General features: G+C 68.9%; 230 protein-coding genes, 4 tRNA genes and 3 pseudogenes (2 of these 237 cut by a window edge). 148 read left to right on the top strand and 89 right to left on the bottom strand.

Going from position 1 to position 225,404, the window contains the following annotated elements:
- From FNH21_RS04300 to FNH21_RS04290, 3 genes are all read right to left on the bottom strand, one after another.
- Positions 1-13, bottom strand: the 5' end (the start) of a protein-coding gene (locus FNH21_RS04300) for a hypothetical protein (protein ID WP_152812530.1). The gene continues 446 nt to the left of window position 1, outside the view; the window shows 13 of its 459 coding nt (coding positions 1-13); it begins with the start codon at positions 11-13; its stop codon lies off the left edge, out of view.
- A 48-nt stretch (positions 14-61) separates the two neighbouring features.
- Positions 62-1,072, bottom strand: coding sequence for an adenosine deaminase (locus tag FNH21_RS04295; protein ID WP_152812528.1), 1,011 nt, complete (start codon positions 1,070-1,072; stop codon positions 62-64).
- A gap of 80 nt (positions 1,073-1,152) precedes the next feature.
- Positions 1,153-1,995, bottom strand: coding sequence for a helix-turn-helix transcriptional regulator (locus tag FNH21_RS04290; protein ID WP_152812526.1), 843 nt, complete (start codon positions 1,993-1,995; stop codon positions 1,153-1,155).
- A gap of 155 nt (positions 1,996-2,150) precedes the next feature.
- On the opposite strand from FNH21_RS04290, the gene FNH21_RS04285 reads away from it, so the two are divergent.
- Both FNH21_RS04285 and FNH21_RS04280 read left to right on the top strand, forming a co-directional pair.
- Positions 2,151-2,912 carry an SDR family NAD(P)-dependent oxidoreductase gene (locus FNH21_RS04285; protein WP_206687025.1) on the top strand — a complete coding sequence of 254 codons (762 nt, stop codon included), beginning with the start codon at positions 2,151-2,153 and terminating at the stop codon, positions 2,910-2,912.
- On the top strand, positions 2,909-3,913 hold the full coding sequence (locus FNH21_RS04280; RefSeq protein ID WP_241742722.1) for an SDR family NAD(P)-dependent oxidoreductase: 1,005 nt from the start codon (positions 2,909-2,911) through the stop codon (positions 3,911-3,913). The genes FNH21_RS04285 and FNH21_RS04280 overlap by 4 nt, the downstream gene beginning before the upstream one ends.
- A 67-nt stretch (positions 3,914-3,980) precedes the next feature.
- On the opposite strand, the gene FNH21_RS04275 is transcribed toward FNH21_RS04280, so the two are convergent.
- Both FNH21_RS04275 and FNH21_RS04270 read right to left on the bottom strand, forming a co-directional pair.
- Positions 3,981-5,468, bottom strand: a complete 1,488-nt coding sequence (locus FNH21_RS04275; protein WP_152812522.1) for a catalase — start codon at positions 5,466-5,468, stop codon at positions 3,981-3,983.
- 7 nt (positions 5,469-5,475) lie between these two features.
- Complete coding sequence (locus FNH21_RS04270; protein ID WP_422108743.1) at positions 5,476-5,964, bottom strand: Fur family transcriptional regulator; 489 nt, start codon at positions 5,962-5,964, stop codon at positions 5,476-5,478.
- A 101-nt stretch (positions 5,965-6,065) separates the two neighbouring features.
- On the opposite strand from FNH21_RS04270, the gene FNH21_RS04265 reads away from it, so the two are divergent.
- The 4 genes from FNH21_RS04265 to htpX all read left to right on the top strand — a co-directional run bounded on the left by FNH21_RS04265 (position 6,066) and on the right by htpX (position 9,747).
- A complete protein-coding gene (locus FNH21_RS04265) occupies positions 6,066-6,761 on the top strand; it encodes an esterase/lipase family protein (RefSeq protein WP_152813976.1) in 696 nt (231 codons plus the stop codon).
- Positions 6,762-6,815: 54 nt separating this feature from the next.
- Entirely contained in the window at positions 6,816-7,409 is a 594-nt protein-coding gene (locus tag FNH21_RS04260; protein ID WP_152812520.1) for a hypothetical protein, read from the top strand.
- Positions 7,410-7,462: 53 nt separating this feature from the next.
- Positions 7,463-8,749 (top strand): MFS transporter, encoded by a 1,287-nt coding sequence (locus FNH21_RS04255; RefSeq protein WP_055767857.1) that lies wholly within the window; start codon positions 7,463-7,465, stop codon positions 8,747-8,749.
- A gap of 116 nt (positions 8,750-8,865) precedes the next feature.
- Complete coding sequence (htpX, locus tag FNH21_RS04250) at positions 8,866-9,747, top strand: zinc metalloprotease HtpX (RefSeq protein ID WP_191931600.1); 882 nt, start codon at positions 8,866-8,868, stop codon at positions 9,745-9,747.
- A gap of 79 nt (positions 9,748-9,826) precedes the next feature.
- On the opposite strand, the gene FNH21_RS04245 is transcribed toward htpX, so the two are convergent.
- Positions 9,827-10,315 carry a YajQ family cyclic di-GMP-binding protein gene (locus FNH21_RS04245; RefSeq protein ID WP_191931599.1) on the bottom strand — a complete coding sequence of 163 codons (489 nt, stop codon included), beginning with the start codon at positions 10,313-10,315 and terminating at the stop codon, positions 9,827-9,829.
- 163 nt (positions 10,316-10,478) lie between these two features.
- On the opposite strand from FNH21_RS04245, the gene FNH21_RS04240 reads away from it, so the two are divergent.
- Both FNH21_RS04240 and FNH21_RS04235 read left to right on the top strand, forming a co-directional pair.
- Positions 10,479-10,904: a hypothetical protein gene (locus FNH21_RS04240; RefSeq protein ID WP_152812515.1), complete on the top strand. Its 426-nt coding sequence runs from the start codon at positions 10,479-10,481 to the stop codon at positions 10,902-10,904.
- Positions 10,905-11,026: 122 nt separating this feature from the next.
- Positions 11,027-11,108: transfer RNA gene (locus FNH21_RS04235), tRNA-Tyr, on the top strand.
- A 108-nt stretch (positions 11,109-11,216) separates the two neighbouring features.
- Here FNH21_RS04235 and FNH21_RS04230 read toward each other — a convergent pair.
- Positions 11,217-12,215 (bottom strand): acyltransferase family protein, encoded by a 999-nt coding sequence (locus tag FNH21_RS04230; RefSeq protein ID WP_152812513.1) that lies wholly within the window; start codon positions 12,213-12,215, stop codon positions 11,217-11,219.
- A gap of 280 nt (positions 12,216-12,495) precedes the next feature.
- On the opposite strand from FNH21_RS04230, the gene FNH21_RS04225 reads away from it, so the two are divergent.
- A complete protein-coding gene (locus FNH21_RS04225; protein ID WP_152812511.1) occupies positions 12,496-13,464 on the top strand; it encodes an acyltransferase family protein in 969 nt (322 codons plus the stop codon).
- Here FNH21_RS04225 and FNH21_RS04220 read toward each other — a convergent pair whose 3' ends face one another.
- Positions 13,465-14,025 carry a DUF6314 family protein gene (locus FNH21_RS04220; protein WP_152812509.1) on the bottom strand — a complete coding sequence of 187 codons (561 nt, stop codon included), beginning with the start codon at positions 14,023-14,025 and terminating at the stop codon, positions 13,465-13,467. It lies immediately after the preceding gene.
- A 65-nt stretch (positions 14,026-14,090) separates the two neighbouring features.
- Here FNH21_RS04220 and FNH21_RS04215 point away from each other — a divergent pair, with 65 nt between their 5' ends.
- Positions 14,091-14,531: a MarR family winged helix-turn-helix transcriptional regulator gene (locus FNH21_RS04215; protein ID WP_152812507.1), complete on the top strand. Its 441-nt coding sequence runs from the start codon at positions 14,091-14,093 to the stop codon at positions 14,529-14,531.
- Positions 14,532-14,706: 175 nt separating this feature from the next.
- Positions 14,707-15,924 (top strand): MFS transporter, encoded by a 1,218-nt coding sequence (locus FNH21_RS04210; protein ID WP_191931598.1) that lies wholly within the window; start codon positions 14,707-14,709, stop codon positions 15,922-15,924.
- A gap of 25 nt (positions 15,925-15,949) precedes the next feature.
- On the opposite strand, the gene FNH21_RS04205 is transcribed toward FNH21_RS04210, so the two are convergent.
- Positions 15,950-16,384, bottom strand: a complete 435-nt coding sequence (locus tag FNH21_RS04205) for a DUF1810 domain-containing protein (protein ID WP_152812503.1) — start codon at positions 16,382-16,384, stop codon at positions 15,950-15,952.
- A gap of 96 nt (positions 16,385-16,480) precedes the next feature.
- On the opposite strand from FNH21_RS04205, the gene trxA reads away from it, so the two are divergent.
- Positions 16,481-16,864, top strand: coding sequence for a thioredoxin (trxA, locus tag FNH21_RS04200; protein WP_152812501.1), 384 nt, complete (start codon positions 16,481-16,483; stop codon positions 16,862-16,864).
- A 111-nt stretch (positions 16,865-16,975) separates the two neighbouring features.
- On the opposite strand, the gene FNH21_RS04195 is transcribed toward trxA, so the two are convergent.
- The 4 genes from FNH21_RS04195 to FNH21_RS04180 all read right to left on the bottom strand — a co-directional run bounded on the left by FNH21_RS04195 (position 16,976) and on the right by FNH21_RS04180 (position 20,822).
- A complete protein-coding gene (locus FNH21_RS04195; RefSeq protein ID WP_152812500.1) occupies positions 16,976-17,266 on the bottom strand; it encodes a putative quinol monooxygenase in 291 nt (96 codons plus the stop codon).
- A gap of 149 nt (positions 17,267-17,415) precedes the next feature.
- Positions 17,416-18,390, bottom strand: a complete 975-nt coding sequence (locus tag FNH21_RS04190) for a DNA-3-methyladenine glycosylase family protein (RefSeq protein WP_152812498.1) — start codon at positions 18,388-18,390, stop codon at positions 17,416-17,418.
- 60 nt (positions 18,391-18,450) lie between these two features.
- Entirely contained in the window at positions 18,451-19,527 is a 1,077-nt protein-coding gene (locus FNH21_RS04185; protein ID WP_152812496.1) for a tartrate dehydrogenase, read from the bottom strand.
- Between the two features lie 137 nt (positions 19,528-19,664).
- Positions 19,665-20,822 carry an ArsB/NhaD family transporter gene (locus FNH21_RS04180; RefSeq protein ID WP_152812494.1) on the bottom strand — a complete coding sequence of 386 codons (1,158 nt, stop codon included), beginning with the start codon at positions 20,820-20,822 and terminating at the stop codon, positions 19,665-19,667.
- 195 nt (positions 20,823-21,017) lie between these two features.
- Between FNH21_RS04180 and FNH21_RS04175 the strand changes: the two genes are divergently transcribed.
- Together FNH21_RS04175 and FNH21_RS04170 are read left to right on the top strand one after the other, a co-directional pair.
- Positions 21,018-22,394 (top strand): cystathionine beta-synthase, encoded by a 1,377-nt coding sequence (locus FNH21_RS04175; protein ID WP_152812491.1) that lies wholly within the window; start codon positions 21,018-21,020, stop codon positions 22,392-22,394.
- A 27-nt stretch (positions 22,395-22,421) separates the two neighbouring features.
- On the top strand, positions 22,422-23,585 hold the full coding sequence (locus FNH21_RS04170; RefSeq protein ID WP_191931597.1) for a cystathionine gamma-synthase: 1,164 nt from the start codon (positions 22,422-22,424) through the stop codon (positions 23,583-23,585).
- A gap of 214 nt (positions 23,586-23,799) precedes the next feature.
- Here FNH21_RS04170 and FNH21_RS04165 read toward each other — a convergent pair whose 3' ends face one another.
- Positions 23,800-24,216, bottom strand: coding sequence for a hypothetical protein (locus FNH21_RS04165; protein ID WP_152812489.1), 417 nt, complete (start codon positions 24,214-24,216; stop codon positions 23,800-23,802).
- Between the two features lie 10 nt (positions 24,217-24,226).
- Positions 24,227-25,411 (bottom strand): amidohydrolase, encoded by a 1,185-nt coding sequence (locus FNH21_RS04160; protein WP_055767912.1) that lies wholly within the window; start codon positions 25,409-25,411, stop codon positions 24,227-24,229.
- A 148-nt stretch (positions 25,412-25,559) separates the two neighbouring features.
- Between FNH21_RS04160 and FNH21_RS04155 the strand changes: the two genes are divergently transcribed.
- The 7 genes from FNH21_RS04155 to FNH21_RS04125 all read left to right on the top strand — a co-directional run bounded on the left by FNH21_RS04155 (position 25,560) and on the right by FNH21_RS04125 (position 32,619).
- Positions 25,560-26,996 (top strand): glycosyltransferase 87 family protein, encoded by a 1,437-nt coding sequence (locus tag FNH21_RS04155; protein WP_191931596.1) that lies wholly within the window; start codon positions 25,560-25,562, stop codon positions 26,994-26,996.
- Entirely contained in the window at positions 26,996-28,672 is a 1,677-nt protein-coding gene (locus FNH21_RS04150; RefSeq protein WP_152812485.1) for a sensor histidine kinase, read from the top strand. Before FNH21_RS04155 ends, FNH21_RS04150 begins: the two co-directional genes overlap by 1 nt.
- Positions 28,669-29,343, top strand: a complete 675-nt coding sequence (locus tag FNH21_RS04145; RefSeq protein ID WP_191931595.1) for a response regulator — start codon at positions 28,669-28,671, stop codon at positions 29,341-29,343. The genes FNH21_RS04150 and FNH21_RS04145 overlap by 4 nt, the downstream gene beginning before the upstream one ends.
- 37 nt (positions 29,344-29,380) lie before the next feature.
- Positions 29,381-30,037: an MOSC domain-containing protein gene (locus FNH21_RS04140; protein ID WP_152812483.1), complete on the top strand. Its 657-nt coding sequence runs from the start codon at positions 29,381-29,383 to the stop codon at positions 30,035-30,037.
- 337 nt (positions 30,038-30,374) lie between these two features.
- A complete protein-coding gene (locus FNH21_RS04135) occupies positions 30,375-32,291 on the top strand; it encodes a DEAD/DEAH box helicase (RefSeq protein ID WP_422108742.1) in 1,917 nt (638 codons plus the stop codon).
- A gap of 128 nt (positions 32,292-32,419) precedes the next feature.
- A tRNA-Thr gene (locus FNH21_RS04130) sits at positions 32,420-32,491 on the top strand.
- Between the two features lie 54 nt (positions 32,492-32,545).
- Positions 32,546-32,619, top strand: a tRNA-Met gene (locus tag FNH21_RS04125).
- Positions 32,620-32,686: 67 nt separating this feature from the next.
- Here FNH21_RS04125 and FNH21_RS04120 read toward each other — a convergent pair.
- Positions 32,687-32,950: a hypothetical protein gene (locus FNH21_RS04120; protein ID WP_152812481.1), complete on the bottom strand. Its 264-nt coding sequence runs from the start codon at positions 32,948-32,950 to the stop codon at positions 32,687-32,689.
- A gap of 118 nt (positions 32,951-33,068) precedes the next feature.
- Here FNH21_RS04120 and FNH21_RS04115 point away from each other — a divergent pair, with 118 nt between their 5' ends.
- Positions 33,069-33,899, top strand: coding sequence for an endo alpha-1,4 polygalactosaminidase (locus FNH21_RS04115; protein ID WP_338403145.1), 831 nt, complete (start codon positions 33,069-33,071; stop codon positions 33,897-33,899).
- A gap of 87 nt (positions 33,900-33,986) precedes the next feature.
- Here FNH21_RS04115 and FNH21_RS04110 read toward each other — a convergent pair whose 3' ends face one another.
- The 3 genes from FNH21_RS04110 to FNH21_RS04100 form a co-directional block, all read right to left on the bottom strand.
- Positions 33,987-34,619 carry a hypothetical protein gene (locus FNH21_RS04110; RefSeq protein WP_152812479.1) on the bottom strand — a complete coding sequence of 211 codons (633 nt, stop codon included), beginning with the start codon at positions 34,617-34,619 and terminating at the stop codon, positions 33,987-33,989.
- Positions 34,620-34,689: 70 nt separating this feature from the next.
- A complete protein-coding gene (locus FNH21_RS04105) occupies positions 34,690-35,319 on the bottom strand; it encodes a class I SAM-dependent methyltransferase (protein WP_338403144.1) in 630 nt (209 codons plus the stop codon).
- The gene (locus tag FNH21_RS04100) at positions 35,309-36,412 is read right to left on the bottom strand and encodes an NAD(P)/FAD-dependent oxidoreductase (RefSeq protein ID WP_152812475.1); all 1,104 of its coding nucleotides are present in this window, start codon (positions 36,410-36,412) and stop codon (positions 35,309-35,311) included. Before FNH21_RS04100 ends, FNH21_RS04105 begins: the two co-directional genes overlap by 11 nt.
- A 91-nt stretch (positions 36,413-36,503) precedes the next feature.
- Between FNH21_RS04100 and FNH21_RS04095 the strand changes: the two genes are divergently transcribed.
- From FNH21_RS04095 to FNH21_RS04055, 9 genes are all read left to right on the top strand, one after another.
- Positions 36,504-37,121, top strand: coding sequence for a helix-turn-helix domain-containing protein (locus tag FNH21_RS04095; RefSeq protein WP_152812473.1), 618 nt, complete (start codon positions 36,504-36,506; stop codon positions 37,119-37,121).
- Positions 37,122-37,184: 63 nt separating this feature from the next.
- Positions 37,185-38,894, top strand: a complete 1,710-nt coding sequence (locus tag FNH21_RS04090) for an AAA family ATPase (protein WP_191931594.1) — start codon at positions 37,185-37,187, stop codon at positions 38,892-38,894.
- A gap of 87 nt (positions 38,895-38,981) precedes the next feature.
- A complete protein-coding gene (locus tag FNH21_RS04085; protein ID WP_152812471.1) occupies positions 38,982-39,548 on the top strand; it encodes a type 1 glutamine amidotransferase domain-containing protein in 567 nt (188 codons plus the stop codon).
- 135 nt (positions 39,549-39,683) lie between these two features.
- A complete protein-coding gene (locus tag FNH21_RS04080) occupies positions 39,684-40,733 on the top strand; it encodes an ATP-dependent DNA ligase (protein WP_152812469.1) in 1,050 nt (349 codons plus the stop codon).
- Positions 40,734-40,782: 49 nt separating this feature from the next.
- The gene (locus FNH21_RS04075; protein ID WP_152812467.1) at positions 40,783-41,724 is read left to right on the top strand and encodes a DUF2797 domain-containing protein; all 942 of its coding nucleotides are present in this window, start codon (positions 40,783-40,785) and stop codon (positions 41,722-41,724) included.
- 45 nt (positions 41,725-41,769) lie between these two features.
- Complete coding sequence (locus tag FNH21_RS04070; protein WP_152812466.1) at positions 41,770-42,000, top strand: hypothetical protein; 231 nt, start codon at positions 41,770-41,772, stop codon at positions 41,998-42,000.
- A gap of 70 nt (positions 42,001-42,070) precedes the next feature.
- The gene (locus FNH21_RS04065) at positions 42,071-42,520 is read left to right on the top strand and encodes an FAS1-like dehydratase domain-containing protein (protein ID WP_152812464.1); all 450 of its coding nucleotides are present in this window, start codon (positions 42,071-42,073) and stop codon (positions 42,518-42,520) included.
- Between the two features lie 2 nt (positions 42,521-42,522).
- Entirely contained in the window at positions 42,523-42,963 is a 441-nt protein-coding gene (locus tag FNH21_RS04060) for a MaoC family dehydratase (RefSeq protein ID WP_055767951.1), read from the top strand.
- Positions 42,960-44,051 (top strand): UDP-N-acetylmuramate dehydrogenase, encoded by a 1,092-nt coding sequence (locus FNH21_RS04055; RefSeq protein WP_422108741.1) that lies wholly within the window; start codon positions 42,960-42,962, stop codon positions 44,049-44,051. Before FNH21_RS04060 ends, FNH21_RS04055 begins: the two co-directional genes overlap by 4 nt.
- Positions 44,052-44,063: 12 nt before the next feature.
- Here the strand turns inward: FNH21_RS04055 and FNH21_RS04050 are convergent, their stop codons facing one another.
- The 4 genes from FNH21_RS04050 to FNH21_RS04035 form a co-directional block, all read right to left on the bottom strand.
- Positions 44,064-44,492 (bottom strand): hypothetical protein, encoded by a 429-nt coding sequence (locus FNH21_RS04050; RefSeq protein WP_152812462.1) that lies wholly within the window; start codon positions 44,490-44,492, stop codon positions 44,064-44,066.
- A gap of 147 nt (positions 44,493-44,639) precedes the next feature.
- Positions 44,640-45,779: an aspartate-semialdehyde dehydrogenase gene (gene asd, locus FNH21_RS04045; RefSeq protein ID WP_152812460.1), complete on the bottom strand. Its 1,140-nt coding sequence runs from the start codon at positions 45,777-45,779 to the stop codon at positions 44,640-44,642.
- Between the two features lie 53 nt (positions 45,780-45,832).
- Complete coding sequence (locus FNH21_RS04040; protein ID WP_152812458.1) at positions 45,833-46,396, bottom strand: dihydrofolate reductase; 564 nt, start codon at positions 46,394-46,396, stop codon at positions 45,833-45,835.
- Entirely contained in the window at positions 46,393-47,172 is a 780-nt protein-coding gene (locus FNH21_RS04035) for a thymidylate synthase (protein WP_152813965.1), read from the bottom strand. Before FNH21_RS04035 ends, FNH21_RS04040 begins: the two co-directional genes overlap by 4 nt.
- 201 nt (positions 47,173-47,373) lie before the next feature.
- Here FNH21_RS04035 and FNH21_RS04030 point away from each other — a divergent pair, with 201 nt between their 5' ends.
- Positions 47,374-51,285, top strand: coding sequence for a Pls/PosA family non-ribosomal peptide synthetase (locus tag FNH21_RS04030; RefSeq protein WP_338403198.1), 3,912 nt, complete (start codon positions 47,374-47,376; stop codon positions 51,283-51,285).
- Positions 51,275-52,645 carry a M1 family metallopeptidase gene (locus FNH21_RS04025; protein WP_191931591.1) on the top strand — a complete coding sequence of 457 codons (1,371 nt, stop codon included), beginning with the start codon at positions 51,275-51,277 and terminating at the stop codon, positions 52,643-52,645. Before FNH21_RS04030 ends, FNH21_RS04025 begins: the two co-directional genes overlap by 11 nt.
- Before the next feature lie 172 nt (positions 52,646-52,817).
- Here FNH21_RS04025 and FNH21_RS04020 read toward each other — a convergent pair whose 3' ends face one another.
- The 6 genes from FNH21_RS04020 to FNH21_RS03995 form a co-directional block, all read right to left on the bottom strand.
- Positions 52,818-53,684: a 4'-phosphopantetheinyl transferase family protein gene (locus FNH21_RS04020; protein ID WP_206687024.1), complete on the bottom strand. Its 867-nt coding sequence runs from the start codon at positions 53,682-53,684 to the stop codon at positions 52,818-52,820.
- Positions 53,685-53,860: 176 nt separating this feature from the next.
- Positions 53,861-54,100 (bottom strand): hypothetical protein, encoded by a 240-nt coding sequence (locus FNH21_RS04015; RefSeq protein WP_241742720.1) that lies wholly within the window; start codon positions 54,098-54,100, stop codon positions 53,861-53,863.
- A 163-nt stretch (positions 54,101-54,263) separates the two neighbouring features.
- Positions 54,264-55,232 carry an NUDIX hydrolase gene (locus FNH21_RS04010; RefSeq protein WP_152813961.1) on the bottom strand — a complete coding sequence of 323 codons (969 nt, stop codon included), beginning with the start codon at positions 55,230-55,232 and terminating at the stop codon, positions 54,264-54,266.
- Entirely contained in the window at positions 55,232-57,454 is a 2,223-nt protein-coding gene (locus tag FNH21_RS04005) for an RNA degradosome polyphosphate kinase (RefSeq protein ID WP_152812452.1), read from the bottom strand. The genes FNH21_RS04010 and FNH21_RS04005 overlap by 1 nt, the downstream gene beginning before the upstream one ends.
- 75 nt (positions 57,455-57,529) lie before the next feature.
- The gene (gene mshD / locus FNH21_RS04000) at positions 57,530-58,501 is read right to left on the bottom strand and encodes a mycothiol synthase (RefSeq protein ID WP_152812450.1); all 972 of its coding nucleotides are present in this window, start codon (positions 58,499-58,501) and stop codon (positions 57,530-57,532) included.
- Positions 58,502-58,728: 227 nt separating this feature from the next.
- Entirely contained in the window at positions 58,729-59,436 is a 708-nt protein-coding gene (locus FNH21_RS03995; RefSeq protein ID WP_055767977.1) for a winged helix-turn-helix transcriptional regulator, read from the bottom strand.
- A 203-nt stretch (positions 59,437-59,639) separates the two neighbouring features.
- On the opposite strand from FNH21_RS03995, the gene FNH21_RS03990 reads away from it, so the two are divergent.
- The 4 genes from FNH21_RS03990 to FNH21_RS03975 all read left to right on the top strand — a co-directional run bounded on the left by FNH21_RS03990 (position 59,640) and on the right by FNH21_RS03975 (position 62,847).
- Positions 59,640-60,392, top strand: coding sequence for a hypothetical protein (locus tag FNH21_RS03990; RefSeq protein WP_152812448.1), 753 nt, complete (start codon positions 59,640-59,642; stop codon positions 60,390-60,392).
- Between the two features lie 233 nt (positions 60,393-60,625).
- Entirely contained in the window at positions 60,626-61,225 is a 600-nt protein-coding gene (locus FNH21_RS03985) for a heme-binding beta-barrel domain-containing protein (protein ID WP_152812445.1), read from the top strand.
- 99 nt (positions 61,226-61,324) lie between these two features.
- Positions 61,325-62,416 carry a CAF17-like 4Fe-4S cluster assembly/insertion protein YgfZ gene (gene ygfZ, locus FNH21_RS03980; RefSeq protein ID WP_152812443.1) on the top strand — a complete coding sequence of 364 codons (1,092 nt, stop codon included), beginning with the start codon at positions 61,325-61,327 and terminating at the stop codon, positions 62,414-62,416.
- On the top strand, positions 62,413-62,847 hold the full coding sequence (locus tag FNH21_RS03975) for an ankyrin repeat domain-containing protein (protein ID WP_191931589.1): 435 nt from the start codon (positions 62,413-62,415) through the stop codon (positions 62,845-62,847). Before ygfZ ends, FNH21_RS03975 begins: the two co-directional genes overlap by 4 nt.
- A gap of 54 nt (positions 62,848-62,901) precedes the next feature.
- Here FNH21_RS03975 and FNH21_RS17390 read toward each other — a convergent pair whose 3' ends face one another.
- Both FNH21_RS17390 and FNH21_RS03965 read right to left on the bottom strand, forming a co-directional pair.
- Positions 62,902-63,633: a GNAT family N-acetyltransferase gene (locus tag FNH21_RS17390; RefSeq protein WP_152812441.1), complete on the bottom strand. Its 732-nt coding sequence runs from the start codon at positions 63,631-63,633 to the stop codon at positions 62,902-62,904.
- Positions 63,630-64,655 carry a 6-phosphofructokinase gene (locus FNH21_RS03965; RefSeq protein WP_055767992.1) on the bottom strand — a complete coding sequence of 342 codons (1,026 nt, stop codon included), beginning with the start codon at positions 64,653-64,655 and terminating at the stop codon, positions 63,630-63,632. The genes FNH21_RS17390 and FNH21_RS03965 overlap by 4 nt, the downstream gene beginning before the upstream one ends.
- Positions 64,656-64,891: 236 nt before the next feature.
- Between FNH21_RS03965 and FNH21_RS03960 the strand changes: the two genes are divergently transcribed.
- Together FNH21_RS03960 and FNH21_RS03955 are read left to right on the top strand one after the other, a co-directional pair.
- Positions 64,892-65,758, top strand: a complete 867-nt coding sequence (locus FNH21_RS03960) for a UbiA family prenyltransferase (RefSeq protein ID WP_338403143.1) — start codon at positions 64,892-64,894, stop codon at positions 65,756-65,758.
- Positions 65,755-67,188, top strand: coding sequence for a phytoene desaturase family protein (locus FNH21_RS03955; RefSeq protein WP_152812439.1), 1,434 nt, complete (start codon positions 65,755-65,757; stop codon positions 67,186-67,188). Before FNH21_RS03960 ends, FNH21_RS03955 begins: the two co-directional genes overlap by 4 nt.
- A 116-nt stretch (positions 67,189-67,304) precedes the next feature.
- Here FNH21_RS03955 and FNH21_RS03950 read toward each other — a convergent pair whose 3' ends face one another.
- The 4 genes from FNH21_RS03950 to FNH21_RS17015 form a co-directional block, all read right to left on the bottom strand.
- A complete protein-coding gene (locus tag FNH21_RS03950) occupies positions 67,305-68,102 on the bottom strand; it encodes a carotenoid biosynthesis protein (RefSeq protein ID WP_191931588.1) in 798 nt (265 codons plus the stop codon).
- Between the two features lie 83 nt (positions 68,103-68,185).
- Positions 68,186-68,425 (bottom strand): PspC domain-containing protein, encoded by a 240-nt coding sequence (locus FNH21_RS03945; RefSeq protein ID WP_055768005.1) that lies wholly within the window; start codon positions 68,423-68,425, stop codon positions 68,186-68,188.
- Positions 68,426-68,563: 138 nt separating this feature from the next.
- The gene (locus FNH21_RS03940) at positions 68,564-68,878 is read right to left on the bottom strand and encodes a hypothetical protein (protein WP_152812435.1); all 315 of its coding nucleotides are present in this window, start codon (positions 68,876-68,878) and stop codon (positions 68,564-68,566) included.
- Positions 68,875-70,794: a PspC domain-containing protein gene (locus FNH21_RS17015; RefSeq protein ID WP_241742718.1), complete on the bottom strand. Its 1,920-nt coding sequence runs from the start codon at positions 70,792-70,794 to the stop codon at positions 68,875-68,877. The genes FNH21_RS03940 and FNH21_RS17015 overlap by 4 nt, the downstream gene beginning before the upstream one ends.
- Before the next feature lie 124 nt (positions 70,795-70,918).
- Between FNH21_RS17015 and FNH21_RS03930 the strand changes: the two genes are divergently transcribed.
- Positions 70,919-72,295, top strand: coding sequence for an ATP-binding protein (locus FNH21_RS03930; protein ID WP_152812433.1), 1,377 nt, complete (start codon positions 70,919-70,921; stop codon positions 72,293-72,295).
- 84 nt (positions 72,296-72,379) lie between these two features.
- Positions 72,380-73,060 carry a LuxR C-terminal-related transcriptional regulator gene (locus FNH21_RS03925; RefSeq protein ID WP_338403142.1) on the top strand — a complete coding sequence of 227 codons (681 nt, stop codon included), beginning with the start codon at positions 72,380-72,382 and terminating at the stop codon, positions 73,058-73,060.
- A 200-nt stretch (positions 73,061-73,260) separates the two neighbouring features.
- Here the strand turns inward: FNH21_RS03925 and FNH21_RS03920 are convergent, their stop codons facing one another.
- Positions 73,261-74,496: a pyridoxal phosphate-dependent aminotransferase gene (locus tag FNH21_RS03920; protein WP_152812429.1), complete on the bottom strand. Its 1,236-nt coding sequence runs from the start codon at positions 74,494-74,496 to the stop codon at positions 73,261-73,263.
- Between the two features lie 301 nt (positions 74,497-74,797).
- On the opposite strand from FNH21_RS03920, the gene FNH21_RS03915 reads away from it, so the two are divergent.
- From FNH21_RS03915 to rplL, 8 genes are all read left to right on the top strand, one after another.
- A tRNA-Trp gene (locus FNH21_RS03915) sits at positions 74,798-74,870 on the top strand.
- A gap of 153 nt (positions 74,871-75,023) precedes the next feature.
- Positions 75,024-75,281 (top strand): preprotein translocase subunit SecE, encoded by a 258-nt coding sequence (gene secE / locus FNH21_RS03910; RefSeq protein WP_235498664.1) that lies wholly within the window; start codon positions 75,024-75,026, stop codon positions 75,279-75,281.
- Between the two features lie 103 nt (positions 75,282-75,384).
- Positions 75,385-76,296: a transcription termination/antitermination protein NusG gene (gene nusG / locus FNH21_RS03905; RefSeq protein ID WP_191931587.1), complete on the top strand. Its 912-nt coding sequence runs from the start codon at positions 75,385-75,387 to the stop codon at positions 76,294-76,296.
- A 122-nt stretch (positions 76,297-76,418) separates the two neighbouring features.
- A complete protein-coding gene (gene rplK / locus FNH21_RS03900) occupies positions 76,419-76,850 on the top strand; it encodes a 50S ribosomal protein L11 (protein ID WP_087030133.1) in 432 nt (143 codons plus the stop codon).
- 149 nt (positions 76,851-76,999) lie between these two features.
- Entirely contained in the window at positions 77,000-77,704 is a 705-nt protein-coding gene (rplA, locus tag FNH21_RS03895) for a 50S ribosomal protein L1 (protein WP_055768025.1), read from the top strand.
- Positions 77,705-77,806: 102 nt separating this feature from the next.
- The gene (locus FNH21_RS03890) at positions 77,807-78,934 is read left to right on the top strand and encodes a GNAT family N-acetyltransferase (protein ID WP_152812427.1); all 1,128 of its coding nucleotides are present in this window, start codon (positions 77,807-77,809) and stop codon (positions 78,932-78,934) included.
- 264 nt (positions 78,935-79,198) lie between these two features.
- Positions 79,199-79,798, top strand: coding sequence for a 50S ribosomal protein L10 (gene rplJ / locus FNH21_RS03885; protein ID WP_055768030.1), 600 nt, complete (start codon positions 79,199-79,201; stop codon positions 79,796-79,798).
- Positions 79,799-79,855: 57 nt separating this feature from the next.
- Positions 79,856-80,233, top strand: coding sequence for a 50S ribosomal protein L7/L12 (gene rplL, locus FNH21_RS03880; RefSeq protein WP_055768032.1), 378 nt, complete (start codon positions 79,856-79,858; stop codon positions 80,231-80,233).
- 124 nt (positions 80,234-80,357) lie between these two features.
- Here rplL and FNH21_RS03875 read toward each other — a convergent pair whose 3' ends face one another.
- Together FNH21_RS03875 and idi are read right to left on the bottom strand one after the other, a co-directional pair.
- Positions 80,358-81,557, bottom strand: coding sequence for an acetyl-CoA C-acetyltransferase (locus FNH21_RS03875; RefSeq protein WP_152812425.1), 1,200 nt, complete (start codon positions 81,555-81,557; stop codon positions 80,358-80,360).
- A gap of 62 nt (positions 81,558-81,619) precedes the next feature.
- Positions 81,620-82,237, bottom strand: a complete 618-nt coding sequence (gene idi, locus FNH21_RS03870; protein WP_152812423.1) for an isopentenyl-diphosphate Delta-isomerase — start codon at positions 82,235-82,237, stop codon at positions 81,620-81,622.
- Between the two features lie 154 nt (positions 82,238-82,391).
- On the opposite strand from idi, the gene FNH21_RS03865 reads away from it, so the two are divergent.
- From FNH21_RS03865 to FNH21_RS03650, 44 genes are all read left to right on the top strand, one after another.
- A complete protein-coding gene (locus FNH21_RS03865; protein ID WP_241742716.1) occupies positions 82,392-83,453 on the top strand; it encodes a polyprenyl synthetase family protein in 1,062 nt (353 codons plus the stop codon).
- On the top strand, positions 83,454-84,353 hold the full coding sequence (locus FNH21_RS03860; protein ID WP_338403141.1) for a phytoene/squalene synthase family protein: 900 nt from the start codon (positions 83,454-83,456) through the stop codon (positions 84,351-84,353).
- Positions 84,350-85,969, top strand: coding sequence for a phytoene desaturase family protein (gene crtI / locus FNH21_RS03855; protein WP_152812419.1), 1,620 nt, complete (start codon positions 84,350-84,352; stop codon positions 85,967-85,969). The genes FNH21_RS03860 and crtI overlap by 4 nt, the downstream gene beginning before the upstream one ends.
- Before the next feature lie 292 nt (positions 85,970-86,261).
- Complete coding sequence (gene rpoB, locus FNH21_RS03850) at positions 86,262-89,771, top strand: DNA-directed RNA polymerase subunit beta (RefSeq protein ID WP_055768045.1); 3,510 nt, start codon at positions 86,262-86,264, stop codon at positions 89,769-89,771.
- Between the two features lie 174 nt (positions 89,772-89,945).
- Positions 89,946-93,839: a DNA-directed RNA polymerase subunit beta' gene (locus FNH21_RS03845; RefSeq protein ID WP_152812417.1), complete on the top strand. Its 3,894-nt coding sequence runs from the start codon at positions 89,946-89,948 to the stop codon at positions 93,837-93,839.
- A gap of 437 nt (positions 93,840-94,276) precedes the next feature.
- Positions 94,277-94,651, top strand: coding sequence for a 30S ribosomal protein S12 (rpsL, locus tag FNH21_RS03840; RefSeq protein WP_043440593.1), 375 nt, complete (start codon positions 94,277-94,279; stop codon positions 94,649-94,651).
- A 1-nt stretch (position 94,652) separates the two neighbouring features.
- A complete protein-coding gene (gene rpsG, locus FNH21_RS03835; RefSeq protein ID WP_043440595.1) occupies positions 94,653-95,123 on the top strand; it encodes a 30S ribosomal protein S7 in 471 nt (156 codons plus the stop codon).
- Between the two features lie 86 nt (positions 95,124-95,209).
- Complete coding sequence (fusA, locus tag FNH21_RS03830) at positions 95,210-97,324, top strand: elongation factor G (RefSeq protein ID WP_191931586.1); 2,115 nt, start codon at positions 95,210-95,212, stop codon at positions 97,322-97,324.
- A gap of 199 nt (positions 97,325-97,523) precedes the next feature.
- On the top strand, positions 97,524-98,714 hold the full coding sequence (tuf, locus tag FNH21_RS03825; RefSeq protein ID WP_055768056.1) for an elongation factor Tu: 1,191 nt from the start codon (positions 97,524-97,526) through the stop codon (positions 98,712-98,714).
- 586 nt (positions 98,715-99,300) lie between these two features.
- Positions 99,301-103,026 (top strand): hypothetical protein, encoded by a 3,726-nt coding sequence (locus FNH21_RS03820; RefSeq protein WP_191931585.1) that lies wholly within the window; start codon positions 99,301-99,303, stop codon positions 103,024-103,026.
- A 468-nt stretch (positions 103,027-103,494) separates the two neighbouring features.
- Complete coding sequence (gene rpsJ / locus FNH21_RS03815) at positions 103,495-103,803, top strand: 30S ribosomal protein S10 (protein ID WP_026531952.1); 309 nt, start codon at positions 103,495-103,497, stop codon at positions 103,801-103,803.
- Between the two features lie 16 nt (positions 103,804-103,819).
- Positions 103,820-104,476: a 50S ribosomal protein L3 gene (gene rplC, locus FNH21_RS03810; RefSeq protein ID WP_152812414.1), complete on the top strand. Its 657-nt coding sequence runs from the start codon at positions 103,820-103,822 to the stop codon at positions 104,474-104,476.
- 4 nt (positions 104,477-104,480) lie between these two features.
- Positions 104,481-105,104 (top strand): 50S ribosomal protein L4, encoded by a 624-nt coding sequence (gene rplD / locus FNH21_RS03805; RefSeq protein ID WP_055768067.1) that lies wholly within the window; start codon positions 104,481-104,483, stop codon positions 105,102-105,104.
- Positions 105,101-105,406 (top strand): 50S ribosomal protein L23, encoded by a 306-nt coding sequence (gene rplW, locus FNH21_RS03800; RefSeq protein ID WP_049829181.1) that lies wholly within the window; start codon positions 105,101-105,103, stop codon positions 105,404-105,406. The genes rplD and rplW overlap by 4 nt, the downstream gene beginning before the upstream one ends.
- 32 nt (positions 105,407-105,438) lie before the next feature.
- Positions 105,439-106,278 carry a 50S ribosomal protein L2 gene (gene rplB / locus FNH21_RS03795; protein ID WP_055768070.1) on the top strand — a complete coding sequence of 280 codons (840 nt, stop codon included), beginning with the start codon at positions 105,439-105,441 and terminating at the stop codon, positions 106,276-106,278.
- Between the two features lie 12 nt (positions 106,279-106,290).
- On the top strand, positions 106,291-106,572 hold the full coding sequence (gene rpsS / locus FNH21_RS03790; protein WP_026549122.1) for a 30S ribosomal protein S19: 282 nt from the start codon (positions 106,291-106,293) through the stop codon (positions 106,570-106,572).
- Positions 106,573-106,609: 37 nt separating this feature from the next.
- On the top strand, positions 106,610-106,975 hold the full coding sequence (gene rplV / locus FNH21_RS03785; RefSeq protein ID WP_055768073.1) for a 50S ribosomal protein L22: 366 nt from the start codon (positions 106,610-106,612) through the stop codon (positions 106,973-106,975).
- A complete protein-coding gene (gene rpsC / locus FNH21_RS03780) occupies positions 106,976-107,812 on the top strand; it encodes a 30S ribosomal protein S3 (RefSeq protein WP_191931584.1) in 837 nt (278 codons plus the stop codon). It begins immediately after the preceding gene.
- Positions 107,813-108,229 (top strand): 50S ribosomal protein L16, encoded by a 417-nt coding sequence (gene rplP, locus FNH21_RS03775; RefSeq protein WP_049829176.1) that lies wholly within the window; start codon positions 107,813-107,815, stop codon positions 108,227-108,229. It begins immediately after the preceding gene.
- Between the two features lie 2 nt (positions 108,230-108,231).
- A complete protein-coding gene (gene rpmC, locus FNH21_RS03770; RefSeq protein ID WP_152812412.1) occupies positions 108,232-108,576 on the top strand; it encodes a 50S ribosomal protein L29 in 345 nt (114 codons plus the stop codon).
- Complete coding sequence (rpsQ, locus tag FNH21_RS03765) at positions 108,573-108,884, top strand: 30S ribosomal protein S17 (protein WP_152812410.1); 312 nt, start codon at positions 108,573-108,575, stop codon at positions 108,882-108,884. The genes rpmC and rpsQ overlap by 4 nt, the downstream gene beginning before the upstream one ends.
- 324 nt (positions 108,885-109,208) lie before the next feature.
- Positions 109,209-109,577, top strand: coding sequence for a 50S ribosomal protein L14 (gene rplN / locus FNH21_RS03760; protein ID WP_049829173.1), 369 nt, complete (start codon positions 109,209-109,211; stop codon positions 109,575-109,577).
- A 3-nt stretch (positions 109,578-109,580) separates the two neighbouring features.
- A complete protein-coding gene (rplX, locus tag FNH21_RS03755) occupies positions 109,581-109,955 on the top strand; it encodes a 50S ribosomal protein L24 (RefSeq protein WP_152812408.1) in 375 nt (124 codons plus the stop codon).
- Positions 109,955-110,530, top strand: a complete 576-nt coding sequence (rplE, locus tag FNH21_RS03750; RefSeq protein ID WP_055768087.1) for a 50S ribosomal protein L5 — start codon at positions 109,955-109,957, stop codon at positions 110,528-110,530. The genes rplX and rplE overlap by 1 nt, the downstream gene beginning before the upstream one ends.
- A gap of 87 nt (positions 110,531-110,617) precedes the next feature.
- The gene (rpsH, locus tag FNH21_RS03745) at positions 110,618-111,016 is read left to right on the top strand and encodes a 30S ribosomal protein S8 (RefSeq protein ID WP_043440638.1); all 399 of its coding nucleotides are present in this window, start codon (positions 110,618-110,620) and stop codon (positions 111,014-111,016) included.
- Positions 111,017-111,034: 18 nt separating this feature from the next.
- Complete coding sequence (rplF, locus tag FNH21_RS03740; RefSeq protein WP_055768089.1) at positions 111,035-111,571, top strand: 50S ribosomal protein L6; 537 nt, start codon at positions 111,035-111,037, stop codon at positions 111,569-111,571.
- 2 nt (positions 111,572-111,573) lie between these two features.
- Complete coding sequence (rplR, locus tag FNH21_RS03735) at positions 111,574-111,957, top strand: 50S ribosomal protein L18 (RefSeq protein WP_055768092.1); 384 nt, start codon at positions 111,574-111,576, stop codon at positions 111,955-111,957.
- Between the two features lie 29 nt (positions 111,958-111,986).
- Positions 111,987-112,694, top strand: coding sequence for a 30S ribosomal protein S5 (gene rpsE, locus FNH21_RS03730; RefSeq protein ID WP_152812406.1), 708 nt, complete (start codon positions 111,987-111,989; stop codon positions 112,692-112,694).
- Positions 112,694-112,912: a 50S ribosomal protein L30 gene (gene rpmD, locus FNH21_RS03725; RefSeq protein WP_055768095.1), complete on the top strand. Its 219-nt coding sequence runs from the start codon at positions 112,694-112,696 to the stop codon at positions 112,910-112,912. The genes rpsE and rpmD overlap by 1 nt, the downstream gene beginning before the upstream one ends.
- Positions 112,912-113,400 (top strand): 50S ribosomal protein L15, encoded by a 489-nt coding sequence (gene rplO, locus FNH21_RS03720; RefSeq protein ID WP_152812404.1) that lies wholly within the window; start codon positions 112,912-112,914, stop codon positions 113,398-113,400. Before rpmD ends, rplO begins: the two co-directional genes overlap by 1 nt.
- A 224-nt stretch (positions 113,401-113,624) precedes the next feature.
- Complete coding sequence (gene secY, locus FNH21_RS03715; RefSeq protein WP_055768099.1) at positions 113,625-114,935, top strand: preprotein translocase subunit SecY; 1,311 nt, start codon at positions 113,625-113,627, stop codon at positions 114,933-114,935.
- A gap of 5 nt (positions 114,936-114,940) precedes the next feature.
- Entirely contained in the window at positions 114,941-115,504 is a 564-nt protein-coding gene (locus FNH21_RS03710) for an adenylate kinase (RefSeq protein ID WP_152813947.1), read from the top strand.
- Positions 115,505-115,510: 6 nt separating this feature from the next.
- Entirely contained in the window at positions 115,511-116,338 is an 828-nt protein-coding gene (gene map, locus FNH21_RS03705) for a type I methionyl aminopeptidase (protein WP_152812402.1), read from the top strand.
- Between the two features lie 283 nt (positions 116,339-116,621).
- Positions 116,622-116,843, top strand: coding sequence for a translation initiation factor IF-1 (infA, locus tag FNH21_RS03700; protein WP_019481515.1), 222 nt, complete (start codon positions 116,622-116,624; stop codon positions 116,841-116,843).
- Positions 116,844-116,864: 21 nt separating this feature from the next.
- Positions 116,865-116,978, top strand: coding sequence for a 50S ribosomal protein L36 (rpmJ, locus tag FNH21_RS03695; RefSeq protein ID WP_043440658.1), 114 nt, complete (start codon positions 116,865-116,867; stop codon positions 116,976-116,978).
- A 163-nt stretch (positions 116,979-117,141) separates the two neighbouring features.
- Complete coding sequence (gene rpsM, locus FNH21_RS03690; protein ID WP_043440660.1) at positions 117,142-117,519, top strand: 30S ribosomal protein S13; 378 nt, start codon at positions 117,142-117,144, stop codon at positions 117,517-117,519.
- Positions 117,520-117,659: 140 nt separating this feature from the next.
- Complete coding sequence (gene rpsK / locus FNH21_RS03685; RefSeq protein WP_019481517.1) at positions 117,660-118,061, top strand: 30S ribosomal protein S11; 402 nt, start codon at positions 117,660-117,662, stop codon at positions 118,059-118,061.
- Between the two features lie 150 nt (positions 118,062-118,211).
- Positions 118,212-119,222, top strand: a complete 1,011-nt coding sequence (locus FNH21_RS03680) for a DNA-directed RNA polymerase subunit alpha (protein WP_055769255.1) — start codon at positions 118,212-118,214, stop codon at positions 119,220-119,222.
- A gap of 67 nt (positions 119,223-119,289) precedes the next feature.
- Complete coding sequence (gene rplQ / locus FNH21_RS03675) at positions 119,290-119,907, top strand: 50S ribosomal protein L17 (RefSeq protein WP_152812398.1); 618 nt, start codon at positions 119,290-119,292, stop codon at positions 119,905-119,907.
- Positions 119,908-119,929: 22 nt separating this feature from the next.
- The gene (locus tag FNH21_RS03670) at positions 119,930-120,901 is read left to right on the top strand and encodes a tRNA pseudouridine synthase A (protein WP_152812396.1); all 972 of its coding nucleotides are present in this window, start codon (positions 119,930-119,932) and stop codon (positions 120,899-120,901) included.
- Between the two features lie 121 nt (positions 120,902-121,022).
- Positions 121,023-121,844 carry a DUF4397 domain-containing protein gene (locus tag FNH21_RS03665; RefSeq protein ID WP_152812394.1) on the top strand — a complete coding sequence of 274 codons (822 nt, stop codon included), beginning with the start codon at positions 121,023-121,025 and terminating at the stop codon, positions 121,842-121,844.
- Positions 121,845-121,921: 77 nt separating this feature from the next.
- On the top strand, positions 121,922-122,656 hold the full coding sequence (locus FNH21_RS03660) for a class F sortase (protein WP_338403140.1): 735 nt from the start codon (positions 121,922-121,924) through the stop codon (positions 122,654-122,656).
- Between the two features lie 86 nt (positions 122,657-122,742).
- Positions 122,743-123,312: an RNA polymerase sigma factor gene (locus tag FNH21_RS03655; RefSeq protein ID WP_422108740.1), complete on the top strand. Its 570-nt coding sequence runs from the start codon at positions 122,743-122,745 to the stop codon at positions 123,310-123,312.
- A complete protein-coding gene (locus FNH21_RS03650) occupies positions 123,299-124,087 on the top strand; it encodes an anti-sigma factor domain-containing protein (RefSeq protein ID WP_152812390.1) in 789 nt (262 codons plus the stop codon). Before FNH21_RS03655 ends, FNH21_RS03650 begins: the two co-directional genes overlap by 14 nt.
- Here FNH21_RS03650 and FNH21_RS17010 read toward each other — a convergent pair.
- A complete protein-coding gene (locus tag FNH21_RS17010; RefSeq protein ID WP_152812388.1) occupies positions 124,084-124,740 on the bottom strand; it encodes a prepilin peptidase in 657 nt (218 codons plus the stop codon). The genes FNH21_RS03650 and FNH21_RS17010 overlap by 4 nt on opposite strands.
- Complete coding sequence (locus tag FNH21_RS03640; protein ID WP_152812387.1) at positions 124,741-126,435, bottom strand: sensor histidine kinase; 1,695 nt, start codon at positions 126,433-126,435, stop codon at positions 124,741-124,743.
- A 192-nt stretch (positions 126,436-126,627) separates the two neighbouring features.
- Between FNH21_RS03640 and FNH21_RS03635 the strand changes: the two genes are divergently transcribed.
- A complete protein-coding gene (locus FNH21_RS03635) occupies positions 126,628-127,404 on the top strand; it encodes a response regulator (protein WP_191931582.1) in 777 nt (258 codons plus the stop codon).
- 16 nt (positions 127,405-127,420) lie between these two features.
- On the opposite strand, the gene FNH21_RS03630 is transcribed toward FNH21_RS03635, so the two are convergent.
- The 9 genes from FNH21_RS03630 to FNH21_RS03590 all read right to left on the bottom strand — a co-directional run bounded on the left by FNH21_RS03630 (position 127,421) and on the right by FNH21_RS03590 (position 134,833).
- On the bottom strand, positions 127,421-127,798 hold the full coding sequence (locus FNH21_RS03630; protein ID WP_152812383.1) for an Hpt domain-containing protein: 378 nt from the start codon (positions 127,796-127,798) through the stop codon (positions 127,421-127,423).
- 82 nt (positions 127,799-127,880) lie between these two features.
- Positions 127,881-128,762: a type II secretion system F family protein gene (locus FNH21_RS03625; RefSeq protein WP_152812382.1), complete on the bottom strand. Its 882-nt coding sequence runs from the start codon at positions 128,760-128,762 to the stop codon at positions 127,881-127,883.
- A gap of 25 nt (positions 128,763-128,787) precedes the next feature.
- Positions 128,788-129,723: a type II secretion system F family protein gene (locus FNH21_RS03620; RefSeq protein WP_206687023.1), complete on the bottom strand. Its 936-nt coding sequence runs from the start codon at positions 129,721-129,723 to the stop codon at positions 128,788-128,790.
- A 5-nt stretch (positions 129,724-129,728) separates the two neighbouring features.
- The gene (locus tag FNH21_RS03615; protein WP_152812380.1) at positions 129,729-131,222 is read right to left on the bottom strand and encodes a TadA family conjugal transfer-associated ATPase; all 1,494 of its coding nucleotides are present in this window, start codon (positions 131,220-131,222) and stop codon (positions 129,729-129,731) included.
- Complete coding sequence (locus tag FNH21_RS03610) at positions 131,222-132,421, bottom strand: CpaE/TadZ family protein (RefSeq protein ID WP_152812378.1); 1,200 nt, start codon at positions 132,419-132,421, stop codon at positions 131,222-131,224. The genes FNH21_RS03615 and FNH21_RS03610 overlap by 1 nt, the downstream gene beginning before the upstream one ends.
- Complete coding sequence (cpaB, locus tag FNH21_RS03605; protein WP_152812376.1) at positions 132,418-133,188, bottom strand: Flp pilus assembly protein CpaB; 771 nt, start codon at positions 133,186-133,188, stop codon at positions 132,418-132,420. Before cpaB ends, FNH21_RS03610 begins: the two co-directional genes overlap by 4 nt.
- Before the next feature lie 10 nt (positions 133,189-133,198).
- Complete coding sequence (locus tag FNH21_RS03600; RefSeq protein WP_152812373.1) at positions 133,199-134,116, bottom strand: TadE/TadG family type IV pilus assembly protein; 918 nt, start codon at positions 134,114-134,116, stop codon at positions 133,199-133,201.
- Complete coding sequence (locus FNH21_RS03595) at positions 134,104-134,484, bottom strand: TadE/TadG family type IV pilus assembly protein (RefSeq protein ID WP_152812371.1); 381 nt, start codon at positions 134,482-134,484, stop codon at positions 134,104-134,106. The genes FNH21_RS03600 and FNH21_RS03595 overlap by 13 nt, the downstream gene beginning before the upstream one ends.
- Before the next feature lie 112 nt (positions 134,485-134,596).
- Positions 134,597-134,833 (bottom strand): Flp family type IVb pilin, encoded by a 237-nt coding sequence (locus tag FNH21_RS03590; RefSeq protein WP_152812369.1) that lies wholly within the window; start codon positions 134,831-134,833, stop codon positions 134,597-134,599.
- Positions 134,834-135,336: 503 nt separating this feature from the next.
- Between FNH21_RS03590 and rplM the strand changes: the two genes are divergently transcribed.
- The 3 genes from rplM (at position 135,337) to glmM (ending at position 137,788) form a co-directional block, all read left to right on the top strand.
- The gene (rplM, locus tag FNH21_RS03585) at positions 135,337-135,780 is read left to right on the top strand and encodes a 50S ribosomal protein L13 (protein ID WP_055768152.1); all 444 of its coding nucleotides are present in this window, start codon (positions 135,337-135,339) and stop codon (positions 135,778-135,780) included.
- A 40-nt stretch (positions 135,781-135,820) separates the two neighbouring features.
- Positions 135,821-136,318 carry a 30S ribosomal protein S9 gene (gene rpsI / locus FNH21_RS03580; protein ID WP_055768155.1) on the top strand — a complete coding sequence of 166 codons (498 nt, stop codon included), beginning with the start codon at positions 135,821-135,823 and terminating at the stop codon, positions 136,316-136,318.
- A gap of 111 nt (positions 136,319-136,429) precedes the next feature.
- On the top strand, positions 136,430-137,788 hold the full coding sequence (glmM, locus tag FNH21_RS03575) for a phosphoglucosamine mutase (RefSeq protein ID WP_152812367.1): 1,359 nt from the start codon (positions 136,430-136,432) through the stop codon (positions 137,786-137,788).
- A 126-nt stretch (positions 137,789-137,914) separates the two neighbouring features.
- Here the strand turns inward: glmM and FNH21_RS03570 are convergent, their stop codons facing one another.
- From FNH21_RS03570 to nirD, 4 genes are all read right to left on the bottom strand, one after another.
- Positions 137,915-138,589, bottom strand: a complete 675-nt coding sequence (locus FNH21_RS03570) for a DUF305 domain-containing protein (protein ID WP_338403139.1) — start codon at positions 138,587-138,589, stop codon at positions 137,915-137,917.
- Positions 138,590-138,652: 63 nt separating this feature from the next.
- The gene (locus FNH21_RS03565) at positions 138,653-139,861 is read right to left on the bottom strand and encodes a cysteine desulfurase-like protein (protein ID WP_152812365.1); all 1,209 of its coding nucleotides are present in this window, start codon (positions 139,859-139,861) and stop codon (positions 138,653-138,655) included.
- A gap of 119 nt (positions 139,862-139,980) precedes the next feature.
- A complete protein-coding gene (locus FNH21_RS03560; RefSeq protein WP_241742714.1) occupies positions 139,981-140,781 on the bottom strand; it encodes a sirohydrochlorin chelatase in 801 nt (266 codons plus the stop codon).
- Between the two features lie 19 nt (positions 140,782-140,800).
- Positions 140,801-141,172, bottom strand: a complete 372-nt coding sequence (gene nirD, locus FNH21_RS03555; RefSeq protein WP_152812361.1) for a nitrite reductase small subunit NirD — start codon at positions 141,170-141,172, stop codon at positions 140,801-140,803.
- A 239-nt stretch (positions 141,173-141,411) separates the two neighbouring features.
- Between nirD and nirB the strand changes: the two genes are divergently transcribed.
- Genes nirB through FNH21_RS03540 form a run of 3 tightly spaced genes read left to right on the top strand, consistent with a single transcriptional unit; the run spans position 141,412 to position 146,314 of the window.
- Complete coding sequence (gene nirB / locus FNH21_RS03550) at positions 141,412-144,087, top strand: nitrite reductase large subunit NirB (RefSeq protein ID WP_152812359.1); 2,676 nt, start codon at positions 141,412-141,414, stop codon at positions 144,085-144,087.
- A 2-nt stretch (positions 144,088-144,089) separates the two neighbouring features.
- On the top strand, positions 144,090-145,196 hold the full coding sequence (gene cobA, locus FNH21_RS03545) for a uroporphyrinogen-III C-methyltransferase (RefSeq protein WP_152812357.1): 1,107 nt from the start codon (positions 144,090-144,092) through the stop codon (positions 145,194-145,196).
- Entirely contained in the window at positions 145,193-146,314 is a 1,122-nt protein-coding gene (locus tag FNH21_RS03540; protein WP_152812355.1) for a uroporphyrinogen-III synthase, read from the top strand. Before cobA ends, FNH21_RS03540 begins: the two co-directional genes overlap by 4 nt.
- Positions 146,315-146,329: 15 nt before the next feature.
- On the opposite strand, the gene FNH21_RS03535 is transcribed toward FNH21_RS03540, so the two are convergent.
- From FNH21_RS03535 to FNH21_RS03525, 3 genes are read right to left on the bottom strand one after another with little or no spacing between them, the layout of a single operon-like run.
- Positions 146,330-147,853, bottom strand: a complete 1,524-nt coding sequence (locus FNH21_RS03535; RefSeq protein ID WP_152812353.1) for an FAD-dependent oxidoreductase — start codon at positions 147,851-147,853, stop codon at positions 146,330-146,332.
- Complete coding sequence (locus tag FNH21_RS03530; protein ID WP_152812351.1) at positions 147,850-150,027, bottom strand: molybdopterin oxidoreductase family protein; 2,178 nt, start codon at positions 150,025-150,027, stop codon at positions 147,850-147,852. Before FNH21_RS03530 ends, FNH21_RS03535 begins: the two co-directional genes overlap by 4 nt.
- Positions 150,028-150,030: 3 nt before the next feature.
- Positions 150,031-151,434 (bottom strand): MFS transporter, encoded by a 1,404-nt coding sequence (locus FNH21_RS03525; RefSeq protein ID WP_191931581.1) that lies wholly within the window; start codon positions 151,432-151,434, stop codon positions 150,031-150,033.
- Positions 151,435-151,663: 229 nt separating this feature from the next.
- Between FNH21_RS03525 and FNH21_RS03520 the strand changes: the two genes are divergently transcribed.
- The 8 genes and pseudogenes from FNH21_RS03520 (at position 151,664) to FNH21_RS03485 (ending at position 157,069) form a co-directional block, all read left to right on the top strand.
- Entirely contained in the window at positions 151,664-151,846 is a 183-nt protein-coding gene (locus tag FNH21_RS03520) for a hypothetical protein (RefSeq protein ID WP_055768183.1), read from the top strand.
- Between the two features lie 343 nt (positions 151,847-152,189).
- A complete protein-coding gene (locus tag FNH21_RS03515; protein ID WP_152812347.1) occupies positions 152,190-153,236 on the top strand; it encodes an NAD(P)-dependent alcohol dehydrogenase in 1,047 nt (348 codons plus the stop codon).
- Between the two features lie 348 nt (positions 153,237-153,584).
- Positions 153,585-153,923 (top strand): annotated as a pseudogene (locus FNH21_RS03510) (VIT1/CCC1 transporter family protein); the annotation flags it as partial.
- A gap of 181 nt (positions 153,924-154,104) precedes the next feature.
- A complete protein-coding gene (locus FNH21_RS03505) occupies positions 154,105-154,926 on the top strand; it encodes a hypothetical protein (protein WP_206687045.1) in 822 nt (273 codons plus the stop codon).
- A gap of 79 nt (positions 154,927-155,005) precedes the next feature.
- Complete coding sequence (locus FNH21_RS03500; protein ID WP_191931580.1) at positions 155,006-155,149, top strand: hypothetical protein; 144 nt, start codon at positions 155,006-155,008, stop codon at positions 155,147-155,149.
- 90 nt (positions 155,150-155,239) lie between these two features.
- Positions 155,240-155,413 (top strand): hypothetical protein, encoded by a 174-nt coding sequence (locus FNH21_RS03495; protein ID WP_191931579.1) that lies wholly within the window; start codon positions 155,240-155,242, stop codon positions 155,411-155,413.
- 82 nt (positions 155,414-155,495) lie between these two features.
- Positions 155,496-156,677, top strand: a complete 1,182-nt coding sequence (locus FNH21_RS03490; protein ID WP_152812344.1) for a type IV secretory system conjugative DNA transfer family protein — start codon at positions 155,496-155,498, stop codon at positions 156,675-156,677.
- Between the two features lie 20 nt (positions 156,678-156,697).
- Positions 156,698-157,069 (top strand): DUF4913 domain-containing protein, encoded by a 372-nt coding sequence (locus FNH21_RS03485; RefSeq protein WP_191931578.1) that lies wholly within the window; start codon positions 156,698-156,700, stop codon positions 157,067-157,069.
- 75 nt (positions 157,070-157,144) lie between these two features.
- Here the strand turns inward: FNH21_RS03485 and arfB are convergent, their stop codons facing one another.
- Positions 157,145-157,567 (bottom strand): alternative ribosome rescue aminoacyl-tRNA hydrolase ArfB, encoded by a 423-nt coding sequence (gene arfB / locus FNH21_RS03480; protein WP_191931577.1) that lies wholly within the window; start codon positions 157,565-157,567, stop codon positions 157,145-157,147.
- Positions 157,568-157,642: 75 nt separating this feature from the next.
- On the opposite strand from arfB, the gene FNH21_RS03475 reads away from it, so the two are divergent.
- Both FNH21_RS03475 and FNH21_RS03470 read left to right on the top strand, forming a co-directional pair.
- On the top strand, positions 157,643-157,996 hold the full coding sequence (locus tag FNH21_RS03475) for an MmcQ/YjbR family DNA-binding protein (RefSeq protein ID WP_152812338.1): 354 nt from the start codon (positions 157,643-157,645) through the stop codon (positions 157,994-157,996).
- 268 nt (positions 157,997-158,264) lie between these two features.
- Positions 158,265-158,873 (top strand): annotated as a pseudogene (locus FNH21_RS03470) (VIT1/CCC1 transporter family protein); the annotation flags it as partial.
- 227 nt (positions 158,874-159,100) lie between these two features.
- Here FNH21_RS03470 and FNH21_RS17490 read toward each other — a convergent pair.
- From FNH21_RS17490 to FNH21_RS03455, 3 genes are all read right to left on the bottom strand, one after another.
- Positions 159,101-159,436 (bottom strand): BON domain-containing protein, encoded by a 336-nt coding sequence (locus FNH21_RS17490; protein WP_152812335.1) that lies wholly within the window; start codon positions 159,434-159,436, stop codon positions 159,101-159,103.
- Positions 159,437-160,606: 1,170 nt separating this feature from the next.
- On the bottom strand, positions 160,607-160,843 hold the full coding sequence (locus FNH21_RS03460; protein WP_152812333.1) for a hypothetical protein: 237 nt from the start codon (positions 160,841-160,843) through the stop codon (positions 160,607-160,609).
- Positions 160,844-161,518: 675 nt separating this feature from the next.
- A complete protein-coding gene (locus tag FNH21_RS03455) occupies positions 161,519-161,968 on the bottom strand; it encodes a pyridoxamine 5'-phosphate oxidase family protein (protein WP_206687022.1) in 450 nt (149 codons plus the stop codon).
- A 231-nt stretch (positions 161,969-162,199) separates the two neighbouring features.
- Between FNH21_RS03455 and FNH21_RS03450 the strand changes: the two genes are divergently transcribed.
- Together FNH21_RS03450 and FNH21_RS03445 are read left to right on the top strand one after the other, a co-directional pair.
- Positions 162,200-163,300 (top strand): alcohol dehydrogenase catalytic domain-containing protein, encoded by a 1,101-nt coding sequence (locus tag FNH21_RS03450; protein ID WP_191931575.1) that lies wholly within the window; start codon positions 162,200-162,202, stop codon positions 163,298-163,300.
- On the top strand, positions 163,297-164,217 hold the full coding sequence (locus tag FNH21_RS03445; protein WP_152812329.1) for a universal stress protein: 921 nt from the start codon (positions 163,297-163,299) through the stop codon (positions 164,215-164,217). The genes FNH21_RS03450 and FNH21_RS03445 overlap by 4 nt, the downstream gene beginning before the upstream one ends.
- On the opposite strand, the gene FNH21_RS03440 is transcribed toward FNH21_RS03445, so the two are convergent.
- Complete coding sequence (locus tag FNH21_RS03440; protein ID WP_152812327.1) at positions 164,147-164,596, bottom strand: pyridoxamine 5'-phosphate oxidase family protein; 450 nt, start codon at positions 164,594-164,596, stop codon at positions 164,147-164,149. The two genes, FNH21_RS03445 and FNH21_RS03440, sit on opposite strands and share 71 nt — an antisense overlap.
- A 139-nt stretch (positions 164,597-164,735) precedes the next feature.
- On the opposite strand from FNH21_RS03440, the gene FNH21_RS03435 reads away from it, so the two are divergent.
- Entirely contained in the window at positions 164,736-166,406 is a 1,671-nt protein-coding gene (locus FNH21_RS03435; protein WP_152812325.1) for a GAF domain-containing sensor histidine kinase, read from the top strand.
- Here FNH21_RS03435 and FNH21_RS03430 read toward each other — a convergent pair.
- Positions 166,375-167,040 (bottom strand): response regulator, encoded by a 666-nt coding sequence (locus FNH21_RS03430; RefSeq protein ID WP_152812323.1) that lies wholly within the window; start codon positions 167,038-167,040, stop codon positions 166,375-166,377. The genes FNH21_RS03435 and FNH21_RS03430 overlap by 32 nt on opposite strands.
- 349 nt (positions 167,041-167,389) lie before the next feature.
- Here FNH21_RS03430 and FNH21_RS03425 point away from each other — a divergent pair, with 349 nt between their 5' ends.
- Positions 167,390-167,764 carry a universal stress protein gene (locus FNH21_RS03425; RefSeq protein ID WP_338403196.1) on the top strand — a complete coding sequence of 125 codons (375 nt, stop codon included), beginning with the start codon at positions 167,390-167,392 and terminating at the stop codon, positions 167,762-167,764.
- Entirely contained in the window at positions 167,761-168,621 is an 861-nt protein-coding gene (locus FNH21_RS03420) for a universal stress protein (RefSeq protein ID WP_191931574.1), read from the top strand. The genes FNH21_RS03425 and FNH21_RS03420 overlap by 4 nt, the downstream gene beginning before the upstream one ends.
- 57 nt (positions 168,622-168,678) lie before the next feature.
- On the opposite strand, the gene FNH21_RS03415 is transcribed toward FNH21_RS03420, so the two are convergent.
- Positions 168,679-169,122: a universal stress protein gene (locus FNH21_RS03415; RefSeq protein ID WP_338403195.1), complete on the bottom strand. Its 444-nt coding sequence runs from the start codon at positions 169,120-169,122 to the stop codon at positions 168,679-168,681.
- A 167-nt stretch (positions 169,123-169,289) separates the two neighbouring features.
- On the bottom strand, positions 169,290-169,733 hold the full coding sequence (locus tag FNH21_RS03410; protein ID WP_191931572.1) for a universal stress protein: 444 nt from the start codon (positions 169,731-169,733) through the stop codon (positions 169,290-169,292).
- 278 nt (positions 169,734-170,011) lie between these two features.
- Here FNH21_RS03410 and FNH21_RS03405 point away from each other — a divergent pair, with 278 nt between their 5' ends.
- Positions 170,012-170,452 (top strand): universal stress protein, encoded by a 441-nt coding sequence (locus FNH21_RS03405; RefSeq protein WP_152812319.1) that lies wholly within the window; start codon positions 170,012-170,014, stop codon positions 170,450-170,452.
- 512 nt (positions 170,453-170,964) lie between these two features.
- Here FNH21_RS03405 and FNH21_RS03400 read toward each other — a convergent pair.
- A complete protein-coding gene (locus FNH21_RS03400; protein ID WP_152812317.1) occupies positions 170,965-171,948 on the bottom strand; it encodes an aldo/keto reductase in 984 nt (327 codons plus the stop codon).
- Positions 171,949-172,034: 86 nt separating this feature from the next.
- Here FNH21_RS03400 and FNH21_RS03395 point away from each other — a divergent pair, with 86 nt between their 5' ends.
- Positions 172,035-172,448, top strand: coding sequence for a MerR family transcriptional regulator (locus FNH21_RS03395; RefSeq protein WP_152812315.1), 414 nt, complete (start codon positions 172,035-172,037; stop codon positions 172,446-172,448).
- 114 nt (positions 172,449-172,562) lie between these two features.
- Here the strand turns inward: FNH21_RS03395 and FNH21_RS03390 are convergent, their stop codons facing one another.
- Positions 172,563-173,618, bottom strand: a complete 1,056-nt coding sequence (locus tag FNH21_RS03390; protein ID WP_152812313.1) for an intradiol ring-cleavage dioxygenase — start codon at positions 173,616-173,618, stop codon at positions 172,563-172,565.
- 109 nt (positions 173,619-173,727) lie between these two features.
- Positions 173,728-175,059: a HupE/UreJ family protein gene (locus tag FNH21_RS03385; protein ID WP_152812311.1), complete on the bottom strand. Its 1,332-nt coding sequence runs from the start codon at positions 175,057-175,059 to the stop codon at positions 173,728-173,730.
- A 271-nt stretch (positions 175,060-175,330) separates the two neighbouring features.
- Between FNH21_RS03385 and FNH21_RS03380 the strand changes: the two genes are divergently transcribed.
- From FNH21_RS03380 to FNH21_RS03355, 6 genes and pseudogenes are all read left to right on the top strand, one after another.
- Positions 175,331-175,942 (top strand): helix-turn-helix domain-containing protein, encoded by a 612-nt coding sequence (locus FNH21_RS03380; protein ID WP_152812310.1) that lies wholly within the window; start codon positions 175,331-175,333, stop codon positions 175,940-175,942.
- Between the two features lie 373 nt (positions 175,943-176,315).
- On the top strand, positions 176,316-176,894 hold the full coding sequence (locus FNH21_RS03375) for a tautomerase family protein (protein WP_152812308.1): 579 nt from the start codon (positions 176,316-176,318) through the stop codon (positions 176,892-176,894).
- A 321-nt stretch (positions 176,895-177,215) separates the two neighbouring features.
- Entirely contained in the window at positions 177,216-177,473 is a 258-nt protein-coding gene (locus tag FNH21_RS03370) for a hypothetical protein (RefSeq protein ID WP_152812306.1), read from the top strand.
- Between the two features lie 172 nt (positions 177,474-177,645).
- The gene (locus FNH21_RS03365; protein WP_152812304.1) at positions 177,646-178,395 is read left to right on the top strand and encodes a response regulator transcription factor; all 750 of its coding nucleotides are present in this window, start codon (positions 177,646-177,648) and stop codon (positions 178,393-178,395) included.
- 176 nt (positions 178,396-178,571) lie between these two features.
- Positions 178,572-179,969 (top strand): sensor histidine kinase, encoded by a 1,398-nt coding sequence (locus FNH21_RS03360; RefSeq protein ID WP_241742711.1) that lies wholly within the window; start codon positions 178,572-178,574, stop codon positions 179,967-179,969.
- A gap of 157 nt (positions 179,970-180,126) precedes the next feature.
- A pseudogene (locus FNH21_RS03355) lies at positions 180,127-180,207 on the top strand (DUF4913 domain-containing protein); the annotation flags it as partial.
- A 54-nt stretch (positions 180,208-180,261) separates the two neighbouring features.
- Here FNH21_RS03355 and FNH21_RS03350 read toward each other — a convergent pair.
- The 3 genes from FNH21_RS03350 to coaA form a co-directional block, all read right to left on the bottom strand.
- On the bottom strand, positions 180,262-181,182 hold the full coding sequence (locus tag FNH21_RS03350) for a 2-dehydropantoate 2-reductase (RefSeq protein WP_191931737.1): 921 nt from the start codon (positions 181,180-181,182) through the stop codon (positions 180,262-180,264).
- 328 nt (positions 181,183-181,510) lie between these two features.
- A complete protein-coding gene (locus tag FNH21_RS17005; protein ID WP_152812302.1) occupies positions 181,511-182,371 on the bottom strand; it encodes a D-alanyl-D-alanine carboxypeptidase family protein in 861 nt (286 codons plus the stop codon).
- A gap of 2 nt (positions 182,372-182,373) precedes the next feature.
- The gene (gene coaA / locus FNH21_RS03340; RefSeq protein WP_338403138.1) at positions 182,374-183,351 is read right to left on the bottom strand and encodes a type I pantothenate kinase; all 978 of its coding nucleotides are present in this window, start codon (positions 183,349-183,351) and stop codon (positions 182,374-182,376) included.
- A gap of 61 nt (positions 183,352-183,412) precedes the next feature.
- Between coaA and glmS the strand changes: the two genes are divergently transcribed.
- The 10 genes from glmS (at position 183,413) to FNH21_RS03290 (ending at position 197,751) form a co-directional block, all read left to right on the top strand.
- Positions 183,413-185,353: a glutamine--fructose-6-phosphate transaminase (isomerizing) gene (glmS, locus tag FNH21_RS03335; RefSeq protein WP_152812298.1), complete on the top strand. Its 1,941-nt coding sequence runs from the start codon at positions 183,413-183,415 to the stop codon at positions 185,351-185,353.
- Between the two features lie 57 nt (positions 185,354-185,410).
- Positions 185,411-185,782, top strand: a complete 372-nt coding sequence (locus FNH21_RS03330; protein ID WP_191931736.1) for a holo-ACP synthase — start codon at positions 185,411-185,413, stop codon at positions 185,780-185,782.
- A gap of 44 nt (positions 185,783-185,826) precedes the next feature.
- Positions 185,827-187,389, top strand: coding sequence for a bifunctional ADP-dependent NAD(P)H-hydrate dehydratase/NAD(P)H-hydrate epimerase (locus FNH21_RS03325; protein ID WP_152812296.1), 1,563 nt, complete (start codon positions 185,827-185,829; stop codon positions 187,387-187,389).
- Positions 187,390-187,533: 144 nt separating this feature from the next.
- Positions 187,534-189,720, top strand: a complete 2,187-nt coding sequence (glgX, locus tag FNH21_RS03320; RefSeq protein WP_055768216.1) for a glycogen debranching protein GlgX — start codon at positions 187,534-187,536, stop codon at positions 189,718-189,720.
- 117 nt (positions 189,721-189,837) lie between these two features.
- The gene (treY, locus tag FNH21_RS03315; RefSeq protein WP_191931571.1) at positions 189,838-192,150 is read left to right on the top strand and encodes a malto-oligosyltrehalose synthase; all 2,313 of its coding nucleotides are present in this window, start codon (positions 189,838-189,840) and stop codon (positions 192,148-192,150) included.
- Positions 192,147-193,898 carry a malto-oligosyltrehalose trehalohydrolase gene (gene treZ, locus FNH21_RS03310; protein WP_152812294.1) on the top strand — a complete coding sequence of 584 codons (1,752 nt, stop codon included), beginning with the start codon at positions 192,147-192,149 and terminating at the stop codon, positions 193,896-193,898. The genes treY and treZ overlap by 4 nt, the downstream gene beginning before the upstream one ends.
- Positions 193,899-194,061: 163 nt before the next feature.
- Entirely contained in the window at positions 194,062-195,267 is a 1,206-nt protein-coding gene (locus FNH21_RS03305) for a GGDEF domain-containing protein (protein WP_152812292.1), read from the top strand.
- A gap of 52 nt (positions 195,268-195,319) precedes the next feature.
- On the top strand, positions 195,320-196,366 hold the full coding sequence (gene mgrA / locus FNH21_RS03300; protein WP_152812290.1) for an L-glyceraldehyde 3-phosphate reductase: 1,047 nt from the start codon (positions 195,320-195,322) through the stop codon (positions 196,364-196,366).
- On the top strand, positions 196,366-196,905 hold the full coding sequence (locus FNH21_RS03295; RefSeq protein ID WP_152812288.1) for a GNAT family N-acetyltransferase: 540 nt from the start codon (positions 196,366-196,368) through the stop codon (positions 196,903-196,905). The genes mgrA and FNH21_RS03295 overlap by 1 nt, the downstream gene beginning before the upstream one ends.
- Before the next feature lie 45 nt (positions 196,906-196,950).
- Positions 196,951-197,751 (top strand): HpcH/HpaI aldolase family protein, encoded by an 801-nt coding sequence (locus FNH21_RS03290; RefSeq protein ID WP_191931570.1) that lies wholly within the window; start codon positions 196,951-196,953, stop codon positions 197,749-197,751.
- Here FNH21_RS03290 and FNH21_RS03285 read toward each other — a convergent pair.
- Positions 197,706-199,169: a family 4 glycosyl hydrolase gene (locus FNH21_RS03285; protein ID WP_338403137.1), complete on the bottom strand. Its 1,464-nt coding sequence runs from the start codon at positions 199,167-199,169 to the stop codon at positions 197,706-197,708. The genes FNH21_RS03290 and FNH21_RS03285 overlap by 46 nt on opposite strands.
- Before the next feature lie 106 nt (positions 199,170-199,275).
- Here FNH21_RS03285 and FNH21_RS03280 point away from each other — a divergent pair, with 106 nt between their 5' ends.
- Complete coding sequence (locus tag FNH21_RS03280) at positions 199,276-200,415, top strand: PfkB family carbohydrate kinase (RefSeq protein ID WP_152812282.1); 1,140 nt, start codon at positions 199,276-199,278, stop codon at positions 200,413-200,415.
- 93 nt (positions 200,416-200,508) lie between these two features.
- Here the strand turns inward: FNH21_RS03280 and FNH21_RS03275 are convergent, their stop codons facing one another.
- The 5 genes from FNH21_RS03275 to FNH21_RS03255 all read right to left on the bottom strand — a co-directional run bounded on the left by FNH21_RS03275 (position 200,509) and on the right by FNH21_RS03255 (position 204,004).
- Entirely contained in the window at positions 200,509-201,636 is a 1,128-nt protein-coding gene (locus FNH21_RS03275) for a hypothetical protein (protein ID WP_152812280.1), read from the bottom strand.
- Positions 201,637-201,839: 203 nt separating this feature from the next.
- Entirely contained in the window at positions 201,840-202,565 is a 726-nt protein-coding gene (locus FNH21_RS03270) for a methyltransferase domain-containing protein (protein WP_191931569.1), read from the bottom strand.
- Positions 202,566-202,601: 36 nt separating this feature from the next.
- The gene (locus FNH21_RS03265; RefSeq protein WP_422108739.1) at positions 202,602-203,213 is read right to left on the bottom strand and encodes a GIY-YIG nuclease family protein; all 612 of its coding nucleotides are present in this window, start codon (positions 203,211-203,213) and stop codon (positions 202,602-202,604) included.
- 32 nt (positions 203,214-203,245) lie between these two features.
- Positions 203,246-203,461 carry an AsnC family protein gene (locus FNH21_RS03260; protein WP_152812278.1) on the bottom strand — a complete coding sequence of 72 codons (216 nt, stop codon included), beginning with the start codon at positions 203,459-203,461 and terminating at the stop codon, positions 203,246-203,248.
- Positions 203,462-203,542: 81 nt separating this feature from the next.
- Positions 203,543-204,004 carry a MarR family winged helix-turn-helix transcriptional regulator gene (locus tag FNH21_RS03255; RefSeq protein WP_152812276.1) on the bottom strand — a complete coding sequence of 154 codons (462 nt, stop codon included), beginning with the start codon at positions 204,002-204,004 and terminating at the stop codon, positions 203,543-203,545.
- A gap of 62 nt (positions 204,005-204,066) precedes the next feature.
- Here FNH21_RS03255 and FNH21_RS03250 point away from each other — a divergent pair, with 62 nt between their 5' ends.
- The 8 genes from FNH21_RS03250 (at position 204,067) to FNH21_RS03215 (ending at position 209,905) form a co-directional block, all read left to right on the top strand.
- A complete protein-coding gene (locus FNH21_RS03250) occupies positions 204,067-204,435 on the top strand; it encodes a VOC family protein (protein WP_152812274.1) in 369 nt (122 codons plus the stop codon).
- Positions 204,436-204,538: 103 nt separating this feature from the next.
- Positions 204,539-205,705, top strand: a complete 1,167-nt coding sequence (alr, locus tag FNH21_RS03245; protein WP_152812272.1) for an alanine racemase — start codon at positions 204,539-204,541, stop codon at positions 205,703-205,705.
- Positions 205,692-206,246, top strand: a complete 555-nt coding sequence (gene tsaE, locus FNH21_RS03240) for a tRNA (adenosine(37)-N6)-threonylcarbamoyltransferase complex ATPase subunit type 1 TsaE (protein WP_152812270.1) — start codon at positions 205,692-205,694, stop codon at positions 206,244-206,246. The genes alr and tsaE overlap by 14 nt, the downstream gene beginning before the upstream one ends.
- A 9-nt stretch (positions 206,247-206,255) precedes the next feature.
- Positions 206,256-206,948, top strand: coding sequence for a tRNA (adenosine(37)-N6)-threonylcarbamoyltransferase complex dimerization subunit type 1 TsaB (gene tsaB, locus FNH21_RS03235; protein WP_191931568.1), 693 nt, complete (start codon positions 206,256-206,258; stop codon positions 206,946-206,948).
- Complete coding sequence (gene rimI, locus FNH21_RS03230) at positions 206,945-207,409, top strand: ribosomal protein S18-alanine N-acetyltransferase (RefSeq protein ID WP_152812268.1); 465 nt, start codon at positions 206,945-206,947, stop codon at positions 207,407-207,409. Before tsaB ends, rimI begins: the two co-directional genes overlap by 4 nt.
- Positions 207,406-208,500, top strand: coding sequence for a tRNA (adenosine(37)-N6)-threonylcarbamoyltransferase complex transferase subunit TsaD (gene tsaD, locus FNH21_RS03225; RefSeq protein WP_191931567.1), 1,095 nt, complete (start codon positions 207,406-207,408; stop codon positions 208,498-208,500). The genes rimI and tsaD overlap by 4 nt, the downstream gene beginning before the upstream one ends.
- 103 nt (positions 208,501-208,603) lie before the next feature.
- Entirely contained in the window at positions 208,604-209,239 is a 636-nt protein-coding gene (locus FNH21_RS03220) for a GNAT family N-acetyltransferase (RefSeq protein WP_152812264.1), read from the top strand.
- A 189-nt stretch (positions 209,240-209,428) separates the two neighbouring features.
- A complete protein-coding gene (locus FNH21_RS03215; RefSeq protein WP_206687021.1) occupies positions 209,429-209,905 on the top strand; it encodes a MarR family transcriptional regulator in 477 nt (158 codons plus the stop codon).
- Here the strand turns inward: FNH21_RS03215 and FNH21_RS03210 are convergent.
- The 11 genes from FNH21_RS03210 to FNH21_RS03160 form a co-directional block, all read right to left on the bottom strand.
- Positions 209,893-210,882: an NADP-dependent oxidoreductase gene (locus FNH21_RS03210; RefSeq protein ID WP_206687020.1), complete on the bottom strand. Its 990-nt coding sequence runs from the start codon at positions 210,880-210,882 to the stop codon at positions 209,893-209,895. The two genes, FNH21_RS03215 and FNH21_RS03210, sit on opposite strands and share 13 nt — an antisense overlap.
- A 158-nt stretch (positions 210,883-211,040) precedes the next feature.
- Positions 211,041-211,877, bottom strand: coding sequence for an SRPBCC family protein (locus tag FNH21_RS03205; RefSeq protein WP_152812262.1), 837 nt, complete (start codon positions 211,875-211,877; stop codon positions 211,041-211,043).
- A gap of 148 nt (positions 211,878-212,025) precedes the next feature.
- A complete protein-coding gene (locus tag FNH21_RS03200) occupies positions 212,026-212,364 on the bottom strand; it encodes a hypothetical protein (RefSeq protein WP_152812260.1) in 339 nt (112 codons plus the stop codon).
- Positions 212,365-212,420: 56 nt separating this feature from the next.
- Positions 212,421-212,807, bottom strand: a complete 387-nt coding sequence (locus tag FNH21_RS03195) for a nuclear transport factor 2 family protein (RefSeq protein WP_152812259.1) — start codon at positions 212,805-212,807, stop codon at positions 212,421-212,423.
- A 9-nt stretch (positions 212,808-212,816) separates the two neighbouring features.
- On the bottom strand, positions 212,817-213,707 hold the full coding sequence (locus FNH21_RS03190) for a sugar phosphate isomerase/epimerase family protein (protein WP_152812257.1): 891 nt from the start codon (positions 213,705-213,707) through the stop codon (positions 212,817-212,819).
- On the bottom strand, positions 213,704-214,858 hold the full coding sequence (locus tag FNH21_RS03185) for a DUF993 family protein (RefSeq protein ID WP_152812255.1): 1,155 nt from the start codon (positions 214,856-214,858) through the stop codon (positions 213,704-213,706). Before FNH21_RS03185 ends, FNH21_RS03190 begins: the two co-directional genes overlap by 4 nt.
- Entirely contained in the window at positions 214,855-216,042 is a 1,188-nt protein-coding gene (locus FNH21_RS03180; protein WP_152812253.1) for a Gfo/Idh/MocA family protein, read from the bottom strand. Before FNH21_RS03180 ends, FNH21_RS03185 begins: the two co-directional genes overlap by 4 nt.
- 155 nt (positions 216,043-216,197) lie before the next feature.
- Complete coding sequence (locus FNH21_RS03175) at positions 216,198-216,497, bottom strand: hypothetical protein (RefSeq protein WP_152812251.1); 300 nt, start codon at positions 216,495-216,497, stop codon at positions 216,198-216,200.
- 152 nt (positions 216,498-216,649) lie between these two features.
- Positions 216,650-216,946 carry a hypothetical protein gene (locus tag FNH21_RS03170; protein WP_152812249.1) on the bottom strand — a complete coding sequence of 99 codons (297 nt, stop codon included), beginning with the start codon at positions 216,944-216,946 and terminating at the stop codon, positions 216,650-216,652.
- Positions 216,947-217,071: 125 nt separating this feature from the next.
- Entirely contained in the window at positions 217,072-217,368 is a 297-nt protein-coding gene (locus FNH21_RS03165) for a hypothetical protein (RefSeq protein ID WP_152812247.1), read from the bottom strand.
- Complete coding sequence (locus FNH21_RS03160; protein WP_152812245.1) at positions 217,368-218,093, bottom strand: GAF and ANTAR domain-containing protein; 726 nt, start codon at positions 218,091-218,093, stop codon at positions 217,368-217,370. The genes FNH21_RS03165 and FNH21_RS03160 overlap by 1 nt, the downstream gene beginning before the upstream one ends.
- Positions 218,094-218,365: 272 nt before the next feature.
- On the opposite strand from FNH21_RS03160, the gene FNH21_RS03155 reads away from it, so the two are divergent.
- Entirely contained in the window at positions 218,366-218,590 is a 225-nt protein-coding gene (locus FNH21_RS03155; protein WP_152812243.1) for a hypothetical protein, read from the top strand.
- Positions 218,591-218,618: 28 nt separating this feature from the next.
- Here the strand turns inward: FNH21_RS03155 and FNH21_RS03150 are convergent, their stop codons facing one another.
- Positions 218,619-219,671 (bottom strand): LacI family DNA-binding transcriptional regulator, encoded by a 1,053-nt coding sequence (locus FNH21_RS03150; protein ID WP_152812241.1) that lies wholly within the window; start codon positions 219,669-219,671, stop codon positions 218,619-218,621.
- Positions 219,672-219,838: 167 nt separating this feature from the next.
- On the opposite strand from FNH21_RS03150, the gene FNH21_RS03145 reads away from it, so the two are divergent.
- From FNH21_RS03145 to FNH21_RS03135, 3 genes are read left to right on the top strand one after another with little or no spacing between them, the layout of a single operon-like run.
- Positions 219,839-221,023 (top strand): Gfo/Idh/MocA family protein, encoded by a 1,185-nt coding sequence (locus FNH21_RS03145; RefSeq protein ID WP_152812239.1) that lies wholly within the window; start codon positions 219,839-219,841, stop codon positions 221,021-221,023.
- Positions 221,020-222,015: a DUF6807 family protein gene (locus FNH21_RS03140; RefSeq protein WP_191931566.1), complete on the top strand. Its 996-nt coding sequence runs from the start codon at positions 221,020-221,022 to the stop codon at positions 222,013-222,015. Before FNH21_RS03145 ends, FNH21_RS03140 begins: the two co-directional genes overlap by 4 nt.
- A 9-nt stretch (positions 222,016-222,024) precedes the next feature.
- On the top strand, positions 222,025-222,624 hold the full coding sequence (locus tag FNH21_RS03135; protein ID WP_152812235.1) for a maltokinase N-terminal cap-like domain-containing protein: 600 nt from the start codon (positions 222,025-222,027) through the stop codon (positions 222,622-222,624).
- A gap of 53 nt (positions 222,625-222,677) precedes the next feature.
- On the opposite strand, the gene ptsP is transcribed toward FNH21_RS03135, so the two are convergent.
- Positions 222,678-224,363, bottom strand: a complete 1,686-nt coding sequence (gene ptsP / locus FNH21_RS03130; protein ID WP_152812233.1) for a phosphoenolpyruvate--protein phosphotransferase — start codon at positions 224,361-224,363, stop codon at positions 222,678-222,680.
- Between the two features lie 119 nt (positions 224,364-224,482).
- Here ptsP and FNH21_RS03125 point away from each other — a divergent pair, with 119 nt between their 5' ends.
- Positions 224,483-225,211: a TetR/AcrR family transcriptional regulator gene (locus FNH21_RS03125; protein WP_152812231.1), complete on the top strand. Its 729-nt coding sequence runs from the start codon at positions 224,483-224,485 to the stop codon at positions 225,209-225,211.
- 62 nt (positions 225,212-225,273) lie between these two features.
- Positions 225,274-225,404 carry the 5' end (the start) of a PTS mannitol transporter subunit IICBA gene (locus FNH21_RS03120; protein WP_191931565.1) on the top strand. It continues 1,861 nt past the right edge of the window, so the window shows 131 of its 1,992 coding nt (coding positions 1-131); the start codon lies at positions 225,274-225,276; the stop codon falls past the right edge of the window.

The raw sequence follows: 225,404 nt of genomic DNA, 5'->3' as shown, positions 1-225,404 counted from the left end.
CATCAGGGCGCATGCCGGCAGGCGTGACCTGCTGAAGTCTTCCATCGTCCCGCCCGGCGCGCTACATCGGGGACGGCGTCCGCGTGGTGCGCCAGGCCTCGATCTCGCCGAGCAGCAGGTCGCGTCGTGCCTGGCCGAGGAAGGCGGACCGGACGGAGTTCGAGGCGAGCAGGGCCAGGTCGGCGGGGCCGAACCCGAACACCTCCTCGACCGCGGCGAAGTTGTCGTCCAGGTATCCGCCGAAGTAGGCGGGGTCATCGGAGTTGACCGAGACGTTGAGGCCCCGCTCCAGCATGCGTGGAAGGGGATGGTCGGCGAGGCCGGTGACAGCCCGGAGCCGGACGTTCGAGAGCGGGCACACGGTGAGCGGCACCCGCTCCCCGACGAGCCGCTCCACCAGGGCCTCGTCCTCGAGGCACCGGATGCCGTGGTCGATCCGGTCCACGCGGAGGACATCGAGGGCCTCCCACACGTACGACGGCGGCCCCTCCTCACCCGCGTGGGCGACGCACCGGAGGCCGGCTGCACGGGCGACGTCGTACACCTCCGCGAAGAGCGAGGGCGGGTAGCCGACCTCCGCCGAGTCCAGGCCGATCCCTACGATCGGCGCCTTCATCGCGATGAGGTCACGCAGGACCGCGAGGGCCTCCGCAGCGGGCCGGTCACGCAGGAAGGCCGCGATGAGGAGGGTGCTGATGCCGAACTCGGCCTCGCTCGTGGCAAGAGCCGAAGCTACGCCGTCGACACACGTCTTCAACGGTATCCCGCGGGCGAGGTGGGCCTGCGGGTCCATCATGATCTCCGCATGGCGCACGCCCGCTGCCGCAGCCCTGCGCAGGTAGGCGCGCGTCATGTCGGCGAAGTCCTCCTCGGTCCGCAGCACGTCCATGGTGGCGTAGTACAGGTCCAGGAAGGACTGCAGGTCGGTGAAGGCATACCGTGCGGCCAGGTCGGCGGCGTCCGCGTAGGGGAGGGTGATGCCGTTGCGGGCGGCGAGTGTGAAGACGAGGTCGGGCTCGAGGGTCCCCTCGATATGGAGGTGCAGTTCGGCGCAGGGCGGCAGGGAGGGCATCACCCCAGCCTACGAGAGCCTGCCGGGCAGGGGGGCCGTGCCCGTCGTGGTCAGGCGACGGCCCTGCACGGGCAGCGGGGTCAGCGCCCGGCCGGCTGGTCCGCGTTCCAGCTCGCGAGGAACGGGAGGGTGCGGGCGGTCGGGGAGTCCGGCTGGACGGTGTAGACGATCAGCACCTGCTCGGAGGTCCGGGGCGGCAGGACGGTCTCGATGTCGAAGGACAGTTCACCGGCCACCGGGTGCAGGATGCGCTTGGGAGCCGAGGCGTAGTCCTGGACGCTGTGGTCCGCCCACCAGCGGGCGGCGTCGGGATCGCCGGCGCGGAGCTCGTCGATCAGGGCCACCAGCTGAGAGTCCTCCGGATGACGGCCGAGCTCACCGCGCAGAGCCGCCATGGTCGTGGCGGCGAAATGCTCCCAGTTCACGATCCGCTCACGCGCCAGGGGGTCGAAGAACATGAAGCGCACCAGCGACGACGACGGCGGCAGGTCCCGGAGGACCGCGGTGAGGAGGGTGTTCGTCGCCAGGACCTCGCCGCGGCGCCCGAGGATCAGTGCGGGCACGTGGTCGAGCGTGGTCATGAGGCGGAGCAGTCCGGCATCCGGCCGCTGCGCGGCGGGGGCGTGCGTGCGCCGCGCGGATGTCGGGTCGGCCAGCACGAACAGGTGCGCGCGCTCCACCTCGTCGAGCCGGAGTGCCCGCGCGAGCGCGTCCAGCACGCTGCGGGAGACGTTTGCCTGCCGGCCCTGCTCGAGCCTGCTGTAGTAGTCGGCGCTCACGCCCGCGAGGACGGCCAGTTCCTCCTTGCGGAGGCCGGGGACCCGCCGGGGGCCGGGGAAGGCCTGCATGCCGGCGTCGGTCGGTGTCAGGCCGTCGCGACGCGCGCGGAGGAAGGCGCCGAGCTGGGACCGGTCTGCAGGCATGGCCCAACTCTAGGTCGTGACCGCTCGCCCAGCATGGTCCTGCCATGCCCCGGTTGGTCCTGCTCTGGTTCCTGCTGCGCCTCCCGGACTAGAACAGGACCATGACATCCATCGCTTCACCATCCCCTTCACCATCCCCTTCACCTTCCCCTGCGATGCCCACCCCCCTCGACGGCCGGACGGCCCTCGTCACCGGGGCCACGAGCGGTATCGGTGCGGCGATCGCCCGGACCCTCGCCGCGGCGGGCGCCACCGTCCTGGTGGCCGGCCGCAGCGAGGCGCGCGGCCAGGAGGTCGTGCGGGAGATCGACGACGCCGGCGGCAGTGCGCGATTCCTCGCCGTCGACCTCGGTGCGTCCTATGCCGACCTCCGCGCCTTCACCGCTGAGGCGACCGCCCTGCTCGACGGCCGGATCGACATCCTCGTCAACAACGCCGGCATCTACCCGGCACCCAGCACGCCCGGCCTCTCCGATGCCGACCTCGACGCGATGCTCGCCGTCAACATCCGCGCCCCCCATGTCTTGGCGGCTGAGATCCTGCCGGCGATGGCGGAGCGCGGCAGCGGGGTGGTGGTCAACGTGGGGTCGTGGATGGCCTCGGTCGGGAATCCGTTCGCCGCCCTGTACACGGCGACCAAGGCCGCCGTCGAGCAACTGACACGGTCCTGGTCCGCGGAGTTCGGCCCCCGGGGAGTGCGGGTGAACACCGTGTCCCCCGGCGCGACGCTCACGCCGGGAAACGAGGCCGCTCGCGCGGTGCTGGACGCGATGACTGCCGGGACCCCGGCGGGCGTCGTCGTGCAACCGCAGGACATCGCCGACGGCGTGCTCTTCCTGGCCTCGGACGCGGCGCGCATGGTGCACGGGAGTATCCTCGCCGTCGACGGCGGTATATCCTCGACGCGCGCAGCATGAGGATCGGCCGGCACACCACGACGACGGTCAGGAACATCACGATGAACACGTTCGACTCGCCCTTCACCGCTGCGAGCACCGCCCTCGAGGTGGTGCGGGGTGTCGACCTGACCGGCCGCACCGCCGTGGTCACGGGTGCGGCGTCGGGGATCGGGATCGAGACCGCGCGGGCGCTGGCCCATGCCGGCGCCGACGTGACGATCGCGGTCCGGGACGTCGACGCCGGCCATCGCGTCGCCGGGGACATCACCCGATCCAGCGGCGGCGCCGTCGTGCAGGTGCGTCCGCTCGACCTCGCGGACCTCTCCGCGGTCGATCGCTTCACGGGCGAGTGGTCCGGCCCCCTGCACCTCCTGGTCAACAACGCCGGCATCATGATGACACCCGAACTGCGGACGCCGCTCGGGTGGGAGCTCCAGTTCGCGACCAACCACCTGGGTCACGCCGCGCTCGCGATCGGTCTGCACGGCGCCCTCGCGGCGGCCGGCGGAGCGCGGATCGTCTCCCTGAGTTCCAGCGGGCACGGGATGTCGGACATCGTGTACGAGGACCTCTTCTTCCGGCAGCGGCCCTACGACGCGGGGCACGCCTACGGGCAGTCCAAGACGGCGAACGCACTCTTCGCCGTCGGAGCGACACGCCGCTGGGCGGCGGACGGAATCACCGCGAACGCCGTCATGCCGGGCGGTATCTGGACCAACCTGCAGCGCCACTGGGATCCAAGCGTCCTCGCCGCGACGAAGGCACAGGTGGCCGCCGCGGGGATGAGCGCCAAGACCCCGGAACAGGGCGCGGCGACCTCGGTCTTCGCCGCGGCATCGCCACTCCTGGACGGCGTCGGCGGACTCTACCTCGAGGACTGCCATGAGGCGGAGGTCGTCCCCGCCATCATCGACGGCGTCTCCGGCGTGCGGCCCTACGCCGTGGACCCGGAGAACGCCGACCGGCTGTGGGACGTGACGCTCGACCTGCTGGGCGGGGCGCGCCGCTCCGTGTCCTGAGCGCAGACAGGAGGGCGGGCCCGTACGGGCCCGCCCTCCTGGTGGTCCTGCCGTGCCGCGGGAGGCTCTAGTAGAGCGCTGCCTCGGACTCGGTGGCCGGCGTGACGCCGTGGCCGAGGTTTGCGGCCAGCTTCGCACCGAGTTCTGCGTCCACGTTCGCCCAGTACTGGACGGCCCGGGCGCGGATGTCGTCACTCTGCACGCCACCCACGGCACCGGTGATCGTCTCCAGGAAGCGGGCCCGCTGCGCGTCGTCGAACACGTCGCGGTAGAGGGTCCCGGCCTGGCCGAAGTCGTCGTCCTCGGCGTGCAGCGAGTGCGCGGCGTACACGAGGTCGCCGTCGTTCTCCCAGCCGCCGTGCGCGCCGTACTGCGCCGGGTCGGCCGCGGGTCCACCCACCGAGTTCGGTGCGTAGACCGGCGTGGCGGCGGAGTTGAAGTGGTAGCGCGCGGCACCGTCCTTCGAGTAGTTCCGCACCTCGTTCTTCGGCATGTTGACGGGCAGCTGCGCGTGGTTGGTGCCCACGCGGTAGCGGTGCGCGTCGGCGTAGGAGAAGATGCGGGCCTGCAGCATACGGTCGGGGCTCGCGGCGATGCCGGGGACGAAGTTCGACGGCGCGAAGGTGGCCTGCTCGATCTGCGCGAAGTAGTTCTCCGGGTTGCGGTTCAGCGTGAGCTTGCCGACCGGGATGAGCGGGTAGTCGCCCTGCGGCCACACCTTGGTGAGGTCGAACGGGTTGAAGCGGTATGTCTTCGCATCGTCGTAGGGCATGATCTGGACCTTGAGGTCCCAGCTCGGGTGGTTGCCCTTCGCGATGTTCTCCGAGAGGTCGCGCAGGTGGTGGTCGGCGTCCGAGCCGGCGAGCGCCTCGGCCTCGTCGACGGTGAGGACCTCGTGGCCCTGGTTCGACTTGAAGTGGTACTTGACCCAGAACTTCTCGTCCGACTCGTTGATCCACATGTAGGTGTGCGAGCCGTAGCCGTTCATGGTGCGCCACGAGTTCGGCAGGCCGCGGTCACCCATCAGCCACGTCACCTGGTGGGCCGATTCGGGGCTGAGCGTCCAGAAGTCCCACTGCATGTCGGCGTCCCGCAGGTTGGTTCCGGGCAGGCGCTTCTGGGAGTGGATGAAGTCCGGGAACTTGATGCCGTCGCGGATGAAGAACACCGGCGTGTTGTTGCCCACGAGGTCGTAGTTGCCCTCGGAGGTGTAGAACTTCAGGGCGAAACCGCGAGGATCGCGCCAGGTGTCGGGGGAGCCCTGCTCGCCGGCCACGGAGGAGAACCGCAGGAGGGTCTCCGTCGTCGTGCCCTTCTGGAAGAGCGCGGCGCGCGTGTACATGCTGACGTCCTCGGTGGTCTCGAAGACACCGAAGGCGCCGCCGCCCTTGGCGTGCACCACGCGCTCGGGGACGCGCTCGCGGTTGAACTGCGCGAGCTTCTCGATGAGGTAGTGGTCGGTGAGCGGGATGGCTCCGTCGCGGCCGAGAACCGACGAGTTGCTGTCGTCGATGACGGGTGCGCCGGACTGGGTCGTGCTGAAGTTGGCGGACATGGTGCTCCTATTCCTGTGGTGCGGATGGTGGACGGCTGTGGGCCGCCGAGCGGCAGTCGTCGCAGAGGCCCTGGTACAGGACCTCCGCGATCTGGATGGTCATCCGGGATGCTCCGGGGGACCACTCGGGGGTGAGGCAGGGGGCGTGGCCGACGGCGCAGTCGACGTCCTCGATACGTCCGCAACCGGTGCAGACCGCGTGGTGGTGGTTGTCCCCCACGCGGGTCTCGTACCGGGCGGGGGAGTGCGGCGTCTCGACGCGGCGCAGCAGGCCGATGTCGGTGAGGTCGGCGAGGATCACATAGACGGACTGCACGGTGATGTGGGGCAGGCCGGCCCGGACGGCGGCCGCTGCGTCGTCCGCCGTCGCGTGGGGGAGGCGATCGACGGCGGTGAGGACGGCGAGCCGCTGGCGCGTCACGCGGCGCCCGGCGGAATGCAGTGCGGCAGACCAGAGGGCCTCCCTGTGCTGCTGGGTCATCGCTGCGTGCGTCATGGGACCAGTCAACCAGTAGATCTGAATAACTCACAATAAGGCTCGGCTAAGTTGTGCCCCATGCGCCCGCCCGGGTCGGTACCGTGGACGGGGTGAACCTCATGAGACGCGGCTGGGCCTGGGCGCTGGATTACGCGTACGTCGGGTTCTGGCAGGCGCACGCCTTCCTCGTCCGGGCCGACCCCGCGCAGTACCTGACCCCCGACCCCGGTGCTCCCGAGGGCAAAGCGCCCGTCCTGCTGATCCCTGGCATCTACGAGACCTGGCAGTTCATGCGGCCCGTCGCGAAGCACCTCCACGCAGCCGGCCATCCCGTCCACGTGGTGCAGAAGCTGGGCTACAACCGTGGAACGGTCGAGGCGATGGCACAGCTCGCCGCCGCCTACCTCGAGGAGCACGACCTGACGGACGTGGTGGTCGTGGCCCACAGCAAGGGCGGCCTGATCGGCAAGTTCCTCATGACCATGTCCGGTTCCACCGGGCGCGTGAGCCGACTGGTGGCGATCAATTCACCCTTCTCCGGGTCCGTCTGGGCGAACTTCTTCATCCTGCCGAGCATCCGCGCGTTCTCCCCGCACAACCCGACGCTGCTGAGCCTGCGGAACAACCTGGACCTCAACGGCCGCATCACGTCGATCTACAGCCGCTTCGATCCGCACATCCCCGGTGGCAGCTTCGTCGACGGTGCGCGCAACATCCAGCTCGACACCATGGGCCACTTCCGTCCGATCGCCGATGCGCGGGTCCTCCAGGAGATCGACCGGGCCATCGAGGCGGGGGAACGCGACAGCGCCTGACCGGCCCGGCGGCCGTTCCTTGCGGCCGCGCCACCGGGCGGGCAGGGTAGGGGCATGCGAGGAGTCGAGGACGGCACGCCCGGGGCGGAGGACGTGCTGATCAGCGACCTCGGCCCGCCCCTCCGCGGACCGGTGCCGGCGAGGGAACTCCCGGCACGGCCACGACGCCGTCCGCTCCTCGCCGGCGTCGGGGTCCTGGCCCTGACCGGAGCCGCGTACAGCGCGACGGCGGCCGTGCCGCCATCGGCGGGTCCGCCGGTGCCGGGCATGCCGGCGCGCTACGCGGACGCCGTACCCGCGGTTCCCGGTGGTGCCGGGGTGCCGCTCGACGTCTGCTCCGTGTACCCGGGGGCCTGCCCCTCGCCGCCCGGCATCGGCCTGGACGGGACAGCGCGGTTCCTCCCCGACGAGCTGACCGGGATCACGGGCTCGGTGATCATCTGCGAGCCGTCGACGGGAGCCTGCAGGCCGCTGGACCGGCCCTCCAGGGACGGCGGTACACCGCACACCCAGGACCTCCCTGCCGGCGAGGAACTCGGGGCTCTCGACGATGGCGAGACCTACGCCTACCGCACGGTGCCGCCGGGGCAGCTCGAACTCATGGGCGTCCGGCTGCCGGACGGGGCGGTCCTCCCGGCGGCGCCATAGCGGGTACGTGGGATGGTTGCTGGAGTGAATCATCCCGCCGCTAGACTTCTTCCGTGCCCAGACTCCTCGCCGACATCACCCCGCTGCGGGAGTCGCCGGCGTTCCGTCGGCTCTATGTCGGCACTGCGCTCTCGGCGATCGGCACCCAGCTCACCATCGTGGCCGTCAGCCTGCAGATCTACTCGCTGACGCAGTCCACCCTGAGCGTCGGCCTCCTCAGCCTCTTCGCCCTGGTGCCCCTGGTGGTGGCCGGACTGTACGGCGGCGCGATCGCCGACGCGCAGGACCGCCGCAAGGTCGCGCTGTACTCCGGCTTCGCACTCTGGGCCACCACCATGGCCATCGCGGCGCAGGCCTGGATCGGCGTGGACAGCGTCTGGCTGCTCTATGCGCTGATCGCCGTCCAGTCCGGTGCGGCCGGTATCAACCAGCCCACGCGCAGCTCGATCATCCCGCGCCTCGTGCGGCCGGAACTGCTGCCCGCGGCCAATGCGCTCAGCATGATCACCTTCGGCCTCGCATTCACCGTCGGCCCACTGCTCGCGGGCCTGCTCGTCGCGCAGGTCGGCTACGCCTGGACCTACACGGTCGACGTCGTCACGTTCACCTTCGCGCTCTGGGCGCTCTACCGGTTGCCGCCCCTGCCCCCGGAGGGTCCGCAGCGGCGCGCCGGGCTCGCCACGGTCCTCGAGGGCTTCCGTTTCCTCGGAACCCGGCCCAACATCCGCATGACGTTCGTGCTGGACCTCATCGCCATGATCACCTCGCAGCCCCGGGCGCTGCTCCCCGCGGTCGGGGCGGTACTGATCGGCGGCGGCGAGCTGACGGTCGGGATCCTCCTCGCCTCCGCCGCCTTCGGGTCGGTCCTGGCTGGTCTCTTCTCCGGACCCCTCGGTCGCATCCACCGGCAGGGCCAGGCCGTCATCTGGTCGATCGTCGGGTGGGGGGCGTCGGTGTCGGGTTTCGGCCTCGTCGTCGTGATGGCTGGGTCCTCTTCCCTGCCGACCCCCGGCGAGGGTGAGCTGTCCGTCTGGGTGCTCCCGGCGGCGGCGTGCCTCGTGCTGTCCGGCATCGCGGACTCCATCAGCAGCGTCTTCCGCAACACCATCCTCCAGTCCGCCACGCCGGACGCCATGCGCGGGCGCCTTCAGGGCGTCTTCATCGTGGTCGTCGCCGGAGGACCCCGCCTCGGGGACATGGTGGCAGGCGGCCAGGCCTCATGGCTCGGCGAGGGCTGGACCGCCGTCGTCGGGGGCCTCGCGTGCATCCTCCTGGTGCTCGCCGTCGCTCGGTGGCAACCGCGGTTCGCGCAGTACGACTCGCGGCGCCCCGAGCCCTGACCCCTCGCCCTCCCAGCGCGCGCGCAGAGCCACGTCCTACCATGAAGGGACAGGCAACGACCGTGCGCCGTCCACCCGGACGGAGCGGTCGGCGTCCACAGCGCAAGGAGTACGACGTGCACAACCATTTCAACGGTGCCAAGACGGCGTTGTTGTTCGGCGCCCTCATGGGCATCTTCCTCGTCTTCGGCGCGGTCATCGCGGGAGCGACCGGCAGCTCGATGTTCATCTGGCTGTTCGCCCTGCTCGGTGTCGGCTCGATCGCCTACAGCTACTGGAACAGCGACAAGATCGCCATCCGCAGCATGCGCGCCGTCGAGGTCACGGAGCAGCAGCAGCCCGCCATGTACCGCATCGTCCGCGAGCTGAGCATGCGGGCGCAGAAGCCCATGCCGAGGCTCTATGTCTCGCCCACCCAGGCACCCAATGCCTTCGCCACGGGCCGGAACCCCGAGAACTCGGCGGTCTGCTGCACCGAGGGGATCCTCCAGCTGCTCGACGAGCGCGAGCTGCGCGGTGTCCTCGGCCACGAGCTGATGCACGTGTACAACCGCGACATCCTCACCGGGTCCATCGCGGCGGCGGTAGCCGGCGTCATCACCTCGGTGGCGCAGATGTTCGCTTTCACCGGCATGATGGGCGGGAACCGGAACCAGGGCGGCGGGAACGCGATCGGCGCGCTGCTGCTGGCCGTCCTGGCCCCGCTCGCGGCCGGCCTCATCCAGACGGCCATCGGCCGGACGCGTGAGTTCGACGCCGACGAGGACGGCGCGATCCTCACCGACGATCCGCTGGCCCTCGCCTCGGCCCTCCGCAAGCTCGCGTCCGGCACCCAGCGGGCGCCCCTGCCGCAGGACCAGCGCCTGGTCAACACCTCACACCTGATGATCGCCAACCCCTTCAAGGGCGGCGGGGTGGGCAAGCTGTTCGCGACGCACCCGCCGATGGACCAGCGCATCGCACGCCTCGAGGGCATGGCCGGGCGGCCGCGGGGCTGATCCCCGACAACCCGGCATGACGACGGCGGCCCACCTCCTTGGGGAGGTGGGCCGCCGTCGTCGTGGGGGGTGGCGCGTATCAGCGCATATTGACGAACTGGAGGTCGGCTTCCTCGAAGCCGCGCAGGAGGGTCATGGTCTCCTGCAGGTCGTCTCGGGACTTCGAACTGACCCGCAGCTCGTCCCCCTGGATCTGGGACTTCACGCCCTTGGGGCCCTCGTCGCGGATGAGCTTGTTGATCTTCTTCGCGATGTCCTGGGCGATGCCCTCCTTGATGGAGGTCTCCAGGCGGAACTCCTTGCCCGACGGGAAGGGCTCGCCGGTGTCGAGGGACTTCAGGGAGATGCCGCGCTTGATCATCTTGGACTGCAGGACGTCGAGGACGGCCAGCACGCGCTCCTCGGAGTTCGCCTTCATCAGGATCTTCTCGCCGCTGAAGTCGACCTCCGCGCCGACCCCCTTGAAGTCGTACCGCTGGGCGATCTCCTTCTGCGCCTGGTTCAGCGCGTTGGCGACCTCCTGCTTGTCCACTTTGCTGACGACGTCGAACGTGGATTCGCTAGCCACGATGCCTCCTGGGGTGATGGGGATTCTTGCCCCCAAGACTATCCGCAACGCCCGTCGCGGAGCGCGCGCGGTCTCACAGGAAGCGGACAGCCGTCTCCGGGTACGTCCCCACGGACGAGTGGAACGGTTGGTCCTACCACCTGAGATCCGAGGAGCCAGAACGATGCTCGAAACTGCCCGCCGACGCTACCGGGTCCGCCTTCGCCGGGCCGTGGCCGGCTCGTTCCTGGCCGCCGCGAGTGCGGCGGCCCTCTCGGGAATGGCTACGGCGCCGGCCCTCGCCGTCGCGCCGTCGTCCGTCGTCGAGACCGCCGACGTCGCGGAGCCCACGGACTACGACACCGGCGGCGTGGTCCACGGGGTCGACACGGGTTCGACCGTCGGTCTCACTGCGCCCGCCCTGCCCGCTCTACCCGTGATCGCCGGTCCTGCCGTCGCCGGTATCGCCGGTGCCGGGCCGACCGCCGCCGAGCGCCTGGCCGGGGTGCGTTCCGACCTCGACCAGGCCGTCCTCCTCCGCCTCGTGACGTCCGAGCAGGCCGACGGGTTCTACGCGCAGATCCAGCGCCGGATCGCCGCCGGTCTCTGAGCTCCACCGTCCCCTGGCGGACTCCGGACGCGGTACCTCGGGCCGATTCGTCACCGGGCTGGTTTGTCTGTAAAGTTGTCTTGCCCGCGCTTGCTGCGGGCGGTCTTCCTGTGAAGACGTTCGGCAGATTACCCGAGCGGCCAAAGGGGGCTGACTGTAAATCAGCTGGCAACGCCTACGGGGGTTCGAATCCCTCATCTGCCACAGCAAGGAGAGGCCGGTACATCCGCTGGGAACAGCGGAGGTACCGGCCTTTCGTGTTGAAGCTCCCGTACTCCCTCGTTGCCCTCCCGGCGCACGCTCGCCCGATGGCTACCGGAGGCGGGGCATCCCGAGCAGCGGGCGGGACAGGGCCGACCGGTTGATCACCAGGGCGACGGTCCACGGCACCACGAGTGCCGTGACGAGGACCCAGGCGGAGCGTTCGGCATCGGGGATGTCCAGCAGCCAGAGGACGTACGTGTGGGTCAGGACGACCATCAGGCACCCGACGGCAAGACGGGTCGATCCCACATGAACGCCTTCAGGCAGCCGCGTGAAGAGCCCTTCGAGGATCAGGAGGAGCCCGCCACTGATCAGCACGGCGACCACGATGCTGAGGGCCGGGGTGCCGAGTTCGCCGTACTTGATGTCCAGGTGCTCCGACGCTCCCGCGAGGATCGGGGCCGTGCCGGCCAGCAGGCACACCGCACCCGTGCGGACCGGGTGCCGGACGCGGTCGCGGACGTGCTGCAGCCCCTGGCCCGCGAGCATGAAGACGAGAGCCGCACCGGCGACCCCGACCGACAGGGGTAGCGGAGCGAGGACGTCGCCGAAGCGGTGGATGACCGCGGTGATCCCGATGATGATCGCGACCCGGACCGCGAGGGGGACGGCTTCGAGCGCCCGGTAGGCGACCGCCGAGAGGAACAGGGCGGGCATGAACCAGTACGCACCGAAAGGTCCCGCGTTCTCCGAGCCGCCGACGAGGGGCAGCGCCACCCCATCGGCCGTCAGCTGACCTCGATGGTCGAGCATGACGAGATGCAGGACGAGGGTCAGCCCGAGCCACGCGACGTAGGGAACCATGATGGTCGCGAACCGCCTCCTGGCCTCCGCGGGGACAGCCCGCCGGCTGCCCGGCCCGCGAGGCTTCCAGAGGTACCCCGAGAGCAGGAAGAAGGCGGGCACGTGCCACGTGTACAGGCCTGCATCGACGAGCGGCCCCGACCACACATGTCCGGCGACGATCCCGGCGACAGCGAGGACCCGGAGGGCGTCGATGGCTCCGGACCGGGACGCCGCACCGGCCGGCGCATACAGGGTTGCCACGTCAGCCTCCGAGGTCTCAGGTGCCCCCGGGATCGATTCTAGGCTCGGCCCGGTCTCCGAAGTCGGCCGGCACCAGTGCCCGACGGCGCGCTATAGTCCGCCCGCCGTCACCTCGTGCGGGCGCTGGGCTCCTCCCGGTCCATGCACTTCTCCGATCTCCCGTCGACCCGGCCATCCCTGCGGGCGTTCTCCACGAAGAGTCGGTAAGCCCACTTAGGGTGGAGACGTATCGGCAGGGGAGGCCACTATCGGGGACACCGCACACACACGCATCGGCTGGTTGGACAGCCTGCGGGGCGTCGCCATCCTGCTCGTCGTCCTGCTGCACGCCGGCGAGGCGCTCCGCGTCGCCGTGGGGCCGACCGCCGGGGTCGACGAGGTCAATCTCTTCCTCGAGCCGTTCCGTATGCCCGTGCTGATGTTCCTCTCGGGCATCCTGCTCCCGCAATCCGTCGCGAAGCCGGGCGGGCAGTACTTCGCCGGCAAGGTCTCCATGGTGGCGTGGCCCTACCTGCTGTGGTCGGTGATCATCCTCGCCGCGAGCGGGGACATCCGCCCGGTGTCCGTGCTGCAGATCTTCTACCTCTCACCGACCTACCTCTGGTACCTGTGGTTCATCCTCGTGTTCTACGCGCTCGCCTACCCGCTGCGCCGCGTACCGCCGCTCGCCGTCGCCGCCGTCGGGCTCGGTGTGTCCCTCCTGCTCCCGGACGGCAGCCGCCCCGAGACCATGGCCTTCCTGTCGGCGTTCTTCTTCTTCGGCGCATGGTGTGCGCAGCATCCGGGTCGCGTCGAGCGCGCGATCCTTCACCCGTGGGTGCTCGTCGTGGCGACAGGATCCGCGGTCGCGGTCGGTCTGCTCAACGTCTTCGACCACGAGGTCCTCTATCGCGCGGAGTACGTGTGGGGCGTCGTCGGGGGGCTGGCCGTGGTGTGCTGGGTGTTCCCGCGGCTCGGCACGAACAGGGCGACGTCGGCCCTCGAGTTCGTGGGGCGCTACTCGATCGTGTTCTATGTCGCCCACCTGGGTCCCATCATGATCACGCTGGCCCTGGCCGATGCCCTCGGGATCGCCGGTGCCTGGTTCATGCTGCCGGCCCTGCTCCTGGCCGGTGTGGGGGTCCCGCTCGGGCTCGCCTGGGTGTACTCGATACGGGAGCATGCCTCCGTCAACCTGCTGTTCGAACTGCCTGCGCTGAAGCGGCGACCGCGTGAGCCCGCGCGGCGGACGCGGCGGGCGAGGACCTGATCACCGGGACGGGCAGGTCGGTCCGGGCACGGGCCGCGTCCGTCCTGCCGGGCCGCGCGAGGCGCCGACCCGCGTCAGGGTCGTGCTGAGCAGGAGGTCCTTGGCCGGTCCGGTCACGTCCCAGCGATAGTCGATCCTGTCGCTGCTCCCCACGGCGAAGTCGACACGATAGGTGTCCGGCGGGCAGTCGTGGTGGTCGCGGGCAGATCCTGCGGCGAGGTCGAGACGGCAGAGCAGCCGCCCGTCCTCGAAGAGCACCTCCACCGCCGACCCGATACCCGGCGCGACCCGGTAGGAGCGCGATGCCGGCCCCTCGAAGGACGGCCACCGGACCGTGCCCTGCTCCGCCCAGTGCAGGCCGTCGGCGTCCGGGGTGAACGTCGTGGTCCCCGTGAAGGTCCCGACGGTGTTCGTGCTGCGATCCAGGAGATGCCGCCGCGTGGTCCACGAGCCCAGGAGGAAGCCGATCGGGTCCGGGACAGCGAAGGGCAGAGGGATCACGGGGAGGGCCGGCGGTGCGGCGTCCTGCATGGCGTCCCCCTCGGCGTCGTCGGTTCCCACGCTAGCCCGTCGCGGACCACCGTGCACCTTGTGCGGAACCGGCCGAACTGTTAGGCTACCTAACTATGAGCGCCTCCCCGATTGACTCCGATCTGCTGGTCCTTGCGCAGTCCTTCCGCACCACGCTCCGCCACGCGGTGTACCTGAGCCGGTCGATGGACGGGGACGGTGAGCTCACGACCATGCAGATGAGCACGCTGAGCATGGCCGCCGAGGAGCCGCTCCGCGTGAGCCGCATCGCGGCGAACCTCGGCATCCGTGTCCCCTCTGCCACCGAGCAGATCATCAAGCTCGAGCAGGCAGGTCTCGTGAGCCGCACGCCCGATCCCACGGACTCCCGCGCCGTGCTCGTGCAGCTCACGGAGATGGGCCGCTCCGCCTGGGAGGATGCCGGCCGGCTTCGCAACGAACGCGTCGCGGCGCTCCTGGCACATCTGGACGACGACGACCGCGCCACGCTCGCCGCGGCACTGCCCGTCATCGGCAAGCTGAGCCGTACCGCCTGAGCCACACCGCCTGAGCCGGACCGCCCGGGACGGCGGCCTGGCCGGTGCGGCCGGCACGGCCGGCACAGCCACCCCGCCGTACCGCCCGAGCCGGCGGCTGCAGCGCGTGAGCGGCGCCCCTGCGGGCACCGCTCAGGCGCCCGAACCACCTGACAATGCATCGAGGAGTACCCCAGTGACCACCCATGCCTCCGCAGAGGCGCCAGACAACGCATCCGTCCTCGCCGAGGAGAAGCAGTCCTTCTTCCGCCAGCCAAGGGCCGTCTGGGCCACGGCTCTCGCGGCCGTCTTCGCCTTCATGGGCATCGGTCTCGTGGACCCCATCCTGCCCGCCATCGCCGAGAACCTCGATGCCTCGCCCAGCCAGGTGTCGCTCCTGTTCACGAGCTACTTCCTCGTCACCGCCGTCGCGATGCTCGTCACCGGCGTCATCTCCTCCCGCATCGGAGGCAAGCGGACCCTGCTCCTCGGTCTCGGGCTGATCGTGGTCTTCGCCTCCCTCGCGGGCCTCTCCGGAGACGTGGCCACACTCGTCGGATTCCGCGCCGGCTGGGGTCTCGGCAACGCGCTGTTCGTGGCGACGGCGCTCGCCGTGATCGTCGGGGTCGCCAGCGGGGGCACGGCGACGGCGATCATCCTCTACGAGGCCGCCCTGGGCCTCGGCATCTCGCTCGGTCCGCTGCTCGGGGCGCTGCTCGGCGGCTGGCAGTGGCGAGCACCGTTCTTCGGGACCGCGGGGCTGATGGCCGCGGCCTTCATCGCCCTGGCCGTCCTGCTGCCGGCGACGCCGAAGCCCGCGACACGGACCTCCCTGCGTGATCCGCTGCGGGCCCTGCGGCACCGCGGGCTGCGCACCACGGCCTCGAGCGCCCTGTTCTACAACTACGGCTTCTTCACGATCCTCGCCTTCACGCCGTTCGTCCTCGGGATGGACGCCTACGGCATCGGCGCGGTCTTCTTCGGCTGGGGACTGATGGTCGCGGTCTTCTCCGTCCTGGTGGCCCCCGTCCTCCAGCGGCGGCTCGGCACCACGCGCGTCCTGCTGCTGACCCTCGGCTCCCTCGCGCTGGTCCTCGCGGGACTCACGCTCGCCGCGGAGCGCTCGGTGGCGGCCGTCGTCGTCCTGGTGATCGTCTCGGGAGCCCTGCTCGGCATCAACAACACCCTGTACACGGAGCTGGCGATGGGCGTCTCGGACGCGCCCCGTCCGGTGGCCTCGGCCGGCTACAACTTCGTCCGCTGGCTGGGTGGGGCGCTGGCGCCGTTCGCTGCGACGAAGCTGGCGGAGCTCTACAGCCCGCAGGCCACCTACGGCGTGGCCGCGGCCATGGTGCTCGTCGCGGCGGGCGTGGTGCTGGCCGGTCGGGCCTCGCTCACCCAGGCGGCGGAATAGTCACTCCGCTTCCGGCGCGACGGCGTCATCCTGCGAGGATCGACGTCGTCGTGCCGTCCGCCTCACCCGAGTAGAACCGGTCGAGGACCGCCCTGAACCACGGCTCCTGCGGTGCAGCCTCGTCGAAGAGGGTCATGGAGGACTGCAGCTTGCGGGCGTCGATCCCGCCGAGGATCGCCTGCGGATCGTTCCCGTCCAGCTCGAGTAGCGCGTGGACACACTCCATGAGCCGCGGCCCGAGAACCGGGTGCGCCAGGTAGGCGACCGCCTCGTCGAGCGAGGAGACGGCGTAGCGGACCGACGTCGGACTGCTCCCCAGGCCGGCGACCTGCGGGAAGACGAACCACATCCAGTGTCCCGTCTTGTGGCCCTGCCGCAGTTCCGCGAGCGCCTGGTCGTAGGTGCCGTGCGCGTCCTGGGCTTCGACGAATCGGCTCAGGCGGTAGGGATCGGCGGTCATGCGGGCCTCCGTGGCAGAGCGGTGGTGGTGGGAGCGGAATCTTCATCGGTAGCGAACAGGCCTGACACGGCGCCGGGTCCTCGCTAGCCTTTAAGGATGTCGACAATCAATATCACCGAGGCAAGCTTCCCGGAAACCATCGAGGGCAACGACATCGTGTTCGTCGACTTCTGGGCCGAATGGTGCGGGCCGTGCAAGCAGTTCGCCCCCGTGTACGACGCCGTGTCGCAGCAGCACGAGGACGTCACCTTCGCGAAGGTGGACACCGAGGCCGAGCAGTCCCTCGCCGCAGCCGCGGGCATCACATCGATTCCCACGCTGATGGCCTTCCGCGACAAGGTGCTCGTCTTCTCGCAGCCCGGCGCACTGAACGCCACGCAGTTCGGCGAACTGGTCGACGCCGTGAAGGGCCTGGACATGAAGGCCGTCCACGAGCAGATCGCCCAGCAGCAGCAGCCCGGCGCCGCAGCCGGCGAGTAGCGGAACCCGCGCAGGCTCCGCCCGCTCCGTCTCCACACAGAAGCCCCGCACTCGAGGAGTGCGGGGCTTTCGCTGTCCAGGGACGCCGGGCGGCCGTCAGGCCGTCGCGCCTCAGGCGGACTGGTCCGAGCGGACGGCCTCCGCGGGCTTCGCGAGCAGGGCGCTCAGCGACTCACCGAGGTCCTGGACCGCGGCACCCTTCAGGTGCGTGTCGAGCATCTCGGTGGATTCCCACTGCTCGGTGAGGACGATCCGCTCCTCCTGCGCATCGGTGATCTCGTAGCGGATGCAGCCCGGCTCCTGCACCACCTGCTCGATCGCGATGTCGAGGGCGAGCTTGACGCGGAAGAACTCTCCGTCCAGCGGGGTGAACACGGCGGTGACGTCTACAGGTTGGGTCATGCCTCCCAGCCTAGTGGTGGCCCGGGCACCCCACCCATCGGGGCGGCACCGGGGCGGGATCAGGGGCGGGATCAGGGGCGGGATCAGGGGTGGCGGCGGCGTCCCGTCGGCGTGTCCGCGGCATGGGGACGCCGCCGTCCGATTGCGACCTATCGGCTGCGGTGGTCCTCGGGAGAGAGGCGCGGGCCGAAGGTGGGCTTCCGGAACCCGCTCGAGTAGAGCGAGCGCACCACACGCTGCCGCTGCCCCTTCCAGGGCTTGAGCAGCTCGATCATCCCGGCGTCGTCCGTCCTGCGGCCCGTGAGCGCCGCGCCCACGTAGGCGGCGAGGTGGTAGTCGCCCACGGAGATCGAGTCGGGGCAGCCGTGAGTGCGCTGCACCACCTCCGCGATCGTCCAGACGCCGATCCCGGGAACGGAGCGCAGCCCGGCGCGGACAGCATCACCGCCCGGCCGTGACGCGAGTCGTTCGAGTCCGCTCGCCACGAGCGCGGCCTTGAGGATGGTCGCCGACCGCTTGGAGTCGACGCCGGCGCGGTGCCAGTCCCAGGAGGGGACGCGGCGCCACTGCTCGGGGGTCGGCGGGAGGCGCAGCCCTGCAGGTGCCACCTCACCGGCGCCGGGCGCCGCGTCCCCGTACCGTGCCAGCAGGTAGCGCCATGCCCTCTTGGCCTCGATCCCGGTCACTTTCTGCTCCAGGATCACGCGGGCCACGGTATCGAGCATCCGGCCGGACGCCGGAAGGCGCAGGCCCGGATTGAGGTAGCGGCCCTTGCGGGCCAGTTCTGGCAGCGTGGCGCGGAACTCGGCGGTGTCGAAACCGCTCCAGTCGTCGTCGGCGCCGAGGAGCCGCGGCAGCGTGGCGAGGGCCGCGGAAGCGCCGGGACCCCAGGCCCTCGCCTGCACACGGCTCTGGTTGAGCGACCCGCGCTGCCGGAGGGCGAGCGTCACGGGGCCCTCCACCGTGCGGAAGGCCAGCCAGTGGTCGGGGCCCTGGCTGATGAAGCTCGGATCGTGGGCGCCGCACTGCAGCGTGCCGATCGTCCGCGTGAGGTCGTAGGGCCCCTCGGGTACCCACTCGGCCGCCTCCGCGCCGGAGGGGACGACGGCGGGGGCGATACTCATGCGTCCATGGTGCCACGGGTGCGGCCTCCGGTCGGGGCCGCCACGGCACGCCGAGTGCCTCTACCCCGCGAGGGTACGGGCGATGCTCCCGCCGAGCGACGCCGTCGTGCCCTGGCCGCCGAGGTCCCGCGTGAGCGCGTCCCCACCGGTCGCGAGGGTCGATTCGATCGCGGCCAGGATGCCGGCCGCCGCCTCGGTCTCGCCCAGGTGGTCCAGCATCATGGAGGCGCTCCAAATCTGCCCCACCGGGTTGGCGATGCCCCTGCCCGCGATGTCCGGCGCCGATCCGTGGACCGGCTCGAAGAGGCTCGGGAACGTGCGGTCCGGATTGATGTTGCCGCTCGGGGCCACGCCGATGGTGCCGGTGCAGGCGGGGCCGAGGTCGGAGAGGATGTCGCCGAAGAGGTTGCTGGCCACCACGACGTCGAACCAGTCGGGGTGCAGGACGAAGTTCGCACACAGGATGTCGATGTGGAACTTGTCCACGCGGACGCCGTCGTAGTTCGCGGCCATCGCCTCCACGCGCTCGTCCCAGTACGGCATGGTGATCGAGATGCCATTGCTCTTGGTGGCCGACGTGAGGTGCTTCTTCTCCCGCTTCTGTGCGAGCTCGAAGGCGTAGCGGAGGATCCGGTCCACCCCGGTGCGCGTCATGACGGTGTCCTGGATGACGGTCTCGCGCTCCGTCCCCTCGAACATCCGGCCGCCGACACTCGAGTACTCACCCTCGGTGTTCTCCCGGACCACCCAGAAATCGACGTCGCCCGGCTTCCGGCCGGCGAGCGGGCTCGTGATGCCGGGGAGCAGGCGCACCGGGCGGAGGTTCACGTACTGGTCGAAGTGGCGGCGGAACTGCAGCAGGCTGCCCCACAGCAAGACATGGTCCGGGACGACGTCGGGCCAGCCCACCGCGCCGAAGAAGATGGCATCGAAGGTGCGCAGTTCCTCGAACCAGCCGTCGGGGAGCATCTGCCCGTGCTCCTGGTAGTACTCGGCGCTCGCGTAGTCGAACTCCACGGCGTCCACCCCGAAGCCGTAGCGGTCCGCTGCCGCCCGGAGCGACCGCAGGCCCTCCGGCATGACCTCCTTGCCGATGCCGTCCCCGGCGATGACGGCGATGCGATAGGTCTTCGTCATGGTTCGTGCTCCTCGTCGGCAGGGTGCTTACCGTCCAGCCTAGGCGCACGGGAGGACGCAGGTCCGGCAGGTCCGCGAGGCCTTGACGCGGGTCCGGACACTTCGGGGTCCGCGGGGGAACAAGCCCAGGGCGGGCGTCAGGTGCCCAGCCAGGACAGGACGGCGACGGCGGCGGGCAGCAGCAGTGCGGTCACCAGCAGGCCGGCGACGGCGAAGGGTACCCAGCGGACGGTGACGCCCAGCGACCGGAGCCGCTCGGCCCACAGCAGCGTCGCGAGGGAACCCCAGGGCGTGACGAGTGGTCCGAGGTTGACTCCGATCAGGAGCGCGGCCAGGCGGAGCGGCGTCGTCCCGGACGGCTCGAGCGCCAGGTAGGCGGGCAGGTTGTTGACCGCGTTGGCGCCACCGGCACCCACCGCGGCGAGTTGCAGCAGGTCCACGAAGCCCTCGCCGTCACCGGCGGCCGGCGCGAGAAAGGCGTCGAGCCCCTGCGCGTGCGCGGTGGTGACCAGGACGAAGAGGCTGAGCGCGAGGAGGAGTGGATTCACCGGAATCAACCGGAACGTGAGGGTGTCCCGCCGTCGCACCGCGAACAGGACGGTCAGGACGGCGGCGGCGACGGTCGCGCTCAGGGCCACCGGCACGCCGCTGACGAGGGCCGGCAGGAGGACGGCGAGGACGGCGTACCCCGTACGCAGCAGCACCGGATCCTCCGCGGCCCGGGCCGGCGCCGGGGTGAAGCGCCCGACGAGATCGCGCCGGAAGATCAGGAGGAGGACCGCGCAGGGAACCACGACACCGACGATGGCCGGGCCCCACACCAGGCCGGCGAAGGCCGCCGGACTCAGCCCGAGGCGCTCCTGCACCAGCAGGTTCGTCAGGTTGGACACGGGCAGGAGCAGGGACGCCGTGTTGGCGAGCCACACGATCGTCACGGCGAAGGGGAGCGGAGGCAGTCCGGCACGCCGGGCGAGGAGGACGACGAGCGGCGTGAGCAGCACCGCCGTCGTGTCCAGGGAGAAGAACACGGTGCACACGACGGCGAGCAGGACGGTCACAAGCCACAGCGCGAGCGTCCGGCCACGCGCGAGACCCGCCGCGGCGGCGATGACCCGCTCGAAGACGCCGGCGGAGAACAGCAGGTCCGTCACCACCGTCATGGCGGCCACGAACAGCAGGATCGGCCAGATCCGGGCCCACAGCTCGGAGAGCTCGGCCCCCGGCAGCAGGCCGGTGACGATACACAGGACGGCGAGGCCGGGCAGGATCGCGCGGGAGGCACTGCGTAGGTTCAAGGATTGGCTCCGTTCCGCCGGAAAGTATGCCACGCGGCGTCGGCCGCGAGCCCTGCGTGACCGGCGCCGTCCGCCGACCTGCGCCCCTGCCGTCGCGGCCGGGGCGCCGACGCGGGCCGGGCGCGCGTCACGGGAACGTCCCGTGGCGTAACCGGGGCGCGGAGGTTCGCCCCCGCAGCCGGTAGCGTTGTCGTCATGAAGTACGCCAATTCCATCGTCGAGCTGATCGGCAACACCCCGCTGGTCAGGCTCAACTCCGTCACCGACGGCATCGCAGCCACCGTCCTCGCAAAGGTCGAGTACCTCAACCCGGGCGGATCGGTGAAGGACCGCATCGCGGCGAAGATCATCGACGCGGCCGAGGCCGAGGGCAAGATCAAGCCCGGTGGCACCATCGTCGAACCGACCTCCGGCAACACCGGCGTCGGTCTCGCCCTCGTCGCGCAGCAGCGCGGCTACAAGTGCGTGTTCGTGGTGCCGGACAAGGTGGGGGAGGACAAGCGCAACGTCCTGAAGGCCTACGGCGCCGAGGTCGTCGTCACGCCGACCGCCGTCGCACCGGACAGCCCCCAGTCGTACTACGGCGTCTCCGACCGCCTGGTCCGCGAGATCCCGGGCGCCTACAAGCCCGACCAGTTCTCCAACCAGAACGGGCCCCTGAGCCACTACGAGACCACCGGCCCCGAGATCTGGGACGACACCGAGGGCAGGCTCACGCACTTCGTGACCGGCGTCGGCACGGGCGGCACCATCACCGGCACCGGACGGTACCTCAAGGAGGTCTCCGCCGACCGCGCGTCCGGCCCCGTCCGCATCATCGGTGCGGATCCCGACGGCTCCATCTACTCCGGTGGTACGGGCCGCCCCTACTTCGTCGAGGGCGTCGGCGAGGACATGTGGCCGGGCTCCTACGACCCGACCGTCCCCGACGAGATCCTCGCCGTGACGGACGCCGAGAGCTTCGAGATGACCCGCCGCCTCGCCCGCGAGGAGGGCCTGCTCGTCGGCGGCTCGTGCGGCATGGCCGTCGTCGCGGCGCTACGCGTCGCGCGCACCCTCACGGCCGACGACGTCGTCGTCGTCCTCCTGCCCGACGGCGGCCGCGGCTACCTCGGCAAGATCTTCAACGACGACTGGATGAAGTCCTACGGCTTCATGGACAGTGGCGACGACGCCAGCGTGGGCGAGGTGCTCCGCTCGAAGTCGGGCTCCCTGCCGGACCTCGTGCACACGCACCCCACCGAGACGGTGCGCGATGTCATCTCGATCATGGACGAGTACGGCGTGTCCAGCATCCCCGTGCTCTCCCAGGAACCGCCGGTCAAGATGGGCGAGGTGCTCGGGTCCGTGGACGAACGCTCCCTGACGGCCAAGATCTTCCACGGCGAGGCCAAGCTCACCGACAAGATCTCCGAGCACATGGACGCGAAGCTGCCCCTCATCGGGTCGCTCGAATCCATCGGGACAGCGCGTGAGCGGCTCCAGGACAGCGACACGCTGATGGTGACGTTCGTCGGGTCCCCGGTGGGAATTCTTACGCGCCACGACTTGCTGACCTATATGAGCAAGTAATCACCCCCCACCATTCGCAGGAGCATCGTGACGCACTCTGACGCCCAGGGTTTCAACACCCGAGCCGTCCACGCGGGCCAGACCCCCGACCCCATCACGGGAGCGGTGATCCCGCCGCTGTACCAGACCACCACCTTCGCGCAGGACGGCATCGGCCGGCTGCGCAACGGCTACGAGTACGGCCGCGGCGGCAACCCCACGCGTGACGCGCTGCAGGTGCAGATCGCCGCGCTCGAGGGCGGGAAGCACGCCTTCAGTTTCTCGTCCGGCCTTGCCGCCGAGGATGCGCTGATCCGTGCTGCGCTCCGTCCGGGCGACCACATCGTCCTCGGGAACGACGCCTACGGCGGGACCTACCGCCTGATCGACCGCGTCCTGTCCCAGTGGGGCATCACCAACTCCGCCGTCGACATGGCGGACACCGACGCCGTGCAGGCGGCCATCAGCGCGAACAACACCAGGATGGTGTGGGTCGAGACGCCGTCGAACCCGATGATGAAGATCACCGACATCGCGGCGACCGCGCAGCTCGCCCACGACGCCGGGGCCCTGCTCGTCGTCGACAACACCTTCGCGTCGCCCTACCTGCAGCAGCCGCTGACCTTCGGTGCGGACGTCGTCGTGCACTCGACCACCAAGTACATCGGCGGTCACTCCGATGCCAGTGGCGGTGCCGTCGTCGTCGACGACGACGGGCTGGCGGAGAAGATCGGCTTCGTCCAGTTCGCCGTCGGAGCCGTGTCGGCGCCGATGGAGGCCTGGCTGACGACGCGGGGACTCAAGACCCTGGGCGTGCGCATGGACCGGCATTCCTCGAATGCCCTGGCGATCGCCCGCTGGCTGCAGGAGCAGGACGAGGTGGAGCGCGTGTACTACCCGGGCCTGCCCGAGCACCCCGGCCACGACCTCGCCGCGGCGCAGATGAAGGACTTCGGCGGCATGATCTCCGTGACGTTCAGAGGTGGTGCGGAGGCTGCGAAGAAGGTTGCGGAGAACACGAGCGTCTTCATCCTCGCGGAGTCCCTGGGTGGCATCGAGTCGCTCATGAACTACCCGTCGGACATGACGCACGCCTCCGTCAAGGGCACCGAGCTCGCCGTGCCCGAGAACCTGATCCGCCTGTCCGTCGGCATCGAGGACATCGAGGACCTCATCGGCGACCTCGAGCAGGCCATCGCGGCGCTCCGCTGACAGCTGCTGCACGTGAAGGGCCCCTCCGATCGGAGGGGCCCTTCGTGTGCTCGGGATCCGCCGGCTCGGAGGCGGACTCGGCGACGGGCTGCGGCGTCGTGCACGTCATTGGCCCGCGGCGATGCTGATCGGCGGCGTGTCGCGACCCGATGCGCGCCGGGTCGGTTGAAGCGCGCGCACGAAGCCGCGGAGAGCGTCGCGTGCCCGGCAGAACCTAGCGCGAACCCGGCAGCCTGAACCGTTTCTTCGCCTTCGGCTGCGTCAGCTGGAAGTAGTCGCTGCTCTGCGGCAGCCACATGAGCAGCACCGCGACGAGCATGGCCACCGCGACCAGGGACAGCCCCGGCGTGCCCCGCACGATGATGGGGACCCCGACGATGATGCCGATCGTGGAGAGCAGCTCACGCCCGCCCCTCCTGCCCCGCCGCAGCGGGAGCAGGAGGATCAGCTGCAGGACGGCGAGCGCCCCGAACAGCGTGCCGAGCCCGATGAAGCCAGCGCGGTCCGAGTCCTCCATCACCGCGGACGCGATGAACGAGCCGGACGCGACGGCGAGGAGCACCGAGATCACGAGCCACAGGATGATCGCCGCCCGCAGCGTGAAGGGCCTCGGCGGCAGGGGAGCGGCCACCGACGACGGCTTAGACGCGCGGGGCAACGGTGGCGCTGTGCGTCTCGGTGTCGTAGGAGTAGACCTCCGTGCCGCCGATCCAGACCTGCAGTGCGCGCTGCATGACGTCGAGGGGATCGCCGCTCCACAGGACGAGGTCCGCGTCCTTCCCGACGGCGAGCGAGCCGAGGCGGTCGGCGAGTCCGAGGACCTTCGCGGGGTTGATGGTGATCGACCGCAGCGCGGTCTCCCGGTCCAGCCCCTCCTTGATGGCCAGGGTGGCCTGGTGCACCAGGAAGTTGATCGGGATGACCGGGTGGTCGGTGATGATGGAGATCTCGACGCCGGCCCTCGCCAGTTTGCCCGGGTTCGCGATCGAGCGGCCGCGGAGCTCCACCTTGGACTTGGTGGTGAAGAGGGGGCCGATCAGGACAGGGGTGCCCCGCTCCGCGAGGACGTCCCCGAGCAGGTGGGCCTCGGTGCCGTGGTCCAGCACGAGATCGTAGCCGAACTCGTCGGCGATGCGGATCGCTGTCGCGATGTCGTCGGCACGGTGAGCGTGCTGACGCCACGGGATCTCGCGGCGGAGCACCATGGCCAGGGCCTCCATGTGCGGATCGCGGGCGTTCTCGTCGGCCTTGCCCATGTAGTTCTGGGCCTTCATGAAGGCCTCGCGGATCACCAGGGCGGTGCCGAGGCGCGTGGACGGCGTCTTCCCCTTGGCGCCGTAGACCCGCTTCGGGTTCTCCCCGAGGGCGGACTTCAGGCCGCTGGGGGAGCGCAGCACCATCTCCTCGAGGTAGCGCCCGTGCGTGTGGAGGGCGACGGCGAGGCCGCCGATCGGGTTGCCCGAGCCGGGGTTCACATTGACCGTGGTCACGCCGCCCGCGAGCGCGTCGTCGAATCCGGGATCGAAGGGGTTGATGGCGTCGATCGCGCGGACACCGGCGGTGTTCGGGTCCGTCATCTCGTTCGTGTCGTCACCGGCGACGCCCTCACCCTCCTCGTGCGTCCCGAGGTGCACGTGGGCGTCGACGAAACCGGGCAGCAGCCACTTGCCGGCGGCATCGACGACGACGGCGCCGTCGGGCACGGTCGCGGAAGCGCCGAGCGCGGAGATCCGCCCGTCCTCGACGACGACGGTGCCGTCGAACGGCTCGCCGTCGATCGGGACGACGTGGGCGTTCGTGATGGCGACGATCTGGGGGGAGGACATCGGTGGATGGACCTTTCGCAGCGGGAGGGGTGATTTCCACCATATCCGCACGGGAGCAGCTTCCCGAGGGGGCGTGCCTACACTGGATGAGCCGTTGCCCGCCGAATCCGCGGTGCCCGGCTCCATCCCCGTCCTTCGGAAGGCACGCATGAGCCAGCGCACTGTCCCGGCGACCCGGCGGGTGCTCGGCGTCGTCGCCGCCCTCGTCGTGGCTGCCGCGCTGGCGACGTGGGCGTACGCCTGGGCCGACTTCATCGGCCTCGACTACCGCGTCTACCGGATGGGTGGCCAGTCCGTGGTCGACGGCGACGGCTCCCTCTACACGCGGTCCTTCGGGGAGGGAGAGGGCTCGCTCCTCTTCACCTATCCGCCGTTCGCGGCGCTCGCCTTCACGGCGCTGACGCTCGTGAGCGCCGAGACCGGGGCCGTGCTCTTCGTGGGATTGTCGGTCTTGATCGCCGCCGCTACCTCGTTCCTCATCACCCGGTACCTCGGCGGCTTCCGGTCGGTGCGCGCCGTGGTCGGCCATCCGTCCGCCCTGCCCCTCGCGATCGCCGGGACCGGGCTCGTGTGCCTGCTGGGGCCGTGGCGCGAGACGATGGCCTTCTCCCAGGTGAACATCCTGCTGTTCGCGATGATCGCGGCCGATCTCCTGTCCGGACCGCACCGCCGCCTGCCCACGGGCCTGCTCACGGGGATCGCGGCGGGCATCAAGCTCACCCCGCTCGTCTTCGGCCTCTACTTCCTGGCACGCGGCGAGTGGAAGCAGCTGTTCACCATGGCCGCGGGCTTCTTCGGGACCATCGCCCTCGGTTTCCTCCTGCTGCCCGCCGAGTCGGCGACCTACTGGCTGCAGATGCTGCGCGATACGGGGCGCATCGGCGGCGAAGGATATGTGGACAACCTGTCGATCCGTGGCGCCATCCTGCACGTGATGGGGCCAGATTTCCCGTCGACCGTCCCGTGGCTCATCATCTCCCTGCTCCTCGTCGCGGGGACCACGTACGTCATCCGCACAGCGAAGCAGCGCGGGGACCGTTTCCTGCCGATGGCCATGACGGCGCTGCTCATGCTGCTGATCTCACCGATCTCCTGGTCCCACCACTGGGTCTGGATCGTCGTGGTCCTCGCCGTCCTCGCGGGCCAGGCTGCCGGCCTCCCCGCGGAGCTGAAGGCCTACCGGACGACGGCGGCCGTCCTCTTCGTCTCCACCCTCGTGGTGTTCATCTACTCGCCCAAGACCATCGGCCTGCTGTTCGGCGCCGTGGACCTCAACTCGCAGCTGACGACCGGCTGGCTGGTGGCCTCCAGCGCCGGCGTGGTCTGCGCCCTGGCCACGACCGTGTTCTGGGTGCTGCTCTCGCGCATCCCAGCACCCCTGTCCACCGCGGGACGGGCCGCGCCGGGAGCCGGCGCGGACGGGGGAGGCACCGGCGGGGAGGACGTCGTGTCGGAGTACGCACGCCCGGACGACCCCCTCCCCGAGGACACCGCGCGTCACCACGCGCACGGGGACGTCGCGCCGGACGACGCACGCCAGGACGGCGCGTACGACGGCGTCGAGCCCGGCACCCGCCGCCGCTGATGGTGCCCGCAGCGCGGCGGACCCTCGTGGCCCCCGTGGGCCGCGCGCGCGTCGCCGCCGGATGCGCGATCGCGCTCGTCCTCCCGCCGCTGCTGGAACTGGCCGTCTTCTCGGTGGGCGGCTCCCTGCTCGCCGTCGACGTCCTGTTCCAGATCGCAGGCGTCATCGCGGTCGCGCTGATCGGCGGATTGTGGCCGGCTCTGCTCGTCGCCCTCTGGAGCAGCATCATCCTGAACTACACCTCGACCGAGCCGTTCGGCTCCCTCGAGATCTCCGAGGCCGAGAACGTCGCCACGGTGCTGATCTTCATCGCGGTGGCAGTGACGGTGTCCCTCGTCGTCGGACTGTCCGCACGGCGTTCCCGAGAAGCGGCCATGGCGCAGCAGGAAGCCGCGTTGCTCGGTGACCTCGCGCGGGGAGCGCTCGCGGAGGAGGACACGCTGCAGGGTTTCCTCCGCCACGTGCAGGCGCAGTTCGACGCCGACGCCGTCGCCCTGTTCGCCGGTGCATCGGAGGGTGGGTCGGCGGACGGGGGAACCGTACACGGTGGGTCGGTAAACGGTGGGTCGGCGGGGCAGGGGTACGACCAGAGGACCGGGATGGAGCGCAGGGCTCTGGCCGTCCGGCCCGGGCCGGACGGCAGCGCCGCGGGTGAGCCGGTCCGCCGTCAGGACCGTGAGGACCGTGAGGACCGTGAGGACCGTGAGGACCGTGAGGACCGTGAGGACCGTGAGGACCGTCAGGACCGGGCGGTCCGGCGGACTCCCGCCGGACCCGCCGATCCCTGGCCGATCGGTGCGGCGACCGCCGTAGAGCAGGTGGGCGACGACGTCTCGCTGGCTCTCTTCGGCACCACCCTCTCCGCCCGGGAGCGGGGGCTCCTGCGCGCCTTCGCGGGGCAGCTCCGCGCCCTGCTGCAGCGCCAGGAACTCCTCGCCAGCACGCGGACCAACCGGAGGCTGGTCGAGGGCAACGTCATGCGCACCGCCATCCTCAGATCCGTCTCGCACGATCTCCGCACGCCGCTGGCCGGGATCAAACTGGCCGTCAGCAGCCTCCGGCGCGCGGACGTCACCTTCTCGCAGGAGGACGAGGACGAGCTGCTCGCCACCATCGAGGACTACTCGGACCGCCTGGACGCCCTCGTGAACAACCTGCTGGACATGTCGCGCATCAGCGGCGACGCCGTCAACCCGCACCTGCGCCCGCTCAGGTGGACCGACGTCGTCGGCCCCGCGCTTGCCAACGTGCCGGGGGACCGCGTGTACGTGGCCATCCCGCCGAACCTGCCGGCCGTCGACGCGGACCCGGGACTGCTCGAGCGTGTCGTCGCGAACATCGTCGAGAACGCCGTGAAGTACGCACCGGGCTCCGCCGTCGAGATCACCGCTTCCGCGGGTGGTACCGGCCGCGCCCTCGTCAACGGCTTCCCGGCCGGTGAACTGCGCGTGATCGACCACGGGCGCGGGGTGTCGCGCGGCGACCTGGAGGCCATGTTCCGGCCGTTCCAGCGGCTCGACGACGCCCCGTCCGGCGCCGGCGTGGGGCTGGGCCTCGCGGTCGCCAAGGGATTCACGGAGGTCATGGGCGGGATGCTCGACGCCGAACAGACACCGGGCGGCGGCCTCACCCTCGTCATCAGGCTGCCCATCTCCACCGGAGCGGTGGAGCTGTGACGCGCGTGCTGGTGGTCGACGACGAACCGCAGCTCCTTCGCGCCCTGGAAATCAACCTCCGCGCGTACGGCTACCAGTGCGTGACGGCAGTGGACGGCGAGACGGCGCTCGGGGCCGCGGCGGAGCACCACCCGGACATCATCGTGCTGGACCTCGGCCTGCCGGACATCGACGGCGTCGAGGTCATCCGCCGCATCCGCGGCTGGTCGCAGGTCCACATCATCGTGCTCTCCGCCCGGCACGGCTCCGAGGACAAGGTGGACGCGCTCGACGCCGGAGCCGACGACTACGTGACGAAGCCCTTCGGACTGGACGAGCTCCTGGCCCGGCTGCGGGCGGCCGCGCGGCGTGCAGCGGTCGAGGCCGAAGCGCCGGTGATCACCACGCCGGACTTCACCCTCGACGCAGGGGCCCGGAGGGTGATCAGGGGCGGCAGGGACGTCCGGCTCACCCCCACGGAGTGGAAGATCGTGGACCGGCTGATCGCGCATCCCGGGAAGCTCGTCACCCAGCAGCAGCTCCTCCTCGACGTCTGGGGGCCCGCCTACGCGAAGGACGTGCAGTACCTCCGGGTGTACATGGCGCAGCTGCGCAAGAAGCTCGAACGGGACCCGGCGGCGCCGCGCCACTTCGTGACGGAGAGCGGCATGGGGTACCGCTTCGAACCCTGACCCGTGCCCGCCCGGGCCGACCCCTAGGATGGTCCCCATGACCACCGGAACGCTCCTCGCCGTCTGTCGTGTGCACGGGCTCCTGCCCACGAAGGACTCCACCGGTGTGACCGCCATCGACAAGCGGCCGGTCGAGGGTCCCGTCACGGTGCATCCGCTCGGTCTCACGGGGGACATCCAGGCCAGCAGGAAGCACCACGGCGGTCCTACGAAGGCCGTCTATGCCTATGCGCAGGACGACGCGGACTTCTGGTCGGCAGAACTCGGACGCGAGGTCACGCCCGGGCTGTTCGGCGAGAACCTCCGGGTCTCCGGCGTCGACGCCTCGCACGCGGTGATCGGTGAACGCTGGAGTGTCGGGGATCAGGTGGTGTTGGAAGTGACCATGCCCCGGACGCCGTGCGTGAACTTCGCGCGCTACCTGGGCGAGCGGTCGTGGGTCAGGCGTTTCGCCGAGGCCAACCGCGTGGGCACCTACCTCAGCGTCGTGACGAAGGGGAGCATCTCGGCCGGGGACACCATCCGGGTCACGGACGTCCCCGACCACGGCATCACCGCGGCACAGGTCTACGCCGGCCTGTCGGAGGGGCAGGCGCGGTCCCTCCTCGGAGCCGCCGACTCGACAGGACTGAAGCTCACCCCCCAGGTGCGGAAGGCAGCGCTGCAGGCCCTGAGAGTGGCGTCGTTCGCCTGACGTGCCGAACGTCACGCGCCCGATGTCGCCCTCCCGGCGCGCGCGGGGGCCCGCATGCCGTAGACTTGAAACATCCCCCACACCGGTATTCCCTTTATTTCCGCCCCTCATCGGGCCGGATAGGTTGTGTTGGGGCTCGGAGCACAGACTCGCGAGCAGATTCATCAGGGAGCGCCGGCTAGAAGAAAAGTCACACATCACTGCTGAGAGAGCAGCGAACCACGTGTGACGAGAAGTCCTGCCGCGGGATTGAAACAGTGCCGGATTTCTATGTTCATTCGGCACTCCGGGCTCCATCCCGTAGGGCCGACCGGCACCTACCTGGAGGATTTTTCCCGTGCCTGAAAACCTGTCCGAGCAGATCATCGACACCACTCCCGTCACCGAGGCGACCGCAGCGGCTCCCGCCAGCGCACCGGAGGACGACGACGTGAGCATCCGCTTCACCGAGCTCAACCTCGACGGCCGCATCCTCGCAGCCCTGACCGACCTCGGCTACGAGAAGCCGTCGCCCATCCAGGCGGCCACCATCCCCGCACTCCTCGAAGGCCGCGACGTCGTGGGCCTGGCGCAGACCGGGACCGGCAAGACCGCCGCGTTCGCCGTCCCGGCGCTCTCGAAGATGGCGGAGCTCGCCGACGTCAACGGCGGTCCCAGCAAGAACACGCAGGTCCTGGTGCTCGCACCGACCCGCGAGCTCGCGCTCCAGGTGGCCGACGCCTTCACGTCCTACGCCAAGCACATGGACGGTTTCACCGTCCTTCCCGTGTACGGCGGATCCCCGTACGGCCCGCAGCTCAACGGCCTCCGTCGTGGCGCGCAGGTCGTCGTCGGAACGCCCGGGCGTGTCATCGACCACATCGAGAAGGGGTCTCTCGACCTGTCCAACCTCGAGTACGTGGTGCTCGACGAGGCCGACGAGATGCTCCGCATGGGCTTCGCCGAGGACGTGGAGAAGATCCTCTCCTCCACGCCCGAGGAGAAGCAGGTCGCCCTGTTCTCCGCGACCATGCCCCCGGCCATCCGCCGCATCGCCAAGAAGTACCTGAACGATCCGGCCGAGATCTCGGTCAAGGGCAAGACGACCACGGGCACCAACACGCGTCAGCGCTACCTGCAGGTCATGGGCCCGCACAAGCTAGATGCGATGACCCGCATCCTCGAGGTGGAGGACTACGACGGCATCATCGCCTTCGTCCGCACCAAGGCGGCTACCGAAGACCTGGCGGACAAGTTGCGTTCACGGGGCTTCTCGGCAGCAGCCATCAACGGGGACATCCCGCAGCAGCAGCGTGAGCGCACGGTCGAGGCCCTGCGTGACGGAAAGATCGACATCCTCGTCGCCACGGACGTCGCCGCCCGTGGCCTCGATGTGGAGCGCATCTCGCTCGTCGTGAACTACGACATCCCGAACGACACCGAGTCCTACGTCCACCGCATCGGCCGCACCGGCCGTGCAGGGCGCTCGGGTGACGCGATCCTCTTCATCACCCCGCGTGAGAAGTACCTGCTGCGGTCGATCGAGAAGGCCACGCGCCAGCCGGTCGAGCAGATGCAGCTGCCCTCCACCGCCAAGATCAACGAGCTGCGCCTCAGCAAGTTCGCGGACAAGATCACGCAGACGCTCGCCGGCAAGGACGTGGCCCTGTTCCGCGACCTCATCGCCACCTACGAGCGCGAGCACGACGTACCCGCGACCGAGCTCGCTGCCGCCCTCGCCGTCATGGCGCAGAACGGCCAGCCGATCCTCGTCCAGGACATCCCCGTCGCCCCCGCCGGACAGCGTGAGCGTGCCGAGGGTCGCAAGGACGCCTTCGGGTCCCGTGGCCCGACGCGAACGCTCACGGAGGGCAACGCCACCTACCGCATCGCAGTGGGACGTCGCCAGCGCGTGATGCCGGGCTCGATCGTCGGAGCCATCGCCAACGAGGGCGGGATCTCCTCCTCGCAGATCGGCGGCATCGACATCCGGGCCGACCACAGCCTCGTGGAACTCCCGGCGGACCTCTCGACCGATCAGCTGCGGGCTCTCTCCCGTACGCGGATCGGTGGCGAGCTGATCCACCTCGAGCTGGACAAGGGCCGCAAGCCCGCGGGCAACCGCGGCGCGGGCGAGTTCAAGAAGCCCTTCAAGAAGGACTTCCCGAAGCGCGACGGCGACACCCGCTTCTCGGGCGATGCCAACCGCAAGCCACGCTCGAAGGGCGCGGGAGCCGGGGCCGGACGCTCCAGCGCCCAGTCCGACCAGTGGTAGGAATCAGCTCGTAGAACTCCGTCGGACCCGTGCCTGGCACGGGTCCGACGCGGAACCGCGGTACCGCTCCTGAGGGCGGTCCACGATTTCGCACCAACGGTCGGGAACTGGTAAAGTTTCTTGCTGTTGCCCCCCTAGCTCAGTGGTAGAGCGCGTTCTTGGTAAGAACGAGGTCACCGGATCGATTCCGGTGGGGGGCTCGCAAATGAGGGGCCCGTGACGATCAGCCGATCGGTGCGGGCAGCCTCGTTTAGGGCGGTGTAGCTCAGCTGGTTAGAGCGCACGACTCATAATCGTGAGGTCCCGGGATCGAGTCCCGGCACCGCTACCTCGCAGGACAGGGAAGGCCCCGGAGCTTCGGCTCCGGGGCCTTCTGCGTTCCCTCCACTGCGGCGTCAGCCCGCGGCGCTCTCCGCGTCCTCGGATGCCGGCGCGTCGCCCCTGAGGGCTGCGTCGCGATCCACCTGGCGGCGATCGAGCTCCTCGCGAAGATCATGGTGCCGGCCCTCCGTCTCCGCATCCACGTCACCGTCGCGGATGTACTGGAGATCCCGGTCACGGTGGTTCCTGCTGTTCAGGATGTCGAGGTCATCCCGATCGACGGACGAGAGGTCCTCGGGGAAGTCCTTCTCCGGGTCCAACCTGCTGCTATCACTCACGAACTGCCTCATTCACGCGCTCAACCCGATGTGCCCCTTCTTCTAGAGGCGAGACAGACACTACCGCAGCACTCCGACCCCGGCTGCACGCGTCGGTGGGACAGGGGGATCCACCCGCGTGGCTCCCACCGCCCGGCAGCGCTACGGTGGCACGGTGGATGATCGACGGCAGGGCTGGAGGCTGACGGCGGTGCTGATCGCCGCGACGGCGCTGATCGGCGGCTGCTCCGCGGCGGCCGAGGCGCGGCCCTTCCCTGCAGGGGTGCCCTGGGACTACCAGCTCGGCGGATCCTATCCGCCCGCGGAAGGCACCGGGGTCGTCGTCCGGGAGGTGTCCGACGGACCGGCCGACGGCGTGTACTCGATCTGCTACGTCAACGCCTTCCAGACTCAGCCCGACGCGTCCTCGGGGTGGCTGGCCGACGGCCTCGTCCTGACGATCGACGGCGAGCCGCTCGCCGACCCCGACTGGCCGGACGAGTTCCTGCTGGACACGGGGACGGAGGCGAAGCGGACCGCCATCGCCGACCGGACCGGAGCCGTCCTCCGGGAATGCGCGGACCGCGGCTTCGATGCTGTCGAACTGGACAATCTCGATTCCTACGTCCGCTCGGAGGGGCGGCTCGTCCTCGACGACAACAGGGCACTGGCGACGGCGCTCGTGGCGGCGGCGCAGCGGCTGGGGCTGCTGGTGGGCCAGAAGAACGCGGCCGAGGACACGGCGGAGCTGGCGGGCGCCGGTTTCGACTTCGCCATCGCCGAGCAGTGCGTGGAGTTCGGTGAGTGCGGGGAGTACGCGGCGCAGTACGGTGACGCGGTGCTCGCCGTCGAGTATCCGGGACCGACGACGGACGCCTGCGCCGATGGGGACCGGCCGTCGTCGACGGTGGTGCGGGACCGGGAACTCTCGAGGCCCGGCGATGTCGGCTATCTGTTCCGGAGGTGCTGACCGCGTCCGCAGCGATCCGTCCCGGCGCGGGGGGAACGGCGAAGCCCGGCAGGTCCTCCTGCCGGGCTCCATGCCGTCGGGTGATGACTAGCGCCTGCCTCCGGCGGCGTCCTTGACGGACTGCGGGGTCGGGCGACCGAGTTGCTGGTCGAGGGTGACCCGCAGCCGGGCCTTGGCGGCGGTGACCCGCGATGTGTCGGCCGGCCGTCGGTCGGTGCCCGGGGCGGGCGGAGGTGTCCGTACTGGTGCCCTGTCGGTCATGCGACCTCTCCTTCCACTCGTCCTGCCCGATTCTCCGGTACCGCCGTCGGGCAGTCCAGCGCCCGCACCCTCGGGATCGGCCATGGGGTTGCCCCCCCAGATCGCGTCCAGGATCAGGCGGTCCTCCTCGGTGGCCAGCTCGCTGTAGGACAGCTGCAGCAGCGCCTCGACACCCGCTTCCTGCCGTACCGGGTCGAGCGACGTCGCGGCGTCGATCGCCCACTGCGTCCGCCGCCACCACTCCGCACGGTCGTCCGCGCGCCGTCTCTGGTCGAGGGTGGCGCGGTCCGCCGCGGCGCGCTGGCGCAGGGTCGCGAATGCCGTCAGCGTCGCCAGCACCGCCGCGAGGAGGACGGCGAAGGGCGCGAGCGCACCGACGACCTCCCACCAGGACGGCCCGTCGGACACCAGGTCGACGACGATCGGATCCGGCGGCAGGGCGAGGGCTGGGGCGGACATGGCGCCAGCGTAGTCTCCGCCTCTGCCCTTCAGGGGCCCGTGCCGTATCCGGCCCGGGCGCCCGCGCCGATCATCCCGTGCGCACCGCCAGGAGGACGGCATCGCTGATCGCGTGCTCGTGACCGTCGGACGAGCGCTCGACGCGCGGACGGGACTCGCACACGCGGACATCCCAGGAATCGTCGAGAAGGGCCGCGATCTCCTGGGCCGTGAAGTAGAGGTCGGCCTGGTGCGGCCGTCCTACCCCGGAGTGCAGGTCGGAGGGATCGTGCGCCACGATCAGCAGGGTCCCCCCGACGGCCACGCGGCTCGCGAGTTCCCCGAAGACCCGTGAGCGGTGCGGCTCGGGCAGGTGCATGAACTGGATCGATACGAGGTCGAGATCGCGGGGCAGGTCCGGTGAGGCCAGGAGGTCCACCTGCTGCCAGTGCAGGCGATCCGCGACGGACGGGTCGAGTTCCGCCGAGTGCGCCCGGGCCCGGTCCAGGGCGACCTCGGACACGTCGATCCCGAGGACGTCCCAGCCCTGCTCGGCGAGCCAGGCGGCGTCCGCGCCCTCCCCGCAGCCGACGTCGAGCGCGGAGCCCGGCTGCAGGCCGTCCACCTCGGCAACGAGATGCCGGTTCGGCTTCCCGCTCCAGATGCGGTCCCGCTGCCGGTACCTCTGGTCCCAGAACTCCTGCGTGTACTCAACCAGCACGGCGTACTCCTTCCTCCAGTGACTGTGTCGTCGCTCCCGCAGCGGCGCTGATGACCGCCCCATCATCCAACCCGTGGCGCCGGTCGCCAAGGACACCGGCCGAGACCTCGGCCTCCACCGCCGCGGAGAAGGGCCCGGTTCGGCCCTCGACGGCCCACGCAGTCTCCTCCTCGATCAGGTGGGCGTTGATCATCGCCCCGGCCATCATGCCCTCGGCGGCCGCGACGATCACCTGTGCCGAGAGGTTCGAGACGTTCCCCGCGACGTAGACGCCCGGCGTCGCCGTGGTGCCCATGGGGCCGGGTTCGAGGAAGGTACCCATTCCCGTGGGGTGGTCCCGGAGCTCGAGGCCCAGCGCCTCGGCGAGTCCTGCCCGGGCGTCCATCCTGCTCCCGACGGCGAGGGCCTGGAGGTCGAAGCCCGTCCCGTCCGCCAGGGTCACCCCCGTCAGTCCGCCGTCGATCGAGTCCACGGAGGCGACGGCGCCGTCGACGACGCGCACGGACCGCGCCGCCAGTTTCTCCCACTCCTCGTCGGAGGGGATCAACGTGTCGTTCAGGAAGAGGGTGATGTCCTCCGACCACTGCCGGAACAGGAGGGCCTGGTGGACGGACAGGGCGCCCGTCGCGAGGATGCCGATGTTCTGACCACGGATCTCGTAGCCGTGGCAGTAGGGGCAGTGCACCACGCCAGAGCCCCACTGCTCCTGGAGACCCGGGATGTCCGGCAGGCCGTCCTGCAGGCCCGTGGCCAGAAGGACCCGACGCCCCGTCACGGTCCGGCCGTCGTCGAGGTCCACCTCGAAGCCCTCGGCCACGCGGCGTGCACCGACCGCCTCGGCGGTTACGACGGCCGTCCCGTAGGCCTCCGCCTCGGCGCGGCCGGCTGCGAGGAGGGCGAGAGGATTCATACCCTCCCGCGAGAGGTACCCGTGGACGCCGTCGGCGGGGGCGTTGCGGGGGGCGCCGGCGTCGATGACGAGGACGCGGCGCAGCGCCCGGCTCAGGGTCACGGCGGCGCTCAATCCCGCCGCGCCGCCGCCGATCACGACGACGTCGTACCGGGTGCTGGGGGTGTCGATGGTGCGTGGCATGCGCGTTCTCCTTCGGAAGTACTGGTAGATCAAGCATCCGCAGGTACGACCAGAAGGGCAAAGTATCTTGCTGCTATGGCAAACTAGCAGCATGACGACTGAACTCGACGCGGTCCTCGGCGCCGTCGGACCCCGGCTCCGCGCCCTGAGGGCCCAGCGGAACCTGACCCTGACCGAGGTGTCCGAGGCGTCGGGCGTCTCCGTCAGTACCCTCTCCCGGCTCGAGGCGGGGCGGCGCCGCCCCAACCTCGAACTGCTCCTGCCCATCGCGAAGCTCTACGGGGTGCCCCTCGACGACCTCGTGGGCGCACCCCCCACGGGGGACCCGCGCATCCACCTCCGTCCGATCGAGCACCGGGGCATCACGGCGATCCCGCTGACCAGACGACCGGGTGGAGTCCAGGCGTTCAAGATGGTGCTCGCCGGGGACGCACGCGGCGCGGACCCGGACCCCCAGGTCCACGAGGGCTACGAGTGGCTCTACATCCTCAACGGATCCCTGCGGCTCGTGCTCGGGGAGAACGACTTCGTGCTCGGGCCCGGGGAGGCTGCGGAATTCGACACGCATACGCCGCACTGGTTCGCCAGCGCCGACGGACGCACGGTGGAGTTCATCAGCCTGTTCGGGAAGCAGGGGGAGCGGATGCATGTCAGGGCGCGTCCACAGCGTGCCGGCAGGGCCGGGACCACACCGTCGGCGTCCTTATAGGATGAGCGCAGTCGGAACGACTGACAGCGGCCCGTCGCGGGCCGGCGGGGGAACGGAACACCAATGACGCAAGACCAGTCTGCCTGGATGCCGGACGACGCCTCGGAGGGGACGGGAGGCGCACGACGACGCCGGGCCGCCTCGGACGCGGGCCCGCCCCGCTTCGTCGACCGTTTCGCTCCCGGGGACACGGTCGGCGCCGACGCCCCGACGGGCAGTGCTCCGCACCCTGACGACGACGTCGACCTGACGGTCCGTCGGGCACCGTCCTCGACCACCCCTGCATCCTCCACGTCGCCCGCACCAGGGGCGCCGAGCGGTCTCACGTCGGACGGTCCGACGCCGGGCGTCAGCGCGTCGTCCTCTATGCGCGGACCCGTGGGGGTCCCGGTCTTCGAGGCGCCGGCCCCCGGTCCGGTCCGTATCTCGGTGTCCTCTCCCGGGCCGATCGAGGAGCCGGACAGAGATGCTGCGAGGGGTGGCGGGATGCTCCAGGACCCGATTTCCACCGGTCCCCAGCCGACGGTGCCTGGTCGTCCTGCCGCGGGCGCGGTCGGCGGGACCCCCTCGGTCTCCCCGGCGGCGTCCCCGGTGCCCCAGCCGTCCCCGACGCCCCAAGCCTTTCCCAGCCCGCCCGCCCCGGTGTCCGGTGTCCAATCCCCGGTCGCCTCCAGTTCCTCCGGCGCCCAGGCGGCAGCCGCCGCGGCCGCCTCCGCACCAGCGTCACCCGCGGCAGCCGCCCCGGCCGCCCCCGCACCAGCGTCACAGACCGCAGTCTCCCCGGCCGCGGGCGAGGCCTCCGGGCAGTTCGCCGCCATGGCGGCGTCCACCGCGGCGACGGGGCTGCGTCCGAGGGACGGCCGCAAGTCCTTCCTCTCCGCCGACACCGCCGTGGTTCCCGCCGAGACGGGCCTCCGCGGCGTCCTCTCACGGCTCGGCATGCGCATGGCCCCGTCCCCTGCCGAACTCTCGATGCGCGAGGACGTCGCGGCGGTCAGCCGGCACTGGCCGGGCCCCCGCACGATCGCCGTGGCGAACGGCAAGGGCGGGGCGAACAAGACACCCACCACGGTGATGCTCGCGGCGGTGTTCGCCCGCAATGGCGGGGCGCCCGTCCTGGCCTGGGACAACAACGAGACCCGCGGCACGCTCGGATGGCGGACCGAGCAGGGCCCGCACGAGGCGACCGTCCTCGACCTCCTCCCGCAGACGGACGCCCTCCTCGCGCCGTCCGCGCAATCGGCCCTCCTGGCGCGCTACGTCCACCACCAGACGGCGGACAAGTTCGACGTCCTTCGGTCCAAGCCGGACGTCCTCGCCACCCAGCAGAAGGTGACCTCCAGGGACTTCGACGCCCTGCACGAGGTCGCGTCCAAGTACTTCAGGCTGAACGTCATCGATTCGGGGAACGACGAGACGGCCGAGCGCTGGCTCCGCATGATCCACCACACGGACCAGCTCGTCATCGCCACCACGACCCTGGAGGAGCACGCCGAGGCGGGTGCGCTGCTGCTCGAGGCGCTGCGTGCGCGGGGCGGTCGCTATGGCGAGCTGTCGGAGCGGGCCGTCGTCGTCGTCAGCCAGTCGGACAAGAACGGGACGCAGGCCCAGGCCCAGGCGATCGCCGACGGTTTCGGGGACCTGGCTCGACGCGCCGTGACCATCCCGTTCGACATCGCGCTCCTCAAGGGGCGCATCCGCTTCTCCGCGCTGCGACCGGCGACGCAGCGTGCCTGGCTCGCGGCCGCGGCCGCCGTCTCGGAAGGGCTCTGAGAACAGATACTCAGCTTGCTTATCACTTCGCTGGTTCCTAGGCTGGGTGGACGTACGACAGCCACGCTCTACGCAAGGGAGAACAGCATGTCCACACACGACATCTCAGGCAAGAAGGTCGCCTTCCTGCTGACCGACGGGGTGGAGCAGATCGAGCTCACCAGCCCCTGGGAGGCGGTCAAGGAAGCGGGCGGCGTGCCCACGCTCGTCTCGCCCGCAGCGGGGCCGCTGCAGGGTTTCAACGGCATGGACAAGGGTGACACCTTCGACGTCGACCTAGCGGTCTCCGACGCCAGGGCGGAGGACTACGACGCACTGGTGCTCCCCGGCGGCGTCGTCAACGCCGACTTCCTGCGCGTCGACACGGACGCCCAGCGTTTCGCCCGCGCCTTCTTCGAGCAGCACAAGCCCGTCGCCTCCATCTGCCACGGGCCCTGGCTGCTCATCGAGGCGGGCGTGGTCGATGGCCGTGACCTGACGTCCTTCCACACCCTGGCCACCGACCTGAAGAACGCCGGCGCCAACTGGAGCGACGAGGAGGTGGTCGTGGACCAGGGACTGGTCACCAGCCGCAACCCCGGCGACCTCGAGGCCTTCAACGACAAGCTCCTGGAGGAGATCGAGGAAGGCCCGCACGAGGGCCAGACCGTCTGAGTCGACGGCGAGATGCCCCTGAACGGCGACCCGGGTTCCTCCGGGTCGCCGTTCGCGTGACCGGACCTTCACCGGTCCACGGTGTGCGAGGGAGGCGGCTGGCCTGATCCGCCTCCGATGCGACAGGATCAGGGCATGACAGAGCTGCCGTTCCCCCTCCAACCGATGCTGGCCAAGGCCGTCGACGCCGTGCCGGACCAGGACAGCGTGCCGGGCGGGCTCGTCTACGAACCGAAGTGGGACGGCTTCCGCGCGATCATCCGCATCCAGGACGGGACCTGCGAGATCGGCAGCCGCGGGTCGAAGATGCTCACGCGCTACTTCCCCGAACTCGTCGACGCCCTGCTCGAGCACCTGCCGGAGCGGTGCGTGGTCGACGGTGAGATCGTGGTGCGCCGCGGTGAACCGGGGGCCGAGCGCCTCGACTGGGAAGCCCTCTCCCAGCGCATCCATCCCGCGGAGAGCCGCATCAGGCTGCTGGCGGCCCGGACGCCGTCCTCGTTCGTCGCCTTCGATCTCCTCGCCATCGACGAGACCGACCTCACCGGACTGCCCTTCCGCGACCGGCGCGAGGCGCTGGAGGGCATCGGCCGGTCCTTCGGCGGAGCGATCCACCTCTCCCAGGTCACGCGCGACGTCGGGCTTGCGCGCCGCTGGCTCGTCGAATTCGAGGGCGCGGGGCTCGACGGCGTGGTGGCCAAGCCCCTCGCGTCCGCCTACGAGCCGAACAAGCGCCGCATGCTCAAGGTCAAGCACCACCGCAGCGCGGACACCGTGGTCCTCGGGTACCGCGTGCACACGTCCGGCCAGGGCGTCGGATCCCTGCTCCTCGGGCTGTACGACGAGGACGGCGTGCTGCAGAACGTCGGCGGCATCTCGGCGTTCTCCGCCAAGCGGCGGCTCGAACTCGTCGACGAACTCGAGCAGGACGTCATGCTGGACGACGACGGCGAGGTGCAGCGGGGTGCCACCGAGCGCAGCAGATTCGCCTCGGGCAAGGACGTCTCCTATGTGCGGCTGCACCCGCGCCGCGTGGTCGAGGTGCGGTACGACCAGATGGAGGGCTCCCGTTTCCGGCACACGGTGCAGTTCGAGCGCTGGCGGCCCGATCGCGACGCCGATTCCTGTACGTTCGACCAGCTCGAGATCCCCGCAGCCTACGACCTCAGCAGGGTCCTGGCCTGACCGCGCCGGGCGGCCCGTGGAGGTCGGCGGTGGCGCCTAGGCTTGGACGATGACTCCGATCCTCCTCTGCGGCGGCCCGACCTGGGGGGCCTCGGTCCCCGCCCTGTCGCTGCATGCCGTGCCCGGGCAGGGCGCGGCGAAGAACGTCCCGGTCGTCCCGGACGGGGATCTCCAGCTCGACGCCGGCACCCGGGTGGCCTTCGAGGTCGCCGCGAAGGACCGCTACTGCCTCGGGTTCCACCGCGTGCACGGCCGCGACGACCGCACGTGGGTGCGCTGCGTCGACCAGGCGCCGGCGGACAGGGGCCACCAGTGCGGCCGGTGCTTCGTGCAGGACGATCTGCGGTTCATGCATGACATCCACCGCTCGGGGATCGCCCCCGCCGGGCTCAAGCGCTATCTCGAGCAGCCGCACTGGCTGTACGTCGCGACCTTCGCCGACGGCGTCACCAAGGTGGGGACGGCATCGCACCTGCGCAAGCGCGCGCGCCTCGTGGAGCAGGGCGCCGTGGTGGCGCAGTTCGTGGCGCACGCAGCGGACGGCCGCGTGGTGCGGGTCCTCGAGGACGAGGTCACGCGGACCGTCGGCCTGCAGCAGGCGGTGAGGTCCGGAGCCAAGGCCGCTTCCCTCTGCGCGCCACTGCCGGCGGCCCGGCTCGAGCACCTCAACGACGGGTTCGCCCTGGCGACGCGGGGCCTGCTCGAAGGTGGTCTGGGAATCGAGGGTTACGAGGTGGTGCACGAGGAGTTCGAGCCGCCGCCCTCCTGGCACGCCGTCCTCGGGCACCCCGCCCTCCAGCCCTACCCCGAGCCTCTGACGCAGGGTCGGCACGGGTTCACGGTGCGTCAGGTCCTCGGCCCCTCGGCGCTGGTCGCGATCGACGGCACCGAGGTGCTGTTCGTCGTCGATCTCGCGCAACTGAAGGGCAGGCGCCTCCGCCTCGGGGACTTCAGCACGCCCGTCCCGGCCGTGCAGGAGTCGCTCTTCTGACGTCCCGCCCGTCGGCAGCGGCGCGGACGGCGGTAGAATCGCATCATGCTGAACACGCCCTGGGAGACCGGCTCGGACCTGTACCGGAAGCTGGTGGTCTCCGCACTCGCGACCACGGGTATCGGCATCCTCATCGCGGTCCTCGGCGCGGCGACCGACCAGAGCGTCCTCGTCTTCACGGCGATCCCGATCATCGTCGCCGGTATGGTCTGCCACCTCGCCGGCATGGTGGTGCGGTCCCGGGACACGCGCCGCCGCCTGCGGGACCGCAGCTGAGACCCCGGCTCCTTCCGCCGGTTCCGCCCGGCGCGGCCGTCCATCCTGTCCCCTTCCATCGGAGGATCCATTGACCATCGACCCAGACCTGCAGGGACGCAGCTACCCTGCGGGTGAGACCTACTCCGTGGGACGCGAGGCCATCCGCGACTTCGCCCGGGCCGTCAAGGCGACGCACGCCGCACACTTCGACGTCGACGCAGCGGTGGCGCTCGGACACGCCGACCTCGTCGCGCCGCCGACCTTCGCGATCGTCGTCGCGCAGCGGGCGGATGCTCAGCTGATCGCGGACCCGAGCGCGGGCATCGACTTCACGCGCGTGGTCCACGCGGACCAGCGCTTCGTCCACCACCGTCCCATCGTCGCCGGTGACGAACTGGTCGCCGAACTGCACGTGGACCAGGTCCGTGCCATGGGCGGGGGCGCGATGATCACCACGCGCGCCGAGATCTCGACGGTCGACGGCATCCACACGGCGACGACGACGTCGTCGCTCCTCGTCCGCGGAGAGGACCAGTAGCCATGAGCGCACGATTCGCCACCCTCGAGGTCGGTCAGCAGATCGGTACCCGCACCATCGACGTCACGCGGCAGGATCTCGTCCGCTATGCCGGAGCGTCCGGGGACCTCAACCCGATCCACTGGAACCAGTCGTTCGCGGAGGGAGTCGGCCTCCCCGGCGTCATCGCCCACGGCATGTTCACCATGGGTGCCTCCGTCCAGCTGGTCACCGACTGGTGCGGGGATCCGGCCGCCGTCGTGGACTACCAGACGCGCTTCACCAAGCCCGTGGTCGTCGAGGACACCACGGCCCGGCCCGGCGAGCCGGGTGCCGTCGTCGAGGTGACCGGCACGGTGGGCGCGCTCGACGCCGAGCGGTCGACCGCGCGCATCGACCTGACCGTCACCTACGGCGGTCAGAAGGTCCTCGTGAAGGCGCAGGCCGTGGTGAGGCTGCCGTGAGCGCCCCCGTGACCGGCCCACGCCTGGCCGACCTCACCACCGCGCGCGTGGGCGGTGCCGCCCGGACCCTCGTGGAGGCGGGTACCGAGCAGGAGATCGTGGCGGCCGTCCGGGCGGCGGACGCAGCGGGCGAGCCGCTGCTGATCGTGAGCGGGGGATCGAACCTGCTGATCGGCGACGACGGCTTCGACGGGACCGTCGTGCGCATCACGTCCTCGGGGTTCACCGTGGACGACGACGACGCCACCTGCGGCGGGGTCATGGTCAAGGTGCAGGCCGGCCACGACTGGGACGACCTCGTCCGCTACACCGTGCTCCACGCGTTCTCCGGTCTGGAAGCGCTGTCCGGGATCCCGGGCTCCACCGGGGCGACGCCGGTGCAGAACGTGGGCGCGTACGGCTCGGACGTGGCGCAGACCATCGCGACGGTCCGCACCTTCGACCGCGAGACGGACAGCATCAAGAGCTTCACGAACTTCGAGCTCGGGTTCGGCTACCGGGACTCGCTCCTGAAGCGCAGCACTGTCGGCGGGTCTCCCCGCTACGTGGTCCTCTCGGTGGAGTTCCAGCTCGGTCTCGGCCGGATGAGCAAGCCCGTGCGGTACGCGGAACTCGCGCGCGCCCTGGGTATCGGGGTGGGGGAACGGGCCTACGCGAACGATGTCCGCCGGGCGGTCCTGCGCCTCCGTGCCGGCAAGGGGATGGTGCTCGACACACCGGATCCCGACACCTGGAGCACCGGCTCCTTCTTCACCAACCCGATCGTGTCCGAGGACGTCGCCGCAGGGCTTCCAGCCGATGCACCGCGCTATCCTGCCGGTCTCGAGGGCCAGGTGAAGCTCAGCGCGGCGTGGCTGATCGAGCGGGCGGGCTTCTCGAAGGGCTTCGGCCTGGGGGACGACGACGGGTACGCCGCCGCTGAGGGCCGGGCCTCCCTTTCGACGAAGCACACGCTGGCGGTCACGAACCGGGGCGGGGCGACCACCTCGGACCTGTTGTCCGTGGCGCGGCTCGTGCGGGACGGCGTGGAGGCGCGGTTCGGCATCCGCCTCGAGCCCGAGCCTCTGCTCATCAACTGCTCGCTCTGAGGCGGGGGCGGGTCACAGGGCGGGAGAGCGCCGGGCCTGCTCCGCGGCGGCGCGGGTGAGGACGACGTCGTCCCAGCTGTCCTCGCGCTGCACGAGCCGGCGTGAGCACAGCCACTGGGCCAGCCGGGAGGCGACGCTGATCTGGGCCAGCCGGTCGTGGAAGTCGGGGAGGAGCTGCGGGACGGCGAGGAACTCCGGGAGCGCGTGCAGCAGCTCCCGCGCTCCCAGGAGCCGCGCGTAGGGGGCCTCGGCGTCGAACTGGCGTTCCAGGTCGAGCAGATCGCGCGCGGGTCCCTCGAGCCGCGCGGCGGCCACCCCCTCGAGATATCCACGGAGGTGGGACTGGACCCGCTCGTAGCGCAGCAGGCTCTCCGGATGCCGGGTGTGGCCGCTCACGGCGAAGAAGCGCCGGAGGATGGTGTCTGCGTTCGTCGGATCCATGCGCCCATGGTGCCGCCGCCCACCGACCTTTTGAGACACCTGCCCCGACCGTCCCGCCCCGCCGGTCCACCAGGTCGCCCGGTCCCGCCGGCCGAGGGGGACGGGCGGTGTCCTCGCCGTCGCGGATCCTGCGGCGGGCCGTGAGGGCTAGAGGTTGCCGGTGGCGATCATGAGCATGCGGCGCAGCGGCTCGGCCGCACCCCACAGCAGCTGGTCACCGACGGTGAACGCACTGATGTAGTCCGGGCCCATCTCGAGCTTGCGGATACGCCCCACGGGGACGGTCAGCGATCCGGTGGCGGCGACCGGGGTCAGGGACGCGAGCGTGTCCGTCTTCGTGTTCGGGATGACGCGGACCCAGTCATTGTCCGCCGCGATGATCGCCTCGATCTCACCGACGGGCAGGTCCTCGGTCAGCTTCAGGGTCAGGGCCTGGGAGTGCGAGCGCATGGCGCCGACCCTGACACACAGTCCGTCGAAGGGGATGCGCGCGTCGGTGCCGAGGATCTTGTTGGTCTCCGCGCCCGCTTTCCACTCCTCGCGGGACACGCCGTTGCCGAGGTCGCTGTCGATCCACGGGATGACGGAGCCGGCGAGCGGCACACCGAACTGGGAGGCCTCCAGGCTCGGGTGGCGCTGTTTCGCGAGGATGGCCCGGTCGATGTCGAGGATGGCCGACGCGGGATCGTCGAGGTTCATCGCCACGGTGCCGTGGAGGTCGCCGAACTGCGTGAGGAGTTCCCGCATGTGCCGGGCGCCGCCGCCCGAGGCCGCCTGGTAGGTCATGGACGTGCCCCACTCCACGAGGCCGTTGCGGAAGAGCCCGCCGAGGCCCATGAGCATGCAGGACACGGTGCAGTTGCCGCCGATGAAGTCGCGGACGCCGCTCGCGAGGCCCGCGTCGATCGCGGACCGGTTGACCGGGTCGAGGACGATCACACTGTCCTGATCCATGCGCAGGGTGGAGGCGGCGTCCAGCCACAGCCCGGTCCAGCCTGCGTCGCGCAGTTTCGGGTACACCTCGGAGGTGTAGTCGCCGCCCTGCGCCGTCACGATGATGGGGAGCGTGGCGAGGGTGTCGACGTCGTACGCGTCCTGCAGGGGGTCCGCGCCGTCGGCGAACGCCGGCGCCGCGCCGCCCGCGGCCGACGTCGAGAAGAACACGGGGTTGATGCGCGCGAAGTCGCCCTCGTCCTGGAGCCGCTGCATGAGGACCGAGCCGACCATGCCGCGCCAGCCGACGAATCCGACGGACGGCAGGGCGGCGCTCTCGGGTGCTGAAGTCATACGCCCAGTTTAGGCGGGAGGGGGAGTCCGGCCCGCTTTGTGACCGGCCCGGCTCAGTCCTGCCTCGTCCAGAGGCTGATCCGGTACCGCGGACCCCTGGAGGACTCCAGCCAGCCCGTCTCGGGCGTCAGCGCGGTGAGCGACCAGTCCGGACCGAGGGCGGGCGCCAGGGTGTCACCCTCCGCGGCGTCCTCGACCACCGTGACGAGGGCGGCGTGGGCGTGGGCCATACCGTCGGCGTACACGCGCCCGCCGCCGATGATCCAGACCTCGTCCGCCCCCGGGGCAGCCGCAGCCGCTGCGAGCGCGGCGTCGAGCGACGGGACGACGACGGCGCCGGGCAGATCGGTGACGGAGGTCGAGATGACGATGTTGGTGCGGTCCGGCAGGGGCCGGAAGCGCTCGGGGAACGATTCCCAGGTGCGGCGGCCCATGATCACCGGGTGCCCCGTGGTGGTCACACGGAAGTGTGCGAGGTCCTCGGGGACGTGCCAGGGGATGCCGCCGTCCTTCCCGATCACCCCGTTCTCCGTCTGGGCCCAGATCATGCCGATCACGGGCCTGGCCCGGACCGCGTCGGAGACCGTCAGGGCACGGGGCGGGCTGTCCTGGCTCATACCGCGACCGGCGCCTTGATGGTGGGGTGGTGCCGGTAGTCGAGCACGGCGAAGTCCTCCAGCTCGTAGTCGAAGATGCCGGCCGGCTTCCGGGTGAGCTCGACGCGCGGGTACGGGTACGGGTCGCGGGACAGCTGCTCCGCGACCTGCTCCACGTGGTTGTCGTAGACGTGCACGTCCCCGCCCGTCCAGATGAACTCGCCGGGTTCCAGGCCCGTCTGCTGGGCGACCATCAGGGTCAGCAGGGCGTAGGACGCGATGTTGAAGGGCACGCCGAGGAAGGTGTCCGCAGAGCGCTGGTACAGCTGGCACGAGAGCTTCCCGGGAGCGCCGTCCTGGCCGGGGGTCACGTAGAACTGGAAGAACACGTGGCAGGGCGGCAGGGCCATGTCCTTGATCTCGGAGACGTTCCAGGCCGAGACGAGGTGGCGGCGGGAGTCGGGGTTGGTCCGCAGGGCTTCGACCACCTGCGCGATCTGGTCGATGTGCCCGCCGTCGGGTGTGGGCCACGAGCGCCACTGAACTCCGTACACGGGGCCGAGCTCGCCGTCGTCGTCCGCCCACTCGTTCCAGATGGACACCCCGCGCTCCTGGAGCCAGCGCACGTTGGAGTCGCCGCGGAGGAACCACAGCAGTTCGAGCGCCACCGACTTGAAGTGCACGCGCTTGGTGGTGATCAGCGGGAAGGACTCGGCGAGGTCGAAGCGCAGCTGGCGGCCGAAGACACTGCGGGTCCCGGTGCCCGTCCGGTCACTCTTCGCCGCGCCGTTCGCCATGACGTCGCGCAGCAGGTCCTCGTACGGGGTGGGGATGGGGGAGCTCACCCGGCAAGTCTAGAGCGGATGAGGCGCCGGTAGACTTCCGGGGCCGGGGAGAGCGCCGGTCATCTGCCGTTCACCTTGCACCGGAAGACTCCAGCCGTGACCATCCCCCCGCCCGAGACAGCACCCACCGTCGATCCCGCCGTCGATCCCGCCGTGTCCCCGGGCCGTCCCGCTGTCCGGCAGGCGCAGTTCGCCGCCTCCGGACGCGCGCCGGAGCCCCGGACGCTGCTGGACATCCTCCACGCGACCGCCGCGGCGCACCCCAGCGCCTCTGCGCTCGACGACGGCACCTCGGCTCTCAGCTACGCGGAGCTGGTCGCTGCCGCGGAGGCGTTCGCCGTTACCCTGCGGCGGGCGGGGGTCGGCCGTGGGGACGCTGTCGGTGTCCGCCTGCCCTCGGGTACCAGCGAGCTGTACATCGCGATCCTCGGCGTCCTCACGGCGGGTGCGGCCTACGTCCCCGTGGACGCCGACGATCCCGACGAGCGCGCGCTCGTCGTCTTCGCCGAGTCACGGGCCGCCGTCGTCGTCGGGCCGGGCCTGGCACTCACCCCCGCGGGACGTGTCCGGGGTATCGACGGGGCACCGACGCCCGACGACGACGCCTGGATCATCTTCACCTCCGGCTCCACCGGCACGCCCAAGGGTGTCGCCGTCACGCACCGCTCGGCCGCGGCGTTCGTCGACGCGGAGGCCCGCCTCTTCCTGCAGCGCGAGCCGATCGGCCCCGCCGACCGTGTGCTGGCGGGCCTGTCGGTCGCGTTCGACGCCTCGTGCGAGGAGATGTGGCTGGCCTGGCGCCACGGTGCGTGCCTCGTGCCGGCGCCGCGCGCGCTCGTGCGGACCGGCGTCGACCTCGGTCCGTGGCTGATCGCCCGCGGCATCACGGTCGTATCCACGGTGCCGACCCTCGCAGCACTCTGGCCCGCGGATGCGCTCGAGAACGTCCGGCTGCTCATCTTCGGCGGCGAGGCCTGCCCGCCGGACCTCGCGCAGCGCCTCGCCGTGCACGACCGCGAGGTGTGGAACACGTACGGGCCCACCGAGGCGACCGTCGTCGCCTGCGCCGCGCGCCTCGGCGGCGGCGGGCCCGTCCGCATCGGCCTGCCGCTGGACGGCTGGGACCTCGCCGTCGTCGACGGATCAGGCGTGCCCGTGCCCGAGGGCGCCGTCGGCGAACTGATCATCGGGGGAGTGGGTCTCGCCCGCTACCTCGATCCCGCGAAGGACGCAGAGAAGTACGCGCCGCTGCCGACCCTCGGCTGGGACCGCGCCTACCGCTCCGGGGATCTCGTGAAGCTGGAGGCGGCGGGTCTGGTGTTCGTCGGCCGCGCGGACGACCAGGTGAAGCTCGGCGGGCGGCGCGTCGAGCTCGGGGAGGTCGACGCCGCACTGCAGGCCCTCCCGGGCATCGCCGGGGCGGCCGCCGCCGTGCGGACGACGCCGTCCGGCAACCAGCTGCTCGTCGGGTACCTCGTCGCTGCCTCCGCCGCCCCCGACCTCGCGGTCCTCCGCGCCCTGCTGGCCGAGCAGCTCCCCGCGGCCCTCGTGCCCCTCCTGACCGTGACCGACGCGCTGCCCACCAAGACCAGCGGCAAGGTGGACCGGGACGCGCTGCCCTGGCCCGTGGCCGGCAGGGAGGAGGCCGGGGACGCGACGCCGCTCGAGGCCCTCGACCCGCAGGTCCAGTGGATCGCCGACCAGTGGGCGGCCGTGCTCGGTACCGTCCCGGTCGACGGGGACGCCGACTTCTTCCTCCACGGCGGCGGCTCCCTCGCCGCTGCCCGGCTCGTCTCCCTGATCCGCGCCCGCTACCCGGTCGTCACCGTCGCGGACATCTACGCGCACCCGCGGCTCGGTGCGCTCGCGGCGCTCGCTGCGAGCACGGGCGACGGCGACGAGCAGCAGGCCGCCCCCGTCCGGACCGTGCGGCGCACCAGCCGGAGGTCGCAGGTCTTCCAGACCCTCATGGGGATCCCGCTGCAGTTCCTCGCGGGCATGCGCTGGCTGACGTACGCCATGATCGCGACGAACGTCCTGGTCGGCCTCGGCGTCCTCACCGCGGCGCCCACCGTGCCGTGGCCCTGGGTCGCGGCGTCCTGGCTGGTCTTCGTGAGTCCCTTCGGCCGCATGGCCCTCTCCGTCGCCGCCGCCCGTATCCTGCTGCGGGGCGTCCTGCCTGGGGTGTACCCGCGGTCCGGCAGGGTGCACCTGCGGCTCTGGCTCGCCGAGCAGATCTCGGACAGCGTCGGCGCCGTGGGCCTGGCGAGTGCCCCCTGGGTCCCCGTGTACGCCAGGGCCCTCGGGGCGAGGATCGGGCCCGACGTCGACCTCCACTCCGTCCCGCCCGTCACGGGGTTCCTGACGCTCGGTGCAGGCGCCTCCGTGGAGCCGGAGGTGGACCTTTCCGGCTGGTGGATCGACGGCGACCGCGTCCACATCGGTGCCATCGACGTGGGGGCCGGTGCCGTCGTCGGTGCGCGCAGCACGCTGATGCCGGGCGCGAGGGTCGGCGCCCGGGCTGAAGTGGCACCCGGGTCCGCGGTGCAGGGCGCGGTGAAGGCCGGGCAGCTCTTCTCCGGGTCGCCGGCGGTACGGGAGGGCCGCGCCCGGCAGGACTGGCCCGACGCCCCACCGTCCCGCTCGCCGTTCCGAGCGCGCATGGCGTTCCTGGCCTTCGCCGCAGCATCCGGTGCGCTGGCGCTGATCCCGTTCGTCGCCGCCGTCGTCGCGTCCCTGCCCGTGGTGGCCGCCCTCCGCGGTGCGCCGTCGCTCGCCGCCGTATGGCCCACGCTCGTCGGTCCGGTGGTCCTCGCCGCGGTCCTGTGGCTCCTGGTCAACGCGCTCCTCGTCGTCGTCACCGTGCGGCTGCTCGGCCTCGGACTCCAGGAGGGCCACTACCCGGCACGCAGCCGCACCGGGTGGCGGATCTGGGCCACCGAACGCACGCTCGACATGGCGCGCGACCTCCTCTTCCCCCTCTACGCGAGCCTCGTCACGCCGGTGTGGCTCCGCCTGCTCGGGGCGCGCGTGGGGCGGAACGTCGAGGCGTCCACGGTGCTCCTGATCCCGGCGATGACGACCATCGGCGAAGGGGCGTTCCTCGCGGACGACACCAGGGTGGCGTCCTACGAGCTCGGCGGCGGCCACCTGCGCATCGCTCCGGCGAAGATCGGCCGGCGCGCGTTCCTCGGCAACTCCGGCATGACGTCGGCCGGCCGGCGCGTCCCGAAGAACTCGCTCGTCGCCGTCCTCTCGGCCACCCCCGCGAAGGCCAAGGCCGGGAGCTCCTGGCTGGGCAGTCCGCCGTCGCGCCTGCGCCGCCTCGCCGTGACGGGAGACCGCAGCCGCACCTTCCAGCCGCCTCCGCGGCTCAAGGCCGCCCGTGCGTTCTGGGAGCTCTGCCGGATCGTGCCGATCATCCTGACGGTCATGATCGCCGCAGCCTCGCTCGTCATCGTCGACGCGCTCGCCCTGTGGGCCGGGCATGCGGTCGCAGCGCTGCTCAGCGGCCTGGTGTTCATGGCACTCGGAGCCGTCGCCGCGGGAAGCGCCGTCCTCGCGAAGTGGCTGCTCGTGGGACGCATCCGGGCGGGGGAGCACCCGCTCTGGAGCTCGTTCATCTGGCGCAACGAAGTGGTGGACACCTTCATCGAGAGCGTGAGCGCCCCGTGGTTCGCCCGCGCCGCCAGCGGGACACCCGCCCTGGTGTGGTGGCTGCGTGCGCTGGGGTCGAAGATCGGGCAGGGTGTCTGGTGCGAGAGCTACTGGCTCCCCGAGGCGGACCTCGTGACGCTGGGCGCCGGGTCCACCGTCAACCGTGGCTGCGTGGTGCAGACGCACCTCTTCCATGACAGGATCATGAGCATGGACACCGTGGAACTCGCTGCAGGCGCGACCCTCGGCCCGCACAGCGTGATCCTCCCCGCGGCGGACATCGGCTCCGGCGCCACCGTGGGACCCGCCTCGCTCGTCATGCGGGGAGAGACCGTTCCCGCCGGCAGCTCCTGGATGGGGAACCCGGTCAGCTCGTGGACCGGGCCCGGACCCGTGCGTGGGCAGTAGCTCCGAGGGCTCCGCGCCCGATCCCTACACGCCGGGCAACGGCAGCACCGCCTACCGCGTGAAGCACTACGACCTCACCCTGGACTACAAGCTCGCCAGCAACCGCCTCTCCGGCCGTGCGGTCCTCACCATGGCCGCCCACCGCGAGCTGCACCAGCTCGAGCTCGACCTGAGCGGGCTGCGGACCACCAAGGTCACCTCCGACACGGTGCGCGTGCGATCGTTCAAGGAGCGGGCGGGCAAGCTGGTCGTCGCCTTCCGTGATCCCGTGCCCGACGACGCCGAGCTGCGGCTCGACATCCGGTACGAGGGGAACCCGGCACCCATCAGCGGTATCTGGGGAGACGTCGGCTGGGAGGAGCTCACCGACGGCGTCCTCGTGGCCGGGCAGCCGACCGGTGCGCCGTCGTGGTTCCCCTGCAACGACCACCCCTCCGGCAAGGCGTCCTACCGGTTCACCGTGACCACCGACGCAGGCTACCGCGCGGTGTGCAACGGCGTGCTCGTCTCGCGCATCGCGAAGTCCAGCCGCACCACCTGGGTGTACGAGCAGTCGGAGCCGATGCCCACCTACCTCGCGACCGTGCAGATCGGCCGGTACGACCTCGTGGCACTGAACGACCCGGCGCAGCCCGCCGTCCACCTTCCCCGCCATGCGGGCGGCGGACGGGAAAGGGGGCGTCCCGTTCCCCAGTACGCGGCCGTGCCGGCGGCCCTCGCGCACGCGGCGAAGGCCTCCCTCGGCCGGCACCACGAGATGATGACCGCCTTCGAGGAGTGCTTCGGGCCCTACCCGTTCCCGCAGTACCTCCTGGTGGTGGCGGACGACGAGCTGGAGATCCCCCTCGAGGCGCAGACGCTGTCCATCATCGGGCGCAACCACCTCGACGAGGGCTGGGAGGCGCAACGGCTGATCGCGCACGAGCTCGCGCACCAGTGGTTCGGCAACGCGGTCACCACCGCCCGCTGGCAGGACATCTGGCTGCACGAGGGTTTCGCCTGCTACGCGGAGTGGCTCTGGTCCGAGGCGAGCGGGGCGACGACGGCGGAGGCGCATGCGCGCTCGACGCACCAGCGTCTCGCCGGTGAACCCCAGGATCTCGTGATCGGCGACCCCGGCGCCGCGGACATGTTCGACGACCGCGTGTACAAGCGCGGCGCACTCGCGCTGCATGCACTCCGCACCGCCGTGGGCGACGACGCCTTCTTCGGCCTCCTCCGTTCGTGGACGGCCGAGCACCGCTTCGGTTCGGTCACGACGCCGGACTTCCTCGCCTTCGTGACCCGTACCCTGCCCGGGACCGACGCCGAGGCGCTCCTCGGTCCGTGGCTGCACACCGGGGCGCTTCCCGCCCCGTAGAGCGGATCGTCCGGCGACGGGCCGCTGCCGCCCGGCCCGCCTCCCTGGTCGACGCGCGCGGCCTGCCGCCCGGACCGTTTCCCTGGTCGGCGCGTGCGGCCTGCCACCGGGCCCGCTTCCCTGGTCGACGCGCGCGGCCTGCCGCCCGGCGGCCGAGGGCCACGGCCCGGGACTAGGGCACGACGGCGACGGCGGCCGTCAGTCCGTGCCCGTTCAGCAGCACTCCGTCGATCCGGTGCAGATCCCTGACCCGGCCATCGTCGAGGACGTCGAGTTCGTGCGGATCGAGGGGCCGTGTACCGCGCCCCGCGCCGCTGAGCGCCTCCGCGCCTGCGCGCGCACCCGTCTGGGGACCGGCGCCGGCACCCGGGTCCGTACCGCCGCCGAAGCCGGTCCCGAGAGCCTTGGCTACGGCCTCCTTCCGCGCCCAGAGCCGTGCCCGCGTCGCTGCGCGTCCGTCCGGTGGCATCCCGTGCACGGACCGGCGCTCGCGGGCCGTCAGGGCCACGTCGTCGAAGCCGTCGAAGTCCACCTCGGTCACGGCGGTGAGGTCCACGCCCAGGCTCTGCGGCTTGTCCGCCCGGTCGCCGATCACGGTGAGGGCGCCGACCAGGACGAACCCCGCGGCGCGGGAGAGGCTGAGGGACAGAGGCGTCCGCTCGCCGTCCACGGTGTAGCCGGGCCTCCCGTGGTCGGACCCGCCGGCGGGCGAGCACCGGGGACAGGCGAAGTCGGACCGGAGGCGTCCGGGATCGACGTCGAGCAGCTCCGCGGCGAGCTCCCGGAGGGCCGCACGGCCGGCCACGAATTGCCCTGCCCGAACCGGATCGACGAAACGACCGGCGCGCTCACGTTCGAGGGCATCGAGACCGTCGACATCGTCGAAGCCTTCGAACCGGGCAGGGGCCCGCCCGCCCGGCTCGCCCGACGGGTCGGGCCCAGGGCGAGGACCGGGTGCGGGACCGGTCCGGACGAGCCGGACGACGACGCCGGACGGCGGCTCCGGGGAGGCGGCGCCGGGCAGCGATCGGGACGTCATCACCCCATGATGGTCGATGGATGCTCCCGCGAGGTGGTCCTGCCCACGGACGATGGCCAGACGGGCCCTGCGCAAGGGTACGACGGCGGATCCGTGCCGGTGGATCCGGGTGACGGATCCCTGGTGACGGAATCCCGGTGACGGACCCCTAGTAACGGATCCCTGGTGACGGACCCCTAGGGACGGACGTCGAAGAGTTCGGTGCAGACGTCATCGCGCAGGATGAACGGGCGCGGTCGGTCGGCGTCGGTTCGCCGGCCGTACACATAGTATCCGCGTCCCTCCCCGGGGCCGCCGGCTGCGCGGTCGATCGCGTGCACGAGCCGGGGTGTCAGCGGCCCGGCCGGCCCGATGCTCTGGAGTTCCTCGATCTCGTGCGGTGCGAGTCCCCGCACAACGCCTTTCACATCGGCCATCCCTGCGGTTCCCGTCCGTCGGTTCGTGCTGTGCATGAGCTTCCGACCCTAGGGAAGGCCGATGAACCAGGCATGAACGGGGCGGGACCGGCGGGTGATCCTCCGTGAACCGATCATCGTCGTGGCTGATCAGCACGGGTGCGTCCGGTAGGAGTGTCGGGGCTCAGTCGTCGTACGCCCTGAACTGCTCCACCGAGACGATCCGCCCCTGGTTGGCGCTGCTGACCTGGCAGATCACGGCCTCGCCGGGCGCCAGATAGGGGTCCTCGACCGGCAGGAGGGCCCGGAGGGTGCCGGTCATGTGGTTGCCGAGCACCGAGAAGACCAGGGGCAGCACGGGCCGGTGGGTGCAGATCGCCACAGACCGGCGCTTGTCGAAGACCCGCTCGACGGCCGACCGCGCGCGCCCGGGCCGGCGAGCGGCGTCGTGCTCGGTCAGGGCATCCACGAGCTTGAGCTTCGCGCTGCGCTGATTGACGTAGGGGGAGACGGTCTGGACGCACCGGACCCAGGGGCTGCTGACCACGCGCTCGGGGTTCCAGGCCTGCAGCAGCCGGCCGACCGCGATCGCCTGGCGCCGGCCCGTGGCGGCGAGGGGACGCTCGCCCTCGGCGCGGCTCCACGACGAGCGCGGCTTCGCCTTCGCGTGACGCACGACGATCAGCGGCCAGGTCTGCAGGTCCTTCGCGCGGTGCGCGGCGACCAGCGCGTCGAGCGGCTCGACATCGGACGGGTTGCTGAGCATCGTCCGGGCCCGCTCCGGGGCCACCCACTCGAAGCGGTCCACCTCCTTGCCGTCGGGCACGGGCGTGAGCCGCTCGGTCCTCGCCGCCCAGTAGTGCACCGTCTTCCCACCCGACGTGACCGGATAGGTGATGGTCGCGAGCGGGATGCCGAGCTTGACGCTCACCCCCACCTCCTCGAACGTCTCGCGCACGGCGCATTCGGGCGTCGTCTCACCCGGATCGAGCTTGCCCTTGGGCCACGACCAGTCGCCGTAGCGCGGCCGGTGGATGATCATGACCTCCAGGGACCCCTTCTCCACGCGCCAGCACAGCGTGCCTGCCGCGATGACCGTGGCGCCACTGCCCGGTGCGGTCTGGGCGGTCGCGTCCTTCGTCGACGTCGCCATCAGCGGCGCGACACCGCTCGCTGGCGCGCCCGGGAGGCGAGCAGCCACGACTGGATGTCCTCGAGCGGTGCGCCGCCGTCGTCCTTGTGGTGCCGGGTCCAGCAGCCCGTCTCGTCGAGGTGCCAGCTGGAGACGCCCGGGTTCATGTAGCGGTCCATGAGGGTCATCAGGTAGGAGATGTCCTCCGGTGCGCTCAGCTGGACGAGTGCCTCGACGCGACGGTCGAGGTTGCGGTGCATCATGTCCGCCGAGCCGATGAAGACGGCGGGCTCCCCGCCGTTGGCGAACGCGAAGACGCGGGAGTGCTCGAGGAACCGGCCGAGCACGGAGCGCACCGTCACGTTCTCGCTGAGTCCCGGGACGCCGGGGCGGACGGAGCAGATGCCGCGGACGATCACGTCGACCTGCACGCCGGCCTGCGAGGCCCGGTAGAGCGAGTCGATGATGGCTTCGTCCACCATCGAGTTGACCTTGATGACCACACGCGCGGCGAGACCGGCCTGCTTGTTGGCGATCTCCCGCTCGATGCGGTCGATCAGGCCTGAGCGGACCGAGCGCGGAGCGACGAGCAGGCGCTTGAACGTGGATTTCGGGGCGTACCCGGAGAGCTGGTTGAACAGCCTGGAGAGGTCCTGGCCCACCTGCTCGTTCGCGGTGAGGAGACCGAGGTCCTCGTAGTACCGCGCCGTGCGGGGGTGGTAGTTGCCGGTGCCGATGTGGCAGTACCGGCGCAACCCGTCGATCTCCTGCCGCACCACGAGGGAGAGCTTGCAGTGCGTCTTCAGGCCCACGATCCCGTACACCACGTGCACGCCTGCCTGCTCGAGCTTCCGGGCCCAGGAGATGTTCGCCTGCTCGTCGAAGCGCGCCTTGATCTCGACGAGCGCGAGGACCTGCTTGCCGGCCTCCGCGGCGTCGATCAGGGCGTCGACGATCGGGGAGTCACCCGAGGTGCGGTACAGCGTCTGCTTGATGGCCTGCACCTTGGGGTCGGCCGCGGCCTGCTCCAGGAACGCCTGCACCGACGTCGAGAAGGAGTCGTAGGGGTGGTGCAGGAGGATGTCCCGGCGGCGCATGGCGGCGAAGACGTTCGCGGCCTTCGAGGTCTCGCTCTCGTTGAGGTGGCGGCTCGTGTGCGGGACGTGCTTCGGGTAGTGCAGGTCGCCGCGGTCGATCCCGGCGATGACGCTGAGTCCCCGGAGGTCCAGGGGGGCGGGGAGGTTGTAGACCTCGTCCTCCTCGACGCCGAGCTCGCGCGACAGCAGGGCGCGGATGCTCGGATTGATGTCCGTGGTCACCTCGAGGCGCACGGGCGGACCGAAGCGGCGGCGGAGCAGCTCCTTCTCGAGGGCCTGCAGCAGGTTCTCGGCGTCGTCCTCCTCGACCTCGAGGTCCTCGTTGCGGGTCACGCGGAACAGGTGGTGCTCGAGCACCTCCATGCCGGGGAACAGCTGGTCGAGGTGGACGGCGATGACCTCCTCGAGCGGGATGAAGCGCGCGATCCGCCCGGCGACGTTCCCGGCACGCGGCCCGTCCACGGACATGAGGCGCGGCAGCTGGTCCGGCACCTTCACGCGGGCGAAGAGCTCCTTCTCGCTGACCGGGTTGCGGACCACGACGGCGAGGTTGAGGGAGAGCCCGGAGATGTAGGGGAACGGGTGGGCGGGATCGACGGCGAGGGGCGTCAGGATCGGGAAGACCTTCTCCGCGAAGATCTTGTGCAGTTCCGCCCGCGCGGTCCCGTCGAGTTCCTGCCAGGTGGTGAGGTGGATCTGCTCCTCGGCGAGGGCCGGCCGGATGTGCTCGGCGAACACGGCCGCGTGGCGCTGCTGCAGCTGGTAGCCGTCCTGCATGATCTTCTCGAGCTGCTCGATCGGGCTGAGTCCCGCGGCCGAGGGGACGGCGAGCCCGGTGGCGATGCGGCGCTTCAGCCCGGCGACACGGACCATGAAGAACTCGTCGAGGTTGGACGCGAAGATGGAGAGGAAGTTGACCCGCTCCAGCAGGAAGAGCTCGGGGTCCTCCGCGAGTTCGAGCACGCGGGCGTTGAAGTCGAGCCAGCTGATCTCGCGGTCGAGGAAGCGGTCCGGCCGGATGTCGCCGGAGGGCAGGAGGCTCGGAGCAAACTCCGGGATGTCGATGCGGTCCTGCGTCGCCCGCGCGGGGGCCGTCTCGGACGAGCCGTAGAGCGAGGCACCCCGGGGTGTGGTCTTCGAATCCATGGCGTCTCCTGCAGGTGGGCGGGCATCATCGCGTACCCCGCCGTGATCGGGCAGGGGTACGCCTCGAAAATAACCTTACAAGGTGGCCTGCGCCGCGGTCCGCGCGTACATGACGTCCACGTCCCACCGGGTGAAACCGAGGGCGCGGTACAGCGCGACGGCGGCGGTGTTGTCCGCGTCGACGTAGAGCATGATCGCCTGCAGGCCCTTGCCGTGCAGGTGGTCGATCCCCGCGATGGTCAGCGCCTTACCGAGGCCGGTACCCTGCGCCTCGGGCGCCACCCCGACGACGTAGACCTCGCCCATGGCCGGGTGCCCGCCGGTGCCCGGGTGGACCTTCGTCCAGTGGAAGCCGAGCAGGGTGTCGTCCGCGGACCGCACGGCGAGCAGGAAGCCCGCGGCGTCGAACCAGTCCTCGTCCAGGCGTGCCTCGAGGTCCGCGCGCGTCGTCGCCCCCTGTTCCGGATGGTGCGCGAAGGCGGCGGCGTTGACGGCGAGCCAGGCCTCCTCGTCCCGACCGCGGACGAAGGGACGCAGCACGACGCCGTCGGGCAGGCGCAGGGCGGGGACCGACTGCTCGACGGCGGCACGCGTGAGCCGCATGCGCCAGAGTTCCCGCACGGGCGCGTAGCCGAAGCGCGCGGCGAGGTCGGCGGCCGCCGAATGGTTGCCGTGGGACCAGCCGCGGAGATCGGTGATCCCTTCGGCGAGGACGGCCTCGATCAACGCCGTTCCGGCGCCCTCCCCCCGGCAGTCCGGCCCGACGACGAGCTCGAGGACGGAGCCGTCGCCCGACCCGCGGGTGATCACCGCGACTCCGGCCAGATCGCTGTCCGGCTGGCCCGCGGACCGCGCGGTGATGACGAGCAGTCGCTCGCCGGCGTCCTCGGCGCGCAGCGTGACGAGGGTCTGCTCCGAGAGGGGAGGGTTGCCGTCGGCCTCGGAGGCTGCCGCGGCGAGGCGGCGGATCTCCTCGAGGGTCGCGACCGCCGGCGCGCCGGCGATCCTGTCGACGGACCAGGTGGGTGTGTGCTCGACGGCGGTCATGCGCCCAGCCTAGCCCTGCCCCGGTCGGTGCCGGTTTGCCGGTCGCCCGGGCGTGGGGTAGTGTCGTGACCTGCTCGAGGGGGATGCACCAGTGGGGTGCCCGCGATACGTTCGACCCGTATGTCCTCCACCACGGTCCCGTCACCGGGACAGCGAAACCCCCTTCCACCCGTGGTGGAAGGGGGTTTCGTCGTTCCCGCGGGGGTCCTTGTCCGGGCGGCCTCCGGTCAGGCGTCCTGGTTGACCGAGCTGCGGTCCTCGGGGAGACGGGTGAGTGTGAACCGGTACCCGACGTTGCGCACGGTGCCGATGAGCTGCTCGTGGTCCGAGCCCAGCTTCGCCCGGAGGCGCCGCACGTGCACGTCGACGGTGCGCGTGCCCCCGTAGTAGTCGTAGCCCCAGACCTCGTGCAGGAGCTGGTCACGGGTGAAGACGCGGCCGGGGTGCTGCGCCAGGTACTTCAGGAGCTCGAACTCCTTGTAGGTCAGGTTCAGCGGCTCGCCGCCGACCCGGGCCGTGTAGCTGGCCTCGTCGATGACCACCCCGGAGGCGTGGATCTCCGTGCTGGTCTCCTCGCCGGCAGCGGCGGACCTCGCGATGACTAGGCGCAGCCTGGCCTCCACCTCCGCAGGACCCGCGGAGTCGAGCACGACGTCGTCGGCGAGCCAGTTGGCCGCGACGGCGGCCATACCGCCCTCCGTCAGGACGAGGACCAGGGGGGCACTCAGGCCCGTCGCCTTCAGCAGCTGGGTCAGCGACCGGGCGCCCACGAGGTCCTTCCGCGCGTCCACGAGGACGACGTCGCACGGTTCCGTCTCGAGGAGGGCCGTGGGCTCGGCCGCGAGGATGTGCACCTTGTGGTTCAGCAGTTCGAGGGCCGGCAGGATGTCGACGGACGATCCGGTCGTGTTCGTGAGCATCAGGATGTGCGGCATGTGTCCTCCACGGGTCGGGAATGCGCATCATCGGGCAGCGGCGCCACCGCCCCCTGGACGGGTGGGCGAGGCGGGTAGAGATGTGGGCAAGTATAGCCGCAGGCCTCCCCGGCCTGTGATGCGGCGCACGCGACGGTGTCCGTGCGCCGGGCGTCCCGCCGCCGTTTTCCCGCCCCCCGAGGACGTAGGGCAGTATTGCTGGGATGAAGAGGACGAGTGTGGCCGCAGCGGCAGGGGCCGCGTCGGGGGCGACGGCGGCGATCGTCGGGGCCTCCTATGTCTCGTCGCCGTCGGTGGCGATCGTCGCCGGAGTGCTGTGCCTCGTCGCGGCGATCGGCTGGCCCGCGATCCTCCGGGTGCCCGCCCGGAAGAGCCAGGCCGCGGCGATCGGACTGAGCGCCCTGCTGGCCGTCGTCCTCACCGCCGCCGGCCCCGGGCCGTCCTTCCTGACCTGGTTCCCCGCGTCGGTGGCCCTCGGTGTCGGGGCCGTCTTCATGATCCAGCTGATCCGCGGCACGGGACAGAGCTACCGCCTGGAATCGACGCTCGGGGCGAGCTCGGGAGTGATCGCCGTGGCCATGGGATCGGGCTGGGTGGCCGCCGACAGGCTGGGGGTGAATGCTGCCGATTCGGGCGTCCTCCTCGTCACGGGGGTGAGCATCATCATCGCGATCGCCGTGTGCCTCCTGCCCCTGCCCGACCGCCTCGTGGCTCCTGCCGCCGTCGTCCTCGCAGCGCTCGCCGGTCCGCTGGGCGCACTCCTGTTCACCGATGTCCCGGCCCTTCCCGCCGCCGTGGTGGGCGTGGCGTGCGGAGCGGTCCTCGCCGGCACCCGCCGCCTCCTCGTGGCCCGCGAGTCCCCCCTCGACACCACCGCGGCGATCGCGGCGGGCGTGGCCCCGGTGCTGGCCCTCGGCGCCGTCGTGTACTTCCTCGAGAAGCTGCTCCTGGCCTGATCGTCCTCCCACCGGGCGTGCCGCTGCCTCCGCCCGGGAAGCCGTCCGCGCTGCGGCGAGCACGTCCCGGGGCGTCGGTGCCCCGCGCTAGGATGGAGGCATGTCCATCCTCGCTCTTGAAATCTTCTTCATCTCGCTGCTGGTCCTCGCCGGTCTCGGCATGGCCGGTTTCGCAGCCCTCGTGATCACGCGCCTCTACAAGGGCCAGAAGTAGCCGATCGGCCCGGAGCCCCATGTCGATCGATCTGCCCACCGACCTCACGCCCGAGCTCGTCCCGCTGTCGTGGCTCCTCGGAACCTGGGAGGGCACCGGGATGCTCGGTGAGGGGACTGCTGAATCGGAGCGTTTCTCCCAGCGTGTCGTCTTCTCCCAGCACGGCCTTCCCTACCTGCAGTACAGCGCGGAGTCCTGGCTCATCGACGAGCAGGGCGCGCAGTTGCGCCCGCTCTCGGTGGAGACGGGTTTCTGGTCGTTGGAGCGCAAGCTCGACGACTCCGACGTCGGCCCGGGTCTGAACCCCGCCGACATCGTCCCCGCCCTGAAGAGCGCCGACGAGGTGGAGCAGTTCCGCAACGACGCCGGCGGCTTCGACATCACGGCGACCATCGTGCACCCCGGCGGCATCGCCGAACTGTACTACGGCAGCATCAAGGGTCCGCAGATCCAGCTGAGCACGGACCTCGTGATGCGCGGACAGCACTCCAAGGAGTACACCGCGGCCACGCGCCTCTTCGGCCTGGTGGAGGGTGATCTCTACTGGCGCTGGGACGTCGCGGCGGACGGCAACGCGCTCGAGGCGCACGCATCGGCGATCCTCAAGAAGACGTTCTGACCCTGCCGCCCGTCCGGAAGACGTCCTGACCCTGCCGCCCGTCCGGCTGCCGCCCGCACCACCGCAGGAATAGTCACGCTCGGAAGGCGTTACATGGTCATGAGCACACCCAGCCCACTCCTTGCCCGTCCCGGCGCCGTCGAAGGCGGGGGAGCGGACGCACACGTCGCGTCCCACTACGGGGATCCCTTCCGTGAGCAGCGTGTCCTCGCCGAGGGGCAGGCCGTCGTGGACCTCTCGCACCGCGGTGTCGTCACGGTCGCCGGACCGGACCGGTTGAGCTGGCTCAACACCCTGTCCTCCCAGCTGCTGCTCGGACTGCGGCCCGGGCAGAGCTCGGAGACCCTGCTGCTCACCGTCCAGGGGCGCATCGAGTACTCGATCCACATCGTCGACGACGGCACCACGGCCTGGCTGATCACCGAGGGTGGGGAGGCCGCGCCGCTCGCCGCCTGGCTCGAGCGCATGAAGTTCATGCTGCGGGTCGAGGTGACGGACGCCACGGACGAGTGGGCGGTGCTCGGAGCGACCGGCGCGCTGCCCGAGCTGGGCACCGATGTCGTCGTCTGGGAGGATCCCTGGCCCGCCGTCGGCGTGGGTGGGTACGCGTACTCCACGGTCGAGGCAGGCTCCCACCCCGGCCGCGAGCGCCCTTGGTTCGAGTACCTCGTGCCGCGCGGAGCACTGGACACGACCGTGACCCGGACGGGGCTCGCCCTGGCCGGTTCATCGGCCGCGGAAGCCCTGCGGATCGCCGCCTGGCGGCCCCGGCCCGGGTTCGAGACCGACGAGAAGACCATCCCGCACGAACTCGACCTCATGCGCACCGCCGTGCATCTCGCCAAGGGCTGCTACAAGGGTCAGGAGACCGTCGCGCGCGTGCACAACCTCGGGCATCCTCCGCGGCGCCTGACCTTCCTGCACCTCGACGGCAGCCAGCACACGCTTCCCGTGGCGGGCAGCCCGGTGCTCAGCGAGGGCAGGACCGTGGGCCGGGTCACCTCCGTCGGTCACCACTACGAGATGGGCCCCATCGCCCTCGCCGTCCTCAAGCGGTCCGTCGACGCCTCCGCGGACCTCCTGGTGCAGGACGGCGACGAGCTCTACGCCGCAGCGCAGGAGGTCATCGTCGCGCCTGACGCCGGCCAGGTGGTCGGACGCGCCACGGGCTTCCTGAGGGCGCCGCGGTGACCGGTGTCCATGACGGTCAGGGCGGCGGCCGGCAGGCGGCCCCGGGCGACGACGGAGCGGCGGCGGCGATCGCCCTGGCGCATGCCCTGTTCGACGCCGCGCGGCAGGGCGACGCCGCGACGCTCACCCGCTACCTCGACGCCGGGGTGCCCCACACGCTGACCAACACGGCGGGCGACAGCCTGCTCATGCTGGCCGCCTACAGCGGGCATCCCGCGATCGTCCGTGACCTGCTGGCGCGCGGAGGCGACGCCGACCAGGCGAACGACCGCGGGCAGACCCCGCTCGCGGGCGCCGTCTTCAAGGGTCACACCGAGGTCGCGCGGCTGCTCCTCGACGCGGGAGCGGACCCCGACGCCGGTACCCCGTCCGCTCGGGCCGCAGCGGAGATGTTCGGCCGGACCGAGCTCATGGCCCTGTTCGACGGGTGACCGCCTCCGCGCGCCCGTCAGCAGGGTGCCCGCCGTTCCGGCCTGCCGGGAGGGTCACTTCGCGTCGAGGATGACCGACGTCTGGGTCCCGGCGTAGGCGAATCCCGCCCGCAGCGCGGTGCGCTGCGATGCTGTGTTGTCCGTCCGAGCGCGCCACTGGGGCACCAGGCCGGCAGCCATGGACTCCGCCACCGCCACGGCCGCGATGCGCTGGGCGTAGCCCTTCCGCCGTTCGTCGGGCGGGGTGATGACGGCCAGGTGCGCGAGGATCCCCTCCCAGATGTCGTAGCCCGCCCCGGCCAGCGGCACCGGGCGGCCCGCTTCCGGCTCGCCGTCGCCCTCCACCAGTACGAAAGGGTGCTCCGACTCGCTGAGGCCGGCTTCCGCGACATCGTCGGGCGGGCACCGGCGTTCGAGATCGAGGACGAGATCCCGCTCGCCCGACACCACCGCCGGAGGGCCGTCGAAGCGGGGCAGCGTGTCGCAGAAGTACAGCCGTGCCTCGCCGAGTCCCCGGCCGCCGTGGTCGCGGCTCAGGGAGAGCAGGGTCGAGTGGCTCCGGAGGTCGGGACCCGTCAGCGTCCTGCCCGCGTCGACCGCCCACCGCGGACCCTTCAGGATCTCGCGGCCGAACAGGGTCACGAAGGTCAGGACCCCGGTGTCGTCGTCCACGCTGTAGAGGCGATCGCCGCCGTCGCCCTCGAGGGCGCCGTCCTCCAGTCCGAGAAGCCGTGACCAGGCGAGCCTGATGATCGAGACGGTGCCGGGATCGAGTTCCACGGTCACCCGAAGAGGATGGCGGCTTCGTCGTAGCGGTGCTGCGGAACCCGCTTCAGATTTCCGAGTGCGGCCTCGAAGCCCACGTGGGCGATCTCCGTGCCGTTCAGCGAGACCATCGTGCCCCACAGCTCGTCCTTGACGGAATCCACCGCCGCCATGCCGAGGCGCGTGGCGAGGACGCGGTCGAAGGACGTCGGCACGCCGCCGCGCTGGATGTGTCCGAGGATGGTGGCGCGGGTCTCGATGCCTGTGCGGGACTCCAGCTCGGGTGCGAGCTGGTCGGCGATGCCGCCGAGGCGGGGGCGGCCGAAGGTGTCCAGTCCGCGTTCCGAGTGGGCCTGCTCCATGTGCGAGGGCACAAAGCCCTCCGCGACGACCACGAGGGGCGCGCGGCCTCGGGCGTTGGCATCCGAGACCCATTCGGCGATCTGCTCGATGCTCGTCTGCTGCTCGGGGATGAGGATGGCGTGCGCACCGGAGGCCATGCCGGCATGCAGGGCGATCCACCCGACGTGGCGCCCCATGACCTCGGCGATCATGCAGCGGCTGTGGGATTCGCCGGTGGTGCGCAGGCGGTCGATCGCCTCGGTGGCGATCTGCACGGCGGTGTCGAACCCGAAGGTGTAGTCGGTGGCGTCGAGATCGTTGTCGACCGTCTTGGGAACACCCACGATCTTGAGGCCGAGGTCCGTCAGCCGCTTCGCGGCGGCCAGCGTGCCCTCGCCGCCGATGGCGATGACCGCGTCGATGCCCAACCGGTCGAGATTGGCCTTGATGGCCTCCGCGCCGCCCTTGCCCTCGAACGGGTTGGTGCGCGAGGTGCCGAGGATGGTGCCGCCCTGCTTGGAGATGCCCCGCACCGCATGGCGGGGAAGGTCGACGACGTCACCCTCGACGACGCCTCGCCACCCGTCCCGGAATCCCACGAACTCCTGGTCGTACGTCTTGATGCCCTTGAGCACGGCGCCACGGATGACGGCGTTCAGCCCGGGGCAGTCGCCGCCGCTGGTGAGGATTCCGATCTTCATGAGGGGTGGGTTTCCTTCGGAGAGGGGGTGGGTGGTCCGTCAGGAGCACGCCGTTGGGCCCGCCTATGATTCTAGACACACCCCGGCCCGGCCACCCGAACGCGTCACACCCTGCCCGGACCCCCTGCCGGTCCGGCGTCGGGTGTGCCGGGGAGCACGTAGGCTGGGACGGACCGGCGCACGGCGGACCGAGTCCCGCCGAGCGATCCCCCGCAGGTCCGAGGAGGACACCAGCAGTGCCCCAGGCAGGTTTTGCGCCAGCGGCGCTGCGCATGGTCCACATCTCCCGGCCGGTCCTCTGGATCAACACGCTGGGCACCGGCGTCGTGGGCCTGTGGCTCACCGGGGCGTTCTGGCAGTGGGAGGTCCTGGCGCTCCTGGTCTGGCTCACGCTGCCGTTCAATCTCCTCATCTACGGCGTCAACGACATCTTCGACCAGGACACCGACGCGCTCAACCCGCGCAAGGGCTCCCTCGAGGGGGCGCTCATCCGGGCATCGGAGGTCCGGGCCATCTGGATCGCGGTCCTCGCGACCAACGTGCCGTTCCTCGCGTGGTTCGCCGTCACGCTGCCTCCTGCGGCGCTCGCCTGGATCGCGGCCTACGCCCTGGTGTTCGTGTTCTACTCGGCGCCACCCCTGCGCTTCAAGGCGCGTCCCTACCTCGATTCGATCAGCAACGCGGCCTACGCCTTCCCCCTCGTGATCGTGCCCTACGCCCTGGGTGCCGAGCCGGTCTGGGCGGCCGCCGTAGGCCTGATGGCCTGGAGTGCGGCGAAACACACCTACGACGCCGTCCAGGACATCGACGAGGACAGGGGAGTGGGGATCACGACGACGGCGGTCCGGCTCGGGCCGCGTGGGGTCGTCGCGTGGAGCGGTGCGTGGTGGGCCCTTTCCACCGTGTGCTTCGCCCTCGTCAACATCCCGGTCGCCGTCGTGAACGCGCTGATCGCCGGGTGGCTCCTCCGGGGCCTGTGGCGTGATCCGCGGCCCGAGACCGGCCACCGGCTCTACCGCTACTCCATCGCCTTCCCCTATGTGGCGGGCACCGTTGCGGGCGTCCAGCTCGTCGTCGCCCTCACGCTGGGGCTCTACCGATGAGCCGCGTCGTCGTCGTCGGGGGCGGGATCGGTGGTCTCACCGCCGCCGCGCTCCTCGGCCGCGCGGGTCACAGTGTCACGCTGCTCGAGGCATCGGACCATGTGGGCGGCAAGAGCCGCCGTATCGAGGTGGACGGCCAGCGCATGGACACCGGGCCGTCGCTGTTCACCTTCCCGACGGTCTGGCGGGAGCTGCTGGACCTGCTCGACGCCGTCACCCCCGCTTCCACCGATCCCGCATCGGCCGCCGCCGAGGCCGGCCTGGATCTCGAGCGCCTGGCCGAGATCGGCACCTACTACTACCGCGGGGAGGCCTGCCCGCTGCCCGTCCCCCCGGGACACCCGTGGCACGACGCCTGGGAACGCTTCGCCGCCGAGCACGGTGTGCTGGGGGGCGACGTCTCACGCCTGCTGACGACCGGTCCGCTCGACCGGCAGTCCCACCCGGCGCTGGCCAAGCTCGCCGGCCTCTACGGGCGTCGCCTCACCACCCGCAGCTACCTCGACAGCCTCCACTGGCTGCCCGAGGGGCTACGGGAGGTCATCGCGATCCACACGCTCAATGCCGGGGTCAGCCCCACCCGGACGCCCGCCCTCTACGCGAGCATGCCGGCGATCATGGCGCACGACGGCGTCTGGATCCCGCGCGGTGGCATCTACGAGCTCGTGCTCGCCCTGGAACGGCTGGCTGTCGGCGCCGGCGTCGAGATCCGCACCGGGGAGCCTGCACGGCGGATAGGCCGGCGTCGCGTGGTCACGGCGGAGGGGACGTACCCGGCCGACGCCGTCGTCAGTGGCCTCGACGCCCATCGGCTCGCAGGGCTGCTGGCCGGTCGTCGTCCGAGGACGCCGCGCAGGCTCACCTGTTCCGCCGTCGGTGTGTACGCGGTCCTCTCGCGCCCCCTGCCCGAGGGGACCCCGCGGCACGGCGTCATCATGCCGGACGATCCCGCGGCGCTCTACGCGAGCCTCGAAGAAGGCTCCGAGCCGGAGCAGACCATGGCGTTCGCCAACTACTATCCCGCTGACGAGGTGTATCCCAACCGGTCGGCGACCCTCGCCCTGCTCCTCACCGCCCCGGCGAACGGCCGGACCTACACGCTCGAGGATCCCTTCGTCCGGCGGGAGTTGGCCCGCACCACCCGCGTCCTCGGCCTGCCCGAGCCCCTCGAGAACTACGTCGCGTCGTCGACGGTGCTCGACCCCGGATACTTCGGCGAGCGGGGGTCGGCCGGCGGGGCGCTGTACGGCGCCGTGCACCCGGCCTGGATGAGCGGGCCGTTCCACGTCCCGCCGTACTCGGACCCGTTGCGGCCCTGGCTGTGGCGCGTGGGTGCGTCCGTGCATCCGGGAGGTGGGCTGCCCGCCGTCCTCGGCGGGGCCATGATGTCCACGCAGAAGCTCCTGGCGCGGCTGGGACCGGTGGCCTAGGGAGCCTCATCGGCGGGCAACCGACCGGTTTCCGCCTCGCGGCACGGGATGCGGGACTCCTCCGGTTCAGGCGGTTGAATCTTCCACCCGGCCGCATGGACCGCGGTGGCGGCCGGTCAGCCGGAGTGTGCGCGGGCGCCGGAGGCCTGCGGGGCTGCGATGCTCCGGGTCAGCTGCAGCCGCCGGCGGACGATGCCGGCGATGAGCACCGCGGCGAGGACGGCCGGGAACGCGAGGCCCGAGAAGATGCACACGCCGAGCCAAAGGAACATCGACACGAGCAGGCTGTCGAGCAGGCCGGGCCGGAGCGGCTGATCGGCGATGCGCCGTCCGCCGATCAGGGTCACGAGTGCCGATGCGATGAGTCCGGAGATCAGCCAGCCGCCGTAGTTGGAGAGCGGTACGCCGTAGTAGGGGCCGCCACCGGGCCAGATCCAGAATCCGAGGGCCACGGCGCCCGGGTCGAGCACGCCGTCGATCACGACCAGCAGGAGACCGCCGAGCAGGATCCTTCGCAGGGGGGAACCCGCGCCCGACACCATGGCCACGGCTCCGATGACGAGGGGCACGTAGGACAGCGGCAGCAGGTACGGGACGAGGCCGAGGATGGTGGGGCCCATGGCGCTGCCGTAGTAGAACTCGCCGTAGGGGACACCCGTGGCCACCCCGAATCCCTCGATCAGGTAACCGAAGACCGACACCGCGATCAGCGTCGCGGCGCCGCGTGCGGCGCCGAACTGGTGGACGAGGGCGACGAAAGCCGGAAGCGCGATGAGGAGGTTGAAGCCGTAGGACGCGTACTCGGCGCCCTCGACGTCGGGGAACCGCACCACGAAGTAGCCGGATACGAAGAGGAACGCGCAGGCGACGACGAGCAGGAGGGGGAAGCTTCGGGCAGCGGAGGTCTTCGGCACGGCATCCATCCTTGCAGGTCACGGAGAAGGACGGGGCATCGTCTCCGAAGGCCCCGTCCCCGTCGCGCCCGTCCTGGCGGGTGTCAGCGGCTGAGTGCCTTCTCCAGCGCGATCGTGCCGTCCGTCGTCGGCAGCAGCAGCCAGAGCACCGCGTAGAGGGGAAGGCCGATGAACGGGAGCAGGAAGCTCAGCAGCATCGCGATCCGGACGTAGCTCACCCGCCAGCCGTACTCCCGGGCGATGCCGGAGGCGATGCCGCCGAGGATTCCCCCGGGTGCGCGCTTGATGGGGGAGGAGCGGAGGATGCGGTAGAAGGACTGCATGGTGTGCCTTTCGGGTTCTGGCCGTGTCGGCCGTGACTGTCGGTCGGTCGATCGGGTGCTGCCTCGGCGCTGCCTGGGTGGCGCCCCGGTGATGCCGGGGTCGGAGCGCCGCCTGATGCGGGGATCCGGTGCTCCGCTTCAGTATGCCGTGGGGGAATACGGGCCGTGCCCGGCGGACGGGAGGTCGTCGTCGTCCTCGAACGACGCGATACCCGCGCTGTCCCTGTCCTGCTGACCGATCGGCGTGCCGCGTCCACGCAGGGACAGAAGGCCTCCTGCGACGAGCGCGAGTCCGACGCCGACCAGGAGACCCAGGGCCACCACCACCGGGTCGATGGACAGGGCGATGAACTGGCCGGCGAGCAGGAGCCCGGCGACGGTCAGGATGACCATCCCCCACACGACGGTGACGAGGCGCACGCGGCGCGGAGGTGGGGTGATGGCGGTGCTCATGGGGTGTCTCCTGTGGGGGTGGGTGCACTGGTCCTGGGTGCCGGGCTGTCCGACGGCGAGGCCGTCATGATGGTGACGTCGCTGAGGGCGCCCCTCACGTCCAGCACGATGGCGGGACCGGAGGCGTCCGGATTGAGCTCGCGGTTGTCCAGCTGCAGGACGCCGCCGTCGCTCCGGAACTCCGGGGCCGCCGCATCGTCGACGGCGGTCCCGCGGGCTTCCGCGGCACCGAGTGCCATGCGGCTCCGGACCTCCACGGGTACGTCGCCCGGGACGATCACGGTGACCTCGCTGACCAGCGCGTTGACCGGCACGACGACATCCCGGGTGGGGCGACGGACGTCCGAGAGGTCGATCGTGCTCTGGGCCGCCAGGATGCTGTAGCCGTCAGCCGCGCGGGCGAGTACGGCGGGCGCGGTCCGGCTCTCCTGCGCGACGATCCACGTACCGCCCATCACCGAGAAGGACGCGATCAGCCCGCCGAGGAGGGTCAGGGTGGCGGCCACTCCGACAAGACCCGACGTGCGCCCCCGCAGCCCGAGCGCGATCACGCCGAGGGCGAGCACGACGGCGGCTGCGGCGCAGGCGACGACCGCTGCATCGGTGACGGCGAGGGCGCCGAGGTAGTCGGCGGCCAGCAGTGCTGCAGCGACGACGAGGGCACCGCCGATGAGCAGCGCCGTGGCGGGCCCCGACGGGCGGCTCGGGCGGATGCGGACGGGCCGCGGTGCGCGGAGGGTGACCGGACCTGTCCCTGGCCCCGATGCGTAGGGCGCGGGAAAGGGGGCATAGGACCCGGAGCCCGACCAACCCGGCCCGTCCGTGTCGGCGGCGTAGGGGAAGGGGCCGGGAAGGGGGCGGGTCAGGGTATCCGGACGGTAGGGCAGGGGGACGGTGCGGTCGTCGTGGTCTTCTGTCACCGGGTCGGCACCCGTGACCGGGCCGTCACCCTCCGGAGTGGCGCCCGGTGCTGCTCCGACGGACCGGATGGGCGGTCCGGTCTCTGCCCCCGCCGCCGCGCCCGAAGTAGTGGAGACGGACGCGCCACCGGACGGTGTACTTCCGGACGGTGTACCTCCGGACGGGTCGGTATCGGTCGTGGCCGAGCCGGCCCCGCTCGCCGCCGCGGATGCCGGTCCGTCCGGATCTGATGCGGTGGGCGCGGGTCCGGTGGGCGGGGGCCCGACAGCCGCGGAACCGGGGGCCGCGGAGTTCGAAGGTGCCGGTCCGAAGGGCTGCGACGGCCCGGACCCGGATCCATCGAAGCCGGGTCCGCCGGCACCTGGTCCGCCGGAAGCGGGACCATCGAAGCCGGGTCCGCCGGCACCTGGTCCATCGAAGCTGGGTCCGCCGGCACCTGGTCCGCCGAAGCCGGGTCCGCCGGAAGCAGGCCCGGCGCCGGGACCCTGGAAGCCGGGCCCCCCGGGCCGGCCCTTGCCACCGTTCCGATTGACGATCCAGTAGACGAAGAGGACCACCGCGCCGATCCAGAAGAGGGTCCACAGGAGGCCGCCCGTCCCGCCGTCGCCGAACAGGGGGATGTTGGGGCGCAGCAGGCCGATCGCCACGAGGGCGGCCGCGCCGGTCAGGCCGGACGTCCACGACCCTCGGCCGGCCTGCTCCACGTGGATGCGTCCGTCCGGTTCGGGCAGCAGTGCCCAGGCCAGGCCGTACAGCAGCACGCCGATCCCGCCGAAGACCGAGAGGATCACGATGAGCCCCCGGACGAGGGCCTGGTCGAGGCCCGTACGCCGGGCGATCCCCCCGGAGACGCCCCCGACCCATCGATCGGGTGCCCGGGTGATGTCGAGTCCACGGATCCAGCGGAAGAACGGGGAGGAGGCGGGAGGTCCCGCGGTCGGTGCGGCCGGTTCGTGCTGCCAGGACGGCCCGCCTGGGGTGGGTGCTGAGGTCATGCCTCCATCCTCCCGGCGGCGGAGGCGCCGGACCATCGGGGCCTACCCTGACTCGACCCTGAGTCCGCCCTGATTCCGGTCCGGGAGCACCCCTTGGGATCCCCCCACGTGTTTTGATGAGGGCATGAGACCACCCCTGCTGCGCAGCCCCGACGGCATCATCGCCGGCGTGTGCGCCGGGCTGGCCGCACATCTGGGCGTCAAGCGCTCGTGGGTCCGGATCGGCATGGGGGTCCTGACCCTCGCCTCCGGCGCGGGTGTCCTGCTCTATGCCTGGTTGTGGATCTTCGTTCCCACCGCGGCGGACCGCGCGGCGGAGTCCGGACGGCAGACCGGCCCTGCGGCCTTCATGCACGGCGTCGGCGTCGGCGCCGGGGTCGGAGCTGCTGGTGCCGTGCCGGCGGGAGCGGGCAGCAGGGCTACGGGCCAGACGGCCCGGATCCTCGGCGATCCGTCATCCGCACCGGCAGCGGGCGCGTTCGACGCCGAGGGCTGGCGTGAACGGACCCTGCGAGCGGGGCGGCGGGAGGTCCTGTTCGGTACGGCGCTCCTTCTCGCAGCGGCCGTCCTCGTCCTGCAGCTGCTCGGCGTGCAGGTCGACTGGGGGTTCTTCGTGCCCATCGCCGTGGTCGCGACGGGCGCTGCGCTCGCCTGGTCGCAACTGGACGAGGTGCGCCGCGCACGCGTCATGAACCGGGCGGGGGCCGAGCGCGCCGGGGGGACCCTGCGCCTTCTCGCCGGGATCGTGCTCGTCGTGACGGGCGTGCTGGTGGCCCTGTCCAGCAGCGGTTCATGGACCCTGACCATGGCGACGCTCGTCGCCGTGCTCGCGGTGCTGGCAGGAGTCGGCCTGGTGCTCGCTCCATGGGGGCTGAAGTTCTGGCGCGACCTCGAGGCCGAACGCGCAGCCCGCGTCCGGGAGACGGAGCGGGCGGAGATCGCCGCCCACCTCCACGACTCCGTCCTGCAGACGCTCGCCCTGATCCAGAACAGAGCGGACTCCGAGACGGACGTTCTGCGCCTGGCCCGTGCGCAGGAACGCGAGTTGCGTCAGTGGCTCTTCGCGGACCCCACCCGGGACCCCGGCAGCCTGGCGGAGCGGCTCAAGGTCGCAGCGGGCGAGGTCGAGGACCTGTACGGTCATCCCGTGTCCGTCGTCGCCGTCGGCGACGCCCACCTCGGGTCGGCGGAGGACGCCCTCGCGCAGGCAGCGCGTGAAGCCATGCTGAACGCCGCCCGGCACGCCGGTGTCGCTGTCTCTGTATACCTCGAGGCCGGCCCGGACACCGTCGAGGTTTTCGTGCGGGACCGCGGCGCAGGGTTCGACCAGTCAGCGGTCCCGGCGGATCGGGCCGGGATCCGCGAGTCCATCCACAGCCGGATGATGCGCCACGGCGGCTCGTCGGCGATCAGGAGCGACAGGGACGGCACGGAGGTCCGCCTTTGCCTGCCGAGGACGGAAGCGAATGCCGTGCCGACCGAGGGTGAGCGACAGCGGTGAGCGGCTGCACCACATCCAGGCATCCGGCGCAGGACAATCGGTACGACAGCGATGGACGGCCGAGCGGTCGGAGGAGGGACGGACGTGGAGGAGAAGACGGTGGCAGCTGACGGGCCGGTGGACGGGACGGTCTCGGTGGTGATCGTGGACGATCACGGCATCTTCCGCTCGGGTCTGCGGGCCGCGCTGGGTCCGGTGATCCGCGTCCTCGGCGAGGCCGCGACGGTCGAGGAGGCCGAAGCCGTCATCGGGGCCACCGCGCCCGACGTCGTCCTCCTCGACGTACACCTGCCCGGCGGACTCGGCGGCGGGGGAGCGGAGGTCATCCACCGCTGTACGCGGCAGGGAACCACCGCCCGGTTCCTCGCCCTGAGCGTCTCCGATTCGGCGGAGGACGTCGTCGCCGTCATCCGGGCAGGAGCTCGGGGTTACGTGACCAAGACCATCTCGGGACCCGAGATCACCGACGCCGTGCAGCGCATCGCGTCGGGTGACGCCGTGTTCTCCCCGCGGCTCGCAGGGTTCGTGCTGGACGCGTTCGGTACGGCGTCCGTTGCGGTGGACGACGAGCTCGACCGGCTCTCGGCCCGTGAGCTCGAGGTCATGCGCCTGATCGCCCGCGGCTACAGCTACAAGGAGACGGCGAAGGAGCTCTTCATCTCGGTGAAGACCATCGAGACCCATGTCTCGGCCGTCCTCCGGAAGCTGCAGCTCTCCTCGCGCCACGAACTGACGCGCTGGGCCACGGAGCGGCGGCTCCTCTGAGGCCGCCCACGGTCCGGCCCGGCGGACGCGGCGGATGTGCGCATCCGGCAGCCTGCCGGGCCGGCCGGCTGTCTCCCGTTAGCCGGACGCGGCGGATGTGCACATCCGGCAGCCTGCCGGGCCGGCCGGCTGTCTCCCGTCCGCCGGACGCGGCGGATGTGCGCATCCGGCAGCCTGCCGGGCCGGCCGGCTGTCGCCCGTCAGCCGGCCGAACCGAGGAAGTCCTGCAGGCGTTCGACGCCGACCGCCAGGTCCTCGTCCCCGAGCGCGTAGGAGAGCCGCAGGTAACCGCTGGGTCCGAACGCCTCGCCGGGAACGACGGCGACCTCGACCTTCTCGAGGATCAGCGCGGCAAGCTCGGCGGACGTGGCCGGCGTCGCCCCGCCGATGCTCCTGCCGAGCAGGGAGCGGACGTCCGCGTAGGCGTAGAAGGCCCCGTGCGGCGTCGGGCACTCCACCCCCTCGATGGAGTTGAGGGCGGACACCATGGCGCGACGGCGCCGGTCGAACGCCACCTTCATCTCGTCCACCGCCGTCAGCGGCCCGGACACGGCGGCGAGGGCGGCCATCTGCGGGACGTTGGACACGTTGGAGGTCGCGTGCGACTGCAGGTTGGTCGCGGCCTTGACGAGGTCCCTGGGGCCGATCATCCAGCCGACCCGCCAGCCGGTCATCGCGTAGGTCTTGGCGACCCCGTTGAGGATGACCACCTTGTCCCCGAGCGACGGTGCGGCGGTGGCGATCGAGGTGAAGGGAACGCCGTCGTAGGTCAGGTGCTCGTAGATCTCGTCCGTCACCACCCACAGTCCACGTCCGGCGGCCCACTCGCCGATCTCGCGGACCGCGTCGGCGCCGTAGACCGCGCCGGTCGGGTTGGACGGCGAGACGAACAGCAGCACCTTGGTCCTCGGCGTCAGCGCCGCCTCGAGCTGCTCGACGGTCACCAGGTAGCCCTGCTCGGGTCCGGCGAAGACCTCGACGGGAACGCCGCCCGCCAGGCGGATCGCCTCGGGGTAGGTGGTCCAGAAGGGTGTGGGCACGAGAACCTCGTCCCCGGGATCGAGGAGCGCGGCGAAGGACTCGTACACGGCCTGCTTCCCACCGTTCGTCACGAGAACCTGGGTCGGGTCGACCTCGTAGCCGGAATCGCGCAGCGTCTTGTCGGCGATGGCCTGCTTGAGGTCGGGAAGTCCGCCCGCGGGGGAGTAGCGGTGGAACCGCGGCTGGCGTGCGGCGTCGATCGCCGCCTCGACGATGTAGTCCGGTGTCGGGAAATCGGGTTCGCCCGCCCCGAAGCCGATGACCGGCCGGCCGGCCGCCTTCAGGGCTTTGGCCTTGGCGTCCACGGCCAGTGTCGCCGACTCCGCGATCGAGTCGATCCGCCGGGAGATCCGGGGAAGTGCTGCGCGGATGGAGTCATCGGTCGTGGCGTTCATCGGGTCCCGTTCCGTGAGGTTCTGTGGCAGGTCCCAGCTTAGGCGGTGGCCCCCGGGCTGCCCCGCATCGCCGGTTCACGACGGCGTCACGGACCGGCGGTCACCGGTCCACGGTCCGCCCGGGAGCAAGCACCGCCGGGTGTCGGCTGCTCTCCGCGCGGGCCCCGACCAGGCCCCGACGGGCACCGGTTCGACGTTCCGGCGGTCAATGCGTAGACTTGATTCTCGGTGTTGAAACACCATGATGGTTCGTGCCCTGACCGGGGGGGCCGGAGTGGACGCGACAGCGGTTCAAAACCGAAGGGTAGTGGCGCAATTGGTAGCGCAGCGGTCTCCAAAACCGCAGGTTGCAGGTTCGAGTCCTGTCTGCCCTGCGCGTGGCCTTCGCGGGTAGTCCGCGAAGGTACGGCAGAAACAGATCACGAAGCCCCGGCGCAGGCACAGGCCCCGCGCGGCGGTACACATGATCAGCTGGGTGCGCCACTGGTGGTCCGGCTGGGACACCACACAGATTGATGAGGTTGACGGTGACCGATACGGCTGCGAGCAGCTCCAAGGGAAGCCCCTCCGAGAAGAAGGCTCCCCGTCGCGGGTTCTTCGGACGCATCATGCTGTTCATCCGCCAGGTCCTCGCGGAGCTCGGGAAGGTCGTCACGCCCACCCGCCGGGAACTGGTCCGGTTCACCATCACCGTCCTCGTCTTCGTGGTCATCATGATGCTCCTCGTGACCGCCCTGGACCTCCTGTTCGGGGCCGGCGCGGTGTGGGTCTTCGGCGGCAACTGACGCCGCCCCGCACGAAGGCGCAACCCGGAGCAGTGGTTCCGTGACGGGTGCAGTACAGGCAAGCAGAACAACTCCCGAAGAATGTCAGAAAGCAGGCGGCTAGGTGTCCGAGCAAGAACTCGAACGGCAGATCACTCCCGAAGATGGTCTGGAGAACGAGGAGTACGGGACGGAGGCGGGCGTGGAAGCCTCCGACCTCGACGTGCCTGCTGACGGCTCCGAGACATACCCCGCCGATGCGGACGTCGCCGCCGAGGACGGGCTCCTCGCCGACGACGCCGAGGCCGATCCCACGGAGTCGGACGACGCAGCGGACGAGATCGAGGCGACTGCGACGGACGCCGTCGACGAGGCTGCCTCGTCGGAGGCCGACGAGGCCGCAGACGCCGACGAGTCGGACGAGGCTCCCGCCGAGGATCCGGTCGAGACCTTCAAGGCCAAGCTCCGCCGCCAGGAGGGTGACTGGTACGTCATCCACTCCTACGCCGGGTACGAGAACCGCGTGAAGGCAAACCTCGAGACCCGCATCCAGACGCTGGACATGGAAGATTACATCTTCGAGATCCAGGTCCCGATGGAGGAGGTCGTCGAGATCAAGAACACGACGCGGAAGATCGTCAACCGCGTCCGGATCCCGGGCTACGTCCTGGTGCGCATGGATCTCACCGACGAGTCGTGGGGAACCGTCCGGCACACTCCCGGCGTCACGGGCTTCGTGGGCAACGCCCACAACCCGGTGCCGCTGAGCCTGTCCGAGGTCTTCTCGATGCTCGAGCACACGATCGTCCACACCGATGCGGAATCGGGCAAGCCCGTCCAGCCGCAGTTCACCCCTGCGACGGTCAACTTCGAGATCGGCGAGTCCGTCACGGTCAACGAGGGTCCGTTCGAGACCCTCCCGGCGTCGATCTCCGAGATCAAGCACGAGTCGCAGCAGCTGGTGGTGCTCGTGTCGATCTTCGAGCGCGAGACCCCGGTGACGCTCTCCTACAGCCAGGTCACCAAGATCCAGTAAAGCTTCGACGCCACCCGGCGTGCTTAACCGGGGAGCGTCGTCAGGCCATCACGCCATGATGGCCACCACCCCGCGGGACGCTCCTGTCCCGCGGGAACGCAATGCAAGAGAAGGACCCTTTCATGGCCCCCAAGAAAAAGGTCACCGGCCTCATCAAGCTGCAGATCAATGCAGGCGCCGCCAACCCGGCTCCTCCCATCGGTCCCGCGCTTGGCCAGCACGGTGTCAACATCATGGAATTCTGCAAGGCGTACAACGCCGCCACGGAGTCCCAGCGCGGAAACGTCATCCCCGTGGAGATCACGGTGTACGAGGACCGCTCGTTCACCTTCATCACCAAGACCCCTCCGGCCGCCGAGCTCATCAAGAAGGCTGCCGGCGTCGCCAAGGGTTCGGGTACGCCCCACACCGTCAAGGTCGCGAAGCTGACGAACGCCCAGGTCGAAGAGATCGCCACCATGAAGATGGAGGACCTCAACGCCAATGACGTCCAGGCCGCTGCGAAGATCATCGCCGGGACCGCCCGTTCGATGGGCATCACGGTCGAGGGCTGAACACCCCGCACCATCGCCCGACCCGGCCCCGCCGGAGCGGGCACACCACCAATTTCACAGCACGACGCCGCCGCCCCGCGGGGAGGCCGTCGTGAGTGGCAGGGCCCAGCGCGGTCCGACGACCACGACTGCATAAGGAGAACAAGCAGATGGCACAGCGCAGCAAAGCATACAAGGGAGCTGCCGCGAAGATCGAGGCGGACAAGCAGTACGCCCCCCTCGACGCGGTCGTCCTCGCCAAGGCGACGAACCCCTCGACGTTCGACGCCACGGTCGAGGTGTCCTTCCGTCTCGGAGTGGACCCCCGCAAGGCGGACCAGATGGTCCGCGGCACCGTGAACCTTCCCCACGGCACGGGCAAGACCGCCCGTGTGCTCGTGTTCGCGACCGGCGAGAAGGCCGAGGCGGCCATCGCCGCCGGCGCCGACTTCGTCGGATCGGACGACATGATCGAGAAGGTGTCCGGCGGCTGGACCGACTTCGACGCCGCGGTCGCCACCCCTGACCTCATGGGCAAGGTGGGTCGCCTGGGCAAGATCCTCGGCCCCCGTAACCTGATGCCGAACCCGAAGACCGGAACGGTCACGGCGGACGTCGCCAAGGCTGTCACGGACATCAAGGGTGGAAAGATCGACTTCCGCGTCGACAAGCACTCCAACCTCCACTTCATCATCGGCAAGGTGTCCTTCGACGAGCAGAAGCTGGGCGAGAACTACGCCGCTGCCCTCGAGGAGATCCTCCGCCTGAAGCCGTCCGCGTCGAAGGGCCGCTACATCCAGAAGGCCACCGTCTCGACGACCTTCGGCCCCGGTATCTCCGTCGACCCGAGCGTCACCAAGGTCTTCGCCGTCTAGGTGAATCCTCCGAGAAGCCCCGCAGCTCGTGCTGCGGGGCTTTTTCGTCTGGGGAGACCCTACCCATTGAGGAAGGCCAATCACTGGGGCTAGGCTCAGGGCATGATGCGCACCCGGATTGAACGACTCGCCATCCCCGCCGCCCTCGATGCCGAGGGCGGCGACGACTTCGCGCAGAGCGCGGCAGTCGGGAACGCCGTCGAGCACCATCTGTGGGGACACGACGATTTCGCCACCGATGTGGAGGACCGGATCCTCATGGCGCAGCCCACACCGGAGCGCGAGTACGTCCTCGGGGTGGCCCGGGCGGAGGGCAGGATCGTCGGCAATGCCCGCATCAGCATCCCGCTGCGCGACAACCTGCAGGCCGCGTACGTCCAGCTCGAGGTTCTGCCCGGGAAGCGGCGGCAGGGTATCGCCTCGGCGCTCCTGGCCTTCGCCGAGCAGCAGCTCACGCTGCGGGGGCGGACCACCATCATGTCCTGGAGCGACGCGCGGATGGGCGTCGACGGGGACGCAGATGCGGATGCGGGCGTGGCGGTGGTCGAGAGGCTTGTTCCACCCACCGGGGCTGGTTGGTACCCCGCCGCCGACCCCGCCGCCCGGCTGGCGGTCGGCCGGGGGTTCGACCTCGTGCAGGTCGATCGTCAGAGCGTCCTGCATCTGGCGGAGGTCCGGTCGGATCGCGGCCGTGACATCCTGCTCCGGCAGGAGGCCGAGGCGCGGACCAGGGGATCGGAGGGCTACGGCCTGGTCCGCTGGGTGGACCGCTGTCCCGAGGACCGCGTGGAGGACTACGCCCTGCTACGCCGTCGGATGAGTACCGACCCGCCGCTCGGAGGCTTCGTCCAGCAGGAGGAACTCTGGGACGCGGGCCGGATCCGGCGCGAGGAGGAGCGGTCGCTCGCAGCCGGCACCTCGACCCTCGTGGAGGCGGTACTGCACCGGGAATCAGGCCGACTCGTAGGGCACACGATCCTCGAGCGCTTCGACTCGAGGCCCGCCGTCGTCTACCAGGAGGACACCCTGGTCCTCGACGAGCACCGCGGGCACCGACTCGGCATGTGGCTGAAGGCGAGCAACCTGCGGCGTGCAGCGGACAGCTGGACCGATGCCGAGCGCATCTACACCTGGAACGCCGAGGAGAACAGCTTCATGCTGGAGGTGAACGTGGCCCTCGGATTCCGGCCGTCGGGGCGCACCGCGGGATGGCAGCGGGTCCTGACCTGAGCCGATTTGGTGGCGGCAGTGCGGTCCCGTACGCTTGAAGGACCAAAGACCGTCGGTCGATCCTCCTCCGCTTCCCTCCTGTGTTTCGGCACGAGCGGGTGAAGAAGGAGAAGGATCCGAAAGTTCCCGTGAGGGACGGCCTACGCAGGTGAACGAAGCTCCTCCCCGCGGATCACCTCCGCGTCGAGCCAAGCCCCGTGCATCTGCATGGGGCGTTTTTTATTGGAGCGGGAAAGCCGGCGCATATTCCCCGGAAGGAGGGTTATGGCAACGCCAACAAAGGTTTCTGCAGTGGATGAGATCACCACCGATTTCAAGGACTCCACCGCGGCTGTCCTGACCGAATACCGCGGGCTCACCGTTGCTCAGCTCAAGGAACTGCGTCGCGCCCTGGGTGCGGACACGAAGTTCTCGGTCGTCAAGAACACCTTGACGGGCATCGCGGCGAAGGAAGCAGGCATCGACGCGTTCGACGGCCAGCTGTCCGGACCCACCGCGATCGCCTTCATCAAGGGTGACGCCGTCGCTGCAGCCAAGAGCCTCACGGATTTCGCGAAAGCCAACCCGAAGCTCGTCATCAAGACTGGAATCTTCGAGGGCAAGGCCCTCGACGCATCCGAGGTCATCGCCCTGGCGGCCCTCGAATCGCGTGAACTCCAGCTCGCCCGGGTGGCTGGTGTCCTCAAGGCACCGATGTCCGCTCTGGCCCGCACCGTCGATGCACTGCGCATCAAGCTCGAAGAGGGAACTGGTGCTGCACCCGCAGCGGACGCCGATCCTTCTGCTGCCGAGGAAGCTGCTGCACCCGCAGAAGCTGCCGCGGAGGCTCCCGCCGAGGAAGCCGCAGCAACCGAAGCGAACTAGTTTCCCTTCGTCCACATACTGAAGGTGCCGTGCACCACTAAAGGAAGGACGCCTCCCATGGCGAAGCTCACCAACGAAGAGCTCATTGAAGCTTTCAAGGAACTGTCCATCATTGAACTCTCGGACTTCGTGAAGCTGTTCGAGGAGACCTTCGATGTCACCGCCGCTGCAGTTGCAGTTGCAGGCCCCGCCGGTGGCGGAGCCGAGGCCGAGGCCGAGGAGCAGACGGCTTTCGACGTCATCCTCGAAGCTGCAGGCGACAAGAAGATCGCAGTGATCAAGGAAGTCCGCGCGCTCACCTCGCTGGGCCTCAAGGAAGCCAAGGACGTTGTCGACAGCGCTCCCAAAGCCGTCCTCGAAGGCGCCACCAAGGAAGCAGCAGAGAAGGCCAAGGAGTCCCTCGAGGCTGCCGGCGCCACCGTCACCCTCAAGTAGGACCCCTGCTCCGCGGACCGGCCTCGTGGCCGGATCCGCTGCAGGACAGCAGAAGAGCCCCGCTTCTCACGAAGCGGGGCTCTTCTCGTTGTCACCGGTACAGGCGTCCTGCTGCGTCAGCGGCCTAGCGCCAGAGCAGGACGGCCTCGCCCTGACCGCCGCCGCCGCAGAGGCTGACGGCGGACCGGCCGGAACCCCGGCGCGCCAGCTCCATCGCCGCGTGCAGGGCGAGCCGTGTTCCGGAAGCGCCGATGGGGTGCCCCAGGGCTATCGCTCCGCCGTGGATGTTGCACTGCTCGTGCGGGTAGTTCAGATCCTTGAGGGACTGCACCGCGACGGATCCGAAGGCCTCGTTGATCTCGATGAAGTCGAGGTCGGCAGCGCTCCAGCCGGCGCGGTCGAGCGCCTGCAGGATGGCCGCTGACGGCTGCGAGTGGAGCGTGTTGTCGGGCCCGGCCACCTGGCCGGGCGAGCCGACGACGGCGAGCACCGCCAGGCCGGCCTCGTCCGCATGCGCCCTGGTCGTGAGGACGACGGCCGCAGCGCCGTCGGACAGCGGGGAGGAGTTCCCGGCCGTGATGGCACCGTCGGCGTTGAAGGCCGGCCGCAGCTTCGCCAGGGACTCGACGGTGGTGGAGGGCCGGATCCCTTCGTCACTGGTCAGGACGATGTCGTCGCCCTTCCGCTGGACGACGGTGACGGGCACGATCTCCTCCGCGAGGATCCCGCTTTCGGTCGCAGCAGCGGCCCGCTGGTGCGACGCGGCGGCGACGGCGTCCTGCGCCGACCGGTCGATCTCGAGGCGCACGTTGCCCCGCTCCGTCGAGGCGCCCATCGAGTCGTTGTCGAAGGCATCGGTCAGGCCGTCGTGTGCCACGGAATCGAGCGCCTGGATGGAGCCGTAGTTCCAGCCCTGCCGTGAGCCGGGCAGGAGGTGCGGGCCCCGCGTCATCGACTCCTGGCCGCCGGCGACGACCACGCGCGCTTCGCCGCTGCGGATGAGCCGGGCCGCGTCGATGATCGCGGTCAGGCCGGACAGGCACACCTTGTTCAGGGTCACGGCGGGGACGTTCCACGGGATGCCCGCACGGACCGCGGACTGGCGGGCAGGGTTCTGGCCGCAGCCCGCCTGGACCACGTGGCCCATGATCACTGCGTCCACGTTCCCCGGGTCGACACCCGAGCGCTCCATCGCGGCGGAGATCGCGAGGGCTCCGAGGTCGACGGCGGTGAAGGAGGCGAGCTGTCCGTTGAGGCGTCCGAGGGGTGTCCGGGCGCCGCCGACGATGACGACGTCATGGGGGGCCGGCGTGGGTGTCGCCATGGCGAGACTCTCTTTCGTCGTTGAAATGGTGCCGCTACAACCTTAGGTGGTGGGGGCCACGATCAGATGGCGTCGCGCGGGCCCGGCCCGTCGGCGCCCTCGGGGTAGAGCAGGGGCAGCTGGAGCGTGAGCCAGGGTGAGAACGCCCACGGCGTCGCGGTGACGGCGCGCACCAGCTCGGCGGCGTCCACCCACTGCACGTCCATCACCTCATCCGGCAGCGGAGCCGGCGCGCTGTCGGCGACGGCGGTGTACACGGGGCAGATCTCGTTCTCGACGATCCCGGAGGCGTCCACCGCGCGGTACCGGAAGTCGGGGAGTGCCGGGCGGATGTCCCGGACCGTGAAGCCGAGTTCCTGGGCCGCGCGTCGCGTGACGGCGTCCTCGAAGGCCTCACCCGGTGCCGGGTGCCCGCAGAAGGAATTCGTCCACACTCCCGGCCACGCCTTCTTGCTGAGAGCGCGGCGGGTCACGAGGATGCGGCCGGCGTCGTCGAAGACATGCGTGGAGAAGGCGAGGTGGAGGGGGGTGTCGAGGGTGTGGACGGTGGCCTTCTCGTGCGTCCCGATGGCCGAGCCGTCCTCCGCGAGCAGCACCACGATCTCGGTGGCGGACGTCGTGCCGCTGTCCTGGCCGTCGCGGGCGGGGCCCTGCCCGATGGTTCCTGCTTCGCTCGCCATGATCGGCACTCATTTCCGCTGGTCGTCGCTTGCCCGGTGATCGCCCGTGCCCTGCGCACGCACGCTGTCCGCTGCGTGGCGGTGGTCGGCCCGGCTGCATTCGCCCCGCGTTTCGTCAGGGGCGCCCTTCTCGTTGTTTACTTTACCTATGGACATGGACACTCTGCTGGTCGAGCCCGTCGGGCTCGAGCAGGTCGAGGGTGCGCTCGACCGGCTCTTCGATGAATCGAAGATCCGGGCGGCGAAGGTGGGCCCCGGGTACCGCGGCCTGTGGGAGACCCTCGAACGCTGCACCGCCGGGGGCAAGCGGTTCCGGCCCCGGCTCGTCATGTCCGCCTACCAGATGCTCGGTGGCCGCGACCTCGACAACGCAGCCGGGGTGGGCGCGGCCTTCGAACTGCTGCACACCGCACTGATCGTGCACGACGACGTCATCGACCGCGACTTCGTCCGCCGGGGGATCCCGAACGTCTCCGGTCGCTACCGCAGCATCGCCGAGTCGGCCGGCATGTCGCCCGAGGCCGCTCGCCACGTCGGCTTCTCCGCCGGTGTCATCGCCGGGGACCTGGCCCTGTCCAACGCCTACCGTCTGCTCGAGCGCGTCGAGGCGCCGGCAGCCGTGCGCCGCAGGCTCGGCGAGATCCTCGACGAAGCCGTCTTCGCCTCGGCGGCGGGCGAGTTCCTCGATATCGAGACGTCGCTGGACCGCTCCATGCCCCCGCTCGAGGACATCGTGCAGATGGCCCGGCTGAAGACCTCCGTGTACTCCTTCGAGGGCCCCCTGCAGGCCGGTGCCGTGCTCGCGGGTGCCGAGGAGGAAGTGGTCGACCGGCTGGGCGACTTCGGACGCGACGCCGGCATCGCCTACCAGATCGCGGACGACCTCCTCGGGGTGTTCGGCAACGAGACCCGCACGGGCAAGACCAACTGGGGCGACCTGCGCGAGGGCAAGCGCACGGCCCTGCTGTCCTACGTCTCCTCCCGCCCCGAGTGGGAGAGCATCTCCGCGCTCATCGGCACGCCGGGCATGTCCGCGGCCGAGGCCGACTACGTGAGGCGTGTCCTCGTCGAGAGCGGAGCGAAGGACTACTCGGCGGACCTCGCCGCGGAGTACGCGTCCCGGGCCCGGACCCACCTGGAGTCCGACGTCGTGCCGTCCGCCCTCCGGTCCGCCCTCGAGCCGGTCGTGTCCGCCGTCGTGGACCGGGTCCACTAGGTGGGCGTCGAGGACTCGCTCGCCCGCTACAACGCGGCGGCACTGAAGACCTCCGCCGAGGTCATCCGCTGCTACTCGACGTCGTTCGGTATGGCGTCCCGCATCCTCGACCGCACCACGCGGAGCCACATCGAGGCCGTCTACGCGCTGGTGCGCGTGGCGGACGAGATCGTGGACGGCGCCGCGGCCGGGGCGGGCCTCTCCTCGGACGTCGTGGAGCAGTTGCTCGACGGCCTCGAGCGCGACACCGAGACGGCCATGGGCACGGGATACAGCGCCAACCTCGTGGTGCACGCCTTCGCGGTCACGGCCCGGACCACCGGCATCGGCACGGACCTCACGCGTCCGTTCTTCGCCTCCATGCGCGCCGACATCACGCAGCGCGAGCACGACCAGAAGTCCTTCGACCGGTACGTCTACGGATCGGCGGAGGTCGTGGGCCTGATGTGCCTGCGGGCGTTCCTCGTCGGACGTCCCGTGACCACGGAGGAGGAAGCCGTCCTCGTGGACGGCGCGCGCCACCTCGGGGCCGCGTTCCAGAAGATCAACTTCCTGCGTGACCTCGCGGAGGACTTCTCCACCCTCGGCCGCAGCTATTTCCCGGGCGTCCGTCCGGGGAACTTCACGGAAGCGGACAAGCTCCGACTCCTCGCGGACATCGACGAGGATCTCCGCATCTCAGCCGCGGCCCTCCCGGGTCTGCCGCCCACCCCCCGCCGCGCCGTCGCCCTCGCCCAGGGCCTGTTCACCGAACTCGCCCTGCGGCTGAGGCGGACGCCGGCCGACGAACTCCTCAGGGCACGGATCCGGGTCCCCAATCCGGTGAAGTTCCGCATCATGGCGAAAGCCTTCACCGGTCGCGCGGTACCGGAACTCGCCGCGCAGGAGAGGACGGCATGACAACCGAGCAGAACGGACGCGCGCGCGTGGGCGGACAGGACGTCGTCGTGATCGGCGGCGGGATCGGCGGACTGGCGACGGCGGCGCTCCTCGCGCGTGAGGGCCACGACGTGACGCTGCTCGAGAAGCGCGACCAGGTCGGTGGCCGTGCGGGATCGTGGGAACAGGACGGCTTCCGCTTCGACACCGGGCCGTCCTGGTACCTCATGCCCGAGGTGATCGACCACTTCTTCAAGATGATGGGCACGAGCGCCGAGGAGGAACTCGACCTCCGGCTGCTCGACCCCGGCTACCGGGTGATGTTCGAGCAGGGCGGCTCCGTCGACGTCCCCGCCGAGCGCGAGGCGGTGACCAAGCTCTTCGAGTCGATGGAGGAGGGCGCAGGGGAGCAGCTGTCGAAGTACCTCGACTCCGCCGAGGACGCCTACGAGATCGCGAAGAAGCGCTTCCTCTACTCGACCTTCCAGTCCTTCCTGCCGTTCATCCGGCCGGACGTCCTCAGGCGGCTCCCGCGCATCGGCTCGCTCCTGCTGCAGCCGCTGCAGTCCTTCGTCGAGAAGCGCTTCAAGGATCCGAGGATCCAGCAGATCCTCGGCTACCCGGCGGTCTTCCTCGGCAGTTCCCCCTTCGACGCGCCGAGCATGTACCACCTCATGAGCCATCTCGACCTGGACGACGGCGTCCTCTATCCGATGGGCGGCTTCACCACGCTGGTCGAGGCGATGCAGCGCGTGGCGGTGGCGGCCGGCGTGACGATCCGCACGGGCGCCGACGTCGTCTCGATCGACACCGATCCCCGGACACCGGGTCGGTCGCCGCTGGACCGCAGGGCGGCCTCGGTGCGGTCGGTGACGTACCGGTCCGCAGGAGCGGTCACGACGCTCGACGCCGACATCGTCGTCTCCGCCGCGGATCTCCACCACACCGAGACCACGCTGCTGCCGACCCCCCTGCAGACCTATCCCGAGAAGTACTGGGAGAAGCGCGTCCCCGGTCCGAGCGCCCTGCTGCTCTACCTCGGCGTCCGGGGGAGCCTGCCGCAGCTCGAGCACCACACGCTGCTGTTCACCACGGACTGGCGCGACAATTTCGGCCGGATCTTCGGCAAGGAGACCTCGGTGCCGTCACCGGCGTCGCTCTACGTATGCCGACCGAGCGCGACCGACGACTCCGTGGCACCGGAGGGGCACGAGAACGTCTTCGTCCTCGTGCCGATCCCCGCCGACGTGTCCATCGGCAAGGGCGGGCTGGACCGCGGGGGAGACGCCCGGGTCGAAAAGATCGCCGACGAGGTCATCGCGCAGATCTCCGGGTGGGCGGGGATCCCCGACCTCGCGGAGCGGATCGTGGTCCGGCGCAGCTACGGCCCCCAGGACTTCGCCACCGATCTGAACGCCTGGCGCGGGACGAGCCTCGGGCCGGCGCACATCCTGAAGCAGAGCGCGTTCTTCCGCGGTTCGAACCGGAGCGGGAAGGTCGCCAACCTCTTCTACGCGGGCAGCTCCACGGTGCCGGGTATCGGGATCCCGATGTGCCTGATCAGCGCGGAGCTGATCGTGAAGCGGCTGCGCGGGGACACGAGTACGGGACCCCTGCCGGAGCCGGCGCTCGGCTAGGCTGCGCCCCGATCTCCCCCCTTCCGGGCGCGGCGGGCTTGACGGTGATGGGGGAGAAGCGCTATTGGACTTAACGCTGCGCGTGCCGTAGTGTAGGTCTTTGCGTCTTCCCTCTGAACCTCAGCCTTCATATAGCGGTGGGCTTTGCTCTGCTCTCGTCGTTCTACCTGGCCACCTGGTTGGGAATCGCGCGAGCAGACTCCGGTGAGCACTGAGATCCCCGCAGCATCCTGCGGTGGCGGTGCCGAGGCGAGGGCGCTGACAAGCCTGACGGTCTGTGGAAGGATCCCTCTTGGTCGCCCCGAGCACCTCTAATAATGCAACCGCTACCAGCCAGGTCGACGCCGACGGCGCCGCACCCCGGCTCTCATTCGCAAAGATTCACGAACCGCTGGACGTTCCCAATCTCCTTGCCCTGCAGACGGACAGTTTCGACTGGCTGATCGGCAACGAGCGCTGGAAGGCGCGCGTCGAGGAAGCACTGGAGAAGGGCCTGCAGGGTGTGGCCACGACCTCCGGTCTGGCGGACATCTTCGAAGAGATCTCCCCCATCGAGGACTTCCAGGGCACCATGTCCCTGAGCTTCTCCGAGCCGGAGTTCGCCGACCCCAAGTACACGATGGCCGAGTGCAAGGATCGCGACGCGACCTACTCCGCCCCCCTGTACGTCAAGGCCGAGTTCATGAACAACAACACGGGCGAGATCAAGCAGCAGACCGTGTTCATGGGTGACTTCCCCCTCATGACCGACAAGGGCACCTTCGTCATCAACGGCACGGAGCGCGTCGTCGTGTCGCAGCTCGTCCGTTCGCCGGGTGCCTACTTCGAGCGGACCGCCGACAAGACCAGTGACAAGGACATCTTCAGCGCGAAGATCATCCCGTCGCGTGGCGCCTGGTTCGAGCTCGAGATCGACAAGCGCGACCAGGTCGGCGTCCGCCTCGACCGCAAGCGCAAGCAGTCCGTCACCGTCCTGCTCAAGGCGCTCGGCTGGACCGAGGGCCAGATCCTGGAGGAGTTCGGCCAGTACGACTCCATCCGGGCGACCATGGAGAAGGACGCGACGGAGACCCGCGAGGACGCCCTCCTCGACATCTACCGCAAGCTGCGACCGGGCGAGCCCCCCACTGTCGAGGCTGCCCAGACCCTCCTGGACAACCTGTACTTCAACCCCAAGCGCTACGACCTCGCGAAGGTCGGCCGGTACAAGATCAACCGCAAGCTCGGGATCGACAAGGACCTCACGGACTCCGACGCCTCGGTGCTGAACATCGACGACATCGTCGCGATGATCAAGTTCCTGGTTGCCCTGCACGCCGGGGACAAGACCCTCGGCGGCAAGCGCGACGGCGGTGACGTGGAGCTCCGCGTCGAGGTCGACGACATCGACCACTTCGGCAACCGCCGTATCCGCGCCGTGGGCGAGCTCATCGAGAACCAGGTCCGCACGGGCCTGTCCCGTATGGAGCGTGTCGTCCGAGAGCGCATGACCACCCAGGACGTCGAGGCGATCACGCCGCAGACCCTGATCAACATCCGTCCCGTCGTGGCCGCGATCAAGGAGTTCTTCGGAACTTCCCAGCTGTCGCAGTTCATGGACCAGAACAACCCGCTCGCCGGCCTGACGCACAAGCGTCGCCTGTCCGCGCTGGGCCCGGGTGGTCTGTCCCGTGACCGCGCAGGCATGGAGGTCCGTGACGTCCACCCCTCGCACTACGGACGCATGTGCCCCATCGAGACCCCTGAAGGCCCGAACATCGGCCTCATCGGTTCGCTCGCCTCGTACGGCCGCATCAACGCGTTCGGCTTCATCGAGACCCCGTACCGCAAGGTCGTCGACGGCATCGTCACCGACCAGATCGACTACCTGACCGCGGACGACGAGGTGGAGCGCCTCATCGCCCAGGCGAACGCGCCCCTCGATGCGAACAGCACGTTCACCGAGGACATGGTCCTGGTGCGGACCCGTGGTGGTTCGGGCGAGCCCGTGCTCGTCACGCCCGACGAGGTCGAGTACATGGACGTCTCCCCGCGCCAGATGGTGTCCGTCGCGACCGCGATGATCCCGTTCCTGGAGCACGACGACGCCAACCGCGCCCTGATGGGCGCGAACATGCAGCGCCAGGCCGTGCCCCTGCTCCGTTCCGAGCGTCCCCTCGTGGGCACCGGCATGGAGAAGAACGCAGCCGTCGACGCCGGTGACGCCGTCACCGCGACGAAGGCCGGCGTCGTCAAGGAGGTGTCGGCCGACCTCGTCAGCATCCTCAACGACGACGGCACCGAGACGAACTACCCGATCATGAAGTTCGCCCGCTCCAACCAGGGCAACGCGTACAACCAGCGTGTCCTGGTCGCCGAGGGCGACCGCGTCGAGTTCAACACGATCATCGCCGACGGTCCGTCGACCGATCAGGGTGAACTCGCGCTGGGCAAGAACATGCTCGTGGCGTTCATGTCCTGGGAGGGTCACAACTTCGAGGACGCGATCATCCTGTCGCAGCGCATCGTCTCCGACGATGTCCTGACGTCGATCCACATCGAGGAGCACGAAGTCGATGCCCGCGACACCAAGCTCGGTGCCGAGGAGATCACGCGTGACATCCCGAACGTGTCCGAGGAAGTCCTCGGAGCGCTCGACGAGCGCGGCATCATCCACATCGGTGCCGAGGTCGAAGCCGGGGACATCCTCGTCGGCCGCGTCACCCCCAAGGGTGAGACGGAACTGACCCCGGAGGAGCGCCTGCTGCGCGCCATCTTCGGCGAGAAGAGCCGTGAGGTCCGCGACACCTCCCTGAAGGTGCCCCACGGCGAGTCGGGCACGGTCATCGGTGTGCGCATCTTCGACCGCGACAACGACGACGAGCTGCCCCCGGGCGTCAACCAGCTGGTCCGGGTCTACGTGGCACAGAAGCGCAAGATCACGGACGGCGACAAGCTCGCTGGCCGCCACGGCAACAAGGGCGTCATCTCCAAGATCCTCCCGATCGAGGACATGCCGTTCATGGAGGACGGCACGCCCGTCGACATCGTCCTGAACCCGCTGGGTGTCCCGGGCCGCATGAACGTCGGCCAGGTCCTCGAGATCCACCTCGGCTGGGCAGCCAAGCAGGGCTGGAAGATCGAGGGTGACCCCGAGTGGATGAAGAACCTCCCGAACCTTCCCCGGGAGATCTCCTCGACCACCGTCGCGACCCCCGTGTTCGACGGTGCCACCGAGGACGAGATCGTCGGCCTGCTGGGCTCCACGAACGTCACGCGTGACGGACAGCGCCTCATCGGCGAGTCCGGCAAGGCGCGCCTGTTCGACGGCCGCTCCGGCGAGCCGTTCCCGGACCCGATCTCCGTCGGCTACATGTACATCCTGAAGCTCCACCACCTGGTGGACGACAAGATCCACGCCCGCTCCACCGGTCCGTACTCGATGATCACGCAGCAGCCGCTGGGTGGTAAGGCGCAGTTCGGTGGCCAGCGCTTCGGTGAGATGGAAGTCTGGGCCCTCGAGGCCTATGGCGCGGCCTACACGCTGCAGGAACTCCTGACCATCAAGTCGGACGACATCCACGGACGCGTCAAGGTGTACGAGGCCATCGTCAAGGGCGAGAACATCCCCGAGCCGGGTGTCCCCGAGTCCTTCAAGGTGCTGATCAAGGAAATGCAGTCGCTCTGCCTGAACGTGGAAGTCCTTTCCACCGACGGTACGACGATCGAGATGCGTGACTCGGATGAAGAAGTCTTCCGGGCCGCGGAGGAACTGGGCATCGACCTCTCACGGGCCGAGCCGAGCTCTGTCGAGGAAGTCTAGGTTTCAGGACGCCGTACCGGCGTTCGAACGGGGCCAACGAAATTTCCGCGGCCGCGAGCGGCCTTGAAATATTGAAGGCCCCTTCCTCGAACACCGGTACGGCATCCGCCGGGCTTTCCGCCGCACCCCATAAGACTTCAAGAATTTAGAGAACAAAGAGAGAACAGGGACCCTATGTCCAGCGAATCCTCCTTCGGCCTCATGCGAATCGGCCTTGCCACCGCGGACGAAATCCGCGGTTGGTCCTACGGCGAGGTCAAGAAGCCGGAAACCATCAACTACCGCACGCTCAAGCCCGAGAAGGACGGCCTCTTCTGCGAGAAGATCTTCGGCCCTTCCCGTGACTGGGAGTGCTACTGCGGCAAGTACAAGCGCGTGCGCTTCAAGGGCATCATCTGTGAGCGCTGCGGCGTCGAGGTCACCCGCGCCAAGGTGCGTCGCGAGCGCATGGGCCACATCGAGCTCGCCGCTCCCGTCACCCACATCTGGTACTTCAAGGGCGTTCCCTCGCGCCTCGGCTACCTGCTGGACCTCGCTCCGAAGGACCTCGAGAAGGTCATCTACTTCGCCGCGTACATGATCACCTCGGTCGACGAGGAGAACCGCCACGCCGAGCTGCCCAACCTCCAGGCCGAGCACGACCTCGAGAAGAAGCAGATGACGGACCAGCGCGACTCCGACATCGCCGCGATCGCCAAGGACCTCGAGGACGAGCTCGCCCGTCTCGAGGGTGAAGGCGCCAAGGCTGCCGACAAGAAGAAGGCCCGCGACTCGGCCGACCGCCAGATGGCGAACGTCCGCAAGCGTGCGGACGCCGACATCGAGCGCCTCGTCCAGGTGTGGGAGCGCTTCAAGACCCTCAAGGTCGCCGACCTCGAGGGCGACGAAGGCCTGTACCGCGAGCTGCGCGACCGCTACGGACTGTACTTCGAGGGCTCCATGGGCGCCGAGGCGATCAAGAAGCGCCTCGAGAACTTCGACATGCCGGCTGAGGCCGAGATGCTGCGCGACATCATCCAGAACGGTAAGGGCCAGCGGAAGACGCGCGCCCTGAAGCGTCTCAAGGTGGTCAACGCCTTCCTGACGACGACGAACAGCCCCCTGGGCATGGTCCTCGACGCCGTTCCGGTGATCCCGCCGGAGCTGCGCCCGATGGTCCAGCTCGACGGTGGCCGCTTCGCGACGTCCGACCTCAACGACCTGTACCGCCGCGTCATCAACAGGAACAACCGCCTCAAGCGCCTGCTCGATCTCGGTGCCCCCGAGATCATCGTGAACAACGAGAAGCGCATGCTGCAGGAAGCGGTCGACTCCCTGTTCGACAACGGCCGTCGTGGCCGTCCGGTCACCGGACCGGGCAACCGTCCCCTGAAGTCCCTCTCGGACATGCTGAAGGGCAAGCAGGGTCGTTTCCGCCAGAACCTCCTCGGCAAGCGCGTCGACTACTCGGGCCGTTCGGTCATCGTCGTCGGCCCGCAGCTGAAGCTGCACCAGTGCGGTCTGCCCAAGCAGATGGCGCTGGAGCTCTTCAAGCCGTTCGTGATGAAGCGCCTGGTGGACCTCAACCACGCACAGAACATCAAGAGCGCCAAGCGCATGGTCGAGCGCTACCGCCCCCAGGTGTGGGACGTGCTCGAGGAGATCATCACCGAGCACCCCGTGCTGCTGAACCGTGCACCCACCCTGCACCGTCTCGGCATCCAGGCGTTCGAGCCGCAGCTCGTGGAAGGCAAGGCACTCCAGCTCCACCCGCTGGTCTGCGGCGCCTTCAACGCGGACTTCGACGGCGACCAGATGGCAGTGCACCTGCCGCTGAGCCCCGAGGCCCAGGCCGAGGCACGCATCCTGATGCTCTCCTCGAACAACATCCTGAAGCCGTCCGACGGCCGTCCGGTCACCCTGCCCTCGCAGGACATGATCATCGGTCTGCACCACCTCACCACCAAGCGTGAGGGGAGTGCCGGCGAAGGCCGCGTCTTCACCAGCGTCGCCGAGGCCATCATGGCGTTCGACATGGGCTCGCTCCACCTCAACTCGGTGGTCCGGATCCGCGTCGACAACTTCGTGCCGAGTGCGGACATCGCCGCTCCCGAGGGCTGGGAGTCGGGGACGCCTGCGCTCATCGAGACGTCGCTCGGGCAGGTCCTGTTCAACGAGACCCTTCCCCTGGACTACCCGTGGGTGGAGAAGGTCGCCGACAAGGGCCAGCTCTCGACGATCGTGAACGATCTCGCGGAGCGGTACCCGAAGGTCGTCACGGCGGCGACGCTGGACAACCTGAAGGACGCCGGTTTCTACTGGGCCACACGCTCGGGCGTCACCGTCGCCATCTCGGATATCTCCGCGCCGATCAACAAGGCAGGGATCATGGAGGGCTACGAGACGCAGGCCGCCAAGGTCCAGTCGCAGTTCGACAAGGGCCTCATCGCCGACGAGGAGCGCCGCCAGGAGCTCATCGACATCTGGAACAAGGCCACCAACGAGGTGGCAGCCTCGATGCGTGCCGCCATGCCGAAGGACAACACCATCAACCGCATGGTGTCCTCCGGTGCCCGTGGTAACTGGCTGCAGGTCCGCCAGATCGCCGGTATCCGTGGCCTCGTGGCGAACCCCAAGGGCGAGATCATCCCGCGTCCGATCAAGTCCTCGTACCGCGAGGGACTGTCGGTCCTGGAGTACTTCATCGCCACCCACGGTGCCCGTAAGGGCCTCGCGGACACCGCACTGCGGACGGCGAACTCGGGCTACCTGACCCGACGCCTCGTCGACGTCTCGCAGGACGTCATCGTCCGCGAGGACGACTGCGGTACGGAGCGTGGACTCAAGGTCACGATCGCCGTGCCGAACGTCGACGGTGAGCTGGTGCTGCACGAGGAGGTCGAGAACTCGGCGTACGCCCGTACGCTGGCGACCGACGTCGTCGACGCCAAGGGCGCCGTCCTCGCTGCCGCGGGGTCGGACCTCGGGGACGTCGTCATCGGGGAGCTGTTCGAGGCCGGCATCACGGAGATCAAGGTCCGCTCGGTCCTGACCTGTGAGTCCAGCGTCGGTACCTGTGCCCTCTGCTACGGCCGTTCGCTCGCGACCGGCAAGACCGTGGACATCGGAGAGGCCGTCGGCATCATCGCGGCCCAGTCCATCGGCGAGCCCGGCACGCAGCTGACCATGCGTACCTTCCACACCGGTGGTGTGGCCTCGGCCGAGGACATCACCCAGGGTCTGCCCCGTATCCAGGAGCTCTTCGAGGCGCGTACCCCCAAGGGTGTCGCCCCGATCTCCGAGGTCGCCGGACGCGTCACCATCGAGGATGCCGAGAAGCAGCTTCGCCTGGTGGTCACGCCCGACGACGGGTCCGAGGAGATCGCGTATCCGGTCCTGCGCCGAGCACGCCTCCTGGTGTCCGACGGCGACCACGTCGAGGTCGGACAGCAGCTCGTCTTCGGTGCGGTCGACCCGAAGCAGATCCTCCGGATCCTCGGCCCGCGCAAGGCCCAGGAATTCCTGGTGGACGAGGTCCAGCGCGTGTACCGCAGCCAGGGCGTCGGTATCCACGACAAGCATGTCGAGGTCATCGTCCGCCAAATGCTGCGTCGCGTCACCGTGATCGAGTCCGGCGAGTCGGACCTGCTTCCCGGCGAGCTGGCCGAGCGTCGCCGCTTCGAGGACGAGAACCGTCGCGTGGTGTCCGAGGGCAAGAAGCCGGCCTCCGGCCGTCCCGAGCTCATGGGTATCACCAAGGCGTCGCTCGCCACGGACTCGTGGCTGTCGGCCGCCTCCTTCCAGGAGACCACGCGTGTCCTCACGCAGGCCGCCATGGAAGGCAAGAGCGATCCGCTGCTCGGGCTCAAGGAGAACGTCATCATCGGTAAGCTCATCCCGGCCGGAACCGGCCTGGACCGCTACACGAAGGTCACGGTCGAGCCCACGGAGGAGGCCAAGGCGAACCTGTTCACCGGTCCGAGCGCGTTCAGCGACTTCGACTACGCCGGTGTCGAGGGCGGCTTGAGCCCCGAGTTCCACGCGATCCCGCTGGACGACTACGACATGGGCAACAGCGACTTCCGCTAGGACGTCGTCGTCACCGGGAGAACGATCCCGGTGACGCCCCGGACCCGACCGCACTGAGCGGCCCGGGTCCTCAGGACGGGCCCTGGACTACACGGTCCAGGGCCTGTCCTGCTGTGGGAGGATCGAATCGGAGGACGAGGAGAGCCGGGGCGGCCGGGGAGCGCACGGGCCGCCGTCGGACCTCTGGTAGACTGGACGGTAATTGTTTGTGTGGCAGTGGATTGGCGTTGCGAAACGTATCTCCGTGTTGTACGTAAGTTGTACAGCGAATGCCACTTTTTCGCACGCCTACAGTCGTTCTGCGGCAGCTTGTCGGTCGGCGTCGCGCCAAACGACTGATCATCCCGGACTCCGGGTGGCACGGCCCCGAGAGGCGGCCGCCACCGCGGAGAAGGGCGACAGAGATCTCATCTTCAGACATTACGGAGAACACGAAAGTGCCTACGATTAACCAGCTGGTCCGTAAGGGCCGGACACCTAAGGTCTCCAAGACCAAGGCGCCCGCACTGAAGGGCAGCCCCATGAAGCGCGGCGTCTGCACCCGCGTCTACACCACCACCCCGAAGAAGCCGAACTCGGCGCTCCGCAAGGTGGCCCGCGTGCGCCTCAACGGCGGCATCGAAGTCACCGCCTACATCCCCGGTGTCGGTCACAACCTTCAGGAACACTCCATCGTGCTCGTGCGCGGCGGTCGTGTGAAGGACCTTCCCGGTGTCCGCTACAAGATCGTCCGTGGCGCGCTGGATACCCAGGGCGTCAAGAACCGCAAGCAGGCTCGTAGCCGCTACGGCGCAAAGATGGAGAAGAAGTAATATGCCACGTAAGGGCCCGGCCCCGAAGCGGCCGCTCGTTGTAGATCCCGTCTACGGCTCCCCTCTGGTCACGCAGCTGATCAACAAGGTGCTCGTCGACGGCAAGAAGTCCACCGCAGAGCGCATCGTGTACGGCGCCCTCGAAGGTGCCCGCGCCAAGTCCGGCGGCGACCCCGTCGCAGCGCTCAAGAAGGCCATGGACAACGTGAAGCCGACCCTCGAGGTCCGCTCACGCCGCGTCGGTGGTGCAACCTACCAGGTGCCCGTCGAGGTGAAGCCCGGTCGTTCGACCGCGCTGGCCCTGCGCTGGCTGGTCGGCTACTCCAAGGCCCGCCGCGAGAAGACGATGACCGAGCGCCTGCAGAACGAGATCCTCGACGCGTCGAACGGTCTCGGAGCCGCAGTCAAGCGCCGCGAGGACACGCACAAGATGGCCGAGTCGAACAAGGCCTTCGCACACTACCGCTGGTAGCACTTCTGCCGGGCGGATCGTGACCTCAGGGTCGCGATCCGGCCGGCGCTCCAGCTGAACTCCATTCTCGTCATAAGGGAGACACCGTGGCACAGGACGTGCTTACCGACCTCAACAAGGTCCGCAACATCGGCATCATGGCCCACATCGATGCCGGCAAGACCACTACTACCGAGCGCATCCTGTTCTACACGGGTGTCAACCACAAGATCGGCGAGACGCACGACGGCGCCTCCACCACCGACTGGATGGAACAGGAGAAGGAGCGCGGCATCACCATCACGTCTGCCGCCGTGACTTGCTTCTGGGAGAACAACCAGATCAACATCATCGACACCCCCGGACACGTCGACTTCACCGTCGAGGTGGAGCGTTCGCTCCGCGTGCTCGACGGCGCCGTCGCGGTGTTCGACGGCAAGGAGGGCGTCGAGCCCCAGTCCGAGACCGTCTGGCGCCAGGCCGACAAGTACGAAGTCCCCCGCATCTGCTTCGTCAACAAGATGGACAAGCTCGGCGCGGACTTCTACTTCACCGTCGACACGATCATCAGCCGCCTCGGCGCCAAGCCGCTCGTGCTCCAGCTCCCCATCGGAGCCGAGAACGACTTCGTGGGCGTCGTCGACCTGCTCTACATGCGTGCTCTCGTGTGGCCCGGTGACTCCAAGGGTGACGTGACGATGGGTGCCAAGTACGAGATCCAGGAGATCCCCGCGGATCTCAAGGAGAAGGCCGAGGAATACCGCGCGGCCCTCGTCGAGACCGTCGCCGAGTCTTCGGACGAGCTCATGAACAAGTACCTCGAAGGCGAAGAGATCTCCGTCGAGGAACTCAAGGCCGGCATCCGCAAGATGACGATCAACTCCGAGCTCTACCCCATCCTGTGTGGCTCCGCGTTCAAGAACCGTGGCGTCCAGCCGATGCTCGATGCCGTCATCGACTACCTGCCCTCGCCGCTGGATGTCCCCCCGATGATCGGTCACGATCCCCGGAACGAAGAGGTCGAGCTGACGCGCAAGCCGAGCACCGAGGAGCCGTTCTCGGCCCTCGCGTTCAAGGTCGCCACGCACCCGTTCTTCGGACAGCTGACCTTCATCCGCGTCTACTCCGGTCACGTCACCGCCGGCACGCAGCTGGTGAACTCCACGAAGAGCAAGAAGGAGCGCATCGGGAAGCTCTTCCAGATGCACGCCAACAAGGAGATCCCCGTCGAAGAGGCTTCGGCCGGGCACATCTACGCGGCGATCGGCCTGAAGGACACCACCACCGGTGACACCCTCTCCGACTCGGCCAACCAGATCGTGCTCGAATCGATGAGCTTCCCGGCACCCGTGATCTCGGTGGCCATCGAACCGAAGACGAAGGGTGACCAGGAGAAGCTGTCGACGGCCATCCAGAAGCTCTCGGCCGAGGACCCGACGTTCCAGGTGTCCCTCAACGAGGACACCGGGCAGACGATCATCGCCGGCATGGGCGAGCTCCACCTGGACATCCTGGTGGACCGCATGCGCCGCGAGTTCCGCGTGGAGGCCAATGTGGGCAAGCCCCAGGTGGCCTACCGCGAGACCATCCGCAGCAAGGTCGCCAAGCACGACTACACCCACAAGAAGCAGACGGGTGGCTCGGGTCAGTTCGCGAAGATCCAGATCGCGATCGAGCCGATGGAGGTCGAGGAGGGTGTCATGTACGCCTTCGACAACAAGGTGACCGGCGGCCGCGTGCCGCGCGAGTACATCCCGAGTGTCGACGCCGGCATCCAGGATGCGCTGAACGACGGCGTGCTCGCCGGCTACCCGGTGGTCGGCATCAAGGCGACGCTCCTCGACGGCGCGTACCACGACGTCGACTCCTCGGAGATGGCCTTCAAGATCGCCGGTCGCATGGCGTTCAAGGAAGCCGCGCGCATGGCCAAGCCCGTGCTGCTCGAGCCGCTGATGGAGGTGGAGGTCCGCACCCCTGAGGAATACATGGGTGAAGTCATCGGTGACCTCAACTCCCGCCGTGGCCAGATGCAGTCGATGGAGGACGCCAGCGGCGTCAAGGTCATCACCGCCCACGTGCCCCTCTCGGGCATGTTCGGGTACATCGGTGACCTTCGGTCGAAGACCCAGGGCCGGGCCGTCTACTCCATGAAGTTCGACAGCTACTCGGAGGTCCCGAAGGCAGTAGCCGACGAGATCATCCAGAAGACGCGCGGCGAGTAACACCCGGAGACGGGAACCGCGGAGAGCGGGTCGGCCTGTCACCGGCAGCCTGACCCGCTCTCCGGCGGCCGGACCACGCGGTCCCGGCAGCAACCAGCAATTTCATCAAAACCAAAAGCCCCCAGTAGACTTGCATGAGTTTCAGCCGCGAACAGCGTGGCTGGGAAGCAATTCTTCTCAAACGTTCTAGGAGGAACCCGTGGCGAAGGCAAAGTTCGAGCGGACTAAGCCGCACGTTAACATCGGCACCATCGGTCACGTCGACCATGGAAAGACCACGTTGACGGCTGCCATTTCGAAGGTGCTGTACGACAAGTACCCCACTCTCAACGAGCAGCGTGACTTCGCGTCGATCGACTCGGCTCCCGAGGAGAAGCAGCGCGGCATCACGATCAACATCTCGCACGTCGAGTACCAGACCGAGAAGCGCCACTACGCACACGTAGACGCCCCCGGCCACGCCGACTACATCAAGAACATGATCACCGGTGCTGCCCAGATGGACGGTGCGATCCTGGTCGTCGCCGCCACTGACGGCCCGATGGCGCAGACCCGCGAGCACGTCCTGCTCGCACGCCAGGTCGGTGTCCCCTACCTGCTGGTTGCGCTCAACAAGTCCGACATGGTCGACGACGAGGAACTCCTCGATCTCGTCGAGATGGAGGTGCGTGAGCTCCTCAGCTCGCAGGGCTTCGACGGTGACGACGCTCCTGTCGTCCGCGTCTCCGGCCTAAAGGCCCTCGAAGGCGATGCCGAGTGGGTCAAGTCCGTCGAGGACCTCATGGAAGCCGTTGACAACAACGTTCCTGACCCCGTGCGTGACAAGGACAAGCCGTTCCTCATGCCCGTCGAGGACGTCTTCACGATCACCGGTCGTGGAACCGTCGTCACGGGCCGCGCCGAGCGCGGAACCCTCGCCATCAACTCCGAGGTCGAGATCGTCGGTATCCGTCCGGTCCAGAAGACCACGGTCACCGGTATCGAGATGTTCCACAAGCAGCTCGACGAGGCATGGGCCGGCGAGAACTGTGGTCTCCTGCTCCGCGGCATCAAGCGCGAGGACGTCGAGCGTGGCCAGGTCATCGTGAAGCCGGGTTCCATCACCCCGCACACCGACTTCGAGGCCAACGTCTACATCCTGGCGAAGGACGAGGGCGGGCGTCACAACCCGTTCTACTCGAACTACCGCCCTCAGTTCTACTTCCGCACCACGGACGTGACCGGCGTCATCACCCTCCCCGAGGGCACCGAGATGGTCATGCCGGGCGACAACACCGAAATGACGGTCGAGCTCATCCAGCCGATCGCCATGGAAGAGGGCCTCGGCTTCGCGATCCGCGAAGGCGGCCGCACCGTCGGTTCGGGACGTGTCACGAAGATCATGAAGTAAGACCGCTCCACCGGAGACCGGCCTCGGCCGGTGATCCACGAAGGGCCCCCGCTGTCTCGACAGCGGGGGCCCTTCGGCGTCCCGGGCGGGACCGACCCCTACACTGGCCGGAGGACGCACGGGCGTGCGTCCGAAGTGGGGGAGTGCAGAGGGTTTGATCCTGGTCCTGGTCCTGGTGGTGTTCCTCGGCGCGTTCGTGGCCTTCGGCTGGTTCCTCGGAGCGCGGAGCGCACGCCGGTCGGGAAGCTGGCCTCGGGATGTGCCGCCGCCGGCTGTCGTGTACGAGGAGGGCTTCGACGCCGGCTACCGGGCAGCCCAGGAGGCGCAGGATCCCCTCGGAGCGGAGGGAGGCACCGGAGCATCGGGCCGTCCGTTGCAGGCTTGGTCACCAGCGCCCGCGTCAGCGCCGCCAGCGCCTGCGTCAGCGCCGCCCGCGCCCTCTCTGACCGGACAGTCCTCGCTGACCGTCCCTAGCGCGTCGCCCGCGCCGCCTCTGACCGGACAGTCTTCGCTGACCGTTCCTAGCGCGTCGCTCGCGCACCCTCTGACCGGACAGCCCTCGTTGATCGGACCACCCGCAGCGCCCGTGTCGCCTGTGCCGCCGTCGCCCGAGGACCGGACGGCCGCGAAAGCAGTGCGGGACCTGCGCACCATCAACATCGCGCTGTACGCGGCAAGCCTCCTGCTCGTGGCCGCGGGAGGACTGTTCATCGGAGCCGCGGTGCCCGGTCCGGCGCGCGCCGTGACGATCTGCGCGGTCGTCGCGCTCTTCTACGCCGGCGGCCTGATCCTCCACGCACAGCTGCCCCGATTGCGTCCCGCTGCAGTGGCGTTCGCGGGCACCGGCCTTGCCCTGTTGCCGGTGGCGGGTCTTTTGTTCGGTGTCCTGACCGGTGAGGGCCCTCTGGCCTGGTTCGGCACGGCACTGATCGGAACCGTCGCCTACCTCCTCGCCGCCGTCCGCCTCCAGAGCCGGGTGGTCGCCTATCTGAGCCTCCCGTTCTTCCTGTCGATCGCGTTGTCCTCGGTGTCGCTGATCGGCGGCGCGCTCATCTGGTACTTCACCTGCTCCATCGGTGTAGCGGCGCTGTTCGCTGTGCTGGCCCATCCTGCTCCCCGGTGGATGCCCGAGGTCCTCACCCGCGCCGTGCTCGACGCGCACCGTGTCCTGACACCCTTGGCCCTCGCGGCGTCCCTTCTGCTCGGCAGTCTTCTGGCCCCGTCCGATCGAGCGCTCCTGTGGGTCGTCGCAGCCGTCCACTACGGCGCCCTTCTGGTGTTCGTCCCGGTGCTGAGGATCCTGCACTTCTACGCGACGCGTCTGGTCGCGACGCTGGCAGCCGTCTTCATCATGGCCGCGCTGGACCTTCCCTTCTTCTGGGCCGTCATGGTCCTGGCTCTCTGCACCGCCCTGCAGGTGGCCGGAGCCCTTGTCCTCGCAGCACCCCTGCGTCGGCTCCTCACACCGGGTGCGACACCGCCTTCGGATCATACCGGCGCTGTCGCGGACGATGCCCGCACCCCCGATGGCCCGGGCGGAGCACCGCATGCCGATGCCTCGGGGGGAGCCCACGCCCCCGATGGCCCGGGTGGAGCCCGCGGAACCGCAGCTCCTGCCGCATCGCACAGCGCGACGGGCCCGGGCTCAGCCGAGGCGTACTCCGTCGTTGCCAGCCCGTCGATCGCCAGCCCATCCGTCGCCAGCCCATCGATCGCCAGCCCGTCGATCGCCAGCCCGTCCTTCGCCAGCCCATCCGTCGCCAGCCCGTCCTTGGCCGGCCCGGCCTCGACCGCCTCGGTCAGCAGGAAGGTCGATCCGGAAGAGCGCGCGCGGGCCCGGTACCGCTGGGACGTCCTGGGAACCTTCGCGCTCACCGCCCTGGCCGCCGCCGTCGTGGCGTCCCCGCTCCGTGGCGCCGGGTCCGACGGGCCCGATGTCCTGATTCCTGTGCTGCTCGTGCTGGCCCTCGGCATGTGGATCGCCGAGCGTTTCGGAGGAGCGGCGGAAGTGCTGGTGCTGCCGGGCATCCTGCTCGCGGTGACCGCGCCGGTCGAGTCCCCCTGGCGCACCGAAGTAGTGCTGGTTCTGTCCGTCGGATACCTCCTGCTCCGGGCGCGAGCCTCGGCCGACATCCTGCGCGAGCGGTTCCTCCTCGCCGCACGGGCGGGCGGCGTCCTCCTGCTGCCGGTGGCGGTGATGGTCCACCTTCGCCTGCTGGAGCTTCCCGACGCCGGACTGGAGGAGCTTGCCGTCCTCGCCGTGGTCCTGGGGGCGGTCGCGAATCAACTGGCCGAGGTGGTGCGGACCCGTGCCATGCGTGCAACGTTGTACAGCCCGTGGGTCATCTGCACCTCGAGCGTCCTCTCGCTCGTGGCAGCGCTCGTCGCCGCAGCCGGCTCAGGACTGGGAGTGGTCGCCGCGGTTGCCATCTGGAGCACCGTCGCCGCCGGCCTCCTGACGACGCTCGTGCTGCCGCTCGTGGATGAGAGCACGACGACGCAGCCGCCCGGGGGACCGGTCACTCAGCAGGGTGGACCGCGGGCCACGCGCCCGGTGCTGCAGGGGTGGTACGTCGAGGCAGCCGGTCCGGTCTCCCTGCTCGTGGCGGCATTCGCGAGCGCCGCCGCGGGGTTCGGGTACCGCACCTTCGAGGTCCTGCTCGCATGCGCCGTCGTGCACGGCGGTCTGACGGCACGCCGTGCCATCGATCACCGCCGACGCGGTGCCTACCTGCTCGCGGCGCAGATCGCCTTCACCGCCCTCACCGCGCTCGTGTCCAGGGACCTGGACCTCACCGTGCACGGCGTACTGACCGTCGTGGCCGTCGGCATCGCGCTGCAGGAGATCGTCCGCGTGATCATCCGACGGCGGCTCCGGGCCCTCGGTCTGCAATCGTCGTCGGCCTGGCTGAGTACCGCGGCTCTGGCCGCACTGCCCCTGGCGTACTCGGTGCTGGCGGGTCCGACCGTCCAGCTCGGGGTCATCGTGGTGCATCTGGCTCTCCTCCTGGTCGTCTCCGTCATCCTGTTCACCGTCCAGCACAGGACGGCTGCCGCCTACCCTGCCCTGTACGCGCTCGCTGCCTCGATCGCCGTCCTGGCGGGTGTGCTGGAAACCGCACCGCAGGGATGGCTGACTCGCGCGCCACTGGCCATGTGGGTCGGAGCGCTGCTGGCGGCTGCCTGCCTCCTCGCCCTCGTCGTCCTGGGATCGCGTTCCGGCGAGAAGAGCAGGAGGCTCCCCGTCCGGGTGGGAGCGGGGCTCTTCGCCCTCGAGGCAGGCCTCCTCTCGTTCGCCGATGGCGGCTGGGACCGGGTCCTCGTCGCTGCGGTCGTCGCCGGCGCCCTCTTCGTCTTCTCGCGCGTCGACCGCCTCCCCTGGCTCGATGCGGTCGCCGCCCTCGCGGTCATCGTCCTCGCGACGGTCTTCGTGGAGGAGGTCACGCTGGGCATGGGGGGTCTACCCGGATCGGCCCTGATGCGGCTGCTGATCGGCGCCGTCCTGGCAGCAGGCCTCCTGTACCTCGCCCGGGACCTGCTGGCCATGGATGATCACGGCGAGCTCCGCTACCGGATCCTCGGCACGACGGCGCTCTGCTGGGCCGCCGTCGCAGCGCTGGCCGCTACGGTGCCCCAACAGGAAGCCGTTGCCGGGTCGGTGGTCCTCGGAGCGGTGGCCGTCCTGACGGTGCGCGAGGTGCCGGTGCAACGGCGGCCGGTCACCGCGGAACTGGCGTTCCTGGTGCTCGTCGCCGCTGCGCAGCGCATCGCCTGGGTGGTGTCGGGCGGCATCACCTTCTTCTGGGCAGCGCAGTGGTGGGCGGTGGCCTTCGCGGTCCTCGCCGCCTACTCGTTCCTGCGCGGCAGCGCCCGGCGTGGGCCGGTCTGGCTCTCCGCAGCGGCCGTCGTGCTCTCCGGGACCGGGCTGCTGACCATCACCGGCGGGACGGCGGGTACGCAGGTCTGGGCACTCTGCGGTCACGTGCTGCTCCTGGCGGCGGGTGTCGCGCTGTCCCGCAGGCTCTTCAGCCTCTGGGGCGCCGTCGGGATAGTCCTCGCACTGCTGTGGTTCCTGCGGGGCTACACCTTCCTGCTGCTCACCGTCGCAGCGCTCGCACTGCTGGCCTTCGCGGTCTGGAAGCTCAACACCCAGACACGGGGGAGCGAGGCCCCCGCGTCTGTGCCGCCCGGGCCGGTCGTCGTCCCGGCGCGGGACGACGGTGGAGGGGACCCTGTGCGACCGGGCAGCGGGCAGGCCGCACCGGACGCCGTACAGCCCGCCGGCAGGCCGGGCCGGGAGCTCGATGCCTGATGGGCCGGCGTCTGCCCTCCCTGATCCTTCCGGCCTGGTCCGAGGCTTGCTCACGCTCTCCCTGAATGCTCGCGGCACGGTTCGGGTGTGCGGGATCACGGCGCGGCACTTCCGCGCCGGTTCGCATTCATCCCGGCGATCTGCGACACTAGATAAGTTGTTCAAGCGCCAGTGCGCGCGGTCTGAGACCTCATCCCGGTCAGGATAATGCCTGATGCAGGGGTCGGATCCACCGCTCGGTATGGCCCAAAGATAAAATCCACCCCGTTCGGCTCGTCCGAAACAGCGGACCGTGTGTGTCTAGGAAGTGCGACACGCCCGAGCGCGGGGGTCGGAGTCCCGGCAGGGTGAGGAACCCGGATCCATCCGGATTCAGCCTGTTCGGGGAGCGTCGCGCAACGGACGCAGGAAATGTACGTACGTACCGGAACTGCCCAGGCAGTTATGTAGAGAGAGAGTCGAGACGCCATGGCGGGACAAAAAATCCGCATCCGGCTGAAGTCATATGACCACGAGGTCATCGATGTTTCAGCCCGGAAGATCGTTGAGACGGTGACGCGCGCAGGCGCAACGGTAGTGGGCCCCGTGCCGCTGCCCACGGAGAAGAACGTTTTCGTTGTCATCCGGTCCCCGCACAAGTACAAGGACAGCCGTGAGCACTTCGAAATGCGTACTCACAAGCGTCTGATCGACATCATTGATCCCACGCCCAAGGCCGTCGATTCGCTGATGCGTCTCGACCTGCCTGCGGACGTGAACATCGAAATCAAGCTGTAAGGGAGAGCGGATACACATGTCTACTTCACTTACGCGCCAGGTCAAGGGCCTGCTGGGCATCAAGCTCGGCATGACCCAGGTCTGGGACGAGAACAACATCCTCATCCCCGTCACCGTCGTCCAGGCTGACTCGAACGTCATCACGCAGCTCCTCGACGAGGAGAAGGACGGCTACACCGCCGTGCAGATCGGCTTCGGCCAGATCGATCCCCGCAAGGTCACCAAGCCGCTCGTCGGCCACTTCGAGAAGGCAGGCGTCACGCCTCGCCGTCACGTCGTCGAACTGCGGACCTCCGACGCCGACTCCTACTCGCTCGGTCAGGAACTGTCCGTCGGGATGTTCGAGGCCGGCCAGACGGTCGACGTCATCGGCACCACCAAGGGCAAGGGCTTCGCGGGCGTCATGAAGCGCCACGGTTTCCACGGCGTCGGTGCATCGCACGGTGCCCACAAGAACCACCGCAAGCCCGGTTCCATCGGTGGAGCATCCACCCCCAGCCGCGTCTTCCGTGGAATGAAAATGGCAGGCCGCATGGGTGCCGTTCGTCAGACCACGCTGAACCTCAAGGTTCACGCTGTCGACGCCGAGAAGTCGCTGCTGCTGATCAAGGGCGCCGTCCCCGGCGCCCGCGGCCAGGTCGTCCTCGTACGCACCGCCGTGAAGGGAGCATAGCCACATGGCTGCCAATCCAGTACAGGTCGATCTCCCCGCGGAGATCTTCGACGCACAGACCAACGTGCCGCTGCTGCACCAGGTCGTCGTGGCTCAGCTTGCTGCCGCCCGCCAGGGCACGCACAAGACGAAGACGCGTGCCGAGGTCAGCGGCGCAGGCCGCAAGCCGTTCAAGCAGAAGGGAACCGGTCGCGCCCGCCAGGGTTCGATCCGCGCCCCCCACATGACCGGTGGTGGCGTCGTCCACGGGCCCACGCCCCGCGACTACAGCCAGCGCACCCCCAAGAAGATGAAGGCTGCTGCACTGCGTGGCGCCCTCTCGGACCGGGCACGCAACGGTCGTATCCACGTTCTCGAGTCCCTGGTCGACGGCGGCAAGCCGTCCACCAAGGGTGCCATCGAGACCCTGCGCGCGATCTCCGAGCGGCCCCGCCTGCTCGTCGTGATCGAGCGTGCCAACGACGTCGCCGCACTGTCCGTGCGCAACGTCCCCGAGGTACACGTCCTCTATGTGGACCAGCTCAACACGTACGACGTGCTGGTGTCCGATGACGTGATCTTCACCAAGGCCGCCTACGACCAGTTCGTCGGTTCGGCTGATGTCATCACCGAGGAGGATGCCACGTGAGCGGCAGCATCGCAAAGGACCCGCGCGACGTCGTCATTGCACCCGTCGTCTCGGAGAAGAGCTACGGCCTGATCGACGAAGGCAAGTACACCTTCCTGGTCGACCCCCGCTCGAACAAGGAAGAAATCAAGCTGGCGGTCGAGAAGATCTTCTCCGTGAAGGTCGACTCCATCAACACCATCAACCGGGTTGGCAAGCGCAAGCGCACCAAGTTCGGCTGGGGCCAGCGCAAGGGCACCAAGCGTGCCATCGTGTCCCTCAAAGAGGGCTCGATCGACATCTTCGGCGGTCCGCTCTCCTGAGAGCGGAGACCACTTTAACGAGGAATTGAGTTATGGGAATCCGTAAATACAAGCCGACAACCCCGGGCCGTCGTGGCTCGAGCGTTGCCGACTTCGCAGAAATCACCCGGTCGACGCCGGAGAAGTCGTTGGTCCGTCCCCTTCCCAAGAAGGGTGGACGCAACAACACCGGTAAGATCACGACCCGCCACAAGGGCGGTGGACACAAGCGTCAGTACCGTCTGATCGACTTCCGCCGCCACGACAAGGACGGCGTCGACGCCCGCGTCGCGGAGATCGAATACGATCCGAACCGCACCGCGCGCATCGCCCTCCTGCACTACGTCGACGGCACCAAGCGCTACATCGTCGCACCGAACAAGCTCAAGCAGGGTGACTTCGTCGAGGCCGGAGCCGGGGCGGACATCAAGCCCGGCAACAACCTGCCGCTGCGCAACATCCCCGTGGGTACCGTCATCCACGCCGTCGAGCTCCGCCCGGGTGGCGGCGCGAAGATGGCTCGCTCCGCAGGTGCCTCGGTCCAGCTCGTCGCCAAGGAAGGCCGCTTCGCCCAGCTGCGACTGCCCTCCGGCGAGATCCGCAACGTCGACGTCCGCTGCCGCGCGACGATCGGCGAGGTCGGCAACGCCGAGCAGTCGAACATCAACTGGGGCAAGGCCGGCCGTAACCGCTGGAAGGGCATCCGCCCGACCGTCCGCGGTGTCGCCATGAACCCGGTCGACCACCCGCACGGTGGTGGCGAGGGCAAGACCTCCGGTGGACGCCACCCGGTCAACCCGAACGGTAAGGCTGAAGGCCGCACCCGTCGCCCCAACAAAGAGAGCGACTCACTCATCGTGCGTCGCCGTCGTTCCGGCAAGAACAAGCGATAGGAGCCTGGAGACATGCCACGCAGCCTGAAGAAAGGCCCCTTCGTCGATCAGCACCTGTATGTAAAGGTCGCTCGCGAGAACGAATCGGGCACGAAGAACGTCATCAAGACGTGGTCCCGCCGCTCCATGATCGTCCCCGACATGCTCGGGCACACGATCGCGGTGCACGACGGACGCAAGCACATCCCGGTGTTCGTCACCGAGTCGATGGTCGGGCACAAGCTCGGCGAATTCGCTCCCACGCGGACCTTCCGCGGCCATGTTAAGGACGACCGCAAGGGCAAGCGCCGCTAGGCGCTGCTCTTACGGCTAAGACGAGAGAAGGAAAGCAATGGAAGCCAAGGCTATTGCGCGTCATATCCGCGTAACGCCTATGAAGGCCCGGCGCGTCGTCAACCTTGTTCGTGGTAAGCAGGCGAATGAGGCTCTGGCTATTCTGAAGTTTGCCCCACAGGTTGCTTCGGAGCCGGTATTCAAGGTGGTCCAGTCGGCGATGGCCAACGCACGAGTCCTCGCGGACCGTGACGGCGTCGCCTTCGACGAGGACAACCTCATCATCAGCGAGGCATTCGTTGATGAAGGCCCCACGATGAAGCGGTTCCGGCCGCGCGCCCAGGGCCGTGCGTTCCGCATCAACAAGCGGACCAGCCACATCACGGTTGTCGTCGCTACCCCTGAGAAAGTGGAGGTCCGCTAAGTGGGACAGAAAGTAAACCCGCACGGGTTCCGACTCGGCATCACCACCGACCACAGGTCACACTGGTTCGCCGACAGCAACAAGCCGGGCCAGCGCTACCGCGACTTCGTCCGTGAGGACATCAAGATCCGCCAGCTGATGTCGACCGGCATGGACCGCGCCGGCATCGCGAAGGTCGAGATCGAGCGCACCCGTGACCGTGTCCGCGTGGACATCCACACGGCACGTCCCGGTATCGTGATCGGCCGCCGTGGAGCCGAGGCGGACCGCATCCGCGGCGAGCTCGAGAAGCTCACCGGCAAGCAGGTCCAGCTGAACATCCTCGAGGTCAAGAACCCCGAGATCGAGGCACAGCTCGTCGCCCAGGGCATCGCTGAGCAGCTCTCCTCCCGCGTGGCCTTCCGCCGCGCGATGAAGAAGGCCATGCAGTCCGCCCAGCGTGCGGGAGCCAAGGGCATCCGTGTCCAGTGCTCCGGTCGCCTCGGTGGCGCCGAGATGAGCCGTTCGGAGTTCTACCGCGAGGGACGCGTTCCCCTGCACACGCTCCGCGCCAACATCGACTACGGCTTCTTCGAAGCGAAGACCACCTTCGGCCGCATCGGCGTGAAGGTCTGGATCTACAAGGGTGACGTCACGGCGAAGGAACTCGCAGCCCAGGCTGCCGCTGCTCCTTCCCGCGGCCGCGGTGGAGACCGTCCGGGCCGTGGCCCTGCCGGCGCCGACCGTGGCGGCGACCGTCGTCGTCGCGCTCCCGAGCGTTCCGAGGGCCAGGGTGCGTCAGCACCCGCCGAGACCGCCGCAGCTTCTACAGCCGCGACTGAAGGAGGACAGGCTTAAATGCTTATCCCACGTCGAGTGAAGTTCCGTAAGCAGCACCACCCGGGTCGCTCGGGCGCTGCTACGGGCGGTACCGAGGTCAGCTTCGGCGAGTGGGGTATCCAGGCGCTGAGCCCGGCATACGTCACCAACCGGCAGATCGAGTCCGCTCGTATCGCCATGACCCGCCACATCAAGCGTGGCGGCAAGGTCTGGATCAACATCTATCCGGACCGCCCGTTGACCAAGAAGCCCGCCGAGACCCGCATGGGTTCCGGTAAGGGTTCGCCCGAGTGGTGGGTGGCCAACGTCAAGCCAGGACGTGTTCTCTTCGAACTGTCCGGTGTTTCCGAAGAGGTAGCCCGCGAAGCCCTGCGCCTCGCGATCCACAAGCTGCCGTTGAAGGCACGCATTGTGCGTCGTGAGGGTGGTGAATAGTTATGGCTCTGGGTTCAAAGGAACTGGCAACAGACCAGCTGGACGGCTTCGACAAGGACCGTCTGGTGGAAGAACTGCGCAAGGCCAAGGAGGAGCTGTTCAACCTCCGATTCCAGTCGGCCACCGGCCAGCTGGAGAGCCACGGTCGCCTTCGCTCGGTCAAGCGCGACATCGCCCGCATCTACACGGTGCTGCGTGAGCGCGAACTGGGTATCCGTCCCGAGGTCGTCGCTCCCGTCGAGGAAGCGAAGCCCGCGAAGGCGGAGAAGCCCAAGAAGGCCAAGAAGGCAGCCACGAAGGACGAACCTTCCGTGAGCACCGAGGCTTCTGAGGAGGACGCCAAATGAGTGAGCAGCAGAGCGAGACGACCGTAGGAACCGAGAAGGCCGTGCACGACGCCGACTCGCGCGGCTACCGCAAGGTACGTCGTGGCTACGTCGTCTCGGACAAGATGGAGAAGACCATCGTGGTCGAGGTCGAGGACCGCGTGAAGCACGCCCTGTACGGCAAGGTGCTTCGCCGCAGCTCCAAGGTCAAGGCGCACGACGAGAACAACACCGCCGGCATCGGCGACATGGTCCTCATCAGCGAGACCCGCCCGCTGTCCGCCACCAAGCGGTGGCGCCTGGTCGAGGTCATCGAGAAGGCCAAGTAGCACCCGAGCACGACCAGGGACCGGCCCGCCGGCTCCCAACCGGAATGCCCCGGACACGATTTCGTGTCCGGGGCATTCTCGCGATACGATAAGAATCTTGTCTGTCTGGTGGGTTGGCGCATGCCCTCACGAGGTTCCCTCGCGGGTGACCCTCACACCGGGCAAATAGGCAAAAGCCCGATGATCTTGTTCACCACCCCATGCAGGTTTCCTGCAGGACCGTGCGCCCAGGCGCACGCGTGGTGAGGACCAGTATCTCGGGGCCCACCCATATCCGTTCCGCAAGGCTCGATGAGAGAACCGGCGCGACGACAGGAGTAATCAGTGATTCAGCAGGAGTCGCGGCTAAAGGTCGCCGACAACACGGGGGCCAAGGAAATCTTGACCATCCGCGTTCTCGGAGGATCCGGGCGCCGCTACGCAGGCATCGGCGACGTCATCGTCGCCACGGTGAAGGACGCCATCCCGGGCGGAAACGTCAAGAAGGGCGACGTCGTCAAGGCGGTCATCGTCCGCACCAAGAAGGAACGCCGCCGTGCGGACGGTTCCTACATCAAGTTCGACGAGAACGCAGCAGTGATCCTGAAGAACGACGGCGACCCCCGCGGTACCCGTATCTTCGGCCCTGTCGGTCGCGAGCTCCGCGACAAGCGTTTCATGAAGATCATCTCGCTGGCGCCGGAGGTGCTGTAGTCCATGGCACAGAAGACAAAGCTCAAGATCAAGAAGGGTGACCTCGTGCAGGTCATCACCGGGGCCAAGCAGGAGCGCGGTGGAGACCGCGGCAAGCAGGGCAAGGTCCTCAAGGTGTTCCCCGAGTCCAACCGCGTCCTCGTGGAAGGCATCAACCGGATCACCAAGCACACCAAGGTCGGGCAGTCGCAGCGCGGCACCAAGACCGGTGGCATCGAGGTCGTCGAGGCGCCGGTGCACATCAGCAACGTGGCCGTCGTCGATCCCGAGACCAAGAAGCCGACGCGCATCGGATACCGCACCGAGACCGTCGAGCGCGACGGCCGTGAGCGCGTTGTCCGCGTCCGCATCGCCAAGTCATCAGGGAAGGATCTGTAATGACTGTCGAGACCACAGAGACCAAGGTTCTTCCCCGTCTCAAGGCCCGCTACGCGGCCGAGATCAAGGCGACCCTGCAGGAGCAGTTCAACTACTCCAACGTGAACCAGGTCCCCCGCCTGGTCAAGGTCGTCGTGAACATGGGTGTCGGTGACGCCGCCAAGGACTCCAAGCTGATCGACGGGGCCGTCAAGGACCTCACGGCGATCACGGGCCAGAAGCCCCAGGTCACCAAGGCCCGGAAGTCCATCGCGCAGTTCAAGCTCCGTGAAGGAATGCCCATCGGTGCACACGCGACCCTGCGTGGAGACCGCATGTGGGAATTCACGGACCGCCTCATCTCCCTCGCACTGCCCCGTATCCGCGACTTCCGCGGCCTCAACGGCAAGCAGTTCGACGGCAACGGCAACTACACCTTCGGCCTCACGGAGCAGTCCATGTTCCACGAGATCGACCAGGACCGTATCGACCGTGTACGTGGCATGGACATCACCGTCGTCACCACCGCCAAGACCGACGCCGAGGGCCGCGCGCTCCTCAAGGCGCTTGGCTTCCCCTTCAAATCCGAAGATTAATCTAACTACGTTGCAGGTCCGCTCCAGCCGGCACCCTGAGTGCTGGTCGGAGACCGGAAACCGTTTCGAGGAAGGGCAAGAGCCCACATGACAATGACAGATCCTGTCGCAGACATGCTCACGCGTCTGCGCAACGCCAACTCGGCTTACCACGACTCCGTGTCCATGCCGTACAGCAAGCTGAAGGCCCGCGTCGCGGACATCCTGAAGGCCGAGGGCTACATCGCCGGCTGGAAGGAAGAGGAAGCGGAGGTCGGCAAAAAGCTGACCATCGACCTCAAGTTCGGCCCGGACCGCCAGCGCTCCATCGCCGGCATCCGCCGCATCTCCAAGCCCGGCCTCCGCGTGTACGCCAAGTCCACCAACCTGCCGCACGTGCTCGGCGGACTCGGTATCGCCATCCTGTCCACGTCCTCCGGTCTGCTCACGGACCGCCAGGCATCCAAGAAGGGTGTAGGTGGGGAAGTCCTCGCCTACGTCTGGTAACGGGAAAGGGAACAGAACATGTCACGTATTGGACGTCTCCCCATCACCGTTCCTGCCGGTGTCGACATCACGGTCGACGGCAACGTCGTCTCGGTCAAGGCCGCCAAGGGCGAACTGAGCCACAGGGTGCCCAGCCCCATCGAGGTCACCCTCGACGGCGGGATCCTCACCGTCTCCCGGCCGAACGACGAGCGCGAGTCGCGCTCGCTGCACGGCCTGACGCGCACGCTGATCTCCAACATGATCGTCGGAGTCACCGAGGGCTACAAGAAGAACCTCGAGATCGTCGGCACCGGTTACCGCGTGCAGGCGAAGGGCAGTGACCTCGAGTTCGCCCTGGGCTACAGCCACCCGGTCGCCGTCAAGGCTCCCGAGGGCATCACCCTGACCGTGGACAGCCCCACCAAGCTCTCGGTCGCGGGCATCAACAAGCAGCAGGTCGGCGAGGTCGCTGCAACCATCCGCAAGCTGCGCAAGCCTGACCCGTACAAGGGCAAGGGCATCCGCTACGCAGGCGAGATCATCCGCCGCAAGGTCGGAAAGGCTGGTAAGTAACCATGGGTCTGAGCATCAACAAGAAGCGCAGCTCGAAGAGCAAGTCCGCCTCGCGCGGACGTCGCCACCTCCGTGTACGCAAGCGCGTCTCGGGCACGGCCGTGCGTCCGCGCCTGGTCGTCAACCGTTCGGCCCGCCACGTATTCGTGCAGGTCGTCGACGACACCAAGGGCATGACCGTCGCCTCGGCATCCACCCTCGAAGCGGACCTCCGGTCCTTCGACGGTGACAAGACCGCCAAGGCCAAGCGCGTCGGCGAGCTCGTCGCGGCACGGGCCATGGCTGCAGGCGTCGAGGCCGTCGTCTTCGACCGTGGTGGCAATAAGTACCACGGTCGGGTTGCAGCCATCGCAGACGGTGCACGTGAAGGTGGGCTGTCACTGTGACCGAGGAAACCAAGGCAAAGGAAGCCCCATTGAATACGGCTACAGAGCAGCCCGCGGCCGAAGCTCCGGCTGCAGGCGCAACCGACACCGCGTCGGCTGACGCCAACCGCTCCAACGCGCGGGGCAACTCGCGCGGCGGTGACCAGCGCGGCGGCAACGCCCGCGGTGGCGAGCGCGGCGGCCGTGGCGGCCGTGACGGCGGTCGGAACGACGACAAGGACAAGTTCATCGAACGCGTCGTCACCATCAACCGCGTCGCGAAGGTCGTCAAGGGCGGCCGTCGCTTCAGCTTCACCGCCCTCGTGGTGGTCGGTGACGGCAACGGCATGGTCGGCGTCGGTTACGGAAAGGCGAAGGAAGTTCCCTCCGCCATCCAGAAGGCCGTCGAGGAAGCCAAGAAGACGATGTTCCGCGTTCCGCGGATCGGTGGCACCGTCCCGCACCTGGTGCAGGGCGAGGCCGCAGCCGGCGTCGTGCTGCTCCGTCCCGCGTCCCCGGGTACCGGTGTGATCGCCGGTGGTCCGGTGCGTGCCGTGCTCGAGTGCGTCGGCATCCACGACGTCCTCTCGAAGTCGCTCGGTTCGGCGAACGCCATCAACATCGTTCACGCGACCGTCGATGCCCTGAAGCGCCTCGAAGAGCCCCAGGCAGTCGCGGCCCGCCGCGGCCTGCCCCTCGACGAGGTCGCATCCCACCAGATGCTGCGCGCGATCGCAGCTCAGAAGGCAGGTGCGTGATGACCGCCATCACTCCGAAGCGCGTAGTCGTGAGCACCAAGCAGCTCTCGATCACACAGATCAAGTCCGCCATCGGCGGCAAGCAGAACCAGCGCGACACGCTGCGGTCGCTCGGCCTCAAGCGGATCGGCCACACCGTGGTCCGTGAAGCGGATGCCGTCACCGTCGGCATGGTCAACACGGTTCCGCACCTCTTGAAGGTTGAGGAGGCCAACTAATGGCAGAGAAGAACACTGCGGCTCCGGCCGCCAGCGAGGAGCGCGTCCACGCCCTCAAGGTCCACCACCTGCGTCCCGCCCCGGGTGCCAAGACGGCGAAGACCCGTGTCGGCCGTGGTGAGGGTTCGAAGGGTAAGACTGCCGGCCGTGGAACCAAGGGAACCGCAGCGCGCTACCAGGTGAAGGCAGGATTCGCGGGTGGCCAGCTGCCCCTGCACATGCGCCTTCCGAAGCTGCGCGGCTTCAAGAACCCGTTCCGCGTGGAGTTCCAGGTCGTCAACCTGGACAAGCTGTCCGAGCTGTACCCCGCCGGCGGCGACGTCACGGTGGACAGCCTGGTGGCGAACGGTGCGGTCCGCAAGAACCAGCCCGTCAAGGTGCTGGGTACGGGCGAGATCACGGTAGCCGTGAACGTCTCGGCCGACGCCTTCTCCGCCTCAGCGGCAGAGAAGATCGTCGCTGCGGGCGGAACCGTCACCGAACTGTAGGCCACTGACCGACCCCTTCCCCGTGTCTCGGGGGAGGGGTCGGCTGTGATCGACAGCACTGAGGAACTAGACTTCTGGTGGGCAGGACCGAATCGGCCCACCAGGAGTCTTTTTTCGGCTCCGGCCACCCCAGGGCCGGCGTGTGTCTCGCGCCGGCGACCAACCGTTAGACTCGGTTGTTGTGCACGGTCCGCCACAGGACCAACAGACCTTCAGGAGGACGCTTGCTTAGCGCTATTGGCCGGGCATTCCGGACGCCAGACTTGCGGCGCAAGCTGTTGTTCACGCTGGGAATCATCACCATCTTCCGCCTCGGGGCCTTCATCCCCGCCCCGGGAGTCGACTACGGCAACGTCCAGCAGTGCCTGGACCTCGGCAACACCGACGGCGGCCTGTACCAGTTCGTCAACCTCTTCAGCGGTGGAGCCCTCCTGCAGGTCTCGATCTTCGCGCTGGGCATCATGCCGTACATCACCGCGAGCATCATCACCCAGCTCCTCCGGGTGGTCATCCCCCGTTTCCAGGAGCTGCACCAGGAAGGCGCCCAGGGCCAGTCCAAGCTGACCCAGTACACGCGCTACCTGACGATCGCCCTCGGTCTCCTGAACGCCACGACTCTCGTCTCGCTCGCGCGCTCGGGGGCGTTGCTCGGCAACTGTCCCGTCCCGCTGATCCCGGACGATTCGCTCATCACGATCATCCTGCTCATCATCACCCTGACGGCCGGCACCGGCCTCATCATGTGGATGGGCGAGCTCATCACCGAGCGCGGCGTCGGCAACGGCATGTCGCTGCTCATCTTCACCGCGATCGCGGCCGGGTTCCCGACCTCGCTGGGCGAGATCTTCCGCACCCAGGGTGCCACCGTGTTCGCCTTCGTGCTCCTTATGGGCGTCGTCGTCGTCGCCCTCGTGATCTTCGTGGAGCAGTCGCAGCGCCGTATCCCGGTCCAGTACGCCAAGCGCATGGTCGGCCGCCGCACCCTCGGCGGCAGCAGCACGTACATCCCCATCAAGGTCAACATGGCTGGTGTCATCCCGGTCATCTTCGCGTCGTCGATGCTGTACCTGCCGAGCCTGATCGCGCAGTTCAACACGCCGCAGGACGGAACGCCTCCGGCCGACTGGGTCAACTGGATCACCACGTACCTCACCAGTGGGGACCACCCCCTCTACATGGCGATGTACTTCCTGCTGATCGTCTTCTTCACGTACTTCTACGTCGCCATCACGTTCAACCCGGACGAGGTCTCCGACAACATGAAGAAGTACGGCGGCTTCATCCCGGGCATCCGCGCAGGCCGGCCCACCGCCGAGTACCTGCAATACGTACTGTCCCGCATCACCCTGCCGGGCGCCATCTACCTCGGTCTCGTGGCGCTCATCCCGCTGATCGCCCTCGTGGCGATCGGCGCCAACCAGAACTTCCCCTTCGGCGGTACGTCGATCCTGATCATGGTGGGCGTGGGGCTGGAGACCGTCAAGCAGATCGACGCGCAGCTCCAGCAGCGTCACTACGAAGGGTTGTTGCGTTGACGAGAATGCTCATCATCGGTCCTCCGGGTTCCGGCAAGGGAACACAGGCGGCCCGCATCTCGGAGCGTCTCGCCGTCGTGGCGATCTCGACCGGGGACATCTTCCGCGACAACGTGAAGCGCGAGACCCCGCTGGGGCTCGAGGCGAAGAAGTTCATGGACGCCGGGGACTTCGTCCCCGACAGCGTCACGAACAGCATGGTGCGGGACCGGCTGGCAGCTGACGACGTCCAGGAGGGCTTCCTCCTCGACGGGTACCCGCGCACCGCCGCCCAGGTGACGGAGCTCGACGACATCCTGCGGGAGAACGAGCTGGATCTCGACGTCGTCCTCCAGCTCACGGCCGATGACGAGGAACTGGTCAAGAGGCTCCTCGGACGGGCGAAGCTCGACGGACGGTCGGACGACAACGAGCGGGTGATCCGCCATCGCCTCGGGCTCTACCACGATCAGACCGAGGCCGTCGTGTCGAGGTACGACGAGCGGGGGATCGTGACGAAAGTGAACGGTATCGGCTCGATCGACGAAGTCACCGAGCGCGTCATGGCGGCACTCAAGGTCGCGAGCTAGGACCGCATGTTCCGTCAGCCGAAGGTCGAGTACAAGACCAACGAGCAGATGCTCGTGATGCGCGATGCCGGCCTGGTGCTTTCCAGGGCGCTCGACGAGGCAGTGGCTGCCGTGCGGGTCGGTGTGACCACGGCGGAGCTCAACGGGGTGTTCGAGGCTGTCCTCCAGGAGGAGGGCGCGACATCGAACTTCCTCGGGTACCACGGCTTCCCGGCCAGCATCTGCACCTCGGTGAACCACGAGGTGGTCCACGGCATCCCCGGCGGATACGCGCTGCAGGACGGCGACATCATCTCGATCGACGGCGGCGCGGTCGTCAGGGGCTGGCACTCCGACTCGGCGCGCACCGTGATCGCCGGGACGCCGCGGCCGGAGGACGTCCGGTTGTCCCGGATCACCGAGGACGCAATGTGGCGGGGTATCGCAGCGCTCGCCTCCGGGCGGTTCGTCGGTGACATCGGTGCCGCGATCGACGACTACGTCTCGTCCGTCCCGGGGCCGGCACTCGGCATCCTCGAGGACTACGTGGGGCACGGGATCGGCACCCAGATGCACCAGGCGCCGGACGTGCTCAACTACAGGAGCTCGAATCGCGGGCCGAAGGTCCGGCCGGGCCTGTGCCTCGCCATCGAGCCGATGCTCGTGCAGGGCGGGCTGCAGACCGCGGTGCTCGACGACGACTGGACGGTCGTGACGACGGACGGCAAGCGCGCCTCCCAGTGGGAGCACAGCGTCGCCGTGCACGACGGCGGCATCTGGGTGCTGTCCGCGCCGGACGGGGGAGCCTCGCGGCTGGAACCGCTCGGCGTCACTCCGGCTCCCCTGCACGTGTGAGGCAACGGCCGCGCTCCCGCACGGCCCGATCCTTCCGCCGCTCATCCCGTCAGGCCCTGCAGCCCGCTGCAGGGCCTTCGTCGTCCGGAGCGCAGGACCGGGGCGCGATTTAACCATTCGCGGACGATGGAGTAGAGTCGTCTGTTGGTTGTCTCTGCTTTTCGTGCCCAACGGGCCCCGGAGACCATCCTGCGGGACGAGCTCAGGCTCCCCGCGGGTCTGACAATCAAAACCCCAAACCCGTCCACCGTGCAAGTGGTGGGCATCGACGTTAGCGGAGGATATGGCCAAGAAAGACGGTGTCATTGAGATTGAAGGCACTGTGAACGAGGCGCTGCCCAATGCGATGTTCCGCGTTGAGTTGGCCAACGGTCACATTGTTCTCGCCCACATCTCGGGAAAGATGCGCCAGCACTACATCCGAATCCTTCCTGAGGACCGGGTCGTAGTGGAACTCAGCCCGTACGACCTCACCCGGGGCCGTATCGTCTACCGCTACAAATAAGAATCAACTCGAAGGAAAACCATGAAGGTCAACCCGAGCGTGAAGCGGATCTGCGAGAAGTGCCAGGTGGTTCGCCGCAAGGGCAACGTTCTCGTCATCTGCGAGAACCCGCGCCACAAGCAGCGCCAGGGCTGAGAACCTCCCCCCGAGGTTCTTCCCGCGCGTAGAAGTACATTCAACGGCAGAACAGCGTCCCCCAGGGGACGGACACCCCCGGCTCGGAGGCCGGGGACCGGAACACCGGTTCCGGGCACGTTCTGCTCCACACCTCCGGCACCACTGAAGGAGCACCGCCACCATGGCACGTCTCGCTGGCGTAGACATCCCCCGCGAAAAGCGGGTAGTCATCGCGCTTACCTACATCTACGGCGTGGGCAAGACCCGTGCGGAGAAGACGATCGTCGACACGGGGATCTCCCCGAACACGCGCGTCAAGGACCTCTCCGACGTCGAGCTCGTCCAGCTCCGCGACTACATCGAGGGCAACTTCAAGGTCGAGGGTGACCTACGCCGTGAGGTCGCCGCCGATATCCGCCGCAAGGTCGAGATCGGCAGCTACGAAGGCATTCGGCACCGCCGCGGCCTTCCCGTACGCGGACAGCGTACGAAGACCAACGCTCGTACCCGCAAGGGCCCGAAGCGCACGGTCGCAGGCAAGAAGAAGGTCGGACGCTAGATCCCCACCGGCTCCCTGACATGACTCGCTAGCGCTCGTCAGGCCAGGGGACCCTCGCCGGCGGAGGCCCCTGTTTGCGGGACCTCCAGCAGGATTCGATCCGACTCAATGCTTTACCCAATACCTTCGTAGGAGAAGTAATGCCCCCCAAGACTCGTGGAGCGGTGCGTAAGCCGCGTCGCAAGGACAAGAAGAACATCGCGCTCGGCCAGGCGCACATCAAGAGCACGTTCAACAACACGATCGTCTCCATCACGGACCCCAGCGGAGCAGTCATCTCCTGGGCCTCCGCCGGTGAGGTCGGTTTCAAGGGCTCGCGCAAGTCCACCCCCTTCGCTGCGCAGATGGCTGCGGAGGCCGCTGCCAAGCGTGCGCAGGAGCACGGCGTCAAGAAGGTCGACGTCTTCGTGAAGGGTCCCGGATCCGGTCGCGAGACCGCGATCCGCTCGCTGCAGGCCACGGGCCTCGAGGTCGGATCCATCCAGGACGTCACCCCCAGCGCCCACAACGGCTGCCGCCCGCCGAAGCGTCGCCGCGTCTGATCGGCCTGCCGTCACCGCGCCGCCTTGCAGGAACGAAAGTTCCGGCAGGGCGGTTCGGTGCCGTTCCCGGTCGCTCCAGAGCCGGCTGACCAGCAGTCCCGCCCCACTGAGAAGCGTCATATAGCGGATGCTTCCTGAAAGGAAATGTACGTGCTCATTGCACAGCGCCCCACCCTGACTGAAGAAGTCGTCGCCGACAACCGCTCGCGGTTCGTCATCGAGCCCCTAGAGCCCGGCTTCGGTTACACCCTCGGCAACTCGCTCCGCCGCACGCTCCTGTCCTCGATCCCCGGCGCAGCCGTGACGAGCATCCGGATCGACGGCGTGCTGCACGAATTCACCACGGTTCCCGGTGTCAAGGAAGACGTCACCGAGATCATCCTGAACATCAAGAACCTCGCCGTCTCCTCGGAGCACGACGAGCCGGTCGTCGCCTACCTGCGCAAGCAGGGTCCCGGCGTCGTCACCGCGGCGGACATCGCGCCTCCCGCCGGCGTCGAGTTCCACAACCCGGACCTGCACATCGCGACGCTCAACTCGAAGGGCAAGTTCGAGCTCGAACTGACCATCGAGCGTGGCCGCGGCTATGTGTCCGCCTCGCAGAACAAGTCCGGCGACTCCGAGATCGGCCGGATCCCGGTCGACTCGATCTACTCGCCGGTCCTGAAGGTCACCTTCCGCGTGGAAGCCACCCGTGTGGAGCAGCGCACCGACTTCGACAAGCTGATCGTCGACGTCGAGACGAAGGACGCCATCGCTCCCCGCGACGCCGTCGCGTCGGCCGGCACCACCCTGGTGGAACTGTTCGGGCTCGCCCGTGAGCTCAACACCGCCGCCGAAGGCATCGAGATCGGCCCGTCACCGACGGACGCCGCCCTGGCTGCCGACATGGCGCTGCCCATCGAGGACCTCGAACTGACGGTCCGCTCGTACAACTGCCTCAAGCGTGAGGGCATCCACTCCGTGGGTGAACTCGTTGCACGTTCCGAGGCCGATCTCATGGACATCCGCAACTTCGGTGCGAAGTCCATCGACGAGGTCAAGGCGAAGCTCGTCGAGCTCGGTCTGTCCCTGAAGGATTCCCCTCCAGGGTTCGACCTCGCCGCCCGCGCTGCCGCCATCGAAGAGGACGACGCCGCCTACGGCGACGAAGAGCTCTAACAACGCTATCCGTACGCCCGCTGGTCTCCGGATCGGCGGGCGGACACCCTAATGAGGAGAAAGAACCATGCCCACACCCACCAAGGGCCCACGCCTCGGAGGCGGTCCGGCGCACGAACGCCTGATGCTCGCCAACCTGGCCGCCTCACTGTTCGAGCACAAGCGCATCACCACCACGGTGACGAAGGCCAAGCGCCTCCGCCCCTACGCCGAGCGTCTCATCACGTTCGCGAAGAAGGGTGACCTCGCGTCGCGTCGCCGCGTCCTCGGCGTCATCAGCAGCAAGAGCATCGTCCACGAACTGTTCACGGACATCGCTCCGGCCGTCGCCAACCGCGAGGGCGGCTACACCCGCATCACGAAGATCGGCAACCGCAAGGGCGACAACGCCCCCATGGCGGTCATCGAACTGGTGCTGGAGCCCATGTCGGCCAAGCAGTCCGTGGTCGCCGAGGCCGAGCAGGCCAAGGCTCCCGCCGCTGCCGCGCCGGTCGCCGGATCCGTCGACTCACCCGAGTCCGCTGATTCCGTCGACTCGGTCGATTCCGCAGAATCCGCCGAGTCCGCTGAGTCCGCCGCATCTGCCGAAGAGGTAGCTGCCGAGGACACCACGGTCGACGCCGAAGCCGGCACCGCCGACGAGGTCGTCGTCGTCGAGGGCACGGTCGAGGACGAGAAGAAGTAATTCTTCCCACTCGACGCACGCCATGACCACCCAGGAGCCCGCCGTACCCGAGAGGGACGGCGGGCTTCTGCGTGTCCGCCTCGACATCGCGTACGACGGATCGCCGTTCTCCGGCTGGGCCCTTCAGCCAGGGCTCGTCACCGTCCAGGGCGTCCTCGAGGACGCCCTCTTCACGCTGCTGAGGCGTTCCGTACGGCTGACGGTGGGCGGGCGCACGGACGCAGGCGTCCATGCACGGGGGCAGGTGGCCCACGCCGACCTCACTGCGGAGGAATGGGCGGGCATGGGGAGGGGACGTGACGTCGACCCGGCGGATGCCTTCCGTCGCCGCCTGACCGGGACCATCAACCGCGTCCTGACCGACGGCGTCAGCGGCAGGGGACGCTCCGTGCGGAACTCCGTCCCCGCCGTCGTCGTGCGTTCCGCTTCGCGTGCGCCCAGCGGGTTCGATGCTCGCTTCTCCGCACTCTGGCGCCGGTACAGCTACGGCATCGCCGACTCGGTGACGGGCCAGGACCCGCTCCACCGGCACACCACCCTGTGGTACTCGGCACCACTCGACGTGGAGCTGCTCAACGAGGGCGCCGCCCACCTGCTCGGAATGCAGGACTTCGCGGCGTTCTGCAAGCCGCGGGAGGGGGCCACGACCATCAGGGAACTGCAGCGCTACGAGTTCGTGCGCGGGAAGGACGGTGCCATCACAGCGACCGTCCAGGCCGATGCCTTCTGCCACAACATGGTGCGCGCGCTGATCGGCTCGACGCTGCGGGTGGGTGCGGGGGAGATGCCGCCGGTCTGGCTGGCCCAACGCCTCGCCGCCCGCCTCAAGGACGCGCGGTCCATCCTCGCTGCCCCGCACCCGCTGGTCCTCGAGGAGATCGCCTATCCGGGGGAGGGCGAGCTCGCCGGTCGGGCCGCCCTGACGCGTGCGCGCCGGACCTCCGGGCACCTCTCCGACGGCTCGGCGCAGGGCATCGACGCGGACGAGGACTGACACGGCCCAGGGCACCGTCGCACTTCTTTTCGTCATCCTGCATCCAGAGCGGCCTCCCGGCCGGTAGTACGGGTGTAAGGATCAATCGGAGGCTCCGCGGAGCCCGAACGAGGAGAAGAACATGCGCAAGAGCTTCTATGCAGTCGGTGCGGTCGCAGCGCTGGGTGTCGCCGGCGTCGCCAGCCCCGCCATCGCGGCGGAGACGGCGGACACGGCCCAGCTGTCCGTCCTCCACGCCGTCCCCGACCTCACGGTGGACGTCTACGTCAACGGGGACCTGACCCTCGACGACTTCACGCCCGGAACCCTCGCCGGGCCCCTCGAGCTCCCGGCGGGTGACTACGAACTGGCCGTGACGGCAGCGGATGCCGACGACGCCGGCGCCCCTGTCATCGGCCCCGTCACCGTCACCCTCGCAGCCGGCGGGAACTACACCGCGACGGCCAACCTCGACGCCGAGGGCACGCCCACCGCCAACTTCTACACGAATGACGTCTCCGCGGTCGAGGCCGGGAAGGCGCGCCTCACCGTGCGGCACACCGCCGCCGCTCCTGCTGTCGACGTACTGGCCGGTGGCGCGCCCGTGGTCGAGAACCTGAGCAACCCCGACGAGGCGACGCTCACGACTGATCCCGGGACGATCTCGGCAGCAGTCGCCGCCACGGGAACCACCGCGCCCGTGATCGGCCCGGCCGACCTCACGCTCGCGGAGGGCACCGCGACGATCGTGTACGCGTGGGGCAGTCTCGAGGACGGCAACCTCGCCCTCGCCACGCAGGTCATCGAGGGGCTCCACTCCGATCCCGCCGCCGTTCCGGGCGCGCAGGCCGGACCGGCACAGGACAGCTCGGGCATGCTCCTGGGAGCGGGCGCGGTAGGCCTCGTGCTGCTCTCCGGCGCCGCGGTGGCAGCTCGCGTCCGGAGCTCGCGCGCGGCCGCCTGAGCAGGCCGACGGGGCGGGGGGCTCCTCCATCCTCCCGCCCCGCCTGGTCGCCCCTTCCTCGACCGAAAGTGAAGTCCGTGACTCGACTGCCCCACCGCACCGCCGTCCTGCTGCTCAGCGCGAGCCTCGGCCTGCTCTCCGCCGGATGCGCACAGACCGCTGCGGCACCCCAGCCCACGCCGTCGTCGACGGTCGGCTCAGCGCAGGATCCTCGTGTCGCGCCAAGATCCGGCGCAGTGCCGGCTCCCGATGGGTCGTTGGACGCAGGAGCAGGGCAGGGCACGTCCGCGCCCGCCGCTGCGATCCCGGGCGGTACGTCGGCAGCAGGCATCACCCTCCGGCCCGCCACCGCAGGGCAGGCGGAGGTCGCTCCTCCTCCCGTCTCCCTGGACATCGAGGGCACGGATATCCAGGTGGACGTGATCGACGTGGGGATCGCGGAGGACGACGAGATGGAGATCCCTACGAGCTTCTACGAGGCCGGCTGGTACCGGTACGGCCCTGCACCGGGCGCCTCGTCGGGCAATGCCGTTCTCGCCGCGCACATCGACATCGGCACGGAGCAGATGCCCTTCGCACGGCTCAAGGACGTCGCGATCGGTACCGAGATCACCGTGGGGCGTGCGGACGCCGAGCCCGTGCGCTACCGGGTCACGGACGTACGCAACGAACCGAAGGCGGCCCTCGACACCGACGAGATCTTCCGGCGCGACGGCGACCACCAGCTCGTCATCGTGACCTGCGGCGGGGAGTGGCTCTCGGACCGCGCGGACTATGAGGATAATGTGGTCCTCACGGCAACGCCGCTCTGAAACGCCCTGCCATCGAGATGTGGACGGGCGCGACGGAGTCGACGCAGGAGGCCGTCGTCCAGCGTCCCCGCCCGAAGGAGAGCACCGTGGCATCCTCAGGTCGAGGGCCGGCCGGGACTCTCGATCTGCAATTCGCGACCGGTGGGGAGGAAGGCCTGGCCCTGGCCTATCGCGCGCATGCGCCGCTGGTGTTCAGCGTGGCCCTCCGCGCCCTCGGGGACCGTCAGGCCGCATCGGACGCGACGCAGGAGGTCTTCATCCGGGCGTGGCGCTTCCGGTCGGGGTTCGACCCCGAGGCCGGAAGCCTTCCCGCCTGGTTGCTCGGCATCAACCGGAATGTGATCGCCGATGCCCTCGCGGCCCGCCGGCGGCGCGAGCGCCTGGACCACCTGGCCACCACCGTGGCCCATCACCGGTCCGCCGGTCCCGGCAGCGAGGTCATGGAGGGGCTGGCGGATCGGGTGGTCCTCGATTCCGAGCTGGAGCTGCTCGGGGAACCCCAGAGATCGATCCTGAAGCTCGCCTTCTACGAAGATCTCACGCACAAGGAGATCGCCGCGCGGCTGCGCCTGCCGCTTGGGACGGTCAAGAGCCACATCCGCCGAAGCCTCACCCACCTACGACGCCGATTGGAGGCCTGGCATGCAGCACCTTGATCCCGAGTCCATCAGCCTGGCCGCCCTGGGGGAGGATCTCGACGAGTCCGCCCGCGCCCACCTCGACGGATGCGACACCTGTGCGATGGAGGTCGACGATCTCCACGAGGTCGTCCGGGTGGCTCGCGCCGGCGATGACGGCCACCTCGACTCGCCGGACCCAGCGGTATGGGCGGGCATACATGCGGAGCTCGGGCTCGGTCCGGCGCACCTCGAGGATCCCCTGACGCGGACGGCGTCGGCGCGCGGAGGGCTCCGGGCCGTCGGGACGGGCCCGGGGCCCGGGGACGTCACGCCGATGAAGGGCCGATCGTTCCGGCGGCCCTTCGGCGTGCGGCACCTGGCGGCCGCGGCGACGGTGGGCGTGCTGGTCGGCGGGGGCGCACTCTGGGCCGTCCAGGTGTTCGCGTCCCCGCCCGCACCGGAGGTCCTCGCCGAGACGGTCCTCGAACCCCTCGACGGATCCACGGCGGAAGGGACGGCGACCGTCGTGTCCGGCGAGGGCGGCGTGCGCTCGCTCGATGTCCGGTCCACGGCCGGCGAGGGCGGCGGATTCGAGGAGGTCTGGCTGATCGCGCCCGAACTCGACCGTATGTACAGCCTGGGCGTCCTGCACGGCGGTGACGGTTCCCTGACGATTCCCGACAGCGTGGACCTGGATGAGTTCCCCATCGTCGATGTCTCGGACGAGCCGCTCGACGGCGATCCCACCCACTCCGGCGTGAGCGTGCTCCGGGGCACGCTGGCGGCCGGATCCGGCCGGCAGCAGGACTAGCCGAGGAGGACGAGCCCGGCGAAGGCCGCGAGGAGCATGCCGGGGCCGAACGGGAACGTGGAGCCGCGGTTACCGCGCCGCAGGACCAGGACGAGGACGCCCGCGAGGCCGCCGAGCAGGAACCCGCCGAGCAGCGTGCACATCCACGCGGTGTAGCCGGCCCACCCGCCATAGAGGCCGAGGACCGCGGCGAGCTTCACGTCGCCCATCCCCATGCCCGCGGGTGAGACGAGCGCCAGCAGAAGGTAGACCGCGAACAGGCCCAGTCCTCCGGCGAGGGCGCCGAGCAGGCTCCACCACGATCCGCTCGCGACAGCGGCCACGAGCAGGATAGCGAGCGTACTGAGGGCGAAGGGCAGGAGGAGAGCGTTCGGCAACAGCTTGGTCCGCGCGTCGATCGCGCCGAGCACCACGGCGAATGTGGCGAACACCGTCACCAGGAGATCGTCCCACCACGCCTCGAGGAGCAGGTTCCCGCAGGCCGCGGAGAGTCCTGCGAGGGCGGCGAGCGGAACCCTGCCCGAGGGCGGGAGCACGGTGCGGGGATCGCGTCCGGCGCGGTCGACGATCACCAGGGTCAGCAGTGAGGCCAGGACTGCGGCGGGAACTGCGGCGAGGACCGCCCCGAGGACCGACGCGTCGAGACCCTGCACCTAGGCGGATTCTTCCATCGAGGGGTGTTGCACCCGACCCACCTCACCGTTGACCGGGAGCGTCACCGTGAAGCGGCTGCCCTTGCCCGGCGAACTCGCGCAGTGGATGGAGCCGCCATGGCTCTCGACGATGGACCGGGTGATGGCGAGACCCAGGCCCGCGCCCGCGATGTCGGCGCGCCGGGCGGACGGGGTGCGGTAGAAACGCGAGAACACCTGCTGGGCCTCCTGCTCCGTCATCCCCATACCGCGGTCCTCGACGTGCAGCGCGATGGCCGACTCCGACTCCTCCGCGTGCACCGTCACCATCCCGCCGTCGGGCGAGTACTTGATGGCGTTGGACAGGAGGTTGTCCAGCACCTGGGAGATCCGCAGCGGGTCGATGAGGGTCCAGAGGGGCTCCTGGACGTCCGACCGCAGCTTCACCCGGTTCTTCTGCGCCCGCAGGCGGTTGGAACGCACACTCATCTCGATGAGCGCCGCGAGATCGACGGGCCGTGGGTGCACCCGGACCTGGTCGCCCGCGGTGGAGAGGAGATCGGCGACGAGGTGCAGCACGCGTTCCGCGTTCCGGCCGGCGACGTCGACGTATCCCCGGAGGTGCGGCGGCAACGGGTGCTCGTCCTCGAGGACGAGCTCGAGGTAGCCGAGGACCGAGGTCAGCGGCGCATGGAACTCGTGCGAGATGTTCGAGATGAAGGCGTCCTTGGCGGTCACGGCCTCGACCAGTTCGGTGACGTCGCTGCAGGCGATCAGTGCGCCGGTGAGCGCACCGTCCGCATTCGTGATCGGCCGCGCGGCTGTCGAGAGCGCACGCTGGGCCTCACCGTCGCCGACCCACACCAGCTGGTCGGCGAAGGTCTCACCCGTCAGGGCGCGGTAGATGGGCCTGCGGTCCACCGGCAGGGGAGTGGTCCGGTCGGCGCCGAAGACCAGGCTGGGCGCTCCGCCGCCGTCGTCGTCGGGCCCTGCCGCGAGCCGGTTGAACAGCTCCTGCTGACGATTGGTCATGGTGGTGGCGCCCTGCGCATCCACGGCGGTGAGACCGACGTCCACCGTGTTCAGGATGGCCGTGAGGACGCGCTCGCGGTCGATGGCGGCACGCAGGAGCTCATTGAGCTCCCGGTCCTTCCGCTCGATCTCGAGTTCCCGGGCCCTGGCGTTCAGGCTCATGATGCGGATGGCCACGCCGATGCAGAGCATCACGATCGGGAGCAGGAGGACGCCCAGGTAGGAGTGTGCGAGGGCAGGATCGAAGGCGCCGAGCAGCGGCCAGGCCGTGATCAGCAGCGACCCCGCGCCCGTCAGGGCGAGGGCCGCCCACGTCGGGAGCGAGGAGCGCATGAGCCAGAGCACGGGGAAGATCGCGAGCACGCCGAGTGCGGGCTGCGACTCCATGGCCCCGGCCCGCACGAGGGCGATCGCCGGGAAGTCGAGGACGGGTACCAGGAGGAGGGTCCCGCGCGGCAGCTCGCGCCACGGTACGACGACGGACGCCGCCAGGAGGACGAGGATCACCGAGAAACCGAGCTCGAACGTCGGGTCCGATACGAGGCCGGGCCGGAGGATGGGACCGGTGATGCCGATGACGAGGATGATCAGCGAGAGGGGGACCTGGCAGAGCACGACCGATCGGTCGACGACCACTTTCGATGCAGCCGCGCGCAACCACACGGCTGAGGCATCCCTAGGCATGCACGGACCAGGGGCAGGGGGAGAACCGCATGTGTGAGACTTTCCGACGCTGAGACCTACGTACTGCTCCCATTATGTAGCCGACTCGGCGTTTTGCAGCAGAACGCGGCACAAAGGGGTGGTCCCGGCAGGCACCTTGGGGTTCATGACGAGTCGACAGAGCCTCAGCGCAGGTCAGACGGGAGGCGCGGAGTGAGCGATCCGGGAGTGGCGGTGGTCATCGAGGACGACGCCGACGTACGGAACCTCGTGGGGGCCGTCCTGCGGCAGTCCGGCTTCGACGTGCACGTGGCGCCCGAGGGGAGGGCCGGCGTGAATCTGGTTCGCGAGCACGAGGCGACGGTGGTGACGGTCGACGTGGGGCTGCCCGACATCGACGGGTACGAGGTCCTGCGGCGGATCCGCAACTTCAGCAACTGCTACGTGGTGATGCTGACCTCGCGCGGGGATGAGCTCGACACGCTCACGGCGCTGCAGTCCGGTGCCGACGACTACCTGACGAAGCCCTTCCGGCCCCGTGAGCTCCGGGCCCGCATCGCCGCCATGCTCCGCCGTCCGCGCGCGGTGCCCGAGGAGCCGTCCACCGCCGTCGCCCCTGCCGCCTCAGCTGTCCAGGCTGCCGCTCCCGCCGCGCCGTCCCCGGTCCTCCAGCACAATGGGCTGGCGCTGAACGCCTCGGCCCGGACCGTCGTCGTCGACGGCCGGGACCTGCTCCTCACGCGGAGCGAGTTCGATCTCCTCCACGAGATGCTCCGCAGCAACGGCGCGGTGCGGACGAAGTCCGACCTGGTGCGGGTGGTGCGCGGCGACTACTACGGCGAGGACACGTACATCAGCGATTCCGACGAGCGTGCCATCGAGGTGCACGTCGGTAACCTGCGGCGGAAGCTCGAGGAGGATCCGAAGAGCCCGCGGTGGCTGCAGACCGTCCGAGGTGTCGGCTACCGGCTGACGCCCGCCCGCGCCTGATCGCCACGCCGGCTCGTCAGGCTGCTGAGAGGTAGCGTTCCTCGAGTTCGCTGATGGTCTCCAGGCCGCACAGCTCGATGGCGGGCAGGGTGCGGCGTGCTGTGTCCAGATCGGCGGAGACGACGGCGACCTCGAAGGTCTCGGCCATGGCGGAGAGACGCGCAGCGCCCACCATCGCCGACGAGTTGCGCAGGCTCAGGGCGGCGTCGAGCGCTGCCGCGAGGTCCCGGTTGCCGATGGACCGCGTGAGGCGCAGGAACCTGTCCTGGAAGCCGGCGATGTAGTCACGGGCGAAGGCGCGCGCAGGCCGGGGATCGTTGAGCTGGCTCTCGAGGAGGGAGAGGACGGCGAGGTCCACGATGGGGAGGACCTTCAGGGCGGCATTCACTGGCACCCCGTCAGGCTACGGCCACTGTCTGACCATCTGCAGGGCATTCGCTGATACTGAGCGATAACTGCGCCGTTCCTTGAGCATGTCACCCGCTGAGCGTGGTGACGACATTGATGGCTGCCGGTCCGAGCAGTGCGATGAACAGCACCGGCATGATGCACACCATGAGAGGGAACAGGACCTTCACCGGTATCTGCATCGCCTTCTCCTCGGCGCGCTGGCGGCGGCGGATGCGCATCTCGCTGGCTTGCGTGCGGAGCACCGCGGTAATCGAGATCCCGTACTTGTCCGCCTGCAGGATGGCGTTGACGAAACGGCGCAGATCCGGCGCGGATGTCCTGTGCGACAAAGCCAGGTAGGCCTCACGCCGTGACATGCCCAGCTGCATGTCCTGGAGCGTGCGGACCAGTTCCGCAGCCAGCGGGCCCTTTCCGTTCTGCCCGGTCCTCGCCATGGCGCTGTCGAAGCCCAACCCGGCCTCCACGGCGATCGTCATCTGGTCCAGGGTGTCCGGGAGCTCCTGACCGATCTGCACCTGGCGTTCATTGCCCTTGCTGTAGATGAGCAGATCGGGGACGAAATAGGCCACGACGACCACGAAGAGCGCGAGGACCGTGGTGCGTGGGCCGGGGCTCGCGTTGACGAGGAGCGTCGCGGTCAGGGCGGCACCCAGTGCGGCCAGGATCTTCGCGACGATGAGACGCCTCAGGGGCCAGGCAGCGGGCCGGCCGGCGAGCGCCAGCCGCCGCTCGAGATTCGCGGTCAGGCGCGCCGGGGTGAACCGCTCCGCCGAGGCTGACAAGCGGCCGGCCGACCGCGGGGGACGCCGGCCTTCCTCCCTGACGCCGCTCCGGAGATGCTTCCGGATGGCTGCCCGGTGGGGCGTCCGAGACGCTATCAGCAGCCAGGTGCCCAGTGCGAGGCCGAGGAAGATCGACGATGCGCCGAGGACGATGAGGGGATCCATGGTTCCTCCTTCCTGCCGGCTCCTCCTAGAAGGAGAAGCTGACGACTTTCTTGAGCCATACGCCGCCGACGGTCAGCATGATGATGGACACGACGATCATCAGGAGCCCGAGTGGATGTTCGAACATCGGATCCATGTAGCCGGGGCTCACGACGATGAGGATCCCTGACAGGGCGAACGGGAGGGCCATGAGGATGAGTGCCGAGATCTTGCCCTCGGCACTCAGGGCCTTGACCTGTCCCCGCACCTGATTGCGTTCCCTGATGGTGTGCCCCACCTGGTCGAGGACGTCGGCCAGGTTCCCGCCGACCTCACGGTGGATGGCGATCGCCTGGGCCACCCAGGAGAAGTCGAGTGACCGCATCCGTGCTGAGGCGTCCTCGAGGGCCTCGCCGAGATCACGCCCCAACCTCGTCTCGTTGATGATCCGCGTGAATTCCTCGGACGTAGGGGCTTCGGATTCGTCGGCGGCGGCATCGATGGCCCGCAGGAGGCTGTGTCCTGCACGGAGCCCGCCGGCCAGGAGCTGCAGCGTCTCGTCGAGCTGGTCCGCGAACCGGCTGCGTCGACGACCGGAGAGGACCTGGAGGAGCACACGGACGGCAAGGGGGGACGCGATGCAGACGACGACCGCGAGGAACGGATTGGTCAGGATCAGGGTGACAAGTCCGGCAAGAGTCGTTCCGACCACGGCAAAGACGATGAACTCCGCGGGTTTCGCCTTCAACCCGGCCTGCTCGAGGGAGGTTGCAAGGGAGACGGAGAGATTCCGGCGACGCAGGAGACCGGCGATCCGGTCCGTGATGAGCTGCCCGAAACCTGCCGAGGGCGTCCCTGCGACGCGGAAGGGCGCGTCCTTCCGCGTGAGCAGGTTGGTCGGCCGGGGACCGAGCATGATCAGCCAACCGGCGAGCCCGATCGATCCGTACATCATGAACATGCCGAGAGCCAGGGTCGTCATGGCTGCTACCGGACCTTCCCGACGGGGACGGCGCCGAACACCGCGGGGGACAACTCGATGCCCAGGTCACGGAACCTGTCGGTGAAGCGTGGGCGCACCCCCGTTGCGACAGGCTTCCCCAGGAAACGCCCGTCTGCGTCGACGCCCGCGCTGTAGTCGAACACGAAAGCGTCCTGCAAGGTGACGATCTCGCCCTCCATGCCCTGGACCTCGGTGACGTGCGTGACCCGTCGGGTGCCGTCCCTGAGGCGCGTCAGCTGGACGATGACGTCCACCGCCGAGGCGATCTGCTCGCGCACCGCCCGCAACGGAAGATCCATGCCCGCCATGAGGACGAGTGTCTCGAGCCGAGCGACGGCGTCGCGGGGCGAGTTGGAGTGGACCGTCGAGAGGGATCCGTCATGGCCGGTATTCATCGCCTGCAGCATGTCGAGGGTCTCCCCACCCCGCACCTCGCCCACGACGATGCGGTCGGGGCGCATGCGGAGCGAGTTGCGGACCAGGTCGCGGATGGTGATCTCGCCCTTGCCCTCGATGTTGCTCGGGCGGCTCTCGAGGCGGACGACATGCTCCTGCTGCAGTTGGAGTTCCACGGCGTCCTCGATCGTCACGATGCGCTCGCCGGCGGGGATGAAGGACGACAGCACGTTGAGCAGGGTCGTTTTGCCGGTGCCTGTGCCGCCAGAGACGATGATGTTGAGCCGCGCCTCGACGCATGCATGCAGCAGCTCGGCCATCTCGGGGCTGAGAGTACCGAAGCCGATGAGATCGCTGACCTGGAAAGGATCGGTCGCGAACTTGCGGATGGTGAGGGAGGACCCGTTGACGGCGAGAGGGGGTACGACGGCGTTCACCCGTGACCCGTCCGCGAGCCTGGCGTCCACGAGGGGTGACGATTCGTCGATGCGGCGCCCTACCCGCGCGACGATGCGTTCGATCACCTTGCGGAGGTGTGATTCCGATGCGAATCGCACAGGGCTGCGCTGCAGTTTCCCCTTCTGTTCCACGTAGATCATGTCCGGTCCGTTCACCATGATCTCGGTCACGGTCTCGTCATCGAGCAGTTGCTGCAGCGGCCCGTACCCGAGGACGTCGTCACTCACGCCGCGGATGAGCCGCTGCCGTTCCTCACGGGAGAGGGGCACTTCCTCGGCAGCGACGACGTCGACGAGTTCCTCCTGCACGAGGGCGTGCAGTTGCTCCTCGGTGAGGTTCGTGTCGAGCAGCCTCGATCCCAGGCGCTCGAAGAGGATCGTGCCGGCCCGATCCTTCAGCTTGGCCAGCGCGTCCTGGGCGGGTACTGCTTCGAGCTGCGGCTGCGGCGTCTTCTGCAACCGCGACGGCCCGGCAACCCTCTGGTCGGGCGACGGCGTGCGGCGCGCTTGCTCGCCGGCACCGGAGGATCGTGCGGGCGCGACGGGATCAGCAGGGGACGGTGGCGCCGGAACCGGTGCTGTCCCGGGTCCACGGGCTGCTTCGAGACGTTGCGCGAGATTCATCAGGTGCCGACCCGATGCCTGGCGCCGTGCCTGCGCACGACGGCGGGAGGACTGGAGAAGCGCTGGACGAGGGACCGCATGGCTCGCGCGGCGGCGTCCTTGCTCCGGCCCTGCAGGAGGGGCACGCCCTGGTTGGTGGACAGCCTGACCGCCCGCGACGACGGGACGACGCAGTCCACGTCGACGCCGAGCGCAGCGCGCGCGTCCTTCACGGTGACGCCGTCACGAGGATTGACGTTGTTGAGGACCATGTGGCGGGTGGAGGGGATCATCTGCAGTTCGTTGAGCACATCGATCTCCTTGCGCATGCCTCGGATGCTGGGCACGTCGATGCCGCTGACGAGGACGACGTCCGTCGCCTCGTCGAGGGCGGCCAGTGTGTGGTCCGACAGGCCTGGCGAGGTGTCGACGACGACGAAGCGGTATTCGCCGGCCAGTTGGGTGAGCAGGTGCGAGATGTGGTCGGCGGTGAGCGACTCCGCTGCGTCGGGCTGCGGCGGAGCGCACAGCGCGTAGAGATCGGTCGGGTGTGCGCTGAGGAAGGATTTCAGGACCATGGTGTCCTGGCGTGCGGGGCCGTGCACGGCGTCGTGCACGGAATGCTCGGGAACCAGGGAGAGAGCGGTCGCGACATCGCCGAACTGGAAGTCGAGATCGACGAGAACGACGCCGTGCGGCACCTGCTGGGCCAGGCCGACGGAGATGTTGGTCGCGAGGGTCGTCTTGCCGACACCCCCCTTGGGGGAGGCGACGACGATCACCCGCCCGCGGGACGAAGTGGCCCTCGCTTGCGGATCGAGTGCCGTGCGGCGTGTCTGGGTACTCCTCACGGCCCGGTGCAGGAAGACCCCGATCTCGGCGGGCCCGCTGTCGGGTTCGACGACGTCACGGATCCCCGCGCGGATGGCCGCGAGAAGGACCTCGGGCGTGGGTGGTGCCACGAGCAGCACGGCGACATCGGGCCGCTGCGTCTCGAACTCGCCGGCCAGCCGGTACGCCTGGTCCAGGGGCACTCCCGGCCCGAGGACCAGGACGTCCAGGAATGCGGGGTGCGCGAGCTGGGCGATCACCTCGTGGGGATCCCGGGGGAACTGGGTGCCGGCCCAGGCATGGACCTCGCCGGAGAGGACCCCTGTGGCGACGAGGGCGAGGCGGTCCGCGAACGACGGATCGGTGGTGACGACGACGTAACGACTCATTGATGCACGTTCTCCCTGGTGATCTGCTGCGTGCCGTCCTCGACGGCGTCCTCCGGTTCGAGGGAGAGCCAGATGGTGCCGAACTCCTGTCCCCACACCACCTTTTCCGCTTCTGCGCTGGTGAGGGCCAGCGTGAACATGAGCGCGTTGGAGGGCAGGGCGTCAGTCGGCGCTGCGGGCTCCTCCGCCGCCGGCTCCGGAGCGGCGTCCTCACTGGTGCGGGGCGACGAACCGCCCTGGATGTCCGTGATGAGCACCTTGTGCAGGGTCAGATGGGTCAAGCCTGGCGCTGGCTCCGTCTTGTTGCCGACCGAGATGAACACACCGACCCTGTCTCCCGCAGTCAATTTCCCGCCGACCGTCCGTTCGGCGTCAAGGCTGATCGACAGCTCTTGGTACCCAACCGGTAGCTCGACGACGGGTGACTCTGCCTCTGCGTCCGCCTCTTCAGGGGGAGCGAAACGCGTGGACAGGAGCTGCTCCCCGGGGACGAGATCGACGGTCGTGACCTGCCCGGCGAGCGACGCCGTGTCCACGACGACGCCCTCGGCGATGGCTTTGGCGGGAAGCTCCTGCTGCTCGACGGAGAGGAGCGCGACGTCGGACGTGGTTCCGGCAGGCACCGCCTCGGTCACCACGAGCACGGCCGTCGTCTCGACGCCGGCCCAAGCGCGCTCCTCCGCCCCGCTGACGTAGGTCATCATCAGCCAGGTTCCGAGGACGGCCAGCAGTACTGCTGCGCCGGCTCCGAGTACACGGGATCTCACGGTACTGCTCCTAAAGATTCAGGCTGACGAAGAATGCGTTGTACGACTCGCCGCCGAGCTCCTCGACACCGTAGGACTGGAGATCCGCCAGTGACACGAGGGTGATGAACGTGCCGCGGATCCCCGTGCACCTGTTGCAACCGGAAACCGTCAGCTGGTCGCTCGGCCAGCTGTGCGCGGTGACCTTGAAGGCTGCGAAACCACTGATGGTGTAGTAGACGTTGTTGCCCTGTTCGGCCCGGGAGTCGTAGACAGGCAGGAGGATCGTCTTCCCGTCGACGTCGCAATCGGGCCCGCTCTTGCCGGGCTCACCCGTGATGATCTGGTCGACGTCGACCGTGGCCTGGCAGCTCTTCTTGCTGGTCTCGTCCAGCCAGCCGAAAGCACCCGGCAGCCTCTTCGTGGGCGGACCGCAGGAGGTGGTGCTCGTGATCCACAGCTCGGTGTTCTGCGCTGCCTCCGTGAAGACGCATTCGGGCGCGGTGAAGGGGAAGACCGTCGCGCGGGACGGGCTGCCCCAGGACGCTTTCGACTTCGCCGCGACGGCCGTCAAATCGATGCCGATGATGGGCGCGAACCAGTGCTTGACCGCCGGATTCCCTGTGGCGTCCAACGCCCGGGTGGTGACGCTGATGGTGTTCCCGGTGCGGGTCGCCTCGGCCCTGGCGCTGCCGTCATTGCTGTTGGCCCGGGCGTACTTCGTGGCTTCGGACGCGAGGTCCGGACACGTACCGGCGGCACACTGCTGGGCGATGGCCAGGGCAGCGGCATCAGCCCCGTTCTGGAGCTGATTGCGTTCGAAGTAGACCATCCCGACATCGACGACGATGGCGGTGATGCCGAGAAGGACGACCATGAGCAGGGCGGTCATGACCGCAACAGCCCCGTGCTCCTGGTCCGCCAGCCGTCGTCCTGTCAGCCGCCGCATCGCATGACCGCCTTGGCCTGCAGGGGAATCGTCTTGACGAACAAGCCGGAGATGAGGCTGACCGAGTAGGTGATGGTCACGGTTGCATCGGGCGTGCCGCTGCAGGGCGTCGCCGGGATGAGGATGTTGCTGTCGGCGAGGGCGGGGTTAAGGTTGGGCGCGGCCAGCTTGGCCGTCGAGATGGCAGGATCGCGCTGCTTCTGGATGGCGAGTACGCGCACCGATTCCCTGGCCGCCGACGTGAGTTGCAGCTGTGCGTTGAACACGCGACCGAATTCCACGATGCCCAGGAGCAGGACGAGCAGCAGCGGGACAACCAGAGCGAACTCGACTGCTGACGCTCCTCGCTCGCCTCGTAGTCGCAGCATGCAGGATTCTCCGATTGAAAGTGGTTCGTGCAGACCGGCTGCCTGGCACTGAGCGCAGGGCGAGGGGTGGGAGTGCGTCAGGATCGGCGCACTCCCACGAACTACGCTTGAACTAGCCTGCGGCCGGCGCAGCAGGCGCCGCGGGGACGATGTTCAGCTTCGTGCCCAGTCCGTTGAAGAAGGTGTTGAGCTGGCCGCCGAAGAGGGTGACACCAGCGATGAGGACGACAGCGATGAGCCCGACCATCAGGGCGTACTCGACGGCCGTGGCGCCCGTCTGCTCGCTGCTGAGACGGTGACGGGCTGCTGCGACGAAGGTGGCGAAGGATGCGGCGACGTGATCGAACATGGTGGGACTCCTGAGGGGGACGGTGCGGCTGGCCCAGCGCCAGCACTGCCAGAAAAGTAGCAACGTGACGCCGGGAGAAACCGGATCTGCCCTGATCCTGAGTGAACGCTCGCAAAGCTGCACTGCTCCTGAGCAGAACCTGCGCTCGCGCTGCCCAAACGTCGTCGTCCGCCTCGAGGGAGCCCGGCGCGGCAGCCCGGCCCATCGCCTCCCGCTTCCCAGGCCGGCACCGAGGGCCGGCGCACCCGCTGTTTTGCCTATGGGAGCAGGGCGCGCTAATCTTGGTAGTCGTTGTGCGTATCCCTGCTCGATACGTCTGCGCCCTCCGGAGCGGTTCAGTTGCAGAACCACCTGGCCCGGGGGCGGAGCCGAGCTGTACGGGATGACTGGTCGTATTTCAGCCCTCACCTGAAGTTCCGGTAGCGCATGAATAAGCTGAGCCCTCGGGCACGGAGCACTCCGTGGATGTGGGCGACACCGAAATAGAAACGAAGGCCATAACCGTGCGTACGTACACCCCGAAGCCAGGCGATATCTCCCGCCAGTGGCACGTAATCGATGCAACCGACGTTGTGCTCGGCCGCCTCGCCAGCCAGACAGCCATCCTGCTGCGCGGAAAGCACAAGGCGACGTTCGCCCCCCACATGGACATGGGCGACTTCGTCATCATCATCAACGCCGAGAAGGTGGCCCTCACCGGCTCCAAGCTCGAGCAGAAGCGCGCCTACCGCCACTCGGGCTACCCGGGCGGCCTGAAGTCGACCAGCTACGTCGAGCTCCTGGACAAGAACCCGGAGCGCGCGGTCGAGAAGGCCATCCGCGGCATGCTCCCCAAGAACTCACTCGCCGCCCAGCAGATCGGCAAGCTGAAGGTCTACCGCGGCGCGGAGCACCCCCACGCTGCACAGCAGCCCACCACGTACGAAATCACCCAGGTCGCCCAGTAGTCCTGGCCACCAACACTAAGAAATCACTTCAAGGAGAACCGTGGCTCAGAACACTGAAGAGCTGAACGAACCGACTGAGGAGCTCACGAGCTACACCTCAGAGTCCACCGAAGGCAGCGAGACCGCCGTCAAGGAGCGCCCCGCCCTGACCGTCGGCGGCGGAGCCGTCGGACGCCGCAAGGAAGCTGTCGCCCGCGTGCGGCTCGTCCCCGGCACCGGCAAGTGGATCGTCAACGGGCGCGAGCTTGCCGACTACTTCCCGAACAAGCTGCACCAGCAGGAAGTCAACGACCCCTTCAAGCTCCTCGAGCTCGACGGCGCGTACGACGTCATCGCCCGCATCCACGGTGGTGGCCCCTCGGGCCAGGCCGGTGCACTGCGTCTCGGTGTCGCTCGCACGCTGAACGAGATCGACCGCGAGAACAACCGCCCCGCCTTGAAGAAGGCAGGCTTCCTGACTCGTGACGCCCGCGTCATCGAGCGCAAGAAGGCCGGTCTCAAGAAGGCCCGCAAGGCGCCCCAGTACTCCAAGCGCTGATCCTTTCACCGCGTTTCGATGCCCGTCCGGGCCTTCCGGACGGGCATCGTGCTTTAACCTGATGGAGGCCCACCTGAGCGGTCTCGAGTTCCTCACCTAGGATGATCAACGATGAGCAAGTTATTCGGCACCGATGGCGTGCGAGGTCTGGCCAATGGCCTGATCACCGCCGAACTGTCCCTGCAGCTGGCGCAGGCCGCCGCCGTCGTCCTCGGCCACAACGCGGTCGACGGCGGTCGCCGGCCCACCGCTGTGATCGCCCGGGACCCCCGCATCAGCGGTGAGTTCATCGCGGCCGCCGTCGAAGCCGGTCTCGCGAGTTCCGGTGTCGACGTGTACGACGCCGGAGTGCTTCCGACGCCGGCCGCCGCGTTCCTCGTCGCGGACCTGGACGCCGACTTCGGCGTCATGATCTCCGCCTCGCACAACCCTGCCCCGGACAACGGCATCAAGTTCCTGGCCCGCGGCGGCAAGAAGCTCAGCGACGCGCTCGAGGACGCCATCGAGGCGGAGATGGCCAACGAGACCCGCCGCCCCGTCGCCGGCGACGTGGGACGCATCCAGCGGTTCGCCGATGCCGAGGACCGCTACGTGGTACACCTCCTCCAGACCCTCCCGCACCGCCTCGACGGACTGACCGTGGTGCTCGACTGTGCACACGGTGCTGCGAGCGGCTGCTCGCCCGAGGTGTTCCGGAACGCGGGCGCCGAGATCGTGGTCATCGGCGCGGATCCCGACGGCGTCAACATCAACGACGGCTACGGCTCCACCCACCTCGAGAAGCTGCAGGCCGCCGTCCTGGAGCACGGTGCCGACCTCGGGATCGCCCACGACGGCGACGCCGACCGGTGCCTCGCCGTCGACCACGAGGGCAGCATCGTTGACGGCGACGAGATCATGGCCGTCATGGCGCTGGCCATGCGGGACGCCGGGAAGCTCCGCGACGACACCCTCGTGGCCACGGTCATGAGCAATCTCGGCCTCAAGATCGCGCTCCGCGAGGCCGGCATCACCCTCAAGGAGACCGGGGTCGGGGACCGCTACGTCCTCGAGGGGATGCGCGACGGCGACTACAGCCTCGGCGGCGAACAGTCCGGCCACGTGATCTTCGCCGAGTACGCGACGACGGGCGACGGTGTCCTCACAGGTCTGCAGCTCGCGGCGCGGATGGCCGGCACGGGCAAGACGCTCAAGGAACTCGCCGCCGTCATGACCAAGCTCCCGCAGGTGCTCATCAACGTCAAGGGCGTGGACCGAACGGCGGCCACCTCCGACGAGGGCGTCCAGGACGCGGTGCGCGAGGCCGAAGCGGTGCTGGGGGAGACGGGACGGGTCCTGCTGCGCCCCTCCGGCACGGAGCCGGTGGTGCGCGTCATGGTCGAGGCCGCGGACACGGACACCGCGCAGCGCATCGCCGAGGATCTCGCCGCGACCGTACAGGAGCGCCTGTCCCTCGAACCCGTTGCGTAGCAGCGGCACGCCACCCGTGCGCCCGCAGGCACAGAGGGTCGAAAGCACGGCTGCCGCCCGGGACGGACTGACCTGATGCTCCCCGGCCGGCGCCGGTCGGCGTATCGGCGGGCGCCGGCCAGGGGACTACCGGGCGGCTAGGAGCTGCTCCATCTCGTCGATCTCGGCCTGCTGGGTCTTGACGATGGTTGCGGTGAGTTCGAGAGCCTCGGGGTTCCGGCCGTCGTCGATCTGGTTCTGCGCCATCCCGATCGCGCCCTCGTGATGGGCCGTCATGGACTCGAGGAAGAGGCACGACGCGTCAGGACCTTCAGCAGAAGCGAGCTCGGCCATCCGGTCCTCGCTCATCATGCCGTTCATGGTCGCCGAGCCACCCATGTCACCCACGTCGTGGCCTTCCATGCCGTCCTCGGGATCCAGCGGCTCGCCCCATGCGTCGAGCCACCCGGTCATCGTCTCGGCCTCGGGGCCCTGGGCGTTCCTGATCGTGGTCGCGAGCCCGGTGACCTGCGGGTCGATGCCGTCCTTCGCGAGGATCATCCCGCTCATCTCCACCGCCTGCAGGTGATGCGGGATCATCATCTGCGCGAACATCACGTCCGCGCCGTTGTGCTCGGCCGAGGGCCCGTCAGACGCACCCGACGAAGCTGCGGTGCCGGACCGGGCGGTAGGGGCGGCAGCGGGGGAACTCTCCTGCCCCATGTCCATCCCCTCCATGTCTCCGCCGGAGGAGGAACCGCAGGCGGACAGGGTGATCAGGGCGGTCAGGCACAGGGCTGTAAGGGGGAGGGAACGCTTCACGATGGTCGGATCCTTCGATGGTCACGGGAATGGACGATGGCCCGAGCCGCCTCGGGACTTTGGCTACCGGGCGACGAAGCCGCCGAGCGCGGCCAGGAGGCGGTCCACGTCGTCGTCGTCGTTGTAGGGCGCCACGCCGATGCGCAGTGCGGCGCTGTCCTCGAGATCCAGCCGGCGGAAGGCCTCGTAGGCGTAGAAGGACCCTGCCGGCGCGAGGATGTCCTGATCCGCAAGGTACCGGTAGGCGTCCGCGGAGGACCGGCCCGGGAAGGTCACCAGCAGCGTCGGCGTCCGTTCCCGGGCTCGGCTGTGCAGCGTGACGGGGTCGCCGAGATCGGCCAGCCCTGCCTCCAGGCGGTGTCGCAGCGTGAGTTCGTGCTGGTCGAGCACCTGGGCGGAGGCGAGGAGGCGCGCACGACGCCCGGTCGCCGTGCCCGGCGCGATCGCGGCGAGGAAATCGACGGTGGCCGTGACCCCGGCCATGATCTCGTACGGGAGGGTGCCGAACTCGAACCGCTCGGGCACCTCGTTCGTGGAGGGCAGCAGCTTGTCCGGCTGCAGCGACTCCAGCAGCTCCGGGTCGGCCACCAGGACACCGCAGTGGGGCCCGAGGAACTTGTAGGGCGAACAGGCGAAGAAGTCGGCTCCCAGCTCCTGCACGTCGACCGGGGCATGAGCGGTGTAGTGCACGCCGTCGACATAGACCAGTGCGCCGACCGCGTGCGCGGCATCCGCGATGCGGCGCAACGGCGGTTTGGTGCCAAGGAGGTTCGACGCGGCGGTGACCGCCACGAGTCTGGTGCGCTCGGTGATCGTGGCTGCGACGGATGCTTCGTCGATCTCCGTGGTCCCCGGATCGAACTCGATCCACCGCACGGTGGCGCCGACAGCCTCGGCGGCCTGCAGCCATGGGCGGATGTTCGAGTCATGGTCCAGGCGCGACACGACGACCTCGTCACCCGGCCCCCAGGACTTGGCGAGGTGGCGGGAGAAGTCGTAGGCGAGCTGCGTGGCGCTCCGCCCGTACACGACGCCGCGGGGATGGGCGCCGAGCAGGTCGGCCATCGCCTGCCGGAATCCGCCGACCGCTGCGTCGGCGTTGGTCTCCGAGAGCACCCCGGAGCCGCGGTTGGACAGCGGCCCGGTGATGGCCCCGGCCATCGCCGCTCCCACGGCGGCGGGGGCCTGCGTTCCGCCCGGCCCGTCGAAGAAGGCGATGTCGGTGAGCAGGGCGGGGAAGTGCGCACGGAACGCGGCGATGTCGAGGTTCATCCCAACACTGTGTCAGGTGGGGGCCGGTGCGGGAAGGAGGGCGGGGTGGCGTGGCTGATGCCGGTGGTGATTCCTCGGACGCACCCGTGCCCGGAGGAGCTTCGGACGGCTCCGCGGTGTCAGACGGTCTGCAGCGCCTCGCTGCGCACGCAGGTCGAGACCAGCGCGCGGCAGGGACGCGGACAGGGCGTCGTCGCGCGGACCGGACCGGGGAGGTGCGCGACGGCGTCGTCGTACCGCGCCACCGCGAGCTCGGCGACGAGGGGACTGGGCAGCAGGGGAGCGGTGACGACGTCGGCCTGTGCCCGGGCCAGCTGGTCGTGGAAGTATCCGGGAGCCAGGAGGTAGGAGGCGAGCGCCACGCGCTCCCACCCGGCCGAGCGGAACGCGGCGACCGCCGCCGGGACGGACGGCGAGGCCTTCGACCCGAAACCGGCGTTCACCGGCCCGGTCCGGAGGCCGGCGAGGACCGCGAGCACCTCGCCCACGTCCTCAGCCGCGCAGGCATCCGAGGATCCGGCGGCAGCGAGGACCACGGCGGCATCGTCGGGCACCCCCGCGTCGGCGCGCCGCTCCTGCAGGACCCGGGCCAGGCGAGGATCCGGGCCCAGCGGCAGGGCGGCGACCGTTCCCGGCCTGCCGGCGGCCGCCCGCGCGATGTCCACCTTCACGTGGTAGCCGACCGAGAGGAGCAGGGGGACGATGACGGCGGACCGCCCCTCGGGGAGCGCGGCGATGACGTCCACGAGGTCGGGCTCCTGCACGTCCACGTAGGCCTCGACGACGTCGAGGTCCGGTCGGAGGGCGGAGATGCCCGCGCGGACGGCATCGATCTCGCGGCGCCCCTGCACATTGTCCGTCCCGTGCGAGCAGGCGATGAGGACCGGCGGACCTGCGGCGTCGAGGATCATGGGTGACATTCAAGCATCCGGCCCGGCATCACGTGGCCTGGCCGACCTCGACGACGCCGTCGACGCTCCGGACGGGATAGGTCGGGAGGCCCTCGCCGCCCGAGAGGCAGGCGCCGGTCGCGAGGTCGTACACCTCCTTGTGCAGCGGCGAGGCGATGGTGGGTGCTGCGCCTCGGGACCCGACGATTCCCCGGGCCATCACGGCCGCGCGGGTCCGGGGGTCGATGTTGCCGACGGCGTGCAGCTTGTCGCCGGGCAGCCGGAACAGGGCAATCTGTTCGCCGTCCACCAGGGCGGCCTCGCCCCAGCACTCCTCGAGGTCGTCGAGGCGGCACACCGGACGCCAGATGGGCTCCGTGGTTCCCGCGTTCACGGGACGCTGCAGGACGAGTTCGGTCATGTCGGTTCTCCTGTCGGGCAGAGGTCGGGCAGAGGTCGGGCTGCCTCCCACGCTAGGCACCCCGCGTGTCGGGCTCGTCCCGCCGCTGTTGCACGCGGGTAACTTCGGGCTCACCGCGGCCGGGCTACCGCGTGAGCCGGAAGTTAACGTTGCGACACATCGGTGACACACGGGAGAAATTGCCCGTTCGTACTGTGGGAGCCAAGGAACGGGACACCAGGTCCGGACGGAAGGCACCCATGAGCGAGACGCGATCACCACGGCCCGCCGGGGACTCCCCGCGAGGAGCGGAGCGCCGCATCGTCGTCGTCGGCGGCGGCCCGGCGGCCCACCGCTTCGTCGAGGCGCTCTGGCGGCGCGGCACGGACGGCCTGCACATCACCGTCCTGACCGAGGAGGAGCACGCGCCCTACGATCGCGTGGCGCTGAGCTCGGCGCTCACGGGCGACGTCGATCTCACCCTCGGTGAACCCCTCATGTGGCGGGAACCCACCATCCGCCTCGTCACCGGTGAGCGCGCCGTGCGGCTCGACCCGGCGGCACGCTGTGTCATCGGCGCGTCCGGGACGGTCTACGCGTACGACGACGCCGTCCTCGCCACCGGCTCCGACGCCGTACGCTTGTCGCTGCCCAACGGCGAGCACGCTGCCGTCTACCGCACGCTCGACGACGTGCAGTGGCTGCGGACAGAGACGGCCCGGCTCGCGGAGGACCTCGGGCGGCCGCCGCGCGCCGTCGTGGTGGGCGGCGGGCTCCTCGGGCTCGAGGCCGCGGGCGGGCTGCAGGTCCTCGGCGCCGACGCCACGGTGGTGAACCGCGCCGGCTGGCTCATGAACGCACAACTCGACCAGGGCGGCGGCCAGGCCCTCGGCCGCCTCATCGCCGCCAAGGGGCTCGGCCTCCACTGCGGCGGCGCTCCGACCTCGATCGACAGGGACGACGACGGCCGGGTCACGGCCGTGGGCCTCAGCGACGGGGCGGTGCTCCCCGCGGATCTGGTGGTCTTCGCCGTCGGCATCCGCCCCCGGGACGAGCTGGCCCGCGATGCAGGCCTGGCGACCGCACCGCGCGGTGGCGTGATCATCAGCGCGTCCTGCGAGACGTCGGTGCCGGGCGTCTGGGCGATCGGCGAGGTGGCCAGCTACGGTGGCGTCAGCATGGGGCTGGTGGCGCCGGCGAACGCCATGGCCGAGGTCTGCGCCGACGGGATCCTCGGCGGGGTCTCGAGCTTCGCCGGCTTCGACACGGCGACCAAGCTCAAACTCTCCGGCGTGGAGGTGGCGAGCTTCGGGGATGCGCTCGCCGACACCGAGGGCAGCCTCGAGATCGTCTACGCAGACCCCGCACGCGGGCTCTACCAGAAGCTCGTGGTCACCGACGACGCGAAGATCCTGCTCGGCGGGATCTTCGTCGGCGACGCCACCCCCTACTCGGCGCTCCGGCCGCTCCTCGGCCGTGAACTCCCCGCCGAACCCGGCGCGTACCTCTCCTCCGCGAGCGGCAGCGAGGCCCCGCAGTCCGAGCTGCCGGACGACGTCGTGCTCTGCTCCTGCAACAACGTGACGGCAGGGGCCTGCCGCTCGGCGGTCCATGGGACGGCGGAGGACGGCTCGGCGGTGGAGCCCGCTCTCGACCTGCCGTCACTCAAGGCCTGCTCGCGGGCCGGGACGCAGTGCGGCTCCTGCGTCCCGATGCTCAAGAAGCTCCTCGACGGTGAACTCACGAAGGCGGGGCGCACGGTCTCCCGGGGGCTGTGCGAGCACTTCGGGATGTCCCGTCCCGAGCTGTTCGAGGCCATCCAGGCGCTCGACCTCAGCTCCTTCACCGACATCATCCGGCGTTTCGGCACCACCGACGAGGCGAGAGCCGGTCACGGCTGCGACATCTGCAAGCCGGCCATCGGGTCCATCCTCGCGACCCAGCGTGGCGAGTACGTGCTCGACGGCGGCCGCGGCACGCTGCAGGACACCAACGACCGGGCGCTGGCGAACATGCAGCGCAACGGCACCTACTCCGTGGTGCCGCGCATCCCGGGAGGCGAGATCACCCCGCAGAAACTCGCGGTGATCGCGCAGGTGGCGGAGCAGTTCGGCCTGTACGTGAAGCTGACGGGCGCGCTGCGCATCGACCTCTTCGGCGCGCGCCTCGAGCAGCTGCCGGAGATCTGGAAGATCCTCGTCGAGGCCGGGTTCGAGTCCGGCCAGGCCTACGGCAAGGCGCTGCGGAACGTGAAGTCCTGCGTCGGGTCCACCTGGTGCCGGTTCGGCGTCCAGGACTCGGTGGCCATGGCGATCGACCTCGAACTGCGGTACCGCGGGCTGCGCGCGCCGCACAAGTTCAAGATGGGCGTCTCGGGGTGCGCCCGCGAATGCGCCGAGGCCCGCAGCAAGGACGTCGGCGTGATCGCCACGGACCAGGGCTGGAACCTCTACGTGGGCGGCAACGGCGGGTTCCAGCCCGCCCACGCACAGCTCCTCGCCCAGGACCTCGACGGGGAGACCCTGATCCGGTACATCGACCGCTACCTCATGTACTACATCCGCACGGCGGACCGGATGCAGCGCACCGCCCGCTGGATGGACGACCTCGACGGCGGTCTCGACCACGTGCGCAGCGTCGTCGTCGAGGATTCCCTCGGCATCGGCGAGGACCTGGAGGCGGCCATGTCCCGGCACGTGGAGCACTACGAGGACGAGTGGGCCGCGACGCTCAGGGACCCGGACCGGCTCCGCCGCTTCCGGTCCTTCGTCAACGCGCCGGACGCCGCGGACCAGTCGATCGTCCTCGTCGAGGAACGTGGACAGAGACGCCCGGCCACGGAGGCGGAACTCGAGGCCCGGGCACGCCGGACCGATCTCGGCTCCGCGATCCCCGTGCGCGCCGGGGCCGGCGCCACCCCACGAACGGAAGGCTGACCATGCAGCTCGAGGTCGATCTGGCAGGGCAGCGCATCGTGGTCGTCGGGGCCGAGCAGGCCTCGCGCAGGGTCCTCGCGCGGTATCGCGCTGCCGGGGCCGACGTCGAGCGCGTGAGCGGCGCCGCGGCGCTCCATCCCGGCGCCCTGGCGGGCGCGCGCCTCGTCGTCCTCGTCGAGAGCGCGCATGGCGGCGGATTCGCGCCCCCTGCCGCGGACGTTCCGGCCGTGGCTGCCGGATCGGGGCCGGCAGCCACGGACCGGACCGTCGTCGCCGGGGATCTGCGTGAACGCTGCCGGGACGCCGGTGTCCTGGTCGTCCGGGAGGAGGCCGCAGCCGTGGGACCCGGCCACGTGACACTGATCGGCGGCGGCCCGGGAGCGCTCGGCCTGCTCACGCTCGACGCCGCGGCCGCCCTCCGCGAGGCCGACGTCGTGCTGTACGACAGGCTGGCACCCACCGAGGACCTCGCCGTCCTCGCCCCGGCCGCGGAGCTGATCGACGTCGGCAAGCTGCCGGGGCACCACCGCGTCCCGCAGTCCGGCATCAACGACCTGCTCGTCCGGTACGCGCGGGAGGGGCGGCACGTGGTGCGGCTGAAGGGCGGGGACCCGTTCGTCTTCGGGCGCGGCAGCGAGGAGCTCGCGGCCTGCCTGGAGGCGCGCGTCCCGTGCCGGGTGGTCCCCGGCGTCAGCTCCGCGATCTCCGTGCCGGCCGCGGCGGGCATCCCGGTCACGCACCGGGGCGTCAGCCACCTGTTCACGGTGGTCTCGGGCCACGCGCCCCTCTCCGAGGAGGAGCACCTGCACCTCGCCGGACTCGGCGGGACCATCGTGGTCCTCATGGGCGTCTCGACGCTGCCCCAGCTGGTCGCGGGCCTCGGCCGCGCCGGGATGCGGCCTGGCATGCCGGTCGCCGTCGTCGAGCGCGGCTACAGCGCGTCGCAGCGGACGACGGCGGGGACGCTCGCCACCATCGTGACCGCAGCGGGCGCCGCACGCTGCCAGTCGCCGGCGGTGCTCGTGATCGGTGAGGTGGTGCGCGTGGGTCTGGAGCTGCAGGGTGGAGCGACGCATCTGGCCCGCCTCACGGAATCGCTGGCCTCATGACCGAGACCCTCCGCGTCGACACGTCCGGCGGACAGCTCGCCGGGTTCCGGATCGGCGTCACGTCCGACCGACGCTCCGGCGACCTCATCGACGCCCTGGAACGGCGGGGTGCCTCCGTGTTCCACGCCCCTGCGCTGAAGATCGCGCCCATCGCCGAGGACGTCGACCTGCTCGCCGACACGGCCGCCATGGTCGAGGCCCGGCCCGATCTCTTCCTCATCACGACGGCGTACGGCATGCGCCGCTGGTTCGAGGCCGCGGACGCCGCGGGCCTCGGTGATGATCTCCTGGACGTGCTCGGGAGCGGCCGCATCTACGTCCGCGGCCCGAAGGCCCGGGGCGCGGTGCGTGCCGCAGGGCTCGACGACGTCGGCATCAGTTCCGACGAGACCACGGCGACGCTCGTGGACGAGCTGCTGGAGCAGGACCTCGCCGGGCTGACGATCGGCGTGCAGTTGCACGCCTACGCGGATGCGCACCAGCTGGAACGCCTGCGGGCAGCCGGCGCCGCCCTCCTCACCGTGACGCCCTACCGGTGGATCAAGCCCGAGGGGTCCGAGCGGTTGCCCCGCCTCATCGAGGCCGTGTGTGCGGGCCGGTTGGACTGCGTGACGTTCACGAGTGCACCGGCCGTCGACGCGCTGTTCAGTACCGCCGCGGAACAGGGGCTGCAGGAGGAACTGATCCGGCGCTTCCGGCGGAGCGTCCTCGCCGCCGCCGTGGGACCGGTCACCGCGCAGCCCCTGCTCGATGCGGGGATCGAGCCGATCGTTCCGGAGCGCTTCCGCATGGGTGCGCTGATCCGCCTCGTGTGCGACCACCTCGCGGAACACCACGTGGAGCAGCTCCGCACGCGCGCCGGGTACGTGGAGGTGCGCGGCCGGTCCGTGCGGGTCGACGACGTCGAGGTGGACCTCGCCCCCGCGCAGCTGGTGCTGTTCAAGGCGCTGCTCTCCGCCCGCGGCGCGGTGCTGAGCCGGGACGCGCTCACCTCCCTGCTCGCGCACACCGGGGCGGGGCACGCACTGGACATGAACGTGAACCGCCTGCGGAAGTCGCTGCCCGACCCGCACCTCGTCGAGACCGTGGTCAAGCGGGGGTACCGGCTGCACGTCTGAGCGCCCGTTCCCCGCTCACGGGGCCACCGCCGCCGCGTAGTGCTGCTCGATCGCCGCCCGGATGTCCTCGTGGCAGCCTCCGCACCCGGTGCCGGCACGGGTCCCCGCGGACACCTCCTGCACCGTCGTGCAGCCTGCGCGGACGGAGGCCTCCACCGCGCCCCGCGTGATGCCGGCGCACCGGCACAGCGTCGCCTCCGGTCCCGGACGGAGGGCCGGTGCCCCTCCCTCCACACCGTCGAGGCGCAGGAGGCTCGAGCGGTCGGCCGGTAGTTCGCTGCCCCGCTCGAAGAGCAGCACCAGTTCGGCGCCGGTCCGCGGCATTCCCACGCAGACCAGTCCCGTGAGGACGCCGTCGCGCGTCACCATCTTCGCGTAGCGGCCGTGGCCCGTGTCGGTCCACACGGCGACGTCGAGGCCGGGCTCCGTGGACCAGGGATCGGCGTCGGTCTCCCCGGCGGTCACGGCGTCGACACCGCGGGCCTTGAGGAGCAGGAGGGGGTCCCGCCGATCGGGCGGCCCGGCGGCGGCGGACGGGAGGGCGCCGGTGAGCTCGGCGGTGAAGGCCGCCCCGAGCTGGTCCGCCTGCTGCCAGCCCGGCCCGATCAGCCCCTGCGGCACGGTGGTTCCGGAGCACCCCGCGCAGGAGGGATCCCAGCAGCGCACCTCGGCGCAGTCGCCGATGGCCCAGATGTCCCGGGTGTCGAGCGCGCGGAGGTCGTGGTCCACGAGGATGCCGGCGGCGGTGTTGAGGTCGCAGCCGTCCGCGAGCTCGGTCCGCGGACGGACACCGCAGGCGATCACCAGCGCCCCGCCCTCGACCTGCAGGCCGCCCTCGAGGGTGAGGCCCGAGAAACGCCCGTCCGTCAGGGTGATCCCCGTCGAGGCACCGCCCGTCACGGTGATACCGGTCCGGGCGAGCGCCGCTCCGAGGACCCGGGCGCCGTCGCCGAGATGGCGTTCCAGCGGAGCGCGGCCGGAGTGGACGAGCGTGACGCGTGCTCCCTCCTCGGCGGCGGCGAGGGCGGCCTCGATGCCGAGGATCCCGCCGCCGAGGACCACGATGCGCCGGTCCGCGGCCATGGCCGAGGAGAGCGCCCGCGCGTCGGCGAGATCCCGGAGGAAGCTGACACCGGCAGGCAGCAGAGCGTCGTCGATCCCGGCGAGCCGGGGGAGGACGGGGCGCGAGCCGGTCGCGAGGACCAGGCGGTCGTAGTCGACGCTCCCACCGTCGTCGAGCAGCACCCGCCGGAACGGCCGGTCCACCCGGGTGACGCGCGCACCAAGCCGGACGTCGACGCCGAGGGCGGCCAGCGCCGAGGCGTCCGCGAGCCGGATGGCAGCCTCCCGGGTGCGGCCGACGGCGACATCCGCGACCAGGACGCGGTTGTACGCCGGCTCCGGCTCCTGGCCGATCACGGTCACCGCGACGGCGCCCGTGGTGACGAGGTGTTCGAGGTGTTCGAGGAGGCGTGCGGCGACGGGCCCGAAGCCCACGATCACGATCCGCTCGGCGGCGAATCCGCCCGTGGCCGTCATGCGTACACCTCCTGTGCCTGACCGTCCCTCCGGGTGCGCGCGGTGCGGCAGGTCACCCGCACCGGCGTCGTCTTGAACTCCGGCATGCCCGAGACCGGGTCGGTCGGCCCGCCCGTCAGGAGGTTCGCGTTCCCGGCGCCGGCGAAGTGGAAGGCGAGGAACACCGTGTCCTGGCGGAGGTCCGGGGTCAGGTGGGCGGTGGCCTGCGCCTCGCCGTGCGCGCTGGTGATGACGACGGGGTCTCCCTGGCCGATCCCGAGCCCCTGCGCCGTGGCGGGGTGCAGGTCAAGGCGGGGCCCTGGCCGGGCGGCGAGCAGCTCGGGCACGCGGCGCGTCTGCGTACCCGACTGGTAGTGCTCGAGCAGGCGGCCCGTCGCGAGGAGCAGGGGCGCCGGGATGCGGGCCGCCGCACTGTCGGCGCGCGGGGTGACGGGGACGAGGACGGCCCGGCCGTCGGAGTGGGCGAAGGTGTCGAGAAAGAGCCGGGGCGTGCCGGTGCTGCCGGTCGGATAGGGCCAGTAGGCGGGGGAGCCGCCGTCGAGCACGGCGTAGTCGAGGCCGGAGTAGTCGGCAGGGCCGCCGGCACTCGCGCGCGCCAGCTCGTCGAACATGGTCTCCGGGTCCTCGCTGAACACCGAGGGGGCCTCCAGCAGGCGCGCGAGTTCCTGCATGATCCACAGCTCGCTCCGGGCGCCGGCAGGTGGCGTGACGGCGGCGCGGCGGCGGAGGACGCGTCCCTCGAGGTTCGTCACGGTGCCCTCCTCCTCGGCCCACTGCAGCACCGGGAGCACGACGTCGGCGAGGGCAGCGGTCTCGGAGAGGAAGAAGTCCGAGACGACCAGCAGGTCCAGGGACTCCAGGCCCGCGATGACCGCGGAGGCGTCGGGTGCCGAGACCGCCACGTTGGCTCCGTGGACGAAGAGGCAGCGCGTGCCGTCGGGTCGCCCCAGCGAGGCGAGCAGCTCGACGGCGGGAAGTCCCGGTCCGGGGATGGCGACCTCGGGCACGCCCCACACGGATGCCACGTGCGCGCGGGCCGCGGGGTCGGTGATCCCGCGGTAGCCCGGCAGCTGGTCCGCCTTCTGTCCGTGCTCGCGGCCGCCCTGCCCGTTGCCCTGGCCCGTCAGGGTGCCGTACCCGTTTCCCGCGGTGCCGGGCAGGCCGAGGAGCAGTGCCAGGTTGATCGCGGCCGTGGTGGTGTCCGTGCCGTCGGCGTGCTGCTCGATGCCGCGCCCCGTGAGGATGTACGCACCGGGTCCGCCGGCCGTCCCGCTGCGGGCGCCGCGGGCGAGGAGCCTCGCCGTCGCGCGGATCAGCGGGGCCGGGACGCCGGTGACGGCCTGGACGCGCTCGGGCCACCAGCGCGCCAGTTCCCGGGCGGCGTCCTCGTACCCCCGCGTCCGGGACGCGAGGAAGGCGCGGTCCTCGAGACCCTCGGCGACGACGACGTGCGCGAGCCCGAGCAGGAGCGCGAGGTCCGTCCCCGGGGTGGGCTGGAGGTGGAGGCCCTGCCCCTGTCCGGTCAGGCGTGCGGTGGCGGACCGGCGGGGGTCGACGACGATCAGTCCGCCCGCCGCCTGCGCGCCGCGGAGGTGCTGGATGAAGGGCGGCATGGTGTCCGCCGCATTGGATCCGAGCAGCAGCACCACCGACGCGTCGTCGAGGTCGGCCAGGGGGAACGGCAGGCCGCGGTCGACGCCGAAGGCACGTTTCCCGGCGGCTGCCGCGGAGGACATGCAGAACCGGCCGTTGTAGTCGATCCTCGAGGTGCGCAGGGCCAGCCGAGCGAACTTGCCGAGGGTGTACGCCTTCTCGTTGGTGAGCCCGCCGCCGCCGAAGACCGCGACGGCATCCTGACCGTGCTCGGCCTGGATGCTCCGGACGCGTTGAGAGATGAGGGGGAGCACAGTGTCCCACGTCGATTCCCGGAGCACGCCGTCCGGTCCACGCAGCAGGGGAGCGGTGAGCCGGTCCGGGTGGCGGAGGAGGTCGGCGGCCGACCACCCCTTCCGGCACAGGCCGCCGCGGTTGGTGGGGAAGTCGCGGCCCGCGATCGTGGCGTCGTCGTGCCGTCCGGTGTCCCCGCGGACGCTCCCGGCGCCCGCCGTGACCGTCATGGCGCACTGGAGTGCGCAGTAGGGGCAGTGCGTCGCGGTTCCCACCTGGGCCGGCATGGATCAGACCTTGCCGACCGTGGACGAGCGGCGGAGGTAGAAGAACCAGGTGACGGCGAGCATCAGGACGTAGCCGGCCACGAAGCCGTAGAAGGCGTTGTCATAGCTGCCGGTGGCACTGTTCGACGCGTTGAGCACCTGGGGGATCAGGAACCCGCCGTAGGCACCGACTGCGGAGATGAGGCCGAGGGCCGCGGCTGACTTCCGGGCGGTACTGACCGACTCGCGGACCTCACCCGCCTCTCCCACGGCGCCGCGCCGGGCGAAGATGATCGGGATCATCCGGTACGTGGCACCGTTGCCGGCGCCGGCCGCCGTGAAGAGGACCAGGAAGAGCCCGAGGAAGAGCCAGAAGTTGCCCAGGGGCAGCGTCCAGACCACGGTGAGGGCGATGGCCGCCATCACGGCGAAGGCGCACACCGTGATGATCGCACCGCCGAAGCGGTCCGCCAGACGCCCCCCGAACGGCCGGGCGAGCGAGCCGACCAGTGGGCCCAGGAAGGCCAGGGTGAGGCTGATCCCCAGCATGTCGATCGTCCTGAAGGCCGGGAAGGAATCGGCAATCAGCTTCGGGAAGACGCCCGCGAAGCCGATGAACGAGCCGAACGTCCCGATGTAGAGGAGCGCCATGATCCAGAGGTGCGGCTCGCGGACCGCCGCGAAGGATCCGGCGAGGTCGCTCCTGGCGTTCGACAGGTTGTCCATGTACTTCCAGGCGCCGAACGCGGCGACCAGGATCAGCGGGACCCAGACCCACCCGGCGAGGGGGATGCCCAGGGAGAAGGCCGCTCCGAGGCCGATCACGACCGGCACCATGAACTGCGCGACGGCGGCACCGAGGTTGCCGCCCGCGGCATTCAGCCCGAGCGCCCAGCCCTTCTCGCGGGCAGGGTAGAAGAAGGTGATGTTCGCCATCGAACTGGCGAAGTTGCCGCCACCGAGACCGGCGAGGGCAGCGACGGCGAGCATCACGCCGAACGGCGTCTCCGGGTTCGAGACGCACAGGGCCAGTCCGACGGCCGGGATGAGCAGGAGCAGGGCCGAGATGATGGTCCAGTTGCGTCCGCCGAATCTCGGCACCATGAAGGTGTAGGGGATGCGCAGCGTCGCACCGACGAGGGACGGCATGGAGATCAGCCAGAAGATCTGCGACGTCGTGAAGGTGAAGCCCGCCGCCGGCAGGTAGACGACGACGATGGACCAGAGCTGCCAGACCACGAAACCGAGGAACTCGCAGGCGATGGACCACTGCAGGTTGCGTCTCGCGATGGACCTGCCGACGCCGTTCCACTGCGCGGTGTCCTCGGCATCCCAGCCGTCGATCCAGCGGCCGGGGCGATGGGTCAGCGCGGTGACGCCCGATGGTGGTGGGGCAAGGGTGGGGGATGCTGCCTCGTCGATGCTCACGGAGTCCTCCAGGGATGGTGTTCGAGCGTTTCCCCGAGGCTAGTGAGGCCGCGTTTCAGGTCTTGGCGCGCTGCGTGAACGATTCGTGACGATCACCTATCCGCGGCGCAGGTGCATCGTGAGAAGGTCCGGCGCGGTCCTCCTCCGGCGTCGACCCGTGTGCCGTGCCGGCCGGCTGGAGGCACCGGGGCCGGCAGCCGCTGGACGCGAAGAAGCAGGATCAGGGGTCTTGTCCTCGATGAGCCGTGCCGACCGGATCCAGGAGGGTGCGGCCGTGAGGAAGGAGTGCCTGTCGCAGGTCAAGAACCTGCTGGCGGGCCTGAACGCCCTCGGTGAGCACGGGCCGTTCGGCCAGCGGACTCCGAAGCAGCTCCCGCTCACCTCCTCCTGCATGCTTGTGGCGTGCCGTTGAGCTTCTCAAGCCACTCGACGATGGCGGCGCGCGCAATCAGTAGCGCTGGATTCGGTAAGATCGACTGTCGAGCATCGATCGCCGACGAATCCGCTACGACGAACAGACCGGCTACTACGCAGGGATGGCTTATCAGGCACTGTCGAAGAGGTGCCGATCGTGGGGCGCTCGGACGATGCGCTGGCGGTCACCCGGCGTCGACAGCGTCCACCCCGCATCCTGCGTACCTCGAGGCCGCGGTCACCATCGACCGACACCAACACGCCAGCTGTCGTGAAGACGCACTGATGCCTCATCTATACGCCCACAGCCTGCCCACACCCCGCCGTTTTCAAGGAGAATCATGCGCACCGTCAACGCCGTCGCGGCACCGTCCGCCACCGAACCACTGATCAGGACCACCATCGAGCGCCGCGACGTCGGCCCCAAGGACGTCCTGATCGACATCGCCTACTCCGGCGTCTGCCATTCCGACATCCACACCGTGCGCGGTGAGTGGGGCGAGATCCAGTACCCCCAGGTCGTCGGCCATGAGATCGTCGGCACCGTGAGCGAGATCGGCTCCGAGGTCACCAAACACAAGGTCGGCGACCGCGTCGGCGTGGGCTGCATGGTCAACTCCTGTGGCGAGTGCGAATACTGCGTCCGCGGCGACGAGCAGTACTGCAGCAAGGGCAACATCCAGACGTACGGCGGCGTCGATCCCGCCGACGGCACCATCACCCAGGGCGGCTACTCGCAGGCCGTCGTCGTCACCGAGGACTTCGTGCTCCGCGTCCCCGAGAGCCTCGACTTCGAGAAGGTGGCCCCACTGCTCTGCGCCGGGATCACCCTTTATTCGCCGCTGCACCACTGGAAGGCAGGCCCGGACACGAAGGTGGCCATCGTGGGCCTCGGCGGTCTCGGCCACATGGGCGTGAAGATCGCCGCTGCCCTCGGCGCCGAGGTCACGGTGCTCTCGCAGACGACCTCAAAGAAAGTGGACTCCCTGCGGTTCGGCGCGAAGGCCCACTACGCCACGAAGGAGCCGGAGACCTTCACGGAGCTCGCCAACTCGTTCGACCTGATCATCAATACGGTCTCGGCGAAGGTGGACATGGGTGCCTACCTCGGCCTCCTCAAGGTCGACGGGACCCTCGTGAACGTGGGCGCTCCTTCCGAGCCCCTCGGTGTCCCCGCGTTCGCCCTGATCCCGGGCCGCCGCAGCTGGGCAGGTTCGATGATCGGCGGAATCCGCGAGACGCAGGAGATGCTCGACTTCTGCGCTGAGCACGGCATTCACCCCGAGACGGAGCTCATCGGCGCCGACGGGATCAACGACGCCTACGAGCGTGTGCTGAACTCTGACGTCCGCTACCGCTTCGTCATCGACGCCGCCACTTTCGCCTGACGCGTGCGAAGGAGGAACGGGTCACCTTCACCCCCCCCGGTGAAGGTGACCCGTTCTGCCACCACACACGCGGGGCTGATACCCCCACGGATGACGACCACTCCAGACGGCGAAACCTATCGCTGCGCCCGTCAACTCTCGGCAGCGTCGACCTGCCTGATGAGGAAGCGGACACTCCAGCCAGGGACGGAGTGGTGTGCGCGGGTAGAACTGCCGGCGAAACCTCCTGAGGCATGACTGCCCGACAGCCCGTTCCGGAGGGTCAAGGCACGCCGGCTGCTGCGGTGCCGGTCTCAGGTGAGCCGTTCCTGCGTGGCTGGAGCCGGACGTCGGGTGTTGACTGCTTCCATGACGGATGAACAGGGTCTGGTCGAGCCCCATGACAGTGGTGTTGCGGCACGGTTGAACCGGCTGCGGGCTGCCGTGGCGGGAGCCAACGACGGGATCGTGTCCACAGCGGCCACGGTGATCGGAGTCGCCGGCGTGACGAACACCCTCGCGCCGGTCCTGGTCGCCGGCACCACAGCGGTCGTGGGCGGATCCGTCTCGATGGCCCTGGGCGAGTACGTGTCGGTCAGTAGCCAGAAGGACAGCCAGAAAGCCCTGATCGAGAAGGAGAGGCAGGAGCTGCGGGAAGATCCCGACGGTGAGCTCGACGAGCTGGCCGGATTGCACCCTCGAGAAGGCCCGCAAGGCCGAACGGGAGCAAGCCGAAGGGCGGCACTGGTGCGCTTCGCATCGGCGTCACCGCGACGGTCGAGAGCCCTGACCAGCTGCAGGCTGTCGAGGCGAAGATCATGTGGAACGCTGCCACTGGTGTCGGAGGGACCAACCCTCTCGACGCCGGCCCGCTCTGGCGGGAGCTCGCGTGTCTTCCGGCTTCGATGCAGCGGCAGATGGCGCCGAGATCCACGCACGGCGCCTGATGACCCTCACCGGGCTCATCGAACTGGTGTTCAAGGAACCGCTGGATGCGAAAAAGCAGGAACAGACGGTGCTGTCCATGGTGATCGCCATGGCGGCCGAGAAGCAGAAGTTGAGAGCCGGCAACCGCTGGTCGGGGACGTTGTCGACGCCATCAAGTCCGCGCCACCGCAGATCCAGTCGGCTCAAGAACTTCCTGGCCGGCCTGAACGCCCTCGGCGAGCACGGCCCGTTCGGCGACGTGTTCTGCCAGCACACCACCAAGGAAATAGAGATCGACGCCTCCGTTGACTTCGATATTTCCCTCATCGACGAATCGCAGCTGACGCTCCGCGCCGCGGTGCAGACAGTGTGCTGGTCCTACGGTCAGGCCGGCATCTCGGCCGCGAAGACCCTCGCCGACGCGGGCCTGATGGAGGAACGCCACCACCTGATGATCATGGACGAGCTGTGGCAATCCCTGAGCGCCAGTGAGCTGCTGGTGCACCAGATCGACTCCATCACCCGCCTGAACCGGACCGAGGGCCTGGGGCAACTGATGATCACGCACTTCATCGAGGACCTACAGCTGTCCACCGACGAGCTGACGAAAATCGCGACCGGTTTCGTGGAACGCTCCTCCGTAAAAATCCTCGGCGGACTCGCGCAGAACGAGTCGGACCTGCTGGAACGGTGTTCCCGTCTCGGAGCGGGAGAAGGCCCTGCTGGTCGGCTGGTCGGCTGGTCGGCTGGTCGGCTGGTCGGCTGGTCGCCGAAGGGTCGATGAACCCCAACACCAATCAGGTGTCACCGCCCCCCCCCCGGACGTGGACCGAGGAAAACGGCCCCGTCATCGCCTCTCGTTCGTGGTCCTCGCTGCGTTCGCCGCGGTCGCCCTCATCCACCTTGCCGACGCGTTCACACCGGTTCCCACCGACCTGTCATGGAACCCGATCACCCTCGTCATCGGCCTTGCCACCGGGGATCCGTGGCCGGCGGCCGCGAGCTAGCTGCTCGGCGCCGAAGCGGTCGTGGTCATCGCTGCCTTTGCGAGGTGGAGGACCCGCCCGGTGTCACGCACCGCCGAGGTATCCCGTCGAATGAGTCCCGGCGGAAAGATGCGCCCGGCGATGCTCGATGCCCGCCTCACCGAAGCCGCCCGCCTCCACCCGACCGCCGAAAGCATCGGCCCGGGCCCGACCATCGGGTATGCCGGCGACGCCGGGGCCAAAGCAGTTATTCAGGGCTGGCGGGAGTGCTCGACCTACGTCTGAGGGGTAGGGCGGGGTAATAGGGCGGGGTAAGTCGACACCACAGGTCGTTCGTCACGCCACCGAAGCGCCCGGCCCGTAGGTGATGACCAGCAACAAGGTCGACGGCGTTGCCGAGGTCCTGGCCGCCCGCACAACAATGGAAACCGCTACCGGAACGGTGTGGCTGTTCGACCCGCAGCGGATCTGGCGCGACAGCCACCGACCCGCCATGATCTTCAACCCACTCACCTGTGTCACGGATACGGTGAGCGCAGGCGAGGTTGCCTCAATCTTTGAAACCTCGTCGGCACCCAACGCCGGTCAAGGCAAGGGGGACGCGCAGTTCGACTCGCAGGGACGTGACTTCCTGGCCTGGTGCCTCCTCGCCGCCGCCAAAAATGACGGCACTATGAAGGACGTCCTGCGGTGGGTGGTTAGCGCGGACTTCATGGAACCAGCCGAACTCCTCGAGCGTGCCGGCTTTGCGGGCCCGGCATCGGCGTTGAAGGGCATGAGCGCCCAACCAGACGACACCCGCGGGTCCGTGGCCGCCAGCGCCCAGCGCATGGCCTCAGCGTTGGTACACGACGAGCTCGTGGCGTGGTCGACGCCGACCCCGGGCGTCCCGGTGTTTGATCCGGCCCGATTTGTGACCGGCAAGGACACGCTGATCCTGCTCTCGCAGGATGCTGCAGGCTCCGGCGCAGCGTTCGTGTCCATGCTGGTCTATGCGGTGTTCACGGCCGCGCAGCAGGCCGCCCGTCGTGCCGGTGGCCGCCTTCCGGTGCCTCTAGTCGCTGACCTGGACGAGGTCGGGAACGTCGTCAAACTCAAGCAGCTGCCCGACTGGTATTCGTTCTTCGGGTCCATGGGCATCGTCGTCAGCTCCTACTTCCAGACCCGCGGGCAGGGGATGGCCATGCTCGAACGCACCGGGTGGGACACCCTCTGGTCCGCGGCCGCCATCAAGGTCTACGGCGGCGGGTCCGAGGACACACAGTTTCTCGAGTCGCTGTCCAAGACGATCGGCCAGTACGACGCGAAGGTCCGCAGCTCCTCGACCTCGAGAAACGGGTCCTCCCGGTCCGTGCAGACCCAGCGCCGCGACATCCTGTCCGTCTCCCAGCTCTCCGAACTCCCCGCCAACCGAGCATGGGTGAAGACCTCCAACGGAGGCGGAACCATCGTCCGCACCGTCCCCTGGTTCCGAGACAAAACGATCAACACCCGCATCGGGGAAACAGTCGACCGCATCAAGGGCCAAAAGACAGGGATGCCGTCATGACGGGAACTACAAACACGACCGTGAGTGGTACCGAACCTAACGGTCAGGGCGAGGGGGCAGAGCTCACCTACACCCCGGAAGACCTCGTGGACTGGGTGGAAAGCCTCGTAGCAATACTCGAGTCCGTGGATCGGTCGCAAAACCAGTACTGGTGCTCCCGGTGGTGGAACCACCCAGAAGCCGTCGACCGGTTCAGGGGGCTGTACGAGCAGTGGCTTGATGCCCAAGCAAACGGTGGCGTGTCGTCCTGGTGGATCGACCACTTCGACCGCCACGCTGTTGTCCTATTCGCTAAACGTGGGCCATTCGGAGAATGCGGGACCACCCATTCCGAGAAGACGACCCGACGGGTGCTTGCCACCGAGCAGCCGCCCCAAGATTGGGCGTGGTGAACGCATGCTGCTGTGTGCTTCTCGTCCTCGTTGCTAAGTCCGCGTGCGTCACGAAGCACCGGCCACAGCGAGCCGTTACTCGCTGGTGGGCCGTCGGCGTTGTCGCTTGGTCGCGGATCGCTGCTGCTTGTACGCCGAACGGCGCCGTTCAGAGCCGCGTGTGGGACGCGTCGCGCGGCGCAGAGGGGGCGAAGGGGTAAGTGCGGCGGCCACAATTTCGCGGAGCGCCTTGAGAGCGATTTCGCGGTTACGCAACTGGGACCGCTGCTCCGACACCGTTACCGTGATCGCGCCCGAGACAACGCTCCGGTCGAGCTGGTGAACGATTCGCATCCGTTGCTCATCGCTTAGCGCCGACGATTCCAATGCCACCCAGGTGAGTTGCACCCGACTGTCAGAAGTGTTGACATGCTGCCCGCCAGGCCCGGACGACCTGGAGAACTTCCACTGCAATTCGGTCGCCGGAATGATCAAGTCCGATGTCACTTCAAGATCCACGCAGTAAGCGTGCCACGCCAGGGGTGTCTGGCGGCAGCGCCAACTAATGAAGTTCGTTCCGTCGACTGACTAACCGTGCGCGGCAGCAACCGCGCTGCCGGGCGACCGGCGGTGTGCCGTCACTCGACGGCGCTGAGCAAATCGGATGTCCGGGCGCTCTGCCTGGGCTTTCCGGACCTGGTCGAGAAAATCAGGTGGCGGCAGCCTGCCTGGTTCGCGCGCACCATGTTCGCCCGGATGTACGACGAGGACACCCTCAGCGTGAAGTCGGAGGAAAGCCTCGCGCTCATCCATGCGCAAGCGGAACCATCCCTCGTCGACCCCTACGGCAGGGGAGATGAGAGCACGGTGCTTGTACTGCTGGGCAGGATTGACCGCGCCGAACTCGAGGAACTTCTCATCGAGCCATACCGGCTCGCCAGCATCTGACGCGATAGGCGCCTCAGCCGTGATCTCCGTGTACGGGTCGGATGCCGGCCGAGGAGGGGGACAGCCCGACGCTCACCGAGTCCGGCGGACCCGATGCCGCACTCAGGTTATGGGAGGAGTGCGATGGTCAGGACGACTGCTGCGAGGATGAACAGCGCTATCGCTACCGGGATGGAGCGTTTGACGGTTCCGGTGGAGAAGCGGGTGAGGACCTTCTGCAATCGGGCCCGGACCTTATCGCCATGAGCTATGCCCAGACCCAACAGGCGCGGCCACGGTGATCGGAGTCGCCGGCGTGACGAACATCCTCGCGCCGATCCTGGTCGCCGGCACCGCCGCGGTGGTGGGCGGGTCCGTCTCGATGGCCCTGGGCGAGTACGTATCGGTTAGTAGCCAGAAGGACAGCCAGGAAGCCCTGATCGAGAAGGAGAGGCAGGAGCTGCGGGAGGATCCCGACGGTGAGCTCGACGAGCTGGCCGGATTGTACGAGGCCAATGGCCTCACGCCCGCCACGGCCCGGCAGGTTGCTGTCGAACTGACGGGTCATGACGTCCTGGCCGCCCACCTCTCAGCCGAACTGAACATCGACGAACTCGAGGTCGTCAACCCCTGGCATGCAGCGTTAGCTTCCGCTGCAGCGTTCGCGGCTGGTGCCGTCCTACCGCTGCTCGCGATCCTCCTTCTGCCGAAGGAGGTCCGCATACCACTGACCTTCGTCGCGGTCCTGGTGGCACTGACCATCACCGGGGCTGTCAGCGCCCACGTCGGCGGGAGCTCCCGGCGGCGTGCCATGCTCCGCCTCGTCCTCGGCGGCGCACTGGCGATGGCGTTCACCTACCTCGTCGGCGCCCTCCTCGGCACCACCGGCATGGTCTAACCGCGGCATGCTCTAAGCGTGGCATGGTCTATCCACGGCATCGTCTCACCGGTCGTGCGCCGGCGATCCGGAGTCGATACTGGCATGAGGTTCCTTTCTTTCTGTCCGCCGTCGGCGGTCGCGGATCCTACGCCGGAGACCCCGCATGGCGCAGTCGAGTAGCAACTGTTGGAGGGCGTAGGGCACACCTGGTGGGTTCTAATGGAACAGTGGAATTACCGCATCGCTCAGGACTGAGGCTTGATCCGGAGATTGTTCTGCACGGCGCTCACCATTGGATCGCACCAGCAGGCTAGACCGGCCCTGCATCTGTCCTGCGAGGATGCGGCCGTACCTGTAAGAATTACTGTTCCGCCTTCCATGGACACACCCAGACCGACACATTGTGCAGCGGACCTTATCGCCTGCTCCACAAGGGATCGGACGCCGAGCGGATCATCAACCGAACCCAAGGTGCTCTGTCTCGGAGCAGCAGTGCCTGCTTGAAGAGTCGTTAGGATGCCCCCGGTTTGTGGCTCAGCGTTGTCTTGAGGTTGAGGTCGGTCGTCACCGTGGCTTCTCATGCTTCAAGCGTGGAATCCGGTGAGGTCAGCAACCAGAGCCGAAGGTCACTACCAGTGATACGTCAGCGGCAATCGATGACGCGAAGCTCGTGCACGAGGTTCCAATTGATGATCACAGGGATCTTGTGTCCGGTGAGCGATAAAGACGCGAAGGGGTCTTTCGGCCCTGTCGGTAGTCCGGTGGTTGAGGTGGGATGGATAGCACTCACCTGATATCGCCCGATACGGGTGCCTTTGTGGGAGCTGCGCCGCGGAAGCCTCAGTGTCTGCGGGGTAGGTCTTTGATACGACTGGAAGGTTCTCTTGTGAATACCATCAGTACGCTGTGGGTCGGGCTCGATTCCGTTGTGAAACAGTGGTTGATCAGCAATCCCGGAACGGTTGTCCTGCCACGAACACTTGTGAACCGTGTGGAGGCGACCACCGGCGAAAAGCTCAGCAGTGACGAGCATGGGGAGCATAGGTTCTCGGGAGAGGAAGTCGTGTTCCTCAGGGCACAGGCTCGTGCAGCGGGCTCTTCCACCAGTCTGACAACTAGCCCTCCGCCGCTTGCATCCGTGTCGCCAGTTCTCCGTCAATTCCCTGTAGAGGCCCTAGACCGGTGAACGCCTCAGCGAAGGCTCAGGCGGCAGCACATTCCGCCGCGACGCATAACACGGACCCAGGTGCTGTAGCGCATGCTGCTACCAGCCCCGGATCTGTTTCCCGGCTATCTCTGCGCGAGAAGTCCATGGCAGCCCACCCGTCTTCAGTAGGGCAAAAATTTCAGGTCCTGATTGCAACAGATACGTCTCTGAGGACAGTGCGGATCATCGTCCATGGCCGCGTGACGTCAGTGAACCTGCGCGGACTGGACCTGGTCGTGCGCCGTGCGGGTACCTTGGCTCAGGGCAGCACTGTCATCGTCGATCTCAGCGGAGCACAAGCATGGGAGTCCGTGCGACCCGATCTGAGTGCTAGGGCATTCACAGTTCGTCTGGCGACAACCATGGCTTGCCCCGCGCCCCGTAACCTGCAGATCGTGCAGCCTCTTTATTTGGAGCCGTAGATCTCTACCGTCGGCTTTGACACACGTCGGCTCCTGCCATGTCAGCATTTCCTTTTCTGACAAAGGTAGGCAGGTAGGTAGGCTACGTGACCAGCACTACGCTTCGGTGACGGTAGGAAGGATCAGAAGCGGCGTGGATGAAAAGCGGCTGTGGCGGCATCTGGATGGAGCGATGAGGCAGCTTTCTCTGACGCAGGTGTCTTTGACGGGGCTTCTGCCTTCGCGAGAAGATCAGATCCGCTCCGGTCCGCTGCAGCACCGGTCTGCTGCACTTCGCGTAGCAGTCGAGCAATTTGGCCTTGGTGCGCATCCTTCTCGGTGACCTGGATATGGAAACCTCCTAAGGTGATGTCGTACATGCGCTCATCCGGCCGCGTGCTAACGCTTTGAGGGACGTCCGCGAGAACTGCTTCCCATCTGGGGCATTCGCCTTCCGGAATTTCAGCGGACCATAGCCGCGTCACCCCCGTGATGCCGCCGCTACGCTGGACACTTAAGTGCACGATGTACTCCTGCCGTCTCGATGGGCCGTACTCGTCAGGTGCAGTAGAACCAGCCGGGCGGGCGCCATCCGGCAGAGACGGTGTGATCGCGGGTGCGTCCGCAGCGCGTGCAGCAGTACCAGGCGTGGGAGGGCTTCACTCGCCCGTTGGGAAGGGTCAGGGGTTCGGTGTACTTGGTGAAGACCAGGGAGTCCTCCGAACCGCACATCAGGCACATTGGAGTAAGGGGACGGGGACCGGTCCCGGCGCGCGCCCGGGCGGTGATGCTGTTCCCGGGCACTGAGATCACCGCAGGCTGTATTGCTTGGTCCTGATCCATAATAATTTCCTTCTCTCGTTAGTAACCAGATGGAGCGCTTGCCGGGATGCTTGAGCTGGCACCATCGACACCGATCGGTGGAGGAGATCGAGGGATCCAATAAGGGACATTACTTTGCACCCGATCTGTCCGCCTGGTCTGTTCACATGATCTGTCTGTGTGAACTATCTGTGTGAACTATCTGTGTGGTGGGGGCGCATTGATAGGCCGGCTTAGTGGGTGGTGTGGAACCGCCGGCCTCGCACGTGCTCCGGCGTGAAGTCGAAAAATAAGTCGCGTAACCCTGGTGCCCACGGTTCCTCAGCGACCTTGCCCCAGAGGATGGAAAGCCTGTCAGGGTCCTGAACCCGGGTAGCGGGTCCGTTGACGAGGATGGCCCATCCGCTCTGTGTGGTCATATCCACGAAGTCGGTTTGGAACGCCGCGTGTTCGAGGTAGCTGGTCGCAATGAGACCGTCGGCCCTAGTCCTGAAATAGACGTGCTCGTCGAGGACGAAATAGTTGACGGGGAATATGTTCAGCAGCCCTTCGCGGAAGAACCCGAGACGACCCATCGTCTGTGTGGTTGCCAACGCCCAGCACTGGGACGGCGTCAGCACCTCGGAGGCGTGCAGTGTTCCCGGGCTATCCCAGTAGCTGTCCTGACGTGAAGGCGTTGTCATCATGCGGTCCTTCCCTGATGTGGGCCTCGCGCCCACTCTTGTCGGTCCTGTTCCTGCGCGTCACTCTGGGATCGGAGTGACGCCATCCGGCACATCGGTAACGGGTGGCTGATATCGACGCTACGGGGGAGCCCTGCATGGATATCAGGGCCGAAAGACCCTGATCAGGCGGTTACCGGTCTGTGATCGTAGAAGACAGGGAGCAGGACTTATCGGAGGGAAAGGTCACTCGTGAAGGCTTTTCAGTACAGAAGTATCGGCAGAGCCCCGGAGGTCGTTGACGTTCCCGTACCGGTTCCTGGGCCGGGAGAGGTGCTGCTTCGTGTAAGCGCTGCGGGGGTCTGCCATTCAGACGAGTTCATCATGAGTCTGCCGGAAGAGCAGTACGTGTACGGGCTCCCGCTGACCCTTGGGCACGAATGTGCCGGCATTGTCGAATCTCTCGGTGAGGGGGTGAAGGGAATCAGCGTCGGGGAGTCGGTGCTTGTTTATGGTCCCTGGGGTTGCGGGCGCTGCTATGCGTGCTCCCGCGGTGAGGAGAACTACTGCGAGAGCGCTGCGGTCCAAGGTATCCGCCCACCCGGTCTTGGTGCGCCTGGCGCGATGGCTGAGTACCTGTTAGTCGACGACGCGCGGCACCTCGTCTCGTTGGGCGGCCTCGACCCGGTGACCTGCGTGTCTTTGACCGATGCGGGCCTGACGCCCTATCACGCGATCAAGAAGAGCCTGCCGATCCTGGTACCAGGATCGGTAGCAATAGTCATTGGCGCGGGCGGTCTCGGACACGTTGCGGTGCAAATCCTCCGCGCGATCACGCCCAGTTTGGTGATAGCGCTCGACACTGCCGGGGACAAGATCGATCTGGCGCGAGCCGTCGGAGCACACTTCGGGTTCGTGACTGGCGGAGCAGCAGAGACGATGTTGATGCTTGAGGAGGAGATTCGCGCGCTATCCGGCGGACGGGGCGCGGCGGCCGTCTTTGACTTCGTCGGCATCCAATCGACCACAGAACTCGCTGCCCGCCTCGTTGGCGTCGGCGGGGAGATCGTCGTCGTCGGGGTCGGCCCCGGGACAGTGCAGGTCGGGTTCTTTTCAACGCCGTGGGAGTCATCGGCGAGAGCCCCTTACTGGGGATCTCGATCCGAGCTCATTGAAGTCCTGGAACTGGCCCGCACGGGCAGGATCAAGGTCGAAATTGAACGCTTCAGCCTTGATGAGGCGCCCCGCGCCTACGAGTCGCTCCACGCCGGCACCCTTCGGGGACGAGCCGTCGTCATCCCGTCTCAGGCCCAAGATCCTGAGCTTGATCATGATCCGGAGGCACGACCATGACGACTCTCCTGCCCGACAGGGTGTCGGCTGCACCGACCACCCCGCATGGGGAACGGATGCTTGTGGCGATGCGTGATCCAGTGACGGACCGGGCTGCAGTGGACTGGGCCGCCCGCAGGGCGGTGTCACTCGGCGTGCAGCTTACGATTCTGCATGCCGTTGCCGATCCTTCGCTGCTTAGACCAGGAACCGCGTACGGGGACAAGGTGATCGCCGGCCGGGACCTTGTCAGCGATGAAGCGGGAAGGGTAGAGCACTGTCATCCCGGCCTGCGGGTCGCGACGTACGTACATTGCGGTGGAATTGTCGAGGCGCTCCTGGGCATGTCTGCATCCGCGGACATGATCATCGTCGGCGCTGATCGGAAGGACCCGGGCACCGGTGTCTTTGCAGGATCCGTCGCGCTGCTGGTAGGGCTGAATTCGGGTGCACCGGTCGTGGTGGTACCGCCACGGTTCCTGCATCCGTCATTGGCAGAAGACCGGGGCGGTGTGGTTGCAGGAGTGGACGGTTCCCAGGCGTCTTATGAGGCGCTCATGAGGGCTGCGGAGGAGGCTGATGCCGCTGGTACCTCCCTGACCGTGGTGACGGCCATGGGTCCGTCATTTGAACCTATGACCGTCAGCGCGTCGGCGATGTTGGTGGAGGTGAGGAGGAGGCATCCCTCGCTGCCGGTGCGGTGGGTTGTGGACGACCTCCACTCACCGCTGCAGGCCCTCACGCTACAGGGCGCGGGCGCGGACCTGCTGATCATCGGCCGGCATGGGGCAGGAGCCAGATCGATCAGCTCGTTGGGCTCGGTTACCCATTCACTGCTGCTGGAGCCTCCGTGCCCGACTCTGGTTTTTACTCATCGTGTGCCTCCACCGCTTGAAGGTAGGGCGATGTCGGGACCGGCGCGAACGAGCGCCCACTGATCGTCTCGGGGACCAGGCGCATGTACCGGTCCTTCCGGCCCGCCTCCCACGGGTGCAAGGGCAAGTGCACCGTCCTCATGAGCTCGGGTGTCTGGTTGATGGTCGACGCCTGCCCTTTCACGACGACACTCCACACTCGAGTGCCGTCACCGAGAAAACCGTCAGCTTCGAAGGCGACGGCAGCTCTCTCTGAGGAGCGGGACTTCGTTCCTTCGGATGTGCGGAAAACAATCGAGCCGTGATCGACGACGAAGTTGATGGGGAGAATATCGGGTTCTCCCTGCACACAGAACGCCAGACGCCCGAACGGGCTATCACGGAGCAAGCTCCAGCATTCATGAGCTGCAAGAATTTTCGTAGGTGTACTCTCAGCTTCCATATACGGACACTACGAACTGACCGGCCCGACCAGTAGGGCCCTCGGACCCTACCGGTCAGCGAGGACTACGAGCCGCCCCTCCTCGGCAGATCGAACGTCAATGAGAAGGTAGAGCGCCTTCTTCGAAGGAGTGCAGTTGATGATCACGGATCCAGGGGAGCTTCCCGCGGACTCTGTCAGGCAATCGATTGCGGGGGTCGAGCACCTTCTGGCAGCCTTCGCTGCCATCGCAGACGACTTAGGACTCGACACAGTCCTGGAGCGAGTCATCTCCGCAGCATGCCAACTCGTTGATGCACGCTTCGGAGCCCTGGGTGTCATCGGTCCGCACCGGAGACTCAGCCACTTCATCACCGTCGGGCTTCAAGACGATGAGATCCACCGGATCGGACCGTTGCCCACCGGGCACGGCGTCCTGGGACTGCTGATTACAGAGCCTCATCCGCTGCGACTGTCAGATCTACGCGATCACCCCCTCTCCTACGGTTTCCCGGCCCACCACCCCCAGATGACCTCCTTTCTGGGGGTTCCCATACGCATCCATGACCGGGTGTTCGGGAACCTCTACCTGACGGAGAAGAACGGGGGAGCGGACTTCTCCGCCGCCGATGAGCAGCTACTTGTCTCGTTGGCGTCCGCCGCTGGTGTGGCGATCGAGAACTCCCGCTTGTTCGACGAAGCCAACCGCAGGACGAGATGGTTGGAGGGCGGACTGAACGCGGTCAGGGAGCTGCTCGGTCAGCAAGACGAGGACCGAAACGATCTGGAGATCCTTTCGGCCCACGCTACCGACTCATCGCAGAGCATCCTGGCAGCTGTCCTTCGGGCATTCGGCACCCAGCATGAACTGATGTGCGAAGCCGCAGACGGAGTTGACGTCGAAAGCCTCCTCGGGCGGCGAAGCCAAGGTGCCTCGCTGCTGGAATCGCTGACGATGTCGCCCTCTCCGGCGCTTCTGAGCCCGCACGAAATTGCGCAGCTGCTACCCGCAGCCGAAGGCCGGATCGGAACGGCTTTGTGCTGCAGGCTCCCCGGGGAAGGGGACCGGCGGTTCCTGCTCATCGGCCGCGCTCCGGGGGCGCCACTGTTCACCGAAGTTGATCACGAAGTGATGCGTGTGTTCGCGTCTCACGTGTCTCTCGCACTGGAGCTTCTGCGGATTCACCGCCAAAGGGAGCAGGAGGCGGTCTTCGGTGACCGCGACCGGATTGCACGGGATTTGCACGACCTGGTCATTCAACGGCTTTTCGCCGCCGGCCTCAGTATTCAGAGCCTCCGCAAATACACCCCGGACGAGGAGGCGCTGGGCCGTATCAGTTCAATCACGACTGAACTCGACGCCACCATCCGCGAACTTCGAGACACGATCTACTCATTGCGTTCCGTCCCGCAGGTCACCCCGACCTTCACCACCACCGTCTTCGCCCTCGTGGCCGACGCCTTCGACGGCCACGAACTTGAACCTGTCCTGCAACTCTCCGGTCCGCTGGACACCTCGGTACGCGGCGAGCCAGCTGATCATGTTCGCGCAATTCTCCTCGAGGGTCTTTCCAATGCCCTTCGTCACGCCGGAGCCCGTGCCATCACAGTCTCCCTGAAGTCGACAACGGATCACCTGGAATTGAGGATCATCGACGATGGCAGAGGCTTTGAGGACCCGGACCGCGAAAGCGGGCTGGCGAACATGAAGCACCGTGCCCAACTATGCGGTGGCGCACTCTCGATCGACAGCACACCCGGGCAGGGAACTGTGGTTCATCTCCACATTCCGCTCGAACCTACCGGGGCGACGCTGCCGGCCTCGAGATGAAGACCGCAGCTTGTGTGCGTCGCTGGAAACCCAGTTTCGACAGCAACGAGGAAACATAGTTTTTGACCGTTTTCTCCGCAAGGAAGAGCTCCGCTCCGATTTCGCGGTTGGTCAACCCGGCTCCGATGAGAGCCAGTACCTTTTTCTCCTGGCTCGTCAGACCGACCAGTCGGGGGTCCTCGACTGGCGCGTCCTGAAGCCCGGCGATGATCCGTTCTTTCACACCTGCTTCGAACAGCGATTCGCCCGCAGCCGCCCGACGCACTTTGTCGATCAGGTCAGATCCGAGAATTTCCTTCAGGATGTATCCGGCTGCACCGGCTATGACAGCACCCCGCAACGCCTGGTCATCGTCGTAACTTGTCAGAATCACGCACGCCAACGACGGGTCGACCGACCGCACATCCCTGCATACCTCGATGCCCGTACCATCGGCCAGCCTCGCGTCAAGGATCGAGACATTCGGCGACAACGCCGGGATTCTACGAGCAGCCTCCTCGGCAGATCCCGATTCTCCGATAACGGCAAAACCCTCACCCTCGAGCAACTCCCGCAGGCCCCGCCGGACCAGCTCATGGTCGTCGAGGAGAAAAACCGTCATCTTCGCGCCTGGCGTGGTTTGGACCCTGTCCATGCACATCCTCCAATCTGACAAAGCCCGGGCTCCTACCAGGCCTCGTCATCCACATGATTACGATCCTCACCATCATCACCCGCAGGACATTGCACCGTCAGGGCTGAAAGACCCTGATTTCTCGGACAGGTCTTTCGGCCCTACCAAGACATCCGGCATCCGTACAACGATCTATGTGTCCAACAGTCGGAACCCGGAAGCAGGACGCCACGATGAACACCGCTACATCATCCTTCACACCGCGCGCCATCGTCGTCGGCGCCGACGGCTCGGAGCAATCCATCGCCGCACTCGAACTCGCAGCCCACCTCGTCCCACTGGCCGGCGACTTCCTTAGAGCAGTTACCGCCTGGCAGTACCCATCGGCTTCGGCACCTTTGCGCCCGTCGACTGGAACCCCAACGAACTAGCAGAAAACGCCCTCGATCACGCACTGTCCGCCGCATTTCAAGACGCACCACCCTGCCGGGTGGAACGACGAGTCCTTCAAGGACCGGCGGCTCAAGTGCTCATCGACGAAAGCGAGCACGCATTGATGGTCGTTGTCGGCTCCCGCGGGCATGGTGGCTTCGCCGGGCTTCTCCTGGGCTCCGTTAGTTCCTCAGTCGCGGAGCGGTCCGCTTGCCCGGTCGTCATCGCCCACGGTTCACTCCGGAGTCGAATCCAAGCGGATGAGTCCGGATGCACGTCCGTTGCCGATCAGGTTACGACGGCTCCAGTATGACCTCCGGTGCGGACTTCTCGGTCCGGGGCCTCGAGCGAAAGCCTGTCGTCGTTGGCTATGACGGCTCTGAAAATGCCCGGAAGGCGGTTCTGTGGGCTTCCCGCTATGCGGCGGTAGCCCACCTACCTCTCATGGTCGTCCATGCGTGGATCTGGCCCTACTTCACGCAGAACCTGGGCCCCGTGGCAGGAATCAAAGACAGCGGGCTACGTCGGGAAGCGCAGCGAGTTGTTACAGAAGGACGTGACCTAGCGGTTCGTTCTGAGCCGGATCTTCCGGTGCATCAGCGACTGGTCATCGGGTTTCCCTCCAAGACACTGACCGAATTCTCCCGAGAAGCTTCCCTGCTCGTCATCGGCACCCGTGGTCTCGGCGGATTCGCGGGGTTACTGATCGGGTCCGTGAGCTTCCACCTCGCAGCAAGCGCGGACTGCCCCGTGATGGTCGTTCGCGAAGCCCGCCCCACTCGCGACATTCTTCTGGTCGGTGTCGACGGTTCAACCGAGAGCGACCAGGCAGTACTTTTCGCAGCGAATCTCGCGCTCACCCTGCGAAAGCATGTCCAGCTTCTACACGTGCAGCCCCATCCCAAAGACCCGCGACCTGCTACAGCTCGTGAGGAAGAGGCAGCTGTGCTGGACCGGGCAGCGGCCCTGCTCAAGGGGCACCCCGAGGTCCACTACACCCGGGACTCTGTCGTTGCTGTCTCTGTTCCTGGGGAAATCGTCCAGTGGTCGCATAACGCGGCCTGCGTCGTGCTCGGGGCCAAGGGAGGCAACACGCTGGGTGCGAGACTTGGGTCCACCGCCCACGCTGTCCTCCACCATTCCCGCGGCAACGTCGTTGTCGTCCGGTAGGGCCTCCGGTAAGGCTCAGATGATCCCTCTCGCCCGCATCTGGTCTCTACCCCGTGCTCAGAGCTTTGCCGTTCTTGGCACGACTTCTTCCCCGTCAGCCAGGCGGCGAGGGACAACGAGAACAGGGCACTGAGCGCGGGATACGCAGGCGCTGCTCACGGAGCCAAGACCACGTACGGGAACTCTGCCATTGCCTCGGCGCCCAACGATGAGCAGGGCGGCGTGGCGGGAGGCCTCAAGTAGTGCCCTGGCGGGGCGGGCAAACACCACAGTGGTCCGCAGCCGGGGAGGCGTCTCGTACCCATACGCGGCGACAAGGGCTCGGTTCAGGTCACGGCGAGTGACATCGGCGAATTCACCACTGCCGAAGGGCATCAGTAGCGGGTCTGCGGCAGGGTAGTCCCACGTGGTGATGACGTGAAGGGTCGCGTTGAGAAACGGCGCGAGCGTCCCTGCGTACCTTAAAGCTTCGATTGACTCCTCGGACCCGTCGACTCCCACCACCACTTCATGGTCAGCTTCTATCCGCACCACCGCACCCCTCCTCTGTAGGATCCCGACCCGCTACGCCGTAAGTACCCTGCCGCGACCTCGTCCACAACGGTGTCCATCGTCAGCAGGCCCTTGCCTGGCATGAGAAGAGTGCCGTATCGGAGTGGGGCGATCCATCAGATCGACCCAGGGGCTTCTCGCACGACGAGTACAGGACAACGTGCCTCCGAAATACAAGCTGTGCTGACCGATACGAGGAACAAGTGGTGTAGGGACCCGCGGCCGTGCCGACCCACGATGAGAAGGGCTGCATCGCGGGAGGCATCAATCAGAGCCTGAACAGGGTGTGCGTACACGACGGAGCTTTGGAGGTCATCGGGCACATCGCCTCTGAACGCCGCGTACAGGGCGTTACTGAGGTGCTCCTTCGCGACCTCAGCGAATTCGCTCGTATCCAGAGGTACATAGCCTGGGAACTTGGGTGGGTAGTCCCACGCGATGACAACACGAATCGTGGCGCCTAACGCCGGCGCCAGCTTCTGAGCGCACTGCAGGGCGCTGACCGATGAAGGAGAACCGTCCACCCCTACAACGATCTGCGCGCGGGTCAGGGTACGCACACGCCGCCTCCCTCCGGCTATCCGAGTGAATGCACGCCGTTCTGTCACCCGACAATGCCCTGCGCAGGGGCCAGGGACTAGGGCCTTTCGACCTCAACCTCGATTCGGTCCGAAGCCATGTTCTCGCCAGCACTAGGGGCTCCTAGGCGTTGATAGCACTGCTCTAGGCGTCACGGAGCAACCGTAAACAAGGCGGGCCCAAAGGCCCTACGCACCGGCGCACGCGAGGTGCAATCTACAAGGAAGAAAGTACTACCGACCAACAAAGGAGAGCCGTAATGTCGACCGATTCCCCCTCACGCATCGTTGTCGGAGTCGATGGATCGGACGCATCCGTGGAAGCACTGCGCTATGCGGCCACCTTCGCACCAGCGCTAGGAGCCACCATCCATGCCGTCGCTGCCTGGGACTATCCGGCGGAGTACCCCGGGTACGTACCAATGGGCACCAGCGAATTCTCCGACGCTGCCCACGCCCATCTCAAAACGGCGCTGGAGTCCGCCTACGGTAAGGACACTCCTGAGGGCCTGGACAGCACGGTGATCTTTGCGCATCCAGCCAAAGCTCTCGTGAAAGCCTCCGAGGATGCCGCGATGCTCGTCGTCGGGCGCAGAGGGCACGGTACATTCCGCGGGCTGCTCCTCGGCTCCGTCAGTGGCGCCTGTGTCGCTCACGCGAAATGCCCTGTCCTCGTCGTCCACACCCCTTCCCACCCCTGAACCGACTCAGCCTGCAGAGCGATGTTCAGAGCGGTCACAGCCATCCATCACCTTCCGACCAGAGAAGCCTCGCCATGAAGCAGCATCAAAGACCGGCACGGCCTCGCGCACCGCGGGAAACGCTGACTCCCGCTGAACTCCGAGCCCGAGGAGAATGCAGGAAGGAAGCGGAACGCAAACTCGCGCTTCATAAAGAGGCTTACCGTAAAACGCACCCATCTCCTCGAGAAGAGAATTCACCCCACAACGCCTCCTTCCCGTAGGCGGCGGCGCGTCAAGCTGCCGCTGATTCTCTTGGCACAGGCGGATTCTGCTCGAACTTTAGGAGCGCAATAATTGAGCAGAAGCTCACAGCGTTGCTCCCAATCAAGCGAGACCCCACTGGGTGTCCGGAGCCCGCAGAGAAGCATCAGGACCTCGCCCGCCCCGACACCGTCTCGGATTCCCCCTAGTCCTGTTCAAGATGCAGTAGCGCTTCGAGACTCACGATCAGTGACTGAAGACATTCAGGTTCAGCCGCGGTCGCGAGCCATTCCTGCTTCTGTGTTTCGCGCACCGGTAGCGGCTCCATGAGGCGACACAGCATCAATGCGGGCTAGGTCTTCGCTGGTCAGCTCGATGTCGGCGGCGGCAGCGTTCTCTTCCATTCGCGAGACTTTTGTCGTTCCCGGAATGGGAACAGTGCCGGCTTGGATGGCCCAGGCGAGGGCAAGCTGCGCCGGTGTGATGTTTTTTTCCTTCGCGATCAGTCGGAGAGCGTCAACGATGCGTAGGTTCGCCTCAATGGCCTGATCAGAGAATCGGGGGAGGTTGCGGCGGGCATCACCCTCGGGCAGGTCGGCCTTGCGCATAACGGTTCCACCGAGGAAGCCTCTGCCGAGTGGCGAGAACGGGACGAAGCCGATACCAAGTTCGCGGGCGGTGCTAAGGACGCCGTTGTGCTCAGCGTCTCGCTCGAACAGGCTGTATTCGGACTGGATCGCGGTGATGGGGAACGTCGCATGAGCGCGACGCAGGGTATCAGCGGATGTTTCGGAGACACCGATATAGCTCGCCTTTCCCGCGGTGACGGCTTCACTCATTGCCCCGATCGTTTCCTCGATGGGCACGTTCGGGTCGGCACGGTGCAGGTACCAGAGATCGACGTGGTCAGTACCAAGGTGCTGCAGTGACCGGTCGATGGCACGGTGCGCGTGCTCGGGAGAGCCATTCAGACCCAGAGGTGTCCCGTCGTCGGTGAAATCGGAGGCGAACTTCGACGCGATGACGACCTTCCCCCGGTCGGCTCCGAGTGCCCGCGCGAGAAGCTTCTCGTTCTCAAACGGGCCGTACGCCTCCGCCGTATCGAACAAGGTGACCCCAAGGTCGAGGGCCTTGCGGATCGTTTCGATGGATCCGGCCTCTGTCGCACCGCCGTAGAAGGCGCTCATTCCCATGCACCCGAGTCCGAGGGCGGAAGTGGTTAAGCCTTGCGAGCCCAGAGTGATCTGTTTCATGCTGGCGTCTCTTTTCGTGTTGGAAGGACGGACACCACGAGCCTCAACCATGGTGTACACACCATGTCAAATGCCACACTTGGAAGATGCTCCTTCCTGCCATCAAGGTTCCTCAACCGGTCACCATCAGCGCCGCCGCTGATCTGCTCGGAATCACCGTCGACACGATCCGGTACTACGAAAAGGAAGGAATCGCTCCCGCCCCCAATCGCAGTGCGGACGGGTGGCGGCGCTACGACGACAGAGCTCTGGCGTGGCTTGCGGGAGTGGTCATGCTCCGAGGAACCGGGATGAACGTTACCGAGATGCGTGAGTACGCGGCGGCCTACCGGGCCGGAGCCACGGACAAACAGCGGCTCGCGCTGCTAGAAGCGCATTACGAGACGGTCATGGCGCGGCAGGCGGAAGTTCGTCGACACCTCGACGCTCTCGAACGAAAAATAGAGGCCTACAAGGGTGTGATCCATAGAAACGATCAGGCCCACGTGATTGATCGTTGAGATACATCCCATGAACGACCGCCTATAGAACCCTCGAGCGCGAGAATGCGAGAATGCGAGAGGCGGCGCGTCGTTGATGCGTCATCAGTGTGGTCGCGCACTATGCGGGGATGCTCAGCTGGCGGGTGTGGGTGTGGCCGTGTCGGTCGGCGCTTCCTGGGTCGTGTCGGTGGGAGGCGTCCCGCCGAGGCCACTTTCAGGGGGTGTGCTGCCCATGCCTCCTGGGGGAGTCCCACCCATCCCGCCGCGCATTCCTCCGCCTGCTGCGGGTGTGGTGGTCGTGTCTACTCCCACCGTGAGGCTGATCTGGTATCCGGAGGTCGAGTCTCCGGTCACGGTGGCGAGCTGCAGGGCGCCGCTGTCATCGCTGAAGACGTTGTCGGAATCCAGGCTGACTCGGGAGAGATTAGAGGTCGAACCTTCGTAGCCGGTGAGGGCGTATACGGTTTGGCTGACGTCTTGAGGTAGGGCGACCTGGGAGGTCGCGATGGCTTTGGCCGAGTCGGTGATGTCGGCAACGTTCGGGTAGATCTCGAAGTGGATGTGAGGCCAGCGCCCGGTGTAGCAGGCGGGGAAGATCGACGTGTACGTCACGATGCCGTTGGAGTCGGCTACCTGCACGCCGCGCAGGTACGTTTCATTCTCGATACCACTTGAGTACATGGAGTAACCACCGGCGGCGTCGCAATGCCATACGTATACGGCGGCGTCTTTGAAGGGAAGGTTGCCGTTGGCAATGTCCACAATGGTGAGGGTCAGGGTCATCGGTACGCCGGCCGCTGTGGTGCCACCATCGATGCTCGAACGGATATCGGTGCGGACGATGCCTGATTCCTTAAGCACATTGGCACCGTTGGATCCGTCTCCGGGGTAAGGGCCGGCAGTTTCGTCCGGAATCTCTCCCACGATCGAAGCGCCCGATGACGCAGACGCGGTGGATCCGGCTGTGGCGCTTGAGGTGGTGGTCCGGGTCGTGTTGGGCGTGCAAGCAGCTAGGGCCAGAGCCCCGACGCCGGCGCCGAACAGTCCGAGCATCGAGCGTCGGCTGACGAGTGTTCCGATGTCGAAAGCGACACCTTGGTCGACGACCTCCTCATCTGTCCGGTTGAGGAGCCGCCCCTCGTACATGGGGCCTTCCGGTGTGTTGTCCGGTTCTGGGATGTTGCTCATGATGCCTCACTCGGTTTGTGGACTGGAATAGTTCCAGCCTCGACGGCTTATCAATGGGAGGGCTTTGCCGCAGCTATGCGCCACCTTTGAAGCGTGCAGAGCCGAGGCATCAATGCCGGCCGAGGCCGTATACCTTGTCGGCTCGTCGCATCGCGGATGGTCGTTCTGGGGCGAAGGTGGTTCCGGTTGGCCGAGATGCGGTGGCAGTACGGCTTGTCAGCCAGGCGGTGATTGCGATGCCGGCGAGGATTACAGCGACGGCCCAGGAGTTGTTAATGAGTGCTTCTTCGAGTCCTGTGATGGGACTGGTGAGGATGCCGGTTCGGTCCAGGACCCAGAACCCGGCAGCGGTGAGGGCGACGAGGGCTATCCCGGTGCGTACCTGTGTGCCCCACGTGGTGCGTGAGATGAGGTAGATGGAGGGGAAGACCAAGGCGACGGTCGCGAGTTGAGCGAGCTCCACGCCGACGTTGAACGCGAGCAGGGTGAAGATCGACAGGGTCCCGTCGAACCCGAGGTCGGTGAGGATACCGGCGAACGCCAGTCCATGGACCAGCCCGAACAGGCCTGCAATGAGGACTTCTCCGCGATGGATGAGGGGCCTGATGGCGTGGAGGGCTGCAACGGCTACGGACGAGGCGACGAGAATTTCTACGGGCCCGGACGGCAAGGCGATCCACCCAAGGGCGGCGGCGATGAGCGTTAACGAGTGTCCGATGGTGAAAGCCGTCACCACGCCGATAACATTGCGCAGCGATCGCCCGAATCCAGCGCGCGGGATCCACCGCCCCCTGATGCTGACAACAAGGGGTGCGACGAGCAGAAGTGTCGTGAGGAACAGCAGATGATCTGCTCCGCTGAGGACGTGGTGGAAGCCGTAACCGATCATGTCCATCAGCCCCGGTTCGACAGCATCACCGATGGTTAGGGTTTCGTCGGAGGCTGTGATGACACCTGGTGTTGAGATGGAGCCTGCTGCGTCGGTGAGGACGACGACCGCTTCATGGGAAGCATCGGATTCGATGATGCCGTGGTAGTCGATGACCAGACTCGAGGGGTCGACGTTGCCGGTATCGAAGCTGACGTCGACACTGAACGACTGAATTCCCTCGACGGATTCCACCACAGCATCCGAGTAAGTCTCAGACCATGTGGTTCCATCGGCCCCGGTCACCGTGAGGTGCTCGTCGATGTAGTCCGTGATGGCGTCGACCTGGGCGTCGGTCAGCTCGGTCGCTGTCGCGTAGGAAGTACCAAGAGCCGTATCGAAAGATTCCAGCGCGACCGATACCGTCGCTTCCGCCGAGTCCTCAGTCAGGCGCACCGCGATGGTACTGCTGTCCAGGCTGTGTGCCTGCGCTGAGGTGGCAGGAATGAGTGTCAGCGCGGTGGCGGCGAGAGCAGTAGAAGCGGTCAGGGCTAATCGTCGGAAAGATCGCATGAACCAAGGCTCATCGCACTTGCTTTGCTCAGCCTGTGACCAGCATTAACCCCAACCATGCCTATATACCTGGCCAACACCGATCTCCATGCAGCGATGAGTTGAGCGAGGGAGTGGGGGAGCGGTTGTCCCTCCGATCGGTGTGTCTGACCCACCGACGGCGCAGATCTGCTCATATCCGAGCCATGGGTAGTTCATAGGGTTTCGAAAGGAACGGGTTCGAGGCTTGAACCATCAACTCCACTCGGACCAGCCTGGAAGGGCCAACACCATGAACATCAAGATGAAACTCGCCGCTCTCAGCCTCGCGGCCGGTCTCGCCCTCTCCGGGTGCGCAGCCGGGACCACCGCCAGCTCGACCACGGACTCTTCGGCAACCACCACGTCCTCCAGTGCCTCCGCCACAGCCACTGAGTCAGCCGCCGGCTCGACCATCGGGACCGGAACACCGCTCGAAGGCGGTATGCCTGCCGGCGGCCCGGGCGATGGCGTCGATGCCTCCAGTGTCACAACCGAGGATGAGCTCATCGCGCTGATCCAGGAAGCCTACGGCGATGCCGGGTTGGACCTGCACCGCGGCCACATGCCGGTACAGGACGTCCTCGACGAGGTCCTCACCATCTCCCACGAGGAACTGCACGTGCGCATGGAAGCCGGCCAGAACCTCTCCGACATCGCCGACGAGCTCGGCGTCGGCACGCAAACCCTCATTGATGCACTGGTCGAATCGTGGAGCCCTGCGATCGACAACCTCCTCGCGTCCGGCACCATCACCCAGGAGCAAGCCGACGCCTACGCCGCCGCGCTCGAGGAAGCCTTCACCTACCGCGTCACGTGGGACGGAGAAGAAGCCACCCCCACCTTCGACGGCTTCACCGCCTAACTCCTGCAGCGACAACACTCTCAGGACCTCTTTCACTACACCCGTACAACAGCTCAACGAAGGCCCCGGCACACGCTGGGCGCCTTCGTTGTGCCAGCGCTGCCCCCGGCACCTGCATCGAGAAACTAGCGCTGACCGGCCCGAGTCCGTACCCATATCGAGCACCATGCAGCTGGTCTGCCTGGTTTAGAACGCGCAGGGGCCAGCAGCAGCGCAGCACAGAAACCGCCCTTAGTTCACAGCCCAACGACAGGTGCCCGACAGGGCACACCTAAAGTGCAAGCCCAAATTCGTAGTAGTCCCTCCTATCGGGACTGCTACCACCAGGAACGACTACCAAGGCCGCGTAGCGGCACAGTAAGGAACACACATCATGTCTACCCCGAAGAAAATCGCCCTTGGAGCAAGCGCGGCTGCCGTCGTCCTTGGCGTGAGTCTCGGCGCTACCGGTATGGCGTCGGCGGCGACCACCGGCTCCGCCCCCACCTCAACGTCCTCGGCTACCGCGGAAGCCACCACCGGCGACGAGACAGCCATGGACCGCAAGGGCGGACCCGGACACGGACCTGGACAGGGACGCGGACAGGGCGGTGTCGACGCCGCTGCACTGGCAACGAAGCTCGGCGTCGACGAGGCGGCGGTGACCGACGCCTTGCAGGCCGCCAGAGACGCCGCCGAGTCGGACGCCGAGACCACCGAGGGCGAGAGGCCTGACAGGAAAGCGCTTCAGAGTGCTGTCGCCGCAGCGCTGGCCGAGGCGCTCGGACTGGATGAAGCAACCGTCCAGACGGCCATCGATGAGCTTCAGGCGGAGAGGACTGCTGCTCGATCCGCGGCCGTGCAGGAGCGACTCGACGCTGCGGTGACGGACGGATCTCTCACCCAGGCCGAAGCCGACGGCGCCGCTAAGGCGCTCGAGCTTGGCATCCTCGGCGGCGGAGGTCGCGGATAACCACCACCGCGCGCGGAATGGGGGCTAACAGCTACCGCACGTGAAGGACCAGCCGTCTCGGCGAGATAGACACCGTCAGAACTTTTGTCTATCTCCCGGGACGGCACGCTCGTGTAAGGACGCCACCAAGTGTCTCGACCACGTGCGCACCGAGACCGTACTAGGCCGGCGCTCAGACGTTTATTCGTCAGCCGATTATGGATCTCTCCGAGTCGATCTGAGGATGTCAACCTGCACAGCAGCTGCACAGCTTCGGGAAAGGCACGTCCTAAGCCCGAACGGCACAGTGGAGGAACAACCACAGCCAGCTAGGAGAACACCATGATCAGCTACCGACCCACCCCGGAAATCGCCGCAGGACGCAAGGGCATCAGGGCCGCGATTAGCGCGGTGGCCCTGGCCGCGGTCCTCGGGACCACGGCCTTCGCGCCCATGGGAGCCGATACCTCTGTGGCGTCGGAAGCCCGCGCCGGCGTGATCGTCGGGACCACAGTTCCCGCCGAACAGGCGCTCATCCGGCGCCAGGACACCGGGGGCTCCCTCGACGAGGGTGCTGCGGCCGGACCCCTGACCGTCTAACACGCCGCTCGGGAGCTCCCGCCGTGCGCCGTCTTCCGTAGGGGATACTGGACCGCAACGCCGGGCCCGCACAGCCTCTCAAGCAACCACCGGCACCGTCGGCATCACCGGCATTTCCGGCACCGGCATCACGGGCACCGATGACATGATGAAAGACACCAAGGTAGACATAATGGCCGACGGCTCGCACCACTCCATGATCGACAACCTGCCGCGCCTTGCCCACCCGGACGGTACCCCCATCAGGGCCCTCGTCGTCGACGACGAAACCAGCCTCGCGGAGCTCGTCAGCATGGGGCTGCGCATGGCGGGATGGAGCGTCACCACGGCGAACGACGGCGCCACAGCGGTGTCCGCGGCGCGTGATTTCCGCCCCGATGTGCTGGTACTCGACGTCATGATGCCCGGGGTCGACGGGATCGACGCACTCAAGAAAATCCGCGCCTTCGCACCGAACGTGCCCGCGCTGTTCCTGACAGCAAAGGACGCCGTCCAGGACCGCATCTCCGGGCTCTCCGCCGGCGGGGACGACTACGTCACCAAGCCCTTCAGCATGGAAGAACTCATGCTGCGCCTGCACCGGCTCGTGCAGCGCTCCGGGGTTGCGGCATCGGACTCCGCAGAACTCGTCGTCGGAGACCTGGTCATGAACGTCGACACGCGGGAGGTGACCCGCGGTGGCGAGGACATCACACTCACGTCAACCCAATGGGAGTTGCTGCGCTACCTTATGGAGAACCCCCGCCGCGTGCTCAGCAAGGCCCAGATCCTCGACAACGTCTGGAACTACGACTTCGGCGGTCAAGCAAACATTGTCGAGCTCTACATCTCCTACCTGCGCAAGAAGATCGACCTCGGACGTCCCTCTATGATCCACACTGTGCGTGGCGCCGGGTACGTCATCAAGCCCACGGTCCCGTGAGTCCTTCCCCCGCGCCTGAGCTGCCAAGCACTAACCCGTCGGTCCCCGTGTCCACTCTCGGACGAAACCCTCAATCGGGACTCAGCACTCCCGGTGTCTCCGGGTCCACATCGTGGAGACACCGCCACCGACGACTACACCTGCGAACCAAGCTGATCCTGGCAACCCTGGCACTGTTGACCGCGATCTGCATAGCGATCGGCGTGTTCAGTCACCTTGCAATGAGCAGCTACCTGACGAGCCAGCTCGATGAGGCACTGACCCCGGCCGCAGGGCGGGCTGGCTTCTCCAACGGTCCACCGCGCGGGCAAGCACCGGATTTTGATGACGTAGACCCCGAGAATGCGGCCGGCCAAAGGCCAGGCACGTTGAACGCGGTGTTCGACGACGGCGAGGTGCAGAACTCCGCGCTCGTGCAGGACGACGGCAGCACAGAACCCCTCACCGACGCAGACCTCGACATACTCGAGTCAGTGAATCCGGCTAGCCAGCCCCAAGAGCTCGTGCTCTCATCAGGGCGATATCGGGTCGATGCAGCGGCGCTGGCCTTTGGCCCTGATGCAGGATCCATCCTCGTGACCGGGCTGTCCACCACCGAGCGCGACAATACCCTCGCCTCCCTCGGCATCACCGTGGCTGGGCTTTCCCTCATCGGGCTTACGCTGACCGGCCTCGCCGGAACGGTCATCATCCGCCGGTCCTTACGTCCGCTCGAGGAGCTCTCCGCGGTCGCGACCTCGGTGTCCAGGATGCCGTTGTCCTCCGGCGAAGTGGCCATCCCCGTGCGGGTGCCTTCCACGGCAGCGCAGCCCGGAACGGAGGTCGGCACCGTCGGGATCGCCCTGAACGAAATGATCGACCACGTCACCAGCGCGCTGCGCCAGCGTCAATCCAGTGAGATGAAAGTGCGGCAGTTCGTCGCGGACGCGAGCCACGAGCTCCGCACGCCGCTCACGTCCATCCGCGGGTACACCGAACTGGTTCTCATGAGCGAGACAGTCAGCGCGGCGGGACGCTCCGCCCTCGAGCGCGTCGACAGCGAGTCCAAGCGCATGTCCTCCCTCGTCGAGGACCTCCTGCTACTGGCGCGCCTCGATGAGGGCCAACGCGGTGAGGTGTCCGACGTCGACCTGACGGAACTCGTGATCGAGACAACAAGCGACGCACGGGTAACCGCGCCTGCGTACATCTGGAGCCTTGATCTGCCGGAGGAGCCTGTCGAGATCCGGGCCGTCGAGCCGGAAATCCGCCAAGTGCTGATTAACCTGCTCTCCAATGCGCACAAACACACCCCACCGGGTACCTCGATCTCCACGGCCCTCACAGTCCGTGACCGGGAAGTGACGATCACGGTCACGGACTCGGGTCCAGGCATCGACCCGTCATTCCTGGACACCATCTTCACGCGCTTCAGCAAAGGCGACGATTCACGCGCGGCCGGAACCGGGAGCACCACGAGCACCGGACTGGGATTGGCGATCGTGCAGGCCCTCGTCGAGGCGAACGGAGGCGCGCTCAGCGTGACCAGCGAACCGGGCCGGACGCAATTCAGGGTGGATCTGTTCATCCCATAACCGTCGCCAGAAGCGCGCCAAGACCGTCTCTGTATCGCCTGCGGCGGCCCGTTTCCTCCGAGCACGCAAAGTGTTGCGCGAGTCGGTAAGTAAGGACTGGCAGGAGCGCCAGATAACCACCCCTCGAAGTGATTCGGTATCGCCGATGACTTAGGCGGTGAGTCGCCACAACGCCCTGTGGAGGGCGTGGGAAACCCTGAGGCTCGATCCCGGCACGGGCATGTCCGACTGGTGGCGGATTCACGCCGACGGCGGGGGACCCCGGCCCGAACATGTCTACCTGGGACGACCGTCACGCTGGGGCACTCAGCAGGAAGTTTGCCCTGATTGCGATCAGTGCCAGGTCAAGCAGGGGAGTTGGTTGCTGCAGGGTTCGGCCGCGCAGGGCGTAGTCACCGAGGATGTGGTCAACCTCGGAGGGAAGTCCTACTGTGAGGTCGCGATACAGCGATGTGGTGAAGGACGAGCCCCATTCAGTCAGCAAAGCCACCGCTTGTCGGTGTGCCGAATCCGACACGGGATGTCCTGCCCGCGCAGCGACAACCTCGAGCTCATCGATCGCCGCATGGATCGAATCCTCGCCGCCGGCTTCGAGAACGCGGCCTATAGGGGCGCGGAACAGGCAGTTGATGATGCTGGCAGCAGCGATGAACGCCCACTTGTCCCAGAGGGCACCCCTCACGTCGTCAGCGACGGACAAGTCGATACCTGGGGCGTCGAGAGCGTCCCGAATGTCTTCCGGTACCGGGATGTCAGTTAGGGATCCCACCATGAGTGAACTCATCGGCGTCTTCTGGTGGACGACGTCCCCGTCGAGGGTTGCCACGATGCGGGCCAGGCCGCCGAGGACCTGTCCCGGATACCGCCCCTGGAGGTGGTCGATGTGCGCCATGCCGTTGAGGATCGGGAGGATGCGGGTATTTTCATCGACGAAGGGGTGGAGGTCAGTGACCGCGGAGGAAAAGGCTGTTGCCTTCACCGTGATGAGCACCAGATCGAATGGCTGTTGCGTGGCCGCGGGAACATCCATCGCCGTGAGGACCTGCACCGGGTGTGTCCGGTCAGCTTCCGGGGAAACAAACCGTAACCCGTCCCGACGTAAGGCGTCGGCTTTGCGTTCGCGGACGAGGTAAGTCACGTCCCGCCCCGCTTCCTGCAGCAAAGTGCCGAATGCACCACCGGTTGCTCCTGCGCCTACAACGAGTATCCGCACCGCGATGACATCCTTTCGATCACGACCAGCAATCTCACGTGATAGCACGGGCGTATGCGCTGCAACTTCTCACATCCTGCCCGCCTGGGCACCCGGAAACGAACCAGCACCCGCTGAACCATAGTGCGCCAATGGGCCGAGTCGGACCTTCAATAAACCGCCGATAACTGACCTTCTGTAAAGCTAGCTTGACGGGACGGAACCACGATAAAACTTGTTTCGATCGACTACCGCTGGTCAAGGCGCTGGGGATATCTCTCTGGGCTGCCAGCCATTGCAGCGTCGAGTTGCGAGCCTCTGCAGAAAGTACCCGGATGGATGATCTGGATCAGTACGACGGCGCCGCCGGCAGCCCGAAGTGCTCCTCGAGGGTCCGGGTCCCGGCGTCCTGCATGGCGAGCGAGACGTCCCGTCCCACGAAGCGGAAGTGCCACGGCTCCGCCGAGAACCCGGTGGTCCCGTCGGAGCGGAGCGGGTAGCGGAGGATGATCCCGTACTCGGCGGCGTTCTCGGCCGCCCACCGGGCCGCCGCGGTGCCCGCGAAGCAGGAGACCAACGTGCACGCGCCGTCCGCCTGGCCGATGTCGAACGCGAGCCCGGTCTGGTGCTCCGAGTGCCCCGGCCGCGCGGAGACGGTGTCCGCGCCAGCCTGGTCACCGTACTGACCCACCCAGTACGCGTAGGTGGACTCCTGGTTCGCGTAGGACCGGTACCCGCTGACCAGGACGAGGCCGACGCCGTCGGCCGACGCGGCCGCGAACATCTCCTCCACGGCAGTGGCGGTGTCCGGCCGGAGCAGGCCGTTGTCGGTGGCCGTCGCGACGTCCGGCTGCCGCAGGCCTGACGGCGCGAAGTCGACGGGAACCAGGGGCCGGCGCTTGTTGACGACGACGTCGGTGGCTGCCGGATCCATGTGCGTGTCGGAACTGCGGGCGGGAGCCGCCGGCGACGGCGTCGCGGGTCCTGCGGCCGCCGTGTCCTCCGTCACGGCGGGACCCGGGGTGCGCTGCGCGGGCGCGGGGAGCACGCCGGGTGGCGCCGGCAGGTCTGCCGCGCCCTGGGGGATGCCGGCCGGGGCGGACGCGGCCGCCGTCGAAGTATCGGCCGCCAGGACATCAGCGGCGGGGGAGGAGCAGGCCGAGAGGCCGACGGCGAGCACGAGTGCCGCCGCCAGCGGTACCGCCCGCACCGTCAGGTCTTCCGCAGGAGCATGCGGCGGACGGAGTGGTCCGCATCCTTGGTGAGGACGAGCTGGGCGCGCCCGCGCGTGGGCAGCACGTTCGCCACCAGGTTGGGCTCGTTGATGCGCTCCCAGATGTCGGTGGCCTTCAGCCGTGCTTCCTCGTCGGTCAGTGTGGCGTACCGGTGGAAGTAGGACTCCGGGTCGGCGAACGCGCTGGAGCGCAGCGACTGGAAGCGGTTGACGTACCACTGCCGGATGTTGCTGGTCTTCGCATCGACGTAGATCGAGAAGTCGAAGAAGTCGCTGAGGGCGAGCCCGGTGATGCCGTCCGGCCTCGGCCGGGCGGGTGCGAGCACGTTGAGCCCCTCGACGATCAGGACGTCCGGCCGCCGCACCACGACCTCCCGACCGGGGACGATGTCATAGGTGAGGTGCGAGTACCAAGGCGCGGTGACCTCGGCGGCGCCGCTCTTGACCTCGCTGACGAACCGCAGCAGGCGGCGCCGGTCGTAGGACTCCGGGAAGCCCTTGCGCTGCATCAGGCCGCGCCGTTCGAGTTCCGCGTTCGGGTAGAGGAAGCCGTCCGTGGTGATCAGTTCCACGTCGGGGGTGTCCGGCCACCGCCTCAGGAGCTCCCGCAGCACCCTCGCCGTCGTCGACTTGCCGACCGCCACGGACCCCGCGACGCCGATCACGAAGGGCGTGCGCGTCGTGGTCTCGCCGAGGAAGGTGTTGGTGGCCTCGTGGAGCCGACCGGCCGCCGCGATGTAGAGGTTGAGGAGGCGGGAGAGCGGGAGGTAGACCTCCCGGACCTCGTCGAGGTTCAGCGCGTCGCCGAGACCGCGCAAGCGCTGCACGTCCTCCATGTTGAGCGGGCTCTCGATCTCATGGGAGAGCCGGGACCACATCTGGCGGTCCAGTTCGACGAACGGTGTGAAGGATTCGGCACTGGTGGCCTGCTGCGTCCCCGTGCTTCTGTCACTCACCCGACGATTCTGCCCGGTGGCCTGCGCAAGAACAAACACGGCCCCCGGTACGCTTGGACCCATGTGTGGAATTGTGGGGTATGTAGGCCGGGACCACGGCCAGGGATCATCGGCGCTCGAATCGGTCGCTCCGGCGTTCGACCAGGAAGCGGCGGACGCGCGGCACGGGGCGCTCGACGTCGTCATGGAGGGGCTCCGGCGCCTCGAGTACCGCGGGTACGACTCCGCGGGCGTCGCCGTGATCACGCCGGCCGGCATCGAGTCGCGGAAGAAGGCGGGGAAGCTCACCAACCTCGTCGCGGAACTGGCAGCGGACCCGCTGCCGCGCTCGCTCACCGGGATCGGGCACACCCGCTGGGCTACCCACGGCGGACCGACGGACCAGAACGCGCACCCGCACCTCGCGGACGGTGGCCGGCTCGCGCTGATCCACAACGGCATCATCGAGAACTATGCCGAGCTGAAGGCCGAGCTGACCGGTGAGGGGCTGACCTTCCTGTCCGACACCGACACCGAGGTGGCTGCCGGCCTCGTCGGCTACATCTACCGCGGGCTCGTGGACAGCGGCGTCCAGGGCGACGTCCTGACCCTCGCCCTGCAGCAGGCCTGCCAGCGCCTCGAGGGCGCCTTCACCCTCCTCGCCATCCACCAGGACCAGCCGGGCGTCGTCGTCGCCGGCCGCCGCAACTCGCCCCTCGTGGTGGGGCTGGGCGACGGCGAGAACTTCCTCGGTTCCGACGTCTCGGGCTTCATCGACTTCACGCGCCGCGCCGTCGAGCTCGGCCAGGACCAGATCGTGACGATCACGCCCGACGCCGTCGCGATTACCGACTTCTTCGGCGCGCCCGCCGAGGGCACGGAGTTCCACGTCAGCTGGGACGCCGCGGCCGCCGAGAAGGGCGGCTTCGACTCCTTCATGGAGAAGGAGATCCACGACCAGCCCGACGCCGTCGGCCAGACGCTCCTCGGCCGCTCCGACGTCTCCGGGAACCTCGTCCTCGACGAACTGCGCATCGACGAGTCGATCCTGCGCTCCGTCGACAAGATCGTGGTGCTCGCCTGCGGTACCTCCGCGTATGCCGGCCAGGTCGCCAAGTACGCGATCGAGCACTGGTGCCGCATCCCTACCGAGGTGGAACTCTCCCACGAGTTCCGGTACCGCGACCCGATCGTGAACGAGAAGACCCTCGTGGTCGCCATCTCGCAGTCGGGCGAGACCATGGACACGCTCATGGCCGTCCGCTACGCCCGCGAGCAGGGTGCCAAGGTGGTCGCCATCTGCAACACCAACGGGTCCACCATCCCGCGCGAATCCGACGCCGTCCTCTACACGCATGCCGGACCCGAGATTGCCGTCGCCTCGACGAAGGCGTTCCTCGCCCAGATCACCGCCGCCTACCTGCTGGGCCTGTACCTGGCGCAGCTGCGCGGCAACAAGTACCGCGACGAGATCGCCGACGTGCTGACCGACCTGTCCGCCATCCCGGCGAAGATCCAGGCGATCCTCGACGACGCCGACAAGATCAAGCAGCTCGGCGCAGACATGGTGAACGCGAAGTCGGTGCTGTTCCTCGGCCGCCATGTCGGCTTCCCCGTGGCCATGGAGGGTGCGCTCAAGCTCAAGGAGCTCGCGTACATCCACGCAGAAGGCTTCGCCGCCGGCGAGCTCAAGCACGGACCGATCGCCCTGATCGAGGAGGGCCAGCCCGTCGTCGTGGTCATGCCGTCCTCGAGCGCCCGCGACTCCCTGCACGCCAAGGTCGTCTCCAACGTCCAGGAGATCCGCGCCCGCGGCGCCGTGACGATCGTGATCGCCGAAGAGGGCGACACCTCGGTGGAGGCCTATTCCGAGCACGTCTTCTACGTGCCGGCCTCGCCGACGCTGCTGGCACCGCTGCTGACCACCGTCCCGCTCCAGATCTTCGCCCTGGCCCTGGCCAGCGCGAAGGGCTACGACGTGGACCAGCCGCGCAACCTGGCGAAGTCGGTCACGGTTGAGTAGATCCATCGGGATGCCGCCGCGGCTCCGTGCCGCGGCGGCACCGTGCGGGGCGTCCCGGTGATCGTCGGGATCGGCGTCGACGTGGTGGACATCGAGCGCTTCCGGAAGCAGCTCGAACGTACCCCCGCCCTGCTGGAGCGGCTCTTCGTACCGTCCGAGCGACTGCTGAACACGCGGTCCCTCGCCGCGCGCTTCGCCGCCAAAGAGGCCATCGCGAAGGCGATCGGCGCTCCCGTGGGGATGAACTGGCAGCACTGCACCATCGACGTCGACGCAGCGGGTGCGCCCTCGGTCGTCGTCGACGGGACAGTGGCCGACGCCGCCCGCGCCCGCGGGGTGGAGACGTGGCACCTGTCCATCAGCCACGACGGCGGCCTCGCCACGGCGATGGTCGTCGCAGAAGGCCATACACCGCCGGGCACCAGATAGTAACCGTACTGATTATCGGGCCGGGTACCGCTAAGCTCGACCATATGCTTGAAGCTTTCTCCGGGGGAGACGTCCGCGCCGCGGAGGCCCCCCTCATCGACGCCGGGCGGGGTGACGCCCTGATGCAGCGGGCGGCGCACGGGCTGTTCGGCGTCGCGCTCGGGCTGCTGCGTGAGGCCGGCCGCAGCACCTACGGTGCCACCGCCGTCGTCCTCGCCGGCAGCGGCAACAACGGTGCGGACGCCCTGTACGCGGGCGAGCGGCTCCTCCGCCGCGGCGTCGGCGCCACGGCCGTCCTCCTGTCGGACCGGGTACACGCCGCCTCGCTCGACGCCTTCCTCCGTGCCGGGGGCACGAGCGTCACGCTCGAGGACGGCGCCGACGCGGGAGCGCTCGCCCGCCACGCCGCCACTGCCGACCTCGTCCTCGACGGCATCATCGGTACGGGCTCGGGCGGGAACCTGGGCGGCAGCGCCCGGGCGTTCGCCGAAGCCTTCACCTCCGTCGCCGGCCCCCGTGGACGGCGGACGGCCCTCGTGGTGGCCTGCGACCTGCCCAGCGGGATCGGCGTCGACACGGGGCGCGTCGACGGACCGGTCATCGCCGCGGACGCCACCGTCACGTTCGGTGCCGCCAAGCCCGGACTCCTGCTCGGGGACGGTGCCCTGGCGGCGGGGGAGCTGAACGTCGTCGACCTCGGGCTGGATCTCTCCGCCCTCACCCCCGCGGTCCGGAGCCTGCTCGACGCCGATGTCGCCGCCCTCCTGCGCCGTCCCACGGCCCAGGACCACAAGTACTCCCGCGGGGTGCTCGGCGTCGCCGCCGGCTCGGCCCGCTACCCCGGCGCTGCGGCCCTGGCCGTCGGCGCGGCCCTCGCCACGGGTCTCGGCATGGTCCGCTATCTCGGTCCCGACGCCGTCGCGGCCCTCGTCCACCAGCGCAACCCCGAGGTGGTGGCCTCCGGGGGTTCCATCGGCGAGGCCCGGTCGCAGGCCTGGCTCGTGGGTCCGGGCGCCGTGGACGACGAGGACCAGCGCGTGCGCGCCGTCGAGGCGATAACCGCCGGACTGCCCGTGGTGGTGGATGCCGGTGCGCTCTCCGAGGTGCCCGAGCGCGTGGGACCCCAGGTGATCCTGACTCCCCATGCCGGTGAACTCAGCCAACTGCTCGCCGGGCGCGGTGTCGACGCCGACCGGGCGGCCATCGAGGCCGAGCCCGCGCACTATGCACTCCGCGCAGCCGAGATGACCGGCGCCACGGTGCTGCTCAAGGGCTTCACCACCGTCGTCGCGGCGCCGTCGGGCACCCTGTTCGCACAGACCGACGCAAGCCCCTGGCTGTCCACCGCGGGCTCGGGTGACACCCTCTCGGGTATCATCGGGGCCCTCGCCGCGACCCTGGCGGAGGACGACGGCGCCGCCGGTCGCGTCGGCGTCGCGCAGGAGGACCTCTGGGCGGCGACCGCGGCCGCAGGGGCGCTGCTGCACGGCCGTGCCGGACAGCGGGCCGCGCTGCGCGGACCCGTCGTCGTCTCGACCCTCCCGTCGGACATCGGAGCCGTCGTCGCCGACCTCCTCGAAGGGCGTCGCCTAGCCGCCGTCCCGTAGGAGAGGGTCGACGCCGTTAACCGCGTCGACAGACGAATGCGCTATGTATGGAGCAGGCGCTCCGGAGCACCAGGACCCCGGAGACTGCGAGCACCACCGCCACGGCCCCGAGGGGATCGTGGCGTATGACACCAAGGAGAACCAATGGAACTATGGCCCGGCGATGCTTACCCCCTGGGAGCCACCTATGACGGCACCGGCACGAATTTCGCGCTGTTCAGCGAGATCGCGGACTCCGTGGTCCTCTGCCTCTTCGACGACGACGGCACCGAGACGTGCGTCGAGCTGAAGGAGGTCGACGGCTACGTGTGGCACGGCTACCTGCCGCACGTGACCCCGGGGCAGAAGTACGGCTACCGCGTTCACGGCCCCAACAATCCGGCCGAGGGACACCGCTGCAACCCGAACAAGCTCCTGCTGGATCCCTATGCGAAGGCGATCTCCGGTGACCTGGACTGGGACCAGGCCCTGTTCGGCTACAACTTCGGTGACGAGCACTCGGTCAACAACGAGGACTCCGCCGCCCACATGATGCTCGGCGTCGTCGTGAACCCGTTCTTCAACTGGGACGGCGACCGCATGCCGCGGACGCCCTACCACCAGTCCGTCATCTACGAGGCCCACGTCAAGGGCCTCACGCAGCTGCACCCGGACATCCCCGAGGAGCAGCGCGGTACCTACGCCGGCGTGGCGCACCCGTCCGTCATCGCGCACCTGCAGAAGCTCGGCGTCACGGCGATCGAGCTCATGCCCGTACACCAGTTCGTGAACGACAGCACGCTGCAGGAGAAGGGCCTCTCGAACTACTGGGGCTACAACACCATCGGCTTCTTCGCGCCGCACAACAAGTACAACTCCTCCGGCGACCAGGGCGAGCAGGTCCAGGAGTTCAAGGCGATGGTGCGCGAGCTGCACCTCGCCGGCATCGAGGTCATCCTCGACGTGGTCTACAACCACACCGCCGAAGGCAACCACATGGGCCCCACCATCTCGATGCGCGGCATCGACAATGCGGCCTACTACCGCCTGGTGGAGGACGACAAGCAGTACTACATGGACACCACCGGCACCGGCAACTCGCTGAACGTCGGCAACCCGCACTCCCTGCAGCTGCTCATGGACTCGCTGCGCTACTGGGTCACCGAGATGCACGTGGACGGTTTCCGCTTCGACCTCGCCTCGGCCCTGGCCCGCGAGTTCTACGAGGTGGACCGGCTCTCGGCCTTCTTCGAACTCGTCCAGCAGGACCCGATCGTCTCGCAGGTGAAGCTCATCGCCGAGCCGTGGGACGTCGGCCCCGGCGGCTACCAGGTGGGCAACTTCCCGCCGCAGTGGACCGAGTGGAACGGCAAGTACCGCGACACCGTGCGCGACTTCTGGCGCGGCGAGCACTCGAGCATCGGCGAGTTCGCCTCGCGGCTCACCGGCTCGGCGGACCTGTACGAGCACTCGATGCGCCGCCCCGTCGCATCCATCAACTTCGTCACGGCCCACGACGGCTTCACCCTGCGCGACCTCGTCTCCTACAACGAGAAGCACAACGAGGCCAACGGCGAGGACAACAACGACGGCGAATCGCACAACCGCTCCTGGAACGGCGGGGCCGAAGGGCCCACCGACGATCCCGAGGTCCTCGCGATCCGGGTGCGCCAGCAGCGCAACTTCATCGCCACCCTCCTGCTCTCGCAGGGCGTGCCGATGCTGCTGCACGGCGACGAGCTCGGCCGCACGCAGGAGGGCAACAACAACACCTACTGCCAGGACTCCGAGCTCAGCTGGGTGCACTGGGACAAGATGGACCAGCCCCTGCTCGAATTCACCGCGGCCGTCAATCGGCTGCGGTCCGAGCACCCCACGTTCCGGCGCCGCCGCTTCTTCGACGGACGGCCCGTGCGCCGAGGCGAGGGCGAGGCGCTGCCGGACATCGTGTGGCTGGACACCGCCGGCGAGCTCATGGCCCCCGAGGACTGGGACAGCGGCTTCGGCCGTTCGATCGGTGTCTTCCTCAACGGCCAGGGCATCCAGGGGCGCGACGCCCGCGGCCAGCGGATCGTCGATGCCAACTTCCTGCTGTACTTCAACGCGCACGACGAGGCCGTGGACTTCACGATCCCCTCGGACGAGTACGGGACGTCGTGGGACGAGGTGATCGACACGGCCGGCAAGTACGCGGACAGTGAGGCGATCCCGGCCGGCAAGACCATCGCGGTCGAGGGGAAGTCGATGGTCGTCCTACGGGCGCACTCGGAGGTCGAGGATCTCGACCACTCGGTCGCGGCGTCCCTGGCGATCCTCGCCAACGAAGTCACGGCGAAGACCGGCACCCCCTAGCACCACCTGGCATCACGCAGCACCACGGGGTGCACCCGCGCAGTCCAGCCGGGTGCACCCCCTCCACGTCGTAACCACCACCGCCCGTACCACCGCCCGTCCAGGAGGACCCCCACCGTGCTGACACCGACATCGACCTACCGGCTGCAGATCCGGAGCGAGTTCGACCTGCACCGGGCCGCGGCCCTGGTGCCGTACCTGCACGACCTCGGGGTGGACTGGGTCTACCTCTCCCCGATCCTGACGGCGGAGAAGGGCTCCGGCCACGGCTACGACGTCACCGACCCCACCGCCGTCGACCCCGACCGCGGAGGGCCCTCGGGCCTCGCCGCGCTCAGCGGGGCCGCGCGGGCCGCCGGGATGGGTGTCCTCGTGGACATCGTCCCGAACCACATGGGCATCGAGACCCCCGCGGACAACGCCTGGTGGTGGCAGCTCCTGAAGGAGGGCCCCACCTCGCGCATGGCGGAGGCTTTCGACGTCGACTGGGACGCCAACGGCGGCCGGCTCCGCGTGCCGGTCCTCGGCGACGGTGACGGCGAGCTCGATCAGCTCACCGTCGTCGACGGCGAACTGCACTACTACGACAACCGCTATCCGATCGCGGACGGCACCGCACATCCCGGTGACAGCGGTGCCGCGGTGCACGACCGCCAGCACTACGAGCTCGTCAACTGGCGCCGGGCGGACAGCGAACTGAACTACCGGCGCTTCTTCGGCGTCAACAGCCTGGCCGGGCTCCGGGTCGAGGTGCCCTGGGTCTTCCAGGAGAGCCACAGCGAGGTGAAGCGGTGGTTCGACGAGGGACTCGTGGACGGCCTGCGCATCGACCACCCGGACGGCCTCGCCGATCCGAAGGGCTACCTCGACGACCTGCGGGCCCTCACCGGCGGCGCCTACGTGCTGGTCGAGAAGATCCTCGAGCCGGGGGAGAAGCTCCCCACCGACTGGGCCACCGAGGGAACCACCGGATACGACGCCCTCGCGGACGTCGACCGGCTCTTCACGGACCCGGCCGGCGAGCACGCGCTCACGGCCACCGTCCCCGTCGACCCGTTCCACGAGATGATCCACGGGACCAAGCGCGGCATCGCCGACGGCATCCTGCGCTCCGAGGTCCTGCGGCTCGCTCGCCTCGTACCCGCCGAGGCAGGGCTCGACGCGGCGGCGGCTGCGGATGCGATCGCCGAACTGCTCACCTGCTTCCCGGTCTACCGCAGCTACCTCCCGGGCGGCGCCGAGTACCTCGCCGAGGCCGTGCGCGATGCGCAGGTCCGTCGCCCCGACCTCGCCGACACCATCGCCGCGCTGCACCCGCTGCTGAACCCCTTCCTCGAAGGTGACGGCGTGTGGACCGAACTCGCCCAGCGCTTCCAGCAGACCTCCGGGATGGTCATGGCGAAGGGCGTCGAGGACACCGCGTTCTACCGGTACTCGCGGCTCGTCTCGCTGAACGAGGTGGGAGCGGACCCCGCGATCTTCGCGATCGATCCGCTCGAGCTGCACCGCCGGCTGCTCGAACGCCAGACCGAGGCCCCCCTCGCCATGACGACGCTGAGCACGCACGACACCAAGCGCAGCGAGGACACGCGGACCCGGATCTCGGTCATCTCCGAGCTCGCGGACGAGTGGACCGGTGTCCTCGCGCAGCTCGAGGAGCTGGCGCCCATCGGTGACCCGACCTTCGCGCCGCTGCTGTGGCAGTCGCTCATCGGCGCGTGGCCGCTCACGCGCGAGCGGGCCCATGCCTACGCGGAGAAGGCCTCCCGCGAGGCCGACCTCAGCACGCACTGGACGGCGCCGGACGAGGACTTCGAGCGCGGGATGCACTCGGCCGTCGACGCCGCGTTCGACGACGACGCCGTCTCGGCCCTCGTGTCCGCTTTCGTCGAGCGCATCCGGCAGGCCGGCTGGTCCAACTCGATCGGCCTCAAGCTGCTGCAGCTCACCATGCCCGGCGTGCCGGACGTGTACCAGGGCACAGAGTTCTGGGACACCTCGCTCGTGGACCCCGACAACCGCCGCGAGGTGGACTACGACGCACGCCGGAAGGTCCTGACCGACCTCGCCTTCGGCGCGCTGCCGCAGCTCGGCGAGGACGCCCACGCCAAGCTGCTCGTCGTCACGCGGGCACTCACCCTGCGCAGGGACCGCCCCGAACTGTTCACCGGGTACACCGCCGTCGTCCCGTCCGGCGAGGCCGCCGACCACGTGTTCGGCTTCGACCGCGGTGGAGCCGTCACCCTCATCACGCGCCTGCCCTACGGGCTCGACCGGCGTGGTGGGTGGGGCGACACCACCGTCGAGCTGCCCGCCGGCAGCTACACGTGCGTGCTCACCGGGACCTCGGTCTCCGGGGGGACCGTCCGGGCGGCAGACCTCTTCTCCACCTTCCCCGCAGCCCTACTGGTCCAGGAGGACGCAGCATGAGCACCTTCGATGTCTGGGCGCCGCGCGCCCGATCCCTCACCCTCGTCGTCGAGGGGACGCAGTACCCCATGACGCAGGACGACGGCGGCTGGTGGCAGCCGGCCGAGGCCCCGACGTCGAGCGATGACGTCTCCTACGGGTACCTGGTGGACGGGTCCGACACACCCGTCCCTGATCCGCGCTCGCGCAGGCAGCCCGAGGGCGTCCACCAGCTCTCGCGGACCTTCGACCCCTCCGCGCACGCATGGCAGGACGGCGCCTGGCGGTCGCCCGGGATGAACGGCGGCGTCATCTACGAGATGCACCTCGGCACCTTCACGCCCGAGGGCACGCTCGACGCCGCCATCGGGAAGCTCGACCACTTGGTGGACCTCGGGGTGCAGTACGTGGAGCTGCTGCCCGTCAACGCCTTCAACGGCACGCACAACTGGGGCTACGACGGCGTGCTCTGGTACGCCGTCCAGGAGACGTACGGCGGGCCGGCGGCTTACCAGCGGTTCGTCGACGCCGCCCACCAGCGCGGCCTCGGGGTCATCCAGGACGTCGTGTACAACCACCTCGGTCCCAGCGGCAACTACCTCGGGCTCTTCGGTCCATACCTGACCGAGGGCATGTCCAACACGTGGGGTGACTCCCTGAACCTCGACGGGCCCCAGTCCGACGAGGTGCGGGAGTACGTCCTGCAGAACCTCCTCATGTGGTTCACCGACTACCACGTGGACGGGCTGCGGCTCGACGCCGTGCATGCCCTGCACGACGAGCGCGCCGTGCACATCCTCGAGGAGTTCGGTGCCCGGACGGACGCCTGCGCCGAGGAGCTCGGGAAGCCCCTGTTCCTCATCGCCGAATCGGACCTGAACAATCCGCGCCTGATCCAGACCCGCGACGTCGGCGGGTACGGCCTCGCCGGCCAGTGGAGCGACGATTTCCACCACGCGGTGCACGTCAACCTGACGCGGGAGACCGAGGGGTACTACCTCGACTTCGATTCCGTGGGTGCGCTCGCCAAGGTCCTCGAGAAGGGCTTCTTCCACAACGGGACCTACTCCTCCTTCCGTGAACGACACCACGGACGGGAGATCGATCCGGCGCGCGTCACACCCCTTCAGCTCGTCGTCTGCACGCAGAACCACGACCAGATCGGCAACCGGGCGGCAGGGGACCGCATCAGTGCCACCCTGAACCCGGCGCAGCTGGCACAGGCAGCGGTCCTCAACATCCTCGGGCCGTTCACCCCGATGCTGTTCATGGGGGAGGAGTACGGTGCGTCGACGCCGTGGCCGTTCTTCACCTCCCACCCGGAGCCGGAGCTCGGCAGGGCGACGGCGGAGGGCCGGCTGAAGGAGTTCGAACGCATGGGCTGGCGCCCGGAGGACGTCCCCAACCCGCAGGACCCTGCGACGTTCGCCTCGGCGAAGCTCGACTGGGCCGAGGCGGAGCAGGGCCACCACGCCGAGCTGCTCGCGACCTACCGGCACCTGATCAGCCTCCGCCGTGACCGCGTGGAACTCCGGGACGCCGATTTCACCACCGTCTCCGTCGACTTCGACGAGGACGGCCGCTGGATCGTGCTGCACCGGGGGCACACCTCGGTGCTGCTGAACCTGGGTGAGCACCAGGTGTCGGTCCCCGTGCGCGCAGCCGGCGCCGAGGTCCTCCTGTCCACCGTCGACGGGGTCGGACTGCTCGACGACGCGGTCCAGCTCCCGCCGCACGCCTCCCTCGTGCTGTCGCGGGCGGAGGCCTAGCCCGCGGGCTCAGGAGAACGGCAAGGTTGGGGCAGGACCGTCCGCCGCGGGCCGTAAGGGTCGGTGCGCTCCTGCATACTGGGCTGGAGATTCCTCCCGGACGGGGGGCGGACCGCGTGGTCGAGTGTCGGCGGGGTCCGGGAGAGACGAGGCGGATCACATCATGACCCTGGACATCACGACCCTGCGGGTGGCTTTCGGAGCCGTTGCCGTCACCCTGTTCGTGCTGTTCTACACGGTGTCCTTCCGCCAGACCCGCTCCGCGTACAGCGCCTGGTGGTGTGCCGCGATCGCGTTCTTCTTCACGGGGTCCACCGGCTACCTGCTGGACGGGACGGTCCACCAGGTGTGGGCGAACCCGCTGTCCAACACGCTGCTCGTCATGGGGACGGTCAGCGTCTGGGCCGGCGCGCGGACCCTCAGGACCAGCAAGCCGGCCTGGCTCCAGCTCTCCGCAGCACCGCTGCTGACGCTGCTGGCCTCGGTGGTGGACCCCCCGGCCACGAACACGTGGTCGGGCGGGCCGGTCTTCCTCGGGATGATGTCCCTGACCATCGGACTCGCCTCGTGGGAGCTCTGGCGCCTGCCGAGCAGCTACAGCCGTGTCGAGGCACCCCTCGCGGTCGCTTCCGCGCTGGTGTCCGTGCTGTACTTCGTCCGGTGCATCGCGTTCATCGCCGAAGGGCAGAACGGCTACGTCTTCACCACCTACGTCGGCTCGGGTGTCACCACGCTGATCACCCTGGTGCTGCTCGTGGTCGTCTCCTTCAGTGCGGCTGCCCTCAGCGCCGAGCAGATCGCCACCGACCTGCGGGCGCGGGCGGACCGCGACGCCCTCACGGGCCTGCTCAACCGTTCGGGGTTCCTCGATCTCGCAGCGCTGCACACCGATCGCCTCGCACGGGCAGGTCGTCCGGGCGCCCTCATCCTCGCGGACCTGGACTTCTTCAAGGCCGTCAACGACACCTACGGGCATGCGGCGGGGGATGCGGTGCTCAGGGCCTTCGCCGAGGCGTCGACCGAGACGGTGCGTTCCACCGATCTCGTGGGCCGTTACGGAGGCGAGGAGTTCATCTTCCTGCTGCCCGGCGCGTCGGCCGCGCGCAGCGAGGACATCGCGCGGGACGTCAGTATGGCCCTCCAGGGGCGCCGGGCACCGGACGGGTTCGACATGCCGACGGTCAGCTACGGTATCGCCGCCCTGGACGCCCTGGACTACGACCTCGACGCCACCATCGCGGCCGCCGATCAGGCCCTGTACGCGGCGAAGGCGAGTGGCAGGGACAAGGCGGTCCGTGCCATCCGCCCCGCAGGTACCACCGGAGGGTCCTCCGCGGAACCACCGCACGGTTCCGTCCGCACCCCGTGAGGGGTGCCTGCCGCGGACGATGAGTGACGTACCGCTCACCTAGGATGAGGAAATGACCTTCCACCCCGCCGAAGACCGCTACGATTCCATGCCCTACCGCCGCGTGGGAAAGAGCGGATTGCAGTTGCCCGCCGTCTCCCTCGGCCTGTGGCACAACTTCGGGGACGACAAGCCCTTCGACGTGCAGCGTGACATCCTGCGCCGGGCCTTCGACCTCGGCGTCACCCACTTCGACCTCGCGAACAACTACGGGCCGCCCTACGGCAGTGCCGAGACGAATTTCGGCCGGCACCTGAAGGACGACTTCCGCCCGTTCCGGGACGAGCTCGTGATCTCGAGCAAGGCCGGCTACGACATGTGGCCCGGACCCTACGGCGACTTCGGGTCCCGCAAGTACCTGCTGGCGAGCCTCGACCAGTCGCTCGGCCGCATGGGCCTCGAGTACGTGGACATCTTCTACAGCCACCGGCCGGACCCGGCGACGCCCCTCGAGGAGACGATGGGTGCCCTCGACACCGCGGTCCGCTCCGGACGCGCGCTCTACGCGGGCATCTCCTCCTACTCGCCCGAGCAGACCCTGCAGGCAGCGGCCATCCTGCGGGATCTCGGCACCCCGCTGCTCATCCACCAGCCCTCCTACTCCATGCTCAACCGCTGGGTGGAGAACGGCACCCCGAACCTCCCCGAGGCGCTCGAGCAGGCGGGCGCCGGATCGATCGCGTTCTCGCCGCTGGCCCAGGGGCTCCTCACGAACCGCTACCTGCACGGTGTCCCCGCCGACTCGCGCGCGGCCGCGCACAAGTCACTGTCCGAGGACTCGCTGTCCGAGGACAACCTGCGGCGCATCCGGGGCTTGAACGCGATCGCCGAGGACCGCGGGCAGACCCTCGCGCAGATGGCCATCGCCTGGATCATCCGTCCGCAGCCCAAGGGCACCGCCGTCACCTCGGCCCTGATCGGCGCTTCCAGCGTCCGCCAGCTCGAGGACAGTCTGACGGCCGTGCAGAACCTCGACTTCACTGCGGAGGAACTGCACGCGATCGACGAGTTCGCGGTGGACTCGGACATCAACACCTGGACGAAGGGCCGCCAGGGCTGATGCTGCGCTTCCGGGAGGCCTGGGCCGGCGACTGGCCCGCCCTCTGGACCCTGATGGAACCCGTGGTCCGGGCGGGGGAGACCTACTGCTGGGAGCGGGACATGGACGAGGAAGCCGCCCGGCGGGAATGGCTCCCCGGACCGGCGGGGCCCGATCCGACCCTCACGGTGTTCGTCGCCCTCGAGCCGGCCACGGACTGTGTCATCGCCACCGCACAGCTGCACGCCAATCGAGGAGGGCCGGGGGCGCACGTCGCCAACGCCTCCTTCCTGGTCGCCGCGGAGGCGGCGGGCCGCGGCGTCGGACGGGCCCTCGCCGGCCACGTGCTGGCAGAAGCCCGGGAGGGGGGATACACGGCCATGCAGTTCAACGCCGTGGTGCAGACCAACGAACGGGCGGTGGCCCTGTGGACGTCGCTCGGGTTCGGAATCGTCGGCACCGTGCCCCGTGCGTTCCACCACCCCGTCCTCGGCCCGACGGGCCTGCACATCATGCATCGCTTCCTCGAGCCGGCGGCACCGGCCGATGGGGAGGGCTGACCGTCACGCTCGGAATCCGGGGCGATGGGGGGCCACAATGGGAGCATGACTGCCGATGCGACCGTCCATGATCCGCTGCTCGGTGTCTGGGCGACGCTCGGCGAATCCCGCCTGACCCGTGAACTCGCCGGCGCGGGCCCCGGATGGGTCGCCCTCGACGCGCAGCACGGGCACTTCGACGACCGCTCCCTCCGCGAAGCGCTCCTCCACCGCCCTGCGGGCTCGGCCCCGATGCTCGTCCGGGTCGGAGCGAACGATCCCGCCCTGATCGGGCGTGCCCTGGATGCGGGCGCCGACGGCGTCGTCGTCCCCCTCGTGGACAGTGTCGCCGACGCCCTGGCAGCGTCGTCCGCCAGCCACTATCCGCCGCTCGGTACCCGGAGCTGGGGTCCGCTCCACGGCAGCCGGCCCGTCCATGCCCCGGGCGGCGACGCCGGCCCCCATGCGGTACCGCTCTGCGCCGTGCTGATCGAGACCGCCGCGGGACTCGACGCGGCCCGGGACATCGCCGCGGTCGACGGCGTCGACATGCTGTTCGTGGGGCCGTTCGACCTGTCCCTGGCGCTGGGCCTGCAGGTGGACGAGCTGCTGGCGGCGACCGACGACGACGCGCCGCTGCCGAGGATCGTCCGGGCCTGCCGCGACGCCGGCATCACCGCAGGCGCGTACGCCGGTTCGCCGGAGCGGGCCGCGCTCCTCGCGGCGTCGGGTTTCCACTGGATCGCCTCAACCACGGACACGGCCCTGCTCGCGCTCGGCGTGGCGGGCCTCCGCGAGAACCTGCGCCGCGCCGCCTCCGATCAGTCGGCCCAGAACTCCGCGAGTGCGGGGAACGCCCTCTCGTAGCCCGCGAGAACCGCCGTCGCGGCGTGGAACGAGTCGACCAGCGGGTGCCCGGCGAAGGCGCGGAGGGCCGCTTCGCGATCGCGGTGCACCGCGGCTCGGACGGTGTCCTGCTCCACGGCCTTGACGGCGGCCATGAGCCCGAGCTGGTGCGCGGTCAGGGGAGCCGCGGGACGCGGCGCGGCCCCGGAGGCCTTGACGACCGCCGGCACCTCCACGACGGCGGTCTCCGGGAGTTCGGGGAACGTGGTCCCGTTCCGCACGTTGAGGATGAGTTCGGCCGGCCGGTCGGTCAGCAGCGCCCGCATGACCCGCAGCGCCACGCGTTCGTAGCCGCCACCGGCGAGATCGGCCTCGTCCCGCTGCTCGTCGGCGGTCCGTGCCTCGGCGAGGTAGCCGGATTCGCGCTCCCGTCGCGCGTCCTCCCAGGCGCCGAACGGGTCGACGGCCTCGGCGAGGCGGGGGTAGAGGCCCTGCTGCTGATCACGGAGGATCTCGCCGCGCGTCCTGTCCGCACCCCGGATGGCGCGCAGGGCCTCGCGGTGGAAGTAGTAGTAGAACAGGTACTCGTTCGGCAGGGCGCCGAGGGTGCCGAGCAGGTCCGGCCCGAACAGCCGTCCCTCCTCGAAGGAGCCGAGCCGCAGGGGATCCGCGAGCAGGGCCGGCAGACGGTCGCCGTCCCGTGCTGCGGCCGACGGCGATCCGCCGTCGTGCCCGTGTGCCTGCCCGTGTGCCTGCCCGTGTGCCTGCTCGTGTGCCTGTCCGGCCGACGCGCCGGCGTCGAGCCTGCGCAGCCACCCGAGGTGGTTCAGGCCCACGTAGTCGACGCCTGCGAGCGAGTCCCTGAGGTCCAGGCCGACGGCGCGGGCGGCACGGGTGACGAGCCCCGAGGCGGAGTCGCAGATGCCGATGACCCGGTGGCCCAGGACGGCGGAGACCGCCTCGGTGACCATCCCGGCGGGGTTCGTGAAGTTGATCAGCCAGGCCTCCGGGGCGAGCTGCCGCATCGCGGTGGCCAGCCGCAGCATGTCGGGGATGGAGCGCAGGGCGTAGGAGATCCCGCCTGCTCCGACGGTCTCCTGGCCGAGCAGGCCCGCTTCGAGGGCCACGCGTTCGTCGAGCACGCGCCCGTCCGCCCCGCCGCTGCGCACGGCCGCGAAGACGATGTCCGCGCCGGGGAGGGCGCGCGCGAGATCCGTCTCCACGCGGACCGTCGGGCCGGGCGTCCCCGTCGCCAGGGGCATCGCCTGCAGCACCCGGGCGATCGCGCGCGCCCGTCCCTCCGAGGCATCGAGCAGGACGACGTCGGACACGAGGCCGGCGAACGGCCCGTCCGCCAGCGCCCTGTACACCAGGGGAACGCGGAAGCCGCCGCCACCGACAATCACGAGGGTGGCTCCCGGTCCGATCGATGAGCGCACTGCTGGACCCGCTTCCGTGATCGTGGGGGCCGCCGGCGCTCCGCCGCCCGTGGTGGTGCGGGCATTCGTGGCCCGCTGCCCTCGTCTTGCAAGTATTGTGCCGTACATGTCCCCACAGCACCGGTTCGATCCGCTGGCGGCAACGCGCGGCCCGGACGGCCCCGAGTTCGACCTCCTCCTCGCCGGGCAGGTGTTCTTCGACATCATCTTCACGGGCCTCGAGCAGCTGCCGTCGCCGGGGACCGAGGTGTGGACCGACGGGATGGGGTCGGGGCCCGGGGGGATCGCGAACCAGGCCATCGCGGCGAGCAGGCTGGGCCTGCGCACCACACTCGCGGCCGCGTTCGGCGATGACGGGTACGGGCAGTTCAACTGGGACGTCCTGCAGGACCAGGAGCACGTGGACCTCTCGCGGTCGCGGGTGTTCGGGCAGTGGCACTCGCCCGTCACCGTGTCCCTGTCGGTGCACCAGGACCGGTCGATGATCACGCACGGGCACCCGTCGCCGCTGCGCGCCTCGGAACTGATCGGGACGCCGCCGTCGTGCCGCGCCGCCGTCGTCGGTGTGGAGCAGGAGGTGGAGCCCTGGGCGCGTGCCGCCGCGGCCGCGGGGACGAAGCTGTTCGGCGACGTGGGCTGGGACCCGGAGGGGGAGTGGGCGCCCGAGACGCTGGCTTCGCTCGAACACTTCTACGCGTTCATGCCGAACGCCGTGGAGGCCATGGCCTACACGCGGACCGAGGACCCATGGGCTGCGCTCTACTCCCTCGCCGATCGCGTGCCGGTCGCCGTGGTGACGGTGGGCCAGCAGGGCGCCATCGCGATCGACTCGCTGACGGGTGAGGAGGAGTGGGTGCCGGCGCTCCCCGTCTCGGCCTACGATCCGACCGGCGCAGGGGACTGCTTCGGGGCGGCCTTCGTCATGGGCGACCTCGCCGGGTTCCCCCTCGCCGACCGGCTGAGCTTCGCCAATCTGTGCGCCTCCCTGTCGGTCCAGCACGTGGGCGGGTCACTGGCGGCGCCCGGGTGGGGCGACATCGCGGACTGGTGGCACCGGGTGAATACAGGGCGCGACGGCGTCCGGAAGCAGTGGCTGCGGCGCTACGCCTTCCTCGAGGACCTGGTGTCCGACGTCCCCACGGAGGCCGTGCGCCGGGCCTCGGCGACCATCGCCCGGCATTCCGACGCCGCGCCGTCGTCGGGCCCGGCGGAGGCGCGACGCGAGGGGATCGGCGACCTGGGCTGAGCGGTGCCGCCCCGAGGACCGGCCGGGGACGGGTGGACGGCCGAGGGAGCACCGACGGGAACCGTCGGCACGGACCGTCGCGGCCCCCAGGTCCTACGACTCGTCGAGGACCTCTCCCACGTACTGGATGGTCAGCACCGGCGACTCCAGTTCGTCGATGCCGGCCACCAGGGCGACATAGGCCTTCTCGCCCTCGAAGCCGGGCGCGATGTAGTGGTAACTCTTCCAGGCGGGGTGCTCGGCAGCCCCGTGCCACGCGATGTACAGGAGGAGATCCTCCCACTCGGAGTCCTGCGGGAGCCCGGTGAAATCCAGGGCGTCCAGGACGGCCTGCTCGACGGCGACCGGGCACAGGAAGTAGTGCCGTGAGGCGTAGGGGCTGATGTCGACGAGATCACCGTTCCTGAGCGCCGCCTGCCGCGAGGTCCCGGGGTACTTCTCGGGCACCTCGCTGGTCACCTGGTGCTCGAGGAGATCGATCTGCTCCGTGCTGGGCTGTCCCTCCGGATGGAGGTACGGATTCACGCGTGCCGCGGCGTCGTAGGGCGTGAACCAGGACGACGCGGCGTCGTCGTCCTCTCCGGACGTGCGCTGGTAGGTCCCCTGCAGCGCGTCCGTGTCCTCCAGGAGCCCGCTCACGGTGCGGTCGATCCCGATCGCCCCGAGCTTCGTCCCGTACTTGGCGTCGGCGTGCCGGACGCCGCTGCGGGCGAAGCAGTAGACCGCCAGCCCGTGCGCGAACGTCCGCGCCCGGTCCCACCCCAGCTCGAACTCCGCGGCGACCTCGGAGAGCACGACGGCGAAGCGCTGCAGGAAGCCGGAGGTGTAGTGCGACCGGTACGCACGGGGCAGGGTGTCCACCACGCGGGCCGCGGCCGAGGTGACGTAGGCGCTGACGTCACCGTCGGTGGTCTCGAGGGTGCGCAGGGCGAAGATGTCCTCGAAGATGCCGTCGAGGACGATCGGGATGGATCGGCGGAGGGCGCCGCGCAGCAGTTGCGCCTGGACGAGGGCGTGGAGCCGCTCCTCCGGGGAGTCGTAGTTCGACGCGGGCAGCTGGCCGTCCTCGTCGAGCTGCATGCGGCCGATGCACGCGCCCTGCAGCTCGGGCCCACCGAAGTAGCCCAAGAGGGTGATGTCGATCCCCTCGAGCCTCCGGCCCTCGTTGATCAGGTCGATCTGCCGGGGCGGCAGGTTCTGCGGGTCGATCTCCGGTACCACTGTGCTCCTTGCTCGGCGTGGCGCCAGACTAGCAGCAGCCGGCATCATCCTCCGGGCTCCGGGTCGATGCAGCCGGGCCGCGGGGTCGGGTCGCGACGTGTGGGAGGATGCGCCCGTGCGTGGACGGGGGGCGCGTCGAGCGAGGCAGCGGGATCGGTCGGCGCGTGGCAGCGCGAGGTCTCTGCGGCCGGCGAGGAATCCCGTCAGCGCCGACGCGCGACGACCACCAGCTCGCGCCCGGGCCGGTCGGGAGCGTCGCGGATGTCGTCGACCTCGAATCCGGTGCGGTCGAGCTGGCGTCGGACGTCGGTCTCGCCCCGGAAGCGGAGCGTCGAGTCCGAGGTGAGCACCTGCCCGTCGCGGTGGAAGACGAAGGTCCAGCGGAAGCTGACGAGCGGCAGCGCGACGTCGGTGAGCGCCACCCAGCTCTCCACCGGACCGGTTCCCTCGACCTCGGTGGTCGTCCGGCTCTCGTTCTCCGTCCACTGCTCCCAGCCCCTCGCCTCCGGGACCCGGGTCTCCAGCACGAAGCGGCCTCCCGGTCGCAGGCCGGCGTGCACGTGGGCCAGCGTGGCGAGCCACTCGGCCTCGTCCACGATCGCCTGGGCGGCATTCCCCGTCATCAGCACCAGATCCGCGGAGCGCTCGGGGATCACCGCGGCGTCACCGTGCAGCCACCTGACCGCCGCGGCGCCGTCCTTGGCGCGTGCCACCCCGAGCGACGCGGAGGCGGGATCCACCCCGACGACCCGCGCGCCCTGCGCTGCGATCAGCAGCGCGAGGACCCCGGTGCCGCACCCGAGATCGACGACGTCCACCGCGTCGAACTCGGCGACCATGCCGACATACGGTTCGAGGTCGCTCCGGTCCGGGTCGAGGGCGTCGTAGATCGCCGCGAGCCGCGGATGCTCGAAGATGTCATCAGGCACGAGGTCCTCCTGCAGGTCGGCACATCGGGGAACAGCTCAGCCTCGCAGAGCCGCCGCTTCGCCGAGCCAGCGCGCATACAGTGCCCAGGGGTCGACGACGCCGGCGGACAGCCGCCCGATGTGTGCCTCGAGGTCCGGGGTCGTGGTGAACCATTCCGACCTGTCGCGTCGTGAGGCCGTGAACTGTTCGTGACGGCGGTGTTCCACGAGCCGGTCGCCCCGTTCGAAGGCGAGGAGCTCGTCGTGCCAGATCCGCGCCAGGCGACGGCGAGGGCTCGCGGTGGTGCCGATCTTGATGCGGTCCCGGAAGCGGAGGTAGTAGACGACGTCCACCCTCGGGGGTGGGAGGCCGTCGTCGAGGATCGCGCCGACGGGCCACTCGCAGGCAGCGCACACCCAGCCCGACGGATACCGGACGCCGAGCCGCGAACCGCAGGCACGGCAGGCGGAAGGCAGGAGGTCGGTGACTCCCGACGCCGTGTCCGACCATTCGGCGACGAGGGCCACGTGCGCCGGACAGAGGGCGAACGGCGCGTCCTCCACCGGTCGCCCGCAGAGCCCGCCGCCGTCGTCCGGCAGGACGCAGCCGGGAGGGGATTCGAACACGTCGTCGATCTTCCCGGCCGGCGGCAGGGAATGCAAGGTCACATCGAGCAGCGACCCGAGCCGAGGCGGCGGCGCTACTGCTTGCCGTATTTGCGGTGCACCGCCTGCTTGCTGACGCCGAGGGACTGGGCGATGGCCTCCCAGGAGAGACCGGCCTGACGGGCCCTGCGGACCAGCCCCGCCTCCGCCCGCCCGATCTCCCTCTGCAGTTCCGCGACCGCCTGCAGCGATGCGGCGGGTCCTTCCCCGTCCATCGAGCCGATGAGTGTCTTCATGCGCTCCACCTCCATTCGTCAACATTAGTTGACGAGCGGCAGGGAGGGCAAGAGTGCCGTGCGGGTATCAGGCGGCAGGCCGAGGGCGGACCACCGTCATCCCTGCCCGTTCGGCACGTCATTCTCACGAAGCGACCGGACCATGCCCTGCAGCACCCGGAAGGCGTCCGACTGCTCCTGCGGCGTCATGCCCCGGAGCATCCGCGCCTCCACCGACCGGACGGCCGCGCTCGCCTGCTCGAGGCGTCGCCTGCCCAGCGGGGTGAGCGTGACGGGGAGGGTCCTGCCCGCTGGAGCCTGGGCCGGCCGCGTCACGGATCCGTCCCGTTCCAGCGCGTGCAGCAGCACGTTCATCGACTGCCGGGTCACGAAGGCCCCGCGGGCGAGGTCGGAGTTGGACAGGCCGGGGCGCTGAGCGAGGAGTTCGAGGCAGGAGTAGTGCGTGACGGTCATGTCGAGGGGGCGGAGGACAGCTTCCATGGCAGCCCTGAGGCTGCTCGACGCTTCCTTCAGCAGGTACCCCACGGAGGATTCGAGCTGGATCCGGTCTTGACTCATGTCAGAATTCTGACATACAGTCGGCCGTGTCAGATAACTGACATAAGAGAAAGCAGGCTCCCATGCCCGTCACCGGCCCCGATTTCATCTCCCTCCAGGTTCAGCACCTGGACGCTTCCCGGGCGTTCTACGAGCAGTACCTCGGTCTCGTCCGGTCCCCGACGGGGCCACCGCACGCCGTCGTCTTCGAGACGACGCCCATTGCCTTCGCGCTGCGCAGCGTCATCCCCGGAACCGCTCCCGCCTCCGCGTCGCACCCCGGGATCGGGACGGCCATCTGGCTCCACGCCACCGATGTCCAGTCCATCCACGACGCCCTGGTGGCCGACGGCCACACCATCGTCGCGGGTCCCGAGGGCGGGCCCTTCGGCCTGACCTTCACCCTCGCCGATCCCGACGGATACCGGATCACCCTCCACGACCGCGCGTGAGGAGGGCCGCGCGGTCCAGGCGGATACGCGACGAGCACACCCTCGCAGGGCCGGCGGCCGTCTCGGCGGTCGTCACCGGGCAGCGCGGGCACAAGCTGGCAGAATGGACCGCGTGACTTTCCCCGAGCGTGTGGCAGAGATCGATCTCGACGCACTGCGACACAATGTCCGACAGCTGCGCGATGTGGCGCATCCAGCGCGCGTGATGGCTGTCGTGAAGGCCGATGCCTACGGACACGGTGCTGTCCCGGTGGCCCGCGCAGCCCTCGAGGCCGGCGCCGCCTGGCTGGGTGTGGCTCACGTCAGCGAAGGGGTGGCCCTCCGCAGGGCCGGGATAGAGGCGCCGATCCTCGCGTGGCTGCACACCTCGGGGACCGACTTCACGGCCGGTGTCGAACAGGGGCTCGATCTCGGCATCTCGGGCTGGGAACTCGAGCACATCGTGGCGTCGGCGAGGGAACTGGAGCGCCCCGCGATCGTGCACCTGAAGATCGACACCGGGCTGGGCAGGAACGGCTGCCCGCCGGACAAGTGGGACGCCCTGCTGAGCCGTGCAGTGGAGTACCAGGAGGAGGGGCTCATCCGCGTGGTCGGGATCTTCTCGCACCTCGCGGTCGCCGACGAGCCCGCCCGGCCGGAGACGGACCTCCAGGTCACGGCGTTCCGGGAGGCCGTCGGTGCCGCCGAGAACGCCGGGATCGACGTCGAGGTACGGCATCTGGCCAACACTCCGGCCACGTTCTCCCGGCCGGACTGCCACTTCGACCTCGTCCGGGTAGGGCTCGGCATCTACGGGCTCTCGCCGTTCGCGGACCAGGGCTCTGCCGATCTCGGGCTGAAGCCCGTCATGACCTTCAGCACCGTGGTCTCCCACTGCAAGGAGGTGCCCGCCGGCCAGGGGGTGTCCTACGGCTTCGCGTACCGCACGCAGAAGGCGACCACGCTGGGCCTCATCCCCGTCGGCTACGGCGACGGGGTGCCACGCATCGCCACCGGTGCACCCGTGCTCGTCGAGGGACGGATGTATCCGGTGGTGGGCAGGATCGCGATGGACCAGCTCGTCGTCGACTTCGGTGCGACAGGCCTCGCCGACACACCGAACAGCCTGCTCGGCCGGCGGGCCGTACTCTTCGGCGGGTCGGGTGCGCCCGCCGTCGAGGACTGGGCGGCGGCCGCCCAGACCATCAACTACGAGATCGTCACCCGGATCAGCGACCGCGTGGAACGCGTGTACCGCGAGGCGTCGCAGGAGAGCGATGACGACGCCTGAGTGGTCCATGGCGTTCGACGTCGGTTCGGCCGCGGAACTGCAGGCGCTCGCGGAGCAGCTCGCGCACCAGCTGGCTCCGGGTGACCTGCTGGTCCTCTCCGGGGAGCTGGGGGCGGGGAAGACCACGTTCACTCAGGGGCTGGGGCGCGGGCTCGCTGTCGAGGAGCGCATCATCTCGCCGACCTTCGTCCTCGTGCGCCAGCACCCCTCCGCCGTGTCCGGACCGGGCCTCATCCACGTCGATGCCTACCGCCTCGAGAGTGCTGCCGCGGTGGACGACCTCGACCTCGAGGCGACCCTCGCCGCCAACGTCACCGTGATCGAGTGGGGAGCGGGCCGTGTGGAGCACCTCAGCGACAGCCACCTCCTCGTGGACATCATCCGTCCCACCGGCGGTGGGACGGGTGCCGGCAGGGCGGGGGAGCCCGCCGTCCTGACGACCGACTTCGACGATGACGGCGAGGACGAGGTGCGCGGCGTCACGCTGGCGGGCGTCGGCCCGCGCTGGCGGGGAGGGCCCCCGGCACTCGCGCTCGACTAGGCTGGACGGGTGCTCCTCCTCGCCCTCGACACGTCCGCCGCGGCCACCGTCGCGCTCCTGGCCGACGACACCGTCGTCGGCCGGTTCAGCAGCGGCGACACCCGCTCGCACGCCGAAGTGCTCGCGCCCGCCATCCGGCAGATCCTCGCGGATGCCGGCGTCACCGGAGCCGATCTCGACGCGATCGTCGCCGGCGTGGGGCCGGGTCCGTTCACCGGCCTGAGGGCCGGCCTCGTCACGGCGCGGACCCTGAGCTTCGTCTGGGACGTCCCGCTGCACGGCGTGATGAGCCTCGACGCCCTCGCCCTCGCAGCCGTGGCCGCCGGCGCGGTCGACGCCGGAAGCACGTTCCTCGTGGGCACGGACGCCCGTCGGGGCGAGGTGTACTGGGCTTCCTACCGCGCGGGCGGCTCGCAGGACATGGACGTCGCAGGGCCACCGGAGCTGCTGGACGGTCCGCACGTCGGTGCCGCCGGTACCCTCCCCCCGGGCGTGCCGCTGGTCGGACGGGCGGCGAGCCTGTACCCGTCCGACGTCGTCGGTGTCCCGGCCTTCGCCGCCGCTGATCCGGACGCCGTGTCCCTCGGCCGTGCCGCCCGGTCGCGGATCCTCTCGGATCTGCCGCTGCTGGACACCACGCCGCTCTACCTGCGCGAATCCGATGCCCGCGTCCCCGGACCCCGGAAGCGGGCCACGGCATGAGCTTCACCCTGCGCGGCCTCGCCTTCGAGGACATCGAGACCATCGGGCGGCTGGAGAACGAGCTGTTCCCCACGGACGCGTGGCCGCTCGAGATGTTCTACACCGAGTTCTTCCAGCCGGACACGCGGCGCTACATCGTGGCCGAGGTGGACGGTGCGGCGGTGGGTTACGCAGGGGTGATGGTCATCGACACGACGGCGGACATCCAGACCATCGGCGTGCTGCCCCGCTTCGAGGGGCAGGGCATCGGGCGAGCCATGCTGACGGAACTGCTCGACGAGGCCCGACGGCGAGGCGCGGAGACGGTGATACTGGAGGTGCGCGCCGACAACCCGCGCGCCCAGCAGCTCTACGCCAGGTTCGGCTTCGAACAGATCCACACCCGGAGGAAGTACTACCGGGACGGGGTGGACGCATGGGTCATGCGGCTCGTCCTGGCCCCCGCGGAAGGGACGGCGTGATGAGCGCGCAGCCGCTCGTCCTCGGTATCGAGTCCTCCTGCGACGAGACCGGTGTCGGCATCGTCCGCGGGACCGAGCTGCTGACCAACACCGTGTCCTCCTCCATGGACGAGCACGTGCGCTTCGGCGGCGTGATCCCCGAGATCGCGTCGCGGGCCCACCTCGAGGCCTTCGTGCCGACGCTGCGCGCCGCACTCGACGACGCCGGGGTGACGCTCGGGGAGATCGATGCAATCGCCGTCACTGCCGGGCCGGGCCTCTCCGGAGCCCTCATGGTCGGTGTCTCCGCGGCCAAGGCGCTCGCCGTAGCAACGGGCAAGCCGCTCTACGCGATCAACCACCTCGTGGCGCACGTCGGCGTCGGAGTCCTCGGCGGGACGTTCCCCGAGGGCCTCCCGCCGAACCTCGGCGCCCTCCTCGTATCAGGCGGCCACACGGAGATCCTCCGCGTCGGAGACCTGGCGCACGACGTCGAACTGCTCGGGTCCACGATCGACGACGCCGCGGGGGAGGCGTACGACAAGACCGCACGGATCCTCGGGCTCGGCTATCCCGGCGGTCCTGCCATCGACCGGGTCGCGCGCGACGGTGACCCCAGGGCCATCAGGTACCCCCGCGGGCTGTCGCAGCCCAAGTACATGGGGACGGCCGGCGAGCCGGGACCGCACCGCTACGACTGGTCCTTCAGCGGGCTCAAGACGGCCGTCGCCCGGAGTGTGGAGCAGCACGAGGCCGCCGGACTCGAGCTGCCGGTCGCGGACATCGCCGCGTCCTTCCAGGAAGCCGTGGTGGACGTCATCACGTCGAAGGCCGTCCTGGCCTGCCGCGAACACGGGATCACGAACCTCCTCCTCGGGGGCGGGGTCGCCGCGAATCGTCGGCTGCGCGAGCTGGCCGCCGAGCGCTGCGGAGCTGCGGGGATCACGCTGACGGTCCCTGCGCCATCGCTGTGCACCGACAACGGTGCCATGGTCGCAGCCCTGGGCGCGCAGATCGTCCTCGGAGGCCGACGACCGAGCGGCATCACCTTCGGGACGGATCCCTCGCTCCCGGTGACGAGCATCGCCCTGCCGGACAGGAACCATCAGTAGGCATACCGCTAGGCAAACTAGCTTTACAGGAACTGTACTAAAGGCTAGGTTGGAATCCAGGTCGAGAAGACGGCCTGACACTCCTTTGACCTCTGGTGACGCCATGACCATTGCTCCAGCTTCTTCACGCCCCTCGACCATCGCCGCCGGTGACCCGGCCGACCTCCTCGAGGTGTCCTCGCGGACCCCGCACGACGACGACGCCGGTTTCGACGGCTGGCCGGGCATGGCCTCGACGGGCGACCTCGGGGCCGTATACGCCGACCCCGAGCCGACGACCCTCCCGTGGTCGCTCGATGATGCGACGACACGCCAGCTCCGCCGCTGGAGCAACCAGCTCTACAGGCTCCTCGATTCCGCCGCCCCGCCCTTCGGTGCCTCCGACGATTACGAGCGGGTCGTCGACGAGCTCGGACGCCGCGAGGAGCAGGCGCGAGAGGGGGCGGCCGGGGCCCGCCGTCGGGACTCCTTCCGCGACAATCCGCTCAACCGCCGCTTCGAGCTGTTCCAGGACGGCATCCTCGCCGGCTACGTGTCCTACTCCATGCGGGCCGGGTGCCTGCGGCTGCACCGGACGGTCGTCGCCGATGCCTTCGAGGGGGCCGGGCTGGAGCAGATCCTCATCCGCAACGTCCTGCTCGACGCCCACAGGCGGCGCCTGTCCGCCCTGCCCTACTGCGGCGAGGTGCAGGCCTTCCTGGCGGGCAACCCGCAGTACAGGGCGCTGCTCGCCGGTTGACCAGCGGTGCCGAGGGGTCTGCCGGCCAGGATGCGGCCGTTGACCACGAGGGCGCGGGACGGACACGCACGCGACAGGAACCCTGCCGTGGGGGACCCCGGTATCCCGGCGGTATTCCGGGCGCCAGGCGGTCCCTTGGGGTGAAGGCACGTAACGTGGTGTGCTGCACCCCCAGGAAGCGAGCAGACCGTGTCCACCCGTGATCATCCCTCCGTCGCCCACGACTATCCCCTCAGCGCGGCGATTCTGGCGATGGGCCATGGCCAGCGGGCTCTCGCGGCGTCGTTCCTGGGCGGCCTGGGTCTCTTCCCCGGACAGGAACTCCTGCTCATGCAGTTGTGGGAGGAGGACGGACTGTCCCAGAAGGCGCTCGGGACGCCTCAGGGACTGGACCACTCGACCGTCGCCAAGTCCGTCCGCCGGCTCGAGGCCGGGGGACTCGTCTCCCGGTCGCGGTCCCCCCGGGACGGCCGGGTCACCCTCGTCCATCTCACCGAGGCCGGCCGCGCATTGCGCGGGCCGGTTACCGCAGCCTGGGCCGAGCTGCAGGCGGCTGTCGCCGCTGAGCTGACAGGTGCGGAACAGATCGACTTCCAGCGGCTGGCCCGGAAGATCCTGGTCGGGATCGACCGGGCGAGCGCCGGACGGGACCTTCAGAGCCCCTGAACCACGATCTTGCCGCGCAGGTGTCCACCCTCGCTGAGGCGATGGGCGTCGGGGAGTGCGGCGAAGGCGAAGGTGGCGGCGATCGGCGTCGAGAGGACTCCCTGCGCGGCGAGGTCGAGCGCGTCGGCGAAGCCGTCGGCCGTCAGTCGCGTGGGGTCCCCGGCCGCCACCGCGACGCCCAGACCCGGGGCCGTGAAGTCGGAGATGGTGATGATCCGGTCGGGCCCGCCCACGAGCTCGATGGCGGCGGGGATGAAGCCCTGGCCGGCGACGTCGAACACGGCGTCGACGCCCTGCGGTGCAGCAGCGCGGATACGCTCCACGACGCCATCGCCGTAGGCCACGGGAACCGCTCCGAGGGACCGCAGGTACTCGTGGTTCGCCTCACCGGCCGTCCCGATCACCGTCACGCCGTCGGCGACAAGGAGCTGGACCGCCATGCTGCCCACTCCTCCCGCGGCACCGTTGACCACCACGGTCTCGCCGGCGGCGATCCGCAACGGAGCGATGGCCCGGCGCGTCGTCTCCGCGCCGGTCGGAATGGTGACCGCGTCCTCGAGGCTCAGGTTTGCAGGCACGAGCGCGACGGCGTCCACGCGGCTGAGTGCGTACTCGGCGTAGGACCCGGTAGCGGCGAACCCGGCGACCCGGTCACCGACCTCGAAGCCCGCGACGCCGTCGCCCACGCTGTCGACGACGCCCGCGAGCTCACTGCCGATGACCGCGGGGAACGTGATGGGCATGACCTCTGCCATCCAGCCCCTGCGGATCTTCGTCTCGAGCGGATTGATCCCGATGGCGTGCACACGGATGCGTACCTCGCCGGGTCCTGCAACCGGCATCGGTACCTCGCGCAGCGAGAACGCGTCCTCGTCGCCGAAGCCGTCCAGCACGAGTGCTCTCATCGTCGTGGCGGTCGTGGCGGTCGTGGCGATCGTGACGGCGGAGGTGCTGGTGGTGCTGTCGTTGGCGTTCATGGTCTGCTCCCGGGTCGGTTGGCTGGTACCTCCCTCCAACTACGTGGCTGGCAACATAATTCCCGGACAGGTCGAGCACGCGAAGAGGACCGGACTCCCTCGGGAGTCCGGTCCTCTTCCGGCGTTGCGGTCCGTACCGCGTCTCTACCGGCAGGCGGCTACAGCGTGCCCCTGCGGTCGGTGCCGTTCCCGTCGAGGATGGTGCCGTCCTGCAGCCCACCGGTCTCGGACGGGACCCCGGTCCCGGGGATACCGTCGACGGCGGGGACGGGATCGACATCCACGACGTCGTCGTCCGCGACGATCGGCGTGGTCTCGGGCACGACCGGGGTGGTCTCGGGAACCACCGGTGCGGCGTCGACCACGGGCGTGACCTCCACCGTGGTGTCCTCGTCGTCCTTCTTGCCGGCTGCTGCTGCTGCGACTCCTGCAACCGCGGCGGCCGCGGCGACGCCCACTCCGGCAGCGACCTTGCCGGACACGCCGGCCTTGCCGCTGTCGCCACGCGACGAGTCCGCGTCCTCGACCGTCGGCGTTCCGCCGATGCCCGGGACGGTGCCGCGCCACGCGCCGGTGGCGTAGCTCTCGGACTCGATAAACTCCTTGAAGTTCTGCAGGTCCTTCTTGGCCTGGTTCTCGACGACGTTCAGCTTGTCGCCGACCTTCTCCACGAGCCCCTCGGGCTCGTACTCCAGGACGAGGTTGATCCGCGTGGTCCCGCCGAGGTCCTCGAAGGAGACGGTGCCCGCGTTGGTGGCACCCTCGGTCGCGGCCCAGGAGACCTTGCGATCGGGGACCTGCTCGACGACCCTGGCTTCCCACTGGCGGCGGATGCCGCCGATCTCCGCGACCCATTCCATGCGGTCGTCGCCGAGCTGGGTGATCTGCTTGACGCCGCCCATGAAGTGCGGGAATTCCTCGAACTGCGTCCACTGGTTGTAGACCGTGGTCACTGGAAGATTCACTACGACGGTTTCTTCGACCTTGGTGCTCATTGTGCCTCCCTGGCGTTGTGCGTGCGGTCGCCGACAAACATCATCAGCATGCTTAGCTTATGGGTTGGGCACGTGTCCCGCCAGTGTGTCACCCCGAAACAGGGGAGGGAGCCGCGAAGGTGCGGGAGGATCCACCCCCGCTCGGGAGTCAGGCGGTCGGGTGTCCCCACGCGTCGACGAACTCCTCGGCGTCCATGGTGCGCAGATCCTCGCGGATCAGAGCGGCGAGGCGCTCGTCCTCTCCCGGCTCGCTGGTGTGCAGCTGCACCAGTTCATCGTGCGACCCGCGGTGCCGCACCACGACGTGGCCCTGCGATGATTCGTCGACCACATCGAGGACCGCGGCCGCCAGGACCGCGGCGAAGCCCCGGAGACCCGGCTTCAGGGGCCTGCGCGAGGAGCTCGCGATCACCACCTCGTACAGATCCCGGGCCTTCGCCCCGGAGTCCCTTCCCTCGACCGCTCCGCTACCCGTCCCGGCACCCACGCCATCCCCCTTCGCCGTCACCGTCGATCGCTGCGTGGCCTGCCCTGCGGGCCGTCTCAGGGCAGATCGCCCACCTCTGCGTACTTCCGGCGCCAGTCGCGGCCTTCCTCGCCGCCGTACATCGTCCAGTACTCGCGGCCGGAGGTGATGACGTCGTCGGCGACGGTCCAGAAGGAGATCACCCGGAAGACGCCCACGTCCTCCTGCGGGACCTGCACCTCCGAGACCACCGCCTCCCCGGCGTCGTACACGTTGAGGACGTCGATGCTCCAGCCGTTCGGGTGCTCGGAGTTCACGGCGACCATGTTCGCGCGTCCCCGGATGATCTCGCGCGTGACCGGCCAGAAGACCTCGACATCCTCGGCGAGGGTCCGTCCGACGGCCTTCCAGTCCCTGCTCCAGACGGACTGCCAGTACTGCCGCACGACCTCGGTGGATTCCATACGCCGATGCTACCGGCGCGCGCCCGCAGGTCGGGCGAGGTCGGGTGCGACGGCCCGCTGGAAACCGTCGATCGTCCGCTCGACGGCGGTGGCGGGAGCGGTGTCCCAGATCTCCTGGTTGAAGATCTCCACCTCGACATCGCCCGCGTAGCCCGCGCGCTCCACCTCGGCGGTGATCCCGGGGAAATCGATGATGCCGTCCCCGGGGTAGTGGCGGGAGAGCAGCACGTCCGCCTCCAGGGGAGTGCGCCAGTCGCACACCTGGTAGCTCGCGATCCGGTCCTCGCGCCCTGCGCGGGCGATCTGCGCCGTGAGGCCCGGATCCCACCACACGTGGAAGGTGTCGACCACGACGCCCACCACGGCGGGATCGAACGGTGCGGCGAGATCGAGTGCCTGTCCCAGCGTCGAGATGACGGCCCTGTCCGCGGCGTACATGGGGTGGAGCGGCTCGAGGGCCAGCCTCACCCCTGCGGCGCGTGCTTCCGGCGCGAGCTCGGCGAGGGCGTCCCCGACCATGGAGCGGGCGCCGGCGATGTCCCGCGATCCCTGCGGCAGGCCGCCGGCGACCATGACCAGGACGGCAACCGACCCCGGGGCGCCCGCGGCGGCGAGCTGCGCGGTCTCCTCGATGGCCCGCCGGTTGTCGTCCATTGCGGTGCGTCGGGCAGGTCCCTCGGGCACGGTGAAGAACCCTCCGCGGCAGAGGCTCGAGAAGCGGAGCCCGGAGCCGGAGAGGAGCCGGACGGCCTCGGGCAGGGAGGCGGCCTGCACCGAGTCCCGCCACAGTCCGATGCTGCCGATCCCCGCAGCGGCGGTGACCTGCAGGGCCTCGGCAAGCGGCGCGTACTTGATGGTGGCCTGGTTGATGGACAGCCGAGGATCCGGCGCGTGGGTCATGCCGGGACCCCGCTGACCGTCAGGAGCCCGTGCCAGCGCTCACGGGCGAGCTCCGGCTGCTCGAGTCCACCGCAGTCGTTCGCGAGCCGGACGATATCGGAGAGGTGCGGCAGGCTGCGGGCCGCGTGCAGTCCGCCCACCATCCCCACGCCGGGCTGGTGCCCGTTGAGCCAGCTGAGGAACGCCACGCCGGTCTTGTAGTAGAACGTCGGCGTGCTGAAGATCTGGCGGGACAGCGCCTCGGTCGGCCCGAGGATGCGCTGGTACGCGTCGTGATCGCCGGCGTCGAGCGCCTGGACCGCCGCGGAGGCGTGCGGGCCGAGGGCCGCGAAGGCGCCGAGCAGGGCGTCCGAGTACCCCGAGGAGTCGCCGCCGATGAGCGAGACGTAGTTGAAGTCGTCGCCCGTGAACATACGCGTCGGCGCGTTCAGCTGGGCGCGGACCGCACGCTCCGAGTCGGCGTCCAGCAGGCTCATCTTCACGCCCGCCACCTTGTCCGGGGCGTTGGCGATGATCTTCAGGAGGGTCGAGGATGCGGCGTAGGTGTCGGGGGATCCGAAGTAGCTGCCGAGTTCCGGGTCGAACGCGGCGCCGAGCCAGTGGAGGATCACCGGGGCGCCGGCGGCGGCCAGGACCTCGGCGTACACGCGCTCGTAGTCCTCCGCGCAGCGCGCCGCCCTCGCCAGGTGGCGGCTCGCCATCAGGACCACCGACGCGCCGGCGTCCTCGGTCAGGTGCAGCTGGTGCTTGTAGGCGTCGACGACGCCATCGAGGGTGATGACGGCATCGTCCACGTGATCCGTGTTCACCCCGACCACGAGGCCACCGCCCACGGCCTGCGCCTCGGCGGCACTGCGCGTGATCAGCTCGCGGGTCGCGGCGGCATCGAGCCCCATGTTCCGCTGCGCGGTGTCCATCGCGTCGGCCACACCCAGCCCCCAGGACCACAGGTGGTGGCGGAAGGCGAGGGTGGCGTCCCAGTCGAGGTCGGCGGGAGCGCCCGGGACGTTGTCCGCCGTCGTCCGCGGCACCACGTGGGCGGCAGCGTAGACGGTGCGGCTCGCGAGGGGCGCCGTCGGCCTGACGAACGACGGCGCGGCGTTGAGTTCGACGGCGGAGGTGCGCCCCGCCGCGTCGACGAGCGTGATCATGCGGAGGCGACCGCATCCTCGAGGGGGAGCGCGGTGGTGCGGACGTCCTCGAGTTCGAGGCGCCGGCCCGAGCGCGAGCTCTCCAGTCCCTGCTCCGCGAGGTACATGCCGCGGGCGCCCGCGAGGAAGTCGTACGGGTGGGGGCCGTCCTCGAGGACGTGGCGGAGGAAGTCCTCCCACTGCGTCTTGAAGCCGTTCTCGAACACCTCGTTGGTGGGGACGTCGATCCAGTCCGCGTCGTAGTCGTGGGTGTCCTCCAGATCGGGGTTCCACACGGGCTTCGGTGTGGCGTTGCGGGGCTGGATCTTGCAGCCGAACAGCCCCACGACGGCGGAACCGTGGGTGCCGTCCACCTGGAACTGCACCAGTTCGTCGCGGTTCACACGCACCGTCCAGCTCGAGTTCAGCTGGGCCACGATGCCGCCCTCGAGCTCGAACACGGCGTACGCGGCGTCATCGGCGGTGGCACGGTAGGGCCGGCCCTGTTCGTCCACGCGCTCGTCGATGTGGGTGACGGCACGGGCGTACACGGACTCCACCCTGCCGAACAGGTTCTCCAGGACGTAGCTCCAGTGCGGGAACATGTCGACGACGATCCCGCCGCCGTCCTCGGCCCGGTAGTTCCAGCTGGGACGCTGGGCATCCTGCCACCCACCCTCGAAGACCCAGTAGCCGAACTCGCCGCGGACCGAGAGGATCCGCCCGAAAAAACCGGAGTCGATGAGGCGCTTCAGCTTCTGCATGCCCGGCAGGTAGAGCTTGTCGTGCACCACGCCGTTCTTGATGCCGGCGGCCTCGGCGAGGTTGGCGAGGTCGAGGGCGTCCGCCGCCGTCTCCGCGGTGGGCTTCTCGGTGTAGATGGCCTTGCCCGCGGCGATCGCCTTGCGGATGGCGGCCGAACGCGCCTTGGTCACGAGGAAGTCGGCATAGACCTGCCACGTCGGGTCCGCGAGCACGCTGTCGAGGTCGGTGGACCAGTGCTCGATCCCGTGCTTCGCGGCGAGTTCCGCCAGCTTGGCCTCGCTCCGGCCGACGAGGATGGGCTCGACCTGGACGCGGGTACCGTCCGAGAGCAGCACCCCGCCCTGCTCGCGGATGGCGAGGATGGAGCGCACCAGGTGCTGCCGGTACCCCATGCGCCCGGAGACGCCGTTCATGATGATCCCGATTGTCCTCGTTGACATTGATGCTCCTTGGATTGCGGCGCGGCTGCTGGTCCCAGCGCCTTTGGAAAACGCTTACCGCGAGTGTAGGTCAAGATCGTGGGAGCAGCAATAAGCCTGATTCCGGCGGTGTGGCGCAACAGCCGGGGCAGCAGTACCCGGAGGCGGAGAGCGCGTCAGATCCCCGGGTCGGGCCGGCGCGGGATCTCACGCCGGGTGCACTGATCCGGACGTACCCAGGCCTCGCGGGCTATCGAGAACTCGATCCACTGGGCCAGCACGGCGGTCTGCGTCCACGCCATGGCGAACCCGCGGACGGTCTGCCGCGACCCGTTGGGGTACTCGAGGTCCACCCAGAGGGCGGGCGCGGGTGGGACGGACTCCGTGATGCCCTCGGCGGGCGTCTCGAGCTGCACCGGCGGGAGGAACTGGTGTGTGGTGGGCGGCAGCCCGTGCCATCCGGCCGCCTTAGCCACGGCGTCGTTCCGTCGGCTGTGCTCCGCATCGGATCGTGTGCGGCGGTGCGGCCGGCAGGCCGGGCGGGCTCGACGGCGGTCCCGTGCTCGTCGTCGTCCGGTCCATGGCACCACTGTACGAGTGGGTGGAAGCCGGCAGTGGGAGGGGGCCGTCAGGCGGGGTGGGCGGTCCGCGTGGCCAGGTCCCGTCGCCGGCAGCGCGCGGCCTCGACCCACGCCTCCCGCGCCCGCGAGAACTCGATCCACTGCGCCAGGACGGCGGATCCGGTCCATGCCATCGCGAAGCCCTTCATGGTCCGCCTCGACCCGTCCGGATAGTCGAGGTCCACCCACAGCGCCGGCGACGTCGGCGGCTCGGTGACGGGCCCGCCCGGCGTGTCCAGCTGCAGGGGAGGGATGTAGCGGTCAGCGCTCGGTGGGATGCCGTGCCACCCCGGTCGTTCGGCCATGCCACGAGGGTACGCCGCTGGTCCGACACCCTGGCAGGGCCGTCCGGTGTCCCGCCGTCGGCCGGGTGCCGCTCGCCGGGACCGGTGGTTCCGATCAGCGTCGTCCAGCCCGGGGCGGGACGGCGCTACTGCTCGGCGTCGTCCTCGGAACCGGTGTGGGCCCGGACCAGGTCGTCGCAGAAGCGCGCCCTCCGCCTCGGCGGCAGGTCGTCGACCATTTCGTTCACGGCGAGTGCGAGCAGATCGCACTCGAGCGGCGGCAGGGGGATGAGACCGGCCAGGTACGCCTCGACCTCGTACTCCTCGACCTCGCCGCTGAGCGAGAAGTAGTGCAGCCACACCTCACCGGTCGAGAAGCCGGCCTCGACGATCGCGGCGTTGATCGATGCGCGCTGCTCCTCTGCGTAGGGAAATCCGGCCACTACGCGTCACTGCCCTCGGAGGTACCGTGGCCGTTCACGATCTCCGCGGTGAGCCGGCGGAACGGAATGCCGGTGCTGCGGGCGCGGGCCGTCAGGGAGGCGAGCGCCTCCGCCTCCGTCAGGCCCTCACGCTGCATGATGATCCCCTTCGCGATGCCCACGAGGTCGCGCGATCGCAGGGACTCCCGGAGCTCCCTGCTGATGCGCGTGGAGGTATCGGTGGTCTGCACATGTCCGAGCAGCGCCGAGGCCGCCACGGACAGACTGCGGAGCCGGGTGCGGTCGGACTCGTCGAAGGCCGCCGGGGTGGTGGAGTAGACCTTCATGGCGCCGATCGCATCGCGTCCCCGCATCAGCGGAACGCTGAAGCAGGCCCTGATGCCGGCGGCGTCCGCGGCGACGTTCCACGCCGGGAAGCGGCTGTCCGAGGCGGTGTCCTCGACGGTGACGGGCGACCGGGTGGACCAGGCCGTCAGGCACGGGCCCTCACCCAGGCTGTACTGGAGGTCGTCGGCCGTGCGCACGAGGGCGTCGGTGGCACCGACGCTGGTGCGCTCCGCGTCGTGGATGAGGGAGACGCCGGCGCCGACCGCGTTCGGCGTGGTCTCCTGCGCGACCTGCGCGAGGAGGTCCACGGCGTGCTGCGCGGTCTCCTGCGTCAGCGTCAGGCCGCGGATGCGGCCCAGGGTGGCACCCAGCTCACTGGAGAGGGGAAAAGGATCCATCAGTAGCCTCGAACGTCATGCCAGGCTTGATCCTGGCGCTGCGGGCCTTCTGCTAGACCACGATCGCGCGTTTCCGGCGATCAGCTGACCCCATCCTAGCCGTGCAGGTGCCGGCACCCGCAGCCGCTGGGAAATTACTCCCCGATAACCGCCGGCGTCTGGTTAGGATTGTCGCGACGACGCCACGGTCGCCGTGCCCACGGTCCCTCACCGATGGAATGGACGTGTCGGCGTCGTGCCGTCCATCCATCGAGTGTGAGGTGCTCCGCGCCATGACGAATGACGATTTGCAGAAGATCCGCGTGGCCGCGGCGGACAAGGAGGACGTCGAGTTCGAGCTCGACCGTGCCGAGCTGGTCCTGCAGGAGGCCGTGGCAGAGGCGCTCGTCCACGGTGAGGACATCGCCGTCGTCGCTGAGCTGGCGGAACTCCCGGTGGAGGACGTCGCGAAGCTGGCGGCGCAGGAGGCGACCCCGGGTTCCGTCCTGCCCTTCTGACGGCATCCGGCCGGGGAAAGGGGGCGCACTACCGCGGCGGAGTGCTCTCCCGGATGATGGTCTCCGTGGGGATCGCGCCGGGCCCCGCCGGACCGCCGGTCGCAGCGCCGTCGCGGGCGGTGCCCGTGGCGAGCCGGAGGGCGCGGCGTCCCACGTCCTCGAGAGGGATCCGCACCGTGGTGAGCGCGGGCGTGATGTCACGGACGGTCGGGATGTCGTCGTAGCCGGCCACACCGATGTCCTGCCCGGGCACCAGGCCCGCGTCGCGCAGCGCCGAGACGACGCCCACGGCCATGACGTCGTTCACCGCGAAGATGAGGTCAACGGTGGCACCGGTGGCCAGGAGTTCCTGCGTGCCGCGATAGCCGCCGTCCCGCGTGAAGTCGGCGTGGATGATGCGCTCGGCCGGCAGCTGGACCCCGTGCTCCGCGAGCCCGGCCGTGAAGCCGGCGAGCCGCTCCTGCGCGGTCCTGATCTCAGCGGGCCCGGCGATCACGGCGACGTCCCGGTAGCCGAGGCCGGCGAGGGCGACGGCGAGGTCCCGCGCGCCTCCGCGGTTGTCGAGCAGCACCGTTGCGAACGGCGCCGCGTCCTGGCTGATGAAGGCGACCTTGCCGCCCGTGTCCTCGAAGGAGGACAGCTCGGCGCGCAGGTGCTCCTCGAAGGGCGATCCCGTGGTGCGGGACCCCGCGAGGATCATGACCCGGGGGCGCTGGCCGCGGAGGGCCCGGACGGTGTCCAGTTCGCGCTGCGAGTTGCGGCCGGTCACGGCGATGGTCACCACGAGGTTCTCCTCGCTCGCGGCGTCGATCACCCCGGCGGCGATGCTCGAGAAGTAGGGATCGGCGATGTCCGCCACGAGGAGCGCCACGGTGGTGGTGCTGCCCTTGGCCACCGCCTGGGCGAACAGGTTGGTGGTGTAGCCGAGCCGTTGCGCGGCCTCCACCACGCGGAGCCGGTAGGACTCGTTCACCTTGCGCGCACTGCCGTTCAGCGACCGGGACGCCGTAGCGAGGGAGACACCTGCCTCGCGGGCGACGTCGTGCAGCGTCGCAGGACTCTTGCTGGCCGGTGCCGACATCGCTCGTACTCCTGGGGTCCGGGCGCCGGCCGTCCGGCCGCGCCCTGGTGGGTCTTCCGCGTCAAAGGGCCATTCTTGCACGGCGTCAGGCCTGCTTTCCGGGGCCGGTAAGCGCTTTCTCTGCTACTGTTCCGAGAACCGTACTGCCGACCGACCAGGGAGGATCCATGCCTCAGCCCGTCCCGATCGGAGCACCGGCACCGTTCGCCGACTCCCCCGGATCCGGCAGTGCCGGTGGCTCGGCCCCGACGCTCCGGGCCGCCATCCTGGGAACGGGCGGCGTGGCGCATCTTCACGCAGCCGCGCTCGCGGGCCTCGACGGGGTGGACCTCGTCGCAGCCGCGGACCCTTCCGAGCAGCACCTGACGGCCTTCGCCGACGCCTACGGCGTGCCCTCCCGGTTCTCCTCCCTCGGGGAGCTCCTCGCCGCGGGCGGCGTCGACGTCCTGCACATCTGCACGCCGCCCGGCGGTCATGCCGAGCAGACCGCCGCCGCCGTCCGCGCGGGTGCCCATGTCGTCGTCGAGAAGCCCGCGGCCCTGAGCCTCGAGCAGCTCGACACCATGCTCGACGCCGCCCGCGCCGCCCGGCGCGGACTCGCCGTCGTGTTCCAGCAGCGGTCCGGGTCGGCGGCTGCCAGGGTCAAGGAACTGCTCGACTCCGGTGTCCTCGGCAGGCCGCTGTCCGCGCTCTGCCAGACGCACTGGTACCGCGCGCCCGAGTACTTCGCCGTGCCATGGCGGGGCACCTGGGCCACGGAGGGCGGTGGCACCACCCTCAGCCACGGCAGCCACCAGATCGACCTCCTCGCGTACCTCCTCGGCGAGTGGGAGTCGGTGCACGCGACGCTCTGGCGGCAGCAGCACGACATCGAGACCGAGGATCTGTCGCACGCATCGCTCGTCTTCGCCTCCGGGGCCGTGGCATCCGTGGTCACCACCGTCCTGGGGCCCCGGCAGTCGAGCCTCATCAGGATCGACACCGAGCACGCCACCATCGAGCTGGAGCATCTGTACGGGCACGCGCACGCGGACTGGACCATCACCCCGGCCGCCCATGTCGACGAGGAGACGTCCTCGGCGTGGGTCCTGCCCGAACTCGAGATCCCCAGCGGGCACGACGCGCTCCTCGCCGACATCTACGCGTCACTGGGCTCCGGTAACGGTATGCCCCCGATCGTGTCCCACCCGAGCCGGGCGCTCGAGATCGTCACGGGTATCTACGCCTCGGCGCGCGAGGGTCGCTGGCTGACCCGCGCGGACCTCGCCGACCCGGCGCTGCGGGGGCCGCTGGCCGCCCCCGTCACCGATGGAAGGCGCCGCGCGGACGGGGCCGGCGGGACGACGGCGTGAGTGCCTCCGTTCCCCTCTCGGTCGGCGGGCGCCCGGCCGGGCTCCTGCACGACGGCACCGACGAGCCCACCGACCACTCACCACGCCCCTTCGTCCACCCGCTCCTCACACCGGGCGGCGTGACGGTCTCCGGCGACCGGCCGTCCGACCATCCCTGGCACCACGGCCTGGGAATCGCCCTCTCGACCGTGACGGTGGCCGGGCAGGCCCACCCCGTCAACCTCTGGGGAGGGCCCACCTTCCTGCGCGGCGAGGGCTACGTCCAGCTGCCGAACAACGGTGTCCAGCAGGTCCGCTCCACCGACGGTCGTTCCGCCGACAGCCGTTCCTCCGACGCCACTGAAGACCGCGTGCGGCAGCAGCTGGTCTGGCGGGCGGCGGACGGCGCCGAGGTCCTCGCCGAGGAGAGGATCTGGTTCGTGGATGCCGTCCGGGCCCGCGGCGTCGACTGGTTCCGCACCACGGTCAGCAGCCGCTGGACCAACACCGGCGGGGGCGGCCTGGCGTTCGGGAGTCCGACCACGTCGGGACGGCCCGATGCCGGCTACGGCGGGTTCTTCCTGCGGCTGGCGCAGACCTTCGACGGAGCGACCGTCCTCGGCGCCCCGGATCCGAGCCCCGCGGGTGACCCGCACCGGGACGCCGGGGGAGTACGGCCGCCCCCGCCCACCGCCGTCGAGCTGGACGAGGCGGAGGCCATGGGGCGCTCTGGCCCGTGGCTCGGCGTCCGTTCGGCGACAGCGTCGGTGCTCATGGTCCCCGGGCGGGGTGGCCACGGCGGACCGGTGCCCTGGTTCGTGCGGACCACCGGTACGCCGATGCTCTGTGCGGCGCCGTTCTTCCACGAGGAGGTCGCGCTCGCTCCTGCGGCCACGGTGGAGTGGGCCTGGTCCGTCCTCGTCGCCGACGGTGCCGTCCCGGGCGCGGCCTTCGCGGCGGCGGCGCGGGTGCCGTTCCCGGCGGTCGGCCCGACGGATCCGCTCGGCACCTAGGCTGGGCGCATGGCCCTCATCCACGACGTCACCCTGCGCCCCTCCAAGCTCGAGCTCCTCGTCGGGTGGCTGCCGCAGCAGCCCTGGGCGTCCGGGCTGTCGGGGGCACCGGACCGCGTGGCGTCCTTCCGCTTCGACGATCCCGCGGGAGAGGTGGGCGTGGAGACCCTGCTGATCGGCGTGGGGCCGGATCTGCTCCAGGTACCCCTGACCTACCGTGGCGCGCCCGTGGATGCGTGGACCGGGCACCTCGTGGGCACGCTCGATCATCCCGCACTGGGGCAGCGCTGGGTGTACGACGGCGTCGCCGATCCCGTGTACCTCGCGACCCTCGCGGGCGCGGTGTACGACGGCGCCCCGCAGGCCGAGCAGTTCCGTGAGGTCGAGGGCCGGCGGATACCGATCGAGCCCACCCTCACGCTCGGGTGGTCGGAGGGCGGGGACCGCCGCGTGGAGCCCGCTGTGGGCGGGACCGTCGCCCGCCTGGAGACGGCCCGCGGGCCCGTGCTGCTGTTCCGTGTCCTCGACCCGCGCGCCGAGATCCTCGGCCGGACAGCTCTGCTCGCCTCACGGGAGGACTGGACGGTGCAGCTCGCAGCTGCAGTCTAGGCGACGGCGAAGGACCGCGGGGCGCCGCACGCGCCCCGACCGCCGTCCCGGGGCTAGAGGCCGAGCTTGTCGAGCACCGGCAGTTCGGCCCGTGCGCGGGTCTTCGCCTCGGCCGCCGTCGGGGCGGCGACCGCGATCCCGGCGATCCGCTGGGCGTCGGCGAGCGTCACGCTGGCGAGCACGGCGCCCACCCCGGCGAGGGCGCGCGGCGTCATCGAGAGCGTCGAGACGCCGAGCCCCACGAGGACGACGGCGAGAGCGGGATCCGCCGCAGCCTCGCCGCACACACCCACGGGCTTGTCGTGACCCTCCGCGGCAGAGCCCTGGACGGTCAGCTGCACCATGCGGAGCACCGCGGGCTGCCACGAGTTGTTGAGTGCCGCGAGTGAGCCGAGCTGGCGGTCGGCCGCCATGGTGTACTGCGTGAGGTCGTTGGTGCCCAGGCTCGCGAAGGCCACCTCACCGAGGATCGCCTCCGCCATGACCGCGGCGGAGGGGACCTCCACCATGACGCCCGGGGTCTGCAGGCCGGCGGCGGCGCACATCCGGGCGAAGTCGGCGGCTTCCTCGGCGGTCGAGATCATCGGTGCCATGACCCACACGTCGGCGGTGGCCTGGGCGGCGGCATCGGCGATCGCCGCGAGCTGGCGCTCGAGGACACCCGGGGAGGTGAGGTCGGTCCGGTAGCCGCGGACGCCGAGGGCCGGGTTCGGTTCGGAGGCATCGGTGAGGAAGGGCAGCGGCTTGTCGGCGCCCGCATCGAGCGTGCGCACCACCACCTTCCTGCCGGGGAAGGCGTCGAAGACACCCTTGTACGCCTCGATCTGCTCCTCGGCCGTCGGTTCCGTGTCGCGTTCGAGGAAGCAGAACTCCGTGCGGAGCAGGCCCACGCCCTGGGCGTTCGCCTCGGCGGCCTTGACGGCGTCCTTGGCTCCGCCCACGTTGGCGAGCAGCGGGACCTCGTGGCCGTCGGAGGTGATGCCCACGCCGTCGAACACGGTGAGGGCGGCGGCCGCCGTCCTGTAGGCCTCGGCGGCGGCTTCCTCCTCCGCGCCGGGATTCAGGGCGATGGTGCCCGCGGCGCCGTCCACGTAGACCACGGCGTCCTTCTCGATCCCGTCGACACCCGTCGCGGCGACGACGGCCGGCAGGCCCAGTGAGCGCGCGATGATCGCGGTGTGGGACTGCGGACCGCCACCGGAGGTGACGAGGGCGAGGACCATGGCGGGATCGAGCGTGGCGGTGTCGGCGGGGGCGAGGTCCTCGGCGACCAGGACGAAGGGCGTGTCGGAGGAGGGGATGCCGGGGGCGGGCAGGCCGCGCAGTTCGGCGACGATCCGCGCCCGGACATCCAGGACGTCGGCCGTCCTCTCGGCCATGTAGCCGCCGAGGTTGTGGAGCATCTCGGCGACCGAGGCGCCGGCCTCCCAGACGGCGCGGGCCGGGGACGTCCCCTTGGTGATCAGCTTCGTCGCGGACTTCAGCAGCATGGGGTCCGCGGCCATGAGTGAGGTCGCCTGGAGGACGGCCTTCGCATCGCCCTTGGCGATGCCGGCCCGGCGCTTCAACTCCTCCTGCACCGCCTTCGACGCGGTCTTCAGCGCGGCGATGGCCTCGTCCGGAGCGTCCGGGGAGTCGTGGCGTTCACCTGCGGGAGGTTCGCTGACGGGTGTCGGCATGTGACGGACGGGTCCGATCACGCGTCCGGGACTGACTCCGACCCCTGCGAAATTCTCCATTGAACGTCCTCGTTTCGTTGCCGGTGGTGATCTCGGTCTAACACCATTGTGCCGCCAGGCGCAAAGACCTCGTGTGAGCCACTTCATATAACAGTGCTATAGGTGTTACGGTAGCAGGCATGAAAAAGGTAGGCGAACCCGCGCCTAAGACCAGGCTGCTCAAGGCCGCCGCGGCATTGCTCGCGGAGTCCAACGGCGAGCCCGTCTCGACCCGGCAGATCACGGAGGCCGCCCGGGTGTCGGCGCCGACGCTGTACCACCACTTCGGTGACAAGGAGGGCCTGTTCGACGCCGTCGTCGCGGAGGGCTTCTCCGAGTATCTCGACGGAGAACGATCCCTCCCCACCTCGGGCCAGCCCATCGAGGACCTCCGGATGCACTGGGATAACCACGTGCAGTTCGGGCTCGACCACCCGCATCTCTACCTCGTCATGTTCGGGAACATCCGCCCGGAACGCCGTCCGTCGATGGTGGCGAGTGCCGAGGCGTTCCTCGAGGAGGTCCTCGCCCGCGCCGCCGAGGCGGCCCGCCTCGTGGTCTCGCCCCACGAGGCTGCGCGGAGCATGCTCGCAGCCAACATCGGCGTCACGCTGATGCTGATCGCGGAACCGGCCGCCAAACGCAACCTCGAGCTCTCCGCCATGACACGGGAGGCCGTGATCTCCGCGGTCGCCACCGATTCGGAAGCGGACCCGGTGACCGACACCGAGGGGACGCCGTCGGTCGTCGTGGCCGCGATCGCCCTCAACGCGGCGCTCCAGTCCTCGCATCCGGATCAGCTCTCCAGTTCGGAACTCAAGCTCTTCCTCGAATGGCTCCAGCGGATCTCCAGCAGATCCGGGACCTGACGCGCTTCACCCACCACCCATCCCTCCCGGCAGAGTTGCGGGGACAACGGTAAGGAAAGAATGTGGCAATACAAGTAGAGGCACGATCCGGAACCAGTACCCGGGTCCGCGTGCAGAAGTTCGGAGCCTTCCTCTCGGCGATGATCATGCCCAACATCGGTGCATTCATCGCGTGGGGCCTGATCACGGCACT

The organism is Arthrobacter bussei, from assembly GCF_009377195.2.
Taxonomy (GTDB): Bacteria; Actinomycetota; Actinomycetes; order Actinomycetales; family Micrococcaceae; genus Arthrobacter_D; species Arthrobacter_D bussei.
This window is presented reverse-complemented; position numbering and strand designations above follow the sequence as displayed.

Excerpts from the sequence above, each read along its gene's own strand:
- FNH21_RS03565 (WP_152812365.1), bottom strand. The coding sequence starts at position 139,861 with ATGAACCTCGACATCGCCGCGTTCCGTGCGCACTTCCCCGCCCTGCTC.
- FNH21_RS04035 (WP_152813965.1), bottom strand. The coding sequence starts at position 47,172 with ATGGCGAACGGCGCGGCGAAGAGTGACCGGACGGGCACCGGGACCCGC.
- asd (WP_152812460.1), bottom strand. The coding sequence starts at position 45,779 with ATGACTTCAGCACCCGAGAGCGCCGCCCTGCCGTCCGTCGGATTCGTC.
- FNH21_RS03295 (WP_152812288.1), top strand. The coding sequence starts at position 196,366 with ATGCTGCGCTTCCGGGAGGCCTGGGCCGGCGACTGGCCCGCCCTCTGG.
- rpsK (WP_019481517.1), top strand. The coding sequence starts at position 117,660 with ATGCCCCCCAAGACTCGTGGAGCGGTGCGTAAGCCGCGTCGCAAGGAC.
- rpsJ (WP_026531952.1), top strand. The coding sequence starts at position 103,495 with ATGGCGGGACAAAAAATCCGCATCCGGCTGAAGTCATATGACCACGAG.
- FNH21_RS03460 (WP_152812333.1), bottom strand. The coding sequence starts at position 160,843 with ATGTACGACATCACCTTAGGAGGTTTCCATATCCAGGTCACCGAGAAG.
- FNH21_RS03405 (WP_152812319.1), top strand. The coding sequence starts at position 170,012 with ATGTCGACCGATTCCCCCTCACGCATCGTTGTCGGAGTCGATGGATCG.
- FNH21_RS03150 (WP_152812241.1), bottom strand. The coding sequence starts at position 219,671 with ATGTCGGCACCGGCCAGCAAGAGTCCTGCGACGCTGCACGACGTCGCC.
- FNH21_RS03125 (WP_152812231.1), top strand. The coding sequence starts at position 224,483 with ATGAAAAAGGTAGGCGAACCCGCGCCTAAGACCAGGCTGCTCAAGGCC.
- FNH21_RS03615 (WP_152812380.1), bottom strand. The coding sequence starts at position 131,222 with ATGAATCTCGCGCAACGTCTCGAAGCAGCCCGTGGACCCGGGACAGCA.
- rpsM (WP_043440660.1), top strand. The coding sequence starts at position 117,142 with ATGGCACGTCTCGCTGGCGTAGACATCCCCCGCGAAAAGCGGGTAGTC.
- rplX (WP_152812408.1), top strand. The coding sequence starts at position 109,581 with ATGGCACAGAAGACAAAGCTCAAGATCAAGAAGGGTGACCTCGTGCAG.
- nirD (WP_152812361.1), bottom strand. The coding sequence starts at position 141,172 with ATGACCGAACTCGTCCTGCAGCGTCCCGTGAACGCGGGAACCACGGAG.
- crtI (WP_152812419.1), top strand. The coding sequence starts at position 84,350 with ATGACAACCGAGCAGAACGGACGCGCGCGCGTGGGCGGACAGGACGTC.
- FNH21_RS04085 (WP_152812471.1), top strand. The coding sequence starts at position 38,982 with ATGTCCACACACGACATCTCAGGCAAGAAGGTCGCCTTCCTGCTGACC.
- FNH21_RS03255 (WP_152812276.1), bottom strand. The coding sequence starts at position 204,004 with ATGAGTCAAGACCGGATCCAGCTCGAATCCTCCGTGGGGTACCTGCTG.
- FNH21_RS03385 (WP_152812311.1), bottom strand. The coding sequence starts at position 175,059 with ATGCGATCTTTCCGACGATTAGCCCTGACCGCTTCTACTGCTCTCGCC.
- FNH21_RS03190 (WP_152812257.1), bottom strand. The coding sequence starts at position 213,707 with ATGACCCACGCGCCGGATCCTCGGCTGTCCATCAACCAGGCCACCATC.
- FNH21_RS04265 (WP_152813976.1), top strand. The coding sequence starts at position 6,066 with ATGAGACGCGGCTGGGCCTGGGCGCTGGATTACGCGTACGTCGGGTTC.
- FNH21_RS04185 (WP_152812496.1), bottom strand. The coding sequence starts at position 19,527 with ATGACGAAGACCTATCGCATCGCCGTCATCGCCGGGGACGGCATCGGC.
- FNH21_RS04270 (WP_422108743.1), bottom strand. The coding sequence starts at position 5,964 with ATGACGCACGCAGCGATGACCCAGCAGCACAGGGAGGCCCTCTGGTCT.
- FNH21_RS03180 (WP_152812253.1), bottom strand. The coding sequence starts at position 216,042 with ATGTCAACGAGGACAATCGGGATCATCATGAACGGCGTCTCCGGGCGC.
- idi (WP_152812423.1), bottom strand. The coding sequence starts at position 82,237 with ATGGCGAGCGAAGCAGGAACCATCGGGCAGGGCCCCGCCCGCGACGGC.
- rplO (WP_152812404.1), top strand. The coding sequence starts at position 112,912 with ATGGCAGAGAAGAACACTGCGGCTCCGGCCGCCAGCGAGGAGCGCGTC.
- FNH21_RS03845 (WP_152812417.1), top strand. The coding sequence starts at position 89,946 with ATGTCCAGCGAATCCTCCTTCGGCCTCATGCGAATCGGCCTTGCCACC.
- ygfZ (WP_152812443.1), top strand. The coding sequence starts at position 61,325 with ATGAGCACACCCAGCCCACTCCTTGCCCGTCCCGGCGCCGTCGAAGGC.
- FNH21_RS04280 (WP_241742722.1), top strand. The coding sequence starts at position 2,909 with ATGAGGATCGGCCGGCACACCACGACGACGGTCAGGAACATCACGATG.
- rpsH (WP_043440638.1), top strand. The coding sequence starts at position 110,618 with ATGACAATGACAGATCCTGTCGCAGACATGCTCACGCGTCTGCGCAAC.
- FNH21_RS03985 (WP_152812445.1), top strand. The coding sequence starts at position 60,626 with ATGTCGATCGATCTGCCCACCGACCTCACGCCCGAGCTCGTCCCGCTG.
- FNH21_RS04110 (WP_152812479.1), bottom strand. The coding sequence starts at position 34,619 with ATGTCCGCCCCAGCCCTCGCCCTGCCGCCGGATCCGATCGTCGTCGAC.
- FNH21_RS04060 (WP_055767951.1), top strand. The coding sequence starts at position 42,523 with ATGAGCGCACGATTCGCCACCCTCGAGGTCGGTCAGCAGATCGGTACC.
- FNH21_RS03455 (WP_206687022.1), bottom strand. The coding sequence starts at position 161,968 with ATGACAACGCCTTCACGTCAGGACAGCTACTGGGATAGCCCGGGAACA.
- FNH21_RS04095 (WP_152812473.1), top strand. The coding sequence starts at position 36,504 with ATGACGACTGAACTCGACGCGGTCCTCGGCGCCGTCGGACCCCGGCTC.
- FNH21_RS04100 (WP_152812475.1), bottom strand. The coding sequence starts at position 36,412 with ATGCCACGCACCATCGACACCCCCAGCACCCGGTACGACGTCGTCGTG.
- rpsQ (WP_152812410.1), top strand. The coding sequence starts at position 108,573 with ATGAGTGAGCAGCAGAGCGAGACGACCGTAGGAACCGAGAAGGCCGTG.
- FNH21_RS03380 (WP_152812310.1), top strand. The coding sequence starts at position 175,331 with ATGAACATCAAGATGAAACTCGCCGCTCTCAGCCTCGCGGCCGGTCTC.
- FNH21_RS03195 (WP_152812259.1), bottom strand. The coding sequence starts at position 212,807 with ATGGAATCCACCGAGGTCGTGCGGCAGTACTGGCAGTCCGTCTGGAGC.
- FNH21_RS03665 (WP_152812394.1), top strand. The coding sequence starts at position 121,023 with ATGCGCAAGAGCTTCTATGCAGTCGGTGCGGTCGCAGCGCTGGGTGTC.
- glmS (WP_152812298.1), top strand. The coding sequence starts at position 183,413 with ATGTGTGGAATTGTGGGGTATGTAGGCCGGGACCACGGCCAGGGATCA.
- FNH21_RS03400 (WP_152812317.1), bottom strand. The coding sequence starts at position 171,948 with ATGAAACAGATCACTCTGGGCTCGCAAGGCTTAACCACTTCCGCCCTC.
- FNH21_RS03205 (WP_152812262.1), bottom strand. The coding sequence starts at position 211,877 with ATGAGCACCAAGGTCGAAGAAACCGTCGTAGTGAATCTTCCAGTGACC.
- FNH21_RS03670 (WP_152812396.1), top strand. The coding sequence starts at position 119,930 with ATGACCACCCAGGAGCCCGCCGTACCCGAGAGGGACGGCGGGCTTCTG.
- tsaE (WP_152812270.1), top strand. The coding sequence starts at position 205,692 with ATGACGACGCCTGAGTGGTCCATGGCGTTCGACGTCGGTTCGGCCGCG.
- FNH21_RS03445 (WP_152812329.1), top strand. The coding sequence starts at position 163,297 with ATGACGACTCTCCTGCCCGACAGGGTGTCGGCTGCACCGACCACCCCG.
- rpmD (WP_055768095.1), top strand. The coding sequence starts at position 112,694 with ATGACCGCCATCACTCCGAAGCGCGTAGTCGTGAGCACCAAGCAGCTC.
- FNH21_RS03185 (WP_152812255.1), bottom strand. The coding sequence starts at position 214,858 with ATGATCACGCTCGTCGACGCGGCGGGGCGCACCTCCGCCGTCGAACTC.
- FNH21_RS03250 (WP_152812274.1), top strand. The coding sequence starts at position 204,067 with ATGCCCGTCACCGGCCCCGATTTCATCTCCCTCCAGGTTCAGCACCTG.
- FNH21_RS03210 (WP_206687020.1), bottom strand. The coding sequence starts at position 210,882 with ATGAACGCCAACGACAGCACCACCAGCACCTCCGCCGTCACGATCGCC.
- FNH21_RS03420 (WP_191931574.1), top strand. The coding sequence starts at position 167,761 with ATGACCTCCGGTGCGGACTTCTCGGTCCGGGGCCTCGAGCGAAAGCCT.
- FNH21_RS03325 (WP_152812296.1), top strand. The coding sequence starts at position 185,827 with ATGCTTGAAGCTTTCTCCGGGGGAGACGTCCGCGCCGCGGAGGCCCCC.
- FNH21_RS04155 (WP_191931596.1), top strand. The coding sequence starts at position 25,560 with ATGAGCCAGCGCACTGTCCCGGCGACCCGGCGGGTGCTCGGCGTCGTC.
- FNH21_RS03620 (WP_206687023.1), bottom strand. The coding sequence starts at position 129,723 with ATGACGACCCTGGCTCTCGGCATGTTCATGATGTACGGATCGATCGGG.
- FNH21_RS04010 (WP_152813961.1), bottom strand. The coding sequence starts at position 55,232 with ATGGCGACGTCGACGAAGGACGCGACCGCCCAGACCGCACCGGGCAGT.
- rpsG (WP_043440595.1), top strand. The coding sequence starts at position 94,653 with ATGCCACGTAAGGGCCCGGCCCCGAAGCGGCCGCTCGTTGTAGATCCC.
- FNH21_RS04080 (WP_152812469.1), top strand. The coding sequence starts at position 39,684 with ATGACAGAGCTGCCGTTCCCCCTCCAACCGATGCTGGCCAAGGCCGTC.
- glmM (WP_152812367.1), top strand. The coding sequence starts at position 136,430 with ATGAGCAAGTTATTCGGCACCGATGGCGTGCGAGGTCTGGCCAATGGC.
- FNH21_RS17015 (WP_241742718.1), bottom strand. The coding sequence starts at position 70,794 with ATGACCTCAGCACCCACCCCAGGCGGGCCGTCCTGGCAGCACGAACCG.
- FNH21_RS03590 (WP_152812369.1), bottom strand. The coding sequence starts at position 134,833 with ATGTTCGATCACGTCGCCGCATCCTTCGCCACCTTCGTCGCAGCAGCC.
- FNH21_RS03990 (WP_152812448.1), top strand. The coding sequence starts at position 59,640 with ATGAAGAGGACGAGTGTGGCCGCAGCGGCAGGGGCCGCGTCGGGGGCG.
- alr (WP_152812272.1), top strand. The coding sequence starts at position 204,539 with ATGGACCGCGTGACTTTCCCCGAGCGTGTGGCAGAGATCGATCTCGAC.
- trxA (WP_152812501.1), top strand. The coding sequence starts at position 16,481 with ATGTCGACAATCAATATCACCGAGGCAAGCTTCCCGGAAACCATCGAG.
- FNH21_RS04090 (WP_191931594.1), top strand. The coding sequence starts at position 37,185 with ATGACGCAAGACCAGTCTGCCTGGATGCCGGACGACGCCTCGGAGGGG.
- FNH21_RS03260 (WP_152812278.1), bottom strand. The coding sequence starts at position 203,461 with ATGGAGGTGGAGCGCATGAAGACACTCATCGGCTCGATGGACGGGGAA.
- FNH21_RS03995 (WP_055767977.1), bottom strand. The coding sequence starts at position 59,436 with ATGCCGCACATCCTGATGCTCACGAACACGACCGGATCGTCCGTCGAC.
- FNH21_RS03145 (WP_152812239.1), top strand. The coding sequence starts at position 219,839 with ATGCCTCAGCCCGTCCCGATCGGAGCACCGGCACCGTTCGCCGACTCC.
- FNH21_RS04005 (WP_152812452.1), bottom strand. The coding sequence starts at position 57,454 with ATGGATTCGAAGACCACACCCCGGGGTGCCTCGCTCTACGGCTCGTCC.
- rplB (WP_055768070.1), top strand. The coding sequence starts at position 105,439 with ATGGGAATCCGTAAATACAAGCCGACAACCCCGGGCCGTCGTGGCTCG.
- FNH21_RS03290 (WP_191931570.1), top strand. The coding sequence starts at position 196,951 with ATGACTGCCGATGCGACCGTCCATGATCCGCTGCTCGGTGTCTGGGCG.
- rplL (WP_055768032.1), top strand. The coding sequence starts at position 79,856 with ATGGCGAAGCTCACCAACGAAGAGCTCATTGAAGCTTTCAAGGAACTG.
- FNH21_RS04050 (WP_152812462.1), bottom strand. The coding sequence starts at position 44,492 with ATGGATCCGACGAACGCAGACACCATCCTCCGGCGCTTCTTCGCCGTG.
- rplF (WP_055768089.1), top strand. The coding sequence starts at position 111,035 with ATGTCACGTATTGGACGTCTCCCCATCACCGTTCCTGCCGGTGTCGAC.
- mgrA (WP_152812290.1), top strand. The coding sequence starts at position 195,320 with ATGACCTTCCACCCCGCCGAAGACCGCTACGATTCCATGCCCTACCGC.
- FNH21_RS03865 (WP_241742716.1), top strand. The coding sequence starts at position 82,392 with ATGGACACTCTGCTGGTCGAGCCCGTCGGGCTCGAGCAGGTCGAGGGT.
- FNH21_RS04195 (WP_152812500.1), bottom strand. The coding sequence starts at position 17,266 with ATGACCCAACCTGTAGACGTCACCGCCGTGTTCACCCCGCTGGACGGA.
- FNH21_RS04240 (WP_152812515.1), top strand. The coding sequence starts at position 10,479 with ATGCTCGAAACTGCCCGCCGACGCTACCGGGTCCGCCTTCGCCGGGCC.
- rplR (WP_055768092.1), top strand. The coding sequence starts at position 111,574 with ATGGGTCTGAGCATCAACAAGAAGCGCAGCTCGAAGAGCAAGTCCGCC.
- FNH21_RS03390 (WP_152812313.1), bottom strand. The coding sequence starts at position 173,618 with ATGAGCAACATCCCAGAACCGGACAACACACCGGAAGGCCCCATGTAC.
- FNH21_RS03560 (WP_241742714.1), bottom strand. The coding sequence starts at position 140,781 with ATGTCACCCATGATCCTCGACGCCGCAGGTCCGCCGGTCCTCATCGCC.
- FNH21_RS03220 (WP_152812264.1), top strand. The coding sequence starts at position 208,604 with ATGACCATTGCTCCAGCTTCTTCACGCCCCTCGACCATCGCCGCCGGT.
- infA (WP_019481515.1), top strand. The coding sequence starts at position 116,622 with ATGGCCAAGAAAGACGGTGTCATTGAGATTGAAGGCACTGTGAACGAG.
- FNH21_RS04205 (WP_152812503.1), bottom strand. The coding sequence starts at position 16,384 with ATGACCGCCGATCCCTACCGCCTGAGCCGATTCGTCGAAGCCCAGGAC.
- FNH21_RS03710 (WP_152813947.1), top strand. The coding sequence starts at position 114,941 with ATGCTCATCATCGGTCCTCCGGGTTCCGGCAAGGGAACACAGGCGGCC.
- FNH21_RS03305 (WP_152812292.1), top strand. The coding sequence starts at position 194,062 with ATGACCCTGGACATCACGACCCTGCGGGTGGCTTTCGGAGCCGTTGCC.
- FNH21_RS03610 (WP_152812378.1), bottom strand. The coding sequence starts at position 132,421 with ATGAGTCGTTACGTCGTCGTCACCACCGATCCGTCGTTCGCGGACCGC.
- FNH21_RS17490 (WP_152812335.1), bottom strand. The coding sequence starts at position 159,436 with ATGAGAAGCCACGGTGACGACCGACCTCAACCTCAAGACAACGCTGAG.
- FNH21_RS04290 (WP_152812526.1), bottom strand. The coding sequence starts at position 1,995 with ATGCCTGCAGACCGGTCCCAGCTCGGCGCCTTCCTCCGCGCGCGTCGC.
- treZ (WP_152812294.1), top strand. The coding sequence starts at position 192,147 with ATGAGCACCTTCGATGTCTGGGCGCCGCGCGCCCGATCCCTCACCCTC.
- FNH21_RS03945 (WP_055768005.1), bottom strand. The coding sequence starts at position 68,425 with ATGCAGTCCTTCTACCGCATCCTCCGCTCCTCCCCCATCAAGCGCGCA.
- map (WP_152812402.1), top strand. The coding sequence starts at position 115,511 with ATGTTCCGTCAGCCGAAGGTCGAGTACAAGACCAACGAGCAGATGCTC.
- FNH21_RS03375 (WP_152812308.1), top strand. The coding sequence starts at position 176,316 with ATGTCTACCCCGAAGAAAATCGCCCTTGGAGCAAGCGCGGCTGCCGTC.
- FNH21_RS03495 (WP_191931579.1), top strand. The coding sequence starts at position 155,240 with ATGAGTCCCGGCGGAAAGATGCGCCCGGCGATGCTCGATGCCCGCCTC.
- FNH21_RS03600 (WP_152812373.1), bottom strand. The coding sequence starts at position 134,116 with ATGCGGCGGCTGACAGGACGACGGCTGGCGGACCAGGAGCACGGGGCT.
- FNH21_RS03650 (WP_152812390.1), top strand. The coding sequence starts at position 123,299 with ATGCAGCACCTTGATCCCGAGTCCATCAGCCTGGCCGCCCTGGGGGAG.
- FNH21_RS04190 (WP_152812498.1), bottom strand. The coding sequence starts at position 18,390 with ATGAGTATCGCCCCCGCCGTCGTCCCCTCCGGCGCGGAGGCGGCCGAG.
- rplV (WP_055768073.1), top strand. The coding sequence starts at position 106,610 with ATGGAAGCCAAGGCTATTGCGCGTCATATCCGCGTAACGCCTATGAAG.
- rplC (WP_152812414.1), top strand. The coding sequence starts at position 103,820 with ATGTCTACTTCACTTACGCGCCAGGTCAAGGGCCTGCTGGGCATCAAG.
- rpsS (WP_026549122.1), top strand. The coding sequence starts at position 106,291 with ATGCCACGCAGCCTGAAGAAAGGCCCCTTCGTCGATCAGCACCTGTAT.
- FNH21_RS04175 (WP_152812491.1), top strand. The coding sequence starts at position 21,018 with ATGAAGTACGCCAATTCCATCGTCGAGCTGATCGGCAACACCCCGCTG.
- rplQ (WP_152812398.1), top strand. The coding sequence starts at position 119,290 with ATGCCCACACCCACCAAGGGCCCACGCCTCGGAGGCGGTCCGGCGCAC.
- FNH21_RS04075 (WP_152812467.1), top strand. The coding sequence starts at position 40,783 with ATGACTCCGATCCTCCTCTGCGGCGGCCCGACCTGGGGGGCCTCGGTC.
- FNH21_RS03920 (WP_152812429.1), bottom strand. The coding sequence starts at position 74,496 with ATGAACGCCACGACCGATGACTCCATCCGCGCAGCACTTCCCCGGATC.
- FNH21_RS03940 (WP_152812435.1), bottom strand. The coding sequence starts at position 68,878 with ATGAGCACCGCCATCACCCCACCTCCGCGCCGCGTGCGCCTCGTCACC.
- FNH21_RS03530 (WP_152812351.1), bottom strand. The coding sequence starts at position 150,027 with ATGCCGGCCCAGGTGGGAACCGCGACGCACTGCCCCTACTGCGCACTC.
- FNH21_RS04015 (WP_241742720.1), bottom strand. The coding sequence starts at position 54,100 with ATGGCCGATGTGAAAGGCGTTGTGCGGGGACTCGCACCGCACGAGATC.
- FNH21_RS04260 (WP_152812520.1), top strand. The coding sequence starts at position 6,816 with ATGCGAGGAGTCGAGGACGGCACGCCCGGGGCGGAGGACGTGCTGATC.
- rpmC (WP_152812412.1), top strand. The coding sequence starts at position 108,232 with ATGGCTCTGGGTTCAAAGGAACTGGCAACAGACCAGCTGGACGGCTTC.
- FNH21_RS03625 (WP_152812382.1), bottom strand. The coding sequence starts at position 128,762 with ATGGATCCCCTCATCGTCCTCGGCGCATCGTCGATCTTCCTCGGCCTC.
- rpmJ (WP_043440658.1), top strand. The coding sequence starts at position 116,865 with ATGAAGGTCAACCCGAGCGTGAAGCGGATCTGCGAGAAGTGCCAGGTG.
- FNH21_RS03930 (WP_152812433.1), top strand. The coding sequence starts at position 70,919 with ATGAGACCACCCCTGCTGCGCAGCCCCGACGGCATCATCGCCGGCGTG.
- FNH21_RS03490 (WP_152812344.1), top strand. The coding sequence starts at position 155,496 with ATGACCAGCAACAAGGTCGACGGCGTTGCCGAGGTCCTGGCCGCCCGC.
- FNH21_RS03965 (WP_055767992.1), bottom strand. The coding sequence starts at position 64,655 with ATGAAGATCGGAATCCTCACCAGCGGCGGCGACTGCCCCGGGCTGAAC.
- FNH21_RS04295 (WP_152812528.1), bottom strand. The coding sequence starts at position 1,072 with ATGCCCTCCCTGCCGCCCTGCGCCGAACTGCACCTCCATATCGAGGGG.
- FNH21_RS03280 (WP_152812282.1), top strand. The coding sequence starts at position 199,276 with ATGTCCCCACAGCACCGGTTCGATCCGCTGGCGGCAACGCGCGGCCCG.
- FNH21_RS03535 (WP_152812353.1), bottom strand. The coding sequence starts at position 147,853 with ATGACGGCCACGGGCGGATTCGCCGCCGAGCGGATCGTGATCGTGGGC.
- FNH21_RS04275 (WP_152812522.1), bottom strand. The coding sequence starts at position 5,468 with ATGTCCGCCAACTTCAGCACGACCCAGTCCGGCGCACCCGTCATCGAC.
- FNH21_RS04215 (WP_152812507.1), top strand. The coding sequence starts at position 14,091 with ATGAGCGCCTCCCCGATTGACTCCGATCTGCTGGTCCTTGCGCAGTCC.
- FNH21_RS03440 (WP_152812327.1), bottom strand. The coding sequence starts at position 164,596 with ATGGAAGCTGAGAGTACACCTACGAAAATTCTTGCAGCTCATGAATGC.
- FNH21_RS03435 (WP_152812325.1), top strand. The coding sequence starts at position 164,736 with ATGATCACGGATCCAGGGGAGCTTCCCGCGGACTCTGTCAGGCAATCG.
- FNH21_RS03170 (WP_152812249.1), bottom strand. The coding sequence starts at position 216,946 with ATGGCCGAACGACCGGGGTGGCACGGCATCCCACCGAGCGCTGACCGC.
- FNH21_RS03370 (WP_152812306.1), top strand. The coding sequence starts at position 177,216 with ATGATCAGCTACCGACCCACCCCGGAAATCGCCGCAGGACGCAAGGGC.
- FNH21_RS03595 (WP_152812371.1), bottom strand. The coding sequence starts at position 134,484 with ATGCTGCGACTACGAGGCGAGCGAGGAGCGTCAGCAGTCGAGTTCGCT.
- ptsP (WP_152812233.1), bottom strand. The coding sequence starts at position 224,363 with ATGGAGAATTTCGCAGGGGTCGGAGTCAGTCCCGGACGCGTGATCGGA.
- FNH21_RS03640 (WP_152812387.1), bottom strand. The coding sequence starts at position 126,435 with ATGCCTAGGGATGCCTCAGCCGTGTGGTTGCGCGCGGCTGCATCGAAA.
- nirB (WP_152812359.1), top strand. The coding sequence starts at position 141,412 with ATGAGCGAGACGCGATCACCACGGCCCGCCGGGGACTCCCCGCGAGGA.
- rplJ (WP_055768030.1), top strand. The coding sequence starts at position 79,199 with ATGGCAACGCCAACAAAGGTTTCTGCAGTGGATGAGATCACCACCGAT.
- FNH21_RS03430 (WP_152812323.1), bottom strand. The coding sequence starts at position 167,040 with ATGGACAGGGTCCAAACCACGCCAGGCGCGAAGATGACGGTTTTTCTC.
- rplK (WP_087030133.1), top strand. The coding sequence starts at position 76,419 with ATGGCCCCCAAGAAAAAGGTCACCGGCCTCATCAAGCTGCAGATCAAT.
- FNH21_RS03890 (WP_152812427.1), top strand. The coding sequence starts at position 77,807 with ATGATGCGCACCCGGATTGAACGACTCGCCATCCCCGCCGCCCTCGAT.
- cobA (WP_152812357.1), top strand. The coding sequence starts at position 144,090 with ATGCAGCTCGAGGTCGATCTGGCAGGGCAGCGCATCGTGGTCGTCGGG.
- rplA (WP_055768025.1), top strand. The coding sequence starts at position 77,000 with ATGGCACAGCGCAGCAAAGCATACAAGGGAGCTGCCGCGAAGATCGAG.
- FNH21_RS04020 (WP_206687024.1), bottom strand. The coding sequence starts at position 53,684 with ATGACGTCCCGATCGCTGCCCGGCGCCGCCTCCCCGGAGCCGCCGTCC.
- FNH21_RS04285 (WP_206687025.1), top strand. The coding sequence starts at position 2,151 with ATGCCCACCCCCCTCGACGGCCGGACGGCCCTCGTCACCGGGGCCACG.
- FNH21_RS03955 (WP_152812439.1), top strand. The coding sequence starts at position 65,755 with ATGAGCCGCGTCGTCGTCGTCGGGGGCGGGATCGGTGGTCTCACCGCC.
- rimI (WP_152812268.1), top strand. The coding sequence starts at position 206,945 with ATGAGCTTCACCCTGCGCGGCCTCGCCTTCGAGGACATCGAGACCATC.
- mshD (WP_152812450.1), bottom strand. The coding sequence starts at position 58,501 with ATGACCGCCGTCGAGCACACACCCACCTGGTCCGTCGACAGGATCGCC.
- FNH21_RS03365 (WP_152812304.1), top strand. The coding sequence starts at position 177,646 with ATGGCCGACGGCTCGCACCACTCCATGATCGACAACCTGCCGCGCCTT.
- FNH21_RS03395 (WP_152812315.1), top strand. The coding sequence starts at position 172,035 with ATGCTCCTTCCTGCCATCAAGGTTCCTCAACCGGTCACCATCAGCGCC.
- FNH21_RS03540 (WP_152812355.1), top strand. The coding sequence starts at position 145,193 with ATGACCGAGACCCTCCGCGTCGACACGTCCGGCGGACAGCTCGCCGGG.
- FNH21_RS03515 (WP_152812347.1), top strand. The coding sequence starts at position 152,190 with ATGCGCACCGTCAACGCCGTCGCGGCACCGTCCGCCACCGAACCACTG.
- rplD (WP_055768067.1), top strand. The coding sequence starts at position 104,481 with ATGGCTGCCAATCCAGTACAGGTCGATCTCCCCGCGGAGATCTTCGAC.
- FNH21_RS04150 (WP_152812485.1), top strand. The coding sequence starts at position 26,996 with ATGGTGCCCGCAGCGCGGCGGACCCTCGTGGCCCCCGTGGGCCGCGCG.
- FNH21_RS04040 (WP_152812458.1), bottom strand. The coding sequence starts at position 46,396 with ATGAGCCAGGACAGCCCGCCCCGTGCCCTGACGGTCTCCGACGCGGTC.
- FNH21_RS04070 (WP_152812466.1), top strand. The coding sequence starts at position 41,770 with ATGCTGAACACGCCCTGGGAGACCGGCTCGGACCTGTACCGGAAGCTG.
- FNH21_RS03160 (WP_152812245.1), bottom strand. The coding sequence starts at position 218,093 with ATGGATCCTTTTCCCCTCTCCAGTGAGCTGGGTGCCACCCTGGGCCGC.
- rplE (WP_055768087.1), top strand. The coding sequence starts at position 109,955 with ATGACTGTCGAGACCACAGAGACCAAGGTTCTTCCCCGTCTCAAGGCC.
- FNH21_RS03875 (WP_152812425.1), bottom strand. The coding sequence starts at position 81,557 with ATGGCGACACCCACGCCGGCCCCCCATGACGTCGTCATCGTCGGCGGC.
- rplP (WP_049829176.1), top strand. The coding sequence starts at position 107,813 with ATGCTTATCCCACGTCGAGTGAAGTTCCGTAAGCAGCACCACCCGGGT.
- FNH21_RS04140 (WP_152812483.1), top strand. The coding sequence starts at position 29,381 with ATGACCACCGGAACGCTCCTCGCCGTCTGTCGTGTGCACGGGCTCCTG.
- glgX (WP_055768216.1), top strand. The coding sequence starts at position 187,534 with ATGGAACTATGGCCCGGCGATGCTTACCCCCTGGGAGCCACCTATGAC.
- FNH21_RS03135 (WP_152812235.1), top strand. The coding sequence starts at position 222,025 with ATGGCCCTCATCCACGACGTCACCCTGCGCCCCTCCAAGCTCGAGCTC.
- FNH21_RS04160 (WP_055767912.1), bottom strand. The coding sequence starts at position 25,411 with ATGTCCTCCCCCCAGATCGTCGCCATCACGAACGCCCACGTCGTCCCG.
- FNH21_RS03155 (WP_152812243.1), top strand. The coding sequence starts at position 218,366 with ATGACGAATGACGATTTGCAGAAGATCCGCGTGGCCGCGGCGGACAAG.